Raw genomic sequence first — 224,660 nt, 5'->3', positions numbered from 1 at the left:
ACGCTGCAGGGCAACGCCCTGCGCGTCTTCGACGAGCTCGGCGTCTGGGACGAGGTGGCCGCCGCCGGCAAGGCCTTCGAGGGCCTGAACCTGCGCGCGCCGGGGCCCGGCGCTCCGGTCGTCGCCGCGCTGCCCGACCTCAAGACCGGCGGCCCCGACTACCCCTCCACGATGGGGATGTCGCGACCCGACCTGGCGCGGATCCTCCTCGCCGCCGCTGAGCGCCACGGCGCCCGGGCGCACTTCGGCACGCGGGTGACCGGCGTCTCGCAGACCGACGGAGCGGTTGCCGTGGACGTCGACGGGGAGCCCGCGGGCACGTTCGACCTGCTCGTCGGAGCGGACGGCCTGCACTCCGCGGTGCGCGAGCTGATCGGCATCCACGTCTCTCCCGAGCAGACGGGAATGGGCATCTGGCGGACGTTCGTGTCACTGCCGCCCGAGGTGGACCGCAGCGAGCTGTACTACGGCGGGCCGATGTACATCGCCGGCTACACCCCCACCGGCGACGACACGATGTACGCGTTCCTCGTCGAAGCGGCCCAGGACCGCTCGAACGTCTCGCCCGACGAGGCGCGGCGCATCATGGTGGAGCAGTCGCGCGCCTACGACGGGCCGTGGAACCACATCCGCGCCGACATCGAGGCCGGCGCCGACGCGAATTACACCTGGTTCACCCGACACCTCGTCGAGGCCCCGTGGAATCGCGGGCGCGCCGTGGTGATCGGCGACGCCGCGCACAGCTGCCCGCCCACGATCGCGCAGGGCGCGGCCCAGGGCCTCGAAGACGCGGCGGTTCTGAGCGAGCTCCTCATCGACCGGGATGCCGTCGACCAGTCGCTCTGGGACGCGTTCCACGAGCGCCGGGTGGCCCGCGCCGCGGCGATCGTCGACGCCTCGGTGCAGCTGGGGCAGTGGCAGCTCGACGGCGTCCGCGACGCCGACATGGGGGGCCTGATGTTCGGCGTCGCGCAGCTGACGGCGGCCCGCGCATGAGCGCGGCGGAGGGGCGCGGGATCACCGACGTCCACGCGCATCTGCTCATGCCGGGCCTGCACGCCGAGGTCGAGCGACGCGTGCCCGACGACGTGCAGGCCGCGGCCGAGCTCGAACTGAGGCGGAACGGCTTGGCGAGTCTGCAGGCCTCGGGCCGCATGATCGGGGAGCGCTTCCCCCGCCTGACCTCGGTGCAGGCCCGCCTGGCCGCGATGGACGAGCAGGGTGTCGACCGGCAATGGGTCAGCCCCTCGCCCAACCACTTCTACCCGTGGGCGAACGAGGGCCTCGCGACGTGGACCACCGGCGAGGCCAACCGCCTCATCGCCGAGCACGTCGGCCAGGCGCCCGACCGCCTGGTGGGCCTGGGTACCGTGCCCCTGCAGCACCCGCACCTGGTCGTCGACGCGCTGGACGATGCGGTGCTCGGGCGCGGACTCGCGGGGGTGGAGATCTCGTCCTCCGCGCGCGACGTCGAGCTCGGCGACGAGCGCCTCGAGCCGTTCTGGGCGCGCGCGGCCGAGCTGCGCGCCGTCGTGTTCCTGCACCCGTTCGGCTGCTCCCTCGACGAACGCCTCGACCGGTTCTACCTGTCCAACACGGTCGGGCAGCCGGTCGAGAACGCCGTCGCGCTGTCGCACCTGATCTTCGCGGGCGTGCTGGACCGGCATCCGGGACTGCGTCTGATCGCGGCGCACGGCGGCGGATACCTGCCCACGGCGATCGGCCGGTCGGACCGCGCCTGGGCGGTGCGGCCCGAGGCCCGCGGATGCGCCCACGCGCCCTCGACGTACCTGTCGAAGCTGTGGTTCGACACGGTGGTGCACGACGAGCGCGCGCTGCGCTGGCTCGTCGAGGTGGCCGGGGCCGACCGCGTCCTGCTGGGCAGCGACTTCCCGTTCGACATGGGGCTCGACGACCCCGTCGCCTTCGTGCGCGGCGCCGGACTCTCCGAGACGGACACGGCCGGCATTCTGGGGGCCAACGCCGCCGACCTGCTGCGCACGCGGGTGCACGCGTGAGGATCGCGCGGTGGGCCGACGGCGCCGACGTGGGCGAGGGGTTCGTCGATGCGAATGCCGTGATCCCCTTCCCGGACGGGTTGCGGGTGGCCGAGGTGCTCGCCCAGGGTCTCGAGGCCCTTCCGGCGCTGTTCGCCCGGCGGGTGACGGACGCCGCCCGGCCCCTGGCCGAGGTGCGCCTGCTTGCTCCGCTGGTGCCGGCATCCATTCGCGACTTCGTGGCCTTCGAAGAGCACGTCGAAGGGGTGAGCGCGTCGGTCGACGGCAAGAGCGAGGTCGTGCCCGAGTGGTACGAGGCGCCGACCTTCTACTTCACCAATCCGCACACCGTGCGCGCGACGGGGGAGATCGTGCCGATCCCGCAGACCGCGCGTCTCGACGTCGAACTCGAACTCGCGGCCGTCATCGGCGGGGTCGCGGGCTCGGACGGCGAGAACCTGGATGCCGAGACCGCGGCATCCCACATTTTCGGCTACACCGTGATGAACGACTGGTCCGCCCGCGACCTGCAGTCCCGCGAGATGAAGGTGCGCCTGGGTCCGGCCAAGGGCAAGGATTTCGCGATGACCCTCGGACCCTGGATCGTCACGGCCGACGAGCTCGCTCCGTACACGGACGATGACGGCTTTCTCGCCGTGCGGGCCGAGCTCTTCGTCAACGGCGAGCGGATCGGCCACGACCTCGTGTCGAACATGGGGTGGCCGTTTCCCGAGCTGGTGGCCTACGCCGCGCGCAATTCCGTTGTCGTGCCCGGCGACGTCCTCGGCTCGGGAACGGTCGGCAACGGCGGATGCCTGGGCGAGCTGTGGGGGCGTCGTGGCGGTCTCGACCCGCGTCCGCTCGAGCCCGGCGACGAAGTGCGCCTGGTCGTCGAGGGTGTCGGAGAGGTCGTCAACGTCGTGGGCGAGCGTGTCGCCGCCCCGGCGGTGCCGCGGGCGCGCGAGCGTTCGCGGGCGCGCTCGCGGTGACCGACGAGGTCGCGCCGGCGGGCCGGGGCGCCCCGCGCGCCGTCCTGCGGGCGCCCCGGAGCGCCCCGGGCGCCGTCCTGCGGAGTGGGGGGCCCGGGCTTCCGCACGCCGTCCTGCGGACGCGGGGAGCGACACGCCGGTCGGCGGTGCGTTCGGGGCGGCGAGTCGGCCCGGGGTCCGCGGGACGGGGAGCCCGCCGCTCCGAGTAATGTTGAAAAACGACATAAGTGGGGTATGATGGATCCGACGTCGGGGCCCCACGGGTCCGTTCGCCCGGTGAGGGAGCCGGAGCGGCACACACGGTCGCGTCGATCGCTCGGTCGTACGGGCGCCCCACGTATGACTCTCTCCCCCGCGCGGCTGCGGATCCTCGTCGCCGCCCTCCTGTCCGTCTCTCTCCTCGGCGCGCTCGATCACACCGTGGTCTCGACATCCCTCGCCACGATCGCCGGTGATCTCGGCGCGATCGAGCACATGAGCTGGATCATGGTCGGCTACACGCTCGCCGCCACGGTGATGCTGCCCGTGCTCGGCAAGCTCGGCGACGTCGTGGGCCCGCGGCGCGTGTTCCTGGTGTCGCTGGTCACGTTCCTCGCAGCCTCGCTCGTGTGCGGATTCGCGCCCGACCTCGGCTGGCTCGTCGCCGCCCGCGTGCTGCAGGGGCTCGGATCAGCGGGCCTGCAGCTGATGTCGCAGACGATCATCGCGCGGGTCACCACCCCGCGGCAGCGCCCGCGTTACATGGCGATCATCGGGGCGGCGTTCCCCGTCGCGATCGTCGTCGGACCCGTCGTCGGCGGACTGATCACCGACTTCTGGGGCTGGTCGTGGGTGTTCTGGATCAACCTCCCGGTCGGATCGGTCGCGCTCGCGCTCGCGCTGGTCGCCGTGCCGCGCCTTCCCGGAGGGGCGCACCCGCGCTTCGACATCCCCGGCGCGGTGATCTTCACGGCCACGTTGCTCGCCCTCGTGCTCGCGGTGACCTGGGTCGGCGACGAGGCGCTGCGCCCCGCGGCGATCGTCTGCGTGGTCGCGGTGGTGGTCGGCATCCCCGTCCTCGTGGCGGTCGAGAGGCGGGCCGCGGAACCGATCCTGCCGGCGCGCATCCTGCGCCAGCGCACGATCCTCGTGTGCCTCGGGCTCTCGCTCGTGGTCGGCGCGGGGCTGTTCGCGATCGTGGCCTACGTGCCGACGTACATCCAGATGGCCTATCGCACCACGGCCACGGTGTCGGGGCTCGTCCCCATCGCGACGGTCCTCGGCATGCTCGTCAGCAGCCTGCTCACCGGCTGGCTCGTGAGCCGCTCGGGACGCTACCGCGCCTACCCGGTGATCGGTACGGCCCTGGGTGCCGTCGGTCTGGCCGCGATGGCCGTGCTGCCGGTCGGAACGCCGCTGTGGGTGCCGATGGTCGTCATGGCCCTCGTCGGCATCGGCACGGGATCGTTCACCAACCTCATCTTCGCGGTGGTGCAGAGCGCGGCCGCGCGAAGCGACCTCGGGGCCGTCACCGCCACCACCAACCTCGTACGCCAGATCGGTTCGACGGTGGGCACCGCCGTCGTCGGAGGAATCGTCGGCTTCGGCGTCGCGAGCGCGCTCCCCGCGGGCCTCGACGCAGCCACCCTCACCCCGGCTCTCGCGCGCGCCGCCGACCCCGCCGTGCAGAGCGAGATCGCCCGGACGTATCACGACGTGTTCGCCCCGGTCTTCCTCGGCCTCGCCGCCGTCTACGCGTGCGGTGTCGTCATCGCCGTCCTGTTGCCCCCGGGGCGCCTGTCGGACGAAACGCCCCAGCCCACGGCATCCGTGCCCGCCCGTCAACCCGCCTGATCGGCCCTCGAAGGAGAGACCATGTCCGACACCCCCACCATCGCCGTCGTCGGCAGCGGGCCCATCGGTTCGACGTACGCCCGCCTGCTGCTCGAGGCGCTGCCCGACGCGCGCGTGATCCTGTTCGAGGCGGGGCCCCAGGTGACCGAGCGCCCCGGCGAGAGCGTGCGCAACCTCACCGACCCCGACGAGAAGGCCCGCGCGCGCGAGAGGTCGCAGGGGCCGCAGGCAGGCTCCTTCCGCGAGTCGCTCGGCATCCCGGCGGGGGCCGTCGTCGAGGGGATGTTCACCGCGCGAGGAGGCACCCACCTGCTCGACTTCGGCGGGCCGGGTTCGGCGCACGCCGAGGCGTTCCCGGCCGCGGCCGCCGCGACCAACGTCGGCGGGCAGGGGGCGCACTGGACCTGCGCCATCCCGCGCCCGGCCTTCAGCGAGAAGCTCGACTTCATCGCCGACGATGAGTGGGAAGATCTCATCCGCACCGCCGAAGACCTGCTGCACAAGCAGAGCGCGGCCTTCTCGGACTCGCCCGTCGGCGCCGCCATCCGCACCCTCCTCGACCGGGAGTTCGGCGACGAACTGCCCGAGGGGTACGGCGTGAGCACGTTGCCGGTCGCCGGCGACCCCCAGCCCGACGGCACGATGCGCTGGGCCGGAGCCGACACCGTGCTCGGACCCCTCATCGAGCCCGGCACCGACACCGCTGCCCGCTTCGAGCTGCGCGATCTCACTCTCGTCCGTCGCATCGAGCACGACGGCACCCGGGTGCGGGGGGTGATCGTGGAGGACCTCCGCACCCGCCAGCAGACGTTCGTCGAAGCGGATGCCGTGGTGGTGGCCGCCGACGCGTTCCGCTCCCCGCAGTTGCTGTGGGCCTCCGGCATCCGACCCGCGCCCCTCGGTCGCTACCTGACCGAGCATCACGTCGTGATCAGCACCGTCGCGCTCGACGCGGACCGCATGAGCGCACTCGTCACCGATGAAGAGCTGGAGGCGGAGCTCGCGCGGCGGGCGACCAACCCGGCCGACCCCGTGGCGGCGGTCAACCGCATCCCCTTTTCGGAGCCCGGTCACCCCTACTCGGCGCAGATCATGTATGCAGAGACCCCGCCCTTCCCGCTCGCCGCCGACCATCCGGCGGCCGGCAATCGCTGGGGCTACGTCAACATGGGTTTCGGTACGCGCAAGTTCCCCCGCGTCGAAGACGGTGCCACCTTCAGCGACGACGAGCTCGACTACCGCGGGATGCCGAACTTCACCATCGAGTACGCCTTGACCGAGCGCGAGAGAGCCGAGATCGCCGAGGCGACCCAGCGCCTGCGCCGGGCCGGAGAGGCGCTCGGCACGTTCATCGCCGAGCCGCGGCTGCTGCCCAACGGCTCGAGCCTGCACTTCATGGGCACGATGCGCGCGGGCACGGACCCCGCAACCTCGGTGGCCGATCCGTACTCGCGCGTCTGGGGCTTCGAGAACCTCGTGGTCGGCGGGAACGCCCTCATCCCCACCGCGAACACGATGAACCCGACGTTGACGAGCGTCGCCATCGCGGTGCGCGGCGCGCGGCATCTGGCCGCGCAGCTGCGCGCGGTGCACGAGCGCGCGGCGGTGTGAGACGTCGCCGCCGATGCCCGGGCCTCGCATACTGGAGGGATGCAGCCGTGGGAGACGCGTGAGTGGTTCGGGGAGTTCCTGGACGCCCTGAACCGGCACGACGTCGAGGCGGTCCGCACGTTCCTGCACCCCGCGGTGCGGCGTGCGCACCTGCCCGCCGGTGCCGAGGCGTGGATCGCCGACTACGCCGAGCTGCTGCACGGGTTCCCCGATTGGCAGTACAAGCGCATCCAGGTGCTCGTCGAGGACGACCGACTCGCGGTGCATCTGCGCGGTGGCGGAACCCACACGGGGCCGTTCGCCCTCGTGCCGGCGACGCGCCGGCGGGTCAACATCGCCGCGTTCGCGATGTACCGGCTGGAGCGCGGGCGGATCGTCGAGGCGACCGGAACCGACGACGCCGCCCAGCTGCGCGCCGCCGTCGCCTGACCGACTGCCGCGAACCGGGGTCACTGCTCGGGCTCGGATGCCGTTGCCGGGCCGACGGAATCCGCTGACGGCGTCCGCATTCTTGGCGGATCGCTGCGTTCCGCTTCCGTCTCTTGCGCGATCTGTCAAGGGCGACCGCATGTCGGTGGTCACGGGTACGTTCGCTCGTGCCCGATCGACAACGGGCGAAAGGAGCGGGGACCATGAGGTCTTCCGACCGCCCCGGCGCCGGAGTCATCTGGGCTCGCGTCGAAGAGGGTTTCCATGTCGGCAGCAAGAAGGGCGTGTTCCTCGGCTACGTCGATCGCCAGCCCGACGGCGGCTTCCTCGCGTATGACGGAACGTCCCGCGTGGTGGGCCGCTTCGCCGCCCTGACCGCGGCGATGGCGGCCGTCACCAACGGCCAGCCCGCCCAAGAAGACGAGATCACCCTCGAGCAGGTGCGGGTCCCCGCCCCTCGCGCCGTCGGTCGCGAGGCGGCGTCGTGAGCGCGCCCCTCGTCTCGGTGTCCTACGTCAGCACCGCGACCGAGCCGTTCGACGACGAACGACTGGCCGCGCTGCTGTCGTACAGCCGCCGCGCCAACCACGCGCATGAGCTGACCGGCATGCTGCTGTACCGCCGCGGCCGGTTCTTCCAGGTACTCGAAGGACCGCGCGACGCGGTCGAGCACCTCATGGACGCCATCCGGGGCGACGACCGCCACACCGACGTGCGGGTGCTGCTCTCCGAAGACATCGACGAACGACGCTTCACGGAGTGGACGATGGGCTACGAGCCGATCAGCGTTTCCCCGAGCCCCGCTCCCGCGGGCTTCCGCGACACGTTCGACGATCTCGAATCCGATGACGACGACGCGATCATCCGCGCCGTCCGAGAACTCACCGTCTGGTTCCGCGCCCGTTCGACCTCGAGCGCGGCGCTGCTCGGCTCGGCGAGCTCGCGCTGACCTTCGGGGCGGACGCGTGCCCTCGTCGTCTCGCCCGCCCCGGTGAATTCCACCCCCGAAAGCTCGCCCCGAAGAAAGAAGTCCACGATGACCACGATCGTCCTCATCCCCGGAGCAATGCACGGAGCCTGGGTCTTCGAGCCGCTGCTCGCCGAGTTGTCCGAGCGGGGGCTGACGGCCGTCGCCGTCGACCTGCCCAGCAGTTCTGCCGACACCGCGTCGATCGGTTCGCTGACCGACGATGTGGATGCCATCCGCGCCGCTGTCGCCGACATCGACGGTCCGGTGGTCCTCGCGGCCCACTCCTACGGTGGCGTTCCGGCGCGTGCGGCGGCGGGCACGATCGAGTCGGTGCGGGGCCTGGTGATGATCGCCGCCTTCGCCCTGCCCGTCGGCGCGTCGCTCCTCCAGGCGCAGGGCGGGGAGTTCCCGCCGAGCTACGAGCGGTCGGCCGACGGTCGCGGCGTCAAGATCGGCGACATCGCCGAGACGATCTACTCCGGCGTCCCGCAGGACGTCGTCGAGCGGGCGCTTCCGCGGGTCCAGTGGCAGAGCGTGGAGTCGTTCACGCAGCCCGCTCCCGCCGAGCCCGGTCCCGACGTCACGGTGACGACCGTGATCGCCACCGAAGACAAGGCTCTGCCCGCCGATCAGCAGCGCCAGTGGGCCGAGGCCTCCGACGCGCAGGTGTCGGTGGCATCCGGTCACTCTCCGCACGTGTCGCACCCGGGAGTCGTGGCGGACGCCATCGCCGACACGGTGCGCCGGGTCGACGCGGCATCCTGAGGCGGGGGCGGGGTAGCGTCGCGGGATGGATCCCGCCGCCGTTCCCCCGCCTCCCGGCCCGGTTCGCCGCGCACGCGGTGCCGTACGGATCGCCGGCGGCGGCGGGGTGCTCGCCGTCGTCGCGTACGCGTATGCGCTGCACATCGCCGCGGGGGATGCGAACCCCTTCGACTTCTTCGGGTACTTCACGAACCAGACGAGCTGCTTGACGGCCGGAGTGCTGATCCTCGTCGGGCTGCTCACGACGTGAGGTCGCCGCGTGCCACCGCCGGTCGCGGCGGTGTGGGGTGTGGGAGTGGCCTGTCTCGTCGTGGTGGCGGTGGTCTACAACGGCCTGGTGCCGGGGACGGGCTCCGCTCCGCCGTGGGTCAGCGCCGTGCTGCACCTCGTCTTCCCGGTCCTCGTCGTCGTCGACTTCGCCACCGATCACGATCGGCCGGTTCTGCCGTGGAGCCGGTTGTGGTGGGTGCTGCCCTACCCGCTGCTGTGGGGCGCCGTCGTGCTCACGCGCGGGGCGACGGACGGGTGGGTGCCCTACGGGTTCCTGCTTCCTGAGCGGGGCCTGACCTCGCTCGCCCTGCACGTGGTCGGCATCCTCGCCCTGCTCCTGCTGGCGGCGACGGGGGTGTGGGGCCTCAGCCGGGCGCGGGGGATCCGGAGCCGGCGCCCGTCATAGCGGGGGCTCCAGGGCGCGGAGCGCGGCATCCATCCGCTCCGTCATCTCGGCGTAGCCGGTGTCGTCGGGGTGCAGGCCGTCGGCGGCCATCCAGCTGTCGGGTGAGCCCGCGTAGTGACCGTCGAGCCAGCGGCTGGCCCCCGCGATGTGGTCGGCGCCGATGCGGGCGGCCGCGTCTTGCACCCACCCGGCGATGACGTCGACCGATGCCGGCCGCTCGTCGGTGTACCAGAACGGCTCGACCACGATGATCCGCGCGTCGGGCAGCCCCTCGCGCAGGCGCTCGAGGTCGCTGTCGATCGCCCGCCGGATGGCGTCGGCCCGATCGTCGTAGCTGAAGTTGTCGTTCAGGCCCATCGTGACGAACACGATGTCGGGGTCGTCGGCGATGACGAGCGCGGGGATGTCGTCGAGGCCGTCGCGCATCGACGCGCGGCGGTTGACGAAGCCGAGGCCGTTCTCGCTGCGGTTGATCTCGTACCAACCGCGTTCGGCCGAGATGACGCTCGACCAGCGGCGCTCGGGCGAGCTGGCCCCCGTGCCACGGGTGTACGAGTCGCCGTAGAACGACACGACGGGTCCGTCCGCGGGGCCCGGGGGCGACACCGTGTCGGGGGCGACGGTGGCGGGGGCGCACGCGGTAAGGCAAAGGACGAGGGATGCCGTGGCCACGGCCATCCGGAGCAGCCGGGTGCGCATGTCCCCATTGTCGCCCGCGGGACGCGCGCGAGGGTCGGCTCCGTGACCGCCGGTCTTATCCCAGCGGCGACCGCGGGGCAAGCGGCCCCCTCGCGGGGTGGACGCACCCCAGGCTGGTCCCATGAGATGTGTGACCTACGCCGGCGAGACCGTGACCACGACCGATGACGTGGCGGAGGCGCTGGTGCAGCTCACCGCGTCGATCGCCGCCGACGGACAGGCCGAGGCTGTCAGCATCCCGATCGTCACGCCCACCGGCGAGACGGAAGAGGCCGAACTGGTCATCGGTGTGGGCAACGACGTGCTCAGCGCCCCCGCTGCCGAGTGGACCGGCGACGAGCCCGACTTCGCCTGGGCGGCCGAAGAACTGCGTCGGCACAAGCGATTCCCTCAGGCGCCCGCCATCGCCCACGAGCAAACGATCGACGCCGACAACCCCGACGCGTTCTGGGACCCCGACCTCGACGGTTTCACCCGCGCCTGACCCCCGCACCCACGGGGGGAGCTCGTCAAGCCCACCTCGGCGGCGTCGCATCGGCCTAGCGTGGGTGCTCCGCAGCGGACGCGACCGGTTCATCGCCCCGCTGCGTGAGCCCCGGACAGTCCGGGTGGCCCGCCGTTTCGCGGTGTCGCCCGGACGCTCGGTCCCGGGGCCGCCCGCCGGGACACGTCCGTGAAGAATGGACCCATGCTCTTCTCTCTCGTCACCGGGGCATCGCGCGGCATCGGTCGCGCCATCGCCGTCGGCCTCAGCGCCCGCGGCGATCGTGTCGCCGTGCATTACGGCTCCGATCGCGGCGCCGCCGAAGAGACCCTCGCGCTCCTGCACGGCGAGGGTCACATCGTCGTCGGGGGCGACCTGTCCGACCCCCTCGTAGCCGAACGGGTCGTGGTCGACGTCCTCGAGGCCTTCGGCCGCATCGACGTCCTGATCAACAACGCCGCGATCGCACCTAATGCCGAGACCTCGCACCCGATCGCCACCGCGAGCTACGAGACCTGGCACCGCACCTGGGAGCGCATGGTCGACGTCGACCTCCGCGCCCCCGCGAACGTGACCTTCCTCGTCGCGCGGTCCCTCATCGAGCGCGGTCTGCCGGGGTCGATCGTGAACGTCGGCTCGCGCGGAGCGTTCCGCGGCGAGCCCGAGTTCCCGGCGTACGGGGCGGCCAAGGCCGGTCTGCACGCCATGGGGCAGTCCCTCGCCGTGGCCCTGGCGCCCCACGGCATCGCCGTCACGAGCGTCGCCCCGGGGTTCGTCGGCACCGACCGGCAGCAGCAGAGACTCAGCGGTGCCGAGGGGGACGGCATCCGCGATCAGAGTCCCTTCGGCCGCGTCGCGACCCCTGAAGAGGTGGCGGATGCCGTGGTGTACCTCGCGTCGCCGCGATCGCAGTGGGCGTCCGGCGCCATCCTCGACCTCAACGGCGCCTCGCACCTGCGCACCTGACCGCCCCGCACCCCCGCGGCGGTGAGAGGGCGGTCCCATGCAGGCCGTCCTCGTGATCATCGACATCCAGCGCGACTACTTCCCGGGCGGGCGGCATCCGCTCGTCGGACCGGATGCCGCGGCCGCCGCCGCCGCACGGCTGCTCTCCTGGCAGCGCGATCGGGGTGCGCCGGTCATCCACGTGCGTCACGAGAGCCCGGCCGGCGGCGGGTTCCTCGAGGTGGGCACCGACGGCGCCGAGATCGACCCTCGCGTCGCACCGCTCGCGGCCGAGACGGTGATCGTCAAGCACGCACCCAACGCCTTCGTCGGTACCGACCTGCGCGAACGTCTCGCCGCCCTCGGCGACCGGCCCCTGCTCGTCGCCGGGATGATGACGAGCATGTGCGTGGATGCCAGCGTGCGCGCGGCGATCGACCTGGGCTGCGACGTGACGGTCGTGGGGGACGCGTGCGCGGCCCCCGCCCTCGCCCACGACGGCGTCGAGGTGGACGGCCGGACGGTGCACACGGCGTTCCTCGCCGCGTTGAGCGGCGCGGGGGCGACCGTGGTGTCGAGCGGGGACGTCGTCGGCGCTCGTCCCTGACGCGGGGTCCGGGCGCGGGGGATCGGGATCGCCGGCCGCGACGTGCGGGTTCCCGGGTTCGATACGCGAAGAGGCCCGTCCCACCGCGGCGGCGGTGAGTCGGACCTCTGGAGGGGCTGACGGGAATCGAACCCGCGCTGTCTGCTTGGGAAGCAGAAGTTCTACCATTGAACTACAGCCCCGGAGCCTTGCGGCAACCCCGCCAGCATAACAGCGCATGTGCGGCATCCGGTGTCGGCGCGTTCGATACCGCGGGTGGGCGGTGAGCCGGGGCAGTGCGCTCGGCTCGCAGGTGGGGTCCCGCGGCGGCGCACCCCGCCCCTAGGCTGATGCCGTGCTGCTCTCCGATCGCGACATCCGGGCCCACCTCGAAGATGGGCGCCTCGGCCTCGACCCGTACGATCCGGCGATGGTGCAGCCCTCGAGCGTCGACGTGCGGCTCGATCGGTACTTCCGGCTGTTCGACAATCACAAATACCCCTTCATCGACCCCGCAGTGGATCAGCCCGAACTGACGCGTCTGATCGAGGTCGAGCCCGACGAGCCGTTCATCCTGCACCCCGGCGAGTTCGCGCTGGGGTCCACGTTCGAGCGTGTGACGCTGCCCGACGACGTGGCCGCGCGGCTGGAGGGCAAGTCATCGCTCGGTCGCCTGGGACTGCTGACGCATTCGACCGCCGGGTTCATCGACCCCGGGTTCTCGGGTCACGTCACCCTCGAGCTGTCCAACGTCGCGACGCTGCCGATCACGCTGTGGCCCGGCATGAAGATCGGACAGGTCTGCTACTTCCGCCTCTCGTCTCCGGCCGAGAACCCCTACGGATCCGGGCCGTACGGCAACCGTTACCAGGGCCAGCGGGGCCCAACGGCGTCGCGGTCGTCGCTCGACTTCCACCGCACCGACGTCGGAACGACCGACGCGGGGTCGCCCGGACGCTGAGCCCCGGCCCGCGCCCCGGTGTCGCGCGTGGGGTGTGGGCGCTCCCGATCGAGTCGTCCCGCCGCCCGGGTGGTGCACAACGTCGGGTCGCGCCGTGGGATGGGCCGTCCCGCCCCCCCCGGGGTGGTGCACAACGGCGGGTCGCTCCGGCGACGCGCCGTTGCGGCGCACGAACGCGCGGCGTGTCGGCGAGATCCCCCGCCATTGTGCACGGCCCCGGCGGTGTCGACGGCACGCGGCGGCGGTCGATCGGCTGGGGGGAGAGTCACTCGGATGCCGCGGACTCGCGGCCGCGCTCGAACCCGGCGTCGAAGCCGCGTTCGTAGGCCCGCTCGGTCGCGCGCGCCTCGCGACGGCGGCCCTGCCATCGGCCGTGCCGACCCGGCGCACCGTCGTCGTGCGCGTCGGCGTGCCCGCCGTGGCGCGGGCCGAACCCGTGGTGGGCGTTGCCACCGTCGTGTCGGGCGTGCTCCCGTCCCTCCGCGGGAACGTCGCCGCGCGAGTCGGGGACGTCGCCGTGCGAGCCGGGTCCGTCGCCGCTCGAGCCGGGCCCGGATCCGCCGCGCGAGCCGGGTCCGAGATCGCCGGGTCCGAAGCCGGGCCCGAAGCCGCGCCAGCCGGGTCCGAAGCCGGGCCCGAAGCCGTGCGAGCCGGGCCCGAAGCCGCGACCCGAGCCGGGCCCGAACGGGCCGGGGCCGAATCCGAACGCGCGGGGTCCGCCGGCGAAGCGGCGAAGGCCGGGTTCGGCTCCGGGGTGGTCCGCGTCGTCGAGGCCGAGCGTCGTGGCGATCTCGTCGAGCGACGCGCGGAGCTGGGCGAGGGTTGCGGCCGGTACGTCCGCGAGCACGGCGGCGCGGTCGGCGTCGATCCGGTCGAGCGTCGCCCGACCCTCGTCGGTGAGCGTCCAGCCGTCGTCGGTGCGGGCGATCCATCCGCGTTCGGCGAGAGCGGTGGTCCGCTTGCCGCCGCGCGCGAGGCGATCGGTGATCCAGGGCGCGTCGAGGCGCCCGTCCACGGCCGCGAGGATCATCGCGGTCTTCGGGTGGATGCCGCTGTCGCGAAGCTGTGCGAACAGGCGGCGGTGCAGTGCGTGTCCGACCGAGGTGAGGCGGTGGGCGAGGCTGCGGGGGTCGTCGGGGGAGTCAGGGGTGTTCATCGGGGTGTCCTTTCGTCGGCGGGCGGCCCGCCATTACATGTCATCTGACAATGAATGTACTGTGACATGCATTCCGGATGCTTGTCAAGCGACATGTAAAATTTCCCCATGACAACCGACCCCGCCGACGAGATCGCCGCCGCCCTCGCGCGCCTGCGCGGCCGGCGCCCGAGGCCGCCGTTCCCCGGGGACGGTCACCACCATCCGCACGCGGGACACGGCGGACCCTGGGGTCGCGGCGCCCCGCCGTGGGCCGATCCGGCGCAGGCGCGCTTCGGCGGACCCGCGCGCCTGCGACTGCTCGACGCGCTGGTCGCGGCATCCGGATCCCTCTCCGTGAGCGAGATCGCCGAGGCCGTCGGGGTGGATCAGCCCCGGGCCTCGCGGCTCGTGCAGCAGGCCGCGCAGATGGGCCTGGTCGCGCGCGAGCCCGACCCCGACGACGCCCGCCGCACGCGCGTGGTGCTCACTCCCGAGGGCGAGGGACTGGTCTCGGGATTCCGGGGGAGGCGACGGGATGCCGTGCGCTCCGCCCTTGAGTCGTTCACCGCCGACGAGAGCCGGGAGTTCGCCCGCCTGCTAGCGAAGTTCGCCGACGCCTGGCCGCGCGAGTGAGTCGACTCAGCGGATGACGGCGGCGTCGGCCCTGACCGGGAGCAGCAGGATCAGGCCGGCGAGCAGAATCGCGACGATTCCCAGGATGCCGAGGCGCGTGTCGCCGGTCAGCCCGACGAAGAGCGCGAAGAGTCCGGGTGCCAGGAACGACACCGCGCGGCCGGTCGTGGCGTACAGGCCGAAGATCTCGCCCTCGCGGCCCTCGGGGGCGACGCGGGCCAGGAACGATCGACTGGCCGACTGGACGGGGCCGACGAAGACGCTCAAACCGAGGGCGACGCACCAGAACACCACCGGAGACGTCCCGATGAACAGGATCGATCCCCCCAGCACGATGAGCGCACCGAGCGACCAGACGATCACCCGCTTCGGACCGAACCGGTCGTCGAGGCGGCCCGAGATCATGGTGCTGATCCCCGCGGCCACGTTCGCCGCGACGGCGAAGTACAGCACCTCGGTCGGGGTGAAGCCGAACACCTGCGCGGCGATGATCGCACCGAACGTGAACACCCCCGCCAGCCCGTCGCGGAACACCGCGCTGGCCGCCAGGAACAGCAGCACGGGCCGGCTGTCGCTCCAGAGCGATCGCAGCGTCCTCCACAGCAGCGCGTAGGAGCGGAAAAAGCCGACGCGCACCTGGCGATTCCGCGCGGGGATCTCGGGTACGCGCAGCAGCACGGGGATCGCGAACACGCCGAACCACACCGCCGAGGCCAGCACGGCGATGCGGATGTTCAGACCGCCCTCCGTCGTCACGGCGAGCAGGCCACCGGCATCCGCGACGCCGAAGCTCTGGATGAACAGAACGAGCAGCAGGAGCAGCAGCACGATGCCGCCGACGTAGCCCATGCCCCAGCCGAAGCCCGAGACGCGGCCGATGTTCTCGCGCGTCGAGACCTGCGAGAGCATCGCGTAGTAGTTGACGCTGGCGAACTCGAAGAACACGTTGCCGACCGCGATCAGGGTGGCACCCAGGACGAGGTACTGCGGCGTGCCCTCGACGAAGACCATGGCCGCCATCGCCAGCACGACCAGCCCGGTGTTCACCCCGAGCCACAGCTTGCGGCGCCCGGTCCCGTCGGAGCGCTGGCCGAGCACGGGGGCCACGAGGGCGACCACGATGCCGGCGATCATCAGGGCGATGCCCACCAGGCTCGCATTGTCGGCGAGCGCCCGCACGAGGGCGGGGTCTTTGTCGTTCCCACCCGCGGCGGCGACGATCGCCGGGTCGACGAAGAGCTGACTGCCGAGGTAGGTGCTGAACACGAAGGTGGTGACGACGGCGTTGAACGCCGCGGACCCCCAGTCCCACAGTGCCCACGCGAGCACGGGGCGGCGGCCGGCGGTGGTGGTGGTCGCGCCGGAAGCAGGCATGTCGGTCACGGTAGAGCCCTTCGGTGAACGGCCGGTTCGACGTCGGAAGCGGTCGCACCGATGTCGGCGCGCGGGTTCAGGTTAGACCCCGGCTCTCGTTCACAGGCGGCGCACACTACCGTGGAGTCATGGCATCCGAAACCCCCGTCCCCTCCGCCGAGGCGGACACCACCCCCGAAAAGCTCACCTTCGCCGATCTGGGACTGGATGCCGCTGTGCTCAAGGCCCTCAAGGACGTCGGCTACGAGACCCCCTCCGCCATCCAGGCCGCCACGATCCCGGTGCTGCTGCAGGGGCGCGACGTCGTCGGCCTGGCGCAGACCGGAACAGGCAAGACCGCCGCTTTCGCCCTGCCGGTGCTCTCGCAGATGGAGACCGGTCACAAGAACCCGCAGGCGCTCGTCCTCGCCCCCACGCGTGAGCTCGCACTGCAGGTGTGCGAGGCGTTCGAGAAGTACGCCGCCCACATCAAGGGCGTCTCGGTGCTGCCGGTCTACGGCGGGCAGGGCTACGGCCAGCAGCTGTCGGCCCTGCGCCGCGGCGTCGATGTGATCGTCGGCACCCCCGGTCGCATCATGGACCACCTCGACAAGGGCACGCTCGACCTGAGCGAGCTGAAGTTCCTCGTGCTCGACGAGGCCGACGAGATGCTCAAGATGGGCTTCGCCGAGGACGTCGAGACGATCCTGGCCGACACCCCCTCGACCAAGCAGGTCGCGCTGTTCTCGGCGACCATGCCGGCGCAGATACGCCGCATCTCGGCGCAGTACCTGAACGACCCCGAAGAGATCACGGTCAAGACCAAGACCACGACCTCGGCGAACATCACCCAGCGCTACCTGATCGTGTCGTACCAGCAGAAGATCGATGCGCTCACCCGCATCCTCGAGGTCGAGAACTTCGAGGGCATGATCGTCTTCACGCGCACGAAGAACGAGACCGAGACGGTCGCCGAGAAGCTCCGCGCCCGCGGATACACCGCCGCCGCGATCAACGGCGACATCGCCCAGGTCCAGCGTGAACGCACGGTCAACCAGCTCAAGTCGGGCAAGCTCGACATCCTCGTCGCCACCGACGTGGCCGCGCGCGGTCTCGACGTCGAGCGCATCAGCCACGTCGTCAACTACGACCTGCCGATCGACACCGAGTCGTACGTGCACCGCATCGGTCGCACGGGTCGTGCCGGTCGCACGGGAGACGCGATCAGCTTCGTCACCCCGCGCGAGCGCCGCATGCTCACCGCGATCGAGAAGGCCACGCGGCAGCCGCTGACCGAGATGTCGCTGCCCAGCGTCGACGACGTCAACGCCACGCGACTCACCCGCTTCGACGACGCGATCACCGCCGCCCTCGAGGACACCGCGGCGATCGCGACCTTCCGGGACGTCGTCGCGCACTACGTCGAGCACCACGACGTCCCCGAAGCCGACGTGGCGGCCGCCCTCGCCGTCGTCGCGCAGGGCGACACCCCGCTGCTGCTCGAAGAAGAGACGCTGCAGCAGCAGCGCTTCGACCGCGACCGTCCGGCCCGCGACTCCCGCGACGGCGGCGATCGCGGCGAGCGTCGCAGCAGCGGTGGGCGTTTCGCGACGTACCGCATCGCCGTCGGCCGTCGCCAGCGCGTCGAGCCGCGCCAGATCGTGGGGGCGCTGGCCAACGAGGGGGGTCTGCGGCGCAACGACTTCGGGGCGATCCAGATCCGCCAGGACTTCTCGCTCGTCGAGCTTCCGGCCGACCTGTCGAACGACACCATCAACCGTCTCGCCGACACGCGCATCTCGGGCCAGCTCATCGAGCTGCGCCTCGACGCGGGCGGGCGCTCGGCCAAGCGCAGCGACCGGCCGCAGCGCCGCGATCGCGATCGCGACTGAGTCCCGGCATCCTCTCGACGCCCCCGCCGCCCTTCGGGTCGCGGGGGCGTCTCGCGTCCCGGCGGACGGGCTACCCCGCGGGCCGCGGGGTGACGGCGCCGGCCCGCGGTGTTCTGGGGCGTGTTCTGTGCACCGGGGCGTCTGTGGTCCGCCCCTATGCACACCCGGCGCCCCGGTGCGACCTGAGGCGCATTCGACGCCCCGGTCCGTCCCGTCCGTCGTCGCCGGCACGGCACCTCTGCGCCACGAACCCGCGACGCAAGCCGCGCAGAGAACCGGCGCCGTCACCTCGCGTCGCAGGCCGCACCTCTCGCGGTATCCGGAAGTTGAGCCGATTCATATCAAGTCGCCTTGACCTCCCGCGGAGCGTTCGATAACCTTGAGTCATCGCGGCTCAACCCGCGCAGAGACTTTCACCAGAACCCCGAGTGCGGCATCGGCTGCGCTCACAAGCAAGGAGACACATATGCCCCGTGCAGTGGGAATCGACCTCGGTACGACCAACTCCGTCGTGAGCGTGCTCGAGGGTGGCGAGCCCAAGGTCATCGCCAACGCCGAGGGTTTCCGTACGACCCCCTCGGTCGTCGCCTACACCAAGGACGGCGAGGTGCTCGTCGGCGAGACCGCCAAGCGCCAGGCCGTGACCAACGTCGACCGCACCATCTCGAGCGTCAAGCGTCACATGGGCACCACCTGGAGCTTCGACGTCGACGGCAAGAAGTGGACGCCGCAGGAGATCTCGGCCCGCATCCTGCAGAAGCTCAAGCGCGACGCCGAAGAGTACCTCGGCGACAGCGTGACGGATGCCGTCATCACCGTCCCCGCGTACTTCAACGACGCCGAGCGTCAGGCCACCAAGGAGGCCGGTGAGATCGCGGGCCTCAACGTGCTGCGCATCATCAACGAGCCCACCGCTGCGGCCCTCGCCTACGGCCTCGACAAGGGCAAAGAGGACGAGCTCATCCTCGTCTTCGACCTCGGTGGCGGAACCTTCGACGTCTCGCTGCTCGAGGTGGGCAAGGACGACGACTTCTCCACCATCCAGGTGCGCGCCACCTCGGGTGACAACCGCCTCGGTGGCGACGACTGGGATCAGCGCGTCGTGGACTACCTCATCAAGCAGTTCAAGGACACCACCGGTGTAGACGTCTCGGGCGACAAGATCGCCCTGCAGCGCCTGAAGGAGGCGGCCGAGCAGGCCAAGAAGGAACTGTCCTCGTCCACGTCGACGAGCATCAACCTGCCCTACCTGTCGCTGACCGACTCGGGCCCCGTCTCGCTGAGCGAGAACCTCAGCCGCGCCAAGTTCGAGGACCTGACGAAGGACCTCCTGGACCGCACCCGCAAGCCTTTCTCGGACGTCATCCGCGAGGCCGGCGTCAAGGTCGACGACATCGCCCACGTGGTCCTCGTCGGCGGCTCGACCCGCATGCCCGCGGTCGCCGAGCTGGTCAAGAAAGAGACCGGTAAGGATGCCAACAAGGGCGTGAACCCCGACGAGGTCGTGGCCGTGGGCGCAGCCCTGCAGGCCGGTGTCCTCAAGGGTGAGCGCAAGGACGTCCTCCTCATCGACGTCACCCCCCTGAGCCTCGGCATCGAGACCAAGGGCGGCATCATGACCAAGCTCATCGAGCGCAACACCGCCATCCCGACCAAGCGCAGCGAGACCTTCACCACCGCCGACGACAACCAGCCGTCGGTCGCGATCCAGGTCTTCCAGGGCGAGCGCGAGTTCACCCGCGACAACAAGCCGCTGGGCACCTTCGAGCTGACGGGTATCGCCCCGGCTCCCCGTGGCATCCCGCAGGTCGAGGTCACCTTCGACATCGACGCGAACGGCATCGTGCACGTGTCGGCGAAGGACAAGGGCACCGGTAAGGAGCAGTCGATGACCATCACGGGCGGTTCGTCGCTGCCCAAGGAGGACATCGAGCGCATGGTGCGCGAGGCCGAAGAGAACGCGGCCGACGACAAGAAGCGTCGTGAGTCCGCCGAGACCCGCAACCAGGCCGAGACCCTGTCGTACTCGATCGAGAAGCTGATCAAAGAGAACGACGACAAGCTCCCCGCCGAGGTCAAGACCGAGGTGCAGGGCGATGTCGACGCGCTCAAGACGGCTCTCGCCGGCGACGACGACGATGCGGTCAAGACCGCGTTCGACAAGCTGAACGCCAGCCAGGGCAAGCTCGGCGAGGCCATCTACGCCTCGTCGCAGGCTGCCGGTGAGCCCGCCGACCCCAACGTCGGTCAGCCGGGCGACGGCGAGACGCCGAACCCCGAGGAAGACGTCATCGACGCCGAGGTCGTCGACGACGAGAACCCCGACGAGAACAAGAAGTAAGCAGAGACCATGGCACACAAGGACGACGAACAGCCCACGGGCTCGGGCGCCGGTCCTGACGAGACGGGGCCGGAGGAGAACACCTCCGGCCCCGCGCCGTCGGGCGACCAGCCTGAGACGTCGGAGACGGATGCCGATGGCCTGACCATCGACGACATCCTCGGCGCCGAGCAGACGCCCGAGGCAGCGGCAGAGGGGGCTTCCTCCGACAAGGAGGCCTCGCTGCTGATCGACCTGAAGCGTCTGCAGGCCGAGTACGCCAACTACCGTCGGCGTACCGAGGAGCAGCGTGAGCGCGAGATCGAGCGCGCCAAGGGCGAGGCGGTGAAGGGCCTGCTGCCCGTCATGGACGATCTCGACCGCGCCGCCAAGCACGGCGATCTCGTCGAGGGCACCCCCCTCGCGGCGATCGGCGACAAGGTGCGAGCCGTGGCCGAGCGCCTCGGTGTGGTGTCGTACGGAGCCGTCGGCGACGTGTTCGACCCGCAGCAGCACGAGGCGATCTTCCAGGCCCCCACCCCGGGGGTGACCGAGACGACGATCCTCGAGGTCGTCGAGGTCGGCTACCGCCTCGGCTCGGTCGAATTGCGACCGGCCAAGGTCGTCGTCGCCGTCCCGGCCTGAGAGGAGAACCCATGGCGAGTCAGGACTGGTTCGACAAGGACTTCTACGAGGTCCTCGGTGTCGACAAGAGCGTCAGCGCGGCCGACTTGAAGAAGACGTACCGCAAGCTCGCGCGCCAGTACCACCCCGACTCGAACCCGGGAGACGCGAAGGCCGAAGCGAAGTTCAAAGAGATCAGCGAGGCCTACTCGGTCTTGAACGACCCCGAGCAGCGCGAGGAGTACGACCAGATCCGGGCCATGGGCTCGGGGGCGCGCTTCTCGGCTCCCGGGGCCGGTGCGGGGGGCGGCTTCGACGACGTCTTCAGTCGGTTCGGGCAGGGGCGTCAGGCCCCCTCGGGTGGGTTCGACGACTTCTTCTCGATGTTCGACCAGCAGGGCGGTGGCTTCGGCTCGGGCCGATTCGGGCAGACGACGGGCGGTTTCCGCGGCTTCGGCGGCCCTCAGAAGGGCGCCGACGTCACCGCGCGCACGACGATCGACTTCGTCACCGCGGCCAAGGGCGAGACCATCACCCTCCAGGGTGAGGACAACGTGCCCTTCAAGGTGAAGATCCCGGCCGGTGTCTCGGACGGGCAGAAGATCCGCCTGCGGGGCCGGGGACGCCCGTCTCCGGACGGGGGAGAGAACGGCGACATCGTGGTGACGGTCGCCGTCCGCCCCCACCCGGTGTTCAGCCGTGACGGTCTGAACCTGCGCGTGACGGTCCCCGTGACCTTCACCGAGGCGGCGCTGGGAGCCACCATCGAGGTGCCCACACTGGGCGCAGACCCGGTGCGCCTGCGCGTGGCACCGGGCACCCCCTCGGGGCGCGTGCTGCGCGTCAAGGGACGCGGGATCGAGACGACGAAGGGCCACGGCGATCTGCTCGCCGAGGTGCAGGTCGCCGTTCCCGCCCACCTGGACGACGCCGCGCGTGAAGCCCTCGAGCGTTTTCAGGCGCTCGAGCCGAAAGAGAACCCCCGCGCCGACCTGATGTCGAAGGCGCGGTAATCCATGCGCGTCGCCGGGGCTCGCGGCATCCGCTACGACAGGATGCCGGAGACCCGGTGACGCGACCGGCACGACGAAAGAGGTGAAGACGTGTCCGAGAGAGAGATCGACGAAGACGCTCCGATCTTCGCCATCGCCGCCGCCGCGGAGCTGTCGAACATGCACCCGCAGACGCTGCGGCAGTACGACCGGCTCGGCCTCGTCGTCCCCGCACGGACGCAGGGCGGTTCGCGCCGGTACTCCAGTCGCCACGTGCAGCAGCTGCGCGAGGTGGCTCGCCTGTCGGGCGAGGGCATGAGCCTGCCGGCCATCGCCCGCCTGCTGGCCCTCGAGGAGCGTGTGCACGAGCTCGCCCGTCGGGTGAACGATCTCGAACGTCAGCTGTCGGCCGAGCGGCAGTCGCGCCCCGGCGCGCGGGTGTTCGCGGCGGGGTCGACGGGGGCGGTCGTCACGCTGCGTCACGGCGCGCGCGTGCGCCGCGCGACCGACATCGTGCTGTGGCGCCCGCTCGGGCCGCACGACTGACCTCGCGCCTGTCCGTGCCGCGCGAGGTCCCCCGGGCTCTCGACGGGACGGGGACGCGTCGTGCGTCCGGTGGCGTCGACGGGTTCAGCCGCCGGTGCCGGTGACCCGGTCCCGCCTCAGGCCGGGTCGATGCGCAGCACCGTCGGCGCTTCGCCCACCTGCAGGTCGTCGACGACGCGCAGGGTGCGGGCGACGTCATCGACGGCGCCGATCACGGTGCCGAAGCGCTCCCGATCCGCGCACACGGCGGTGACCGTCACGAAGTGCGAGCCGGTGTCCCACGTGTACGTGGCGAACGGGGGCGTCTTCGCGTCGGCCGGAAGCGGCATGGCGAGCTTCTCGCCGACGCCGAGGTGCGGATTGCGGAAGGACTCGGTGTCGTCGTACTCCATCGGCATCATCGCCCGCGCCGTGCGCAGCTGCGGCGTGGCTTCCTGCAGCTGGGCCATCACGACCAGCAGCTCGGGGTCGCTCTTCCAGACCCAGACGAGCACGCGCCCGGCCGCGCGTCGCATCAGCAGAGGTGCCGCCTGGCTGAGGATCCACGCGAAGGCCCCGCCGCCGGGCTTCGGGGCGGCTCCGCTGACCTGGTGGGCCTGGCTCAGGAGCATGCCGATGGCGGCCTTGCGATGGCGGCGGCCGCGGAATCCGAGGGAGCCCGTGACGGCGACCCAGAGGTCGGCGGGGGCGTCGGCCTGCAGTCGGGACATGCCCCACAGCCTACGATCCGTCCCCTGTGAAGCGGATGCCGTACCCCCGCGTTCGCGACGGGAGAACGCCGCCGCGCGCCGGGGGGTCGCCGGTGTCCGAGGTTAGTGCCAGTCTGGATCCTGCGGTCATCCCGGCCGCGGTCGCACTCCCCGGAGGACTTCGTGCTCGGCAGACTCCTCATCCGCTACCTCTCGCGTTACCGCTGGTTGATGCTCGCCATCCTCGTCTTCCAGACCGCGTCCGCGGTGGCGACGCTGTACCTTCCGCGCCTGAACGCCGACATCATCAACCTCGGTGTGGCGCGGGGCGACACCGGCTACATCTGGTCGCGCGGCGGGGTCATGCTCGTCATCTCGCTGGGCCAGATCGTGGCATCCATCATCGCGACGTACTTCGCCGCGCGCGCTGCGATGGCGGCGGGCCGCGACATCCGCCGCGACGTGTTCGAGAGGGTGAGCGGGTTCTCCGAGCGCGAACTGTCGCAGTTCGGCGCCGGCTCGCTCATCACGCGCAACACCAACGACGTGCAGCAGGTGCAGATGCTGGCGATGATGGGCGCCACCATGCTCGTCAGCGCGCCCCTGCTGGCCATCGGGGGCATCATCATGGCGTTGCAGCAGGACGTGGGTCTGAGCTGGCTCATCGCCGTCGCCGTGCCGACGCTCCTCGTGATCGCCGGCCTCATCATCGCCCGCATGGTGCCGTTGTTCCGCAGCTACCAGACCAAGCTCGACGCGGTGAACCGGGTCATGCGCGAGCAGCTCACCGGTGTGCGGGTGGTGCGCGCCTTCGTCCGCGAGCGCATCGAAGAAGAGCGCTTCCGAGAGGCCAACACCGACATCCTCGTGGTCGGGCGCAAGGTCGGCTCGCTGTTCGTGCTCCTGTTCCCCCTCGCCATGCTCGTGCTCAACGTGACCGTGGTCGGTGTGATCTGGTTCGGTGGCATCCAGGTCGATGCCGGCGGCGTCGAGATCGGCACGCTCTTCGCCTTCATCCAATACGTCGCGCAGATCCTCGGCGGCGTGCTCATGGCCAGCTTCATGACGGTCATGATCCCCCGCGCGGCGGTGTCGGCCGAACGCATCGGAGAGGTGCTCGACAGTCACTCCACCCTGAAGCGGCCCGCGGACCCCGTGACCGTGCTGACCGCCCCGGGCGCGGTCGAGTTCGACGACGTCGCGTTCGCCTACCCCGGTGCCGAGTCGCCGGTCGTCTCCGGCATCAGCTTCTCCGCCCGGCCCGGCGAGACCGTCGCCGTCGTCGGTTCGACCGGAGCGGGCAAGACGACGCTCATCTCCCTGCTTCCCCGGCTGTTCGACGTCACGGCCGGCGCCGTGCGTGTCGGCGGGGTCGACGTGCGCGAGGCCGACCTCGATGTGCTGTGGAAGAGCATCGGCCTCGTTCCGCAGCGTCCGTTCCTCTTCAGCGGCACCGTGGCATCCAATCTGAGGTTCGGTCGAGAAGAGGCCACGGATGACGAGCTGTGGCGGGCGCTCGAGATCGCCCAGGGGCGCGACTTCGTCGAGGCCATGGACGGTGGGCTCGAGGCGCGCATCGCGCAGGGCGGCACCAACGTCTCGGGGGGTCAGCGACAGCGTCTGGCGATCGCCCGGGCGATCGTGCATCGCCCCGCGGTGCTCGTGTTCGACGATTCGTTCTCGGCGCTCGACCTGAGCACCGACGCGCGACTGCGACAGGCGCTGTGGAAAGAGCTCCCCGACGTGACGAAGGTCGTCGTGGCGCAACGCGTGTCCACCATCACCGGCGCCGACCGCATCGTCGTCCTCGAGGACGGCCGGATGGCCGGCGTCGGCACACACGAAGAGCTGCTGGCTTCCAGCAGCACCTATCGCGAGATCGTCGAATCGCAGCTGGGAGTCGAGGCATGAGCGCCACCGACACGCTCACGGACGAAGATCGCGCCGAGCTCGAGCTCGCCGAGCAGGCCCGGGTGAACTCCGGCAGCTGGGACAGCGTCGCACCGGGCAAGGCCGCGAACTTCGGCGAGAGCTTCCGTCGCCTGATCGGTCTGCTGCGCCCCCACGCCTGGGCGTTCGGGCTCGTGTCGGCGGCCGGCGCCCTCGGCGTCGTGCTCGCGGTGCTCGCGCCGAAGGTGCTGGGCGAGGCGACCAACATCATCTTCGAGGGCGTGGTGTCACGGGGACTCGCCGAGCAGTTCCCCGCGGGCACCTCGCAGACGCAGGTGGTGGACGCGCTGCGCGCGGCCGGTCAGGACGACATCGCCAACATCGTCGGTGCCATGAACACCTTCTCGGTCGGCGCGGGGGTCGATTTCGACGCCCTGCGCGCGGTCGTCGTGACCGTGCTGGCGATCTACGTCGGGTCGTCGCTGCTGTCGTGGATCCAGGGGTATGTCATCAACGTCATCATGGTCCGCACCATGTGGCGCCTGCGCGAAGACGTCGAGGCCAAGATCAACCGCCTTCCTCTGTCGTACTTCGACAAGGTGCAGCGCGGCGAGCTCATCTCGCGGGTCACCAACGACATCGACAACATCACGCAGACGATGCAGCAGTCTCTGTCGAGCGCACTCACCTCGGTGCTCACCGTGGTGGGCGTGCTCATCATGATGTTCACGATCTCGTGGCAGCTCGCCCTGGTCGCCCTCGTCTCCCTGCCCCTGATGGCCGTCATCTTCGGCGTCATCGGCCCCCAGTCGCAGAAGGCGTTCGGCGAGCAGTGGAAGAAGGTCGGCCGCCTGAACGCCCGCGTCGAGGAATCCTTCTCCGGTCATGCGCTGGTCAAGGTGTACGGCCGCGAGAAGGACGCCCGCGAGAAGTTCGAGGTCGAGAACGAGGAGCTGTTCCAGGCGAGCTTCCGCGCGCAGTTCCTGTCGGGCATGATCATGCCGGGGATGATGTTCGTCGGAAACCTCACCTACGTCGGCATCGCGGTGCTCGGGGGGCTGATGGTGGCCGGGGGCCAGATCCGCCTCGGCGACGTGCAGGCCTTCATCCAGTACTCCCAGCAGTTCACGCAGCCCCTCTCGCAACTGGGCGGAATGGCCGCCGTCGTGCAGTCGGGCACCGCGTCGGCCGAGCGCGTCTTCGCGCTCCTCGACGCCGACGAGCAGGAGGCGGATGCCGCCGACGCCCCCGCCCACGTCGACGGTCGCGGAGTCATCGAGTTCGAGAACGTGCGTTTCGCCTACACCGCGGAGCGGCCCCTGATCACCGACCTGTCCTTCCGTGTCGAGCCCGGGCAGACCGTCGCGATCGTCGGACCCACGGGCGCCGGCAAGACGACGCTGGTCAACCTGATCATGCGTTTCTACGAACTCGACGGTGGGCGCATCCTCATCGACGGGCAGGACATCGCCGAGCTGCGTCGCGACGACGTGCGCTCCCGCACCGGAATGGTTCTGCAGGACCCGTGGCTGTTCGCGGGATCGATCCGCGACAACATCCGCTACGGCCGCGAGAGCGCGACCGACGACGAGATCGTCGAGGCGGCGGTGGCGACGCGCGTCGACCAGTTCGTGCACTCGCTGCCCGAGGGCTACGACACCGTCCTCGACGAGGACGCTGCGAACGTCTCGGCGGGTGAGAAGCAGCTCATCACGATCGCCCGGGCCTTCGTGGCGCAGCCGTCCGTGCTCATCCTCGACGAGGCCACGTCCTCGGTCGACACCCGCACCGAGCTGCTGCTGCAGCAGGCCATGGCGGCGCTGCGCGAGGGCCGGACGTCGTTCGTCATCGCGCACCGACTCTCGACCATCCGCGACGCGGACCTCATCCTCGTCATGGAGCACGGCGACATCGTCGAGAAGGGCTCGCACGACGAGCTCATCGCCGCCGAGGGCGCCTACTACCGGCTCTACCGTTCGCAATTCGAGCAAGCGGCGTCGGATCTCGACGCCGAGGGCGAGGAGGCGACCGCTCCCGGGGGGACGCGTCCGGCCCCCGCGTCCGCCGACGCCGAGGTCGTCTCGGCATTCGCGGCCGCGGCATCCGAGGTGCCGGCGGCGGCGGGCGTCGACGGGCCGCCTCGGCCGGCCCAGGGCGTCCCGGTCGCCGACAGGCGCCCCTGACACCCGTGCTCTTGACGGCGGGTGCACCGGATGGATCCCGGTGCACCCGCCGTCGCCGATTTTTCACCCTGTGAGTGGCCACGGGGCGCGAAAACCGCTCGGGTACAGTGGACGGGCGCGCGACCCCGCACCGCGCGAACCATCCGCCGCACAGATAGGCCTCACCACACGTGACCACTCCTGCGACGCCCGCCGATCCCGCTGCGCCCGCGCACGCGGACGCCGCCCCGGCCTCTTCATCGACCGCGCACGGTTCCGACGCCCCGTTGAAGATCCTCATCGGGGCCGACACGTTCCTCCCGCACGTCAACGGGGCCGCCCGCTTCGCCGAACGTCTCGCCGCCGGCCTCGTGGCCCGGGGGCACGACGTGCACGTGGCCGCGCCGAGCATCGGGCACCGCAACGGCCGCACCGCGATCGAGACGATCGAGGGCCAGCCCATGATGATGCACCGCCTGCCGGCGTTCCGCTTCCGTCCGCACGACTGGATCACCTACGTGCTGCCGTGGCGGGCGAAGCACTACGCGCGCATCCTGCTCGACGAGGTCAAGCCCGACGTCGTCCACATCCAGTCGCACATCATCATCGGTCGCGGCCTCGCCCGTGAGTCGCGCACGCGCGGCATCCCCGTCGTCGCCACCAACCACGTGATGGCCGAGAACATCCTCGACTTCACCACCCTCCCCGACTGGCTCGACCGCATCTTCGTCAAGCTCGCCTGGGCCGACGCGGAGCGCACGTTCAAGATGACCCGCGCGGTGACGACCCCGACGCGCCGGGCCGCGGACTTCCTCGAGTCGACGATCGACGTCGAGGGGGTCATCCCCATCTCGTGCGGCATCGATCGGTCCAACTATCGCCCCGATCTCGCGCCTCGCGACGCCAACCGCATCCTGTTCGTCGGCCGCCTCACCACCGAGAAGCACATCGACGTCGTACTCAAGGCCCTCGCCCAGCTCGATCCGGCCCTCGACGCCACCTTCGACATCGTCGGCGGCGGCGACCAGCGCGCCAAGCTCGAGGCCCTCGCCGAGCAACTCGGTGTCGCCGGCCGGGTGACGTTCCACGGGCACGCGTCGGACGACGACCTGCGCGAACTGTATTCGCGCGCGAGCGTCTTCGCGATCGCCTCGATCGCCGAGCTGCAGTCCATCGCCACGATGGAGGCCATGGCATCCGGTCTTCCGATCGTCGCCGCCAACGCCGTCGCCCTGCCCCACCTCGTGCGCGACGGCGAGAACGGCTATCTGTTCGAGCCGGGTGACGTCGACGAGCTCGCCGCGCGCCTGACCGACGTGCTGACCGCGTCGCCCGAGGAACGCCATCGGATGCAGCAGGCCTCGCTCGACGCCGTGGCGGTGCACGACATCACGCGCACCCTCGAGACCTTCGAGGCGCTGTACCGCGGTCGTCCGCTGCCGGAGTAGCCACGTGCACGTGGTGATGTTCGCCGATCAGCACCTCGAGTCGCTCGGCGGCGCGCAGGTGTCGATGCGGTTGCAGAAGCGGTTCCTGGAGCGCGCCGGACACGTGGTGACCGTCGTCGCCCCTCGCCTGCACCGCCCCGCCGCCCACGATCCCGCCTACCTCGATCTGCCCTCGCTCGCGATCACCCCTGACCGCGAGTACGCCCTCACCTGGCCGGGCGCGCGCACGGATAGATTCCTGGATGCCGAGATGGGTGCGCGCCTGCCCGCCGACGTCGTGCACGTACAGGCCGACTTCTGGGGCGCGTTCATCGGTCACCGCTATGCGGCACGGCACGGACTGCCGGTCGTGCACACGATGCACAACCGCGTCGATGTAGGGATCGAGGCGACCGCGCCGTTCCCCTCACTCGTCCTGCGCGCGCTCAACGCGTGGGCGCGGCGGGCTCTCCCGGCGGCCGACGGCGCCGACTCTGTGGCGGCACCCGACGGCTGGGCGTTCCTGCGCCGGCTCGCCCGCCTCTCGCGGGCGGTGACGGCCCCCTCGAGTCACTTCGCCCGCCGCCTCGAGGCGCACGGCGTCGCCGACCGTGTCGAGGTGATCTGGAACGGCATCGACGACGACGTGCTCGACGCGGCCCGCAGCGCCGAACCGCCTCAGCGCCGACCGGGACGACCGCGTTTCATCTGGCTCGGGCGGATGAGCCCCGAGAAGCGGCTGCTGCCGTTCCTCGAAGCGGTCATCTCCTCGCAGATCGAAGCCGAGGTCGAGATCGTCGGCGGCGGAGCACAGCTGCGCGCGGCGCGACGGCTCGTGCAACGGTCGTCGCCGAAAGCGGACGTGATCTTCGCGGGACGACTGCCCTACGCCGAGACCCTGCGCCGCCTGGCCGACGCCGACGCCGTCGTGCAGACCTCCATCGGGTTCGAGACGCAGGGCATGACGGTGTTCGAGGCGGCCTCGCTCGGAACGCCCGCGGTGGTCAGCGATCCCGACATCGCGGCCGAGCTCGGTGCGGGCACGTGGACGGTGACGGATGCCACGACCGCGGCCCTCGCCGAAGCGCTGCGCGCCGCGGCCTCCCACATCGCCGCCGGGCGCTCCGTCGCGCCCGATCCCACGATCGCCGAGCGCTTCCGCCAGTCGTCGCGGACCGCCGCGATGATCGCGGTCTACGAGCGGGCGGTCGCCGCCGGACGCTGAACGTCGCCGTCGGAGCCCGGTGCGGGTGTCGGGTTCTCGGCCGTCTCGGGGTGGCGGTGGGCGATGGCGGGTGCCGGGTTTCCGACCCTCTGGGCGTGGCGCGGTTCGGGAGCGGGCGCCGGTGGCGGCGCCGCGTCGACGTGCGGGCCTGCCGGCGTGGGGGTCGCGCGCGGCGCCGGGTCGACGTGCGGGCCTGCCGGCGTGGGGGTCGCGCGCGGCGCCGGGGTGTCGGCATCCGCACCCGAGGGGATCGCCCGTGTCGGATCGGTGGGGATGCGGCCGTAGCCGTCGGTGCGGATCAGCAGGGCCGTCGCGACGACGCCGATGAGCGAGAGGAGGCCGAGAGCGACGAGGTATGCCATGGCAGAAAAGCTACGCTCGTGCGAAATGCGCCCGCGAGTGGCATGATGGACACGATTCGATCCCTTTCTGCCACACCGGAGGTGCGCATGCGCTCGGTCGCCGTCATCGTCCAACCGGGGTTCGCCCCGTTCGAGTTCGGTCTCGCGTGCGAGGCCTTCGGTCTCGACCGCAGTGACGACGGCATCCCGAACTTCGACTTCCGCATCGTGGCTCCGGACCCCGGGGCCGTGGCATCCAACCTCGGTTTCTCGATCAACATCGCGGACGGCCTCGACGCCGCCGCCGACGTGGACGTGCTCGTGCTCGCGCCCATCCCGCGATCGCAGTGGGACCGGGTCGACGAGCGCGTCCTCGACGTCGTGCGGGCGGCGCACGCGCGGGGAGCATGGTTGCTCAGCGTGTGCAGCGGGTCCTTCGTCCTCGCGGCCGCGGGCGTGCTCGACGGTCGACGCGCGACGACGCACTGGCGTTATGCCGACACCATGGCGCGCATGCACCCGCGGATCGAGGTCGATGCCGATGTGCTGTACGTGCAGTCCGGCAACATCATCACCAGCGCCGGCACCGCCGCCGGTCTGGACGCGTGCCTGCATCTGCTGCGGCAGGAGCTCGGCCCCGAGCTGGCCAACCGCATCGCGCGACGCATGGTCGTCGCTCCTCAGCGCGACGGCGGCCAGGCACAATTCATCGCGTCGCCGATCCCCGTCGACAGCTCGCTGTCGCTCGCCCCGGTGACGGAATGGATGCTGCAGAATCTGGATGCCGAACTCTCCGTCGACCGGCTCGCGGCGCGCGCGCACATGTCGCCGCGCACGTTCGCCCGCCGGTTCAAGGCGGACCTGGGCGCCACGCCGGCGGCCTGGCTCGCGCGCCAGCGCCTGCTGCACGCGCAACGTCTGCTCGAGCAGACCGACCTCGGTCTCGACCGGATCGCGGCCGAGTGCGGCTTCGGGTCGGCGGCGGTGCTGCGGCAGAACTTCGCCCGGACCATGGGCCTGACCCCGACCGCGTACCGCGCGCGCTTCTCGTGCGTCGCGGGCACGGCATCCCCCGGCCTGCCCGAGGCGATTTCGGCCTGACGGCCGCGGCCGCGTAGGCCGGGGCCGTCTCCGTTCCCCCGCGGGGTTTTGTCGCGTCGGGGGTGCGGAGCGGCGAAAACGTGCGGGGGAGCGGTGAGCGGCGTCTGGCGGTCGCGGTGCGGTGCGGTGGCGGCGGCGGGAACGGGAACGGCCCCGCCCCGGGAGAGGGGCGGGGCCGTTCGCGGCGACGTCAGGACGCGGGCGTGAAGAACGGGTTCGACGGCGCGGTGCGCGCGGCGAGCACGTCGGCGGTGGCGGGCAATGAGCGGGCGCCGTTGCGGATCGCCTCGCGAGCGGCCTGACGGTTGTTGCGGTAGATCTGCTCCGCGTCGGTGGCAGCCGGGTTGACCCACACCGCGGCGATCACGGCGTGCGTGTCGGCCCAGTCGTCGGGGATCTCGCCGTCGGCGACGGCATCCGCGATACCGGATGCCACCCCCGCCTGCGCCGGACCCCAGATCAGCAGCCCGTGGGCATCGCTCTCGGGCGCGGACTTGGTGACGAAGAGGGTCAGCGGCTTGACGGGCAGGGACGGACGCAGCACGGCGACGAACGGAACGTGTCCGGCGCTCGGCGTCGCGAGGGCCGTGGCCCAGGCGGTGCCGGCGGGACCGTCGCGGTGCCCGAGCACGGTGTTGATGTGGGCGGCGTGCGCCCCTTCGCCGACGAAGCTCTCGCCGATCTGCACGTCGACGGCCATCAGATGAGGCCCTGCTCCGTGAGCCAGTCGGTCGCGACGTCTTCGGGGTCCTCGCCGTCGACGTCGACGAGGGCGTTGAGCTTCTGCATCTCCTCGGTGGTCAGCAGCGGCGAGATCTCGGCGATCACGTCGGCGATGGCCGGGTACTCGTCGAGGGTCGTCTGCTTGAGGGTGAAGGCGCCCTGGTAGACGGGGAAGAACTCCTTATCGTCTTCGAGCACGACGAGATCGAGCGCGGGGATGCGACCGTCGGTCTGGAAGACCTCGCCGAAGTTGCAGTCGTCGCCCTTCTGCGTCGCGGTGTAGATGACGCCGGTGTCCAGCAGGGCGACGTTGGAGTCGGGCACGTTCAGGCCGTATGCGGTCTTCAGGCCCGGCCAGCCGTCGTCACGGGTCGAGAACTCGCTCTCGATGCAGAAGGTCTGCTCGTCCGCGGGAAGGCCGGCGACGTCGGAGAGGGTGGTGACGCCGAGCTCGTCCGCCTTGTCGGCGCGGATCGCGAAGGCGTAGGTGTTGTTCAGTGGAGCCGGGTCGAGCCAGGCGATGCCCTTGGCGGCGTCGGCCTCTTTGGTGGCGTCGAACTGCGCCTCGGCGCCGGGGACCGGGGCGGTGTTGCCGTTGTACGTGATCCACGAGGTACCGGTGTACTCCCAGTACCCCAGGAACTCGTCGTTCTCGAGGGCCTGGCGGACGTTCGCCGAGCCGACGAGCTTGGTGTTGGCCTCGACGTCGGCGCCGCGGGCGTTGAGCAGCTGCGTGGTGATGTGGGCCAGGATGTACTGCTCGGAGAAGTCCTTCGAGCCGATCTGGCCGGTGAGGCCGGCGAGTTCGTCGCTCCCGCCCGCGGCGGAGCCGGAGCCGGAGGAGCCGCCCGAGCAGGCGGTGAGGGCGAGGGCGCCGAGGGCCGCGACGGCGGTCAGCGAGAGAAGCGGACGACGCTTCATTGTGTCTCCTTGGTGTGGTGGGTGCGATGGGTGAGGCAGGGGTGAGGGCTCAGATCCCTTTAGGGGTGAGCAGGTCTTCGGCGACGCCGGCGATCCAGTCGATGAGCAGTGCGATGCAGGCGACGAGGACGGCACCGGTGACGAGCACGGGGTAGCGCTGCAGCTTGAGGCCGTTGACGATCATGTCGCCGAGCCCGCCGGCGTTGATGAAGGTCGCGATGGTGGCGACGCCGACGCAGAACACCAGGGCGGTGCGCAGGCCCGCGAGGATGACGGGGACGGCGAGGGGCAGCTCGATGCGGGCGAGCACCTGTACGGGTGTCATGCCCATGCCGCGCGCCGACTCCCGGATCGCGCCGTCGACCTGTTCGATGCCGATCATGGTGTTGCGCAGCACCGGCAGGAACGCGTAGATCACGAGGGCGACCAGGGCCGTGGTGTACCCGGTCTGCCAGATGATCGCGAGCAGGATCACCACGCCCACGGCGGGCGTCGCCTGTCCGATGTTGGCCAGGGCCAGCACGACCGCCTTGACGGTTCGCGAGGGGGTCTTGGCGAGCAGGATGCCGACGGGGATGGCCAGCACGGCCACCAGCGCCGACGCCGCCACCGTGAGGCTGAGGTGCTCGCCGATGCGCAGCAGCAGGTAGTCGGCGTTGAGGGTGCGCTGCTCGATCGAGTCCAGCGGCAGCGAGGACACCCACAGGTACAGCGCGAGGAGCAGCACGACCACCACCGCGGGGGTGACGAACCGCTTCCACAGCCGCCGGCTGCCGCTCTGGCGTCGCGTTGCGGCCAGACGCGCCGCGCCGATGCTCTGCGTCTCGGTGGTGACGGTGGTCATCGCGCGCCGCCCGGACGGGAGATGTCCGCGACCTCGACGCCGAGCGCGGCCGAGATGCGGTCGGTGCTGAGCGAGCCGAGCGCCCGCCCGTCGCGGTCGACGACGGCGACCGTCGGAGAACCGCTGACCACGAGCAGGTCGAGCGCGTCGCGCAGGTTGTCGGCGACCGAGACGGCGGCGCCGCCGGCATCCGTCACCGGACCGAGGGGGGCGTCGCCGACGGGGATCAGGGCGAGGCGTTTGAGGGCCGCGCCGCGGCCGATGAACGAGCGGACGTAGTCGTTGGCCGGGGCGGCGAGGATCGCGGCGGGGGTGTCGAACTGCTCGATCTGACTGCGCTCGGACAGCACCGCGATGCGGTCGCCCAGGCGGATGGCCTCGTCGAAGTCGTGCGTGACGAAGATGATCGTCTTACCGATCGACTCCTGCAGGCGCAGGAACTCCGCCTGCAGGCGCTCACGGGTGATGGGGTCGGTGGCGCCGAAGGGCTCGTCCATCAGCATGACCGGCGGGTCGGCGGCGAGGGCGCGCGCCACACCGACGCGCTGCTGCTGACCGCCCGAGAGCTGGCGGGGGTAGCGCTGGGCGAAGTCTCCACTGAGCTGCACCGTCTCGAGCAGTTCCTCGACGCGGTCGGCGGTGCGCTTCTTGGACCACCCGAGGAGCTTCGGCACGACCGCGATGTTCTCGCCGATCGTCATGTGCGGGAACAGGCCGATCTGCTGGATGACGTAACCGATGTGCCGACGCAGCTCGTTGGGATCGAGCGAGAGCACGTCGCGGCCGTCGATCGAGATGGTGCCCGAGGTGGGCTCGATGATCCGGTTGATCATCTTCATCGTCGTGGTCTTGCCGCAGCCCGAGGGGCCGACGAACATGATGAGCTCACCCGGTTCGACGTCCATCGAGAACGCGTCGACCGCGGGCGTGGGCTGACCGGGGTAGACCTTGGTCACGTTCTCGAGGCGGATGCCGACGCCCGACGAGTCGCCGGCGGCGGCCGGTCGGGAAGTGGTGGTGGTGTCAGACACGGAGCCCCCTTGAGGTGGTGACGCGGGTGATGAAGACGAAGGCGGCATCCAGCAGGAGAGCCAGGACGATCACGCCGAGGGTGCCGGTGAGGGCGAAGTTGAGCGCGTTGCGCGAGCCGAGGGAGGACAGGCCCATGAAGATGAACTGCCCGAGTCCGGGACCGGCGACGTATGCGGCGATCGCCGCGATGCCCACGGTCAGCTGCGCGGCGACGCGGACTCCGGTGAGGATGATGGGCCACGCGATCGGCAACTGCACCGAGAGCAGGATGCGCGCGGGGGACATGCCCATTCCCTTGGCCGATTCCATGATGGCCGGCGGGACCTCGCGCAGGCCCACGACGGTGTTGCGCACGATCGGCAGCAGCGAGTAGAACACGAGCGAGAACACCGTGGGGGTCCAACCGAGTCCCAGCACCGGCGTCAGCAGGGCCAGCAGAGCCAGCGACGGGATCGTCAGCGCGACGCCGGCGGCGGCGATGGTCACCGATCGCGACACCGGGCGGTTCCACACGGCGATGCCGATCGCGATGCCGATGACGGCGGCGATGGCGATGCTCAGCACGACGACGGCGACGTGCTGGAGCACGAGTTCGGCGATGTCGTCGCTGCGGCGGCCCCAGAAGGTGAGGAGTCCGCCGAGGTCGAAGTCGGACATGCGTCGCACTCCTCTCCTCATCGAGATGGGCCGCGGTTCACGGCTGCGGCTGACTGTACGGCTGGGGGGTTCTTATCCTCAACCGGTGTTGCGCATATGGCAATCAAGGGCGACCGGACACGATCGCGTCGAACCCCACCGCCCGCGAGAGATCCTTGGCACTGGATGCCACGAACCGGGCCAGGGCGTCGAGGCGGTCGCCGATGCGGGTCTTGGGAGCGCTCACGTTGAGCGCGGCGACGATCCGACCGGTGAAATCGCGCACCGGGGCGCTCGCGCCCACGACGCCGAGCTCGAGCTCCTCGTCGAGCAGCGCGTAGCCGGTGGACCGGATACGGGCCAGCTCGGCGCGGAGGCTCTCGAGGTCCGAGACCACCTGGCGGTCGGCGGGCGGGCTCGGCAGCACCGAGAACCCCGCGGCGTGCGGTGGTACGGGCCCCACGATCGCCTGATCCTGCCCGTGCTCGGTGTACCAGCGCGTGAGCGAGTCGTCGTCCCAGTCGCTCAGCAGCACGCGGCCCGAGGGCGTGCGCCACGCGGCGGTCGTGATGCCCTCCCAGCCCGTCGTGCGGAACTCGTGCGGACTCAGCTCGCTGGCGATGGTCAGGACGTTGCCGCCGCGCAGCACGCACAGGTGCGTCGTCTCGCGGGCGCGTTGCGCGACCCGGCGCAGGATGGGCTGGGACTCGCGCGTGAGGGTGCTCTCGACGGTGAGGGCCGCCAGGGCGTACAGGCGGGCGCCGAGGCGATAGGCGAGGGTGTTGTCGTCGCGATCGACGAGCCCGGCGTCGGCGAGGGTCGCCAGCGTCCGCGACACGACGGCCTTGTCGCGGCCGGTGATCTGCGCGACCCTCGACACACCCAGCCCGCCGGCGGAGACCGCCTCGACGGACCCGAGGATCTCGAGGATCTCGACGTCGCGTGCGAGGCCCGAGGAGTTGCGACGCGGGGTCGCCGAGGGATCTGTCATGAACCGGAACCCTACCCAGTTGCCATATTTACATCAAGGGATGCTCACACGGCATCCTGGCTCTATCGTGGCCGTGCGGTCGCCACTGGCGGGCTCGAAGACGAGAGCCGCAGCGGCGCACCGCCCCCGATCCACGATCTCAAGGACTGGTCCCGTGACGAAGCGCACACTCACCGTCGGATTCATCGGCCTGGGCAGCATGGGCAGCGGAATGACCCGCAACCTCCAGGCATCCGGCTTCCCCCTCGTCGTCACCGACGTCCGCCCCGAAGCGGCGGCCGACGCCGTCGCGCGCGGCGCCGTCTGGGTCGACACCGCCGCCGAGGTGGCATCCCGCTCCGATCTGGTCATCACGATGCTGCCCACCCCCCGGCACGTCGACCAGGTGCTGCGCGGGCCCGACGGCCTGCTCGACGCGCTCCCGGCGGGCGGCACCTGGGTCGACATGTCGACCTCGGTGCCCGAGGTGGCCGACCGCGCCCGCGTCGACCGACCCGACCTGCGCATCCTCGACGCGCCCGTCAGCGGCATGTCGGTGGGCGCCGCCAACGGCACGCTGCAAATATTCATCGGCGGCGAGACCGACGACGTCGAGAGCCTGCGCGAGGTGTTCGAGGCGATGGGCGAACCGGAGCGGATCCTCCACGTGGGCGGCCACGGTGCCGGCTATGCGGTCAAGCTCATGATCAACCAGCTGTGGTTCTCGCACCTCATCGCCACGGCCGAGGTGCTCTCGGTGGGCGTCAAAGCCGGCGTCGACCTCGAGGTGCTGCGCCGGGCCCTGGTCGCCAGTCCCGCGAACAGCAACTTCGTCGAGCACGACGTGCTGTCGATCCTCGACCACGGGGACTACGACGAGGGCTTCGCCCTGGCCCTCGCCTGCAAGGACCTGGGTCTGTCTTCCGACCTGGCCCGCTCCGTCGGCATGCCCTACGAGCTGTCGGGGCTGGTCGACCAGCAGTTCCGCCGCGCCAAGGCGATGTACGGCGAGCGCGCCGGCGAGATGGCGCCCTTCCGTCTGTACGAGGACCTGCTCGGCGAGCCGCTGCGCCGCGCCCAGGCCACGGCGGGGGTCGCGCGATGACCGACGAACGCGCCTTCGTCGCCTCGCTGCCCACCGACCTCTTCATCGATGGCGCCTGGCGGGCGGCATCCAGCGGGGATCGCTTCGACGTGATCGACCCCTCCACCGGCGACGTGCTGACCACGGTCGCCGACGCGAGCGTCGCCGACGGCGACGACGCGCTCGCCGCCGCCCACCGCGCGCAGGAGTCGTGGGGCCGCACCGCCCCGCGGGAGCGGGCCGAGATCCTGCGCCGCGCCTTCGAGATCGTCACCGCCCGCACCGAGGACTTCGCCCTGGCCATGACCCTCGAGATGGGCAAGCCCCTGGCCGAGGCACGAGGAGAGGTCGCCTACGGCGCGGAATTCCTGCGCTGGTTCAGCGAAGAGGCCCCGCGCGTCTCGGGCCGGTACTCCGTCGCCCCCGACGGCCGCAACCGACTGCTGGTGGTGCAGCGCCCGGTGGGTCCGTGCCTGTTCATCACGCCGTGGAACTTCCCCCTCGCCATGGCCACCCGCAAGATCGCCCCCGCGATCGCCGCCGGCTGCACGATGGTGCTCAAGCCTGCGGCCCTCACGCCCCTCACGGCTCTGCTGCTCACCGAGGTGCTGCGCGAGGCGGGGCTCCCCGACGGCGTGCTCAACGTCATCCCCACCACGCACGCGGGTGCCGTCACCGGTCCGCTCGTGCAGGACCCGCGGCTGCGCAAACTCTCGTTCACCGGCTCGACCGGCGTCGGGCAGCGCCTCATCGCCGACTCGGCGGCGCAGGTGCTGCGCGTGTCGATGGAGCTCGGCGGCAACGCCCCCTTCCTCGTCTTCGAGGACGCCGACCTGGATGCCGCCGTCGACGGCGCCGTGCTGGCGAAGATGCGCAACGGCGGTGAGGCATGCGTGGCCGCCAACCGCTTCCTCGTGCACGAGTCCGTCGCGCGGGAGTTCACCGAGCGCTTCGCCGCCCGCATCGGCGCATTCGTGCCCGCGCGCGGCACCGACCCCTCGTCGACGGTGGGGCCCCTGGTCGACGCCGCCACCCGCGACAAGGTGGCCTCGCTCGTCGAGGGGGCCGTCGCTCAGGGCGCTCGCGTCGCCGTGGGCGGCAGCGTCATCCCCGGCCCGGGCTACTTCTACCAGCCGACCGTGCTGGTCGACGTGCCCGCCGACGCCGACATCCTGCGCGAGGAGATCTTCGGACCCGTCGCCCCGATCCTGACCTTCCGCGACGAGGACGAGGCCGTCCGTCTCGCCAACGACACCGAGTTCGGCCTGGTCTGCTTCGCGTACACGCGCGACCTCGACCGGGGTCTGCGGCTGGCCGAACGCCTCGAGACGGGGATGCTGGGGCTGAACGCCGGGGTCGTGTCGAACCCCGCCGCGCCCTTCGGTGGCGTCAAGCAATCGGGACTCGGCCGCGAGGGCGGAGCCGAGGGCATCCACGAATACCTCGAGACCGTCTACGTCGGCATCGCCGACCCCTTCGCCTCCCGGAGCGCCTGAACCATGGACATCCCCGACTTCTCCACCGACTTCTTCTCGCTCGCCGGTCGCACCGCGATCGTCACCGGCGGCAACGGCGGACTCGGCCGCGCCTTCTCGGTCGCGCTCGCCGCGGCCGGGGCGAACGTGTTCGTCCCCTCACTGGCCGACGACGACGGCGAGACCGCGCGCCTCGTCGAGGCGCACGGGCGCGAGTACGCCTTCGCGCCGTCCGACATCACCGCGGCGGGCGAACCCGAGCGCGTCGTGGCGGCCTGCGTCGAGCGCTTCGGCGGCGTCGACGTGCTCGTCAACTCCGCCGGCATCAATCTGCTGAGCGAAGACGTCGTCGCCTTCGACCGCGCCAAGTGGGACCCCATGATCGCCGTAAACCTCACCGCGGCCTTCGACTTCGCCCGCGCCTCGGCCGAGGTCATGATCCCGAACCGGCGCGGCAAGATCATCAACATCGCTTCGCTCTTCTCGTTCCTCGGCGGGCGCCAGTCGCCCGCGTACGCGGCATCCAAGGCGGGGATCGTCGGCTTCACCAAGGCGTACGCCGACGAACTGGGCGAATTCGGCATCCAGGTCAACGCGGTCGCGCCCGGGTACTTCGCGACCGCCCTGACCGAGAAGACCCGATCGGATGCCGTGGCCAACGGCCGCATCGTCGACCACGTCCCCGCGGGCCGGTGGGGCGACCCCGCCGATCTGATGGGCGCGGTCGTGTTCCTCGCCAGCCGCGCCAGCGACTACGTCACCGGGCACACGCTCGTCGTCGACGGCGGCTACCTGCTGCGCTGACCCGTTCCCCACCGATCCAGGAAGACCGACATGGCCGATTCCCGTTCCCCGCTGACCCGTTCCGACATCGCCGCCCATCTGACCGATCTGCTCGGCTCCGAGGCCGTCGACACCCGTGAGGCCGAGCTGCGCGATGCCAGCGTCGACCGCTTCAAGAAGTACTCCGCCGTCCACGGCATCTTCGACGGGCCGTTCCCCGCCGCGATCGTCTACCCGCGCTCCACCGACGAGGTCTCGCGGGTGCTCCGTTTCGCCGACGACAATCGCATCGCCGTGGTGCCGCGCACCGGCCGCACCGCGACCGAGGGCGGCCTCGAGACGGTCGTCGCCGACACGATCGTGCTCGACGGCTCGCGGATGGACGGCATCCTGGACGTCAACACGGTCGACATGATGGTGACCGTCCAGTGCGGAGCGGGTCTGCAGCGCGTCGAGGACGAACTGCGCGCCCAGGGGTACACGACCGGCCACTCCCCGCAGTCCAAGCCCCTCGCGCAGTACGGCGGGCTCGTCGCGACCCGCTCGATCGGACAGTTCTCCACCCTCTACGGGGGGATCGAGGACATGGTCGTGGGGCTGGAGGCCGTGCTCGCCGACGGCACCGTCACGCGCATCAAGAACGTGCCGCGTCGCGCCGCGGGTCCCGACATCCGGCATCTGATCATCGGCAATGAGGGCGCCTTCGCCTATGTGACCGAGGTCACGGTGAAGATCTGGCCCTACACGCCCGAGAACAACCGGTTCTTCGGCTTCGTCACCGACGACTTCGGCGCGGGCATCGAGCTGCTGCGCGAGCTCGTGACCCAGGGGTACCGTCCCTCGGTGGCCCGCGTCTACTCTCCCGAGGACGCCCGTCAGCACTTCTCGCACTTCCACGACGGCAAGAGCGTGGTCGTCCTCGTCGCCGAGGGGCCCCGACGCCTGGCCGAGGCGACCGCCGCGGCCATCGCCGAGGCCGCCGAGGGCAAGCCCCTCGAGCGCGTCGACGACGCCCTGATCGAGCGGTGGTTCGACAACCTCAACTGGGGACAGGACAAGATCGACCGCGAGAAGCGCGAGATGCTCGAGAAGGCCCACCTCGGTTACACCACCGAGGTGTCGGTGGACTGGTCGCGCGTGGTCGAGCTGTACGAATCGGTGATGGGGCGCGTGCGCGGCGAGTTCCCGCGCGCCGCCGACCTGACCATGCTCGGCGCGCACTCCTCGCACAGCTATCAGACGGGCACGAACCTGTACTTCGTGTACGACTACGACATCCACTGCGACCCGCGCGACGAGATCACCGAATATCACGAGCCCCTCAACGCGATCGTGGTCGAAGAGGCCCTGCGCCTGGGCGGGTCGATGGTGCACCACCACGGCATCGGCAAGTACCGCACGGCCTGGACGGGTGAGGAGCATGGCAGCGCCCTGGTGCTGCTGGAGCGCATGAAGGCCGCCCTGGACCCGAACGGCGTGATGAACCCCGGCACGATCTTCGCGCTGGAGGGGTGATGCCGGCCGTCGTCGCGATCGACAACGGCTCGCAGTCGACGAAGGTGCTCGTCGTCGACGAGACGGGGCGCGTGCGCGCGCAGGCGCGCGTCGGGCTCCGGCCCTACGCGACGCCCGCGCCGGGGCGCAGCGTCCACCCCGACGACGACGTGTGGGACTCCATCGTGCGCGCCTGCCGGCTCGCGATGCAGCGGTTCGACGGCGACCCGTCCGAGATCGTCGGCGTGGGCCTGTGCACGATCCGGTTCTGTCGCGCGCTGCTGCGCGCCGACGGGACGCTCGCGGAACCCCTGCTGAGCTGGATGGACGAGAGGGTCTCGCGCCCGCACGTCCCCTCGCCCGCGGTCGCGCACGTGACGACATCGTCGGGGTACGTCGCGCACCGTCTGACGGGGGCGTTCCGTGATGCGGCCGGCAACTACCAGGGCGTGTGGCCGATCGACCAGACCACCTGGCGGTGGACGGCGGATCCGGATGCCGCTGCGGCGACCGGCATGGACCGTTCGCTGCTGAGCGAGCTCGTCGATCCGGGCGCCGAGCTCGGTCGCGTGAGCGTCGAGGCGTCGACGGTGACCGGCCTGCCCGCGGGTGTGCCGGTGTTCGCGACATCGAACGACAAGGCCGTCGAGGCGCTGGGCGCCGGGCTCTCCTCGCCCGATGACGTGCTGCTGTCGTTCGGCACGTACATCGCGGCCATGACGGTGGCCGATGCCCCGGGCGGTGGGGAGCAGCACTGGGTGAACTTCGGCGCGCGCCCCGGGCAGTACCTCGCCGAATCCACCGGCATCCGTCGGGGGATGTGGACGGTCAGCTGGCTGCGCGATCTGCTGCACCCCATCGCTCCGGACGACGACATCTACGCCTTCGACCGCAGCCTCGGAGCCGAGGCCGAGAGCGTTCCCCCCGGGTGCGACGGGGTCGCGGCGGTGCTGGACTGGCTCGCCCCCGGCGACGAGCCGAACCGGCGCGGGGCGTTCGTCGGCTTCTCGGGCGCCCAGGGCCGCGGGCACCTCTACCGGGCCGTCCTCGAGGCGATCGCGTTCACGATGGCCGACCACGTCGAAGCGATGGAGCGCGAGCGCGGTGTCGCGGCGCGCGGAGTGATCGTGACCGGCGGAGGGGCGCAGTCCGCGCTGCTCGTACAGATCGTCGCGGACGTGCTCGGGCGGCCGGTGCGCCGGGCCCTCGTCGACGACGCCGCGGGGATCGGTGCCGCGATCTGCGCGGCGGTCGGCGCCGGGGTGTTCCCGGATTGGGATGCCGCGGCTTCGGCCCTGTCCGGAACGGGTGACGCCGTGCGACCCGGTGCGCACGCGGACGCCTACCGGGCGCTTCGACCCTGGCACCGTGGCATCCGCTCCCGCGTCGCGGAGCTGTCGGGCTGGATGGCCTCGGCGCGGGGGTGACCCGCGCGCCGTCGCCGCCGTCGTCGCCGTTCCCCCGCGGGTTTTTGTCGCGTCGGGGGCGCGGGGTGACGGAAAGGTGCGGGGGAGTAGCGGCGCCGTGGGCCGGGACCGCTGGCTGTTCCCCCGCGGGTTTTTGTCGCGGCGGGGGTGCGGGGTGACGGAAACGTGCGGGGGAGTAGCGGCGCCGTGGGCCGGGACCGCTGGCTGTTCCCCCGCGGGTTTTTGTCGCGTCGGGGGCGCGGGGTGACGGAAACGTGCGGGGGAGCGGCGGCGCCGTGGGCCGGGACCGCTGGCTGTTCCCCCGCGGGTTTTTGTCGCGTCGGGGGCGCGGGGTGACGGAAACGTGCGGGGGAGTAACGGCGCCGTGGGCCGGGACCGCTGGCTGTTCCCCCGCGGGTTTTTGTCGCGTCGGGGGCGCGGGGTGACGGAAACGTGCGGGGGAGCGGCTGCGGCGGCGCGGCAGCGGCGGCGCGGCAGCGGGCGGCGCGGCAGCGGGCGGCGCGGCCGTCACCCCGCCGCCGCCATTGCCGACCCCTGGCGCACGCGTTAAACTTGAGTCAACGCAACTCAAGTTCGCGGACAGGCTTCCAGGAGGATGAATGAACGCCACGCAACAGCCGGGGCAGGAGGACGCGCGCAGCGCCCTCGAGCAGTTCGGCATCAACCTCACCGACCGGGCCCGTCAGGGCAAGCTCGACCCCGTCATCGGGCGTGACGGCGAGATCCGTCGCGTCAGCCAGGTGCTCACCCGGCGCACCAAGAACAACCCGGTGCTCATCGGCGAACCGGGCGTCGGCAAGACCGCCGTCGTCGAGGGCCTGGCCCAGCGCATCGTCGCGGGCGATGTCGCCGAGAGTCTGAAGAACAAAGAACTCGTCGCGCTGGACATCTCGGCGCTGGTCGCCGGTGCCATGTACCGCGGGCAGTTCGAGGAGCGTCTGAAGAGCGTCCTGAAAGAGATCACCGAGTCCGACGGCCGCATCATCACGTTCATCGACGAGCTGCACGTGCTGATGGGCGCGGGGGGCGGCGAGGGTTCGGTCGCGGCATCCAACATGCTCAAGCCCATGCTCGCCCGCGGTGAGCTGCGCCTGATCGGTGCCACCACGCTGGACGAATACCGCGAGTTCATCGAGAAGGATGCCGCTCTCGAACGGCGCTTCCAGCAGGTCTACGTCGGCGAGCCCAGCGTCGAAGACACCGTCGCAATCCTGCGCGGCCTGAAGGAGCGCTACGAGGCGCACCACAAGGTCGCGATCGCGGATGCCGCCCTGGTGGCCGCGGCGTCCCTCTCCCATCGCTACATCCCGGCGCGTCAGCTGCCCGACAAGGCGATCGACCTGATCGACGAGGCGGCGTCCCGCCTGCGCATGGAGATCGACTCCGCTCCTCTCGAGATCGACGAGCTGCGCCGGCACGTCGACCGACTCAAGCTCGAGGAGCTCGCGCTGAAGAAAGAGAAGGACGCCGCGTCCAAGGAGCGCCTGGCGACGCTGCGCGAGACGCTGGCGGGCGAGCAGACCCGGCTCGACGAGCTGCAGCAGCGGTGGGAGCGCGAGCGCGCCTCGCTCAACCGCGTCGGCGAGCTCAAGACCCGGTTGGACGCCGCCCGCGTCGATGCCGAGCGCGCGCAGCGCGAGGGCAACCTCGAGCGGGCGTCACGGCTGCTGTACGCCGAGATCCCGGGGCTGGAGCGCGAGCTCATGCAGGCCGAGACCGACGAACCCGCGGGCGATCGCATGGTCAACGACCAGGTCGCCGACGAGGACATCGCCGCGGTCATCGCGGCGTGGACGGGCATCCCGGTGGGCCGCCTGCTGCAGGGCGAGACCGAGAAGCTGCTGCACCTCGAGCGCGAACTGGGCAAGCGGCTGATCGGACAACGGGATGCCGTGAAGGCGGTCTCCGACGCGGTGCGCCGCTCGCGCGCCGGCATCAGCGATCCGAACCGCCCCGTGGGGTCGTTCCTCTTCCTGGGCCCGACCGGGGTCGGGAAGACCGAGCTGGCGAAGTCGCTCGCGGACTTCCTCTTCGACGACGAGCACGCCATGGTGCGCATCGACATGTCGGAGTACGGCGAGAAGCATTCCGTCTCGCGCCTCGTCGGCGCCCCTCCGGGCTACATCGGCTACGAGCAGGGCGGACAGCTGACCGAGGCCGTGCGCCGCCGCCCGTACTCGGTGGTGCTGCTCGACGAGGTCGAGAAGGCGCATCCCGAGGTATTCGACATCCTGCTGCAGGTGATGGATGACGGCCGCCTGACCGATGGCCAGGGGCGCACGGTCGACTTCACCAACGTCATCCTGATCCTGACGTCGAACCTCGGCTCGCCGATCCTGATCGATCCGACCCTGCCGATGCCGGCCAAGCGCGACCAGGTGCAGGCGCTCGTGCGGCAGGCGTTCAAGCCGGAGTTCGTCAACCGCCTCGATGACATCGTGATCTTCCAGGCCCTGACGCAGGACGACCTGGCGCAGATCGTCGAGCTCGCCGTCGACGCCCTGCACGCGCGGTTGCGCGAGCGCCGGCTCACCCTCGCGGTGACGCCCGACGCCCGCTCGTGGCTCGCCGAGCGCGGATACGACCCGGTGTACGGCGCGCGGCCGCTGCGCCGGCTCATCCAGACCGAGGTGCAGAACCGTCTGGCGATGGCGATCCTGGCCGGAACGGTGCGCGACGGCGACGTGGTGCGGGTCGACGTCGCCAGCGACGGCGAAGCGCTCATGCTCGTCAGCGACGGCCCGGCCGCACCCGACGACGATCTGGACGACGTGATCGAGGCCGAGATCGTCGAGTGAGCGAGCGGGATGCCGCGCCGGCGCGTGGCATCCCGTCGGCTCGATCGGCACCGGCGTCGACTCCCCGCCGCGTCTCGAGGCACCGCCGCCCGGCTACCCTGGCCGCATGACGATCGCGACCGCCGACCTGTACGACGAGCGCGGCGACGCGCTGGATTCCCTCTCGCTGCAGTTGATCGACGTCGGGGGGCGCACCGCATTCGACGGCGTCATCCGGACCGTGCGCTGTCATCGCGACAATGCGCTGGTCAAGCAGACATTGGCGACGCCGGGCGAGGGGGCGGTCCTCGTCGTCGACGGAGGCGGGTCGCTCGAGTCCGCGCTCGTGGGCGACATGATCGCCGCCTCCGCGGTCGACAACGGCTGGGCCGGCGTGATCGTCCATGGCGCCGTCCGCGATCGTGCGGCCATCGGCGCACTCGAGCTGGGCGTGAAGGCGCTGGGGACCAACCCCCGCACGAGCGCCAAGGACGGCACGGGAGAGATCGATGTCCCCGTGACCATTGCGGGGGTGGTGTTCACCCCGGGCCGTCACGTCTGGGCGGATTCGGACGGCGTGCTCGTCGAGCGCTGAGCCCGAGACGCCCCCGTGGGCCGGTCCTCGGCGTCCCACCGACAACGCCCCCTGCTGAGAGAAGCGCTCTCGACGAGCGTTTCTCGGTGCGGGGGGCGTTCGTCGGGGGACGAGCGGCGGATGCCGGGGACTCAGGCGTCGGCGATGAGCGACTCCGCGACCGTGCGACGCTCGCGGGGGGCGAGCTCGCGCTGACGCAGGCCCTCGTCGGCGGCCTCCACGTCGCCGAGCACGCCGACGGCGATGACCGCGACGGGAGCGAAACGCGCCTCGACGTCGAAGGCGGAACGCAGGGCGTCGGCTTCGAAGCCGCCCATCTGGTGGGTGGCGAGACCCTCGGCGTGCGCCTGAACGGTGAAGTGGGCGGCGGCCTGGCCAGCGTCGTACTGCGCCCACGTGCGCGCTTCGCCGTCGGCGGTCGCGGTCTCGGCGAGCACCACGACCAGCGCACCGGCGGCGGGGGCCCACGCCTGGTTGAAGCCCATGAGCGCCGCGACGAGACGGTCGTGCGCCTCGGTACCGCGGCGAGCGACGATGAAGCGCCACGGCTGGTGGTTCATCGCCGAGGGAGCCCAGCGGGCCGCCTCGAGGGCGGAGCGGAGGGCGGCTTCGTCGATGGGAGCCTCCGGGTCGAAGACGCGGGTGCTCCATCGCTCGGCGAGCACGTCGAGGATGGGCGCGTCGGTGCGGGCGGTGCGATCGAGAACGAGGGACATGGAGACTCCTGAGGTCGGATGACAGTGCCGGGACGCCGTTGACCCGCCTCGGTCAACGCTCCCGACCTCCCGGGTGTTCCCGGATGACGCCGCGTGTCTGCGGCGCCCGGTCCCGGTCGCGCGGCGATTCGTTCCCCGCTCCCGGGTGACCCGCCATGACGCCGTCGCGTGTCCTGCCCCGTCTTACGCCCCCGCCCCCGCCCCCGCCCCGTGCACAACGGCGGGGCGATGGCGTGACACGCCGCGCCGGGTTCGGGTGGGGCGGCGTGTCGGCGAATTCTCCCGCCGTTGTGCGCGGCCGGCTGGGCGGGGCAGCCGTGCGCCCGGCCGGGGTGTGCGCGGCCGGCTGGGCGCGGCCGGCTGGGCGCGGCCGGCGGGCGCCGCGGGCGTCCCGGCGTTCTCGTCAGTCGCTCCAGGATGCCGGTCCGGCGGTTCCGGCGGGATACTCGTCGAGCGGCACTTCGTTCTTGCGCCACGCGTCGATGACCGGCTGCACGATGCGCCAGCACTGCTCGGCGGCATCACCGCGCACGGCGAGCATCGCGTCGCCGTCGAGGATGCCCGACAGCACTTCTCCGTACGCCTTGAGCGCGCCCTCGCCCAGGTCGGCGGCGAGGGTCACGCGCTCGAGCTCGAGCGGGTCGTCGGCGCCGTTGACGTTGAGCCCCAGGCTCATGGTGTCGGGGCCGAGCGAGAACACCAGCACCGACGGCTCGCTGTCGCCGACGAAGCCACCGGGCAGGTGCCGCACGGGCTTGAAGGTCACGGTCACGGCCGGGTCGCCGGCGCCGAGGGCCTTGCCCGATCGCAGCAGGATCGGAACGCCCTGCCAGCGCGTGGTGCGCACCTCGACGGTCATCTCGGCGAGGGTCTCGGTGCCGCGCGACGCATCGACGCCGGGCTCGTCGACGTACGACGCGAAGTGGCGCTCGCCGACGTCGCCGGCCGTGTACCGGGCGCGGCGGGAACTGCCCACGGGGTCGTCGTTCCACACGTGCGTCGCGCGCAGCACGGCCGAGGTGGCGTCGCGCAGGTCGAGCTGGTCGAGGGAGGACGGCGGCTCCATCGTGACGAAGGCCATCACCTGCAGCAGGTGGCTCTGGATCATGTCGACGAGCGCTCCGGCGTCGTCGTAGTAGCCCGCGCGCCCCTCGAGACCCAGCACCTCGGGGAAGTCGATGTGGATCGAGGCGATGTCGTCGGCCGACCAGACGCTCTCGATGAGGCGGTTGGCGAAACGCACGCCCAGCAGATTGAGGACGGTCGAGCGCCCGAGGAAGTGATCGATACGGAAAACCTGGTCCTCGGGGACGAGGGTCGCCAGCTGACGGTTCAGCGTGTGGGCGCTGTCCTCGTCGATCCCGAAGGGCTTCTCGAGCGCCAGCACGGTTCCCTGGGGGAGCCGCACGTCGGCGAGGGCGATGCACGACTTCTCGGCCACCGCGGGGGGAACGGCGAAATACAGTGCGGGGCGGCCCTCGGCGGCGTCGAGCAGTTTCTGCAGGTCGTCGGCCCGGGTGATGTCGGCCTGGCTGTAGGTGGTCTCGGCGACCGCGGCGAAGGCGGCCTCGGCATCCGTGGTCGAGAACGACTTCTTCACCACCTCGCGCCAGTGCTCGTCGCTCCAGTTCTCGATGCCCGCGCCGTGCAGACGCACCGAGCGGCCGGGCTCGCGCGTGAGCAGCTGGCCGAGGGCGGGCAGCAGCAGGCGCGAGGTGAGGTCGCCCGAGGCGCCCAGGATGATGAGGGTGGTGTCGGCGGCCATGCGGACACCGTATCGTTCCCCTCCGACACCCGATCGCCGCTTGCAGCGCGTGCAGGGATGGCACTAACGCGATGCTCGGTGACGATGTCGGTCCCACCTGCCATGATCCGAGGGTGACGACTCCGATCGAGGACTACGCGGTCCTCAGCAACTGCCGATCCGCCGCCCTCGTGTCCGCCGCGGGCAGCGTCGACTGGCTGTGTCTGCCGCGGTACGACAGCGGGTCGATGTTCGGTGCGCTGCTGGGCGACGACACGCACGGGTCGTGGTCGCTGCGGCCTGCGGACCCCGCCGCCCGCGCCACCCGGCGCTACGACGGCGACACCTTCGTGCTCGCGACCCGTTGGGAGACCGCCACCGGCATCGCGGACGTGTACGACGCCATGCCCGTCGACGAGGGCGTCGAGGCGCTCGTGCGCCGCGTGGTGGGCGTATCGGGATCCGTCGACTTCGTCAGCGAGGTGCGCCTGCGTTTCGATTACGCCCGGGCCGTGCCGTGGGTGCGTCAGGTGGGCCGGGGTGACGCCCACGCGATCCTCGCGGTGGCGGGCCCGGATGCCGTCGTGCTGCGCGGACCGCGATTGACCGCCGTCGACACGGCTCACCGCGCCCGGTGGACCACCGAGCCCGGCCGGGCCGTCGATTCGGTGCTGTCGTGGGGCGCGTCGTGGGAGGAGCCGCCGGCGGCGTTCGACGTCGAGGCGGCTCTGGAACGCACGCGCGAGTGGTGGGCCGCGTGGGCCGACCGGGTGCAGTCGAGCGGAGATCACGCCGCCCTCGTCAGGCGTTCGCTGATGGTGCTGCGCGCGCTGACGCACTCCGAGACCGGCGGCATCGTCGCGGCGGCCACCACGTCCCTGCCCGAGGCGTTCGGCGGGTCACGCAACTGGGACTACCGCTACGTCTGGCTGCGCGACGCCGCTCTCACCCTGAGCGCGTACATCGAGCACGGCTATCTCGACGCCGCCCACCGGTGGCGCAACTGGCTGCTGCGGGCGATCGCGGGCGATCCCGCCGACGTGCAGATCATGTACGGCATCGCGGGCGAGCGCGACCTGCCCGAGCGCGAGATCACGAGCCTGCCGGGGTACGGCGGCGCCGCTCCCGTGCGCATCGGCAACGGTGCGGTCGATCAGTACCAGGCGGACGTGATCGGCGAGGTCATGGTCGCCCTCGAGGCCGCCCGCGACGCGGGCGTCGAAGAGACCACGTTCTCGTGGGCGCTCCAGCGCGCCCTGCTCGACCAACTCGCCGCGTGGGTCGACCGCCCCGACCTCGGCATCTGGGAGATGCGCGGCGACCCGCACTTCTTCACCCACTCCCGGGCGATGATGTGGGCGGCGTTCGATCGCGGCATCCGGGCCGTCGAACAGTGCGGACGCGACGGCGAGGTCGACACGTGGCGGACGCTGCGCGATCGGATCCGGGTCGACATCGACGCACACGGCGTCCACGCGGGCGGGTGGTTCACCCAGCACTTCGACACCGACGAGGTCGACGCCTCGCTGCTCGTGCTGCCGCAGGTGGGGTTCTGCGCCTACGACGACCCGCGCATGCTCGCCACCGTCGCCCGGATGGAAGAGACCCTCATGCCCGACGGGTGGCTGCTGCGCTATCGCACGACCGGGGTCGATGGGTTGGATGGTGACGAGCATCCGTTCCTGGCGTGCTCCTTCTGGCTCGTGGGGCAGTACGCGCACAGCGGCCGCCGCGACGACGCCCAGGCCCTCATGCACCGCCTGACAGGGGTGGCCAACGACCTCGGTCTGCTGTCCGAGGAGTACGACCCCGTGACCGGCCGGCAGGCGGGCAACACCCCGCAGGCGCTGTCGCACCTCGCCCTCGTCGGCGCTGCGGACGCTCTCGACAAGACCGCCCCGGGCAGGGCGTCCGAGTCGTAGAGTCGCGGCATGGACGACGACGGCGAGCTCGGGAGACTCCGCGAGCGCGTGTACGGCGCCGACGGCGGCGACGCGACCCCCGAGATGATCGCCCGGCTCGTCGAGCTCGAGGAAGGGGCACGGCGGATGCCGTCGACGAGGCCCGGATCGCCCGTCGTCGATGCCGCGGCCTCGGCGCCCTCGCCCCCGGCCACCCCGCTTCGCACGTCCGCTGCGGGCGCGGCCGGGTCGTCGACCGCCGACTTCGGCGACCTACCGCCCGCCCGAGCCCCCGGCGGCCCGCCGCTTGCTCGAGGCCCCGGCGACCTACCGCCCGCCCGAGCCCCCGGCGGCCCGCCGCCCGCGCGAGCCCCCGGCGGCCCGCCGCCCGCCCGAGCCCCCGGCGGCCCGCCGCCCGCCCGAGCCCCCGGCGGCCCGCCGCCCGCCCAAGCCCCCGGCGACCCGAACGGAGCACCCGCCGACCCGTCCTCGGCCGCGCGGGCGCCCGCTTTCGCCCGCGAGGCGGGCCGCCCTCGCCGCCGTTTCCTGCGAAGGACGCTGACGGCGGTCGGTGCGGCCGCCCTGGTCGGCATCGGGGTCGGCGTCGGCGTCGCGATCGGCTCGGTTAACGCGGTGCCCGCGACGACGGCCGATGCGCCCGACGACGGGCTGCCCGAGCTGGCGTTCCCGCAGACGAGTGAAGACGTCGTCTCGGCCGACATCCTGCGCGACAGCGGCATCGATGCCGCGAGCACGCGGTACATCGCGACGATCGACGACTTCCGCATCTATCTCGCCCGGCCCGACGACGGTGACGGGCGCTGCATCGTCGTGTTCACCTCGAGCGACAACCGACCCTGGTCGTCGGGATGCGCCAGCGGCGCGCAGCCGGGCGCCGCGGTCTTCGGCGTCGACCAGGGCCTGTCGGTCGCGATCGGTCAGCCCCGCGGCGACCAGGTGACCGGCGACCCCATCCGTGTGTCCGACAGTGTCACGGCCTACGTGGCGCGATGACCCCGTGTCGCGCCGCCCGCGATGCGCTGAATGAAGGAGAACGACGATGTTCCACCCCGATGGTGCGTATTCGGGCCTTGCCGTCGACGACGTCGAGGCCGCCCAACGTTTCTACGCCGAGACGCTCGGCATCCGCGTCGAGGTGCTCGAGGGGTCGGGCTTCCTGGTGCTGCACCTGGCCTCGGGAGGGCGCGTGCTCGTCTACGGCAAGCCGCACCACGAGCCCGCGTCGTTCACGGTGCTCAACTTCCCCGTCTCCGATATCGAGGCCGCCGTCGACGACCTGCGGGCTCGCGGGGTCGACACGAAGATCTACGACGACGAGAACTTCCCGACCGACTCCCGCGGCATCATGCGCGAGGGGGGTCCGCTGATCGCGTGGTTCCGCGACCCGGCGGGCAACGTGCTCGCCGTGCTCGAAGAGTAGACCCCGCACACAAGGGAAACGGGCGGATGCCGGGGTCCCGGCATCCGCCCGCTCGAGGATCGCGCTCGGGGCGCTCAGCCGCGCAGCGCGTCGGCCAGCTTGACGCGTGCGCCCATGCGCAACAGCGAGTTGCGGTAGATCCGCGCCGCCACGCCGATGGCCAGCACACACGAGGCCAGCAGCACCAGCAGCGACAGCACCGGCTCCCACCACTGCGCGTCACCCAGGTACATGCGAAGCGGCATGCCAACCGGGGCCGAGAACGGCACGTACGACATGATCGTCAGCACGACGGGGTTGTCGTTGAAGAAGATGACGAGGAAGTACGGTGCCATCACCAGCATCGTGATGGGCGTGGTGGTCGCCCCGATGTCCTCCTGGCGCGAGACCATCGCCGCCGCGGCGGCGAACAGCGAGGCCAGCAGCACGAATCCGAGCAGGAAGAAGATCGCGAACCACGCGATCGGCGCGCCCAGGGTGTCGAGCACCCCGGTCTGTCCGGTGATGGACAGGCCGACCACCGCCACCGCGGCGAGCAGCACGATCTGCGCCATGGCCAGGACGGTGTTGCCGAGGACCTTGCCCGCCAGCAGCACCCGCACCGGGATCGCCGAGATGAGGATCTCGACCACGCGCGTCTGCTTCTCTTCGACCACGCTCTGCGCGATGGTCCCGCCGAAGGTCGACGCGGCGATGAGGAACACCAGACCGAAGCCGAGCGCGATGAAGTACCGCAGTGCGTCCGCCGCCCCGGCGCCGGGGTCGAGCATCTGCACCGGCGGCGTCACGCTGAGCATCTGCAGCAGCGCGGGCGGGACGCTGTCCTGCACGACGACGGTGTAGTCGAAGGCCGCGTCGGACGATCCCGAGACCAGGGCGGCATCCACCGTTCCGTCCTCGACGAGGGCGCGGGCGGCGTCGTCGCTGTCGGCCGAGGTGACCTCGAGTCCGTCGAGACCGGCCACGGCGGCCTCGGTCTGCGACGTGACGGCGATCGGGATGCCGCCTCCGGAGGCGTTGCTCGCGGCGAATCCGCCCCACACCACCGAAGCGAGCGCGGCCAGGACGAGAATCGCCGTCGAGATGACGAATGCCTTGCTGCGCAGCTTCGAGCCGATCTCGCGCTCGGCGACGAGCCAGATGCTCTGCAGTTCGCCGGGTGCGCGGCGAACGGGAGTCGAGGTGCTCACTGGATGACCTCCTTGAAGATCTCGGCCAGGGTCGGACGCTGGGGGGCGAAGCTGGCGACGTCGCCGCGCTCGACCGCACCGCGCAGCACACGCTGGGCGGTCGTGTCGTCGGCGGCGTCGAAGAGGGCGTAGCCGCCGTCGAATTCGAGGACGTCCACTCCCGCCTCGTCGCGGAGCCAGCCCGCGTCGCCGCGCGAGACGAGCTCGTAACGGTGCGTGGAGTGCTGCGCGCGGAGGTCATCGCGGCTGCCGGCCGCGCGGACCGTTCCCCCGGCGATGATCACGAGGTCGTCGCAGAGGCGTTCGACGACGTCGAGCTGATGCGACGAGAACAGCACGGCAGCCCCCTGCGCGGCCTTCTCCTGCAATACGCCCGCGACGACGTCGACGGCCAGCGGGTCCAGGCCCGAGAACGGTTCGTCGAGGATGAGCACGTCGGGCTCGTGGACGAGGGATGCCGCGATCTGCGCGCGCTGCTGATTGCCGAGCGAGAGGGTCTCGACGAGATCGCCGAGGCGCTCGCCGAGTCCGAGGCGCTCGAGCAGGGCGGTGGCCTTCTGCGTGGCCTCGGCCTTGCCGAAACCGTGCAGGCGGGCCAGGTAGGCGATGTGCTCGGCGACCTTCATCTTCGGATAGAGCCCGCGTTCTTCGGGCATGTAGCCGAATCGGCGGCGATCGGCGGTGGTCACCGGCGCGCCGTTGAGCACGACCGAGCCGGTGTCCTTCGCGAGGACGCCGAGGGCGATGCGCATGGTGGTGGTCTTGCCGGCGCCGTTGCCGCCGACGAAGCCCGTGAGCCGGCCGGGGGCGACGCTGAAGCTCACGTCGTCGAGCACGCGGCGGCCGCCGTAGCTCTTGGTGATGCCGTTCAATTCGAGCACGGTGCATCCCTTCTTCTCGTTGCATCCCACGCTAGGGAGGCGGCGCCCGCGGCGCCTCCACCCCGGGGCGGGTCGCCCCTCCCCCGCGCGGGGGAGCGGTCGTGCCCGGCCACGCGCCGAGGTCCGCGAGCCCGTCGACGGGACCGCCCCGTCAGGCCAGGCCGTGCCGGTGCGCGAGCACGACGGCCTGCACGCGATCGCGCGCGCCGAGCTTCTGCAGCACGTTGGACACATGGGTCTTGACCGTGGCCTCGCCGATGAACAGCCGCGCGGCGATCTCGCCGTTGCTCAGGGCCTCGGCGATCAGGCGCAGCACCTCGGCCTCGCGCTCGGTGAGCGGTTCGGCCACGGGCAGGGGAGGGGGGACGGATGCCACGGGGGTGGGCGCTCCGGCGGCGAACCGCTCGATGACGCGCCGCGTGACCTCGGGGGCGAGCAGCGCGTCGCCCGCCCCGACGATGCGGACGGCCGAGACCAGTTCTTCGGGCCCGGCGTTCTTGAGCAGGAACCCGCTCGCCCCGGCCGCGAGCGCGGCGAAGAGGTAGTCGTCGCGGTCGAAGGTCGTCACGATCAGCACCGCGGCCTCCGATGCCGGATCGGCGGCGAGAAGACGGGTCGCCTCGAGGCCGTCCATGTCGGGCATCTGCACATCCATGCAGATCACGTCGGGGCGCAGGCGCGCGGCGGCGGTGAGGGCTTCGGCGCCCGTCGCCGCCTCGCCGACGACGGTGATGTCCTCCTCGAGCGAGAGGATCGTGCGGAACCCGGCACGCATCATCGCGTGATCGTCCACGAGCAGGACACGCAGCTCAGACACGGGCGGCCTCCGTGGCCGCGAGGGGAACACGCACCCGCACCAGGTAGCCCCCGCGGGCTCGGGGACCGATCTCGATGGTGCCGCCCGACACCGCGGCGCGTTCGCGCATGCCCAGCTGACCGAGTCCGGGGGTCGACGAGCCGCGGCGTCCCGTGTTCGAGACCTCGAGCTCGACGGCATCCGGGGTGAATCTCAGGCGCACATCGGCGGTGGCGTCCGGCCCGGCATGCCGGCGTGCGTTGGTCAGGGCCTCTTGCGCGATGCGGAACAGGTTGATCTGCACGAGCGGGGGAGGGTCCACGGCGGGGGCGCCGACGACGGTGAGGGTCGTCGGCAGGCCCGCCGTGTCGGCCTCGTCGACCAGCGCGCGGATCGAGGCGAGCCCGTGCGTGGTGGGAGCGGTGTCGGGGGTCGGATCGCTCCCGGGGGTGCGCAGCGTCTCGAGCAGTTGCCTCAACTCGAGCAGCGAGGTGCGCGCGGACCCCTCGATACCGGTGAGCACCTCGCGCGCGGCCTCGGGGTCGCGGTCGAGCACCGACCGGGCGACCCCGGCCTGCACGCCCATGAGCGAGACGTGGTGCGCGACGACGTCGTGCAGTTCGCGCGCGATCCGCACGCGGTCGAGGGCGACCGCCTGGGCGGCAGTCACCTCGCGCTCGGCCTCGAGCTCGGCGGTGCGCACCTCGAGGGCCGCGCGCTCGCGCATCTGCTGGTGCGAGCGGTCGCCGAAGTAGTAGGCCCCGCCGAAGAACAGCGCGTTCACGCCGATCATGAGCAGCTGGTAGGCCACGAACGGCGAGAAGGCGCCCGCGCGCGAGAAGGCGCCCTCGATCGCCGGATCGATCGGCTCGGTGGCCTGTTGGAACATCACGACGAACAGCCACGCGAACATGCCCACGATGATGGCGACGCGCACGATCGTCGCGCGACGTCGTCGCGGCTCCCAGGCGCCGACGGTGTACAGCGCGATGAACATGGCGATGTTGCCGGCGTACAGCTCGGGGATGCGGAAGGTGACCGCCAAGAAGTACGCGACCGAGACCACCACGGCCGCGGTCGAGGGCCAGCGGCGCCGCACGGCGATGGGCAGGGCGAGCCCGGCCACGTATACCAGGGCGATCGCGAGCGAGCCCTGCTGCTCGCCGTACAGACCCGAGACGGACGACAGCACCGCGCTCAGCAACCCGCCGAGGAACAGCACGAGCGCGAGCACCAGGTCGGCCCGCTGTTGCGACGGGGTGAGCGGCGGCATCCCCCCACGCTAGAGCCCGTCCCCGACACCCGCATCCCCCGCGCGACGGAGTCAACCCCCCGCGGAATAGGGCGCCGGTCGAGACGCTTGCACGTGAATACACACGCGCGTCTCGCGCCCCGTCATCCCGGAAGGATCACCGTGACCGACTACACGATCGGCTACATCGTCGGCAGCATCTCCAGCACCTCGATCAACCGCGTCCTGGCGAAGGCGCTCGAGAAGGTGGCGCCCGAGGGCGTGACCCTCCGCGAGATCCCGATCAAGGACCTGCCCTTCTACTCGCCCGACCACGACGGGAACTTCCCGCCGGTCGCGCAGGAGTTCAAGAAGGCGATCGAGGATGCCGACGGCATGATCATCGTGACCCCCGAGTACAGCCGGTCGATTCCCGGCGTCCTCAAGAACGCCCTCGACTGGTCGGCGCGCCCGTACGGCGAGGCGTCCTTCAACGACAAGCCCACCGCGGTCGTCGGCACCTCGCAGGGCGGGATCGCCACCGCCGCGGGGCAGCAGCACCTGCGCTCCGTGCTCCTGCACTACAACGCGCTGGTCCTCGGACAGCCCGAGGGCTACATCCAGTCCACTCCCGGCCTGTTCGACGAGGACGGCACCGTGAACGACGAGGGCACCGCGGCCTTCCTGCGCTCGATCATCGAGGCGCTCACGACGCTGATCGCCCGGACGGCGCCCGCCGAGGTCCCCGCGGCCTGACCCGTGCACGCGGTGGGGCCGGGGCCAGCCTCGGCTCCACCGGCGCGCCTGAGCTCCCAGGTCCAGGCGCGCGTCAGCCCAACGCGTCCGCCTTCCGCCGCAGCAGTGCGCCCTCGCGTTCGTTGCGCGTCAGCGCGGCCGCGGCCAGCAGCTCCTCTCGTGCCTCGCGTGTCCGCCCCAGCCGCGACAGCAGCTCCCCCCTCACCGAGGGGATCAGGTGCGAACCCCGCAGAGCCCCGCCCGCCGCGAGTTCGTCGACGAGCGCCAGCGCGTCGAGGGGACCGGATGCCATCGACACCGCCACCGCGCGATTGATCTGCACCACGGGGCTCGGTGCCGCTCGCTCGAGCGCCTCGTACAGCCGAACGATGCGGCCCCAATCGGTCGCCTGCACGCTCGTCGCCTCGGCGTGACAGCGGGCGATCGCGGCCTGCAGCTGGTAGGGGCCGCGCCCGCGCCCCAGGGCGTCCGCCCGATCGAGCAGTGCCGCACCGCGGGCGACCGCCGAGCGATCCCAGCGCCGGCGATCCTGGTCGGCGAGCAGCACGGCATCCCCGTTCGCGTCGGTGCGGGCCGCGAAGCGCGAGGCCTGCAGCTCCATGAGCGCCGACAGTCCCAGCGCCTCGGGTTCGCGCGGCAGCAGTCGGTTCACGACGCGGCCCAGCCGGAGGGCCTCGTGCGCGAGCTCGGTGCGCAGCACCGCGTCACCGCCGCTCGCGGCGTACCCCTCGGTGAAGATGAGGTAGATCACGCTGAGCACCGCGTCGCGACGCGCCGGCCACTCCGCCGGCTCGGGTACCGCGAAGGGCACGCGCGCTGCGGACAGCGTCTTCTTCGCCCGCACGATCCGCTGCTGCATCGTCGGCACCGCGACGAGGAACAGCCGCGCAATCGCCTCGGTGTCCAGTCCGCCGACGATCTTGAGCGTCAGGGCCACCTGCGCCTCTCGCGCGAGCACCGGGTGACACGCCGTGAAGACCAGGCGCAGCACGTCGTCGTCGATCGGCTGCCACACGGCATCCACGATCTCCGTCATGTCCGCTCCGATGAGTCGGTACTTCTCGTCGACGTTCTTCGCGCGCCTCCACCCGTCGATGGCGCGACGCTTGGCCACCGCGGTCAGCCAAGCGCCGGGATTGCGCGGGACACCGTCGCACGGCCACTGCGCGAGCGCTTCGGTCAGGGCATCCTGAGCCAGATCCTCGGCGGTGGGCAGGTCGCCGACGACGCGCGCGAGCGTCGCGACGATGCGGGCGCCTTCGATGCGCCAGATCGCCGCGACGCGTCGCGAGAGGTCGGTGCTCAGCGCGAGGCCTGCTCCTCGCGCCAGCCCTCTTCTTTCTGGATGTACTCGTTGTCGGCGAAGGACGCGAAGTCGGTCTCGTCGGTCACGCGGCGCACCTCGAGCGTGTTGCCCGCGATGAGCGGCGCGCGGCGCGCCCACTCCACGGCCTCGTCCTTACCGGAGACCTCGATGATCCAGAAGCCGTTGAACAGCTCGTGGGTCTCGCCGTACGGGCCGTCGGTGACGAGGGGTTCGTCGCCGCCGAACTGGACGGTGAAGTTCTGGCTCATGTCCTCGGCCAGACCTTCGCCCGCGACCAGCACCCCGGCCGTCATCATGGCCTCGTTGTAGGCGCCCATCTCGTTGATGATCTGCTCGAACGGGATCTGCTCGTACGCCGCGTGCGCCTCGTCGGTAGCGCGCATGATCAGCATGAACTTCATCGTGGACTCTTCTCTTCGGTGCTCTGTCGAGCGATATGAGGGGAGCGGATGCCTTCCCCTACTATCGCGTCGAACGGCGCCGAACGGAATCGACAGGGCGACGAAGAAAGTTTTCGAATTCTCTCGTTCCCGGTCTTGTCGGCCGATCCGACGCGGGGCCGCCGCAACGGATTCGGCTGGGTGCAACAGATGCGGACGATGCGGCGCTTCGCGTCCGAATCCGTTGCGCCGGTCCGAATTCACTGCCGGGTGCGGGCGCCGAGGCGGGCACAGGGTTCCCGGATGCCGCGGGCTCGGCCTCCCGGCCGGAGTGGCGCGGCGAGCGCGACCCCACCGGGATCGGAGGACCGCGTCAGAATCGGACCGGTGGGCCGCTGGCATCCGATCTCGGTGTGGATCTCCGATTCCGAGACCTGCGGCGGCGGCGCTCAGCCGAAAATCATCGGCAGGTCGTCGTCGTCGTCGGATGCCGACAGGTCGAGGTCGGCGACCACCGGGACGTGGTCGCTGGGCACTTCTCCCTTGCGCTCGTCGCGATGGATCTCGGCGCCATGCACGGCGTCGGCGAAGGCCCGTGAGCCCAGGATGAAGTCGATGCGCAGGCCCTCGTTGCGGGGGAAGCGCAACTGCTTGTAGTCCCAGTAGGTGTAGCCGGTCGGGATCAGCGGGCGCACCACGTCGGTGAGCCCCGCCCCCTCGAAGGCGCGGAAGGCCGCACGCTCGGCCGGTGAGACGTGCGTCGTGGCCCCCTCGACGACGGTGGGGTCGCCGTTGTCGTCGTCGGTGGGCGCGATGTTGAAGTCGCCGGTCAGAGCGAGCGGCAGGTCGGGGCTGCGGTCGAGCGTGTCGGCGGTGTGCCGGCGGAGAGCGTCGAGCCAGTCGAGCTTGTAGGCGTAGTGCGGGTCGTCGAGGCCGCGGCCGTTGGGCACGTACAGGCTCCACACGCGCACGCCGTTCACGGTCGCGCCGATGGCCCGTGCCTCTTTCGGCAGGTCGGGGCCTTCTCTGCCCTTCTCGAAGCCGGGCATGCCGGGGAAGCCGATCTCGACGTCCTCGAGGGGCTCGCGGCTGGCGATCGCGACGCCGTTCCACTGGTTGAGCCCGTGCGCGGCCACGTGGTACCCGGCCTCCTCAAAGGCGGCGTACGGGAACTGCTCGGTCTTGCACTTGATCTCCTGCATCGCCAGCACGTCGATGTGCTCGCGCACGCAGAACTCGACGGTGCGGGTGACGCGGGCGCGGATGGAGTTGACGTTCCAGGTGGCCAGGCGCATGCCATCCAGCCTACTTTCGGTGGCCGACACCGCCGCGCGCTGAGCCCGTCGCCCCGTCGTGCGGACTTCGGCGCCGACACGCCGCTGTCGGGTCCGGGTCTGCGGCTCGTCGTCGGCGGACTCCGCGGACGGATGCCACGGCGCCGGTCCGTGGCATCCATCGGCCGCGACGGACCGGGGCAATAGACTCGACGCCGTGACCCGCGCCTCCACCCCCGAGCTCGAAGCCGACCGTCAGGCCCTCATCGGCCTCATCAACGCCGAGGCCGTGTTCCACGGCGACTTCACCCTCTCGAGCGGCAAGAAGGCGACGTACTACGTCGACATGCGCAAGCTCACCCTCGACCACCGTGCGGCTCCGGCGATCGGTCGTCTCGTGCTCGACCTCATGAAGGACCTGGACGGCGTCGTCGCCGTCGGCGGCCTGACTCTCGGCGCCGACCCCATCGCGAACGCCGTCATGCACGAGTCGGTGCACGCGGGGCGCCCGCTCGACGCGTTCGTCGTCCGCAAGGAGCCGAAGGACCACGGGCGCGGCCGGCAGATCGAGGGCGCGGACGTCGCGGGCACGCGCGTCGTCGTCGTCGAGGACACCTCGACCACGGGCCAGTCGGCTCTCGCGGCCGTCGAGGCACTGCGCCGCGAGGGCGCCGAGGTCGTCGCCGTCGCGGTCATCGTCGATCGCAAGACCGGCGCGCAGGCGGCGATCGAAGCCGAGGGCCTTCGGTGGCTGGCATCCATCGACCTCGACGACCTGGGGCTCGCGCCCCAGTAAGCGACCCGCGGCGTCCGCGCCGTCACGAGAACAGGCGACGCCATGAGAACAGGCGGATCCGAGGCGAAACGTCCTGTTCCGATGTCACCCTCCTGTCCCGGTGACGAAGCGGCAGGGATGCCACGTCCCAGTGACGACCGGGATGAATGCCGGCGGTGACGACAGGGATAAATGCCGGCGGTGACGACCGGGATGGATGCCGGCGGTGACGACCGGGATGGATGCCGGCTCCCGCCGCCGCGTTCGGCGGGAGCACCCATGGATCAGCGGGGGTCGTCCGGACCCGGCCCGTCGAACGGGTCGCGGCCGCCGCCTCCGCGCCGGGAGCGACGCCACTGCACGATGAACGCCGCGAGGGTGCCGGCGGTGATGAAGAAGGCCGTGATGAGCCAGAGCATGCGGTCGTCCATGTGCCCATCCTCTCCGACGATGCGCCAGCCCGGGCGGATCCCTGCGATCAGGAGGGGCGACGGTTCTCGGCCGCGTCCGTGACGATCTTCGCGATGCGTGCGGCTCGGGTCTGGGGGCGCACGGCCATGGCGATCTGCGTCAGACCGAACTTGCGGCTCGACGGGGGAAAGGCGTCCCAGTTCGCGCGGGCGGCGGGGACGGCGTCGAGGGCAGCGGCGAGCTCTTTCGGCTCGATGCCCGCCTCGGCGTCGTCGAGCAGCCCCCACGAGCCGTTCGCGCGGGCGACCTCGAGCGCTCGCCGCCCGGCCGGTCTGAGGCGCCCTTCGGCTTCGAGGCGCGCGATGCGCGCCTTGTTGGTCGCCGCCCAGCCGCTCCGGGGGCGGCGCGGTGCGAACCACAGCCCGGAGCTGACGTCGTCGAAGACGCGCACGGGTCCGTCGATCCACCCGACGCACAGTGCTTCGCAGATGGCGTCCTCGTAGTCGACGTAGCGACCGGCGTCGACGCCCCGGCCGCGCACGAGCCAGGCCCCGGTCGACGTGGCGTGGTTCTGCTCGAGCCATGCGGCCCAGGCGGCCGCGTCGGCCGCGATCACCTTCTCGCCGTCGTCGAGCGCGCCCATGTCAGAGTCCCTGGCTGAGACCGTCCTCGCCGTCGGCCAGGTCGCTCTCGAGCGGTTCGGCGCGCACGAGCTCGGCCACCGACGAGAGGATCTCGTCGGGTCGGAAAGGGTAGCGCTCGATCTCGCGCTGGTCGCTGATCCCGGTGAGGACGAGCACCGTGTGCAGTCCGGCTTCGATACCGGCGACGATGTCGGTGTCCATGCGGTCGCCGATCATTCCGGTGTTCTCGCTGTGCGCGCCGATGCGGTTCAGTGCGGAGCGGAACATCATCGGGTTGGGCTTGCCGACGATGTAGGGCTCTTTACCGGTCGCCTTGGTGATGAGCGCCGCGATCGCGCCCGTCGCCGGGAGGACACCCTCGGTCGAGGGACCCGTGGCATCCGGGTTGGTGGCGATGAAGCGGGCGCCGCCGCGGATGAAGCGGATCGCCTTGGTGATCGCCTCGAACGAGTAGTTGCGCGTCTCGCCGACGACGACGTAGTCGGGCGTGGTCTCGGTCATGATGAAGCCGGCCTCGTGCAGGGCGGTGGTCAGACCCGCCTCGCCGATGACGAAGGCGGTGCCGTGCGGCATCTGCGACCGCAGGAAGTCGGCGGTCGCGAGCGCCGACGTCCAGATGGAGGTCTCGGGCACGTCGAGGCCCGAGGCGCGCAGGCGGGCACTGAGATCGCGCGGCGTGAAGATCGAGTTGTTCGTCAGCACCAGGAACGGGGTGCCTTCGGCGCGCCACTGCGCGAGCAGTTCGGACGCCCCGGCGATGGGCGTGTTCTCGTGGACGAGGACGCCGTCCATGTCGGTCAGCCAGCACTCGATGTCGCCACGGGTCCGCATGCCGACAGCCTAGACCCGACTCCCGACACGGCTTCGGGAAAGAGCGCGGGCGGGCCCGATCCGACGATCGCGGCCCGCCCGTCCGCGGTGGCGGCGACTTACTTGAACGTGTCCTTGGTGTTCTCGGCCGCCTTCTTGGCATCCGCCTGCACCTGGTCGGCCTTGCCCTCGGCGGCGAGCTTGTCGTTGTCGGTCGCGTTGCCGATGGCTTCCTTCGCCTTGCCCACGATGTCCTGAGCGGCGTTCTTGATCTTGTCGTCGAGACCCATGATGTGACTCCTTCTCGTCTGGTCGGCGTCGTCGGCGCACGTGCGTCGCCGAGACGGAGCCGGTGGCTCGCAGATGAGACGGGGGCGGGCCGCGATTCGTCACGCGCGAGGGGGAGAATTCCCGCGGTCCGCGGTATTCCGTTTCCGGAATGCACCCGTGACGCCGGGACGCGTTCTGGTTAGGGTCGTAGGGTGACGCGTGCCGAGTGGGACCCCGAGAACCTCCCCGACCTCTCCGGGAAGTCCTACCTCATCACCGGCGCGACCCGGGGGCTGGGCTACTTCGCGTGCGAACAGCTGGCGGCGGCCTCCGCCCACGTGCTGCTCACGGGCCGCAACCCCCACAGCCTCGCGGCGGCCAAGGCCGCGGTGCGTCGTTCGGTGCCGGATGCCGACGTCGAGACGCTGCTGCTGGACACGAGCAACATGGGCTCGGTGCGCGCCGCGGCGGCGACGGCCCGCGCGCGCGGGCGACTGGACGGGTTGCTGCTGAACGCCGGTGTCGTGCATCCGCCGAAGCAGCGCGAGACCGCCGGCGGACACGAGCTGGTGTTCGCCACGAACGTCCTGGGCCACTTCGCGCTCGCGGGTGAGTTGCTGAAGCCGCTCGCGACGGCGCGGGGGCGCATGGTGTGGGTCGGCAGCATGTCGACGTCGATCTGGCGCCACCTGCCGACCGACCCCGAGCTGCTTGAGGGGTACACGCCGTGGAGGGCGTACGTGCAGTCCAAGGCCGCGACCACGGCCCTCGCCCTCGAGGCCGACAAGCGCCTCCGTGCCCACGGGGTGCCGGTCACGAGCCTCGTCGCCCATCCCGGCTACGCCACGAGCGGGCGGACGCGGGGGGTGCGCGGGGTGAACGAGCCGACGAGGCTCTCGCGCTTCGTCGACAATCTGCAGGCGCCGATCACCCAGTCCAAGGAGCAGGGGGCGTGGTCGCTCGTGCGCGCCCTCGTCGACCCGTCCGCCGACGGCGGCACGATGTTCGGTCCGGCCTTGATCGCCCGCGGGACACCGCGACCGGCCACCCCGGCGCGTCGGACGCGCACCGGCGACCTGGGCGCCGACCTCTGGCGCGCCTGCGAGACGGCGACCCATGTGCGCTGGCCCTTCGACAGGGTGCGGCGCACGGCATCCTGATCCGCCCCTTGCGACGTCGGGGGTGCGCCCTACAGTGATCGCATGGAGCAGGTGGCGGCCGACGGACGCGCGGCGAACGAGGTCCGCGGGCTGAGCGCGGCCGAGGTCGCCGAACGCGTGGCCGCCGGGCGGACCAACGCCTTCACGGCCGACAGCAGCCGCAGCGTCGGCAGCATCGTCCGCGCCAACGTCCTCACGCTCTTCAACGGCATCGTCGCGGCGTGCTTCCTCGTGCTACTGCTGCTCGGTCGCTGGCAGGATGCCCTGTTCGGTGTGGCGGCGCTGTCGAACGCGATCATCGGGTGCGTCCAGGAGTTCCGGGCGAAGGCGGCCCTCGACCGCTTGGCCCTGCTGAACGCGCCGCGTGCCCGCGTCCGCCGCGACGGGACGGATGCCGAGATCGCCCCGTCCGACGTCGTGCGCGACGACGTGCTCGTCCTTCGCGCGGGCGACCAGGTGCCGGCCGACGCCGTGGTGATCGCGTCGCGGGGGCTGCAGATCGACGAGTCGATGCTGACCGGCGAGTCGGATGCCGTCGACAAGCGGCCCGACGACGAGGCGTTGTCCGGATCGATCGTCGTCGCCGGAGAGGGGGCCGCCCGGGTCGTGCGCGTCGGCGCGGAGTCCTATGCGAACACCTTCGCCGCCGAGGCGAAGCGGTTCCAACTCGTCTCGAGCGAGCTGCGCACCTCGATCGATCGCGTTCTGAGATGGGTTGGGTGGGGGATCGGTCCGATCGGACTGCTGGTGCTCAACGCGCAGATGATGGTGGCCGGCGGGTGGGCCCAGGCCTGGCAGCAGGGCACGTGGTCGCAGGCCGTGGTCAACACGATCGCCGCGCTGACGGCGATGATCCCGCTCGGACTGGTGCTGATGACCTCGATCGCCTTCGCGGTCGGTGCCGCGCGACTGGCCGGGCAGCAGGTGCTCGTCAACGAGCTGCCGGCGGTCGAGGGTCTCGCCCGCGTCGACGTCATCTGCCTCGACAAGACCGGAACGCTGACGGCCGGCGAGATCCGCTTCGACGCGTCGTTCGCGCTCGACGAGGTCGCGGGGTGGGAGGACGCCCTCGCCTGGTACGGGGCCGCGCCCGACGCGAACGCCACGGCCCGCTGCCTGCGCGAGCCGTTCCCGGTGCGGCGCCGCCTGGACGCCGCGCTGCGCGTCCCGTTCTCGTCCGCTCGAAAGTGGAGCGCCGTGTCGTTCGTGGACGGGGTCCGGGGCACGTGGGTGCTCGGCGCTCCCGAGATGGTCTTCGGTGACACCGCGGGCGATGCCTCGACGCCCCTGGGTGCAGCGGTCACCCGTCTGGCGTCCTCGGGTCGGCGCACGCTGGTCCTCGCGTACGCGCCGACGGCGCTGACCGACGCGGACGTGGCCGCGGAGCGGCTGCCCGACGCGCTCGTCGCCGTGACCGTGCTCACTTTCATCGAGGCCGTCCGCCCCGACGCGGCCGAGGCCCTGGCCTACTTCCGCGCGCAGGGCGTCGGTGTCCGGGTCATCTCGGGCGACAACCCCCGGACGGTGGCCGCGATCGCGCGCGAGGTCGGTCTCGATGTCGCCGGGGGTTTCGACGCCCGGCGCCTCCCCGACGACGAGGGCGAGCTCGCCGCGGTGCTCGAGGAGCACACGGTGTTCGGGCGGGTCACGCCCGACCAGAAGAAGCGCATGGTGACCGCGCTCCAGGCCCGCGGTCACGTCGTGGCCATGACCGGTGACGGGGTGAACGACGCGCTGGCGATCAAGACGGCCGACATCGGCATCGCGATGAACTCGGGCGCCGCCGCCACCAAGGCCGTCGCGCGTCTCGTGCTGCTCGACGGCAGGTTCTCGCACCTGCCGGCGGTGGTGGCCGAGGGGCGACGGGTGATCGCCAACATCGAGCGGGTCTCGATGCTGTTCCTCACCAAGACCGTCTACGCCACGGGATTGGCCGTGCTGTTCGGGGCGCTGGTGATGGAGTTCCCCTTCCTTCCGCGACAGCTGTCGATCACCGACGGCCTGACGATCGGCATCCCGGCTTTCTTCCTCGCTCTGCTGCCGAACGCGCAGCGCTACGTCCCGGGGTTCCTGCGCCGCTCGCTGAGTTTCGCCATACCCGCCGGCATCGTGATCGCGGTGGCCCTCACGATCTACACGCGCCTGGCGATGGACCTCGGGCTCGGCACCGCGCAGGTGCGCACGGGGGCGACGATCATCCTCGCGGTCGTCGCGATCTGGGTGCTCACCGTGCTGTCGCGGCCGGTCACACGCGTGAAGGTGCTGGTGATCGGGGCGATGTTCATCGCTCTCACGGCGATCTTCACGGTTCCGCCCCTCGGGCAGTTCTTCCAGCTGCAGGATCCCGGCGCCGACGGCGCGGCGCTGGTCACTCTGGTCGCCGTGCTCGCCGTCGCCGCGATCGAGGGGGTGCGGTTCGGTCATCGCCGGTTCGTCCGGCGATCGCTCGCCGCCCCACGACAGCAGCGAGGCGAGGTCGTCGAGCCGGGCCCGCGTCGTCGCCCCACCGTCATCACCGCCGCGGTCGTCCTCGTCTACGTCGGGGGGTTCCTGAACACCGCTCTCGGCGTCCTCGTCCTGCTGACGCGCTACGCGGTGCCGCCGGACCTCGTCCTGCCCGTGTCGCTGGTGGGCGCGGCGACCGTGCTGCTCGGCCTGTTCACGGTCGCGGGCGGCTCGGCGTTGTCACGGCGGAGCGTCCTGGCGCGCGCGCTGCTGACGGCCTATCTCGCCGTGCTCGTCGTGCTGCAGGCGACCGCGATGGCCCTGACCGAGCTCGACCCGGTGCTGGTCGTCGCCCTCGCCGCCGCCGTGGCCGTGATCGCGGCCGTGTGGGTTCCCGCGCGGGCACGTCGGTGGTTCCGGACGGCCCCCGCCGCGGACGAATCGATGCCTCCCGCCCCCGACCCGTCGCGCGCCGCGGTGCCGGACGCGCCGCCGCCCGCGTAGACCCGACCGCTCAGCGCGTCAGCCAGACAGAGCTGCCCGCTCCCGCGGGAAGCGCCACCTCGACACCGTCGGCGCGCACGATCTGCTCCGACACGACCTCGAGCTCGTGGCCGACGTCGATGCGCCGCTCGACGAGCGCGCGCAGCAGCTCGGGGTCGCGGTCGCTGACCCGCAGCACGCGCCCGGCGTGCCCGGGGGCCGCCTCGGCCAGCAGGACGAAGGGTTCGCGATGCACGGCGCCCTCGGCATCCGGGATCGCGTCTCCGTGCGGGTCGAAGCGGGGGCGACCGAGGCGGTCGTCGATACCCTCGAGCAGACGGTCGCTGAGCGCGTGCTCGAGCACCTCGGCCTCGTCGTGCACCTCGTCCCACGCGTAGCCGAACTCGCTCACGAGCCACGTCTCGACCAGGCGGTGCCGACGGATCACCGCGGCCGCGCGGCGCTGCCCGGCCGGGGTCAACGACACGGGCCCGTAGGGGCGGTGCGTCACCAGCCCCTGCGCCGCGAGCTTCTTGACCATCTCGGTCACGCTCGAGGGTGCCAGGCTCAGCACCGCCGCGAGCTGCGACGGCGTGATGGGGGAGTCCTGCCACTCGGTGTGGTGGTAGACCGCCTTCAGATAGTCGTCGGCCACGGGCGATTCCACGCCGTCAGCCTATCCGCCGGTGAACACCAGCCACAGGAGCGCGACGTTCAGGGTGATGAGGAAGACGGATGCCAGTGCCCCCGCGATCGTGGTGGCACGTCGATTGCGGTGGATGCCGAGCACCTCGGCGCGGGCGGTCAGCGCGACCAGGGGCACGAGGGCGAACGGGATCCCGAACGACAGCACCACCTGGCTCAGCACGAGCGCGAGGGTGGGGTCGACGCCCGCCGCCAGGATGACCAGGGCCGGCACGAGCGTGACGAGACGCCGGACGACCAGGGGTATGCGCGTCCGCAGCAGGCCCTGCATGATCTCGGCGCCGGCGTAGGCCCCGACCGAGGTCGACGCCAGACCGCTGGCCAGCAGGCCGACCGCGAAGAGCGTGGCCACGACCGGGCCGAGTCCGGCGCTCAGCGCCGCGTAGGCGCCCTCGAGGCTGTCGGTGCCCGCGACCCCGGCGAGGTTCGCGGCGGCCAGGAGGAGGATCGCCAGGTTGACGGTGCCCGCGACGGCCAGGGCGATCGTGACGTCCCAGCGGGTTGCGCGCAGCAGGCGAAGGGTGGGGATCCCGCGGGCGTGCTCGAGCGCGCGATGCGCGGCGTCGGGCCCGACCTGCGCGGGCGTGGGGGCGGCGACCGTGCCGGCGGCGACCGTGCTCGCGGCGACCGTGCCGGCGGCGACCGTGGGGGCGGCGAGCGTGCCGGGCCTCGGCGCGAATCGGTCGCGTGCGAGCGCCGAATGCGCGTAGATCGCGTGCGGCATGATGGTCGCCCCCAGGATCGAAGCCGCCAGCAGCACCGAGGTGGTGCCCTCGAAGCGGGGGACGAGGCCGCTCGCGATCCCGGCGGGTTCGGGCGGGGCGAACAGCAGCCCGGCCGTGAATCCGACGGCGATGATCACGAGCAACCCGATCAGCACCGTCTCGAACGCTCGTGCCCCTCGACGCGTCTGAACGAGCAGCAACCCCATCGACACGATCCCGGTGAGGACTCCTCCCCACACGAGCGGGATGCCGAACAGCAGATTGAGAGCGACGGCGCCGCCGATCACCTCGGCCACGTCGGTCGCCATGGCGACCAGCTCGGCCTGCACCCAATAGGCGCGACGTGTCCAGGGCCGGCGGATCCGCCGCCCGAGCAGCTGGGGCAGGCTCTCACCGGTGACGATGCCCAGTTTGGCCGAGAGGTACTGGATGAGCCACGCCATGACGTTGCCGAGCACCACGACCCACACCAGTAGGTAGCCGAAGGTGGCGCCCGCGGTCATGTTGCTCGCGACGTTGCCGGGATCGAGGTAGGCCACGCCCGCGACCAGGGCGGGGCCCAGCAGCCACAGGGCCCGTCCCGGCGCGTGTCGTCGAGTCGCGACACCCTGAACTTTCGGCATGCCGAAACCCTAGCCATTTTTCGGCCAGCCGAAAAGTTCGGAGCGCGCGGAGCCGGAGCGGCGCCGGGCGCGATTAGCCTGGACCGGTGACGGATGCCGACGACCCCAGGCCGGAGCCCGGTCCCGCGTCCGATTCAGAGGCGTCGTCGTCCGGGCTCGACGTCGTGACGCACGGAGTGGGCCCGTGGCCGGGAAACCCCGAAGACTGGCCGGACGACCCCCGGTACGACCGCGAGCTGCTCGCCGAGGGTGACCGTCGCAACGTCGTCGACGTTTACCGGTACTGGACGATGGATGCCATCGTCGCCGACCTCGACGCGAAGCGGCATCCGTTCCACGTCGCGATCGAGAATTGGCAGCACGACATGAACATCGGCACCATCGTGCGCAGCGCGAATGCGTTCCTCGCCGCCGAGGTGCACATCGTCGGCAAGCGGCGATGGAACCGTCGCGGGGCGATGGTGACCGACCGGTACCAGCACGTCCGACACCACGAGGACGTCGCGGCCTTCGCCGCGTGGGCGCGCGCCGCGGGTCTGCCGATCGTGGCGGTCGACAACGTCGACGGTTCGGTGCCGATCGACCGGGCGGACCTGCCCGAGCGCTGCGTCCTGCTGTTCGGGCAGGAGGGCCCCGGGCTCTCGCCCGCGGCCATCGAATCCGCGACCGGCGTGGTCGAGATCACGCAGTACGGCTCGACGCGGTCGATCAACGCCGCGTCGGCGGCGGCCGTGATCATGTACGAGTGGTGCCGCCGCTGGGCGTGACCCGCGTGTGACGCCCCCGTGACACACGGGGTCTTCATCGGTAACAGGCGCTGCGCGACCCCCGCTGCACCGGTTGACTGTCGGCACGCGCTCCTCCGCGGGCGGCGAGGCGGATGCGCCCCGCCGCGCGGCGAGCGCGGTTCCCGCCCCGGTGGCAGCCGGGGAAGGGCGCGACACCGAATCACACACCGGGAAGGAATGATCATGACGATCACGGATTCAGCGACGACGAGCCTGGCCGACCGCTGGCGAGACGCACCCACGCCACACACTAGCGCTGCGTGGATCGCGCGGGCCCGGGAGGTGGGCGACATCCTGGCCGTCGACGCCGTCGAACGCGACCGCGCCAACCACCCCCCGCGAGCCGAGGTCGACCTGCTCAAGGCGGCGGGCCTGGTCACGCTGCTCGGTCCGCGCGCGCACGGCGGAGCCGGAGAGAGCTGGGAGACGGCGTACAAGGTCATCCGCGCCGTGGCCCGCGGCGACGGCTCGATCGGGCAGCTGCTCGGCTACCACTACCTCTGGGCCTGGGCTGCCCGTCTGGTCGCCACCGAGGAGCAGATCGCCGCGATCGAGGAGCTCGCCACCTCGAACACCCTGCTGTTCGGGGGAGCGGTCAATCCCCGCGACGCCGACCTGCTCATCCGCGAGGACGGCGACGACCTGGTGTTCTCCGGGCGCAAGTCGTTCTCGACCGGCGGACGCGTCTCGGATCTGACGGTGCTGGAGGGAGTTCTCGACGGCACCGACACGCACGTCTTCGCGATCGTGCCCACCGACCAGGACGGAATCGTCTTCGCCGGCGACTGGGACAACCTGGGCCAGCGGCTGACCGAGTCCGGCTCGGTCGAGATCCGGGACGTCCGCGTGCCGTGGTCCGCGGCGGCCGGGTTCGTCGACAAACAGTTCCAGCCGCTGGTGTACAACACCCTGAACGTGCCGGCGATCCAGCTCGTCTTCGCGAACTTCTATCTGGGCATCGCGGAGGGGGCGCTCGAGACCGCCGCGGCGTACACCCGTGAGCGCACGCGCCCGTGGCCGTACGGCGGCGACGACAAGGGGCACGCGCGCGACGAGTGGTACCTGCTCGAGGGATACGGCATCCTGCAGTCCCGACTCTGGGCGGATGAAGCACTCCTCGACGCGGTCGGGCACGAGATCAGCGCGTTGCTGCACGCGCCCCGTGAGGAGCTCACGGCGCGCGACCGCGGCGAGGTCGCCGTGCGGATCGCGGCCGCGAAGGTGCGAATCGTCGACGACGGTCTCGAGGTGGCGTCCAGGATCTTCGAGCTCACGGGGGCGCGCGCGACGGCGAACGCGGTCGGTCTCGACATCTTCTGGCGCAACCTGCGCACGCACAGCCTGCATGACCCCATCGCCTACAAGAAGCGCGAGGTCGGTGCGTACGTGTTGTCGAATGAGGTGCCCGTCCCCACCTGGTACACGTGAACCGTGGTGGGCGGGCGCTCGCCGAGCGCTCGTCCACCGCCACGCAACCGGTCTGCTCCTCCGTCCCGCGTCAGGCGCTCTCGCCGCTCTCACGCCCCGGCGGTCATCCACGCCGCCCCGCGCACGCGCAGACCGAGCGTGAGGGCCCGCGCGAGCATGTAGACGCCGAAGAACGCGGCCGCCAACCACGCCAGTCCGGCGGGTCCGCCCCCGGCGAAGAGGGCGACCAGCGCCAGCGCCGGCAGGTAGGGAACGAGGTTGAGCACCCCCGCCAGGGCCAGATAGCGCGCGTCACCCGCCCCGATCAGCACGCCGTCGAGGACGAAGACGAAACCGGCGAGCGGCTGGGCGACCGCCAGCACCAGCAGCGCGGGCTGGATGAGGGCGGCGATGACCGGATCCCCCGTGAAGACGAGTCCGATGACCCCCGACGCGGCCGCGATGACGCCGCCGACGACCACGCCGAACCAGACGCCCCAGGCACTCGTACGCCGGAGCACCCGCGACACGGTGTCGTTCTCGTCGGCGCCCAGCGCCCGGCCGACCAGGGCCTGCGCGGCGATGGCGAGCGCGTCGAGCGCGAACGCCGCCGTCGAGAAGATGGTGAAGGCGATCTGCCACCCGGCGAGCTCGGCCGACCCCAGGCCCGTGGCCACGGCGACCGTCGCCAGCAGCGCCACGCGCAGGCTCACCGTGCGCAGGAACATCCAGCCACCCGATCGGGCGGTGCCGCCGAGCCCCTCGCGCTGCGGGCGCAGCGAGGCCGAATGCCGCCGGGCGAGGCGCCGCACGACGAGGACGTACGCGCCCACCATGCCCCACTGCGCGAGGACCGTTCCGATCGCCGACCCCGCGATGTCCCACCCGAAGCCGTAGATGAAGAGGGCGTTCAACAGGGCGTTCGCGCCGAAGCCGAGTCCCGCGATCCACAGCGGGGTGACGGTGTCCTGCATACCGCGCAGGAGGCCCGTGGCGGCGAACACGACCAGCATCGCGGGCAGGCCCCACATCGAGATGGCCAGGTAGGTGCGGGCGTTCTCGGCCACGTCGGGGGCCGCGCCGAACAGGTCGACGACACCGCTCGCGGCGAGAGACCCCGCGGCGGCGAGCACCGCGCCCAGGGCGAGTGCGAGCCACATGCCGTCGATGCCGACCGACACCGCGCGGCCCGGCTCCTGCGCGCCGAACCGCCGGGCGACCGCCGGCGTCGTGGAGTAGGCGAGGAACACCATCAGCCCCACGATCGTCTGCAGGACGGCGCCGGCGACACCGAGTCCCGCGAGGGGGGCCACACCGAGGTGGCCGACCATGGCGGCATCCACGATCAGGAACAGGGGCTCGGCGATCAACGCGCCCAGCGCCGGCACGGCGAGCCGCAGGATCGAGCGGTTCAGCGTCTCGGGCGGGGTGGTCGTCACGTCCCCGAGCCTAGGGCGGGCTTCCGACACCGCGCGGGCGGCTCGTCGCGGATCGGGATGCCGATCCCGCCGGGGCTCCGTGCCGTCCGGCGCCGCCGCCACGCGCCCGGGGCCGAGGGGCGGTGTTCCGAGCCGACTCGGATGCGCGGCACTTATCCTGTGTGCATGACCGACACCCCCCGCTCCGGTCTCGCGCTCGACGAGCTCAGCGACGAGATCCGCCCGCAGGACGACCTCTTCCGCCACGTGAACGGCCGCTGGCTGGAGCGCACCGAGATCCCCGATGACAAGGCTCGCTGGGGCTCGTTCCACCTCATCGCCGAGCAGGCCGAGGCGGACGTGCGCACCATCGTCCAGGAGTCGCGGGAGGCCGAGGCGGGCAGCGAGGCCCGCAAGATCGGCGACCTCTTCGCGAGCTTCATGGACACCGACCGCATCGAATCCGAGGGTCACCGCCCCATCGACGCCCAGCTCGCGCGCGTCGACGGTGTCTCGGACGTCCCGTCCCTGCTCCGACTCATCGGCGAGCTCGAGCGCGACGGCATCAGCGGCCTGCTCACCCTCTTCGTCGAGCCCGATCCGGGCGACCCCACCCGCTACGTCCCGGTCGTCTACCAGGGCGGCATCTCCCTGCCCGACGAGAGCTACTACCGCCTCGACAACTTCGACGACACGCGCACCGCCTACCGCGGCCACATCGAGCGCATCCTCGCCCTCGCCGGCGTCGCCGAGGCCGCGGCATCCGCCGACCGCGTCTTCGCCCTCGAGACCGACCTCGCCGCTCACCACTGGAACCGCGAGGACAGCCGCGACTCGGTCAAGACGTACAACCTCATGACCTGGGACGACACCGTCGCCCTCGCCGGCGTCGACCTCGAGCCCTGGCGCGCGGGCGTGGCCCCCGGCCACGAGGACGCGCTCGCCGAGGTCGTCGTCTACCAGCCCAGCTTCATCGAGTCGCTCGGCGGCCTGCTGGTCGAGCAGCGCCTGGACGACTGGAAGGCCTGGCTGCGTTTCAAGATCGTCCACGCGGCGGCGGCGTTCCTGACCGACGCCTTCGTGTCCGAGAACTTCGCGTTCTACGGCACCCAGCTCACCGGTGTGCCCGTCAATCGCGAGCGCTGGAAGCGCGGCGTCAGCCTCGCCGAAGCCGCGCTGGGCGAGGCGATCGGAAAGGTCTACGTCGAGCGGCACTTCAACGCCACCGCCAAGGACGCGATGGACGGCCTGGTCGCCCACCTGATCGAGGCCTACCGCCGATCGATCGGCGAGCTGACCTGGATGACCGACGAGACGCGCGAGCGCGCGCTGGCCAAGCTCGACACGTTCGTGCCGAAGATCGGCTACCCCGTGCGGTGGAAGGACTACTCGGACCTGGAGATCCACGCCGACGACCTGGTCGGCAACGTCCGCCGCGCCCACGTGTGGGAGCACGATCGCCAGCTCGCCAAGGTGGGACAGCCCATCGACCGCGACGAGTGGTACATGACCCCGCAGACGGTCAACGCCTACTACAACCCGCTCATGAACGAGATCGTGTTCCCGGCTGCGATCCTGCAGTACCCGTTCTTCGACGCCGAGCGCGACGCGGCCGCGAACTACGGCGGGATCGGCGCCGTGATCGGGCACGAGATCGGTCACGGCTTCGACGACCAGGGCAGCCGCTTCGACGCCGACGGGTCGCTGCGCGACTGGTGGACGGATGCCGACCGCACGGCCTTCGAGGAGCGCACGAGCGCCCTGATCGCCCAGTACGAGGCCCTCGTGCCGCAGGGCCTGGACGAGGCGCACCACGTCAACGGCAAGCTCACGATCGGTGAGAACATCGGCGACCTGGGCGGACTGGGGATCGCGATCGCGGCCTACCGGCTGTACCTCGCCGAGCAGGGTGAGACCGAGGGTGATGGTCCGGTCGTGGACGGGTACACCGGCATCCAGCGACTCCTGCTCAGCTGGGCCCAGATCTGGCAGCAGAAGGGTCGGGACGCCGAGACGATCCGTCTGCTCACCATCGACCCGCACTCGCCGAACGAGTTCCGGTGCAACCAGATCGTGCGTAACATCGACGCTTTCTACTCGGCGTTCGACGTCCGCGAGGGCGACGCGCTCTGGCTGGACGCCGACCAGCGCGTCACCATCTGGTGAGGTCGCGTTTGTTGTCCTGCTGACACCGAAGGAGCCACGCTCGTGGGCATGCCCCCGGTTCCCGAGTCCGCGCCGTCCGACCCCGTCGGAGGGCCGGTGGAGTCGTCTCGTCGCGACGCCCCGGCCCTGCGGGGTGCCGGGCGGAAGGGGCCCAAGCGCCTGCCGCGTCGCGCCGCCGCGGGGCGTCGCTCCTTCACGGCGACGCTGCGGGCGCTGGACGAGCTGGCCGCTTCGGGGGCCAAGGTCGCGGTGCGCATCGACGACCTCGACGGCGGGTCGCAGGTGCTGGCGGGCGACGACTTCCTGACCCTGCCGGTCGCGGGCCTGGGGATCGTCCCCCTGCTCGTCGAGGTGGCGGCGTCCTTCGAGTCCGGCCGACTCGATCCGCTCGAGATCATCGATCGCGCGGTCGTCCCCGGCGCCGCGCACGGGGGGACCTGGCAGCATCTCAAGGCTCCGGCGCTGCCCCTGACCGACCTGGCGATGCTGGCCGCGTCGACGGGTGACGCCCTCGCGGCCAACGCCCTGCTGCACCGCGCCGGGCTGCAGTCGGTGCGTGCACGTGTCGAGCAGCTGGGCCTGCGCCGCACGGCCCTGCTCGATCGCTTCCGCGATGACCGCGGCCCCGACGACGCCCCGCACGTCGCGTTGTCCACCGCGCGCGAGATGGCCCAGGTCTTCGCGGGCCTGGTGAACTCCACGATCGTCTCGCCCGGGGTCAGCGCCCAGGTCGCGGAGTGGCTGAGCCTGAACCACGACCTGTCGCTCGTGGCATCCGCCACCGGCCTCGACCCGTTCTCGCACGAGAACGACCAGCACGGGCTGCTCTTCGTCAACAAGACCGGTCGTGCCGCCGGCGTCCGTGCCGAGGCGGGTGTGCTCGGCGGGCCTCGCGCGGGGGTGTCCTACGCGCTGATCGCCAACTTCGACGACCTGTCGATCGCCCATCGTCTGAGGGCGCACGACGCCTTCCGCGTGCTCGGCGTCGAGCTGATGGAGTACGTGTACTGACGCTCGTCGCGCGCGGTATCGGAATCGTGCCGCACGGCGGACGCGAGCGCAATCCCTCGTCACGGCGCACGGCGCACTGGGACTCTGGTGGCCCCGATACGAAAGGAAGGACCGAAGCCATGTCCGACTCTCCTGCCACCAACGACCCGTTCGCCGACAGCAAGGGCCCCGAAGGTCACTCGATCACCGACTGGACCGACCTCGGACGCGAGATGTGGTCGTACCTGACCGGCCGCGGAGCCGCCGTCAACTACTCCTTCGTCGACATGACGGTCGAGGTGCCCCGCGACATCGGCCCCGACGCCCCCCGTGCGACGTGGAAGCTGAACGGCACCCTGCGCGTCACCACCAGCGACGACACCGCGGCCGGGTCCGACCCGTACCGCGGCAACTGAGGGGCGGCGCCGTCATGGTGCGCCTCGACATCGACCTGGCCTTCTCGGAGCACGAAGAGGGGCGGGATGCCGACGTCCCGCCGTTCGAGGGGACGATCACGGCCGCCGGCTCCGAGGTGCGCATCGTCGTGAGCGACCCCTCACGGCTGCCCGGCAACGGTCGGCGCACACTCGCCGAACTGTCCGCGGTCGCCGACGCCCTGGCATCCCGGGGCATCTCCGTGAAACTCGAGGGGCCGGACGGACCGATCCTGCAGCTCGGCGACGTCAAGAGCGGAGCACTGCAGCGGGTCATCACCGGCTCGAAGCACATCCGCCTCGGCTCGGTGTCGGCCGTGGCTCCCCTGCTCGTCCGGCGCAACGGGGATCGCACGCTCACGTTCCCCATCCCGCCCGAGACGCCGCTGCCGCTGGTGCCGACGATCAACCGCACCGTGCGCCGTCGCATCACCACGACGCACTACACGCCCGGCTCGGGTCGACCGCGATTGATCTTCGCGGTGGGCGACTCGTCGTGGGACGGCTCGCGACCGCGCGAGTTCGATCTGCTGCCGACCAAGACGGTCATCGGGTCGGGCGAAGAGGCCGACCTGCGGTTGCCGGGGCTGGCCCCGGTGCACGCCGAAGTCCGTCACGAGGGCGACGACGAGTACGTGCTCTACGGCTTCGACGCGGTCGGCGGCGGCGGGGCCCGCGAGCAGGGCCCCGGTCGTTCCGGCGGGGGACGCATCCTGCGCACGGGTGCGCGGATCGAGCTGGGCGACTGGCGCCTGGCATATTTCCGCGCTGAATTCGCCGACCACGGGCGACCCTACGGCGGGCGGCAGGGCGGGGAGTTCGCCCGTCAGCGCAAGCAGCCCCCGCGCGGGGGCACGGGGCCGCTCAGTCGGGCCGGCGACCCGGAGTGACCGCCCCGCGTCGCCGCCTCGCTGCGGAAGCGCCGTCTCCCGCGCGCGTGGCCCCCTGACGCCGAGACTGCAGCTGGCTGACAAAACCGTTGCAATCTGCGACCGACTTGTCAGCCAGCTGCAGTCTCGCGATGCTCGGCGGCCTCGACGGTGCGGTTCGGGCGACGGATGCCGCGCGCCCGGCGCCTCGTGTCAGAAGACGATCGTGTGGTTGCCGTGGCGGATGACGCGGTCCTCGGCGTGCCAGAGCACGGCGCGCGAGAGCACCTGGCGCTCCACGTCGGCGCCGCGTCGAGCGAGCTCGGCCGAGGAGTCGGCGTGGGTCACGCGCACGGTGTCCTGCTCGATGATCGGGCCCTCGTCCAGGTCGCTGGTGACGTAGTGCGAGGTCGCGCCGATGAGCTTCACCCCGCGCTGCTTGGCCTTCTTGTACGGCTCCGCGCCGATGAAGGCGGGCAGGAACGAGTGGTGGATGTTGATCACCGGTACGCCGATCTTCTCGAGGAACTCGGGCGACAGGATCTGCATGTAACGCGCGAGCACGATGAAGTCGACGTTGCCGACGAGCAGTTCGAGGATGCGGGCCTCGGAGGCCGACTTGTCGGGTCCCGGCGTCGACGGCACGTGGAAGAAGGGCACACCGAACGAGCGGACGTCCTCGGCCGCGGTGGTGTGGTTGGACACGACCATCGGGATGCTGACGGGCAGGTCGCCGCGGCGGTGCCGCCAGAGCAGGTCGAGCAGGCAGTGGTCCTGCTTCGAGGCCAGGATCGCCATGCGCTTGGGGGTGGAGAGGTCGGTGAGCGTCCACTCCAACTCGAAGCCCTCGCCGAGGGTCGTGGCGATGTCGGCCCGGATCTCGGGCAGCGCGGCCGACAGGTCGGGGCGGTGGAACACCACGCGCTGGAAGTACGCGCCGCCCCGCGGATCGTCGGAGTATTGGTCGAAGGCGACGATGTTGCCGCCCTGACGGGCGATCAGCGCCGAGACCGCGGCGATGATGCCGGGGGTGTCGCTGCCGTGGACGATGAGGCACGCGTGATCGGGCTGCAGGTGGGGGCTCGCGGAGACCATCGGACCATTCTGCCGTGCCCGGCCGGCGCCGCCGACCACGCGCCGCGCCGCTTCGGGTCGTCGTTCGCGGCCCGGGGTCACGTCCGTCGTCCGGCGGCCACTTTCTGGTACCCCGCCGAGACCCGACCCCCGGCTCCCGCTGCTCGCCGCCACCGGGGCGCGTCTCGTGCGCCGGGGCGGTCGGCGGACGCCCCGTTGCACGCGAAGCGCCCCGCTGCGCGTGCCCTGCGCGCACACCGCCGGGCCGCCGTCGATGTCGGCGGGCGGGGATAGCCTGGAACGCGTGACCGGTACCCTGCGCCTCGACCGGCCGGGTTGGCGCACCTGGACGTTGTGGATCGTCGGGGTCCTCGCCTACGTCGTCTCGATCGTCAACCGCACGTCGCTGTCGGCGGTGGGGGTGGACGCCGCGGTGCGCTTCGGTGCGGACGCGTCGGCGCTGTCGATGTTCGCGGTCATCCAGTTGTTCGTCTACGGCGCGATGCAGATCCCCGTCGGCCTGCTGCTGGACCGGTTCGGGGCGCGGCCGATGATCGCGATCGGCATGGTGCTGATGGCCGCGGGCCAATTGGTGATGGCCTTCGCGGATGCCGTGGGGATCGGCATCCTGGCCCGTGTCCTGATCGGCGCCGGCGACGCCGCCATCTTCCCCAGCGTCCTGCGCGTGATCGCGACGTGGTTCCCGGCGCAGCGCGCTCCGCTCCTGGTGCAGCTGACGGGCATCATCGGGCAGCTGGGCCAGATCGTCGCCGTCGTGCCGCTCGCAGCCCTTCTGCACGCCACCAGCTGGAGCGTCGCGTTCGGCAGCGTGGCGGGGTTGGGCGTGCTGTTCGCGATCCTGACCTTCCTCGTCATCCGCAATCGGCCCCCCGAGCGGCGGGACGACCCCGTCGACACCTCGGTCAACACGCAGACCGGAGCGATCCGAGTGGTCCGCTCGGCCCCGGATCTGCGCCAGGGCTTCCGCGAGTCGTGGGCGCACCCCGGCACACGTCTCGGGTTCTGGTCGCACTTCGCGACACCCTTCGCCGGTACCGCCTTCATGCTGCTGTGGGGCTTCCCGTTCCTCACCGCGGGCGAGGGGCTCGAACCGGCGACGGCATCGGCGGTCATGACGCTGTTCGTGTTCTTCGGCATCCTGAGCGGCCCGGTCATCGGCGCGCTCTCGAGCCGGCATCCCCGCCGCCGCTCACGATGGCTGGTCCTGCCGACGGTGGTCTTCCAGGCGGTGGTGTGGATCGTCGTCGTCGCGTGGCCGGGGCCCGCGCCGCTGTGGCTGCTCATCGTGCTGATGTTCGCGTTGGCCACGGGCGGACCGGCGTCGATGATCGCGTTCGACCACGCGCGCACCTTCACCCCCAGTCACCGGCTGAGCACCGCGACGGGCATCGTCAACGGCGGCGGGTTCCTGGCCGCCCTGCTGGCGATCCTGTTCATCGGCGTCGCGATGGACGTGCAGGGCGCCGGCAGCCCCGAGACGTACTCGCTCGACGCCTTCCGTCTCGCCTTCCTGACGCAGGTGCCGCTGTGGCTGATCGGCGGCATCGCCATCGTCATCGAGCGCGGGCGCACGATCCGCCACGTCGACGGCGTGCCGCCGCGCTGACCGGCGTCCTGCGAGACTCGGGGTCATGGCATCCATCGACCTCCGCCCCCTCGACACCGTCGACGCGATCCACGAGGCCGCACGCGTCCTCGACCGCGTGTGGGGCGAGCGCGGCACGATGCCGGCGAACATCCTGCGCGCGCTCGAGCGCGCGGGCAACTACGTCGTCGGCGCGTACCACGGCAGCGCCATGATCGGTGCGTCGGCGGCGTTCTTCGGCCCGCCCGCGGCCCGGTCGATGCACTCCCACATCACGGGCATCCTCGACGGGTACCAGGGGAGGGGCCTCGGGCGTCTGCTCAAGCTCCACCAGCGCGACTGGGCGCTCGAGCGGGGCGTGGGGCACATCACGTGGACCTTCGACCCGCTCATCCCCCGCAACGCCCACTTCAACCTGGCGGTGCTGGGCGCGCGCGTCACCGCGTACCTGGTCGACCACTACGGCGAGATGGACGACGAGGTCAACCGCGGCGACCGGTCCGATCGGTTGCTGGTGTCGTGGGCGCTCGCCGAACCTGCGGCTGCGACGCCGGTGGATGCCGACATCTCGGCCGTGGTGGCCGTACCCGACGACGTCGCGGCCCTGCGTCGCCTCGACCCGGCGGCGGCGGCCCGGTGGCGCCTTCGCGTCCGCGACGAGCTGCAGGGCCACCTGGCATCCGGTCGCCGCATCGGCGGCTTCGACCGTCGCGGCTATCTGATCACCGGATGAACCCGGCCGCCGGTCAGGCGGGGGCGGAGCCCGTCACGAGGCGCGGGCGCTCGACGACGACGTCGCGCGCTCCGTGGAAGTGGCGGTCCTGCAGGGCGCTGAGACGCTGCACGGTCGGTGCGGCGAGGCCGGCGCGCTCGGCTTCGCGCAGCAGGTCGTCCTTGGTGCAGGGGTACTCCATCGTGCGGAGGAATGCGTCCATGTCGTGCTCCGGTGGGGGCCGTGACGCGGGGCCGTCCGACGGTGGGCGGCGATGCGTCGGTGAGAGGTGGGCGAGGAGGTGCCTCACGAGACTGTAGGCACCACGGTCCGGGCCGGGCGGGCGGCATCCGCGATAAGAATCGACGTTCTTGCCGCCGGCGCATCTCTCGATCTCTTTGACGCGGGGAGCGCGGTCAAAACGGTGCGATCGTTGTCCGGAAAGGGGCACGCGGAACCCGGGAACGGGTTCCGCGCGCCCGCCGCCTCACCGGTCGGAGGGGTCGTCCGCAGCGGGCATGCCCTGTCCCGGACCCGGCCGCACCGCGGCGTCGTCGCGGATGTCGATGCGGGTGACGCCGTCGTGCTCCGTCACGTCGATGCGAGGGGCGGCATCGGCCTCGGTCGCCTTGGGGGCGGTGGTGAGCTGGTCGTGACGGTTCTCGTCGAAGCTCTTGTCGTCGCTCATCGCGCTCACTCCTTCTCGCCCGCCGACCGCCAGGCGTCGGACTCCATGTGACTTCCGGCCTGCGGGCCCATGTGGAGCATGCCCCCGTCGACGACCCAGCTGGCCCCCGTCACGTACGACCCCGCCGCCGACGCGAGGAACGCGATGACGTCGGCGACCTCGTCGGGCTTGCCGGGGCGTCCGAGGGGGATGCCGGGACGGTGGATGCGGTCGGCGTCCTCGGCCGACATGTCGTTGATCGGGGTGGCGATCTCGCCCGGGGCCACCGCGTTGACGGTGATGCCGTGCCGGCCGAGTTCGAGGGCCATCGTCTTGATGAGTCCGCCGACACCGTGCTTGGCGGCGACGTAGGGCGCCGAGCCCACGCGGGGCTGGTGCTCGTGCACGCTGGACACGACGAGCAGGCGGCCGCCGTTCCCGGCCGTCACCATACGGCGGGCGGCGGTGTGCAGGGCCAGGAAGGCGCCGTCGAGGTTGAGGGCGATGTCGGTGCGCCAGGTGTCGAAGTCGAGGTCGAGGAAGCTGCCGCCGATGCCGCCGCCGGCGTTGTTGACGAAGACGTCGAGGCCGCCGAGCTCGTCGGCCATGGCGTTGACGGCATCCGGGACCGTGTCGAAGTCCGTCGCGTCGAACTGCGCGACGATCGCGTTGACGCCGCGCTCGCGCGCCGCGGCGGCGGTCTCTTCGGCGCCATCCTTGTCGGAGTGGTAGGTGATGGCGACGTCGATTCCGGCGTCGGCGAGGGCGAGGGCAGTGGCCGCGCCGATGCCAGAGTCGGAGCCGGTGACGATCGCATGGCGGGGGGTGAAGTCGGCGCTCATGCGGGTGACGCTACGCGCGCCGCCCGTCGGAACCGGCGCCCTTGCCAGGCCCGGACGCGAGCGTTACGGTCCCGTCGCCCGTCGCCCGTCGCCCGTCGCCTGTCGCCTGTCGCCTGTCGCCTGTCGCCTGTCGCCTGTCGCCCGCGCGCCCGCTCGCCCGTCGCTCGCCGCCTGCCGCCCGCTCGCCCGCGTGCGAAACTCCTGAGCAATCGTGGATCTCGGCCATCCCGAACCCATAATTCACGCCCGGCCGCCGGTTCCTCAGGAGTTCGGCGCGCCGCCCGCCCGCTCGCGCCGCCCGCCCGCTCGCGCCGCCCGCCCGCTCGCGCCGCCCGCCCGCTCGCGCCGCCCGCCCACCCGCGCCGCCCGCCCACCCGCGCCGCCCGTTCCGCCGCGCCGCCGGATCGGCCCCGGCCCGCCGGACCCGCGGTTAGCCTGCGGTCATGCCTCTCACTCGCCCCGCCCCGCCCGTGACCCTGGATGCCGTGGAGCTGCGCGTCCTGCATCTGCCCCTCGTGTCGCCCTTCACGACGTCGTTCGGCACCGAGACGGTGCGCGAGGTCATCGTCGTTTCGGCCGAGACGCCCGACGGGCGAGGCTGGGGAGAAGTCGTCACCTCCGCGGAGCCGCACTACTCGAGCGAGTACACCGAGGGCGCGTGGGACGTCCTGTCGCGCTTCCTCGTGCCCGCCGTGCTCGAGAGCCGGACGGTCGCGGCCGAAGAGGTCGCCGGCATCCTGAGCCCGGTCGTGGGGCATCGCATGGCCAAGGCGGGCCTCGAGCTCGCCGTGATCGACGCCGCCCTGCGCGCAGACGGTCGCAGTTTTGGGCAGTACCTGGGTGCCGCAAGGGACCGCGTGCCCTCGGGGGTCTCGGTCGGCATCCAGCGCGATCCGGCCGCGCTGGTCGACGCGGTCGGCGGCTACCTCGACGAGGGCTACGTGCGCATCAAGATCAAGATCAAGCCCGGCCGCGACCTCGACGACACCGCGGCCGTCCGTGCGGCCTTCGGCGCCGTCCCCCTCCAAGTGGATGCCAACTCGGCCTACACCCTCGCCGATGCGGACACGTTGGCGGAGCTCGACGCCTTCGACCTGCTCCTGATCGAACAGCCCCTGCAGGAGGACGACCTCGTCGACCACGCGACCCTCGCGAAGCGCCTGTCGACGCCGGTGTGCCTCGACGAATCCATCGTCAGCGACAAGGCCGCCGCCGACGCCCTCGCCCTCGGCGCCGCGGCCATCATCAACATCAAGGCCGGCCGCGTCGGCGGCTACCTCGAGGCCGTCGCGATCCACGACAGGGCGCTCGCCGCGGGCATCCCGGTGTGGTGCGGCGGCATGCTCGAGACGGGGATCGGCCGCGCCGCCAACGCCGCGCTCGCCGCGCTGCCGGGATTCACCCTGCCCGGTGACATCTCGGCATCCGGCCGCTTCTACACGCGCGACATCGTCACCGAACCGGCGGTCGTGGAGGACGGACACGTTCGCGTCCCGACGGGACCGGGCCTCGGCGTCGAGATCGACGAGGCGGCGCTCGAGGCGTTCACCGTGCGGCGCGAGCGGATCACGCGGTGAGAGAACGCGGCGCTCGATAAACTGGATGCCGCGCCCTCGCGCTCGATCCCCACAATTTGCCCGACCATTGGAGCCGCCATGGCCGAACAGTCCCGCCTCGACAAGGTCATCGCCCTCGCCCGCCACCGCGGGTTCGTCTTCCAGGCCGGTGAGATCTACGGCGGCTCGCGCTCCGCGTGGGACTACGGCCCCCTCGGCACCGAGCTGAAAGAGAACATCCGCCGCCAGTGGTGGCAGACGTTCGTCCGCGGGCGCGGCGACATGGTCGGCCTCGACTCGAGCATCATCCTGCCCAAGCGCGTGTGGGAGGCCTCGGGTCACGTCGCGACCTTCACCGACCCCCTCGTGGAGTGCCTGAGCTGCCACAAGCGCTTCCGCGCCGACAACCTCATCGAGGACTTCGAGGCCCGCAAGGGGCGCACGGCCGAGAACGGCCTCGCCGACGTGCCGTGCCCCAACTGCGGAACGAAGGGCCAGTACACCGAGCCCAAGTCGTTCTCGGGCCTGGTCAAGACCTATCTCGGCGTCGTCGACGACGAGTCGGGCCTGCACTTCCTGCGCCCCGAGACCGCGCAGGGCATCTTCGTGAACTTCTCGAACGTGCTCACGGCATCCCGCCGCAAGCCCCCCTTCGGCGTCGGACAGGTCGGCAAGGCGTTCCGCAACGAGATCACCCCCGGCAACTTCATCTTCCGCACGCGCGAGTTCGAGCAGATGGAGATCGAGTACTTCACCCCGCCCGCCGAGGCGAACGAATGGTTCGAGCACTGGGTCGAGGCGTGTTGGAACTGGTTCGTCGACCTCGGCATCGACGCCGAGAACATGAAGCGCTTCGACGTGCCCGAGGACGACCGCGCGCACTACTCGGCCGGCACGATCGACGTCGAGTACCGCTTCGGGTTCCCGGGCAAGGAGTGGGGCGAGCTCATGGGCGTCGCCAACCGCACCGATTACGACCTCAAGAGCCACTCCGAGGCGTCGGGTCAGTCGCTGACGTTCTTCGACCAGGCTTCGGGCGAGAAGTACACGCCCTTCGTGATCGAGCCCTCGTTCGGTCTGACGCGCGCGATGATGGCGTTCCTCGTCGACGCCTACCGCGAAGAAGAGGTGCCCAACGCCAAGGGCGGTACCGACACCCGCACGGTGCTCAAGCTCGACCCGCGTCTCGCGCCCGTCAAGGCCGCCGTGCTGCCGCTCTCGCGCAACGAACGCCTGTCGCCGCTGGCCCGTGAGGTCGCCGACACCCTGCGCGCGGCCGGCTGGAACATCGACTTCGACGACGCCGGCGCGATCGGCCGCCGCTACCGCCGTCAGGACGAGATCGGCACGCCGTTCTGCGTCACGATCGACTTCGACTCGCTCGACGACAACGCCGTGACCGTCCGCGACCGCGACACGATGGGCCAGGAACGCATCGGCCTCGACGCGTTGCACGGGTACCTGGCGGAGCGCCTGCGCGGGGCCTGACCCGCTTCGGTGGAAACCGGATGCCGTGGCCCGGGGCCGTGGCATCCGGTCGTCCTTCGGGGGAACAGGGCTGCGTGGCATCCGGGACGCCCCTCGGGGTCGCCGCGGGTCTCGGGCGGGCGTGCGGTGACGCGAGGACGGGCCGGGACCGGCATTCTCGCCGACGGTCGGGTCCGATCAGCCCTTCGCCTCTTTGGCGGCCGCCTTCGCCGCGCGCTTGTGCTCGCGGACCTTCGTCAGCGACTCGGGGCTGACGATGTCGGCGACGGAGCGGAACGAGCCGTCCTCGCCGTAGGGTGCGGACGCCTCGCGCCATCCGTCGCCGTCGAAGCCCCGCTGCTTGCCGAGCAGGGCGAGGAAGATCTTCGCCTTCTGCTCGCCGAAGCCGGGCAGCGCCTTCAGACGCTTCAGTACGGTTCTGCCGTCGGGGTCGTCGCGCGTCCACAGGTTCTCGGCCTTGCCGCCCCAGTCCTCCTCGATCGCCGCGCAGAGCGCCTGCACGCGCCCCGCCATCGAGCCGGGGTAGCGGTGCACGGCGGGCGACTGCGAGAACGCCTCCGCAAAGGCGTCGGGGTCGGCGTGGGCCAGGGACGCGGCATCCATCGATCCCGTACGCTCCTGGATCTTCAGCGGACCGGCGAACGCCGTCTCCATCGCGACCTGCTGGTCGAGGAGCATCCCGATCAGCAGCGCGAGAGGGTTGCTCGACAGCAGTTCGTCGGCGGCGGGATCGTCGGTGATGCGCAGGCTCATGGCTCCCATTCTCCCGCGGCGCAGCCCGCCCGGGGGCGGCCCGGCTTCGGGCGGGCTGCGCCCGGGTGCGGTCCGGTTCGGCGCAGTCCGGTTCGGTTCGGTTCGGTGCGGTCCGGTTCGGCAAAGTCCTGCTCGGCGTCTGCGGCTCGGCGTCTGCGGCTCGGTTGCTCGCTTGCGCCCCGGCGCGCTCCGGCGGCGAGACTGCACCGGGCTGACAACTCGGCGACATCCTGACGCCGACTTGTCAGCGGGATGCAGCCTCGCGGTCGGACGATGGGGACGCGGGGCGGCGAGCCTTGCGCTGTGCGCGTGCGCCGGGCCTCGCCGCGGCCCGATCGGCGCCGTGAGACTGCACCGGGCTGACAACTCGGCGACATCGTGACACCGATTTGTCAGCGGGATGCAGTCTCGCGGCCAGGCGGGCGCGGCCAGGCGGGCGCGGCCAGGCGGGCGCGGCCAGGCGGGCGCGGCCAGGCGGGCGCGGCCAGGCGGGCGCGGCCAGGCGGGCGCGGACGAGGCGGGCGCCGCCCAGGCGGGAGCGGCCGAACCGGCGGCGCCGCGCGCGGGTCAGCCGGCGTCGGCGATGTCGCGCTGCGCGGGAGCGGTGGCGGCCGCGGGGTCGGCGACCTCGATGCCGAACAGGGCCGACAGGGCGTCGATGTAGTCGTCGGCGCGGCCCGACTCCGCCAGCTCGTGCGCGCGCGTCGTGGGGGTGTGCAGCAGCACGCCGACCAGGTGGCGCAGCGCCTGCTCGGTCTGGCCGCCCTCGTCGCCGCGGGCCCGGACGCGGGCGACCTCGGCGTCGAGCACGCCGAAGACGTGGGCACGCAGCGCGACGACGGCGGGGGTGATGTTCTTGCGCTCGCCCACGGAGGCGAAGCGCTTCGCCGCGTCGCGCACCAGGTCGCGCGCGGCATCGGTGGCCTGCAGCTCCTCGAGCGGGGCGTGCAGACGGATGGTCTCGAGGTCGAGCAGGTCGACGCCCGGGACGGTGGCGACGTCGGGATCGACGTTGCGGGGCAGGCCCAGGTCGATGACCAGGCGGCGACCGGAGTGCGCGATCGGGCAACCGGCGGCGACGGTCGACTCGGCGCCCGTGCGTCCGGCGGCGAAGGTGGCCGCGCTCACGACGTGGTGCTCGCTCGTGGTGCAGGTGATGACGAGGTCGGCGTGCGCCACGGCGGCGGGGAAGGTCTCGGCCGACACCGCGCGCAGGCCGTGCTTGGCGGCGAACTTGGCGGCGCGACCCGAGGGGGAGTGCACCGAGATGTCGTCGGCGCCCTGGTCGCGCAGCGCCGCGACCGTGGCGGCGGCGTAGGCGCCGGTGCCCACCAGCAGCACGCGCTGGGTGCACCAGTCGGCGATGCGGCTGTCGGCGAGCTCGAGGCCCAGTCGCACGAGCGAGCGGCCGGCTCGGCCGATCGCGGTGGAGTTCTTGACCCCGCGCTGGGCTTCGGACGCCCGCTGGAAGAGCCGCTCGAGCTCTGCCGAGGTGGTGCCCAGCTGACGCGATTCGGTCAGCGCGCGCCGCACCTGACCGGCGATCTCGCCCTCGCCGACGACGACGGACTCGAGACCGGATGCCACCGAGAACAGGTGCTCGGCGACGTCGTCGCCGCCCAGCACGGTGTAAGAGCCCTCGAGCTCCGCGGCGGGCACGCCGGTCGCGGCCTCGATGGCCGAGAGGGTGGCGTCGATGCCCAGCGCCACGGCCGCCGTGACGGGCTCGTCCATGTCGACGTACGCCTCGAAGCGGTTGCAGGTCGCGACGACCACCGCACCCTGCACGCACTCGTCGTGCTCGGCGATGAGGGGGGCGACGGGTGTGCGGGGTACGCTGAGCCGCTCGAGGAGCTCGAAGGGCGCGGTCTTGTGACTCGCGCTGACGCACAACAACACGCTCATATTCTACGCCCGGCTCCCTCGGGGTATTCCGAGCGGCCTCTCGACATCAAGGCATCCGTTCCCCGGCACCGCGGACGGGTCCCGCCCCCCCCTGACTCACAGGAGGTGGGTGGGAGGATGGATGCCATGGCCTCCCTCGACGCTCCCCTTCTCCGCGCCCTCCGGGGCGACCGCCCCGAGCGGCAGCCGGTGTGGTTCATGCGGCAGGCGGGCCGCTCGTTGCCGGAGTACCGCGAACTGCGCGTGGGCACCCGCATGCTCGACGCGTGCCTGACCCCCGATCTCGCCGCCGAGATCACCCTGCAGCCCATCCGCCGTCATGACGTGGATGCCGCGATCTTCTTCAGCGACATCGTCGTGCCGTTGCGCCTCGCCGGTGTCGACGTGGTCATCGAGCCCGGCCGCGGGCCCGTTTTCGCCGATCCCGTGCGCACCGCCGACGACGTCGCCCGCGTCACCGCGATCGACCCGGCCGACGTGGCCGCGGCCGCGGAGCCGGTGCGCGAGGCCGCGCGCCGGGTCACGGCGGAGCTGAGCGACGAGGTGCCGCTGATCGGTTTCGCCGGCGCCCCCTTCACCCTCGCGGCGTACCTGGTCGAGGGCGGGCCGTCGAAGGAGCACCTGCGCGCACGGGGCATGATGCACGCCGATCCCGCATCGTGGCACCGGCTCGCGGGGTGGCTGGCGAAGGTGTCGCGCGCGTTCCTCGACGCGCAGATCGAGGGCGGCGCGCAGGCGGTGCAGCTGTTCGACTCGTGGGCCGGTTCGCTGTCAACGGCGACGTTCCGCGAGTTCATCGCCCCGCACTCCCACGAGGCGCTCGACGGCATCGAGGTGCCCCGCATCCACTTCGGCGTGGGCACCGGTGCCTTCCTCGACGACATGCGACTGGGCGGTCTGGCGGACGCGGTGGGCGTGGACTGGCGGATGCCGCTCGACGAGGCCGCGGCGATCGTGGGGCCGCACACCACGCTGCAGGGCAACATCGACCCGGCCCTGCTGGGTGCTCCGTGGCCGGTCCTGCGCGCCCACGTCGACGACGTGCTCGCCCGCGGCCGCGCCGCGCGCGCGCACGTGCTGAACCTCGGCCACGGCGTCCCGCCCGACACCGATCCCGAGGTGTTGACACGCATCGTGGCGCACGCCCACGGGGAGACCGTGTGAGCGGGCCCCTCGACCGCCTGGCGCGGCATGCGCACGAGACCCGTGTCGTCGTCGTGGGCGGCGGTGTCTCGGGGCTGATCGCCGCGCGAGAGTGCGCCAAGGTGGGCCTGCAGGTGACCCTCCTCGAGGCCGCCGACGTCTTCGGCGGCGTCCTGCGCTCGGCCGAGGTGGGCGGCATGGTGCTCGATGTGGGCGCCGAGAGCTACGCCACGCGCGGCGGGGTCGTGCGCGAGCTCCTCGGGGAGCTCGGCCTGGCCGACGACATCGTGCGCCCCAACCCGGCGGGCGCATGGGTCGTGGGTGTCCCCGGCGTGGGCGCGGCGCCGCTACCGAAGGGCGGGGTGCTCGGCATCCCGGACAATACCTTCGCCCCGGACGTCCGTCGCGTCATCGGCTGGCCGGGTGTGTGGCGCGCCTACGTCGATCGTCTGCGCCCGCCCTTGACGATCGGGCACACGCAGAGCCTCGGCAGGCTCGTGCGCTCGCGTCTGGGCGAGCGCGTCCTCGACCGCCTGGTCGCGCCCGTGACCAGCGGCGTCTACTCGGCCCGCCCCGACGACATCGACGTCGACCTCGCCGCTCCCGGACTCAACACCGCGCTCACCCGTACCGGCTCGCTCACCGGCGCCGTCGCGGCACTGCGCGCGGGACGCGCGGCGCGCCCCGCCGACGCCCCCGCCTCGGACGTCCCCGTCGGCGCGGGCGGCGCACCCCGGACGCCCGCGCCCGGAGGGGCGGTCGAGGGCATCGCGGGCGGGATGTCGCGCCTGGTCGACGCGCTCGTCGCGGGGCTGCGGGATGCCGGTGCCGACCTCCGCGTCGGGGTGCGCGTCGAGGGACTCACCCGCACGGACGAGGGGTGGAGCGTCTCGACGTCGGTCGATGACGAGCCGCTCACCGCGCAAGCCGTCCTCGTCGCTCTCCCCGAGGGTCCGGCCCGGGCGCTGCTGGCCCCCGTCGTCGCCGGCCTGGACGGGGCCGAGCCGGTTGCCCCCGTCGTCGAGGTGGTGACCCTGGTGGTTTACGCCCCCGAGCTGGATCGCGTCCCGCGCGGCACGGGCGTGCTCACCGTGCCCGGCAGTCACGTGGCCAAGGCCCTGACCCACTCGAGCGCCAAGTGGGATTGGGTGCGGGATGCCGCCCAGCCCGGCGTCCATGTCGTGCGCGTGTCGTTCGGGGCGCAGGGCGAGGAGCCCGCCACTGCGGCCCTCGACGACGAGGGCGCGGCCCGCCTCGCGATGGCGGAGGCGTCGGCGATGCTGGGCGTGGAGTTGTCGGCATCCGCTCTTCGGGACAGTCACCGCTCGCGCTACGTCCAGTCGCAGCCGGCGGCGGCGATCGGCCGCGCCGCGCTGACGGCCGCGGCCCGGGGCGCCGTCCGAGCCGTCCCCGGGCTCGGTGTCACGGGGGCGTGGATCTCGGGGACGGGTCTGGCGCAGGTGATCCCCGACGCGCGCGACGAGGCCGACCGCGTCCGCAGTTCTGCGCTCTGGCGTCTCTGATCCGCCGCACTCGCCCGTCGGGGTCGTGCTGTCAAGGGTGGATGCCCGGGACGGCATACGTGACTACTGTGAGAGTCGACCAGCACTCGAACGAGCGTGAGGAGACCCCATGAGGGGCAAAGCAGCACTCGTCGTCGGACTCGTGGCGGGCTACGTGCTCGGAGCACGCGCCGGCCGCCAGCGGTACGAGCAGATCAAGACGCAGGCCGGCAAGGTCTGGGACCAGCCCGCCGTGCAGGGACAGGTCGAGAAGGTCAAGGCGTTCGGCGTCTCGGCCCTCACGTCCGTTCCCGGCGTGGTGTGGAAGGGCGCGAAGTCGGTCACCGGCGCCGCCTCCCAGTCCGGAAGCGTGCAGGAGCGCGCCGAACGCGCGGGACGCGCCGCCAAGCAGTCCGCGCACGAGGTCGCCGACGTCGTCGAGGACTCCGTCGACGACGCCAAGCGGGCCGAGAAGTCGGCCACCACGCGTGCGAAGGCCGCCCAGAGCGCTTCCGACGCGTCCGGGAGCTGACCGCATGACCACTCCGCGCGGATTCCGCGATCGCTCCGACGACAGCCTGTTCACGCTGATCGGCGACATCCCCGAGCTCGTGCGCAACCTGGTGGTCGCCGAGATCAACGGGGCGAAGGCCTGGGCGCAGCGCACCGCGAAAGACGCGGGGATCGGTGCCGGCTGGTTCGTGGGGGCGCTCATCGTGCTCTTCTGGGCGATCCCCGTCTTCTTCGCGTTCGTCATCGCGGGGCTGTCGTCGTGGTGGCCCGTGTGGCTGTCGGCGCTCGTGGTCTTCGGCGTGATGGTCATGATCACGGCCATCCTGGCGCTGCTCGGGTACCTGCGGTTGAAGAAGCTGTCGAACCGCGAGAACCCGGGCAAGGCCATCGCCGAGGACGTCCGTATCGTCAAGGAGGCCCGCGATGAGTATTGATCGACCCGTCCCCGTTCCCCGCACGGCGGTGCCGTTGGGGATCACCGATCCCGTGGAGTCGGCGCGCGCCGAGCTCAAGGCGGCCCTGGCCGCCCTCGAGGTCAAGGCGAACATCCCGCGACGCGCGAGCGACGCGGTGGATCGCACCGTGCACGACGTGCGTGCGAAGGCGCAGAAGAATCCCGGCGCCGCTTCGGCGGTCGTCGCCGGTGTCGCCGCCCTCGTCGGCGTCGCCGTCTGGGGCATCGTCCGCGCCTACACGCGCTGAGAGAGCTCGGAGCGGCTCGTCCCCCTCGCCGGGGCGGGCCGCTTCGTCATTCCCGGAAGAGGCCCTCGAGCAGGTCCTCGAAATACTCCGGGGTCACGGCGATCGGCCCCGCGTACGCGTGGTCGAATCCCGCGATGGCGTACAGCAGCAGAGCGACGAACAGCGCCAGCATGCTCGACATCAGCAGGTGCACGCGGAGGTTGCGCACCTCGATCAGGGCGATCAGGACGGCGTTGAGCAGTGCGCCCACCCCGAGCACGATCCACAGCACGCCGGGAAGCGCGAGTCGGGTCAGGGCGATGCGCTCGCGACGGTTCTCGATCAGGATCTGGAACCGGTCGAGCGACTGCTGCACGTACAGGATCTCGGCGGGCGTGGTGGGCTGCACCCCGGCGATCGCCTGCTGCATGGCCGTGATGTCGGCGTCGGTCTCGGCGGGGATCTGCAGTCGCGCCTGCATCGGCCAGTCCACATCGATCACGTTGCGCGTGTACTGCACGATCTGTTCCTGCAGGGCTCGTCCCTGCGGGTCGGGCAGCAGATCCGCCGTCCGGTACAGCGATGCCAGCGACGACGACTCCTCGAGCACCACCTCGTCGACCTCGGTGAAATTGCCGTAGGACGCCGCCGCGATGAGCGCGAGCGTCACGCCGTAGAAGACCCCGTAGGCACCGACGGCGTAGCTGAGCACCCGGTCCCATTCCTCGCCCTGGGGGGCCACGCGGAACACCCATCGGCGCAGCAGCAGCAGCACGGCGCACGACGCGCCGACGACGAGGGCCACGAACAGCGGCAGACCGACGGACATGGGCAGGTCGTAGAGCCACATCGCGCACCCCTTCGCGGTGGCATCCCCCGATGCCGTGCTCGCACAGTACCAACGCCGACGCCGGCCCGCATCCGCCGGGTCCTTCGGCTCCGAGTCAACCGGTTTGGCCGGTCGCCGCGACCGGACGAGACTAGGAGTCATGTCCGATGACAGCTCCTCTTCCGTGTACACGTTGTGGGCGGTGTTCCGCCGCGATCCCGAGAACCCCGTCACCGCCGCCGAGGCGACCGAGCTCGCCGACCTGGTCTCGCTGGTCGAGGCCGACGGCGTCACCGTCCGCGGCTTCTACGACGTCAGCGGCCTCCGGGCCGACGCCGACCTGATGGTCTGGATGTACGGCGAAGACCCGCAGGCACTCCAGCGCGACCTGCGGCGCCTGCGCCGCACCGAGCTGCTGAAGAACCTCCTGCCCACGTGGAACGCCATGGGCGTTCACCGCGACGCCGAGTTCAACCGGTCGCACGTGCCCGGCTTCCTCCGTGGCGTCGAGGCGAAGCAGTGGCTGTGCCTGTATCCCTTCGTGCGCAGCTACGAGTGGTACCTGCTGCCGGAGGCCGAGCGCCGCGAGATGCTCATCGAGCACGGCAAGAAGGGCTCCGAGTACCGCGGCGTGATCGCGAACACCGTGGCATCCTTCGCCCTGGGCGACTACGAGTGGCTGCTGCCGATGGAGTCCGACGTCCTGACGGACCTCGTCGACATGATGCGCGACCTGCGCTACACCGAGGCCCGACGCCACGTGCGCGAGGAGGTGCCGTTCTACACCGGCCGTCTCGTCACGCTCGACGAGATCCCCGAGATCCTCCAGTGAAGGCGCCCCTGCGGCTCGGAACGCGTCGCAGCACCCTCGCGATGGCGCAGTCGCAGATGGTCGCCGACGCGGTCGCCGCGGCATCCGGTCGACCCGTCGAGCTCGTGCCCATCGTGTCCGAGGGCGACGTCAACCGCGCGTCGCTGTCGCAGCTGGGCGGCCGGGGAGTGTTCGCGAACGGTCTGCGCGAGGCCCTCGCCGCCGACCGCTGCGACTTCCTCGTGCACTCGCTCAAGGACCTTCCCACGGTGCAGCCCGACGGTCTGGTCATCGCCGCGACCCCGCCCCGGGAGGACGCCCGCGACGTCGTCGTCACCCGTGACGGCACGCCGCTCGGGGCGCTCGCGCCGGGCGCTCGGGTGGGCACGGGTTCGCCCCGCCGCATCGCGCAGGCGCGGCGGCACAACCCGCGCCTGGACATCCGCGACATCCGCGGCAACGTCGACTCGCGTCTCGCGCGCGTGCGCGACAGAGAACTGGATGCCGTCATCCTGGCCGCCGCGGGCATCTCGCGCCTCGGCGGCGATCTGGGCGGCCTGCACGCCGAGGCGCTCGGCCTCGCCGAGTGGCCGACGGCGCCGGGGCAGGGTTCTCTCGCGGTCGAGACCCGGGACGACATCGCCCCCGAGATCCGCGCCGCCCTCGCCCGGCTCGACGACCAGGACACCCGCGTGGCGGTCACCGCCGAACGCGTCGTGCTGAATGCGCTGGATGCCGGATGCAGCGCGCCCGTGGGAACCCACGCGGCACTGGTCCACGGCGATCTGCGCCTGCGGGCCGTGGTCTACGCCCTCGACGGCAGCCAGCGGATCGGAATCGACCGGACCGTGCGCCTGTCGCCGGGGTATGGTGGGGAAACGGGCAGTGGCAATGGGGCGAATGCTGCCGACGACGGGGGGCCGATCGCGCGAGCGACGCGAGCGGGCCGAGAAGCCGCGCGTCGGTTGCTCGAACGCGGGGCGGCCGACCTGGTACCACGAGAGTCGACCACATGAATGAAGGCCACTGGCAGACGCCGAACCCGACCACGGGCGGCGTGCCCAAACCCCTCACGGGGCGGCGCGTGCTCGTGCCGCGCGGGGGGCCCTGGGGCGACGGCGTCGCGGCGAGCCTGCGTCAGCTCGGAGCCGTCCCGGTCATCGCCCCGCTGATCAACTTCGCACCGACGAACGACCAGGCGACCCTCGACGAAGCCCTCGCCGACCTCGCCGCCGGTGCGTTCGACTGGCTCACGCTCACCAGCGCCACCACCGTCGACGTCCTGTACGCCTATAAGGCCGTCATCCCCGCCGAGACCAAGGTCGCGGTCGTGGGCGAGACCACCGCGGCGGCGATGCAGGCCGTCGGCTACCACGTCGACCTCGTGCCCGAGCGCGACAACTCCGCCCAGGGCATGGCCGAGCAGATGATCGCGATCGAGACGCAGCCCCGCAAGGTGCTGACCCTGCGCAGCGAGATCGCCAAGCCGGTCCTGACACGTCTGCTGATCGAGGCCGGGCACGACGTGCGCAGCGTCGTGGCGTACCGCACGGTCGGCGTCCCGGTGACCGACAAGATCGCCACCGACGTTCATTCCGGACGCATCAACGCGATTCTGGTGACCAGCGGTTCGGTGGCCGAGCAGGTGGTCGAGCAGTTCCCCGAGATCCCGGCATCCACCGTCATCGCGGCCATCGGCCCGCGCACCGCCAAGGACGCCAAGCGGGCCGGGCTCAGCGTCGACGTCGTGGCCGACACCCAGACCGTCGACTCCCTCATCGACGCGGTCGCCCGCTTCCCCGTGAACACCGACGAATCGACCCCATGAGCTTTCCCGCGCACCGTCCGCGGCGCCTGCGCCGCACCCCCGCCGTCCGCCGTCTCGCCCGTGAGACGCACCTGGTCCCGTCGCAGCTGGTGCTGCCGATGTTCGTGCGCGAGGGCCTGACCGAGCCGAGCCCGATCGGCTCGATGCCCGGCATCGTGCAGCACTCGATGGATTCGCTGCGTCGCGCGGTGGCCGACGCGGCCGAGCAGCGCGTCGGAGGCGTCATGCTCTTCGGCGTGCCCGAGGTGCGCGACGCCGTCGGCTCCGGCGCCGACGATCCCGACGGCATCCTGAACCGTGCCACCGAGGCCGTCGTGGCCGAGGTCGGCGATGCGCTGGTCGTGCAGACCGATCTGTGCCTCGACGAGTTCACCGATCACGGCCACTGCGGTGTGCTGCGCGAGGACGGGGCCGTGGACAACGACGCGACCCTTGAGCGCTACACCGCGATGGGCTTGGCGCAGGCCCGCGCCGGCTCCGCGATGCTGGGTCTGTCGGGGATGATGGACGGCCAGGTCGGTGCGGTGCGCGCGGCGCTGGATGCCGAGGGCTTCACCGACACGCTGATCCTGGCGTACTCGGCCAAGTACGCCGGCGCGTTCTACGGCCCCTTCCGCGAGGCCGTCGACTCGCAGCTGAAGGGTGACCGTCGCTCATACCAGCTCGACCCCGGCAACGGTCGCGAGGGCGTGCGCGAAGCGGTGCTCGACGTCGAAGAGGGCGCCGACGTCGTCATGGTCAAGCCGGCGCTGCCGTATCTCGACGTGCTGGCCGACGTCCGCGCGTCGGTGGACGTGCCGGTGTGGGCCTACCAGGTGTCGGGGGAGTACGCGATGGTCGAGGCCGCCGCAGCCCACGGCTGGATCGATCGCCGCGGTGCGATCCTCGAGAGCCTGCTCGGCATCCGCCGCGCCGGTGCCGACGCGATCCTGACGTACTGGGCCGTCGAGGCCGCCCGCTGGCTCCGCGAGGAGCTCTAAGCCCGGTTCCTCGCCCGGTGGATATGTGTCGCCCTGACCACCGCCGAAGCGACGGATCCCCGTGACTCACGCGGGTGAGTGTGACCTGCGCGGAGCCGATACCCGTGCGCGCCCGGAAGAATGGATGCCATGACCGATCTCAACGACCAGTGGTTCGCGCGCGCCAAGGACGTCATCCCGGGCGGCGTCAACTCGCCCGTGCGCGCGTACGGCTCCGTGGGCGGTACGCCGCGGTTCGTCCAGTCGGCCTCCGGCCCGCGGATCACGGATGCCGCGGGTCGCGAGTACGTCGACCTCGTCGCCTCGTGGGGTCCCGCGCTGCTCGGCCACGCGCACCCCGAGGTGGTCGGGGCGGTGCAGTCGGCGGCATCCCGGGGTCTGTCCTTCGGAGCGCCCACGGGGGCCGAAGTCGAGCTGGCCGACCTGGTCGCGCAGCGCGTGCAGGTCGGCGACCTGAAGCCGATCGAGAAGGTGCGACTGGTGTCGACCGGCACCGAGGCGACGATGACGGCGATCCGCCTGGCGCGCGGCGTGACCGGTCGCGACCTGCTGATCAAGTTCGCCGGGCATTACCACGGGCACTCCGACGGCCTGCTGGCCGCCGCGGGTTCGGGGGTTGCGACGCTCGCCCTGCCCGGATCCGCGGGTGTTCCCGCGCCGATCGCCGCGCAGACGCTCGTGCTGCCCTACAACGACCTCGACGCGGTCCGCGAGGTGTTCGCGGTGCACGGTGAGAACATCGCCGCGATCATCGTCGAGGCGGCATCCGCGAACATGGGCGTCGTTCCGCCGCTGCCCGGCTTCAATGCCGCTCTCGCCGACATCGCGCACAGCCACGGCGCGCTGCTGATCATGGACGAGGTGCTCACCGGATTCCGCGTGCACCCCGCCGGCTTCTGGGGCCTGCAGGCCTCGCAGGGTGAGCGGTACCTGCCCGACATCCTCACGTACGGCAAGGTCATCGGCGGCGGGATGCCGCTGGCGGCCCTCGCCGGTCGCGCCGAGATCATGGACCACCTGGCGCCCCTCGGCCCGGTGTACCAGGCGGGCACGCTGTCGGGGAACCCGCTGTCGGTGGCCGCGGGGCTCGCGACGCTGCGCTTGGCGACGCCCGAGGTGTACACCGCGGTCGACGCCTCGGCCGCGCGGATCGCCGACGCGCTCGACGCCGCCCTGACCGACGCGGGTGTGGTGCACGCCGTGCCGCGCGCGGGGTCGCTGTTCGGACTGGCGTTCCTGCCCGAGGTGCCGCGCGATTACGCCACGGCGCTCACGCAGCAGTCGTACCGGTACGCCCCGTTCTTCCACGCGATGCTGGATGCCGGTGTCTCCCTGCCCCCGAGCGTCTTCGAGGCGTGGTTCCTCACCGCCGCCCACGACGACGTCGCCATGGAGCGGGTGCTCGACGCGCTGCCGGTGGCGGCGAAGGCGGCGGCGGAGGCGCTGGATCCGACGCTGCTCGCGCAGTAGGGATCCTCCCCGGCGTGGCCGGGCCTCGCGGGGTGGCGAAACCGGCTGTTCTCGATCCACCTTGTCTGGCAGTAGTGGCAGCGGCACAGGAAGTCGTCGGGTGAGGTCGTGAGCAGAAGCTTTGGCTGCCTGCTCGCGGATGGCGAGGTCGAAGCACGCCGGGCACCCGCTCGAGCTGGATCTCAATCGGACGTCAGTCCATTTGCCGCTCTCCATTGCCTGAGGCGCTCTGCTCTCCGAGCGCAGTGTCGATCCCCGCTCGCGAGCGCCTCTTGTACGTCCTCGGCCGAATAGACGGGTGTCTCGCCGAGTCCCGGTTCGAGATCTGACCAGGCCCAGGCGCATTCTGCCCACTCGCCCACGAATCGCAATTTCTGGCCTCGCCTGTGTCGTCGAGGATGGGGGCGGGAGTGAGCCGAGTGATCGCATCGTCCTGAGTGAGCACCGTGTCTCCGAGTCGAATCGAGGACCCGGATGCCGGACTCGCCCGCGACACTGCGGTCTGCAGCAAGAGCGCGAACGATGCGAGCGGCCCACGCGGGATGCTCTCTCGCCTCGTCGATGGAAGCGATGGCATACATCCGTTCGATCAGAGTCCCAGGGTGCGCCGCAACTCTTCGTCGAAGTCGTGGGTGATCCGGTCGGACTCGGCCTTTTCTGCGGGAGTCAGGTGCACCCCCGGACGGTGGCTCTTCCGCATCTGGTCCAGGACGAAAGCACACGCCTCGGACTCTGAGCGGAACCGCGCGAGCTCCGACCACTGTCCTCGATCCTGCGCGCCCACGACGTATTCTGACGGCCCGTCCTCGCGGATGATGAGATCTCCCGACACGGGATCGCCGTCGCCCACCCGAGGATGCTGGGGACTCGAGACGCGGGCGGAGCCGAACTCCTCACGGAGTGCGCCGCACAGCTGCTCGAAGGTCAGGTCTTGCATTTTCAGTTCTCGACTGCTGTCAGACACGGCGGACCCGCCAATTGGCGAGCGAGGATGGCCCGTTCCAGCAGCGTGTCGGTCCGCTGCGGGCCCCCCGCTCTAGCGCCACGTCCAACTGAGGAGGTCCCGCAGTGCGCGGGTGCCGGCGTCACCGACATCCGGATGAGCGGCCGCGATCTCGCGGGCCTTCCTGTCCGCCCACGGCATGAGATCCGCTGCATCGGCGTCAGGAAGGACAGCATCCGACTCGGCAATGACCGCTTCCACTTCGCCTGTCGCCGCCGAGCCGGCAATGGCCTCAGGATGCTTGCCCGGGATCGAGGATCCCGGATTCCAGATGTACGCAACCACCGGCAGCGTTCAGAAATCGGCGCGCAATAGTCCAATGGTCTCCTCGGGTTGCGGTGAAGGTTCCGCCTGCCTGTCGCACGAGGCACACGACCGTGAGAATGGGTCTGCCATCGCCACTCGTCACTCCTCGTCGAGAAAGAAGAATGGTTCGACGAACTTCCCCCGTGTCGTGATAGGTGCCTCCGGAGCCTCCAGCCCGCAGTCGAGCGTCTGGCGCACATGGTCGACGAGCGCTTCGAGCGTCGGGGGAAGCGACCCGGATGGATCCTGCTCGGCGAGTTGCTCGATGATCACCACCGGCCGACCGTCCGGGAGGGAGGTTCGAGCCACCTCGAGGAGGACGACCTCAGGCGGGAGGACGATCTCCTGCTCGGCCGGATGGGCCGAGAACTGTCCAATGTCGCGCCCGGTACGGCTCACGATCGCTGCGACGGCGGCTGTCGAGAAGTTCTCCGTGGCGATGCGCGGGTCTTTACTGGTCGCTGTGACACCCCGGGTCCACCGGGCCGGTGACAACCGAGGGATGGACGGGAGTCCGTGGAACACGATGCCCATGTGCGTCGGAAGCCGTTCGAGCGCGCGAAGAAAGCTCAGGGCTGCTTGCCCAGCATCACTCATGATTGCTCAGGGCCTCTCGAAGGCTCTTCATCGTCATAGAACTCCTCCGGGAACGGCTCTGAATCACCCTCGGCACGCCTTGCGCGGGAGAATCCGACGAGCATGGACTCTGCCTTTCCCGGGACTTCTGGCGCATCGCGATACCGACCTTCGGCTTGGCGGCGCATCATCTCCTTGAGATTCCGCATCGTCTTCTCTTGCTCTTCGGGCGTCAGGCCCGGTGCCATTCCATCTCGTTCGTTCATGGCACTTCCTTCATGTCGATGTAAATGACCCCGTCGCGTTCTGCTCGCGAATTGATGAAGAAGCTCGTTCCCGGACGGAACAACACCTCATCTTCCGTGGAGGCGTAGTGACTGATGTGATGAACGCTCTTTCCGTGCGCGGATTCGATCGCGTACTGCACATTGCCGGCGAACGGCGTCGTCTTATCGGCACTCGTAAAGGAGACGTTGGTAACTGTCTCGCCTTCCCGATACGCATCGAGATAGGTATCCCCTGGCCGCAGGACCTCTCCGCGCACGACAGTGCCGGGGTGGTCCGGCAGACGGTCTAGAGCCCTGACGGCAGCGTCGACACGGTCTTGCAGTTCGGGGGTCATCGGGATCTTGCCGCGAAGTGCGTCGTTGATTTGTTGATATCGCGGCCCCGTGTAGTCCCGAAGTGCTTCCAGGTCCGCCGCTATCTGCTCGGCAGTCGCGTCGTCAGCGCGAGATGGCCGATCGGCGTCATCGCCATCGCGCCGCGCCGGGGGGTCGCTCTGGTGGCCGCTTCCGGATGACGTCGAGTCGCCGTCACCGTGGGAGGTGCCGCGGTGGGGGTGCAACGCCGGCTCGGGGTGGGTCGTGTTCCGAGCAGCGCGACGCGGCACGCTGCCCAGCAGCCCCGCCCCCTTGTCCATCAGCGCCCGGAGTTCCGTCAGCAGGTCGCCGAGCTTGCCGCACGAGCGCAGCAGTCCGGTGAGCTTGCTGCTGATCTTGGCGGTCCAGCTGGCGACGCGGGTGGAGACCTGCGTGATGATCCACGGGGTCGCAAGTCCCACCGTGACCACGGCCTGCGTCGCCCACGAGATCGCCGACCCGACCAGCTGCGACAGGATGTCGCGCACCAGGTCGTGCACGACCTGCACGATGGTCGAGGCGATCTGCAGTCCGGTGGCCATCGCCCCCGCCCACCGACCCGACGCGCGGATGTGCGCGGCGGCGTCCACCTGGAACCGGCGGTACGCCTCGATCGCCTCACCCGCCATGTCATCGAGGTCGGTGACCACCCGGTCCAAGAAGTCGGCGGACGCATCCAGCTGGGTCTGCACGTTGGTCCAGGTCTGCGAGAACCCCAGGACGGCACCGGCGTCGCCGGTGAGGTCGTTGAACCAGCCCTTGATCGGCTCGAAATGGTCGATCAACCAGCCGAGACCGGCAGCGATGAGCGAGCCCATCGGGTCGATCACCGCGGCGACGGTGTCCACCGCGGTGCTGAACGCCGCGAGCCCACCCTCGACCCAGTTGCCCGACTCGATGGCGTGCGCGAGCTGCGTTCCGGAGTCCAACAGCCCCGCCCCGCTGAACGGCGTCGCGGTGTCGACCGGTCCGGCGATCAGCGCGTTGCTCATAGGCCCGCCTCCAACGCCCGCACCCACTCGAGCACCTTCTGCTCGTACGCCTCGAGATCCGCCCCGACCCCGACGATCTCCGTCGCCGAGCGACGCACCATGTCCTCGGCCGCGGCGACCAGAGAGCCCGCGGCATCCGCAGCCATCGTCGCCGGCGGCACGAGGAACGCGCACAACACCCCGAACGCCTCCGCGTGCAACCCTCCGGCGGAGCCGGCGTCACGAGCCAGAGAGATATCGGATGCCACGGCACCCAGCCGCGAAGCGTGCGACCCGATGAGCTCGGAATCGACGGCGATGCGATCAACCATGAGCGTCAGACCCGGAAGCCCATCGGCGCAGACGGCGGCGACTGCCGCTCGATCTCGCCGGCCAACCGTTCCACGATCGCCGAGTCCGCGCCGAATGCCGCGCGCGAGATCTCCAGCGCCTGCTCCCCCGCGAGGCGCTGCGCGGCGCCCGCCGTGTCGACGATGAGTCGCTCCAGCGCGTCGGGGCGCAGTTCGTACGCCGCGTCGGCCAGACGGATGCCGACCAGCCGACCCGTGGCATCCACCGTCACCGCCACCTCGCGTCGCGGCGCCGTCGCCGTCGTCCGCACCGCATCGATGTCGGCCTGCACCTGCTGCGCCTGCGCCGCACGCACCTGGGCCTCGGCGACCTGCTGCTCGATACGGGCGATCGCGGCCTCCGCCTCGCGAGAAGAGAAGAGATCACTCACTCGGGAGATGGTAGTCGCGCTCACCCCCGTCCGACGGAAGATGTGAACATTCTCACGTCCCGCCACCGGGTGAAAGACTGAACCAATGCTTCCTCCCCAGCCCCGTGTCGTCGTGCTCGCCGGTGGAGTCGGGGGGTCGAAGTTCACCCTCGGCGTCCGCGCCGCCCTCCGCCGGCTCGGCGCGCCAGAGGCGACCGTCGTCGTCAACACGGGCGACGACCTGTGGCTCTCGGGTGTGCGTCTGCAACCCGACGTCGACTCGATCACCTACGCCCTCGCCGGGGTGAATGACACCGAGCGCGGGTGGGGTCGAGCGGGCGATACCGAGCGCGTCAACGAGGAGCTCCAGGCGTGGGGCGCCGGCTGGCCGTGGTTCACGCTCGGCGACCTCGACCTCGGGACCCACCTCGCCCGCACCGGCTGGCTGCGCGAGGGGCTGACGCCGACCCAGGTGATCGCCCGCATGGCGGAGCGCTGGGATCTCGGCATCCGTCTGCTGCCGATGACCGACAGCGAGGTCGACACGCACGTGCGGCTGGAGGACGGTCGGCGGATGCACTTTCAGGAGTGGTGGACGCGCCATCGTGCACAGCTGACCCCGCGGGCCTTCGAGAACCCCGGGATCACGGATGCCGTGCCCGCCCCGGGTGTGGAGGAGGCGATCGCGTCGGCCGATGTGGTGCTGCTGGCCCCCTCGAACCCGGTGGTGTCGATCGGCCCGATCCTGGGGGTACCGGGCGTGCGCGAAGCGCTGCGGGCGACCGCGGCCCGCGTGGTGGGCGTCTCGCCGATCATCGGCGGCCGGGTCGTGCGCGGGATGGCGGACGTGTGCTTGACGGCGATCGGTGTCGAGACGTCGGCCGCGGCCGTCGCCCGACACTACGGCGCGCGCTCACGGGACGGTGTGCTCGACGCGTGGCTGCTCGCCGAAGAGGACGCCGCGTCGGCGTCCGAGGTCGAGGCGGCGGCGATCGGCGCGGTGGTGGCGCCGCTGTGGATGCGCGACGAGGAGACGTCCGCGGCGATCGCGGAGGCGGCGCTCGGCGCGTAACGGAGCCGGACCGGTTCCGGGCAACGAATTCGGATGCCGCGGTCCCCGGCATCCGAATCCGTTGAACGCACCCGCATCCGCGGGCGCTTCTCCACGACGGACCGCCCGCTATAGGAGCTTGCGGCGCTTCACACCGGCGGAGGTAGCCTCCGGAGCGGCCGTCACGACGACCGTCTGGGTCGGCGGCAGCAGCAGGTCGGCGGGGCCCGTGCCCGTCACCCCGCGCACAGGCTCGTCCCCTCTGGAGCCGCGTCGACGACGGTCGTCGTCACCGACGTAGAGCCGGTGGCCGTTCCCGCGGGCATGTCGGCGACCGGGCGCAGGAGTACCTGCCGTTCGCCGATGAACGCCCCCGTCTCGGGGTCGATGATGATGTCCTGACGGAAGCCGTTCTGGCCTTCGTCGCGGCCGATCGCCGTGCCCGTCCGGCCGTTCAGCGTCGCCTGCTCCTCGGTGATCGTGACGCCCGGGATGAGCGCCGCGGTGTCGTAGAACAGCGAGCGCAGCTCCGCGGGGACGGTGCCCGAACGCAGCCGATCGGCGATCCAGACGAGCGCCTCGCCATCACGCGAGGGGCCTGCGTTGCCGTTGTCGCGGTAGATCCTCTCCAAGAGCTGACGCGGATCGCGCGGGAGGTCGGCGGCGGTATCGGCGTCGAACATGGTGATGGGGGCGCCGTACTCGGTTTTTCCCGCGGGGAACACGTAGCGGTCGTTGACGCCCGAGGCTTCCCACTCGGCGACCAGTGTTTCGGAGCGCGGACCGAATGTCTGGACAGGAGTCCTCGCACACCGCACTTCGATCCAGTCGCCCGAACGTTCGGAGGGCACCCACAGCGCCTGCACGCTGCTCTCGAGGAATCCCGTCATGTCGCCCTCTTCGAGGTTGCCGTCGCGTTCGCGACGGGCCACCTCGGCGTCCGCTTCGGTCGTGCCCATCGCCGAGTACACAGCATCCGTCCGCACCTCCAGGTACTGGCCGGGGCCGACGACCGGGTCCACGACACTGCGTGCGGCCGTGGCCGCTGAACCGAGGACCGCTGCAGCGGCCGGATCGGCGCCGACGGGGGCGCCGAGCGCCCCACCGAAGACGATGGCGCCGGTGAGCGCGCAGGTCGCCGCGGCGGCAGACCCGACCCAAATCCACCGCTGACGCGGGCGGCGGGCGGGATCGGGGGCGGGCGGCGCCTGCATCGCGCGCAGCAGTGCCGCACGGCCTCTGATCACGTCGTCGGGGGAGCGCGCGGGGATGTCGGCCCGGACACGGTTCAGCAGCGAGATCTCATCCACGGTGGTGCTCTCTTTCTCGGCTCGGAGCCGGACTCATGTGCGGGGCGACGGCGATGCGGACCCTGCGTCGTGCTCGACTCAGACGCGATCGGACGGTTCCGAGGGGGATGCCGAGGGCCTCGGCGATTCCGAGGTAGTCGAGCTCGCCGAAGGTGTGCAGCAGCAGCACATCGCGGTCGCCGCGCGAGAGGTCGGCGAGGGCGGCGCCGATATGAGAGGCGAGGCCGTCGGCATCCATCCGCTCATCGGCTGTCTCGATGTCGTCGACGTGGACGCGGGCGATATCGGCGGCGAGCATGCCGCGCCACGCGCGCGCCTCGAGACGGGCATGCTTCTGCATCAGCACCGTGGCGATGCCGAGCAGCCACGGGCGCGCGTCGAGACCGCCCGTGAATGATGCGCGGCGTGCGAAAGCGACCAGAAAGGTCTCGGACGTCACGTCTTCGGCGAACGCGGTGCCGAGTCGACGGGCGACGTAGCGGTGGACGACGCGTTCGTGCCGATCGTAGAGATCGGCGAAGACCGCCCCGTGCGCCAGGGACCTGACGATGATGTCGCCGTCGTGGATGCTCACACTGGGTATTGTCCGATCGGCCGGATTGGTTCTCGATTCGTCGAAAACGTCGCGTCGATGCACCCCCGCGGAGGCCGCGAGCTGCCGCCGCCGCGGCTCAGGCCGCCGCAGCGGCTAGCACCGCGGACGTGTGCCGGCCGACGCCCATGGCCACGGCCGCCGACAGCTGCGCGGCGGTGTCGACGTCGCGGTGCAGCGTCGAGTCGCGGTCGACGGCGAGGTCGGTGCAGCCGAGCAGACGGTGGCGGGCCGCGGAGTCCTCGCCGAACGCCGAGACCCAGACCGCTCCCGCGCGCGCGGTGATGAAGGTGGAGCCGGTGCCCTCGGCATCCGGAACCAGTCCTCTCTCGACGGATGCCGCGAGCTGGAGCGCGACGTCGAGATCGGCGGGACGCAGGGCGGGGACGTCGCCCAGCAGCGCGGCGCGCGGCACACCGAGCCCCGCGGTGTCGGCACCCAGGGCGATCGCGGCGTCGAGTCCGCGGGTGTCGCCCTCGGGGACGACGTCGACGCCGCGCAGGCGCCGCAGCTCGGCGCGGACCCCGGCGTCGTCGGTGACGACGAGGACGCGCGAGACCAGGTCGGCGGCGGCCGCGGCGGTGATCGTGTCGAGCGCGATGGCACGTGCGAGGGCCTCGCGGTCGGTGCCGACGTCGATCAGGCGCGACTTGCCGACGGCGGCGGGCTTGACCGGCACGATGACCGTCCAGCCATCGCGGATTTCGAGAGTGCTCATCGCGTCCATTGTGTGCAGAACTCCTGAGTCATCCGGTCAGGGTGGCGGTTTCGGCGGGAATGTTCAAGCCACGTTCGATTTCTCAGGAGTTCGGCGCGGAAAAAGCGGTGAGGGGCGGACGCGGCGCGTGCAGCGCCGCCCCACCTCAGCCGAAGCGCTTGCGCAGGCGCGGCAGGATCTCGTCGCCGTACATGTGCAGGAACTCGCGCTGGTCATGACCGGGGTCGTGGAACACCAGGTGACGGAATCCCAGGTCGACGTAGCGGGCGATGCGCTCGACGTGCTCGTCGGGGTCGGTCGACACGATGAAGCGCGAGGCCGCGCGCTCGATCGGCAGCTCGTTCGCGAGGCGCTGCATCTCGATCGGGTCGTGCACGCTCATCTTCTCTTCGGCGGTGAGCGCGAGGGGAGCCCAGAAGCGCGTCTTCTCCATCGCGGTGTCGTGGTCGGGGTGGTACGAGACCTTGACCTCCATGAGAGTGTCGACGTCGTCGCGCGTGCGCCCGGCCTTGCCGAGACCGTCATCGAGCGCCGGCAGCAGCTTGTCGGTGTAAAGCGCGGGGTCCTTGCCGCTCGTGGTGATGTAGCCCTCGGCGATGCGACCGGCCAGGCGGGTGGCGGCGGGACCCGAGGCTCCGATGTAGATCGGCACCTTCTGCGCGGGGCGGTCGTAGATGGTGGCATCCTTCACCGAGTAGTAGGTGCCCTCGTAGGTGACGCGCTCGTCGGCCCACAGTTCGTTGATGATGGTGATGGCCTCTTTGAGGCGCTGGAAGCGCTCGGGCGGCTCGGGCCAGTCCAGCCCCAGGGTGACCTCGTTGAGCGCCTCGCCCGTGCCGACGCCCAGGACGACGCGACCGGGGTACATCACGCCGAGGGTGGCGAACACCTGGGCGATGACGCCGGGGTGGTAGCGGAACGTGGGGGTGAGAACGCTCGTGCCGATGATGACGCGCTGCGTGCGCGCGCCCAGGGCGCCGAGCCACGGCAGGGCGTTGGGCGCGTGTCCGCCGTCGTGCATCCACGGCTGCAGGTGGTCCGAGAGGAAGACGGAATCGAAACCGACCTCCTCGGCCAGCACGCCGAACTCCAGCAGCTCGTTCGGCCCGAACTGCTCGCTCGAGGCCTTGTAGCCGAAACGCAGGGGAACGCTCATCTCTCTCCTCCAACCTCACAGCCGCGCACGGGGGTGTGCACGGGTTCGAACTCCGTCCCGTCGGCGCCGGTCAGGCGCTCGCGGAACGCCTGGACGGTGCCCGGCCACAGCAGCGTGAGCCGCCCCGAGCGCGCGTCAACGTACCAGTTGCGGCATCCCCCGGTCAGCCAGGGGGTGGATGCCGCAGCGGCGGCGATCTCTGCGGTGTACGCCGCCTCGGCCTCGGGCCGTACGCGCAGCACGCGCGAGGGCCGTCGGTCGCGCTGGGCGAGGGAGCGCACGACGTAGGCGGCCTGCTCCTCGGCCATGAGCACGGCGGAGTTGTGACCGAGGCTGGCGTTGGGGCCGTTCAGCACGAAGAGGTTGGGAAAGCCCGCGACCACGGTCGAGCCGAACGACGTCATGCCCGCGGACCAGTGCGCGGCGAGGGTTCCGGTCTCGCCGTGGACCAGGTCGGCGTAGGGCTGCTCGGCCGCGGCGAAACCGGTGGCGAGCACGAGCACGTCGGCCTCGTACCGCTCGCCGCTCGCGGCGGTCAACGTCGAGCCGTCGACCGAGGCGAGGGCCGTGGGTTCGAGGGTCACGGCATCCGAGGCCACCGCCGGGTAGAACGCGTCCGACAGCAGCACGCGCTTGCAGCCGAAGGCGTAGTCGGGGGTGAGCGCCCGCCGCAGCGCCGGGTCGGCCACCTGGGCGTGCAGATGTCGCAGGGCCGCGTCACGGGCGGCGGCGGATGCCACGACGTCGCCCGATCGCGAGGCGAAACGCTGCTCGCCCTCGGCGTACAGGTCGGCGCGCAGGCGCGCCAGTTCTCCCGGATGCGCGGCGAGGCGCTCGCGCTCGACAGGCGGGATGTCGCCGCCGCCGCGGGGCACGATCCACGCGGGCGTGCGCTGGAACAGCGTGACGTGCGCGGCCCGGCGCGCGAGCTCGGGCACGAGCTGCACGGCGCTCGCGCCGGTGCCGACGACGGCGACCCGCTTTCCGGTCAGGTCGACGTCGTGGTCCCAGCGCGCGGAGTGGAAGAGCGGCCCGTCGAAGGACTCGAGCCCGGCGATCGCGGGGACGTGCGGTTCGGTGAGCCGGCCGCACGCGAGGACGAGCGAGCGGGCGTTGACGGGCTCGGCGCCGGTGTCGATGCGCCAGACGGAGTCGCCGGCATCCCACCGCGCTCCGAGGAGGGGGGTGCGAAGCCGCAGGCGGTCGCCGAGGCCCTCGCGCGCCGCGACGTCGCGCAGGTAGTCCCGGATCTCGGCCCCGGGTGCGAAGGTCCGCGACCATCGGGGGTTCGGGTGCGCGGCGAGGCTGTAGAGGTGCGCGGGCACGTCGCACGCGACTCCGGGATAGGTGTTGTCGCGCCACGTGCCGCCCACGTCGGCCGCGCGCTCCAGCACGAGGACGTCGTCACGGCCGGCTCGCCGCAGGGCGCCGGCCATCGCGAGGCCGGCGAACCCGGCCCCGACCACGACCGTGTCGATGGTCCTCATGCGAGCGGTCCGTCGCTCGGTCGCGGTGCCACCCGGTAGTCGGTCGTGCGCAGGCGGAAGGGTCGCATGAGGCTCCGCGCGATCCGCTCGGCGGCCGCGACCGGCAGCTCGAGGCCCTGCTCGATGCCGGTGTCGGGCCGCACGCGCCCGTCGTAGAGGGTGCCGCCCAGGTCGTCCGCGCCCGAGCGCAGCAGCACGGCAGCGGTCTCGCGGCCCACGCGGGTCCAGGGGATCTGGACGTGGGGGATGCTGCCCGACAGCAGCAGGCGCGACACGGCCACCATCGCGCGATGCTCGTCGAGCGGGCTGCGGCCCTCGACCAGGGCCACGCCCGCGCCGGGGAGGGGGATGGGGACGAACTCCGCGAAGCCGTGGGTCTCGTCCTGGATCCCGCGGAGGCGGCGCAGGTGAGCGATGCGCTCCGGGGCGGTCTCGACGTGCCCGTAGAACAGCACCGAGGTCGAGCGGAAGCCCGCGCGGTGCGCCGCGGTGATCGTCTCGACCCACCGATCGATCTCGAGGTCGCCCGGGGCGACGAGGGCACGCACGCGCTCGCTGAGGATCTTCACACCCGTGCCCGGGACGGTGTCGACCCCGGCCTCGCGCATCGCGGCGAGAGCGCCGTCGAGGCCGAACCCGCCGCGGTCGGCGAGGTCGCGCACGTCGAGAGGCCGATACGCGTGCACATGGATGCCGGGGGCCCCGCGCTTCACGGCCCGCACGAGGTCGAGGTAGCCGGAGGGGTCTTCGCCGGGCGGCAGCGCCCCCTGGATGCAGATCTCGGTCGCGCCGAGGGCGGCGGCATCCGCGGCGATGTCGGCGGCGTCGTCGAGGTCGAACTCCCCCGCGCCCGCCCGACCCGCGCGACGCAAGCCCGTCGAGGTGAGGTTGCGGTTCTGCACGAGGGTGATGGGCTCGCCGACCGTGTAGCGGCGTGCGTCGTCGGCGGCCGCGGTGAGCGCGTCGAGCTCGGCTCCGGTGGCGCGCAGCAGGCGAGCCCAGTCGTCGTCGTCGAGATCGAGGGGAGCGGATGCCGCCCGCTCGGCCAGACGCGTCACGCCGGGGTCCACGGCACCGGCGCCGGGCGCCACCGCGGAGACGAGCGCCGCCGCGGGCTTCACGTCGGCCGCGAGTCCCGTGGCATCCGCCAATGCCCGAACCGCCGCGTGCAGGGCGGGGTCGATCCAGCGCTCCGCGGCGTCGACGTACTCGGGGTGCGCGGTGAGGCGCTCGCGCAGCACGTAGCCCCGCGCCGCGGTCTGGTCCGCGAGGTCGTCGATCTGCGGCCACGGGCGCTCGGGGTTGACGTGGTCGGCGGTCAGGGGGGACACCCCGCCCCAGTCGTCGATGCCCGCCGCGATCAGCAGCCCCAGCTCGCGCGGGTCGGAGAGGTTGGGTGGCACCTGGATGCGCATGTCGGGCCCGAAGACCAGACGCGCGACGGCGACGGCGGCCAGGTACTCGGCCATGTCGGCATCGGGGGCGCCCTGCATCGCGGTGCGGGGCTTCGCGCGGAAGTTCTGCACGATCACCTCTTGCACATGACCGTGTCGGTCGTCGATCTCGCGCAGGGCGATCAGCGACTCGGCGCGGTCGCGCACCGTCTCGCCGATTCCCACGAGGATCCCCGTGGTGAACGGGATGCCGGCCGCCCCGGCGTCGTCGATCACGCTGAGGCGCAGCGCGGGGTCTTTGTCGGGTGAGCCGAAGTGCACCTGCCCGGGCTCCTCGTACAGACGGCGTGAGGTGGTCTCGAGCATCATGCCCATCGACGGCGAGACCGGACGCAGCGTCGCGAGCTCGTCGGGGTGCATCACGCCGGGGTTCGCGTGCACGAGCATCCCGGTCTCGGCGGTGATGAGTCGGGCGATGTGGGCGACGTAGTCGATCGTGGAGGCGAAACCGTGCGCGTCGAGCCAGGCGCGGGCCTCGGGCCAGCGCTCTTCCGGGCGGTCGCCGAGGGTGAGCAGGGCCTCTTTGCAGCCGAGCGTCTGGCCCTGGCGGACGACGGTGAGCACCTGCTCGGGGCTCATGTAGGCGGGCTTGCGCAGCAGGGCGAGCTGGCCGGGGGTGTCGACGAAGACGCAGTAGTGGCAGCGGTCGCGGCACAGGGTCGTGAGCGGGACGAACACCTTGCGCGAGTAGGTGAGGACCCCCGGGCGCCCGGCGCGCGCGAGCCCCTCGTCGCGCAGGGCCGCGGCGACGGCGAGGAGCGTCTCGAGAGGGGCGCTCAGCAGGGCCTCGGTCTCGTCGACGTCGGGACGGTGCCCCGCGGAGATCGCCGCCAGCAGACCGTCGATCGACGTGTCCGGTGCCGGCGTGACACGCGGCACGACACTGCCCGTACTCATCGCTCCAGGCTATCCCGCGGCTCCGACGTCCGGGCCGGCGGCGCGGTCGACCCGAACCGCTGGCGCGTGGCTCCGGCATCCATCCGTCGCCCCCGGGTGCGCGTCGTGGCGGAGGGCGTGGACGGCCTCAGTTCCACTGCGCGCGAAGAAGTCCCGCCTCGGTGAACACGTCCTGCCAGAGGTCGAGATACTCCGCCGTCGACATCCGCCCGTCGGCGAGCGCGTCCGAGGCGTCGTGCATGGTGTCGGCCAAGGCCTCGAGGCGGCGCCGCGCGCACGCGCGATCGGGATCGGGGTGCAGCGGCGACACCCCCACCCACACCGCGCAGGACCGGCGCCTCACCCTCATCGTCTTGAGCAGCGCGGCCGCACCGCCCACCGCGAGGACCACCATCATCGTCGGGAAGGCGTGGGCGGGGGACACCCCCGCCAGTACCACGGCGAGGGCGGCGAGCACGGTGACGGTCGCCGCGACGGGGGCGAACGCGTGCACGCCGGTCGCCCACGTGCGCTCCTGCTCGGAGGCGTCGGGCGGGTACACCACCAGCTCGGTCTCGCTGCTGCCGTAGCGACTCGTGGAGTGGGTGATGTACCCCCAGCGCTGCTTCGGACGGCGGGGGACGGAGGGGGTGCCCGGCTCCGGATCGGAGGATCGACCGGGCTCCAAACGGCTCGACATGTCTTCACTGTCCGCTCCCGGGCTCGTGGTGCGGACGATCCTCACGCAACCCATGCGGTGTCGCGCGCGACGCGAACGCCCAGCGCTCCGCGCACCCGGGGCGATCGTTGCCGTCCTGTGAGGTGCGAGAGCGAGGGGGCGTCCCCGACGCTGGCAGGATGGAAGCCATGGTGACCCTGCTGCTCGATTCGACGCAGCTCGAGGTCGTGCTCTCGCCGACCGAGCGTGCGTTGTCCTTCCGCAAGAGCAACATCGTCGTCCCGCGCGAGCACATCGAGCGGGTGCAGCTGACCGACGACGCCTGGACCTGGATCCGCGGCGTCCCCAACCCCGGCATCAACCTTCCCGTCGTCGTCGGGGCCGGCACCTGGAAGTCGGCGGGGGGCGACGACTTCGTCATCATCCGCGGACGCAAGCCCAGCGTCGTCATCGACCTCGCCGGTCACGACGAATTCGAACGCCTCGTGCTGACCACCAAGCACGGCGTGGCGTTGCTCAAAGCGCTGCGGCTGGACGTGGCATCCGAACCCGAGGACGTCGCCGACATCGTCGCCTGAGGTCTTCCGGAGCGGCATCCGCTCCCGCGGTCAGCCCGCGAACTGCGCCACGGTGTCCCAGGCGAGCTTGACCACCAGCAGCGACAGCGTCACCAGGAACACGATGCGCACGAAGCCGCTGCCGCGACGCGTCGCCATGTGCGCGCCGATGAAGCCGCCGGTGATGTTCAGCGCGGCCATGGCCAGGCCCAGCGCCAGGAGGATCTCGCCGTGCACCCCGTAGACCATCAGCGCCGCGAGGTTGGTGGTGAGGTTGGCGATCTTGGCGTTGACACTCGCCTGCAGGAAGCCGTACCCCAGCACCCCCACGATGAGGATCACGAAGAACGACCCCGTCCCCGGACCCAGGATGCCGTCGTAGAAGCCCACGAGCAGACCGATCACGCCCGCCCGCCAGCCGATCGCCACGGGCCGGTCGTGACGCGGCTCGTGATGAAGGCCCATCTTCGGCTTGATCAGCGTGTAGACGCCGACGGCGACCACGGCCACCAGGACGATCGGGGTGAGCACCTCGCGGGGGACGAAGCGCGACAGCGCGGCGCCCACCGCGGAGCCGCCGAACGCCCCGGCGACCAGGGGGAGCAGCAGGATGAGCTGCACTCGGATCCTGCGCAGGTACACGCCGCTGGCCGAGAGCGTGCCGAAGAACGACGACAGCTTGTTGGTGCCGAGGATGAAGGGGGTCGCGATGTCCTTCGGCACCGCGATCACGAGCGCCGGCAGCTGAATCAGCCCGCCGCCGCCGACCACCGCGTCCACCCACCCGGCGACCCCCGCGGCCACGAGCAGCAGCAGGAGCGCCGACACCGACACGGGCAGCCACTCGGCGATCACCGGTCCATCGAGCACGGTTGATTCTCGCCGGTCGCCGGGGGTGGGCCAAATGCGGCCGCGGGGCGCGCGTCAGTCGATGTCGCGGCGCCAGGTGGTGAAGAGCCCGATCACCAGCAGGACGACCGCGTAGCCGAGCAGCACCAGGCCGCCGGCCCACCATTCGAGCGACCCGCCCGCGCCGGAGCCGATCGCGCCGAAGATGGTCTGCCCGACGAGGGCGTCGCTCGCGGCGCTGGGGAACCACTTCACGACCTCGGCGAACCCCTCGACGACCCCGCCGACGGTGCGCACGATGGGCTCGATGAACAGGGTGACGGCGAGCACGATCACGATCGCGGCGACCTGGTTGCGCACGACCGTGCCGACGCCGATGCCGACCAGGGCCCACAGCGCGTAGGCCAGCAGCATCCGCCCGACCAGCGTCCACGTGTCGGCCGAGGTGAGCGCGGTGTCGATCCCGAAGAAGCCCAGGACTCCGGCACCCGCGGCGATCGAGGCCGCCGAGCCCACCACGCCGTAGAGCAGACCGATCAGGATGCCGATGGCGAACTTCCCCACCAGTACGACGCCGCGACGGGGGGTGGCGAGGAACGTGGGGGTGAGCGTCTTGTGGCGGAACTCCGTCGTGACCATCAGCGTGCCGATGAGCAGGGGGAAGACGTATCCCACGGCGGTGGCCGAGCTGTACACGAGCGCGGGGATGCCGTCGGTCGCGGGGGCGGGGCCGCCGGCCCCGGTCAGGCGACCGGATGCCACCCCGCCGAACACGAGCGCGAGGACCCCGGACGTGAACGCGACGTAGACGACGAGAACGATCGCGAGCACCCACCAGCCGGCCGTCGAGAACTGCTTGGTGTACTCGGATCGCGTGGCGGCGAGGAGCGTCATCGCTGGACCTCCTCGGTGGGCTGGGCGGCTGCGGCGTCGGGGGCGGGTGCGACCGCATCGACGTCGGGGCCGCCGACGGCGGGTGCGTCGACCCGGGGGGAGGGGGGAACGATGTCGATGATCCCGGTCGAGGCGACGGCGTACGACTGCCGTGGCACGTCGGGGGGCGATGCCGCGGCGGAGTCTGCGCGGGTGTCGCGGGCGCGGGGCGGTGCGATCACGGCGACGAGCGCGGTCGACGGTCGCGGCTCTTCGCGCAGCGCGGGCTCCGGGGTCGCGAAGGGCTCCGCTCGCAGCGCGGGTCCGGCGGGCGGTGCCGGATCGGCCGTCGGCGCGGGCGCCGGTTCGGCGGAGAGCGCGGGCGCGGGTTCGGCGGAGAGCGCGGGTTCGGCGGAGAGCGCGGGCGCGGGTTCGGCCGAGAGGGTGGCTGCGGGGTCGACCTCCGGTGCGGGAAGGGGGCCGGGCGCAGGCGCCGAGTCGGACACGGGGGGCGGGGTCGCGGCATCCGCGATCGTCGGCGCCCCCGCGCTCGCGTGCACGCGCACGCCGCTGACCAGCTCGAGGAAGATGTCTTCCAGGCTCGCGCCCTTGCTCTGCAGATGCGACAGGGCGATGCCGGCCGCGGCGGCGAGCCCGCCGACCTCGACCGGCTCGTGGTGACGGATCGTGAAGCCGTTGCGCAGCACCTGATACGGGATGCCGTGGGCATCGAGCACGCGCGACAGCCCGGCGCGATCGGGGGAGTCGACCACCGTGGCGAACTCCTCCGGATCGGCGAGGTCTTCGATGCCACCCTGGAACACCAGGCGTCCGGCCGAGATGATCAGCAACGCGTCGACCGTCTGCTGCACCTCGGCCAGAAGGTGCGAGGAGATGAGGACGGTGCGACCTTCTTCGGCGAGGTGGCGCAGCAGCGATCGCATCCAGCGGATGCCCTCGGGGTCGAGGCCGTTCGTGGGTTCGTCGAGCACGAGGACACCCGGATCGCCCAGCAGCGCGGTCGCCAAGCCCAATCGCTGACGCATGCCGAGCGAGAAACCGCCCACCCGGCGCCCGGCGACGTCGGCCAGTCCGACCAGTCCCAGGACCTCGTCGATCCGCGCGGTGGGGATGCGCGCCGCACGTGCCGCGACCTTCAGATGGTTCGCGGCCGAACGGCCGGGATGAAAACTCGACGCCTCGAGGGCGGCGCCCACGGTCTGCAGCGGCGACGCCAGGTCGCTGTAGCGCTGACCGCCGATCCGGGCGGTGCCCGACGTGGGACGGACCAGGCCCAGCAGCATGCGCAACGAGGTGGTCTTGCCGGCGCCGTTGGGACCCAGGAAACCGGTCACCCGCCCGGGCTCGATGAGCGCCGTGAGGTCGTCGACCGCCGACACCGCCCCGAAGCGCTTGGTGAGTCCGGCGAGCTCGATCACCTGTCCGTCGGGCATGCGACACCTTTCGTTGGGCGGGCGTTCTTTCCATCTTCCCCGATCCGGGGGCGAAAACGCATCTCGAGGCCCCCCGTTCGGCGTGTGTAACGTGGCACCGTGCACGCCCAGCGAACCGACGACGACAGCGTCCTGGTCGGAGGCCGTCGCGGTCTCGGCCACCTGACCCTGAACCGCCCGCGCGCGATCAACGCGCTCGATCTGGACATGATCCGTGCGCTGCACGTGACCCTGGACCGGTGGCAGCGCGACACCGACGTCGACGTCGTGCTGCTGGACGGGGCGGGCGAGCGCGGATTCTGCGCCGGCGGCGACATCCGCGCCCTGCACGCCATGGTCACCGCAGGGCGGGTCGACGAGGTGCACGCGTTCTTCCGCGAGGAGTACGCGCTCGACCACGCCATCGCCACCTCGGCCAAGCCGGTGATCGCGATCGCCGACGGCGTGTGCATGGGCGGGGGCATCGGCCTGGCCGGGCACGCGGCCATCCGCATCGTCACCGAGCGCTCGCGCCTGGCGATGCCCGAGACGCGCATCGGCTTCACCCCCGACGTCGGAGGGTCGTGGCTGCTGGCCCGGGCTCCCGGTCGGATCGGCGAGTATCTGGCTCTGACGGGGGGAGAGATGGATGCCGCGGACGCGCTGTACGCCGGCTTCGCCGACCACATGGTGCCCACCGCCCACCTCGAGGCGCTGTACGAGGCGCTCGAGAACCGCGCCGATCCGTCGAGCCCCACCGAACTGGTGCTGCTGTTCGACGAGAGCCCCGAACCCTCGCGCTTCGCGCGGATGCGCGGGTGGATCGACGACGCCTTCGCCGCGGACGACGTCGCCGGGATCATCGAGCGACTGCGCGCGCGATCCGAGCCCGAGGCGCGCGAGACGGCGGAACTGCTCGCCGACTCGGCCCCCACGGCGCTCGCCGTGACGCTCGAGGCCGTCCGGCACGCTCGCGCGCTGCCGTCGCTGCGGGCGGCTCTGGCCCAGGAGTACGGCCTGGTGCTGTGGTTCGCGCTCACCCAGCCCGACCTCGTCGAGGGGATCCGCGCGCAGGTCGTCGACAAGGATCGCGCGCCCCGGTGGTCGCCCGCGGTGCTGTCCGACCTGCCGCCCGAGCGCATCGCCGAGGCGTTCGCGTTCGAGCCGGAGCCCGCGCTGTGGTGAGGGCGAGGCGGATCCGGCCATGACCACTCCGCGGCGCCGCTGGTCGATCGGCAGAGCCCTCGACGGGTTCTTCTTCGTCTTCGCCGGTCTCGCCGCGGTCTGGCTCGCCTACCTGAGCCTCACGCAGTCGTTCTCGCTCGGATGGGCGGGGGTGCTCATGGCGGTCGCGTTCTGGGTGCTGCTGGCCTACCTGGTGCTGCCGCGGATGCACCGCATCCTCACCGCCATCTACGTGCCCGACTACTTCATGGGGCGCACCCGCACGTCGGACGGTCTGCTCGGCGACCCGGTCAACCTGGCGCTCCTCGGCGAACGGGCGCAGGTCGAGGCCGTGATGGCGGCCGCGGGCTGGATCCCGGCGGATCCGGTGAGCCTTCGCTCGTCGTGGCGCATCATCTCGTCGACGCTGCGGCGGCGCAGCTATCCCCGCGCGCCCGTCAGCCCGCTGTTCCTCTTCGGCAGGATGCAGGACCTCGCCTACCAGCAGGAGGTGGCGGGCTCGCCCGCCCAGCGGCACCACGTGCGGCTGTGGCAGTGCCCCGACGGATGGCTGCTCCCCGGGGGACGCCGCGTCGACTGGCTCGCCGCCGGAACCTTCGATCGCGCGGTCGGGCTGTCGCTGTTCACCCTGCAGGTCACGCACCGCATCGATGCGGACACCGACATCGAACGCGATCACATCGTCGGCACGGTGGCGCGGATGCCGGGCGTCGAGGTCGACGTCATCCGGGACTTCGCAACGGGGTATCACTCGCGCAACGGCGGCGGCGACAGCATCACCACCGACGGTGACCTGCCGATCATCGACGTGCGCGGCGTGGACACGGAGGCGGTGCGGTGACATCCGACGACGGCGCGACCGAGCGCGTACCCCGCAAGCGCCTCGCGTTCGAGCCGCCGCACGCCCCCGAGGATGTCCCGCCGGGCGGACATCGGCCCCTGGCCACGGTCGCCGGAGCCGTCCTCGTCCTGCTGCGGGCGCTGGCCGGGGCGGTGTGGGCCGTCAGCGTCGCCTTCGCGCTGCCGCCGTGGCTGCGCGATGCCGCCGGGGCGTGGAGCGGCGACGCGGGCGAGGCGCCGGATTTCCGCGCGTCCGACCTCGGTGTCGACTCCGCCCTGTTCCTCGGCATCCTCGGCGCCGTCGCGGCGCTGCAGGTGGTGCTCGGCATCCGCATCCTCTTCGGCGGCAACCGCTCCAGGGTGTTCGTCATGCTCATCTCGGTGGTGTCGATCGCGCTGAGCTTCGTGGGGTGGTGGGAGCTCGGGCAGGAGATCTCGGTACGCACCACGTTCATCACCCTGGCCCTGGACATCCTCGTGCTGTTGGCGCTGTCGAGTCGGGATGCCGCGGCGTACGCCCGGCGCCCTCGCACCCCCCGGCGTGCTCGTGCCCCCCGGCGCGCGGGTGCGCCTCGGCGTGCTCGTACGCGGCGCTCGGCGCGTTCCCAGCGTCGGGCGGGACCGCCCCCGGGCGCGTCGGGTTAGCCTGAAAGGCGCCGCGTCCCGCAGCAGGACGCGGCAGAACGGAATGACGTACGTGTTCGACAGTCCCATGTCGTCGTCGGCATACGAGGTGCTCCGCGTGACCGCCGATGTCGACGACGAGAGCCTGCGCCGCGCCTACCGCGTGCGCCTGCGCGAGACGCACCCCGACACGGGCGGCGACGCCGCCCAGTTCGTGCAGGTGCAGCGCGCGTGGGAGCTCGTCGGAACGCCCGAGGCCCGCAGCGCCTACGACCGGGGTCGCGGGACGTCGTCGCCCGAATGGGCGGGGGCGTCGGCGGCATCCGCCGCCCCGAAACAGACCGACACGCGGCCACGGGCGCGCTCGCACGGCCAACCCGGCGGGTGGCGCCGCGAGCGCTACCTCGGTCTGATCCGCGAGTGGGTCGGTCGCGGAGTCGAGATCCCCGATCCGTACGATCCCGCGCTCGTGCGGTCGGCGCCCCCCGAGATCCGCCACATCCTGGCCGACGCGCTCGCCGAGGAGGAGACCGCGCGCCTGGTCTCGGAGCTGGGGATGGGCTACACGGTGTGGCACGACGTGTTCGCCGATCGTGACGGCGTCGATCCCGAGCAGAAGGTCGACCACCTGGTGCTCGGCCCGAGCGGTCTCTACGCGCTGCTGAGCGAGGACTTCGGCGGTCCAGTCGGTGTGCGCCGCGGGGAGATCAGCGGCCCGAACGTGATCGGCGCACCGGTGACCGAGTTGGTCTCGCGCGCCCGGGTGATCGCGCGCTCCGCGGGTGTGCGCTTCAGCGGGGCGATCGTGGTCCTGCCCGATGAGGACGTGCTCGACGCCATCACCGAACTCGGCAAGGTGCGCGGCACCCCCGTCGCCCTCGTGACGCGCAGTGCCCTGACCACCCTGCTGAGGCGCGGTATCACGGGCGGTCGAGAGGTCGGCGGCACCGAGTTGTTCGACATCCGCACGCGCCTGCAGCAGCGGGTCCGCCACGTCTGAGCGGTCGCGGCGCGCGCGCGAGGTGCTTAGGGTGGGGCGATGAGTACCGACGACAACCCGGGCGCTTCGGCGTCGGACGAGATGAAGCGCAAGTTCAAAGAGGCGCTCGAGAAGAAGAACGGCCAGCACCGGTCGGGTCAGGCGCATCTGGACGGGCATTCCGCCGTCCAGGGCACGCACGGCGCGGTGACCAAGCGCGAGTTCCGTCGCAAGAGCGGCTGACCGCGGCGCGCGGGGGGACGTCCCGAACGGCGTCTGCCCGCGGCTGCGCCGGCGCGGCGGCGGCCGCGCGATGGGCCTCAGAACCGCGCGGAGAAGCCGCCGTCCGTGTGCAGGAGCTGCCCACTGACCCAGCGGCCGGCGTCCGACAGCAGGAACGCCGTGATCTCGGCGATGTCGCGCGGCCGCCCGAAACGTCCGAGCGGGTGGTGGCCGATCAGGGCGTCGCGGGTGTCGGCATCCATCCAGCCGGTGTCGATCGGGCCCGGATTGACGACGTTGGCGGAGATGTTGCGCGATCCCAGTTCGCGCGCGGCGGAGATCACGATGCGGTCGAGAGCGCCCTTGGACGCGCCGTACGGGAGGTTGCCGGTGGTGTGGTCGCTCGTGAAGGCGACGACGGCGCCGCCGGATTCGTCGACCTGACGCGCGAACGCCGCGATCATCAGAAGGGTCGCTCGGGCGTTGACGGCGACGTGGCGGTCGAAGCTCTCGGCGGTGGTGTCGAGGATGCCGGATTCCACACCGTGCGCGTGGCTCAGCACCAGCGCGTGGAGGGGACCGTGGGCGGCATGGACGCGGGCGATGAGCTCGGTGGGTGCGTCGGGGTCGGAGAGGTCGCACGGGAAGTCGCCGGCCTCGAGGTCGCTGGTGACGACCTGCCAGTCGTCGGCTCGGAGGCGGGGGACGATACCCGCCGCGATGCTGTCGGCGCGCGCGGCGCCGGTGACCAGGACGAGGGGCATGGATCGAGCGTAGAACGCGTCCACGGGGGCGCGCGACGGGGTGCCGGCCCCTCCGGCGGACGACGCGTGCATGCCGCGGACGACGCTCCGGTCACCGGTCGCGAAGCGCCGCCCGCACGAGCGCGACGGCGTCGTCCGCCGACACCCCGAGGCGACGAACCGTGTCGACGTACGCGCGCGCCGCACCGGCGGCCCGGGTGGACGCCGCATCGACGCCCTTCACGAACGTCCCGGCCCGACCCCGCGTCTCGACGTATCCGGCTTCTTCGAGCTCCTTGTACGCCCGCGCGACGGTGTTCGCCGCCAGGTCGAGCTGCGTCGCCAGCGTCCGCACGGGCGGCAGTCGTGTGCCGACGACCAGCGACCCGTCGTCGATGCGCGCGATGATCTGCGCCCGCACCTGCTCGAACGGCGGTGCGGGGGACGCGGCGTCCAGTGAGAGGTCCATCAGTCGTTCAGCCCGAACAGGTCGAGGGGATGGGTCAGGCGCCACCAGGGATCCGGGGGGTCGATCTCGCCCGCGAGCTGCACGTCGACGCTCGCCGTGTCGACCGGGCCGGTCGCGGTCAGGGCGCCCACCGTGTCACCGGGTTGCGTCCGATCGCCGAGGTCAAACCGCGTCGAGGTGTTGGCCGCACCGCCGTTCCACAGCACGACGGTCGCATCGGACGCCGTGACGATGTCGACGTCGTCGCCCCACAGCGTCTCGACCTTGCCGACCACGGTGCCCGCCGTGACCGAGGGGCGCGGCTGCAGCTCCTGCTCGAGGCGGTCGAACAGGTCGCGCGTGGCCTGGTTGCGCGAGTCGGGACCGGGCTGGCCGAGCACGGACGCGTAGGCGCGAACGGTGGCGCCGCCGACGGTGATGTCTTTCGCGGTGAGCAGGTTCCACGCGTCGAGCGTGCCGGTCTTGACCCCGACGACGCCCGGGTCCGACAGCAGCGCGTTGCCGTTCGAGAAGGTCCCCGCCCCGGGCAGGCTCAGCTCGGGGGTGCGGACGATCTCGGCGATCACGGGGTTCGCCAGCGCCCGTTCCGCAAGGGCGATCAGCGCGGACGGGGTCGCCGTGTTGCCGGCCTCGATGCCCGTGGGGTCGACGATCGTGATGCCCTCGGTGCCCCGCTCCGCGAGGTAGGTGTTGGCGGCGGCCGAGAACTCGGCATCCGTCGGGAAGAGATCGGATGCCAAGCGCTGGGCGTAGTTGTTCGCCGAGGCGATGAGCATGCCCTGGAGCATCTGCAGCTGGGTGAGGCTGCCGTCGACGGGAACGTCGAGGGACGATTCGCCGCGGGCCCGGTACTGCCAGTAGTCCGCGCTGTCGGCCTGGGTGAACGCATACGACTCGCCCTGCTCTCCGGGGGCGAGGGGCAGGCGGTCCAGAACGACGAGGGCGGTGACGACCTTGGTGATGCTCGCGATGGATTCGGGTGCGCTCGCAGACGACGACAGCGTCCCGGGCACGCCGTCGATCGCGATCGCCGCCTCGCCCGCGGCGGGCCACGCGGGTTCGGACGCGGGCGCCGCCGTGGGCTGGACGACGACCGCGCGGGCCTGCGGCGCGACCGCGTTCAGCGGCCACAGCAGCGTCGTGGCAGCGTAGGCGGCGAGCAGCAGAACCAGCAGGACGGGAGGGATGACGGTCGCGGGGCGCAGCCGACGGCGTCGCGCGCCCGCCAGCAGGTCGCTCTGGCGCGCCGTGGCGCCCGACACCACGAACGCGGGCGCGGGGCGGGGGCCGCCGGCATCGTCGGGATCGACCCAGGCGAGCGCGCCGATGACGACCGGGGCGTCGGTGGGCCCGGTTGCGACGGCGGGAGCAGGTGCGGCACCGGCGTCGGACGCGGACCTCGGGTCAGGGCCGGGTGCCGCCGCGGGTGCGGGAGGTGTGCCGGGGGCGGCTTCCGGTGCGGGTGCGGCGTGCGGGCGGGGGGCGGGAGCCGGGTCGTCGCGCACCGCCGGGGCCGTGGCATCCATGGTCCTCTCGCCCGCACGCAGATCGCCCTCGCTCGACAGTGCCGGGCCGAGGGGCTGCGCGCCGGGGATCGCGGGGGTGGGCTCGTCGGGCGTCGGAGCATTCCGCAGGCGTCGCGCGCGCCGCGTGGCCGGGATCTGCTCGTGCACCCGCCCACGCTACCCCGCCGCTCTGTCTATACTCGTCAGCACCACCCACGGGAGTCCGGTGATCCGGGCTGAGAGGAAGCGAATCCACGCTTCGACCGTCGAACCTGATCCGGATCATGCCGGCGCAGGGAGGAGATCACATGCACACGTCCACGTCTGCCCGCTCGACCGGTGCGACCCGCACGGACGGAGCCCCCGCGAACCGCTTCGGGTGGCGCGTCGTCGACATCGTCGTCGCCGCCGTCCTCGGCGTCGCGCTCGGCCTCGTCTTCTGGGGATGGAACACCGTCGGCGGACTCTGGTTCGTCGCGATGGACGGCCTCACCCCCGGTCTCGGCGGTCTCGCGGTCGGGATCTGGCTGCTCGGCGGCGTGGTCGGCGGCCTCGTCATCCGCAAGCCCGGTGCGGCGCTGCTGGTCGAGGTGATCGCCGCGATCGTGTCGGCGCTGATCGGCAACGTCTGGGGCGTGACGACGATCTTCTCGGGCCTGGCCCAGGGTCTCGGCGCCGAGCTGATCTTCCTGGCGTTCCTCTACGTGCGCTTCACCCTCCCCGTCGCTCTGCTCGCGGGCGTGGGTGCGGGCGTCGGCGCCTGGGTGCTGGAGCTGTTCGTGGGAACCGCGCCCAACATCGCCAAGACGCTCGAGTTCAACCTCATCTACCTCGGCAGCCTCGTCGTGTCGGGAGCCCTGCTCGCGGGCCTCGTCGGCTGGCTGCTGGTGCGTGCGCTCGCCGCCACCGGGGCGCTCAACCGGTTCGCCGCCGGGCGGGACGCGCGCCGCGACGTCTGATGCCGGGCCCCGCGCGCGTCGACGTCGACGGCTGGGGCTGGCGGTACGCCGGCCGCAGGCTCCCCGCCACGCGAGGCGTGGACCTCCGGATCGAGCCCGGGGAGCGCGTGCTGCTGCTGGGCGCCTCCGGTGCCGGCAAGTCGACGCTCCTCGCCGGACTGGCGGGACTGCTCGGCGGAAGCGACGAGGGAGAGGCGACCGGCAGGATCCTCGTCGACGGGCACGCGCCCGCGTCCCGCCGCGGTCGCATCGGCCTGGTGCAGCAGGACCCCGAGGCCGGGATCGTGCTGTCGAAGGTCGGTGACGACGTGGCCTTCGGGTGCGAGAACCTCGCCGTCCCGGCGGCGCAGATCCCGTCCCGGGTCGCCGAAGCCGTGGCATCCGTCGGCCTGACCGTGCCCCTCGACCGCCCCACCCGGGCCCTCTCGGGCGGACAGAAGCAGCGGTTGGCCCTCGCCGGGGTGCTGGCGATGCGGCCGGGGTTGCTGCTGCTGGACGAGCCGACCGCCAACCTCGACCCCGCGGGCGTGCGAGAGGTGCGCGCGGCCGTCGAGGCGGTCGTGGCGCGCGCGGGGACGACGCTGGTGCTGATCGAGCACCGCACCGCCGTCTGGGCCGATTTCATGACCCGCGTGGTCGTGCTGGCGCCCGGGGGCGGGGTGCTCGCCGACGGCCCGCCCGAACGGGTGTTCGCCGCTCATGGAGACGCGCTCGCCGACGACGGTGTCTGGGTTCCCGGGCGCCGGATCGACCTGCCGTCGCCCGGGGCGCTCGGAGCGACGGATGCCGCGCTGTCGACGCGCCGGCTGTCGATCGGCCGCGAGCGGCGCACGGTCGTGGCGGCGGGCCTGGATCTGGCCGTGCCCGAGGGGGCCGCGACCGTGGTGACCGGACCCAACGGTGCCGGGAAGTCGACGCTCGCCCTCACCCTCGCGGGACTGCTGCCCGAGTTGTCGGGTGAGGTCGTCGCCGCCCGCCCCCTCGCCGCGCGCGCGATCACCCGCCCCTCGCGCTGGCGCTCGACGGAGCTGCTCACGCGCATCGGCACCGTCTTCCAGGAGCCCGAGCATCAATTCCTCGCCGCGACCCTGCGCGACGAGCTCGCGGTCGGGCCCCGCGCGCTGAAGATGTCGGCGGCGCAGACAGACGAGATCGTCGACGACCTGCTGCACCGGTTGGATCTGGCATCCCTCGCCCTCGCGAACCCCTTCACGCTGTCGGGCGGGCAGAAGCGCCGCCTCTCGGTGGCCACCGTGCTGGCCGCCTCGCCCGCGGTGATCGTGCTCGACGAACCCACGTTCGGACAGGACCGCCGGGGCTGGCGGGAACTGGTCGCCCTTCTGCAACGCGAGGTCGATCGGGGGCGCACGGTCGTGGCGGTCACGCACGACGCCGATGTGATCACCCACCTCGGGCAGCATCGGATCGAGATGGGGGATGCCGCGTGAGCGCCGTGTCCGCGCCGATCGCCCTCGCGCCGGCCCCTCGGGCCTGGCTCGACGGCGTCAACCCCGTGACGAAGGTCGCGATGGTGATCGTGCTCGCCGTGCCGCTGCTGGTGTCGCTCGACGCCGTCAGCGCCGGTGCCGCGATCCTGTTCGAACTGGTGTGCGTGCCCCTCACCGGCGTCGCCGCCGTCACGGTGCTCAAGCGGCTCGTACCGGTGCTGGTCTTCGCCCCCGTCGCCGCCCTCGGCATGCTGCTGTACGCCCGGCCCGGGGGCACCGTCTACGCAACGTTCCTGTTCGCGACGGTGAGCGACGACTCGATCGCCCTGTCGCTCGCCGTCCTGTTGCGCGTGGTGGCGCTGGCGCTGCCGCTGATCCTGCTGTTCGCGCGCACCGATCCGACCGAGCTCGCCGACGCTCTGGCCCAGGTGGCCAAGCTGCCCAGCCGGTTCGTGCTGGGCGTTCTGGCGGGTACCCGCACGGTCGGACTCTTCGTCGACGACTGGCGCACGATGGCTCTCGCCCGGCGCGCCCGCGGACTCGGCGACCGCGGCGCCCTGCGCCGCTTCTTCGGGATGGCGTTCGTGCTGCTCGTCTTCGCCGTGCGCCGGGGCACGACGCTGGCCACCGCGATGGAGGCCCGCGGCTTCGGCGCCGACGTCGAGCGCACGTGGGCGCGGGCGTCGACGGTGTCGTGGAGGGATGCCGTCGCCCTGGCCGGGGCGGCGGTCCTGGTGGCCGCGGCGCTCGGGGCGGCGGTCCTGTCCGGCGCGTTCCGAGTGGTGGGCGGTTAGCCCGGGGCGTCGCGCGGCCTCGCAGCTGCGGCGACGGGGCGCCTCACCTCGAGAGCCCGACGGCTCAGAACACGTACTCGAAGCAGAGCGAGCGCGGCATCGTCTCGACGTAGGGCTCGTACACGGGGATGGGGCGGAAGCCGGCGGCGGCGTACATCCGCAGGGACTCGGGCTGCATCCGCCCGCTCTGCAGGATCACGCGGGCGGCCCCGCCGCGACGGGCGCGGTCGACGACCTCGGCCGTCAGCGCGCGACCCACCCCGCGCCGGCGGGCGGCCGGGAGCACGATGAGGCGTTTGAGCTCCCATTCCGCCCCGAGCCGGCGCAGCATCACGTGCCCGAGCGGAGTCCCCTCGGCCTCCACCGCGAGCAGGGTCGCCACGACCTGCTCGGGATGCACGGCCAGAGCGGCCGCGCGCCGGGCGGCGAACGCCGGAGTGTCATCGGCGTCCGCGTCGCGATAGCGCTCGTCGAGATCGGCATCCAGCAGGGTGCGCAGGTCGACCGCGCGAGGGTCGTCCACCTCGACCGCGTCGATTCTGTAGCCGCTTTTGCTCACGGTTCGAGCCTAGGTGCGATGCATCGGCGCCCGATTGTCGCCGACCTGCCGCGGTCGGGGCAGAATGAGGCCAGGGGGAGGTGCGATGGAACTGTCGTGGGCGTTGCTGGCCGTCTGCGCCGCCGTGGCATCGGTGGTCGCGTTCGTGGCGCTGCCGCGCATCGGTACTCCCGCACCCATGACCCTCTTCCTGCGCTTCGTGGCGGTGGCGGGGGTGACGGCCGTCGGGTCGAGCGCGATGTACTCCATCTACGCGGCGGCCGGCGGCATCCTCCCCCTCGTGCTGGGGGACGTCGCGATGGTGTTGGCCCCCTCGCTGCTGGTGATGGCGGTCGCGACGCTCGATGGGCGGAGCGTGCGCACCATGTCGGCGGCGGCACTGTCGCTGTCGCTGATCGTCGCGATCGTGACGGCGGTGGTCCCTCTTCCCGGTTCCCTGGTGGTCAAGGCGCTCGCCCTGGCCGTCGCGTGCGGCGTGTGCGCGTGGGTGTGCGCGCGGGCGCGCATCGAGCCGTTCGGGCCGATCCGGGTCATCTGCGTGACCACGGCGGCGTTCGCCCTGTATTGCGTGGCGCGGGTGGCGGTCGGCGTCGTCGCCGGGTGGGAGTCCGTGCTGTACCGCGTCGCGTTCTCGTTCGCCCCCGCCACCGTGCTGGGCGGCGTGGCCGTGGTCGTCATCGGGGCGGCGGTGGTCCGCCTGCGCGTCGCATCGAGCGCGCGACGGCAGCCCGTCGCGTGCCCGGCCGGTTCCGCCGTCGTGGTGGGCGATTGGGACCTCGCGTCCGCGGCGTACGGCCCGGAGCGCATGCGCGGACTCGTCGCCGAACTGCGTGCCGCTGCCCGCGACCTCGATCCCGGGGCCGCCGACGTCCCCCGCGGCGCCGAACTGTCGGTGGCCGAAGCGCTCACCGGAGTGGGGCAGCACCTCGCCGTGGCCTACGGGTGGAAGCCCGAAGAGGTCATCCTGCTGGTCGACGGGGCAGCGACGGCCGCGATCCGCACAAATCCCGTCCGGGTCTGGCAGCGCCGGTTGCGCGGCGGCACCCGAACCTGAGTCTCGGCTAAGGTGGGACCCGGTTTCAGCTTCGAAGGAGAACGCATGGACATCACCGGAGCCTCGGCCCTCGTGACGGGGGGTGCCTCGGGACTGGGCCTTGCGACCGCGCGTCGCCTGGCGGACGCCGGGGCGCACGTCACGATCGTCGATCTGCCCTCGTCGGCGGGCACCGCCGTCGCCGCCGAACTCGGCGGAGCCTTCGCCGCCGCCGACGTGACGGATGCCGAGCAGATCGCCGCCGCCGCCGCCCGCGCCACGGAGGCGGGTCCCCTGCGCGTCGTGGTGAACTGCGCGGGGATCGCCCCGCCGGCCAAGGTGCTCGACCGCGACGGGACCCCCTCGTCGCTCGCCGACTTCGAACGGGTGATCCGCGTCAACCTCGTCGGCACCTACAACGTCATCGCCCAGACGTCCGCGGTCATGGCGCAGAGCGATCCCACGCCCGGTGGCGACCGCGGCGTCATCGTCAACACCGCCAGCGTCGCGGCCTTCGACGGGCAGATCGGTCAGCCCGCGTACTCGGCGAGCAAGGGCGGCGTGCACGCCATGACCCTGCCGATCGCCCGCGAGCTCGCCCGCCACGGCATCCGCGTCGCCACGATCGCCCCGGGCATCATGGAGACCCCGATGCTCAAGGGGCTCCCGCAGGCCGCCCAGGACTCCCTGGGTCAGCAGGTGCCCTACCCCTCGCGCCTCGGCGCCCCCGACGAATACGCGCGCCTCGTGCTCGCGATCGTCGACAACGGCTACCTCAACGGCGAGACGATCCGCCTCGACGGTGCGATCCGGATGGCCCCGAAATGACCGACGGCATCCTGCTCTCCATCGTCGACGGACTCGCCCGCGTCACCTTCGACCGTCCCGCCTCGCTCAACGCGATGGACTTCCCCATGGCGCGGCGCTGGCGCGACGTCGCGCACCGGGTGACCTCCGACTCCTCGGTGGGGGCGGTGATCCTGGATGCCAACGGCCCCGCCTTCTGCGCCGGCGGCGATGTCGTCGCGATGTCCACCACCGGCGCCTCCGGCCGCGACGTGACCGACACGGCCGCCGCGATCCACGACGGCATCCGCACCTTCGCCGAAGCGCCCCTGCCGATGGTCGCCGCCGTCCAGGGCGCGGTCGCCGGCGGTGGCCTCGGCCTCATGCTCACCGCCGACTACGTCGTCGCGAGCGACACCGCCCGCTTCGTCAGCCGCTACGCCAACATCGGCCTCACTCCCGACCTCGGCGTGTCGACCCTGCTCCCCGCGGCGATTGGCCAACGCCGCGCGCTGCAGCTGCTGCTGCAGGACCGCATGCTGGATGCCGCCGAGGCCCGCGACTGGGGCCTGGTCGCCGAGGTCGTGGCATCCGCGGACCTGGCGGCGCGCGTCGAGGCGATCGCCCGGTTCTGGCTGGACGGCGCGACCGCCGCGTTCGGGCAGGCCACCCGCCTCGTCCGGGTGGGAGCGGGGCGGACGTTCGCCGACAACCTCGCCGATGAGGCCGCCACGATCGGTGCGGCCTTCGACACCCCCGCGGCGAGGGCGCGTGTCGCTGCGTTCGCCACCGCCTCCGCGAAAGGACGCGCATGACGCTCTCGGGAAAGACCATCCTCATGTCGGGTGGCAGCCGCGGCATCGGCCTCGCGATCGCGCTGCGCGCGGCCCGCGACGGGGCGAACATCGCCATGCTCGCCAAGACCGACACCCCGCACCCGAAGCTCGAGGGGACGGTGCACACCGCCGCGGAGCAGATCCGGGCGGCCGGCGGCCGCGCGCTGCCGATCGTCGGCGACGTGCGCGACGAGGCCTCGATCACCGAGGCGGTCATGCGGACGGTGGGAGAATTCGGCGGCATCGACATCGTCGTCAACAACGCCAGCGTCATCGACCTGTCGGGCTCCCTCGAGCTGTCGACGAAGAAGTACGACCTGATGCAGGACGTCAACGTGCGCGGGACCTTCCTGCTCTCGCGGGCCGCCGTGCCGCAGCTGCGCGACGCGGCGAATCCGCACATTCTGTCGCTATCTCCGCCGCTGAACGTCACGCCCGCGTGGCTCGGCGCGCACACCGGGTACAGCCTGGCGAAGTTCGGCATGACCATGGCGACCCTCGGGCTCGCGGCGGAGTTCGCCGACGCCGGGATCGCCGCGAACACCCTGTGGCCGCGCACCACCATCGCCACCGCCGCGGTGCAGAACGTCATCGGCGGCGACCGCCTCATGCGCGTCTCTCGCACGCCCGAGATCTACGCCGACGCCGCCTACGAGGTGCTGACGGCCCCGGCGCGCGAGCGCACCGGTCAGACGCTGATCGTCGAAGACGTGCTGCAGGCCGCCGGGGTCACGGATTTCTCGGGATACGCCGCCGTGCCGGGCACCCCCGACGAGGCGATGTACCCCGACATCTTCCTGGACTGAGCAAACCCCCGCCCTCCCGCCCCCGCCGTCCCGCCCTGGCCGTCCCGCCCTCGCCGTCCCGCCCTCCCGCCGTCCCGCCTTCGCCGTCCCGCCTTCCCGCCGATAAACGCCGATCCTCGCGAGACACGCTGCGACGCGGCGTGTCTCGCGAGGATCGGCGTTTATCGAGGGGGGCGCCGGCGCCGGCGCGGCCCGTCAGATCAGCCCGAGCTCCGCGAACGCGTTGTGCACGCCGTCGTCCAGCACCGCGGTGGTGACCCGACCCGCGAGGCGCTGCAGCTCGGGCTGAGCGTTGCCCATCGCGACGGGCGTGCCGACCACCTCGAACATCTCGACGTCGTTCCAGCTGTCTCCGATGCCGATGGCATCCGTCGCCGACAGACCCAACCGGGCGAGCACCGCGGTGATCGCGGAGCCCTTGGTGACGCCGGCCTGCCCGATCTCGCCGTTCGATCCCCCGGGGAGCGGGATCGAACCGGGGATGACGTGGAAGCCTGCGCCGAGGGCGGCCGCCGCGTGCGCGACGGTGTCGGTCGAGGGGCTGACGAACACGGCCTTCGCGACGGCGTCGCGGTCGACCTCCGAGACCGGCCGCGGCTCGCGCCAGAGGGGCTGCTCGGGCGGCAGGCCCTCGGCCTCGAGCTCGGCGGCGCGCTTCTCGTGCCGCTCGCGGCGGTACGCGGTCATCACGGGGCCCATGCCGGCGCTCGCGTACACGCCCCCGTGGGTCTGCAGGAAGTAGTGGATGCCGTGGGCCTCGAAGTAGCGCTCGAGGGCCTCGACGTCGGCGCGGGGCATCGGCTGCTCGACGATGAGGGCGGCCTCGTCGGGATCGCCGCCGCGGGTCGCGTACGCGCCCCCGTTGGTGATCGCCCCGTCGAAGCCGATCGCGAGCACCTCGGGGTGGATGTCGCCCGCCGAGCGCCCCGTGGAGAGCCACACGAGATGGCCGTTCTCGCGCGCCGTGCGCACGGCGGTCACCGTCGAGGGGGCGATCACCGAGCCATGCTCGAGGATCGTGCCGTCGACGTCGAGGAAGGCGATGCGGGTCATGTGCACTCCACAGCGATCGACGCCGAGTCGCGATCAGATCGGGGGATCGACGCGGATGCCGCGTCGGAAGCCGTGATTCCCGGGCTCGGAGAACGGGCGACACCGCCACGGTACTCGACCGGCCCGCGCGTGCGGCGGCGCAGTTCGTCATCCGCGGATCTTCGTGTACAGTGACCGGCGGACATGTGACTGGTCATGCAGGCAGGATCCGAACGCAGTGCGAGAGCACCGCCTTCGGGTCCTTTTTTGTTTGTCCGGGCGGCTTCGCAGGAGACGTCGCGGCGCGTGTCCTTCGATCCAAGGAAGGACTTCGATGACCACTCAGGACAGCGCCCGCGCGATCCTCGAGCACGTCGGCGGAGCGGCCAACGTGGCCTCGCTCCACCATTGCTCGACCCGCCTCCGCTTCACTCTCGCCGACGACTCGCAGGCCGATGAGGCCGCCCTCAAGGCCACGCCCGGCGTCATCGGCGTGGTGCTGGGCACCCAGACCCAGGTGATCGTGGGCTCGGGCGTGAACGACTACTTCCGCGAGATCGAGAAGATCCGCACCGGGAGCGGCACCCGCGCCGGAGCGCGAGTCGACGTCGCGAAGCCGAAGCTGACCCTCAAGCGCGCGGGGTCGGTGTTCATGGACTTCGTCGTCGGCGTCTTCACCCCGATCATCCCCGCCGTCGCCGGCGCGGGGATCTTCAAGTCGTTCCTCATCCTCGCCGTCGCGCTCGGCTGGCTGCAGACGACCGACCAGACCTATCAGGTGCTCACCGCGATCCCCGACGCGGTCTTCTTCTTCCTCCCGCTGCTGGTGACCTACACCGCCGCGAAGAAGCTCGACACGAACATCCCGCTCGCACTCGGCATCGTCGGCCTGCTGGTCTTCCCGACCTTCGCGGGCCTTCTCACCCAGGAGGGCGGCGTCGCGCTGTTCGGCCTGGCGGTGCCCGCGATCGCCTACAGCGCCCAGGTGTTCCCCCCGATCCTCGCCGTGCTGCTGCTCGCCGTCGTCGAGCGCTTCGCGCGCCGCATCAGCCCGAGCGTGATCAGCACGTTCCTCGTCCCGCTCATCTGCTTCGTGATCGTGGCGCCCGCGACGATCTTCCTGCTCGGTCCGCTCGGCTTCTTCCTCGGCACCCTGCTGACCGGCGCGATGCTGTGGCTGTACGGCACGCTGGGCTGGATCGCCGTCGCGCTGATGGCCGCCGCCCTGCCGTTCATCGTCTCGGTCGGCATGCACAAGGCGTTCATCCCGCCGACGGTGGCCACCATGGCCTCCGCGGGCAGGGAGAGCTTCTACCTCGTCGCCTCGCTCGCCCACAACCTCGCCGAAGCGGGCTCGAGCCTGGCCATCGCCGTGCGCACGAAGAACAAGACGCTGCGCGGCACCGCGATCTCGTCGGGCATCTCGGCATTCTTCGGCATCACCGAGCCGGCGCTGTACGGCGTGACGCTGCAGAACCGCCGCGCGATCATCTCGGTCGTCATCGGCGCGTTCGTGGGTGGTTCGTACCTCGGCATCGCGGCGATCTCGGCCTTCGCACTCGTCAGCCCGGGTGCGGCATCCATCTCGATGTTCATCGACATGGCCAACCCCTGGAACCTGCTGCATGCGGTCATCGGCGCCCTCGTCGCCATGGTCACTTCGTTCGTCGTGTCGCTGGTGATCTGGAAGGACTCCGACTCGGCCACCGTGCGCCTGCTCGAGCAGCAGGCGGGCACGTCGACCCCGGTCGCGGCGACCGCCGCCGGCGAGATCGTCGCCCCCATGACGGGCGAGGTCATCGCCCTCGAGAAGGTCGACGACCCGGTGTTCTCGGGAGGCATCCTCGGACCCGGCGTCGCCATCCGCCCCACCGATGGTGAGGTACGGGCCCCCATCACCGGCACCGTGTCGAGCCTGCTGCCCTCGCGTCACGCCCTCGGCATCCTGGGCGACGACGGCCTCGAAGTGCTCGTGCACGTCGGCCTCGACACCGTGCGCCTCGAGGGCGCGCCCTTCACCGCCCACGTCGCCCAGGGCGACCGCGTCGAGGCGGGTCAGCACGTGCTGACCGCAGATCTCGCGGCGATCGAAGCCGCGGGACTCGACATCACGACGCCCGTCGTCGTGCTCAACGGCGACGCCTACGACGTCGCCCCCCTCGTCACCGGACGCGTCGCCGCGGGCGCCGCTCTGCTGTCGACCGATGCGAAGGAGACCGCGAATGGGATTGCCTGACGGATTCCTCTGGGGCGGCGCCCTCGCCGCCAACCAGGCCGAGGGCGCCTGGAACGAAGGGGGCCGCGGTCCCGCGGTCTCGGACGTGTCGAAGTACCGCCCGAACGTCGACCCGCGCGAGTACGCGGTGCACCACCAGCACACGCTGGAGTCCATCGCCGCCGCGATGGCCGACGACGACATCTCCTACTTCCCCAAGCGCCGCGGCATCGACTTCTACCACCGCTACCGCGAAGACCTGGCGCTGTTCGCCGAGATGGGCTTCTCGGTGCTGCGCGTGTCGATCGCCTGGTCGCGCCTCTACCCGACCGGTGAGGAGCTCGAGCCGAACGAAGAGGGCATCGCCTTCTACCTCGACCTCTTCACCGAGATGCGCCGCCTCGGCATCCGCCCCCTGGTGACGCTGTCGCACTACGACCCGCCGCTCGCGCTCGCGCTGAAGAACAACGCCTGGGTCGACCGTGGGACCATCGCCTTCTTCGAACGTTTCTCGCGCACGTGCTTCGAGCGCTTCGGCCACCTCGTCGACCTGTGGTTGTCGTTCAACGAGATCGACGGCATCATCCGGCACCCCTTCACCTCGGGCGGCATCATCGACGAGACCGTCGAGGGCTCGCTGGAACAGGCCTGCTACACGGCGCTGCACCACCAGTTCGTGGCTTCCGCGTCGGTGACGAAGATGCTGCACGAGATGTGGCCGGAGTCGGAGATGGGGTGCATGCTGACGATGCTCACCACCTACCCGAACACGTGCCACCCCGACGACGTCGCCGCGACCCAGGCGAAGGAACGACTGCTGTACCTGTGCACCGACGTGCAGGCCGGAGGGGCGTACCCGCGGCTGGCGCTGAAAGCGCTCGAGGCCAAGGGCATCGCGATCCCCTTCGTCGAGGGCGACGTCGAGCTGCTGCGCGAGCACCCGGTCGACTACATCTCGTTCTCGTACTACATGACCCTCACCGAGTCGGTACGACCGGATGCCGAGCGGACCCCGGGCAATACGGTGCTGGGCGTGAAGAACCCGTTCCTGCCGTCGAGCGAGTGGGGCTGGCAGATCGATCCCGTGGGCCTGCGCATCTCCCTCATCGACCTCTACGACCGCTACGGCAAGCCGCTGTTCATCGTCGAGAACGGTCTGGGTATGCGCGACGAGCTGACCGAGGACGGCCGCATCCACGATCCGTACCGCATCGACTACTTCCGGTCGCACTTCGCGGAGATGATCCGCGCGGTCGACGAGGGGGTGGAATTGCGCGGCTACACGAGCTGGGCGCCGATCGACATCATCAGTGCGTCGTCGTCGCAGATCTCGAAGAGGTACGGTTTCATCCACGTCGACCAGGACGACCTCGGCAACGGCACCGGCGAACGACGTCGTAAGGACTCGTTCTTCTGGTACCAGAAGGTCATCGCCTCGAACGGGGCCGACCTGGCGTGACGACCGCACGCGCTGCGCGTCCGCCGGGGTCGACGGAGACACCCATGCAGATCATCAAGAAGGTTCTGAACTCCAGTGTCGTGCTCGTCGAGGACGAGCGCGGCGTGGAGCGCGTGCTGTTGGGCAAGGGCATCGGGTTCGCGGCGCGTCCAGGTGATCAGGTCGCCCCGGGATCGACGGACCGGGTGTTCGTCGCGCTCGACGACGCCGACCAGCGGAACCTCGTCGAGTTGCTCGCTCAGATCCCCGGAGGCTTCGTCGAGCTCACGAGGGCGATCGTGATGGATGCCGAGAAGGCGGGCATCGAACTCGACGCGCATATCTACCTCACGCTCACCGATCACCTGCACTTCGCGGTGGAGCGTCAGAGGCGGGGCTTGCAGGTCACCAACCGCCTCGCGTGGGAGGTGCGCACCGTCTACCCGCGCGAGTACGAGGTGGGTCTGCGCGCCCTCGGACTGCTCCGCGACCGCACGGGGGTGGCGCTCCCCGACGAAGAGGCGGCCAATATCGCCTTCCACCTGGTCAATTCGGAGGTGGGTCGCCCGTCCGTCGACTCGATGCGGGTGGTCGGGCTCGTGTCGGACATCACGACGATCGTCACGCACGCCGGGGGAGTGACCCTGGATGCCGACGACCTGCACACCCGTCGGTTCCTCACGCATCTGCAGTTCTTCGCGGAGCGGTTGTTCAGCGACCGCCTCGCCGCGCAAGACGACGACCTCCTCTTCGCGACCATGACGGCCAAGCACCCGCGCGCCGTCGCGACGGCCGAACGCATCCGCGCGTTCGTCCGCACAGAGCACGAGGTCGCCATCTCCGATGAAGAGGTGGGCTACCTCGCCCTCCACATCGCTCGCGCTCAGTCGAGCTGAACACCCGAAAGGTCCCCCATGGCACAGCGCACCGCCGTCTTCGGCTCCTCCTCCGGCCTGCACTCGCGTCCCGCCGCCACCTTCGCCCGCGCGGCGACGGCATCCCAGCACTCCGTGACCCTCGCCGCCGGCGATACCTCCGTCGACGCGCGCAGCATCCTCGCGCTGCTGCAGCTCGGCGTGAAGACGGGCGATGAGGTGGCCCTCGAGGTCGACGGTCCCGAGGCCGACCGCGTCGCCGACGAACTTCAGGCGCTGCTCGAGCAGGATCTCGACGCCGCCTGACCCGATCGCGTGAGGGGCCGCGCCGGGTGTACCCCCCGACGCCCGGCATCCCGGCCCCTCGCGTGCACCCTGCGGCCCGGCACCGTCGCGCCTCACGCGATGGAGGTGCGCGCCCAGCCGCGGCGCAGACGCGCCCGGTACCCTGGAAACCATGACCGAACAGCCCCCCGTGCGCACGACCACGCCGCCGGTGCGCCCCGCGGGGGCCCCGGCCGACACCGCCGTCCGCGAGACGCGGCCGAAGAACGCCGGGGTCCGCCAGGTGCGGCCGAAGACCGAGGGGTGGCAGCAGGCCAAGGACGACACCGGCCGTCCGCTGCTGCAGTTCGCCAGCCCCAAGCGCGGCAAGCCCCCCGTGCACCTCGCCGACATGACCGCCGCCGAGCGCGTCGAGAAGGTGAAGGAGCTGGGTCTGCCCGGATTCCGCGCCAAGCAGCTCGAGAAGCACTACTTCACCCACTACACCTCCGACCCGGCCGACATGACCGACCTGCCGGCATCCGGTCGCGAAGACCTGGTCGCGGGCATGCTTCCTCCCCTGCTCACCGAAGTGCGTCGGCTCGAGACCGACCGCGGCGACACCATCAAGTTCCTGTGGAAGCTCCACGACGGCGCCCTCGTGGAGTCCGTGCTCATGCGCTACCCCGGCCGCATCACCCTGTGCGTGTCGAGCCAGGCCGGCTGCGGCATGAATTGCCCCTTCTGCGCCACCGGCCAGGCGGGCCTGACCCGCAACATGTCGGCCGCCGAGATCATCGAGCAGATCGTGCGCGCCAACGCCCTCATCGCCGCCGGCGGCCTGGGCGGCAAGAAGCGCGACGACCGCTCGCTGGATCGCGTCTCGAACATCGTCTTCATGGGCATGGGCGAACCCCTCGCCAACTACGCCCGCGTCATGCAGGCCGTGCGTGTGATGGTCGACAAAGAGCACGGGCTCGGCATGAGCGCCCGCGGCATCACCGTCTCGACCGTCGGGCTGGTCCCCGCGATCAAGAAGCTCGCCGACGAGGACATCCCCGTCACCTTCGCGCTGTCGCTGCACGCCCCCGACGACGGCCTGCGCGACGAGCTCATTCCGGTGAACTCCCGCTGGAAGGTCGATGAGGCCCTGGATGCCGCCCGCTCCTACTTCGACAAGACCGGGCGTCGCGTGTCGATCGAGTACGCGCTGATCAAGGACATGAACGACCACGCCTGGCGCGCCGACCTGCTGGCCGACAAGCTCAACGCCCGCGGGCGCGGGTGGGTGCACGTCAACCCCATCCCGCTGAACCCGACGCCGGGGTCGATCTGGACGGCATCCGAGGTGCCCGTGCAGAACGAGTTCGTGCGCCGCCTCAATGACGCGGGCATTCCGACGACCCTGCGCGACACCCGTGGCAAAGAGATCGACGGGGCGTGCGGACAGCTCGTCGCCACCGAAGAAGACGAGGCGGCCGCCGAGGCGACCCCCGTCGGCTGAACCCTCTCGCACGAATGCCCCCGGCCCGAGCGGCCGGGGGCATTCGACGTTTCCGGCGACGGAGACGTGGTCGTGTGTTGACGGACCGACCGGAGTCGGGTTACGGTTTCACTGAGTGAACGTTTAGTTCATCTGATGAACCCCCCCCAACCTCAATGGAGAGCACTATGGGCTTGGCTGTCTGGGCGCTGATCGCCTATATCGGCGTGATCGTCATCTGGAGCGTGCTGGTCAAGCGCGGCATCGGAGAGGCGATGGTCGTCGGCTTCCTCGTGGTCTGCGCGTTCGGCGGCGCCGACGTCCTGCGGCTGCTGGCCGTGGGCCTCGAAGCGGCCTTCACGCAGGAGATCGTCTTCGCCGCGCTGGCGTTCACCTTCATCGGCTTTCTCCTGGCATCCACGGGTGTCATCGACAAGCAGGTCGACATCCTCAATTCGATGCTCGGTCGCCTGCGCGGTGGCGCGGGCTACGTCGCGACCGTCGGCTCGGCCCTGTTCGGCTCGGTGGCGCACTCGGGTTCGGCGAACGCCGCGACCATGGGCTCCGTCGCGATCCCCTGGATGAAGCGCTCGAACTGGCCGGCGCACGTCTCGGCCACCGTGATCGCCGGAAACGCGGGCAACGGCACCGTCATCCCGCCGAGCGCGTCGTTCTTCATCCTCATCGGCACCGCGACCGTCGCGCCCTACGTCACGATCGACAAGTTGCTGCTGGCGATGTTCGCCGCGGCCGGCTGGTGCGTGCTGTGGCGCCTGATCGTGATCTTCATCTTCGTGCGCCGCCACAAGATCGACCGGGTCGCCGCCGCCGACATCCTGCCCTTCGGGCGTTCGTTCCGGCAGGGCTGGACCTCGCTGCTGGTGTTCCTGGGCATCGTCATCCCCGTGGCCGTGACCCTCGGACCCACCGGCGACGCCCTTGTCGCCGCCCTGGGCGAAGACACGATGGATGCCGTCAGCGTGATCGTGTGGATCCCCGTGCTGCTGATGATCTTCGCCGTCATCCTGGGCTGGAAGGGACTGCCCCGCGGCGGCCGCGCCTGGTACGACTTCATCGCCAAGACCGCCCCGCGCTACCGCGACATCGGCGCCACGCTCGTCTTCGCGTTCGCCGGCGGCGCCGTGCTCACCGAGCTGGGCCTCGCCGACCAGCTCTCGTCGGTGCTGAACGGACTGAACGCCTCGCCCGTGATCATGTCGATCATCGTCGCCGTCATGGTCGTGCTGGTCGCCGGTCCGCTCAGCTCGACCGCGACGATCGCCACGATCGGCGGCATCGGCTTCAGCGTGCTGATGGTCTCGGGCGTCGACCCGATCCTCGCCGCGTGCGTCGTCCTCGTCGCCGCCTCGACCGAGGGGGCCTCTCCTCCCGGCGCGTCGGCGATCTACATCGCCACCGGTATCGCCCAGGTGAACCCGGTGAGGACCTTCGTCCCCCTGATCGTCTGGTACGTGCTGCCGATCCTCGCCATCGCCGCCCTCATCGGTCCCGGCTGGCTGCCGGTGTCGTTCTAGCCCGCGTCCTCAACGGAGAAGACCATGTCTGAAGACAAGACCCCCGCCGAAAAGCCGCACGGGCCCGCCCGTCGTCGTGCGATCGCCCTGATGACCCCCGTGTTCGTGGTGCTGCTGGCATCCATGCTCATCGTCGGCACCGTGCTGGTGCTGCTGCAGATCGCCGGCCTGCTGATCGGGAACGGTTCCTTCGTCACCGGCGTCGCCGACGCCCTCAACCCCTGGGCCTTCGGGATCGGCGGTGCCCTGGGCATCTGGACCCTGCTGCTGTCGTACGCCCACGGATGGAAGCCCGCCGACTGACGTCGGCCCTCGAGAACGGATGAGTGACATGACTGCTATCGCTACGGTCGACCGTCGGGTCGTGGAGGGTCTCGCGGCCCTGCCCGTCGCCAACATCGGCGACTCCATGGACCGACTGGGTGTCGTGGATGCCGGCATCCACGCGGTCTGGAACGGGGCCGCCCTCGCCGGCCCGGCCTTCACCGTCGAGGTCGCCGGCGGCGACAACGCCGGCATCCACGAGGCCATCTCGCAGGTCCCCGTCGGCGCGGTGCTGGTCGTCAACGGCCACGGCGTGACCGACCGCGCGCTCATCGGCGAGCTGATCGCCGAGCGCCTGCGCAAGGTCGGCTGCATCGGCTTCGTCGTCGACGGCGCGGTGCGCGACGTGGGAGACCTCGAAGAGATGGGCTTCCCCGTCTTCGCGCGCTCGAGCAGCCCCGCCGGACCGTACAAGAACGGCCCCTTCCGCGTGGGCGTGCCCATCGCGCTCGGCGGGGTCGTCGTCAGCCCGGGCGACATCGTGGTCGGTGACCGCGACGGCCTCGCCGTCGTCCCCGCCGCCGAGGCCGAGGCCGTGCTGGAGCGCGCCCGTCGCAAGAACGAAGACGAGGCCGAGACGCGTCGCGGCATCCTGGCCTCGTGAGTGATCCGACACACTAGATGGATGAGCTCGAGTCGTGAAGACACCTCCGGTCAGCCCACGGTCCGCAGCGTCGAACGCGCGCTCGACCTGCTCGAGCTGCTCGAGCGCGCCGACCGGCCGCTGCGACTCGTCGACCTCGGCCGCGGGACGGGACTCTCGACCGCCACGACGCTCCGCCTGCTCGGCGTGCTGCAGCGACGCGATCTGGTCTCGAACAGCGGCGGCGAGTACCGCCTGGGGGTGGCGACCCTCGGCATGGCGCACGGGTACATCTCGACCGACGCGCTCAGCAACCGGGCGCGGCCGCACCTGCAGCAGCTCGCCGAGACCACCCGGCTCACGAGTTCGCTGTACGTGCGCAGCGGTGACGAGCGCATCCTCGCCGTCCGCGTCGACGGACAGCACCCCCTGCGCTACCAGCTGCCGCTCGGCCGCCGGCTCGCCCTGCACCTCGGTGCGGGCAAGCCGATCCTCGCGCACCTGCCTGCGGACGAGGTCGAGCGCATCCTCGGCGGCCTCGGCGAGACGCTCACCGCGGGCGGGCTCACGGTCTCGACCGAGGGATTGGATGCCGAGCTCGCCGCCGTCCGCCGCAACGGATTCCACGTCTCGGTGGCCGAACGCGACACCGCGGTCGCATCCATCAGCGTGCCCGTCTTCTCATCGGCGGGGGAGATCATCGCCTCCCTCTCCGCCTCGGGACCGGTCGAGTCGACCGACCCCGACACCCTGCCCGACTGGGCTCCGGAACTCCGACGGGCGGCAGCGGCCGTCGGTCGCTAGCGCGGGTCTCGGTCCGCGCATCTCGAAAGGAACATCATGCGCGTGATCGGCATCATCGGACTCGGCGAGGCGGGCTCGCTCTACGCGCGCGGCGCGGTCGAGGCGGGCGACGAGGTGCGCGGGTTCGACCCCGCTCCGACCCCGACGCCCGAGGGGGTGCAGCGCGCCGCGTCGCTCGCCGACCTGGTGGCCGCGAGCGACCTCGTCATCGTGCTCACCGGCGCCGCTCTGAGTGCGCGGATCGCTGCCGACGCCGCCCCCCACCTGCGCGCGGGCGCGGTCTACGCCGACTTCACCACGGCCTCGCCCGACGTGATGGTCGACGTCGCCGCGCTCGTCGAGAAGGCCGGGGCGCGGTTCGCCGACGTCGCCATCCTCGGGCCGGTGCCGACGAAGGGCGCCGCGACCGAGACGATCGTCAGCGGGACCGCCGCGGGCGACGTCGCCGAGGTGCTGCGACGCTTCGGCGCCGACGTCGAGGTCATCGAGGGGCCGGCCGGGGCGGCGACGTCGCGCAAGCTGCTGCGCAGCGTGCTGATGAAGAGCCTCGCCGCCATCGTCATCGAGGCGCTCGAGGCCGGCCGCGCGGCGGGGTGCGAGCCGTGGGTGCGCGCTCAGATCGCCGCGCAGCTGTCGGGCGACGCCGAGGCCAAGATGGACCGCTACGAGACGGGCAGCCGCAAGCACGCGGTGCGCCGCGCGCACGAGATGGAGTCGGTCGTGGACTACCTGGGCTCGCTGGGCGTCGCGTCCGAGATGTCGGACGCGTCCCGTCGGGTGCTCGAACGCCTGGGTGAGCAGCGGGACTGAGTCGCCGCGCGTCGGGCGCGACTGCCGCACGCGGCGCGCCCGTTGAGACCAGCGCCCACTGCGCCGCTGCGCCCGCCGGGTGTCGTCAGCGCCTGGCGGCCGCGTGCAGCACGTGCGCGCGCGGGTCGTCGAGCGTCTGCTGCGGGCGGCTCGCGAACGATGTCCGTGAGCATCCCCGCGTGCGGGTGGCGGACCACCCGCACGCGCCCGCGGCGCGACCGTCAGACGGCGACGGCCGTCACGACGAGATTGTCGACGTAGTGGCCGCTGGCCGGATCCCACGCACCGGCGCACGTGACCAGCCGCAACTGCGGCGTCGGCGTCGGCGCATAGACCGATTCGGTCGGGAAGCTGTTCTTCTCGACCGTCTGCAGACCGGTCACCACGAAGTCGGCGGTCGACCCGTCCGCGCGGCGGACCGACACCGTGTCGCCGGGCGTCAGCCGCGGCAGGTCGTAGAACACCGCCGGACCCGTGGGGGAATCGACGTGGCCCGCGATGACCGCGGGACCGATCTCTCCGGGCAGGACGCCCTTCTCGTACCAACCGACCGCGTCGTAGTCCTGAGGGGACTGGATCCACCCGTCGGCCCCGCGGTCGAGCCCGATGAGGTCCGAGTCCACCCCGATCGCCGGGATCGAGATGTGGACGGGCGCGGCTGTGTTGGCCGCCGCGGGGGCCACCGGGTCCTGGAACCCGCTCGCCGCGCCGACGCCCGGTGCCGTCGTCGCCGCGGCACCCGCCGCGCCGGCCGTGGCCGCGTCGTCCGTGGCCGCGTCACCCGCGAGCGCGGGGCAGCCGTCGAGCACGTCGTCGGTGAGCATCGCCGTCGCGAGCGCCGTCCACGCGGCACCGTAATAGGTGGGGGTGGATGCCGCGGTGTCGGCCATGCGCTGCAGGTCGGCCCGCGCCTCGTCGTCGCGCCCGCTCGCGGCGAGCGCGGCCGCCCGCGCGGCGTACGCGACCGGATGCCGATCCGACGTCAGGGCGCCCGCCCCCGCGTCGAGCTCGGCGGGCAGCTCGTCGCCGCCCGGCAGCACCGCCGCCACCCGCGCGGCGAGGGCGCGGTCATCGTCCCGGCACGACTCGGCGAACCGGATGGTCGTGCGCGCGGCGTCGTAGCCGTACGCCGGCTCCCCCCCGCCGCCCGCCGACCCCGCGAGCGCGACGGCGCCGTCGTCGGCTACCGTGGCCCAGTTGGTCGGCAGGGTGTTGGCATCCATCAGGGCGCTCGTCACCGCTCGACTGCCCGCGGCCAGTTCCTCCCACCGGGGGTCGCCCGACGCGCGCGAGAGCACGTCGAACGCGGCCGGCGACGCGTACGAGGGGTTGTAGGCGTGGGGGGATGCCGTCGCCCACGGCCCCGGCAGCAGGATGCGTCCGAGCGCGGTCTCGGCCGTCATCTCGTCGAGGACGGCCGCGCCCAGGGCCACGCCCTGCTCGCGGAGGTCGTCGCGGTCGAAGGCGTCGCCCGCGAGTACCAGGGCGCGCGCCGCGTCGAGGTCGGCGTCCGAGGCGGGTTGCTCGTCGACGACGGCGCCGTCCTTCCACTGCCACGCCAGCAGACCGTCGTCGCGCTGCAGGTTCGCGGTCGTCCAGTCCCAGATGCTGTCGAAGCGCGACGGGTCGTCGGCGGCCACGGCGAGGAGCAGGCCGTACGCCTGCCCCTCGCTGACGGTGTCGCCGCCCTGATCCGTGCGCACCACGCGACCGGCGTCGACGTAAGTGTCGAGGAAGGCCTCGGCCGTCGCGGTGGTGCCGTCGGCGGTGTCCGGTTCGGGCTCGGTCGCGGTGCTGCACGCCGCCATCGTCAGGGCGACGACGGTCGCGACCGCGCCGACCGTCGACGCTCGACGTGCGAACGTCACGCGCCCGCCTCGCCCCGGCGGTGTCGGCGCACCGCGATCAGCGCGACGGCGCCCAGCGCCACCGCCGCCGCACCGGCGCCCGCCGCAACGGCACCCGAGGGCGCGGTCGTGGCGGCGGCGGTTCCGCCGCCACCGGTGTGGATGCCGCCGACCGGCATGTCGGCGAGGGTCGCCGAGTCGGTGATGGTCTGCGCGGTCAGCGCGCCCTGGGCGTCATCGAGCACGAAGAGGGTCGAGACCGACCCCGCCGGCAGGTCGACGGCCGAGGTCGCGGACTCGTCTGCTCCCGTCAGCTCGAGGTCCCACGAACCCGCCGGGACCGCGGCGTAGTCCGTCGCCGAGCCCGCGGGCACGTCGCGGGCGATCGGACGCCCCTGGGCGGTGTCGACGTCCACCGTCGGCTCGACCGTCGAGGCCTGCACGACGCGCACTCGCGCCTGGCCGGCGGCGGGGGCCGAGAGGTCGTCCTCGAAGACCGTGGTCTTCAGATCGGCGTTACGGCCGTACGCGGCGACAGTGAGGGGCTCGCCCTCGGCGATGTCGATCGACTGCTGCACGACCGGCTGCGTGCCGTCGGTGGCATCCGAGGGCACCATCGACACGACGTACGTGCCGTCGGCGAGGGGGATGTAGGGGCTCACCGCACCGTAGGCGACGTCGTCGAGCTCGTACACCACGGCCCCGCCGGCGAGCGCCGTCAGCTGCACGTCGACCGACTTCGTGTCGGGGGAGAGGTGCGCCACGCGCGCCCAGCCGCCGGGGGCGGTGGTGGCCGCGGAGGCGGCGGGGGCGGTGGCGACGCCGATCCCGGCGGTGAGCAGAGCGGCGGCGCCGATCGCGGCGAGCCGAGCGGGACGACGGGAGGGGGTGGAACGGAACATGGCGGTCCTTTCGTTGGGGGGAGGAGAGGATCAGGAGGTGGGACGGGGGAGCAGGTCGACCGGCTCGTCGGGCGAGAACGTGATGACCACGCCCGCGTCACCGCGTTCGACCGAGACCGGGCGCAGGGGGCCGGTCAGCGACTCGTAGAAGCGCAGCAGGGCGTCGGCCCCGGCGTTATCCCCCCGGGCGTCCTGACCCGCGAACGAGCTGACGATGAGCTGACGGTGCACGCCCGAGGGGTCGCCCTCGAGCTGCGTGATGTCGGCCACGTCGATCCGGCCCTGCGACGAGAGCTGGCCGAGGGTCAGCAGGATGCGTCCGTCGACGACGCCCGAGGTGAGCAGGTCCTGCTCCTCGCCGGGGACGCCGACGTCGGGGTTCTGCAGCACCTGCTGCCCGGCCACCGATCGGGCGGCGTAGAGGCCGTCGTCGGCGGCCTGCGCGAGCGCCGCCTGCGCGGTGTCGACCAGGCGCACGTCGACCTTCTGCGCGCCGTCACCGAACGACGCCACGACGGCGCTGTTCTCGATCGCCTGGCGCACGGTCGGGAAGTCGGTCGGGAAGGTGCGCATGGAGTCCGTCGTGATGACGTAGTCGTAGTCGCGCCACCCGTCGGGGGCGAGCTCCTGCACGTCGGTGTCGGTGTCGGCCTTGTAGTACCAGACGACCTTCTCGCGCTCGAAGCCGGCGCGCACCAGGTCGACCCACATCGCGTCGTCCACGAGCATGCGCGAGTCAGCGGGGGCGTTCTGCGACATCCACGCCTCGGCGTCGCGCAGCGGACGATCGAGGTCGGCGAGCAGGAACCCGCGCAGCTGCGCAGCCCACAGCGGACCCGCGGCCAGCACGGCGACGATGAGTCCGACGGCGGTGGCGACGCCCCCGATGCGCCGCAGGGCGCCGTGGGAGCGCAGAGCCTCGACGGCCACCTGACCCATTCCGGCGACGACGACGGCCGCGAACGGCAGCAGCATGATGACGTACGGCACGGGAAGGTATCCGCCGCGGAACATGAACGCCGTCAGGGCCAGCAGGGCGATCGCCCAGGGGCGCAGGCGACGCACGAACAGCGCCGCGACCGCGGCCGCGAGCGCCGTGACGATGAGCACGGCATCGAGCTGCCACCACAGTCCGACGGTGCGCGACATGAGGCTCTCGGGGTCGAACAGCGATCCGCTGCCCTCGCGCGAGGACAGCTGGAACGCGAGTCCGTCCCACAGGCTCACGCGCCCGGGGGCGGGAGCGACCTCGCCCTTGACCAGGGCGAAGGCGACGTAGGCGAGGCCGATCAGCCCCAGCACGGCCGAGGCGACCGACAGGGTGTACCGGCGCGTGGTGCGGTCCGCGCCGCGCCACATGAACCACGCCACCAGCGGCAGCGCGAGCAGGTACGTCTCTTTCGTGAGGACGGCGATGCCGAATGCGGCCGCGGCGCCGATATACCCGGCGAGCTGGGCGCGGCGGCTCATCGCCAGCAGCAGCGCGGCGAGCAGCCACGCGGTGGCGATGTTGTCGAGGTACACCTGCCGGTGGAACTGCACCGCGAGCGGCGACAGCAGGAACATCGCGACCGCCGCGGATGCCGTGAACCGGGCGAAAGCGATGCGGCGCACGACGAACCACAGCAGGACGGCGGCGACCGCGGTGGCGGCGAGCATCGCTTCACGGGCGGCGATCACCGCGACGTCGTACCGATCCCACCCGTCTGTCAGACCCGCCCATGCGGCGATCTGGATCCACCCGAGCGGCGGGTGGTCGTACCAGTAGGTGTAGTGCGTGAGCTCGCCGAGGTTGCCGATGCTCCACGCCTGCGCGGTGTAGGTGCCTTCGTCGTCGATGCGCTGCGGAGAACCGCCGAGGTTCAGCGCGTTGACCAGCAGCCCGAGGACGAGGGGCGGAAGCAGCCACAGCGCGTCGGCGACGCGGGACCGCCAGGGAGAGGTCCGGCGGGTCCGCCCCGCTCGCGCGGTGTCGTCGGGGATCGTCCCGGTCGGGACGCGGTCGATGGTCGAGGTCATCGGGTCACCTCCGAGCCGGCGCCGACGAGGTCGGACGCGGCGGCCGGGGCCGCGGGTGCGGCGTCGCGGTGGGCGCCGGTGTGCTCGGTCTTCTCCCAACTGCCGTCGCCGCGGAGCTGACGCACGACGCTGCGGACGGCAGCGGCCGCCAGGAACACCTGGTACGGCACGAGACCCAGGACGAGACGGAAGTAGTCGCGCACGCGCACCTTCTTGTCGTAGACGCGTCCGAACTCGGTCAGCCCTGCAGCCTCGGCGACCAGGGTGATGATCGTGGGCACGAGGGGCAGGAACGTCAGCAGCGCCACCGGGGTCGGAACCTTCACGACGAGGATGAACACCAACGAGATGGGGATGAGCAGTCCGGTCGCCGCCTGCAGGAACGGCATGTTGAGCAGGTATCGGGCGTACAGGCGCTGGCGCAGCGTCGGCAGGGCCTTCCACTCGCCCTTGCCGAGCACCTGGAGGAAGCCCTGGTTCCAGCGCGTGCGCTGCTTGTACAGCGACTTCAGCGTCGGCGGGGTCTCTTCACGGGTGACGTACTCGGGGTTGTAGGCCACGACGACCTTCGCACCGTCGCTGGACAGGCGCACGCCCAGCTCGCAGTCCTCGGCGAGGCATTGGTCGTCCCAGCCCCGCGACCATTCCAGGCGGTCCCGGGTGACGAACACGGTGTTGCCGCCGAGGGGGATGAACTTCGATCGGGCGTGGAAATGCAGCCGCGAGCGGAACCAGAAGTAGTACTCCAGGACGTTGCGCAGCGACCACCAGCTGGTCTCGAAGTTCATCAGCTGCACACCCCCCTGCACGACGTCGGCGCCGGTCTCCTGGAACTTCGAGTCCACGACCGTGAGCAGACCGGGGTGCACCTCGTCCTCGGCGTCGAACACGCCGACGATGTCGCCGGTGGCGACCTGCAGCGCGCGGTTGAGCGCCTTCGGCTTGTTCTTGGGCACGCTGTCGTCGACGACGACCGAGATGAGATCGGGATGCCGTGCTGCGGCCTGCCGAACGACGAGCTCCGTGCCGGGGTCGTCGTGTCCGACGATGGCGATGATCTCGAAATCGGGGTGGTCCTGCTGCGCGAGACGGTCGAGCGTCTGGCCCATCACCTCTTCCTCGTGCCGACCGGGTACGAGCAGCGTGAACCGGTGCCGCGCGGGTCGGGGCGAGGAGCTGAACTGCGTCGCGCGCAGATCGTCCGCGGATCGCCACGCGTGCAGCATCCACCACAGGGTCGTCGTCGCGACGACCGTCAAGGCGAGCGCGAGGACGATGATCCCGCTGTAGCCCAGCCACTCGCCGATCGACCAGTCGGGCAGGAAGCCGCCCGACACGGTGGTTCCGGGCTGGGCGGGGACGGGGACGTCGGTCCCGCCGGTCGACCCCTGACCGGGGGCGGGCGCGACGGGCGTGAGAAGCGGTTCGGGCGTCGGGTCGGGGACGGCGACGGACCGGGGGATCAGCGGGAACGACAAAACAACCTCCAGCGTCCACGTGGACGGTTCGAGGGCGGTAAGGGGGAGGTGCGGAGAGAGGGCGGGGGGTCAGCGCACGGGGGTCATCCGGGGCGAGGTGGGGGGATGGTTTGGAGCGGTCAGGGTTTTGCCAGGGAGCTTTGCGGTCGCTCCCACGTTGCCTCGCCGGGCCGCCGACGCATGTGGATGCCGCTGCGGTAAGCCGTTCCGCGGCGCCCGCGGCGCCGCCAGACTGGGCTCATGAGCGAAACCGTCGTACGCGTCGACAACCTGCGGAAGACCTACCGGGGCGGGCTCGAGGCGCTGCGCGGCGTGTCGTTCGACATAGGGCGAGGCGAGACCTTCGCCCTGCTCGGTCCGAACGGCGCAGGCAAGAGCACCGTCATCGAGATCCTCGAGGGATACCGCGATCGCACGAGCGGCGACGTCCGCGTGCTCGGTGTCGATCCGCACCGGGGCGGCCTGGACTGGAAGGCGCGCCTGGGCATCGTGCTGCAGAACACGGGCGAGGCGCCCACCGCCACCGTCCGGGAGCTGCTCGCCCACTTCGCGTCGTTCTACCCGCGACCGCGCGACGTCGACGAGACCATCGCGGCCGTGGGACTCACCGAGAAGGCGAAGGTGAGCGTCCGCAAGCTCTCGGGCGGCCAGCGCCGCCGTGTCGACGTCGCCCTCGGCATCGTCGGGCGTCCCGAGCTGCTCTTCCTGGACGAGCCGACGACGGGGTTCGACCCCGAGGTCCGTCGCCATTTCTGGGAGCTCATCCGCGGCCTGCAGGACGAGGGGACGACGATCCTGCTGACCACGCACTACCTCGACGAAGCCGCCGAGTTGGCGGAACGCGCGGCGATCATCGTCGGCGGGCAGATGGCATCCGTCGGTCGGATCGACGACCTCGGCGGCCCCGACGCGCGCGTGCCGGTCGTGCGGTGGCGCGAGGACGGCGTCGTGCGCGAGGAGCGCACCCCGGACCCCGGCCGGGCGGTCGCTGAGCTGCACGCACGGCTGGGCGAACCGGATCGTCTCGAGGTCGTGCGTCCGAATCTCGAGGACGTCTACCTGTCGTTCCTCGGCGACGAGGCCCGCCGCACCGCCGCGGCCGGGGGACTCGCGTGAGCCGGGTGCTGCGGCTGGGGGCGGCCCGCATCGCCTTCGAGGTGCGCTCGTACTTCCGTCAGGGCGACTCGGTGTTCTTCACGTTCCTGTTCCCCGTGATGATCCTGCTCATCTTCGCCGTCGCCTTCGACGCCCAGACCTTCGGTCCTCCCGGAGAAGAGGTGGATGCCGCGCAGTTCTACCTGCCGGCGATGCTCGCCGCGGGCGTGCTGCTGTCGGGGCTGCAGAACATGTCGATCGACATCGCGATGGAACGCAGTGACGGCACCCTCAAGCGCCTGGGCGGCACCCCGCTGAGCCCGGTGTCGTACTTCATCGGCAAGCTCGGACAGGTGCTGGTCACCGGCCTGCTGCAGTCGGTGCTGCTCATCGTCGTGGCGGCGGTGTTCTTCGGCGTGCCCCTGCCCACCGACCCCGAACGCTGGCTGACGTTCGCGTGGGTGTTCCTGCTGGGGGTCACGACCTGCGCGATCCTCGGCATCGGCCTGTCCGCACTCCCGCGCACCGGTCGCAGTGCGACGGGCGTCGTCATCCCCATCGTCCTGCTGCTGCAGTTCATCTCGGGCGTGTACATCAACTTCGCGGCACTGCCCGAGTGGCTGCAGAACGTCGCGAGCGTCTTCCCGCTCAAGTGGCTCGCCCAGGGCTTCCGCTCGGTGTTCCTTCCCGAGAGCTTCGCCGCGGGCGAGCCGTCGGGGTCGTGGGATCACCCGCTCATCCTGCTCGTGACGCTGCTCTGGCTCGTGGTCGGTCTCGCGGTGGTTCGCGCGACGTTCCGCTGGATCCGTAAGGACGCGTGAGGCGCCCACCGGCCCCCCGCCCCCGCCCGCGCCGCCCGTCCCGCGCCCCGCCCGCCCCGCGCTCCGCCCGGCCCGCGCTCCGCCCGTCTCACCGCTCGATAAACGCTCCCGGTGTCGAGAAACGCGTCCTCTGCGCGTTTCTCGACACGGATCGCGTTTTTCGAGGGAGGGAGGGATGCCGCGGCCCCGGTCGCCCCGCGGTCGCCCCGCGCTCGCCCCCCCGGGGGGCTCGGCCCGCCCCCCGCTCGATAAACGCTCCCGGTGCCGAGAAACGCCCTCTCTCCGCGTTTCTCGGCACGGATCGCGTTTATCGGTGGGGATGGATGCCGCGGCCCCGATGTCGGAGGCCGGGGCTAGCGTGGAGGGATGGTTGCTTATCGCTATCTCGGAAACAGCGGATTCAAGATCTCGGAGATCACCCTCGGCAACTGGGTGACCCACGGCTCGCAGGTCGGCGACGACGCGGCGATCGCCACGGTGCACGCCGCCCTCGACGCGGGCATCACCACGTTCGACACGGCCGACACGTACGCCAACACGGCGGCCGAGACGGTGCTCGGCACGGCTCTCGAGGGTCAGCGGCGCGAGTCGCTCGAGATCTTCACCAAGGTGTACTTCCCGACCGGTCCCGGCGGCCCCAACGACACCGGGCTCAGCCGCAAGCACATCATGGACTCCATCAACGGGTCGCTGAAGCGCCTCGGCACCGACTACGTCGACCTCTACCAGGCGCACCGCTTCGACTACGAGACCCCGCTCGAAGAGACCTTCCAGGCCTTCGCCGACGTGGTGCGGCAGGGCAAGGCACTGTACATCGGCGTGTCCGAGTGGACCGCCGAACAGCTGCGCGAAGGGCACGCGCTGGCGACGCAGCTCGGCATCCAGCTCATCTCGAACCAGCCGCAGTACTCCATGCTGTGGCGCGTGATCGAGGGCAAGGTCGTGCCCGCCAGCGAAGAGCTGGGTATCTCGCAGATCGTCTGGTCGCCCATGGCGCAGGGTGTGCTGAGCGGCAAGTACGTGCCCGGCCAGCCCGTGCCCGAGGGCTCGCGCGCCACCGACGAGAAGAGCGGCGCCAACTTCATCAAGCGCTTCCTCACCGACGACACCCTCGAAGCGGTGCAGCGCCTCAAGCCCATCGCCGACGGGGCCGGGCTCACCATGCCCCAGCTCGCGATCGCCTGGGTGCTGCAGAACCCCAATGTCGCCGCGGCGCTCGTGGGGGCATCGCGTCCCGAGCAGTTGCACGACACGGTCAAGGCGTCGGGAGTGACCCTGGATGCCGAGGCGCTCGCCGCGATCGACACCGCTCTGGGTGACGCGGTGTTCGCCGATGCCGAGAACACCTACGAGGTGTCGCCGAAGACGCGCCTGGTCTGACGCGGTCCGTTCAGCGGGCCGGGCGTTCGCGCCCCGGCCCGCTGTCGTGCGCCGGGGCGTTCGTCGGACCAGGGCGGGGTGCCGCGCGCGAGATCGCGTGATGTGGGCGAGGTCACACGCAAGGGGGTGTGCTCTCGCGCGAATCGCGTGATCTCGCGCGTCGGCGGCGCCAGCACGGCACCCTCCTCACGGCCCCGCGCCGGGCGCCGGCCCCAGCCGGGCCTCAGGCCTCGCTCAGGAGTCGGCAGGAAACGCGTCGTACCCTGTGCGGATGTCCTTTTCCGCTCACCGACCCGGCCGTTTCGGTTCCGACGGTCGAATCGAGTTCACGACGGAGCAGGAACGCGAGCGCTACCTCGACGAGTTCCTCGCCGAGCGCGACGCGTCCGACACCGACGCGTCAGCACCGACCCCGCCGGACGCGCCCGACCGCCACGACGGCACGTCCGAGCCGTGGGGCGCGCCGCCCGCCGACGGCGAGCCGCTCGACCCGTTCGTCGACGACCCGTTCGTCGACAACCCCCGCGGTGACACCGCCCGCGAAGACGACCCCCGCGCCGACCCCGCGGACGAGCACGACACCGTCGTGATCGACCGCGAGGCCCGCGCCGACGACACCCCGCCGCAGCCCGAGCAGCCGCTCGCCGCTCCCGCTGTGGCATCCGTCCCCGTCCTGGCCGACCCCCGCCCGCCGCGCCTGCGCCGGTCGGACCCCCGCCGGCCCAAGCTCTCGCTCATCCGCCGCATGGCCGTTCTGGGCGGAGCCGACAACGACGTCCTCGACGAGGTGCCCGAAGAGGTGCCCCGTTTCGTGCAGATGTTCCTCGTGCTCGCCGGGACCGCGCTCGTCTCGGCACTGTCGATGATGTTCGCCCTGCTCACCGGCGTGCGCGTCAGCATCCTGCTCGCCATCCCCCTGGCGATCGTGTGGGGCCTCATCATCTTCAACCTCGACCGCTTCCTCACCTCGACGATGCGCTCGACCAAGAACATCTTCCGTCTGCTGGGGCTGGCTTTCCCGCGCGTGGTCATGGCCGCCCTGATCGGCATCGTGGTGGCCGAGCCCCTCGTGCTGCAGATCTTCCAGAACGACATCAACCGCGAGGTCAACTCCACCAACGTCACCCAGGCGTTGACCGACCAGGATGCCGTGACCAGCGGTCCCGAGAAGCAGGCCCTCGACGCCGCCACCGCCCAGGTGTCGGCGCTCGAGAACCAGGCCGCCACGGGCATCGTCGCGGGGACCTCGTCGACCTCGGCCGAGGCGGCGGCGGCCCAGCAGTCGGTGGACCAGCTCACGCAGCAGCTCGCCGCGCAGCAGACGGTCATCGACCAGGCGCGCGCGGTCTACCAGTGCGAGCTGACCGGTCAGGGCGCCGGAACCGTCCCCGGCTGCACCGGCATCGCCGGCGACGGCGCGAGTTCCGACGCCGCCCAAGCGCAGCTGCAGCAGGCGCAGTCGGCCTACGACTCGCTGTCGACGCAGCTGCAGCAGGCGCAGTCGACCCTCGCCTCGGCCAACAGCGCGGGGGCCGCTGCCGCGGCATCCTCCGCCGATGCCAACAAGCAGCAGGCCGAGGATCAGCTGCCCGCGGCCCGGGCGCAGTACGAATCGGCGCTCGCGGCCTACAACGCACGCGTCTCGTCGGTCGCCGACGGCAACGCCGGCGCGGTGGGTCTGCTCAGCCAGATCACGGCGCTGGAGCGCCTGTCGGACCGCGAGCCCGTGCTGCGCTGGGCGCACTACCTGATCGCCGCGCTGTTCTTCATGATCGAGCTGCTGCCGGTGCTGGTGAAGGTGCTGACCGGTTTCGGCGGCCCCTCGCTGTACGAGAAGGCCGAGAAGATGCGCGGTCAGGTCGCCCTGGACCGGGTATCGGCCCGCACATTCCGCAAGCGCGCCGACATCATCGCCGACGAGGCGAACCGGGTTCCCGCGACCGTGGCCTGATGGTCGTCTGGAGCGCGGGGCTGCTGCTGTACCGGCTGACGCCGGCGCCGCAGGTCTTCGTCGCGCACATGGGCGGGCCGTTCTGGGGCAAGAAGGACGCCGGCGCCTGGTCCATCCCCAAGGGCGAGTTCGACCCCGAGACCGAGGGGGCGCGGGATGCCGCCCGCCGGGAGTTCCGCGAGGAGCTCGGCGTCGACGCTCCGGACGTCGCCTGGGCCGAGCTCGGCACCTTCGCGTACTCGTCGGGTAAGAAGGTGGTCGTCTTCGTCGGTGACGGAGCGGGGTTCACGGCCTCCGACTTCACCTTCGGAACCTTCGAGATGGCCTGGCCGCCACGGTCGGGCCGGATGCAGTCGTTCCCGGAGGTCGACCGCGCGGAGTGGATGGACCTTGATGCCGCGCGCACCGCGCTCGTGAAGGGCCAGCGCCCCGCACTCGACGCGCTCGAGAGGGCGCTCGCGGGTCTGTCCGCCCCCTGACCCGCCCCCTCAACGCCTCCGCGCCCCCTCAACGCCCCCGCCCCCGCGCCGCCCCGCGCCCCCCAACGCCCCACCCCCCCCAACGCCCCACCCCCCCACCGCCCCCGCGCCCCCTCAACGCCGTTGAGTGTCCAGGACACGCCGTCCCGCGGGACGGGGATGCGGCGCGTCGTGGACACTCAACGGAGCGGGAGGGCCGAGCGGGCGGGGAGGGACGGCGCGGGAGGGCCGAGCGGGCGGGAGGGACGGAGCGGGAGGGCCGAGCGGGCGGGAGGGGCGAGCGGGCGGGGCGGAGCGGGCGGGAGGGGCGAGCGGGCGGTGCGGAGCGGGCGGGCCGCGCCGGCGGTTCAGGTCACGGGCGCAGCAGCACCTTGCCGACGCGCGGGGAGTCGCTCGCGCGCGCGGCCTCGCGGGCGTCCTCGAGCGCGAAGGTCGCCGCGACCGGGAGGGTCAGCGTGCCGTCCGCGAGGTAGCGCGACAGTTCGGCGAAGAGGGCGCCGCGGGTCTCGGCATCCATGGTCTTGCTGACGACGCTGCCCCAGAAGCCCTTGACGGTGGCCTGACGGAAGATGATGTCGCCGGCCGAGAGCTCAAGCTTTCCCGCACCCATCGACCCGAAGATCACCAGCGTGCCGTTCTCGCTCAGCAGCGACAGCACGTCGTCGCTGGCCGAGCCGCCCACCGAGTCGACGCCGGCGACGATGCGCGCACCGTCGGCGAGGGCGAGGGCGGTGTCGCGCCAGCCCTCGGCGTCGGTCGACACGATGTTGTCGATGCCCTGTTCGGCGAGCTCGGCGACAGCGCTCTGACGGCGGACGAGTCCGATGACGTGGATGCCGCGGGCCTTCGCGATCTGCGCGACCATGCGTCCCACGGCGCCGTTGGCGGTGTTCTGCACGATCCAGTCACCGGCCTTCAGGTCGAGCGAATGCAGCAGGCTGATCGCGCTGAAGGGCATCGAGACGAGCTGCGAGGCGACCTCGTCGCTCAGACCGTCGGCGACGGGGATGAGGCCCGCGGCCTTCGCGACGACCTGCTCGGCCCAGACCCCGAAGGTGCCGCCGGTGGCGACGCGTTGCCCGACGGAGAGGTTCTCGACGCCCTCGCCGAGTTCTTCGACGACGCCGACGGCTTCGGTACCGGCGCGGGCGGGCAGCTCGGGGGTGAAGCCGTAGGTGCCGCGGATGGTCCACAGGTCGTGGTTGTGGAGGGGGGAGAGCAGCACGCGCAGGCGCACCTCGCCGGGGCCGGGGGTCGGGGTCTCGACCTCTTCGACGCCGAGGACGTCGGCGGGCTCGCCGAACTGGTGGTGGATGACTGCGCGCATGAATTCCTCCGGTGGTTATTTTGTGACGACCGGTCTAATATAGACCCCGACGCGACAGACGCAACAGGGGCCCGGTGGGTCGAACGGGCCCGGTGGGTCCAGCGGGCCCAGGCGCCTCGGCCGGGCGAGACGCACGTGCCCCGGTGTCACGGTGGGGCGCGGCGTCGCTCCCACGGTGGGACGCGGTGATAGTCCTCCCGTGGGGCGCGGCGTTCGTCCAACGGGAGGACGCGGTGGCGGTCCACCCGTGGGGCGCGCCGTCGGTCCCACGACGGCGCGGCCACCTCGCCCAGCCCCAACCAGACCCGGTGGGCGGAGCACCCACACGACACGCAGGGAGACACCATGGGCAGGACGCCGAGCTTCGACCGCGCCGCCGTCGTCGGCGCCGCGCGCGACGTCTTCTGGCAGCGCGGGTACGCCGAAGCGGGCATCGCCGAGCTCGAAGAGGCGACGGGCCTGACCCGTTCGAGCATCTACCACGCGTTCGGCAGCAAGCGCGGCCTGTTCGACGCGGTGCTCTCGGCGTATCTCGACGACGTGGTCCGTACGCGCCTGCGGCCGTTGGGCGGGGGAGACCCCGGTGCGCTCGAGGCCTACGTCGCCGAGATGAGCGACGCCATCGCGGCCGATGCCCCCCGCGCGCGACTGGGCTGCCTGCTGCTGAACGCCGGCTCGTCGCCGCTGGCCACCGAGGACGCCGAGGTGCGCACCCTCGTCTCGGACTACGCCGCCGAGATGCGGGCGGCGATCCGTTCCGCCGTCGCCGACCGTCGTCGCGATCTGGCGGGGGATGCCGTCGACGCGCTCGCCGCGGTCTGTGCGTCGCTCGTCGTGGCCGGCCTCACTCTCGCGCGCGCCGACCGCGAGGCGGCGGTGACGACGCTGGCATCCGTCTCGCCGACGTTGGAGTCGTGGGGCCGCGGCTGATCGTGTTCGCCCGGGGCGTCCCGCTCCGGCGGTGCGGCGCGGACGGCCCGCATGTTAACGGTCCGCGACGAGCTCGCGGCGACGGACGCCGACGAACGCCACCACCCCGAGCGCGACCACCGCGACGGCCCAGGCGATCGCCCCGCGCGGGTCGACGGTGTCGCCGCTGACCACGGGGACGGATGCCAGCGGTGAGGCCCGGACCACGGCATCCGGCACTCCGAACAGCGGGCCGAACAGACCGACGATGGCAGCCGCCCCCACGATCACCCAGCCGAGCAGGGCCGCGGGCCGGGGGATGAGGACGACGGCGAGCGCCGTGAGGGCGGCGATCACGGCGGCCGCCTCGGCCTGTCCCGCCGCGCTCACGACGGCGTCGCGCAGCAGCGAGGGGTCCGGGTCGTCGGTGGTCAGAAGACCTGCGGCCGCGCCCCCCACCGCCGCGCCGAGGACGCCGACGATCGCGGCCACGCTCACGACGACGCCCGCACCCAGCCACCGCGCGCGTCCCCCTCCCGCGGCGAGGACCGGCTCTGCGAGCCCGTCGGCTTCGTCGCGGCGGAGTCGGACGAGCATCTGCACGCCCGCGCAGGCGGCGAGGATCCCGGCGAGGGTGAAGAACACCTCGATCGCGCCCTGGGCGAGCGACCCCCGCGCCGCGAGTGTCTGCAGCAGCGCCTGCACCGACGGGACGGTGTCGCCGACCTGCGCGATGACGGACGACAGGCGCGTCGAGAGCAGCCCCACGAGGAGCCCGCCGACGACCCATCCCGCGATGGCGCCGCGTCCCCCTCGCCAGGCGAGTCCGATCGGCCCCGACAACAGTCGTCCCGCGCGCGCAGGCCCCCTCGGTGCGGGAAGGAGCGACGCCCCCAGGTCGCGTGAGTGCTGCAACACGGCGGCGACCGAGATGCAGAGCACGGCCAGCGCGAACGAGAGCAGCAGCGGCCGCGCGTCGTCGGCGTCGAACGGGCGGACGTTCTCGCCCCAGCCGAAGGGCGAGACCCACGCGAGAGGGGCGCTGCGCATGCGCTGCAGGTCTTCGCTCGGCGTGCCCAGAGCGTTGCCCAGTCCGCACGCGAGCAGCCCGATCAGCGTCGCCCAGACTCCGATCGCGTTCGCGGCGCGGGAGGTGCGCACCATCTGCGCGCCCAGCAGGGTGACGCCCAAGAAGACGACGCCCGTCGCCGTCGTCGCCAGGCCCAGCAGAACGCTGCCCTGCACCGGGTAACCGAGCCCGACGAAGGTGAGGGCGACCAGCCCCCCGAGCACGAGGTCGGCTGCGATCCCATGGACCACGGTCGCGGCGAAGGGCGAGCTGCGGCCCGCCGGCGTCGCGGCGATGAGGTCGGCGCGACCGGACTCCTCCTCTGCCCGCGTGTGCCGGACGGCGAGGAACGTGCTCATCAGGGCGGCCAGCAGCAGAAGGAACGGCGCGATGAGGAAGGCCGCGAACGCCGCTTCGTCGGTGCCCGACGGGAGACCTCGCAGGAGCAGGATGACGGGATTGGCGATCGCAGCGGCGAGGAGACCCGCGCGATCCTCGGTCGTGGGGAACTGCCCGCGCACCCCCGCGACGGTCGCGGCCGCCAGTGCCAGCGCTGCCAGGATCCACAGCCCGAGCTGGACGGCGTCGCGGCGCAGGCGCGCGTGCAGGAGCGGGACCAGGTCGGTCATGTCGCGTCGCCCCCGTCGATGCGCTCGCCGTATCGGCGCAGGAACAGCTCCTCCAGCGTGGGCGGTTCCACGCGCAGGGAGGTCACGCGCGCGGCGGCGAGCGCGGGCAGGACGGATGCAACCTTCTCGCTGTCGACGGTGAACCGCACGCGGCCGTGGTCGCGTTCGAGGCCGTGGGCCGAGGGGAGGGCGGGCAGGAGCGCTCCGGTGTCGGCGAACGAGACCTGGGTGCGCGTGAGGTGGCGGAGGTCGGCGAGGGTGCCGGTCTCGACGACGCGTCCCGCGCGCACCAGACTCACCCGGTCGCACAGCTGTTCCACCTCGGACAGGATGTGGCTGGACAGCAGCACGGCGGTGCCGCGCTCGCGCACGCGACGAAGTTCCTGCTGGAACACCCTCTCCATGAGGGGGTCGAGGCCGCTGGTGGGTTCGTCCAGCAGCAACAGGTCGGCGGGCGATGCGAAGGCGGCGACGAGGGCGACCTTCTGGCGGTTGCCCTTGGAGTAGGCGCGGCCCTTCAGCCGCGGATCGAGCGCGAAGGCGTGCAGGAGCCGCTCCCGTTCGCGGCGGTAGGTGGCGGAGCGGCCGGAGCCGCGCAGGTGGGAGAGCAGGTCGATCGTCTCCCCGCCCGTAAGGTTGGGCCACAGCGTCACGTCGCCGGGCACGGAGCCGATGCGCCGGTGCACCGCGGCCGCGTCGCGCCAGGGATCGGCGCCGAGCACGTCGGCGGTGCCTTCGTCGGCGCGGGCGAGCCCCAGCAGGATCCGCAGCGTCGTGGACTTCCCGGCTCCGTTGGGCCCCAGGAATCCGTGGATCTCGCCGGACGCGACCTCCAGATCGAGGCCGTCCAGCGCGACCGTGCGGCCGTATCTCTTGCGCAGGCCGTCCGCGCGGATGACGGTACTCATGGCGAGACGATACGCCCGCGCCTTCGAGGCCTCAAGAGGCCGCCGCTGTATACGAACGGGGGTCCAATGACGCCGCGCGGGCCCTGATATGGGCGTAATGTATACACGACGAGGAGGTGGGCGATGCGAGCCGGTGAACGCGCGTACGCGACCCTGCTCGACGAGATCCAGACCGGCGCTCTCGCTCCCGGGACGGTCCTCGGCGAGGTCGAACAGTCCTCGCGGCTCGGCGTCAGCCGCACGCCGCTGCGCGAGGCTCTGCGCCGACTCAGCTCCGACGGGCTCGTCGCCCAGGCGTCGCCGCGGGTGACGGTGGTCGCCGGTATCGACGCCGACGACATCCGCGCGCTGTTCGAGCTGCGCCGCGCCCTGGAGGCCGCGGCGGCCCACCTGGCCGCGCGACGCGGTGACCGGCACGTGTTCGCAGAACTGGCAGACGAGTTCCTCGGCGTGGACACCGCCGACGCCGACGCGTACTACTGCCTCATCGGGCGCTTCGACGCGGCGATCGACACCGCCGTCGACAACACCTACCTCTCGGCGGCCCTGCGCAGCGTCCGCACCCACCTCGTGCGGGTGCGGCGCATGGCCCGCGACAACCCCCGGCGGCTCTCCGCCTCGGCGCGAGAACATGAACTGATCGCTCGCGCGATCGGCGGCGGCGACCCCGAACTCGCCGCGCACGCCACCCACGTGCACCTGCACAACGCCCTCACCACCATCCTCGAAGCCCTCACGGAGGACCCCTCATGACGATCACCCATCACGTGCGCGTGCACCGCAGCGACGAGAACCTGGCTCGCGAGGGGCAGCTCGCCTGGGCCCTTTCGCGCGTCGCGGTCGACCCGGTCGCCGTCGACGACGACGTGGTCGACATGATCGTGAACCGTCTGATCGACAATGCCGCCGTCGCCGCGGCATCCCTCACCCGCCAGCCCGTCAGCGCCGCGCGCCAGCAGGCGCTGGACCACGCGGTGTCGATCGGCGGACCGGGCGCGACGGTGTTCGGATGCGCGCTCGAGCGCCGCTCGAGCCCCGAGTGGGCGGCGTGGGCCAACGGCGTGGCGGTGCGCGAGCTCGACTACCACGACACCTTCCTCGCGGCCGACTACTCCCACCCGGGCGACAACATCCCGCCCGTGCTCGCGGTCGCCCAGCACACGGGCCGCGACGGCGCCGCAGTGGTGCGCGCGCTGGCCACGGCGTACGAGATCCAGATCGACCTGGTGCGCGCGATCTCGCTGCACAGGCACAAGATCGACCATGTCGCCCACCTCGGGCCCGCCGCGGCCGCCGGCATCGGCACCCTGCTCGATCTGGACCAGCAGACCATCTACCAGGCCATCGGCCAGGCCCTTCACACCACGACCGCGACCCGCCAGTCCCGCAAGGGCGAGATCTCGACGTGGAAGGCGCACGCCCCCGCCTTCGCCGGCAAGATGGCGATCGAGGCCGTCGATCGCGCGATGCGCGGCGAGACCAGCCCGTCGCCGATCTACGAGGGAGAGGACGGCGTGATCGCCTGGCTGCTCGACGGCCCCGACGCCTCGTACGACGTGCCCCTGCCCGGCGAGGGCGAGAGCAAGCGCGCCATCCTCGACTCGTACACCAAGGAGCACTCGGCCGAATACCAGGCACAGGCGTGGATCGACCTGGCCCGGCGCCTGGGCACCGAGCGGCCCGAGCTGCGCGACCCGGGCACCGTGGCATCCATCGTCCTGCACACCAGCCACCACACGCACTACGTGATCGGCTCGGGGGCGAACGACCCGCAGAAGTACGACCCGACCGCCTCGCGCGAGACGCTCGACCACTCGATTCCGTACATCTTCGCCGTCGCGCTGCAGGACGGCGCGTGGCACCACGTCGACTCCTACGCCCCGGAGCGCGCGGGCCGGGAGGACACCGTCGCGCTGTGGCACAAGATCACCACGGCCGAAGATGCCGAGTGGACCCGCCGCTACCACTCCGAGGACCCCGACGAGAAGGCCTTCGGCGGCCGGGTGGTCATCACCCTCGCCGACGGCTCCACCGTCGAGGACGAGATCGCCGTCGCCGACGCCCACCCGCTCGGCGCGCGGCCGTTCGCCCGCGAGGACTACGTGCGCAAATTCCGCATCCTGGCCGAGCCCGTGCTGCTGCCCGAAGAGGTCGAGCGCTTCCTCGAGCTGGTGCAGCGCCTGCCCGAGCTGACCCCCGCCGAGGTCATGCAGCTCACGATCGTCGCGAAGCCCGGTGTGCTGGCGCTCGCCCCCGCGCCGAAGGGGCTGTTCTGATGCTGCGGGCGCCCACAACTCCGGAACGCATGCCGGCCCAGGGGACGCGCCTCGCGCGGTTCCGGGGTCCTCAGTCTGCCGCCGCACGATTTTTCAGGAGTTCTGCACACGCGAGGGGAGACAGCTGATGCTCTACGCCCAGAACACCCCGCAGCACAAGCGTCGCGCGCTGCGCGAGAAGCTGGCATCCGGTGATCTCGTGCGGATGCCGGGGGCCTTCAACCCGCTGTCGGCTCGGCTCATCGAGCGCGAGGGCTTCGACGGCGTCTACATCTCGGGTGCCGTGATCTCTGCCGACCTGGGCCTGCCCGACATCGGCCTCACCACGCTCACCGAGGTCGCCGGCCGCGGCCAGCAGATCGCCCGCATGACGGAGCTGCCCGCCATCATCGACGCCGACACCGGGTTCGGCGAGCCGATGAACGTCGCGCGCACGATCCAGACGCTCGAAGACGCCGGCCTCTCCGGGACCCACATCGAGGACCAGGTCAACCCGAAGCGGTGCGGCCACCTCGACGGCAAGAGCGTCGTGGACGCCGACACCGCGATCAAGCGCATCCGCGCGGCCGTCGACGCCCGTCGCGACCCGGACTTCCTCATCATGGCCCGCACCGACGTGCGGGCCGTGGAGGGGCTGGATGCCGCGATCGACCGCGCGAAGGCCCTGGTCGACGCCGGCGCCGACGCGATCTTCCCCGAGGCGATGCGCGACCTGGGGGAGTTCGAGGCGATGCGCTCGGCGCTGGACGTGCCGATCCTGGCGAACATGACCGAGTTCGGCAAGTCCGAGCTGTTCTCGACGCGACAGCTGCAGGACGCCGGCGTGAACCTCGTCATCTGGCCCGTGTCGCTGCTGCGCCTGGCGATGGGCGCCGCGGGTCGGGGCCTGGACGCCCTGGCATCCAAGGGCCACCTGCGCGACCGGCTCGGCGAGATGCAGCACCGCGCCGACCTGTACGACCTGATCGACTACGAGGGCTACACCCGCTTCGACGCCGACGTGTTCGACTTCACCGTCGAACGCTGAGGTCCGACCCGCCCGCCGTGTCCCACTTGCGGCGGTCTGGACGGCCCCCGGCCGACCAGAAGGGGGACGAGGTCCGCTCGCCGCAGCGGCGCATCCGGCAGCATGAACATCACGCACGACTCGAGGGAGAGACGATGACCGACATCAAGAAGGGCCTCGCCGGCGTCACGGTCGACGAGACCGCCATCAGCAAGGTCAACCCCGACACCAACAGCCTGCTGTATCGCGGCTATCCGGTGCAGGAGCTCGCCGCGACGCAGCCGTTCGAGGCGGTCGCCTACCTGCTGTGGAACGGAGAGCTCCCGGATGCCGCCCAGCTCGCCGCCCTGCGCACCACCGAGCGTCGGCATCGGGCGCTGAGCGATGACGTCCGCGCCGCGATCGACCTGCTGCCGACCTCCGCCCACCCGATGGACGAGGTGCGCACCGCGGTCAGCGTGATCGGCGCGCGCGAGACCGCCGGGATCTCGAACGTGATGGATGCCGTGGGCACCCCCGAAGAGAACCTCGAGCGCTCCGTGCGCCTGTGGGCGCAGTTGCCCGCCGTGGTCGCGTACGGTCAGCGCCGCCGCCGCGGCGAGCAGCTCGTCGAGCCCCGGGACGACCTGGACTACGCGGCGAACTTCCTGTGGATGACGTTCGGCGAGGAGGGCGACCCCGTCGTCGTCGACGCGTTCAACCGCTCCATGACGCTGTACGCCGAGCACTCGTTCAACGCCTCGACCTTCACCGCACGCGTCATCGCCTCGACGCTCAGCGACCTGTACTCGGCGGTCGTCGGTGCGATCGGCGCGCTCAAGGGCCCGCTGCACGGCGGGGCGAACGAGGCCGTGCTGCATGTGTTTACCGAGATTGGGTCGGCCGAGAACGTCGGGCCCTGGCTCGACGCCGCCCTCGCCGACAAGCGCAAGATCATGGGCTTCGGCCACCGCGTCTACAAGCGCGGAGACTCGCGCGTACCCACCATGAAGGCCGCCCTCGACACCCTGGTCGCGCACTACGACCGTCCCGAGGTGGCGGCGCTGTACGACGCCCTCGAGTCGCAGTTCGTCGAGCGCAAAGGCATCTACCCCAACCTCGACTACCCCTCGGGGCCCGCCTACGACCTGATGGGCTTCGACACCCTCACCTTCACGCCGCTGTTCGTCGCCGCGCGGGTGACCGGGTGGACGGCGCACATCCGCGAGCAGCAGGGGGCCAACGCCCTCATCCGCCCGCTGTCGGCCTATGCCGGACCCGATGAGCGCCACGTCGAGGGGTATGTTCCCGATGCCGCGGACGTCGAGGCCCAGGAGCGCCCCGAGGAGGCGGCGGGCTGATGTCGGCCGCAGATCGCGGGCTCGCGGGGGCTTCGACAGGCCCCGCTGCCGGAGGTTCCCAGCCGCGGATCGTCCTGGTCGCGGGGGCCCGGACGCCCATCGGTTCGTTCGGGGGTGCGCTGTCGAGCGTCGACGCGTATGAGCTCGGTGCGGTGGCGGTGACCGAGGCCCTGCGCCGCGCCGGGGTTGCGGGCGCCGACGTCGACGAGGTCGTCATGGGCTGCATCGCCCAGAACGGCCCCGACGCGTACAACGCCCGCCGCGTCGCGCTCGCCGCGGGACTGCCGACGCGGGTTCCCGCCTTCACCGTCAACCGCCTGTGCGGCTCGGGCCTGCAGGCGATCTGGTCGGCCGCGCAGGAGCTGCGCTGGGGCGGCATCGACGTCGCCGTGGCGGGGGGCGACGAGAGCATGTCGCGCACGCCCTTCCTCGACTACGGTGCACGCGGCCCCGCGCGGCTCGGTGACCGTACGCTGCTCGACGGCACGCTCGCGATCCTCACCGACCCCTTCAGCGGTCGGCACATGGGAACGACGGCCGAGGTCGTGGCATCCCGCTACGGGGTTTCTCGAGAGCAGCAGGACGCTTTCGCCGTCGAGAGTCAACGCAGAGCGGCGACGGATGCCGCCCGCGCGGCCTTCGCCGAAGAGATCGTCGCCGTCACGACCGGCGGCAAGAAGCCGGTGGAGGTCGTGGTCGACGAGCACCCGCGCCCCGGGACGACGCTCGAGGCCCTGGCGGGGCTGCGTCCGGCGTTCGAGAAGGACGGCTCGGTCACCGCCGGAAACTCCTCGGGTATCAACGACGGGGCCGCAGCGACCGTGCTGATGCGCGAGGACGACGTGCGCGAGCGCGGGCTGACGGGGCTTGCGACGCTCGAGGCCGTGACGACCGCGGGCGTCGATCCCGAGATCATGGGCTACGCCCCGGTCATCGCGCTCGAACGCCTGTGGAAGCAGACGGGGCTCACACCCGCCGACGTCGACGTGATCGAGCTGAACGAGGCCTTCGCGGCCCAGGCCGTCGCCGTCATCCGGGATGCCGGACTCGACCCCTCGAAGGTCAATCCGTACGGCGGGGCCATCGCGCTCGGGCACCCGGTCGGGGCGACGGGGGCGATCCTGACGGTGCGCGCGGCCCTCGACCTGCAGCGCCGCGACCTGGAGTACGCCGTCGTGACGATGTGCATCGGCGGGGGTCAGGCGTTGGCCGCGCTGCTGCGGCGGTACTGAGGCGGGGCGGGTCGCGGCGCGGCGGCGCGGCCGGTTGGGCGCGGCCGCTGGGCGTGGTCTCGGCCGGGTGGCGCGGGTGCGGCCGGTTGGGCGCGGGCTCGGCCGGTTGGGCGCGGGCTCAGCCGCTGGGCGTGGTCTCAGCCGGGTGGCGCGGGCTCGGCCGGTTGGGCGGGGGCTCGGCCGGTTGGGCGGGGGCTCGGCCGGTTGGGCGCGGGCTCGGCCGGTGGGCGTGGGTAGGACGGGTGGCACGGGCGCGGCGGGTCGAGGTGTGCACGACGGCGGGAGTTCTGGACGGCACGCCGGCGGAGCGGCCGGGTCGGCGGCGTGTTGCGACGGGCTCCCGCGGTTGTGCCCGGGGCGGCCTGCGGGCCGGGCGATACTGAACCCATGAGCGTGTACCTTCTCGGCGGCGGGCGCGACACCGTGCGCTGCGGCGAGCTGCTGCGTCCCTTCGTCGACGAGGCACGGGCCGCCGCCGGCGGCCGGGCGCCCGTCATCGCGCTGCTGCTCGTGCGTGAACCCGACGACGAGACCTCGATTCCGCGCCACCGGGCGATGCTCGAGGCGGCGGGAGCGACGACGAGCGAGATCCGGGTCGAGACGGTCGTCGAGGGGCAGGCCTTCGCCGCCTCGGTGCTCGAGGCCGACGCGGTCTTCGTCGGGGGAGGGCTCACGCCGGCGTATCTCGACGCCGTCGGCGGGATTCAGGATGCCGTGGTCGACCGCGTCCGCGACGGGATGCCGTACGCCGGGTTCTCGGCGGGTTCGGCGATCGCGGCGGGCCCGGCGCTCGTCGGCGGGTACCGGGTGAAGGGCGTCGAGGTGGTGTCGCCGGACGCCGCCGAAGAGCTCGACGAGGTCGAGGTGCGCGCCGGGCTGGGGTTGCTCGCCTTCGCCGTCGACGTGCACGCCGCGCAGTGGGGGACCGTGTCGCGGCTCGTGGCCGCGGTCGACGCCGGGCTCGTCCCCGAGGGCGTGGCGATCGACGAGAACACGGCGCTGGTGATCGCGGCGCAGGCGGCGCCCGCCGTTCGCGGCGCCGGTCAGGTCTGGCGGGTGGAGGCCGCGGCATCCGGAATCCGTGTCGAGGTGCTGCGCGCCTGACGCTCCTGCTCCCGCGTCGGTCGGTGGGGCGCCGTCGTGCGGAGGGGAAGGCGGACGCGCCGTCGGCGGGTGCCGTCGGTCGGCGTGTCGGTCGTGGGTTCCGCGCAACGGCGCCGGGCCGGCGGGACGACGCCGGGCACGGGAAACGGCCCCCACCCCGAGGGGTGAGGGCCGTTTCGGCGTGGGGCGTCAGGCCGTGCGGCGGCGACGCAGGGCGAAGGCGAGACCGCCTGCGACCACGAACATCCCTCCGGCGAGCGCCAGGCCCCACGGCCCCTGCGCGCCGGTGGCCGCGAGGGTGCCCTTGCGTGCGACATCGATCGTCACCGCCGGCAGCACCGTACCGTCGGCGCGCGTGATGACGACCGTGTGCGCACCGGGTTCGAGCGTCGCGGGGACGCTCACGCGGAACGTGACCGCACCCGACGCGTCGGCGGCGGGGATGCCGGTGATCACCGTGGGCGTGCTGTTGAGCGTGGCCGTCAGCTGCTCGCCGGCGTTCAGACCGGTCACCGTGACCGTGAACGATCCGCCCTGCTCGACACGCGTCGTGCTCGCGGTGACCTTCACGCCCGTGGTCGGCGACGAGGTCGGCACCGTGGTCGGCGAGCCGGTCGGCTGGCCCGTCGGCGCGCCCGTGGGGGCCGTGGTCGGCGACGGCGAGGTGGTCGGCGATCCGGTGGGCGTCGGCGACGGCGTCGGCGTGCTGCCGCCCTCGTCGACCGGCTGGGTGCCGACCAGGTAGGCCCGGCCCACGGGCGACGGCGCGACGACCTTCTTCGCGGCGAAGTAGTCGACGGTGGCCTGCAGGTCGATCTGACCCGAGTCGGCCTTGCCCGTCCCCTGCGCGAAGGCGGTGAAGTTGTCACCGCCGGCGGCGAGGAACGAGTTCGTGACCACGCGGTACGACGTCGCCGCATCGATCGGGGTGCCGTTCAGGGCGATCGCCGAGATGCGCGAGCCCCGCGCCGCGGCCGGGTCGTACGCGAAGGTGAAGCCCTTCGAGACGCCGAGCGCGAGCACCGGACGAGACGCCCCGTCGGGCTGCCACTGCTGTTCGAGGACCTCCTTGAGCTGCGCGCCCGTCAGGGAGAGCGTCACGAGCGTGTTGCCGAAGGGCTGGACGTTCGCGGCTTCGCGGTACGACACCGAGCCGTTGTCGGAGCCGAAGAGCAGGTCCGCGCGCAGACCGCCCGGGTTCATGAACGAGATCTGCGCGTCCTCGCCGTTGAACGAGGGGTTCTCGCTCGTGGCCCACAGGTACACGTCCGCGACGGTGTTGCCGAGCGTCGAGTAGGCGCCGCGGTCTTCGCCGCCGGCGTTGTTCTTCGCACGGGTGATGTCGGCGGTGATCTTGCCCACCTCGACCTGGCCCTTCACGTCGGCGGTGGCCTTGGCATCCGCCACGATCTGCGCGGTGGCCGGCTCGGGGTACGCCACGTACTGCGTGACCGCGGGGTCGAGCAGGGCGCGGACGCGGGGGGTGATGGATGCCAGGCTGCCGTCGTCGTTCAGGTCGATGTCGAGGGCGCCCAGGTTGGTGCCGTACTGGCCCGCCTGCAGCACCGCGCGGCCGTCGATGGTGCACGCGTACTTCTGGTGCGTGTGCGCCGAGACGATCGCGTCCACGTCGTCCGAAGCCCCGCGGACGAGATCGCCGAAGTCGCCGGTCTCGGTGGCGATCTTCGTGCAGTCGGTGCCCTCGGAGCCCTCGTGGGCCAGCAGGATGACGATGTCGGCACCGGCGGCGCGGGCGTTCTCGGCCTCGCGGTTGGCGGCTTCGACCTGATCGCCGAACTCGATCGTGTCGATCTTCGACGGGTCCACCATGCCGGCCGTCTGCTGGGTGACGGTTCCGATGAAGGCGACCTTCGTGCCGTCGACGTCCTTGATCGTGTACGGCTTGAGGGCGGGGGTCTTCGTGCCCTTCTCGTACACGTTGGCGCCGAGGGCGAAGTCGCTGAGGTCACCGGTGTTGCCGCCGTAGGCCGGGATGACCCGGTCGGTCAGGTCGGCGAAGCCGCGGTCGAACTCGTGGTTTCCGACCGCGCTGACGTCCAGCGTTGCGGCCTTGAGGGCCTCGATGGTCGGGGTGTCCTGGTCGATGAACGACTCGAAGGCGCTCGCGCCGATGTTGTCGCCGGCCGAGACGAAGAGGGTGTCGGGGTTCTGCTGGCGGTACTTCTCGACCGCTCCGGCGAGCACGGCGGCCCCGGCGACGCCCCCGGTCTCCTGCAGCAGGCGTCCGTGGAAGTCGTTGATCGTGAGGATCTGCAGGTCGGGGGTCTTCGGCTGCGTCGGACGCACCTCGAACACCGTGGTGGAGCCCGAGACCTCGTTGCCGGTGATCAGCAGGGGCACGCCCGTGGGCGAACGGAGCGCCGACACGAACGCGATGCCCTCGGGGCCCAGGTCGCCCGCGGCTGCGGTCTTGACGTCGGCCGCGGCGTCCCGGTTGTTGACATAGGTGACGTAGGCGGGTGCGGTGGGGTCGGTGATGTCGTAGACCATCACGCCGCCCGCGCGCTCGAGGCCGATGAAGGCGTAGGTGCGGCCGTCGACGACGCCGACCGCGACGTTCTCGGGCTCGGGACCCTTGTCGTCGCTGCGGTCGTCGACGGTGTTGTTGTCGTTCGAGACGTTGAACAGCTGCGGAGCGACCTCTTTGAGCTTCTGCTCGAACTGGTCGCCCGAATCGAAGACGAGCGTGCCCTTGGTGTCCCAGATCGAGAAGGAGCGGCCACCGTAGGCGTACAGCTCGCTGTAGCAGCCGTCGGCCGTCTCGCCGAGGTCGGTGACGACCTTGAGGCGGCCGAGGTCAGCGTCCGCCGCCCGTCCGGCGAGCGGCGAGGTGGCGCAGACGGCGCTCAGATCGTCCTTTCCGAGGTCCTTGATGCGGGCCTCGTCGATGAACGAGCCCCACTCGCGCCCGTCGCCCTCGTTCGCGGTGACGAGGTAGGTGCTCGCCTTGCCGCCCACGCTGGCCGCGTACGACGCGATCCCGTCCGGCATGTACAGGCCCTTGAGGCCCGCAACGGTGCGGATGTCGGCCGTGCCGTCCTTGTCGCTGGTGTCGAGTCCGTTGCCGGCGACACCGTAGTCCTTGTATCCCAGGGGCAGGATGCCGCTCACCTCGGCCTTGGTGAGGTCGACGGTCGCGACGGCGTTCGCCTCTTGCAGCGTGACGTAGGCGATCGTGCCGTCGGTGGTGATGTACTCGGGTTCGAGGTTGCGCGAGACGCGGTTGGCCGCCAGGGGCGTGGACCCCTGGTCGGGCGCGGCGACGTCGGGACCGAAGACACGGACCTTCGGGTCGAGCGTCTTGGTGCCGCCCTGCTCGAAGGCGCGGAAGGTCGCGGTCTTGACGGCGCCGGGCGCGGGAGCGGCGAGCGCGGTCGTCAACGCGATGACGCTGACCGTGCCCTCGGGGTCGCTCGAGAAGTCGTCGGCGGGTTCGCCCTCGTTGGCGACGACCGCGTAGGAGCCGTCCTTCGAGAAGGTGACCATGTCGGGCAGGGCTCCGACGGTGACCGTGCCGAGCGTGGCGGCCGACGCGTCGTCCTTGTTGGCGTCGAAGAAGACGAGGTGACCGGGGGCGGTCTTGTCGTCGGCTTCGAATGCCACGACGCCCAGGCCGTCGTCGCGCACGGCGACGGAGTTGGCGACGCCGTCCGAGGCGATGTCGAAGAGCTTCACGGGCTTCGTCGGGTCGCTGTTGTCGAGCACCGAGACGGTGCCGGCCTGCGCGTTGACGACGAAGAGCCGGTCGCGGTAGGCCTGGACGATCTCGGCGGCGGATTCTTTGTAGACGCCGGTGTCGTAGGAGCCCACGGGGGTGACGCTGAGCGCCGCGCCCGAGGCGCTGTTCGAGACGGGTGCGCTGACGATGGCGGCGGATGCCGCCGTCGCGCTCGAGAGCGCGAGCGCGCACACGGCCGCGGTCGTCGCGGTGAACGCGGCGGCGCGGCGCAAGAGGGGCGAAGGCATGGCTGTGTCCTCGGGTGCAGGGGGACGACGCGCGCGCGACGGGCCGTGCCCGCGTCGGTCGCCGCGGAGGCGGCGAACCCCGCGATCCTCTCCCGAACCGGTGACATCCGCGTGAACGGGTGGCGAACGCGGGTCGCGGGTCCGACGCCCCGGGTTCGTCTGCGCGCCCGCTCGGGCGCACGGCATCCGAGGGTCGTCGAGCCCGCGGCACGCGGGTCTACCCTGGCGCCATGACGACAGCGGACGGCACCCACGCCGACGAACCCCACCGCGCGGGACTCGCGCAGCGCCTCAACGGACTGCGCGCCGGAGTGCTCGGCGCGAACGACGGCATCGTCTCGACCGCCGCGGTGGTCGTCGGCGTCGCGGGGGCGACCAGCCAGACCGGACCGGTGCTCGTCGCGGGGCTCGCCGCGCTCGTCGGCGGGGCCGTGTCGATGGCGCTGGGGGAGTACGTGTCGGTGTCGAGCCAGCGCGATAGCGAGCACGCGCTGATCCAGAAGGAGCGCCGCGAGCTCGCCGAGGATCCCGACGCCGAGCTCGCCGAACTCGTGGGCATGTACGAGGCGCAGGGGCTCTCGCGCGAGACGGCGACGCGCGTGGCGACGGAGCTGACGGCATCCGATGCCCTCAGAGCGCACCTCGCGGTCGAGCTGAACATCGACGCCGATGACGTGGTCAGCCCCTGGGCGGCGGCGTCCGCGTCGGCGGTGGCGTTCACGGTCGGGGCGATTCTGCCGCTGTCGACGATCCTGCTCGCTCCCGTCGAGGTGCGGGTGGCGCTGACGTTCGTCGCCGTGCTGATCGCGTTGGCGATCACGGGTTACCTCGCGGCATGGATCGGCGGGGCGCGGCGCGGGCGGGCGATCCTGCGCACCGTGATCGGCGGGGCTCTGGCCCTGGCGGCGACGTACGCGGTCGGCGCCCTGTTCGGCGTGACGGCGGGCTGATCTTTATCCCCCTATCAATTACTAGGACGTCCAGGTAATATTTCGGGAGCGACGACGCCGTCGCCCCACGAAGGAGAGCCGCATGGACGCCACCCCCGCCCCCGCGCTCGACGCCGTATCCGGCAGCACCCTGTCGGCCGACGAGCGCGACGCCATCCTCGACGCCGTGCGCGACTTCGCCGCCATGGAATTCGCACCGCACACCCTCGAATGGGATGCCGAGAAGCATTTCCCCCGCGACGTCCTGCGTCGCGCGGGAGAACTGGGACTCGGCGGCGTCTACGTCAATGAGGACGTGGGCGGCGCCGGGCTGACGCGTGCGGACGCCGCGGCGATCTTCGAGGAGCTCGCCTACGGCGACCCCACCGTGACGGCCTACATCACCATCCACAACATGGTCGCGTGGATGATCGACACGTACGGCACCGACGCCCAGCGCCACCGGTGGCTGCCGGGCCTGGTCGCGATGGAGGACCTCGGCGCCTACTGCCTCACCGAGCCGGGCGCGGGCTCGGACGCCGCCGCGATCACCACCTCGGCCATCCGGCACGGCGACAGCTACGTGCTCACGGGGGTCAAGCAGTTCATCTCGGGTGCCGGAGAGGCATCCGTCTACGTCGTCATGGCCCGCACGGGCGAGCCGGGCGCGCGCGGGATCAGCGCCTTCCTCGTCCCCGCCGGCGCGGACGGACTGTCGTTCGGACCGAACGAGAAGAAGATGGGCTGGAACGCCCAGCCCACCCGCCCGGTGATCCTCGACGAGGTGCGCATCCCGGCCGAGAACCTGCTCGGCGGCGAGGGGCGCGGATTCTCGATCGCCATGAGCGCCCTGAACGGCGGGCGGCTCAACATCGCCACGTGCTCTCTGGGCGGGGCGCGGTGGGCGCTGGACCGTGCGATCGCCTACGTGCACGAGAGGTTCACCTTCGGCGAGGCCCTCAGCGAGAAGCAGTCGGTGATCTTCGCCGTCGCCGACATGGCGACCGAGCTCGACGCCGCCCGGCTTCTGGTGCGCGACGCCGCCGGGGCTCTGGACGCCACGGCTCCCGATGCCGCGACCCGCTGCGCGATGGCGAAGCGCTTCGCCACCGATGTCGGCTTCCGCGTCGCCAACGAGGCGCTGCAGCTGCACGGCGGCTACGGGTACCTGCAGGACTACGGCATCGAGAAGGTCGTGCGCGATCTGCGCGTGCACCAGATCCTCGAGGGCACCAACGAGATCATGCGGCTCATCGTGGGCCGCAACGTCCTCGCCGCGTAGCGTGCCTCGGGTTCGGGCGGATCCCGCACCTCGGGGCGTGGATCCCTCACCACGGACGGCGCGATCCGCCCGCACCCCGGCGGACGCCGTGAGGGCCCGGACGCCGTGCAGCGATGTCGGTGGGGCGTGCAAGCATTCGAGGGCGGGATCGTCCGCACCGCGATGAGGGGAATCACATGACCGAGATGGATGCCGGGTACGAGACGATCCGCGTCGAACGACGCGACCGCGTCGGGTGGATCACCCTCGACCGTCCTGAGGCGCTGAACGCGCTGAACACGCGGACGATGACCGAGGTGGTCGCCGCCGCCGAGGCCTTCGACGCCGATCAGGGCGTGGGTGCGATCGTGGTGACCGGCAGCGAGAAGGCCTTCGCCGCGGGAGCGGACATCAAAGAGATGGAGCAGAAGTCCGGCCTCGACATGGTGCTCACCGACCACTTCGGCGCGTGGGCGCGTTTCGCCGCCGTCCGCACGCCCGTCATCGCCGCGGTGTCGGGCTACGCGCTGGGCGGGGGGTGCGAGCTGGCCCTCATGTGCGACGTGATCCTGGCGTCCGACCGCGCCCGGTTCGGCCAGCCCGAGGTGCAGCTGGGCGTCATCCCGGGCATGGGTGGGACGCAGCGGCTGGTCCGCGCCCTGGGGTACTACAAGGCCGCCGAGCTCGTGCTCACGGGGCGCATGATCGACGCCGCCGAGGCGGAGCGCGCAGGCCTGGTGTCGCGGGTCGTGCCGGCCGGCGAGCTCCTCGACGAAGCCGAGGCGGTCGCGCGCACCATCGCCGACAAGCCGCTGCCCGCGCTGTACGCGGCCAAGGCGGCGCTCGACGTCGCGCTCGAATCGACGCTCGCCGAGGGCGTCCGCTTCGAACGACAGGCGTTCGCCGCGCTGTTCGACACCGCCGACCAGAAAGAAGGGATGACGGCGTTCCGCGAGAAGCGGGCGCCGTCGTTCGTGCACCGATGAGCACCGCGGAGCGGCGGCAGGCGGCGCGTGCGGCCGTTCGCGGAGTCGGACGGCGCGTCGGCTCTCAGAGCGGGTCGGGGACGGGCGCGGGATCGGCGAAGTCCCCCGCGCCCTTGCGGAAGCGCGCGATGATGCGCACCAGCGCCGTCGCATCGTCCTCGTCGAGCCCGAGGTCGGCGAAGACGTCGTTGAGCGCGTCGGTTGCCTCGTCGACGCGTCGACGGCCGGCATCCGTGAGCGCCAGCAGCGCCGCCCGCCCGTCGGTGGGGTGCGGCTCGCGTGTCACGTACCCGTCACGGGCGAGGCGCTCGACGGTGTTCGTCACGCTCGTGGGGTGCACCTGCAGGCGCGCGATGGCGCTGGCCATCGGCATCCGTCCCTCGCGGGTGAAGGCGAGCAGCCGCATCATCTCGAACCGCGAGAACGACAGGTCGAAGGGCTTGAGGGCTCGATCGATGGATGCCATGAGCAGCTGGTGCGCGCGGATCACCGAGGTCACGACCGTCATGCCGTCGGCGGCGTCGTCCCAGCCGTGCGCGAGCCACTGGCGCTTGGCCTCGGCGATCGGGTCGACCGGCAGTCGTCGCGTCATCGGTCCTCCTCGCCGTTCACGCTACCGCCCGCGCGGAGCCCGCACGCGGTGCACGGCCCCGTCTACGGGGCCGGGAACGCCCCAGAACCCGTCCGCCGCGCGTGCGGCGTCCGCCCCTACACCCAAGGAGCCCGGTCGATGAGGATCGCGGTGCTGATCAAAGAAGTCCCCGACACCTGGGGAGAACGCCGTCTCGATCTCGAGACCGGGTTGACCGACCGCGCCGGGTCCGCGCCCGTGCTCGACGAGATCGACGAGCGGGCCGTCGAGGCGGCGCTGACCTACGCCGACGCCCACCCCGGCACCGAGGTCGTGGTCGTGGCGATGGCGCCGGCCTCGGCGACCGCGACCATCCGCAAGGCGCTCGCCATGGGCGCCACCTCGGCGCTGCACGTCGTCGACGACGCCCTGCGCGGCGCCGACCTGCTGCTGACCGCCGAGGTCTTGGCCGCCGCCGTCCGGCGCGTCGGCTCCGACCTCGTCATCGCGGGCAACCTCTCGACCGACGGTGGCGGGGGAGTGATCCCCGCGATGGTCGCCGAGCTGCTGGGGGTGCCGCAGCTCACGGGGCTGTCGCGCCTCGACCTCGCCGATGACGAGGTCGCCGGTGACCGCGTGAGTGATGCCGGCACGCTGCGGGTATCGGCTGCCCTGCCCGCCGTCGTCTCGATCACCGAAGCGCTGCCCGAGGGGCGGTTCACCACCTTCAAGGGCATCATGGCGGCCAAGAAGAAGCCCTACGAGATCGTGGATGCCGCCGCGCTCGGCGTCACGGCCGAAGACCCCGCCGTCCCCCGCTACATCATGCTCGGGGTGGCCGAGAGGCCACCCCGTCCGGCGGGGACGAAGATCGTGGACGAGGGGGATGCCGGCGAGAAGCTCGCCGCGTTCCTCCTCGCCGAGGGGGTGGCGTGATGTCGACCGTGCTCGTGCTCGTCGAGGTGCTGCCCGACGGGACGCCGGCCGCATCGACGCCCGGACTGCTCACCGCGGCGGGTGCGGTGGGCGAGCCGGTCGCCCTCATCGTCGCCCCGGCCGATGTGCGCGCGCGCGCCGCGGCCGCCGTCGCGCACCTCGGGGCCGCCCGCGTTCTGACGGCGGACGACATCACCGACCGGCTGACCGTGCCGGTCGTCGACGCGCTCGCCGCCGCCGTCGCACGGGAGCAGCCCGATCTCGTTCTCGCCGCGCACGCGGTCGAGACCCGCGACGCGCTCGCCCGCCTCGCGGCGCGACTGCGCCTGCCCCTGGCCACCGACGTCGTGGGCGTCGCCCGCGACGACCTCGGGGTCGTCGCCCGGCACTCCGCCTACGGCGGGGCGTTCACGGTCGAGGGGGCGCCCACCTTCGGGCCGCTGCTGGCGACGCTGCGTCCGGGAGCCGTCGAGGCCGACGTGGCACCGCGACCGCTGGTCGAGCAGTCGCTCGAGGTGGCGGCATCCGGGGTCCCGGCCGCCCGGATCGAGAGCGTCACCGACACGGCGATGCCCTCATCGCGCCCCGAGCTGCGCGGAGCCGCGGCGGTGGTCGCGGGAGGGCGCGGCGTCGGGTCGCGCGAGGACTTCGCCCTGGTCGAGCGACTCGCCGACGCGCTGGGCGCCGCGGTCGGCGCCTCGCGCGCGGCCGTCGACGCCGGGTACGTCCCCGCGAGCGCGCAGGTGGGTCAGACGGGGGTGTCGGTCTCGCCGCGGCTGTACGTGGCACTCGGCATCTCGGGTGCCATCCAGCACCGCGCCGGTATGCAGACGGCCGGCACGATCGTAGCGGTCGACAAGAACCCCGAGGCGCCCATCTTCGAGATCGCGGATTTCGGTATCGTCGGAGATCTGTTCACCGTCGTCCCCCAACTCATCCGCGCGCTCGAGGCCCACAAGAACTAGATGGCGTCCACACCCCGCTCCCCGCGTCGCGGGCTGCCGCGCGTCCCCGGTGGACAGCCCTGGCCGCCCGCGGCCTCCGGCGCGCCGTCCGGTGAAGAGGGCACGGCGCGACGCAGCGAAGAACTCGCCGCGCCGTCGGGCGAAGAGCACGAGGCGACGATGGTGCCGGCCGACCACGCCCACCTCGTCGATCCGACGCCGCCGGGCACGGGTTCGGCCGTCGACCCCGACGCCGCGGCGCCGGTCGACACCGCGCACGCGGGCGACGCCCCAGCTCCGGCCGATATCGCGGACACGGGCGACGCTGCGCCGGTCGGCACCGCGCACGCGGGCGCGACGAGCGAGCCGGGTCCCGCGGCCGGGATCGCCGTGCGCCGCGGTCTGCCGCGCGAACCGGGCGGCGCGCCCTGGCCGCCGGCATCCGTCCGCCCCGACGCGGACGCGGGGCAGGGGGCGCCCGGCGTCGCGGGACCACCGGATGCGGCGTCCGTCGGCTCCGACGCGGCGGCGCGTCCGAGCATCCCCGGCGCCGCGGACGCGGACCGACGCGACGGGTTCGAACCGCACGCGGCTCCCGAGTCCGACGCGGCGGGATCGCCCGAGTCCCTCGCCGTCGACCCGGGCGGGCGAGCGACGTCGTCGCCTCTCGCCGCCCAGGCCGGGCACGGCCCGCGCCGCGGGCTTCCGCGCGAGCCGGGCGGGGCGCCGTGGCCCCCGGCATCCGCTGCTCCGCCGTCGCGGTCCGAGACGACGGGCGCGCTGCCCGCGGCGGCCCTCGACCACGACCTCGGCGCGTCGGCACCGGCCGCGTCGCCTCAGCGGGGCGCGTCCGACCCCGCCCCCCGGTCCGCTTCCGCGGTGACGGATGCCACGACGGGGGCCGCCCCCTCGGTCCCGATCGAGGCGCGCGGTCCGCGCCCGCCGCTGACCGTCCGACGCACCGTGTGGCCCGGCGCGGCGGCGCGGGCCGCGCGGAATCCCCCGTCGCGGTCCGCATCGGACCCGCGCCCGCCCGGCTCCGGGTCCGGACCGGCCGCGCGCCCGCCCGGCTCCGGGTCCGGATCGGCCGCGCGCCCGTCCGGCGCGCTGCCGCGCCCCGGGTCCGCGCCCGCCCCGCGCAGGGCCGCCGCCCTCGGCGATTTCACCCCTGCGCAACTCCTCGGTTCGACCGCCGTGCTGGGCGTCTTCGCCCTCGCCCTGGCTGGTATCGCCGTGCTCCTGGCGCGGTTCGTGCTGGCCCTCGACCTCGGCCGCGAGTTCCTGGCGGCTTTCCCCGGCGAATACCACCTGCCCGAGGGGGCTCCGGTCGGGCTGCCGGCGTGGCTGAACTGGTCGCACTTCCTCAACAGCTTCTTCCTGCTGTTCATCATCCGCACCGGCTGGCAGGTGCGCCGCGAGAAGAGGCCGGCCGCATTCTGGTCGCCGCGCACGAACAAGAAGCGTCGCATCAGCCTCGCCCTGTGGTTCCACCAGTCCCTCGACATCCTGTGGATCGCCAACGGTGTCGTCTTCGTCGTTCTGCTCTTCGTCACCGGCCAGTGGATGCGCATCGTGCCCACCTCGTGGGAGGTGTTCCCCAACGCCCTCTCGGCGGCGCTGCAGTACGTGTCGCTCGATTGGCCGACCGAGAACGGCTGGGTGAACTACAACAGCCTGCAGCAGCTGTCGTACTTCGCGATCACCTTCGTCGCGGCACCCCTCGCGATCGTCAGCGGGGTGCGGCTGTCGGGCGTCTGGCCGAAGGACGCCGAGAAGCTCAACCGTCTGTATCCGGTGGAGTGGGCGCGCGCGGTCCACTTCCCCGTGATGCTCTTCTTCGTGGCGTTCATCGTCGTGCACGTGTTCCTCGTGCTGGCCACCGGTGCGCTGCGCAACCTCAACCACATGTACGCCGCGCGGGGGTCGGTCGACCCCGCGGCCTTCACATCCGACCCGACCGGGTTGCTGCTGTTCGCGGCCTCCCTGCTGGTGATGGCCGTGGCGTGGGTGGCGGCCCGCCCCGCGGTGCTCGTGCCCATCGCGCGCCTCTTCGGCGACGTCAAGCAGCGCTAACGTCACGGGGGTGCGGCGCCTCCCGCCGCCGCGTCCTTCTGTCGAGACCGCACGCGTCCGGCGCAGAACCTCTGCGGTCCGGCACCCGTCCGCGACGTCGACGCGTGCGCGGGGCGGGCCGGCGCCGGTGGGGGCACGCGACGGGCGGCCGGAGCGTCAGGCGCGGGCGTGCAGACCGGCGACGATGACCTCGAGGCCGAAGGCGAAGTCCTCGGCGGACGAGGCGAGGGCGGGGGAGGAGGGGCGGGCGTCGTCGTCGCGGGCGCCGGCGCTGTCGTACTGCAGGCGTTGCTGCTCGTGCCACACGAAGCCGAGCACGAAGTGCAGCACCGTCGCCGCGATCCGGCGCGCGGTGTCGACGTCGGATCCCCGGACGACGACGGATGCCGCGAGCCGGTCGAGGGCGAGCGACGAGCCGAGCCCCATGGCCAGGGTGCTCGAGACCACCTCGGCGCCGTCGCGGTAGGTCAGCAGGGCATCGCGCAGCGCGTGCGCCTCGGCGCCGAGATCGACGGCGGGGCCGGATGCCATACGCCCGACGATGCGGTCAGACAGCTCTGCGAGCAGTGTCTGCTTGTTGGGGTAGTGCCAATACAAGGCGCTGGGTTGCACGTCGAGCGCCGTGGCCAGGCGGCGCATCGTGAGGTCGGGCAGGCCGTGATCGTCGAGGATGCGCAGGGCCGTACGGGCCACGTCGTCGGCGGAGTGTCCTCGGGGAGCCATGGGGTGAGTATAGTGAACGCCGTTCAGGTGAACAGTGTTCAGGTCATCCTCACCCGTTGGGAGCCCCTCATGATCCGCAGACCGGATGCCACCGACCTCGCCCGCATCGCGGTGTTCGCCGCCCTGATCGCCGTGCTCGGCCTGCCCGGCGGCATCCCGGTGTTCGGCGGCGTGCCGATCACCGCGCAGACGCTGGGCGTGATGCTCGCGGGGGCCGTGCTCGGCCCGTGGTTCGGCGCAGTGTCGGTGACCGTGCTGCTCGCCCTCGTCGCGGTGGGCCTTCCTCTGCTCGCCGGGGGCCGCGGGGGAATCGGCGTCTTCGTCGGACCGACCGCCGGCTACCTGCTCGGATGGGTCCTCGGCGCGGCCGTCATCGGACTGATCGTGCACGCGGGCGGTCGTCGCCCCGTCGTATGGCGTACGGCGCCGGCCATGCTCGCGGGCGGGGTGGTCGCGATCTACGCGGTCGGCATCCCCGTGCAGAGTCTCGTGACCCGCCTGCCGCTCGCCGAGACCGCGCTGACGAGCCTGGTGTTCGTGCCGGGCGACCTGCTCAAGGCGGCGATCGCCACCCTGGTCGTGACGACGCTGGTGCGGGCCTACCCGCGGGGCTTCCGGCGCGACGGGATGACGGCGATCGGCAGGCGCACCCCCGCGGGCGCCGTCGCGTGAGTCCCGTCCGCGCCGCGCACCTCACGGTGCGTCTCGGCGATCGGGCGGTGCTGCGAGACGCGACCTTCGAGCTGACGGCCCGCACGGTCGCCGTCATCGGCGACAACGGATCGGGTAAATCCACGCTCGCGCGGGCGATCTCGGGCCTGGTCCGCCGTAGCGCGGGAGAGCTCGAGGTGCTCGGCCGGGATCCGGACCGGGATGCCGCGACCCTGCGCCGCCGTGTCGCCCTGGTGCTGAGCGATCCCGACGCGCAGATCCTCATGCCCACCGTGGCCGAGGACGTCGCGCTGTCGCTGCGCACCGAAAACCTCTCGCGCGCCGAGCGCGATGCCCGCGTCGCCTCCGCGCTGGCCCGGTTCGGCCTGACCGACCTCGCCGACCGACCGTCGCACGACCTGTCGGGCGGGCAGAAACAGCTCTTGGCCCTGTGCGGGGCGTTCGTCCGCGAGCCGGACCTGGTGGTGGCCGACGAGCCGACCGCCTTCCTCGACGCGCGCAACGCCCGCGTCGTCGCCGACCATCTGCTGGCCGACACCGGGCACGCCCTGGTGCTCGTGACGCACGACCTGGCCCTCGCGCGGCGGTGCGCGCAGGCGGTGCTCGTCGAGGACGGGCGGGTCTCGGCATCCGGGAACGCGGTCGACGTCGTCGCGGCGTACGAGGAAGCGTTCGCGTGCTGAGCCTCTACCGGCCGGGCCGGGGGTGGATGCACCGGATGCCGGCGGGTCCGAAGCTCGTCGCCCTCGCGGTCGTGGCGGTGATCGTGGGAACGGTGCCGTCGACGTGGGCGGCGACCGTCGTCCTCGCCGTCCCCCTGGTCCTCTACGCCGCGAGTGGTCTGGGCGCGGTCGCGGGGCTCGGCGCGCTGGCGGACGCGGTGTGCGGACTGCGGTGGCTCATCGTCGTCACCCTCGGGGGACAGCTGCTGTTCCTCGGCGTCGAACCGGCCGTGGCCAACACCGCGCGCGTCGTCGCGGCCCTCGCGATCGCCGGACTCGTGCCCCTGACCACGCGGGTCTCCGCCCTGCTCGACGCCGTCGAGCGCGGACTCTCGCCCCTGCGCCGCTTCGGGGTCGACCCCGCGCGGGCGGCGATGCTCGCGATGCTGACGATCACGACCATCCCGGTGATCGCGCGGCGGATGGGCGAGATACGCGACGCCCAGCGGGCGCGGGGTCTGCCTCCCTCGCTCGTGCGCGCAGCGCTGCCGCTGCTGGTGTCGACGCTGCGCCACGCCGAGCAGCTCGGCGAGGGGCTCGCCGCCCGCGGCATCCGCTGAGCCCGGCCGTCTGAGCCCTCGCCGGCTGGGCCCCGGCCGAGCCCTCGTGCGCCACGTCCGATCGGTGCGAGCCTCTGCGGGCGACCAGAAGGGGGACAGGCACCCCCACAAGCGGGACGAGGGGGTGGGGAGCGCCGACGCGGGAGCGTCAGTCGCGCGCGGCGCGGCCCGCCGCGAAGCCCTCGGCGTACGCCTCGTCCGCGCCCTGGCGGAACATGTCGCGCGCCGGATCGCGGACGATCGACCGCGCGCCCGGCAGATCGAGCTCGCCCACCAGATCGCCGCGACCGCGAACGATCGCGACGGGACGGCGCGTCGCCTTGCCCTTGACGAGGTCGGCGGCGGCGGCGATCTCGTCCGCCACGCACGGCAGGGTCACCACGAGGGGGCGGCCCTCGGCATCCGTCGTGCCCCGCAGGTCCTCGAAGACGTGGATGCCGCCGGCCCCGATCGCATGATCGGTCTGGCCCTCGCGCCACGCGCGTCCGAGGGTGTCGGTGATGATCACGCCCACGTGGGCCCCGGTCGCGGTGCGCAGGCCGGTCGCGAGGGCGCGGGCCGAGGCGTCGGGGTCGATGGGCAGCAGCAGCACGGTGCCCTCGGGGGTGTTGCTGGCGTCGACGCCGGCGGCGGCCGAGACGATGCCCAGCGGGTTCTCGACGATACGCGTCACGTGCCCGGTGGGGGAGGTGCGGGATGCCACGAGCCGCACCGTCTCACGCGTGATCGCGTCCTCGCGGTCGTCGGCGTGGATGATGCGTCCCTCGGCCTTCGAGACGACCTTGCTGGTGACCACCACGATGTCGCCGTCGCGCAGCGCCGATCCGTCTGCGGGGTCGGCCGCCACGGCATCCAGGATCACCCCGACGAGGTCGTCTCGCGGGGTGATCTCGGGGATGCCGTCGAGGGCCCAGATCTGCAGCACGTCAGCGGACGAAGCGGACCTCGGTGAGCTCCTCGCCGAGGAACGGCTGGGTCTGCGACGCACCGTCGAGAGTGAAGCCGTTGCGGGTGTAGAAGCGGTGCGCACGGGGGTTGTCGTCGGCGACCCACAGGTACACCCCCTCGCCCTCGTCGACGGCGGCGTCGAAGAGCCGCTGGCCGATCCCGGTGCCGTGATGAGCGTCGAGCAGGTAGATGAAGTAGAGCTCCCGCGCGCGCGGCGCGTCGTCGTCGCGCGCGGGGCCGGAACCGACGAAGCCGACGATCTCGCCCCCCACGAGAGCCGCGTGCATCCGGAAATCGTCGCCCTGAGCGGCCCAGTGGGTCCACAGCTCGGCGAGGCGTCGGGGCGAGACGGCCTCGAGGGCCGCCTTGCTGATCAGGTGGTCGTAGGTCTCGTGCCAGCAGGTGGCGTGCACGCGGCCGAGGGCTTCGGCATCCACATCACGCACCGGACGGACGACGATGTCGGTTCGGGTTTCCGCAGTCATGGCGCGACTCTACGCGCGGGTCTCGTGCGGGTGAAATCGGGCGTGGATGCCGCGCGGATGCGGTATGCGGGGCCGTCGGGGCGTGTTGTCGAACAGGCACAACGCAATCGTCGTTCCATGGTCGAATCGCTACGCTCACCCCTCGTGAACCTGCTCTGGCGCACGCTCCTCGTGCTTTTCCGTGCCCGCCTCCGCCTGCGTCGCGAGGGCCCCCTGGACCCGAACACCGTCGCGAGGATGCGCATCCGGGTGCTCCCCACCGACATCGATCTGCTGCGCCACCTCAACAACGGTCGCTACCTGTCGCTGTTCGACCTGGGGCGGTGGGATCTGCTCACCCGGACGGGACTGCTGCGCGCGATGACCGCTCAGCGCTGGTACGCCGTGGTCGCAGCCGAGACCATCACGTTCCGCCGCTCGCTCGAGCTGGGGCAGCGCTTCGTCCTCGAGACGCGCCTGATCGGGCACGACGACCGCGCCGTGTACCTCGAGCATCGCGCGCTGGTCGGCGACGAGATCTACGCCCGCGCGATCATCCGCGCGCGCATCCTGCGCCGCTCCGGGGGCACGGTGCCCCACGACGAGCTGTTCGCAGCGGTGGGGCGCCCCGAGGGGCTGCCCGACATCGAGGCCTGGGTGCACGAGTGGGCGGACGGATCGGCGCTGCCGTCGACGCGCCGCCCGGCCCCGAGCGTCTGGGAGTAGAGCGCCCCGAACCCCCGGGGCGGCGCCCGACGGGTCCGCCTGCGCCGGCCGACGCCGCCCACGGTTCGGCGTCCGATGCGGGGCGTCGTCGCACCGCCTGTGCCGGGGCCGGTCAGCGTCCGAAGCGGGCGTCCAGCCAGGCGACCTGCGTCATCCAGTGGCGGTGCCCGCCGCCCTCGTGGCCGTTGTACGGGTACACCTCGATCCGGGCGTCGTCTGAGGCCAGCGCATGGAACGCCGCGAAGACGCCCGAGGGAAGGACGACGTCGTCCATCAGGGCGACCGAGAACAGCGCCGGTGCGCTGATGCGCCGGGCCAGGACCGCCCCGTCGACGTACGACAGGGTCCGCAGGACCCGGTCCGCCTCGTCCCGGTGCACGGCGAGGTATCGCGTGATCTCGGTGAAGGGCGCCGACGGGGTGCGCACGATCGCGTTCGGGAAGTCGCACAGGAAGGGCACGTCGGCGAGCAGCGCCGCGACCGCCTCGCCCGACAGGGCCGCCGCCGCGATCGCCGTGCCGCCGCCCTGGCTGCCGCCCGTGACCGCGACGCGGTCGGCATCCACCCCCGGCATCGTCCGCACCTCGTCCACCAGCCGCACGGCGTCGGTGAACAACCGGCGGTAGTAGTAGTCCTCGGGATCCAGGATGCCGCGGGTCATGACGCCCGGGTGGGCGGCGGCCGAGCCGTGCGGGTCGGGGGTGTCGCCGAGGCTCCACACCGAGCCCTGGCCGCGCGTGTCCATCACGACGTGCACGTACCCCGCCGCGGCCCAGTTCATCCGCTCGCCGGGAAGGCCGCGCCCTCCGCCGTAGCCGATGAACTCCACGACCGCCGGGAGCACCTCGTCGCCGTGGGGACGGGTGACCCAGGCGCGGACCTCGTCGCCCGCGAACCCGGTGAACGTCAGGTCGTGCACCTGGAGGGCGCGCACGGGCGCCTCGACGGCGGTGAGCGTGCGGGGCCGCGCGGCGGCGCGGGACTCGGCGAGGGTGCGCACCCAGAAGTCCTCGAGGTCCGCGGGGGCGGGCAGCTCGGGACGGTAGGCGCGCAGCAGCTCGAGGGGCATGTCGGTGAAGGTGACGGCCACGGTTCCTCCTGGTGGATGCGGGCGAACCGACAGTAGCAACGGACGCAGCCCCGGCCGCCGAGGGCGACCGGGGCTGCGGGGTACCCGGGGGGAGAGGGGATCAGCTGGTGAGCAGACGCAGGCCGTAGGTCTGCAGGATCTCGTTCACGGGCTGGAAGTAGGTCGTACCACCCGAGGTGCAGTCGCCCGACCCTCCGGAGGTCACGCCCTGCGCCTGGTTGCCGGCGAGCAGCGAGCCGCCCGAGTCCCCGGGTTCGGCGCACACGGTGGTACGGATCAGGCCCGAGACCGACCCCTCGGCGTAACGCACCGTGGAGTTGAAGCCCTGGATCTGACCGCAGAACCAGCCGGTCGTCGAGCCCGAGCGGCATACCGTGGCGCCCACGGCGGCCTGGGTCGAGCCCTTCACGGCGACGGTGCCGCCGGCGTAGTCCATGACCTGCCCGACCGGGGTGTGGTTGGGGGTCGCGACCCAGGCGTAGTCGTTGCCGGGGAAGGACGACCCGCGGAACGTGCCGTACGTCGTGCTGTTGCCCGTCACGCCGCAGTGGCCGGCGGTGACGAAGCCGCCCTGCACGGCGAAGCCGACCGAGCAGCGGCTCTGGTTGTTGATGAGGTACGACATGCCGCCCCGGATCGTGGCGAAGGTCTCCGGCGTCTCGACGCCGGTCGCGAGGCGCACGGCGTCGGCCGGGACGCCGAGCGAGGCCACGAAGTCCGCGGCGACCTGGTCGCCGCCGGCGACGACGTCGACCACGACGTCGTTGGCCTCGACATCGATCCACCACGAGGGGATGACGTCGGGCACGGGGCTGGCCTCGATCTGCGCGGCGATCGCCTCGAGATCGGTGAGGGAGTGCTCGACCTCGACCGGGACGGCGCCCGCGTCGACGGCGACAGCGGCAGCGGCATCCGTCGTCACGGCGGCGTAGACCGTCCGCGTCGATTCGTCGAGCCAGGTGCCGGCGTAGGCGTCACCGGCGACGGCCTCGACATCGTCGGTCGTCGCAGCCGAGTCGGCCTGGAAACGCAGGACGTCCTGCGCTCCTTCGGTGTCGGTGCCGAGTTCGGCGGCCATCGCCTCGAGCAGCTGCGGGTCGACGCCGTCGGCGGCGGCCGCAGCGGGGGCGGCGGAGGTCAGGGCCAGCGCGGGGGCACTGGCGGCGGTGGTCAGGAACAGGCCGAGCGCGGCAGCGCCGACGACCGTCTTCGATATGCGGTTCACGTGGAGTGACCTTCCATCCAGGGGGGATAAATGGTGGGGTACCCGGGGTCATACAAACACGTCGCAGCCGAAAAGCGAAGCACTTTCGAGGCATTGGTGATCAGAGTCCAACAAATGTCATCCGTTCGGGGGACAAGCCGATCTCGGGTTGCGCGGCGGGCCGCCGAGGCCCCGCGCGCGGGGTGCTTAGGCTGACGACCATGAGCCCGAACGACCCTCGCGCCACCGGTCCAGCGCTCTCGTCCGACCTCGCCACGCGCGCGGTGACGCGGGCGGCGACCTTCGCCCCCCGCGTCGTCGCGGTCCCTACGCCTCGGCGTCCCGCCCTGCCGACCGACGCCGACGGATCCGCCTTCGTCGCCGCGGCGGCCGACGCCGTGCTGCGTCCCGAGAGTATGACCGCGGCCGCATCCGCCCTGCATCGGCTGGCCGGGAGCGCCCCCGCGTCGCTGCCGTGGTTCGTCCGCGGCGCCCTGCAGCTCGGCGGCGCGGTCGCCCCGGTGCTGCCCACCCCCGCCGTGCCGCTCGCGCGCCGGGCGCTGCGCGACCTGCTCGCCGACCTCGCGTTCGACGCCCGACCCGAACGTCTCGAGGCCGACCTCGCGGCCGCGGTCGCCGACGGCACTGTGCTCGACCTGCGGATCGAAGGTCCCCGGGTGGGTGGGGAGACCGCCGCGCGGCGACGGCTCGACGGCATCCGCTCCCTCCTCGCGCGCGACGACGTCGCCCGCGTGTCGTTCGCGATCGCCGACGTGGTCGCGCCGCGCTCGCCGTGGGCGTTCGACGCCGACGTCGAGCACGCCGCGGAGCGCGTGCTGCCGGTGTTCCTCGACGCCGCCGCCCGCGGGACGCACGTGACCCTCGTGGCCACCGGCCGGGCCGACCTCGATCTCACCGTCGCCGTGCTCACCCGCGTGCTCGAGGAGCCCCGCCTCGGCGACGCGGCCGCGGGCGTCTGCCTTCCGGTCGCGGTTCCCGAGACGCTCGACGCGGTGCACGAACTCGCCGCGTGGGGCCGCGTCCGCGCGGCCTCCGGTGGCGCGCGTCTGACCCTGCGTCTGAGCGACGAGCCGCTCGGCGGTCGTGACATGGTCGACGCGGCCCGGCACGGGTGGACCCCACCGGCCGTCACCGGCGCCGCGGAGATCGACGCGTTCTTCGTCCGCGTGGTGCGCGACGCCCTCAGCCCGCGCGGCGTCGAGGGCTGCGACGTCGAGATCGCCTCGGACGACCCCGTCCGCGCCGCCCTCGCCCTGACGCTGTCGGACGACGTGGATGCCGCGGTGCGTCTCGTCCTTCGCCGGGGAGGGTCGTGGGAGCCCGACGCCACGACGATCCGGGCCGCCGCGGTCGTGCACCCCGACGACCTCGACGCCGTCGCCGCGCGCCTGGCCGCGGCCCACGCCGGGGGCGCGTTCACGGCCCCCGGTCCGCACGACGCCCCCGCGGTCGACCGGATCGACGACGCCGACGAGACCGACGACCCCACGACCGCCCGTGTCCGCCGGGCGCTCGCGGCCGCCGATGCGCCGCATCCCGCGGCGCGGACCGGACGGCGCGGCGTCGGGACCGCCCCGGCCATCCTTCGCGATCGCCTCGACGACGACACCGCCGAGGCGGGACTCACCCAGGCGGTGCTCGGCATCGCGCGCGAGGCCGTGGCATCCGCCGACACCGCCGCTCTCGGGCCCGACGTGCAGCAGATGCTGTTCGGCGGGCAGGCGTTCGTCGACACCGCCGTCTTCTCGGCGCGCGAGAGCGCCGACCTCGCCGCGGGCGCTCCGGGCTTCGCCAACGTCGTCGACACCGACTCCTCGCTGCCCGCCGACCGCGCCTGGGCCCTGGACGCGATCGCGCGAGCGGCGGGCTCCACCGCGGGTGATGCCACCGCCGCGGCGGGGCGCGTCGACGACGCGGCCGGACTGGACGAGGTCGTCGAACGGGTGCGCGCGGCGGCCGAGCCGTGGGGCGCGTTGGCGGCGGGTGAGCGTGCGACGGTCCTGCAGGCCGCGGCTCGCACGCTCGAGGAGCGACGCGCCGCACTGATCGAGGTGCTGGCCTCGGAGGGCGGGGCGCTGCTGGACGAGGCCGACGCCGAGGTCAGCCAGGCCGTCGATGCGGCGGCCTACTACGCCGTCACCGCCAAGGAGCTCGACCGTGTGCCCGGGGCGGTCTTCGTCCCCGACCGCGTGAGCGTGGTCGCTCCGCGCTGGAACGCCCCCGTGGGCCTGTGCGCCGCCGAAGCCCTGGCGGCGCTGGCGGCGGGGTCGGGCGTCCTGCTCACTCCCTCGCCGCGTGCCCGCAGGTCCGGTGCCGTCGTCGCCGAGGCCCTGTGGGCCGCGGGGGTGCCGCGCGATCTGCTCGCCTTCGTCGACCTCGACGAAGAGGCCTCGGGCCGCACCCTCGTGGTGCACCCGGACGTGGACCGGGTGCTGCTGAGCGGCGCCCGCACCACGGCCGAACGCTTCACCGCCTGGCGACCCGCGATCCGCCTCCAGGCGTTCACCGCCGGCCGCAACGCCGCGATCGTCGCCCCCTCGGCCGACCTCGACGAGGCCGTCGCCGACCTGGTCGCCTCGGCCTTCGTGCGGGCCGGGCAGGCCGCGACCGCCGTGTCGCTGGTGATCCTGGTGGGAGCGGTCGGTCGTTCGAGTGCGTTCCTGGAGCAGCTGAAGGATGCCGTGTCGTCGCTGCGCGTGGGGCCCGCCGACGACCCGCTCTCCGACGTCGGGCCGCTCGTCCAAGAACCCTCGGGCGAGGTGCGGCGCGCATTGACCGTCCTCGGCGAGGGGGAGCGCTGGCTCGTGGAGCCGCGGGAACTCGACCTCGGCCCCGAGACGGCCGGGCGCTTCTGGTCGCCCGGTGTGCGCACGGGGGTGACGGCGGGTTCGCACCTGACGCGGACCGCGGTGGCTGCGCCGGTTCTCGGCATCCTGCACGCGCCGACTCTGACGCGCGCGATCGAGCTGCAGAACGCGATCGGCTCGGGTTTCGTCGCCGGTCTGCACACCCGTGACGCCGCCGATCTCGAATCGTGGCTCGACGGCGTCGAGGCTGCCGTGCTGCGCGTCAACCGCCCCTCGACCGGTGCGGTCGTCCAGCGCGAGCCCCTCGGCGGATGGGGCGACGCCGCCGTCGGCGACGCGGCGATGGCGGGAGGGCCGAATCGGCTCGTGACGCTCGGGTCGTGGCGCCCCTCGATCGGCGGTGCCTCGTCGTCGACGCTGCACCTGCGGGGCCTGGACAGTCGGATCACCGCGCTCATCGAGGCGGCCCAGCCGACCCTGTCGTACGAGGCCTTCGACTGGCTGCGTCGGGGCGCGCTGTCTGACGCGGTCGCCTGGGACCGCGAGTTCAGCCGCGTGCAGGACGCCTCGCGCCTGGGGGTCGAGCGCAACCTGCGACGCTATCGACCGACCGACGTCGCCGTGCGCGCCACGGGCGATTCGTCGTGGCAGTCGGTGCTGCGCGTGCTCGTGGCGGCCGTCCGCTCGGGCTCGACGTTCACACTCAGCACCCCCGTCGGGCTTCCCGCCGCGGTGCGGCACCTGCTCGGCGAGGGCGGCGTCGCGGTGTCGGTCGAGACCGACGAGCAGTGGCTGCAGCGCCTGGCGGGCGGCATCCCGGATGCCGACGAGGGCGAGCCGGCGGCGCCCGCGCCACGACCGCGGCGCGTCCGCCTGGTCGGGCCGGCCGCAACGGTGGCGAGCGTACGCCAGGCGGTGACCGACACGGTCGGCGCCGACCCCTCGATGACCGTCTACGCCGACGAGGTCACCACCGCCGGGCGGATCGAGCTGCTGCCGTTCCTGCGCGAGCAGGCGGTGTCGATCGGGGCGTGGCGCTTCGGACGACCCGACCCGTGGAGCGCGGCGGTGATCTGAGGCCCGGCGTCTCGCGCCCGGTTTCGAAAACGTTCGGCGCCCGCCTGCGCGCCGGGTAGCGTCGGCGCGGACCCTAAGGAGCACCGATGACCGCTGCCCGACTCACCGTCGACCCCCGCTTCGCCATCGGCGAGGTGCGCCGCCGTCTGTTCGGAGGGTTCGTCGAGCACCTGGGCCGTCACATATACGACGGCATCCACGAGCCCGGGCACCCCGCGGCGGACGAGCAGGGGTTCCGCACCGACGTGCTCGATCTCGTACGCGAACTCGGCGTGTCCACCATCCGCTACCCGGGCGGCAACTTCGTCTCGGGGTTCCGGTGGGAGGACAGCGTGGGACCGCGCGCGCAGCGTCCGCGCCGCCTCGACCTGGCCTGGCACTCCACCGAGACGAACGAGGTCGGCCTGCACGAGTTCGCCGACTGGCTCGACAAGGCCGGCAGCGACCTCATGCTCGCGGTCAACCTGGGCACCCGCGGCACGCTCGAGGCGATCGACCTGCTCGAGTACGCCAACGTCCCCGGCGGTTCGACGCTGTCGCAGCAGCGCATCGACAACGGCCGCGCCGCGCCTTTCGATGTGCGGGTGTGGTGCCTCGGCAACGAGATGGACGGCCCGTGGCAGCTCGGCCACCGCTCAGCCGACGACTACGGCAAGATCGCGTCGCGGACCGCGAAGGGCATGCGCCAGCTCGACCCCTCGATCGAGCTCGTCGTGTGCGGGTCGTCGGGCGCGCAGATGCCCACCTTCGGCGCGTGGGAGCGGATCGTCCTCGAGCACACCTACGACGACGTCGACATGATCTCGTGCCACGCGTACTACCAGGAGCACGATGGCGACGCCGCATCGTTCCTCGCGTCGGCGGTCGACATGGACCGCTTCATCGAGGCGGTCGTCGCCACCGCCGATCACGTCGGCGCGGCGCGCGGCAGCGCCAAGCGCATCGACATCTCGTTCGACGAGTGGAACGTCTGGTACATCGACCGCGTCGACGCCGTGAAGCCCACCGCGATCGACGACTGGCCGATCGCGCCCCGGCTGCTCGAGGACGTGTACTCGGTGATGGATGCCGTCGTGTTCGGCAATCTGATGATCTCGCTGCTCGCTCACGCCGACCGCGTGGCATCCGCGTCCCTCGCCCAGCTAGTCAACGTGATCGCGCCGATCATGACCGAACCGGGTGGCCCGGCGTGGCGGCAGACGACGTTCTTCCCGTTCGCCCTCACGTCGCGCCTGGCTCGCGGCCGGGCCGTGCGCGTGCAGGTCGAGGCGGCCACCATCGACACCGCCCGCCACGGGACGGTGCCGATCGTGGATGCCGTGGCCACCCACGACGATGTCTCGGGAGCGAGCGCGCTCTTCCTGGTGCACCGCGGTCTCGATCGGGCCCTCGAGTTCGAGATCGACGTCCGCGGACTCGGCGAGGTCGAGGTGGTCGAGGCGCATGCGCTGCATGACGACGATCCCCGCGCCTGCAACACCCTCGACGACACCGAGCGGGTGCGGCCCCGCGTCCTCGAGACCCGCTTGGCCGACGGCATCCTGTCCCTCACCCTTCCGCCCGTCGCCTGGGCGGCCGTGGCGTTCCGCCGGGTGGGCTGACGCCCCGCGCTGGTGTCCCAGCGCGGCGGGGCCGGGGCCGGGCACGCTCCGGCTCACCGCGAGACCGCATCCCGCTGACATCTCGGTTGCAGGATGTCGCCGAGTTGTCAGCGCGATGCCGTCTCGGCGACCGCGGCCCGCGCCGCCGCGCCGCCGCCGCCGTCGCGCCGCCGCGGCCCGCGCCCGCGCCGCCGTCGCGCCGCCGCGGCCCGCGCCTGCGCCGCGCCGCGAGACGCATCGCGCACCCGCGTGAGACAATGGCCGCGGCGTGCTCGGACCGACCTTTCCCCGCCACGGCGCCCCGGCGCCACCGGGTCGAAGGGCCACCGAGCCCCAGGACAGCGTCCGCCGCACCTTTTCTCCGAGGAGCAGAGATGTCCGCTACCCCCGTCGCCACCACGGGTGTCGAGCCCACCGCGTCCGCTTCGATGGAGCGCGTGCAGCAGCACCGCCGGTACCTCATGTGCCGGCCCGAGCACTTCACGGTGAGCTACAGCATCAACCCGTGGATGGAGCCGTCGCGGCCCACCGACACCGATCTCGCCGTGCGGCAGTGGCAGGCGCTGTACGACACGTACGTGTCGCTGGGGCACGAGATCGAGCTGATCGATCCGCTCCAGGGCCTGCCCGACATGGTCTACACGGCCAACGGCGGGTTCATCATCGACGGCGTCGCGTACGGCCCCAAATTCCGCTTCCGCGAGCGTGCGGCCGAGGCGCCGGCCTTCATCGACTGGTTCGCCGCGAACGGCTTCGAGGTCGCCGAACCCGTCGAGGTCAACGAGGGCGAGGGCGACTTCCTGCTGGTGGGCGACACGATCCTGGCCGGCACGGGCTTCCGTTCCACGGGTGACAGCCACCGCGAGGTGGGAGAGGTCTTCTCGCGCGAGGTCGTCTCGTTGACGCTGACCGACCCGCGCTTCTACCACCTCGACACCGCGATCGCCGTGCTCGATCCGGTCGAGGGTCCCGGCGGGGTCGAGAAGGCGAACATCGCGTACCTGCCCAACGCGTTCGACGAACGCAGCCAGGCGGTCCTGCGCGAGCGCTACCCCGATGCGATCCGGGTGTCGGATGCCGACGGCTCGGTGTTCGGACTCAACTCGGCCAGCGACGGCAAGAACGTCATCATCTCGCCGCGGGCCAAGGGGTTCGAGGCGCAGTTGCGCGAACGCGGCTACACCCCGATCACGGTCGACCTGTCCGAGCTGCTGCTCGGCGGCGGTGGCATCAAATGCTGCACGCTCGAACTGCGCGGGGGCACCCGATGAGCACCGCGGTCGACGACCTCGGCGCCCGCCTCATCGCGGACGAGGGCGAGCATCTCGCCCACAATTACCACCCGCTGCCCGTCGTCGTCTCGCACGCCGAGGGGGTGTGGGTGACCGACGTCGAGGGCAAGCGCTACCTCGACCTGCTGTCGGCGTACTCGGCGTTGAACTTCGGTCACGGCCACCCGGCGATCGTCGCCGCCGCGCGTGAACAGCTCGACCGCCTGACCCTGACGAGTCGGGCCTACCACAACGACCGTCTCGGTCCCTTCGCCGCCGCCCTCGCCGCGCTCTGCGGCAAGGACATGGTGCTCCCGATGAATACCGGTGCCGAAGCGGTCGAGACCGGCATCAAGGTCGCCCGCGCCTGGGGCTACCGCACCAAGGGGATCGCCCCGGATGCCGCGACAATCGTTGTGGCGAACGGCAACTTCCACGGCCGCACCACCACGATCGTCGGCTTCAGCGACGATCCCACCGCGCACGACGACTTCGGACCCTATGCGCCGGGCTTCGTGCACGTGCCCTTCGGGGACGCGGATGCCATCGCCGCCGCGATCGACGAGAACACCGCCGCGGTGCTGATCGAACCCATCCAGGGCGAGGCCGGCGTCGTGATCCCGCCCGAGGGCTTCCTGCGGCGCGTCCGCGAGATCTGCACCGAGCAGAACGTGCTGTTCATCGCCGACGAGATCCAGTCGGGCCTCGGCCGGGTGGGCGAGACGTTCGCGTGCGATCGCGAGGGTGTCGTCCCCGACCTGTACCTGCTCGGAAAGGCGCTCGGCGGCGGCATCCTGCCCGTCTCCGCCGTCGTCGCGGATCGCGACGTCCTCGGCGTCATCCGCGCGGGCGAGCACGGCTCGACGTTCGGCGGCAACCCGCTGGCGGCCGCGGTGGGGCTCCGGGTCGTCGAGTTGCTGGCATCCGGAGAGTTCCAGACCCGCGCGAAGGCGTTGGGGGCCCACCTCGCGCAGAACCTGCAGACGCTCGTGGGGCATGGTGTGACCGACGTGCGCATCGCGGGCCTGTGGGCGGGCGTCGATGTCGACCCCGCGTACGGCACCGGTCGCGAGATCGCCGAGAAGCTGCTCGCCCGCGGCGTGCTCGTGAAGGACACGCACGGTCAGACGATCCGCATCGCACCGCCGTTGACGATCCGCGCGACCGAGTTGGACTGGGCGGTCGAACAGCTGAGGCACGTGCTCGAGGGCTGAGCCGTTCGCCGCGGCGCGGCGTGGCGCCTCGGCGCGTGCGTGGCGGCGCGGCGCGCGCGTGGCGGCGCGGCGCGCGCGTGGTGGCGGCCCGGCGCGTGCGTGGCGGCGCGGCGCGCGCGTGGTGGCGGCCCGGCGCGTGCGTGGCGGCGCGGCGAGACCGCATCCCGCTGACATCTCGGTTGCAGGATGTCGCCGAGTTGTCAGCCGCGTGCAGTCTCGCGGTACGCCGCGACGCCGCGACGCCGCGACGCTGCGACGCCGCGACGCCGCGACGCCGAAGGACGCCGCGGACGCGGGGATCACCGCGTCAGACCACCGAGATCGTCGCCTCGTCCCAGCCGGTCGCGCCGTCGGGCGCGGGTGGGGCGACGGCCGAGGTCTGGGTCGAGCCGTCGGTCGAGATCGCCCGGCAGCGCGCGGTGTGCAGGCCGCTCGTCGCCTCCCACTCGATGCTCCACTGCACCCACGTGTCGGCCGAGATCGCGGGCGCGAGTGTCGCGGGCCGCCAGGGGCCGTCGTCGACCTGCACCTCGACACCGGCGATGCCGACATGGTTGTGCCAGGCGACGCCGGCGATGACGGTCGGTCCCGGCTCGACGCGCGCACCCGCGCGGGGGACGTCGATGCGCGACTGCAGCTTGACCGGGCCGCGCTCCGACCATCCGCGCGGGGTCCAGTACCCTTCGGCGCGGTCGAAGCGCGTCACCTCCAGTTCGCTGACCCACTTGGTCGCCGACACGTAGCCGTACAGCCCCGGCACGACCAGTCGCGCCGGGAAGCCGTGCTCGAGCGGCAGGGGTTCGCCGTTCATGCCGATCGCGATCAGCGCATCCCGCTCGTCCGTGAGTGCTTCGAGGGGACTGGATGCCGTGAACCCGTCGACCGAGCGCGAGAGCACCATGTCGGCCTCGGCGGTGGGGCGTGCGCGCGCGAGCACGTCGCGGATCGGGACGCCGAGCCAGCGCGCGGTGCCGATGAGCGAGCCGCCCACCTCGTTCGACACGCACACCAGCGTCGCAATGGTCTCCTGCGCGGGGAGGGCGACGAGGTCCTCCCACCGCAGCACCACCTCTTGCTCGACCAGGCCGTGCACACGCAGCGTCCAGGTCGCCGGGTCGACCTGCGGGACGACGAGCGCGGTGTCGATGCGATAGAAGTCGGCCGAGGGGGTCACGACCGGTGTCAGGCCCTCGATCCCCAGCTCGGCGCCCGCGGGCACGGATGCCGTCTTCGCCGGGGTCGGAAGGCGAAGGGCCGCGCGCACGGCGCTCACCGCGCGCGCACCGCCGCCGATCGCGACGGCTCCGGCGGCAGCGAGAGCGCCCGCGAGTACCGCGACTCCCGAGTACGCCAGGACCGTGCGGCGGCTCAGGCCCTCGGGGCGGGTCCGGCCGGCGACCGTCCGGTCGCGCGTCGGGTCCTCGACTTTCTCGCGTTCCTGGTCCGGCGCATCGGCTCCCGCCCTCTCGCGGCCCGACGCTGCGACCATCGCCCGATCGCGACCCGATTCCCCCGCTCTGCGTCGCATGCGGTCGATCAGCAGGCCGCCGACCACGGCGGCCACCGCCCCCGCCACGAGCGAGGGGACGGGCGAGAGCACCCCCGTGTCGGCACGGGTCAGCGACACCACCGCGCCCACGCCGCCGAGGGCGGCGAGGACGACGCGTCCCCACGGCGCGCGCCGGTTCTCGAGCACGCCCGCCGCGCCCGCGACCACCAGCAGCAGGATCGCGATACCGACGAGCAGGGCGGCCTTGTCGCCTGTGCCGAACAGGCTGATGGCCAGGTCCTTCGCCCACGCGGGGGCGATGTCGATCATCGCGCCGCCGATCACCGCGAACGGGCTCGCCGACGGTGCGATGAGGGCGGCGACGAGCTCGCCGAGTCCGGCGCCGAGGACGGTGGCGCCGAGAGCGGCGACGGCGGCGGCGGGATCGCGGCGCCGCGAGGAATCGGGTGTCACGTGGGGGAGCCTAGGCAGGCTCGCCGGGGGCCGGGTCGCGCGCCGTGCAACTCACAGCGAACCGGCATCCGTAGAGGTCGTCCGCGGTCGTGGTCCGTCGGCGCACCCTCGGCCCGCACCGCCCGTGCACGCCGGCGTCGAGGACGCGAGCCGACCCCGCGGTGATCACGGCCCCGGAATGACGTTGACACCTGAGATGACCCCTGCATATTCTCGTGGGAGCGCTTCCACGGGAGCGCTCCCACGGACAGAGACGACCGTAAACACCCACCCCCGATCGATGAGGACGAGGATGACCGCCACCCCCCGACCCACCCGGAGGAGCCGCGGCATCGCCGTGGTCGCCCTCGCGGGTGTCGCCGCCACCGGGCTCATGCCCACCGCCGCGCACGCGGCCGAGACCGTCGACACGCTCTACGCCTTCGAGGACGGCGTCACCGACCACATCCAGTGGGGCGCCGCCGGCGCCGGCATCCAGCCGATCTCCGAGGCGGGCGTCGGGTCGTTCTCGGACGCGCCCAACAACGGCCTGCTCTCGTACGGTTTCGACCTGGCCGGCGCCCCCGGCTATGGCGGCATCGGTTTCGAGTACAGCGGGTCGCGACCCGCCGAGAACTGGAGCGCGTACGACGGCCTGCAGTTCTGGATGCACAGCGACGGCAGCGACTCCTCGATCCAGGTCGAGATCCTCGACGCCCTCGGCGCCGAGCCGGGTGCATCCGACCGGTGGGACGTGATCGTGCCGGTCGGTGAGGCGGGTTGGCGTCTCGTGCGCCTTCCGTTCGAGAGCTTCGGCTTCGCCACCGATTTCCAGGATGCCGGCGCACCCGCCGACGGAACCCTCGACCTCTCATTCGTGCGGGGCCTGCTGTTCCCCGCGAACAGCGGTACCGCGGTACTCAAGCTCGACGAGATCGCGTTGTACGCGGACGCCGCCGTCACCCCCTCGCTGGGCGTGACGGCGACGACCCTCGACGTGGTCGAGGGAGCGGACGCCGTCGTTCCCGTGAAGCTGTCGGCGGCCGCGGCGACCGATGTCACCGTCGACGTCGCCACGCAGGACGGCACGGCCGTCGCCGGCACCGACTACACCTCGACGGCGGCGACGCTGACCATCCCGGCCGGCGCGCGCGACGCGCAGATCGTCGTGCCCACGCTCGCCGACGACGAGCCGGGCCCGAACCGGACCTTCACCGTGACCCTGGACTCCGCCGCGGGAGCGACCCTCGGGGCCGCTTCGACGACGGTGACCGTGCGTGACGACGACGCCGCTGACGGCGGCACCGCCCCGCAGGGGCGGGTCATCGAGGACTTCGAGTCCGACCTGCGACTCGGCGACCCCGCGGCCGTACCCGCGCTGGGATGGTTCACCGCGCAGGGGGCCGGCAACGCCCCGTCCTTCGGTCGGATCGCGGATGACGCCCGCCCGAGCGCCGCCGACGGCAACGAGGTGCTCGGTGTCGGCTTCGACACGACCTCGTGGGCCGTGCTGGTCGACGTGTTCACCACCGACGGTCAGACCTTCGCCCCGCAGGACTGGAGCGCGTTCACCGGCTTCGGATTCTGGATGCGGGGAACCAACTCGGGGGCGCCCCTCTTCGTCGACCTGCTCGACAATCGCAATCCCGACTCCACCGTCGACGATGCGGAGCGCTTCTCGACGCGCTTCGTCGACGACTTCACGGGTTGGCGGTTCATCGAACTGCCGTTCGCGGACTTCACCCGCAAGAACATCGGCAACGGCGCACCCGACGACGGGCTCACCCTCAGCGAGATGCACGGCTTCGGCATCGGCGTCGAGCAGTCCTCACCCGCAGTGACACCCGACATCCGCTTCGATGACGTCACCCTGTTCGGCACCGCCGACCCCGACCGCCCGGTGACGCTGAACGTGGCGCGCGCGGTGTTCCCGGTCGAGGAGGGAGCCGACGCCCAGGTCGCCCTGCGTCTGTCGCGCGCCGTCGACACCGACGTCACCGTCGCGTACCGCACCGATGAAGCCACCGACCGCACCTCGACCGAGGACGACCCGGCGACCGCCGACCGCGACTTCATCTCGGGTTCGGGCACCGTGACCATCCCGGCGGGAACGCGAGACGCTTACGTCACCGTCCCCACGATCGACGACGGCAAGGCCGAGGTCGACGAGACGTTCCTCGTCCGCTTCTCGGACGCCCGGGGCGCCGAACTGAACCCCCTCGCCCTCGCGCGGGTGAGCATCACCGACACCGACCCCCTGGTGGACGGGCTCCTCGACGACTTCGAGAACGGCGCGGCCGGTCTGGACCCGCTCGGGGGAGTCGACATCTCGACCCGCGAGATCGCGGCATCCGGTGTCGACTCCTACGCGGGGCAGGAGGCCTATGAGAACGTCCTCGACGTGACGGGCTCGGGCGGGTTCGCCCGGGAGTTCGCCCAGCCGCAGGACTGGAGCGACCGCGCCGGTCTGGGCTTCTGGTTCGACGGTCGTGGCGACGGGCGCGACGTGACGGTCCGGGTCCAGGACGGCGACGGGGCGGCCGCCGCCCCCGAGGACTGGGAGCTGCGCTGGGCGGACGAGTTCGACGGCGCCGCGGGCACACCGGCCGATCCGCGGTACTGGACGTACGAGACCGGGGGATGGGGCTGGGGCAACGACGAGCTGCAGTACTACACCGACTCGACCGACAACGCCGCTCACGACGGCCAGGGCAACATGGTCATCACGACCCGGGCTGTCGAGGATCCCGCTGCGGCGGGGTTGGAGTGCTGGTATGGACCCTGCACCCACACCTCGGCGCGACTGATCACCGAGGACAAGTACGCCTTCCAGTACGGCCGCGTCGAGGCGCGCGCGCAGATGCCCGACGGTGAGGCCGGTATCTGGCCGGCGATCTGGTCGCTCGGGGACGATTTCCGCGAGGTCGGATGGCCGCGCACCGGTGAGATCGACATCATGGAGTACGTCGGCAAGCTGCCGAACGAGATCTTCGGCACCATTCACGGGCCGGGGTACTCCGGTGGCCAGGCCTACGGCGACACCTACGACTTCGGCGAAGACCTCAGCAACCAGTGGCTGACCTTCGCCGTGGAGTGGGAGCAGGGCGAGATCCGCTGGTACGTGCAGCGCGACGGCGGACCGGAGATCCTCTTCCACCGCGCCACCCCGGCCGACGTGGCGCCCGACGAGTGGGTCTACGAGCACCCGTTCTCGCTCATCATGAACATGGCGGTCGGGGGTAACTTCGGCGGGGCGCTCGCCGACACCCTGGCCTTCCCGCAGGAGCTGGCGGTGGACTACATCCGGGTGTACCAGACGCCGGACACCGCCGAGCGGTTCGAGACGACGTTCGTCGACGATCAGCCGGGATGGCGCTGGGTCGAGGTGCCGTTCACCGCATTCGATCGGGTCGAGGGGCAGCCCGAGGGCGCGCCCGACGACGGCCTGGGGCTCGGTGCGGTGACCGGGTACGGGATCGAGATCGCCGCAGACGACGCCGCGGTCGCCGACCGCGTGTCGTTCGATCGGGTGCAGCTGCGGGACGTGATCTCGGACGCCGAGCCGGGTGACGGCGTGCCGGGCGATGGTGTGCCGGGTGACGGTGTGCCGGGTGACGGTGTGCCGGGTGACTCTGTGCCGGGTGACTCTGCGCCGGGTGGCGGTGTGCCGGGCGGCGCCGGATCGGGAGACGGCGGGATCTCGGCCCCGGATCGCGTCCGTCCCGACACCGGCGTCGGCCTCGGTGCAGCAGAACAGTCGCCGCCCGCCGGCGGATTGGCCGCGACTGGAGCAGGCGACGGTCTCGTCCCCCTCCTCGTCGCCCTCGGCCTGCTGGGTGCGGGAGCCGTCACCGTGGGGGTGAGCAGACGCGCTCGCCGAGCCGACTGAGGTGAGGGTCGGCCCCGGACCGCCCGAGTGGCGTTCGGGGCCGACCCGTGGCAGTTCGCTATCCGTTCGCGTTCGGCGCGGGCGTCGCCCACGCATCGGCGACGCCCGCGAGCGCGAGCGAGGCGTCCCAGACCCGCTCGGCCTCCGCGAGGTCGCGCAGCGGGGGATACAGCGCATGGGTCGTCGGAGCACCGCCGAGGTGTCCGAACCCCGCCGGGCCGTACAGCACGTCGCTGCGCGGCGCGGCGGTCGTCGCCGCGACGAGGGCGGGCAGGGCGGCGGTCTCGACCGTCCCGAGGAGCAGGCCGCGCGCCGAGAGCCAGCGGACCACGCGCACGCCGGTCGTGTCGGTGTCGCGTCCGATCTCGGGGCGGGCCGCCAGCAGGTTGGTGGGGGCCACGCCCGGGTGCGACACGACGCTGCGCACGCCCCAGCCCTCGCGCCGTGACCTCTCGTCGAGGGCGCGCGCGAACAGACCGAGTGCGATCTTCGACCGGCTGTACGCGCGTTGTCCGTCGTAGGAGCGTTCGCTGTCGAGGTCGGCCCAATCGATGCGCCCCGAGCGGGCCGCGATGCTCACCTGCGACACGATGCGGGCCCTCCCCTCGCGCAGCAGCGGCCAGAGCCGGCCGACGACCGCGACGTGACCGAGATGGTTCGTGCCGAACTGCAGCTCGTGCCCGTCCGCGGTCGTCTGCCGCGAGGGCGGCGTCATCACGCCGGCGTTGTTGATCAACAGGTGAACGGGTGCTCCTTCGGCCCGCATCGCAGAGCCGAAGGAGGCGACGGATGCCGACGACGACAGGTCGAGATCGTGCACGGCGATACGCGCCGCGGGGTTGTCCGCGCGGATGCGCCCGGCGGCGGCCTCGCCCTTCACGCGATTGCGCACGGGGAGAACGAGGTCCGCTCCCGCAGCCGCCAGACGGGCGGCCATGATCAGGCCCATACCGTCGCTGCCGCCGGTCAGGACGACGCGTCGTCCGGCGAGGTCGGGAAGGGTGATGTCGATGTCGTCGCGTGGCATGTCGGCCTCCTGTGTCGGCGGGATGCGTCCAGCGTCCCTCGCCGCCGGTGAACGCGACAGGGCCTGTCGATCCCCGTCTCGCGGATCCCCGGGTGATGGCATCCGTTCCGATGCGTCCCAGAGGGGGATCGCCGCGTCCTTCCTCAGCCCTCGCGTACCGGGTAGACAGGATGCCGGAGGGACAACGTGATCGATCGAGCAGCTCTCGCGCATTTCCTGCGCACGCGCCGCGAGGCTCTACAGCCCGAAGACGTCGGCCTGCCGCGCGGGGCGCGACGACGCACCCGCGGTCTTCGACGCGAAGAGGCCGCCGCGCTCAGCCACATGTCCACCGACTACTACGCCCGTCTGGAGCGGGAGCGCGGACCGCACCCCTCGGAGCAGATGCTGGCCTCCATCGCGCAGGGGCTGCACCTGTCACGAGCGGAGCGCGACCACCTCTTCCGGCTCGCCGGTCATGTCCCCGCCGAGCACGCGGGTGCCGCCGCGCACATCGGTCCCGGCCTGCTGCGAGTGCTGGACCGGCTCGACGACACTCCCGCCGAGGTCGTGACCGAGCTCGGCGAGACCCTGCGCCAGTCACGCCTGGGCGTCGCCCTGAACGGTGATGCCCAGGCGCGCCGGGGGATGTACCGCAGCCTCGGTTACCGGTGGTTCGCCGACCCCGCATCCCGTACGCGCTACGCCGAAGAGGACCACGAATTCCTGGGTCGGTTGTTCACGGCGGGACTGCGCGAGATCGTCGGTCGGCGCGGGCCCGGGTCGCGGGCGGCCGAGCTGGCCGACGATCTGCGGGGGCGCAGCGAGGAGTTCCGGGCGCTGTGGGCGCGTCACGAGGTCGGACTGCGCCCGCGCGACACGAAACGCTTCGTCCATCCCGAGGTCGGGCGGATCGAGGTGCACTGCCAGACGCTAGTCGATCCCGACAGCGCCCACTCGCTGCTGGTGTACACCGCGGCCCCCGGCAGCGAGAGCGCCGAGAAGCTGCGTCTGCTGTCGGTCATCGGTCCCGCTGTCCCCGCGTGACGCGGCCGGGCCGAGCGGCGAGGGGTGCGCGAGCGAGTCGTTCGATATCCATGCTCGCCGCACTCCGGCATCGACCGTGGCGCCGAGGTCTCGTCATCGGGCGGTTCGGCTCTCGTCGTGGCCACCCGTCTCGTGTGCCCCCTCGGCTCTCGTCGTGGCCACCCGTCTCGTGTGCCCCCTCGGCTCTCGTCGTGGCCACCCGTCTCGTGTGCCCCCTCGGCATCCCTTCCGTCAGATGATGTTCCCGGTGAACGCCTGAGCGAGGGTCTGTTCCTCCAGGAGGTCGAGTCGGACGACGACCTCATTTGCGAGGGTCGATGTCCGAAGCGCATGTGCGCCGATCCGGTCGATGATGGCGGTGACGGCGGGGAACGGATCCCGGAGAGGGTTGCCAGCTCCCGTGACGGTCGCACCGAGCTCGCTCAGGGCCGTCGCGACCGGGGATAACGCGCCGCTGGCGGCGCCAGCGAAGACGACGTGCAGATCTCGCGCGTTCACGGAGTTCTCCTTCTCTGTGCAGGGCGGTCCGAGGCGGTGGTTCGGACCGCCCTGCGATTCGGGATGCAATCAGTCAGTGCGCGGCAACGGCGACGTCAGTCTTGTCCGAGGGGATCACGCGCCAAGCGACGATTGCTGCAACCACGAGGAGTGCCGCGGCGATGAACGAGGCCGTCTGCACGCCCGTTGTGAAGGCGTGCTGCGCGTGCGCGAAAACGTCGGCGTGAAGCGGGACGTTCTGATCGAGTGCTTCTCGGGCGCCCGCAAGCGAATCCCGTACGGTGGCGGCCGTCTGACCGTCGAGTTCCGGAGGGAGCGTCAGGGCACCGCGGTAGATGGCGACTTGGAGGGAGCCGAGCACGGCGATGCCGAGAGCGATCCCCAACTCGTATGCGGTTTCGGACACGGAGGCAGCGGCTCCCGCACGCGATGTGGGCACGACCGAGACCACCGCGTCCGTACCCAGTGTCATGGCGATTCCCGCGCCGAGGCCCACCAGCGCCAGTGCCACGCCGATCAACACGTAGCCTTCGAGCCCCTCGGCCACCGCAAGTGCGGCCAGACCGATCGCCGCGATGGTGAGGCCGGATGAGATTGCGCGCCCCCGGCCCAGCCGCCCGACAAGAAGACCCACCACGACGACGACCAGCATCGACGCCACCGTCATCGGCAGCTCCGCGACACCGGCGAGGAACGGACCGAGGCCGCGCACCAGTTGCAAGTACTGCGAGAAGAAGTACAGCAACCCCGTGAATGCGAAGATCGTCAAGGTGATGGCGGCCACCGCCCCCGAGAAGGCGGGGATACGGAAGAGGCGGACATCGATCAAGGGCGTCTCGAGACGACGCTGGCGAAGGACGAACACCACGCCGGAGACGATTCCCAGGACGGCGGTGGCAGCGATCCAGCCGTCGATGCCGTAGCTGAAGCTGCGCTTGACGGCGAACACCAGAGGAACGATCGTCAGGATCGAGAGGAACGCGGAGAGAAGGTCGACGCGCGGTGTGACGGGGTTCTTGGATTCGGGGATGAGGAAGGCCCCGGCGAGGACGACCACGATGACGACGGGGATGTTGATGAGGAACACCGCGCCCCAGTGAAGGTTCTCGAGGAGCGCGCCACCGACGAGAGGCCCCGCGGCAGCGCCGCCGACCGTGCCCGCTGACCAGACGGCGATGGCGCGAGTGCGCTGTGCGACATCCTGGAACATGGCGCGGATGAGCGAAAGAGTGGACGGCATGACGGCAGCGCCGCTGACGCCGAGCAGAGCGCGAGCGATGATCAGCGTGTCGGCAGTGGTCGAGAACGCCGCGATGGCTGAAGCGACGCCGAAGCCGGCCGCACCGATGAGGAGAAGCCGTTTCCGCCCGATGCGGTCGGCGAGATTACCTGCGGTGATGAGGAGCCCCGCCAGCATGAAGGAGTAGATGTCACCGATCCAGAGGATCTGGGTGGTGGTAGCCCCCAAGTCTGCGACGAGGGCAGGAACCGCCAGCGCGAGCACGGTGCCATCGATCGCGAGAATGACGACGGCGAAGGTCAGGACGACGAGTGCGAGCCATTCGCGTGTGCCCGCCCGGGTTGTGGGTATCGAGGATGTGGTCAAAGGCATGGTTCTGCGCTTTCGATCAGGTCACCTTCGCGAGGTGCTGAGCCAAACTATACCTGCCGGACGGTATAGTTTGAACCGAGAACAATGAGGCTGAGGGGACTGATATGGGCCGAGACAGCAGTAAGCCGAGAATCCTCGCTGCGGCGGTCGGTCTCGTCGAGACGCAGGGGGTGGCCGGTATCACGCTGGAAGCCGTCGCGCGCGCGGCAGGTGTGACGAAAGGGGGCCTGCAGTACCATTTCGCCTCCAAGGAGGATCTTCTCGACGCGATCCTGGAACAGTCGTGGCGTCAAGCCGAAGTGGCTGCCGAGGACGCGCTCGGCAAGACATGGGCCGAGGCGACGCCGGACGAACGGTTGTCTGCGTTCATTCGAAGCTCCGCGGCAGCCGAGGTCACGAAAGCGGATCTGGTGCTCGCCTTGGAAGGGGCGTCGACGAACGCGGCCGCGCAGCGCAAGGACGAGTTCTACCGCCGATGGACCGGCGAAGGAGAACGGGTCCTCAGCGTCTCTCAACGGGTTGCGCTGCTGGCTGCAGATGGCCTCGCCTTGCAGGATGCACTCGACGGCCGTATCGATGCACGTGAACGGGGCGAGCTTGTGGCGGCCATGCTCGAGATGATCAGCCGATGACCGCCCCGCGACTGTCGGTCAGGGACGCGGGTGAGCCTGCCCGCGTCCAGCTCCATTGAACCCCGGTAGCGTCGCCATTCTCTTCGCGGCGGGGTCAGCTGAAGGTCAGCTGTCCGCGCACGATCGAGTCTCCGGAATGGGTGGGGTCGCCGTTGACGGGCTCGTCCGAGATGTCCACCAGCGAGTACCGGCCGAGGTCCACGCCGGCAGGGATCGGGAAGGTCCCCGCGTCGCCGTCGAGGATGCCGAGGCTGACCAGGCGCGTGGCATCGGCGGTGATGAGCCAGACCTCGTGATACCCGGTGGGGGTGGAGGGGGCGGCCAGCGTCACCGTGATCGTCTCCGCCCCGTCGTCCCCGCGGTCGACCTCGGCCGTTCCGCGCGCGCCGGGGTGGTCGGGCAGGGCGTCGAGCGCGGCCTCGGCCACGGCCACGGTCGTCGGTGCCGCTGCACGCGAGATGGTCCACGTCGCCAGGCCCACCCCGACGACGAGCGCGAGAGCGGCGGCCAGCACCCACCCCCCGCGGAACAGGGGGCGCCCGGGGCGTCGGCGCGACCGCCGGGAGGCGACGGGTGCGACCGGCCCTCCGGGCTCGTCCGGGCGCGAGCGACGGGCGGCGACGGGCACGACCGGCCCTCCGGGCACGTCCGGCTCGTCGACGGGGTGGGGCGGGGCGGTCGCTTCACCCCGCGTCGGGGACGCCGCGTATCCGCGTGCCCCCTCGCTCAGCTCCAGTTCGTCGGCGATGCGGGACCACACGCGCGCATGCGGGCGTTCGAGGTCGCCCACGTCGATGCTCGCCCGTCCCACGGCCACGGCGTGCGTCAGCGACGCGAGTTCCTCGAGGCATCCGGGGCATCCCTCGACGTGCGCGCGGTCCTCGGGCGAGGCGACGGACTCGCCCATCGCCATCAGGGCGAGGATCTCGGAGTCAGGATGCGACATGGCTCACCTCCAGGCGGGTCTTCATGCGGAGCAGGCTCCGGCGGATATGGCTCTTCACCGTTCCCAGCGGCATCTGCAGACGATCGGAGATCTCCTGATGCGTGAGGTCGTCGAAGAAGGCGAGGTGCATGACGCGACGTGCGTCGGGTTCGAGGCGTTCGAGTTCGCCCGCCACCAGGATCGTCTCACCCAGATCGACGTCGGGCTCGCGGACCTCGTCCACGGGGGCGAGGCGCCGCAGCTGCTCGTGCAGCGCCTTGATGCGTGCTCGCGCCTCGTGGGTGTCGGCGATGCGTCTCTTGGCGATGCTGATCAACCACGTGGACAACTGCGCCTTCGCGGGGTCGAACGACGAACGGGACGTCCACGCCGAGACGAAGGTCTTCTGCGTGGCGTCTTCGGCGTCGCCGCGGTCGCCCAAAGAGCGAAGCGCGAAGGTGTAGACGACGGGCGACCAGCGTTGATACACCTCGGCCAGGGCGCGTTCATCGCCCGCGCGGAATCGCGAATCGAGGGCGCCTTCCGCCCTCACGGCGTCGAGATCCATCGTGAATCCTCCGGTCACGGCATCGGCGTCGCGACCAGCACGACGTTATCGCGGTAATGGCCGGTCGACGGGTCGAATTCGCCGCCGCAGGTGACCAGCACGAGGGTGGCCGGTCCCGTCCGTGCGAAGAGGGCGTCGGTGTCGAGATCCGTCTTGGCGTAGTACGTCACGGTCTGCACCGACCACCGCGACTCGACTCCGGCGGCCGAGGTCACCCGCACTTCGGCGCCGGCGGGTGCATCGCGCAGCGACGCGAACGGCCCGATCGGGTAGTCGGGGGAGTCGATGTGAGCCGCGATGACCGTGTTGCCCTCTCCGGTGCGCGGTTCGGGACCGAACCGGTACCACCCGCCGACGGCGGGGTCCTCGGGGATCTCCATGAACCCGGTCCCGTCCACCCCGACCGAGACGATGGGCACGTCGATCCCCAGCGCGTCGATCGCGACCGCGGCGGGCGGGTCCGACACCGGCGCAGGGGCGGGTGTCGCCGGCGCCCGCGGAACGGCGGCGGCCGCGGCGGGCAGGGGTGTCGCGGAGGGTGACGGCTCCGACGCGGAGGCGACGGGTGACGGCGGTGTCGCCGAGGGAGCCGGCGACGCGCAGCCCGCCAGCACCAGTGCGGCCAGGACGAGGGGGACCAGACGTTTCACACTGCTCGTTTCGTCAGAGGCGTCCCGCACCGCAGGCGCGAGACAGGGTTCGAAGAGAGTGGCCGCGGGTCACGCCGGGGGAGACGCGACCCGCGACCTCGCCGCTCGGGAGGCGACGCGGCGCCGGCGGACCGGCACCATCGCGGGTCACGCCGGGGGAGACGTGACCCGCGACTTCCGCGCTCAGGACTCGACGCGGCGCCGGCGCACCAGCACGGTCGCGGTGACTCCGGTCGCGAGCAGGAGCGCGGCGCCCGTGACCCAGAGGGTTTGGGTGGCGGCGTCCCGCTGCGCGGCGTAGCCCGCGGTTCCCGACGGCACGCCGCCCGGGTTGGTGTGCGCGGTGGGCACTTCCTGCACGGCGAGGGCGAGGTTGCCGTCCTCGGCGCTGCCCCAGGCGTACACGACCGTCAGCGTGCCGTCTTTGACGGTCACGTCGGCCGGGCCGATCACCGGGTCGGTGGTCCCCGCGAGGGCGACCGCGGCGGACACCGTCCCCGCGGGCAGGTCGAGCGTGGCCTCGTCGGGGTTCTCGAGGCCGCTCACCACGGCCGATCCACCGGCGAGGACGTCGACGGCCGGCGCGGCGGCGGTGTGGCGGACGGTCAGACGGCCTTCACCGGCCTTCGTCGCGCTGATGTCGTTCGTGAAGCTGTTGAGGGCGGGCGTCCCCGATGCGTCGAGGTTGGCCACCGCGGTGTAGCTGGTGTTGGCCGCCAGGGTCAGGGTGACCGGTCCCAGCACGGGGTCGCTGGCGTCGGCGGCGTCCGCGGCGGTGATGGCGACGACGTGGTCCCCGGCGGGCACGTCCAGCGGTCCGGCCAGGGTCCCGGGAGTGAAGTCGTCGAGGGTGAGGGCGCCGTCGACGTAGACGTCCACCGTCAGGTCGGGGATGGCGTGGAGGACCGACAGGTCCGCCGTGGACGATGAGATGGCCTGGGCGGGCAGGGCGACGCCGGCAGCCAGAACGAGACCGGCGGTGAGGCCGGCGGTGAGAGTCTTGCGCACGATTTCCTCCTTGGCGAGGGCGGCTGTCCGCCCGGTTGTATGTGTTGTTCCGTCCCCGGGCCGCGCCTGGATGCAGGTCGCGCATCTTTTCTGATCCCCTCCGACGCCAGAGGCCGCGCTCCACCCGCGTGAGTCGTCAGGATCTGTCGCCGCCGCGGGCGGTGGAGCGACAGATCCTGGCGAGTCACACGGGTGGGGCCGTGCACGAGCGCGGGTGGGAAACGTGTCGGCAACACCGCGCTGAGTAGAGTCGACGCATGGGTGACCTGTTCGACGGTTACGGCTCCACGCTGGCGCCGCGCAAGACCGCTTCCGGCATCCCGGCGTACGACGAGATGTTCGGCGTCCCGGCCCTCCCCGGAGACACCGCCCCCTCTCGCCAGGCGTACCGGGAGCTGTACCAGACGCTCGCGCAGATGACCCAGGAGGAGCTGCGCGGCCGCACCGAGTCGCTCGCGAGTTCGTACCTGGCGCAGGGGGTGACGTTCGACTTCGCGGGGGAGGAGCGTCCTTTCCCCCTGGATGCCGTGCCCCGGGTCATCGCGTACGACGAGTGGTCGCGCATCGAGGCGGGGGTCAAACAGCGCGTCCGGGCGCTCGAGGCGTTCCTCGACGATGCGTACGGCAATCAGCACTGCGTGCGCGACGGCATCCTGCCCGCCGGTCTCATCTCGTCGTCGCAGTATTTCTATCGCCAGGCCGCCGGCATCCGCAGTGCCAACGGCGTGCGCATCCAGGTGTCAGGCATCGACCTCATCCGCGACGAGCACGGCGAGATGCGCGTGCTCGAAGACAACGTGCGCGTGCCCTCGGGGGTGTCCTACGTCATCTCCAACCGCCGCGTCATGGCCCAGACGCTGCCCGAACTCTTCGTCTCGATGCGGGTGCGCCCGGTCGGCGACTACCCGAACAAGCTCCTCGCGGCCCTGCGCGCCTCGGCGCCGCCCGGGATCGACGATCCGAACATCGTCGTGCTCACCCCGGGTGTGTACAACTCGGCGTACTTCGAGCACACGCTGCTCGCGCGCCTGATGGGCGTGGAGCTCGTCGAGGGCCGTGATCTGCTCTGCATCGGGGGCAAGGTGTTCATGCGCACCACCCGGGGCCCCCAGCGCGTCGACGTCATCTACCGCCGCGTCGACGACGACTTCCTCGACCCGCTGCAGTTCCGGGCCGACTCGATGCTGGGTGCGCCCGGGCTGATGCTGGCTGCGCGCCTGGGCAACGTCACGATCGCCAACGCGGTCGGCAACGGCGTCGCCGACGACAAGCTGCTCTACACCTACGTGCCCGAGCTCATCCGCTACTACCTCGCCGAAGAGCCGATCCTGAAGAACGTCGACACCTGGCGCCTCGAAGACCCGGGCGCCCTCGAAGAGGTCCTGGACCGCCTGCCCGAGCTCGTGGTCAAGCCGGTCGACGGCTCCGGCGGGAAGGGGCTCGTGGTGGGTCCCGACGCCTCGCCCGCCGAGCTCGATGCGCTGCGCACACGGCTGAAGGCCGACCCGCGCGGCTGGATCGCCCAGCCCGTGGTCATGCTCTCGACCATTCCGACGCTCGTCGAAGACGGCATGCGTCCGCGTCACGCCGACCTGCGGCCCTTCGCCGTCAACGACGGCGACGACATCTGGGTGCTCCCCGGCGGGCTCACGCGCGTGGCCCTGCCCGAGGGGCAGCTCGTGGTCAACTCGAGCCAGGGCGGCGGGTCGAAGGACACGTGGGTCGTCGGCGGCTCGGCCCCCTCGCACGTCGAGTACGGCCAGGGCAACGGGGTCTCGGGGCTGGTCGCCGATCAGGCGGCCGTGACCGAGGCGATCCCGATCATCTACGACGGGCAGCCCGCCCCCTCCACCTCGCCGCGCGACCCCCGCCCGGGCGGCAAGGAGCAGCAGGAGCAGCAGCAACAGGATGCCGCCGTGCAGCACGGCCCGCAGGCCGAGCAGCAGCAGCAGGCGTGCGACGAGGTTCCCGACCCTTCGGCGGGCGCAGAGACCCCGGAGGTCGGCTCATGCTGAGCCGCATCGCGGAATCGTTGTTCTGGATCGGGCGCTACATCGAGCGCAGCGACGGAACCGCCCGCATCCTCGACGTGCATCTCCAGCTGCTGCTGGAGGACCCGTGGATCGACGAGGACACCGCGTGCCGCTCGCTGTTGAGCGTGATGGGTTCGGCCTGGCCCGTGAACGTCGACACGGTGCGCCGAGACGACGTCCTCGCCCGCCTGGCCGTGGACCGCATGAACCCGTCGAGCATCGCCTACTCGCTCACGGCGGCGCGCGAGAACGCCCGCCGCGCGCGCGAGATCGTCTCGACCGAGCTGTGGGAGATCCTCAACACCACCAACTCGCGCATGCCGCGACGTCTGCAGACCGACAAGGTGCACGAGTTCTTCCAGTGGGTGCGCGAGCGCGCCGCCCTCGCGATCGGCATCGTCGACTCGTCGACGAACCGCGACGAGGCCTGGCAGTTCTTCACCCTCGGGCGCAGCATCGAACGCACCGACATGACCGCGCGGCTGCTCGCCACCCGTTCGCTGACCGAGGTCTCGGGTCCGTCCTGGACCACGATCCTGCGCTCGTGCGGTGCCTACGAGGCGTACCTCCGCACGTACCGCGGCATGCCGAGCGCCCGCAATGCGGCGGAGTTCCTGCTGCTGGACCGCCTGTTCCCGCGCTCGATCATCTACTCGATCCAGCGCGCCGAGGACTGCATGAGCGCGATCGACCCCCGCGCGGATCGCGTGGGCCACTCCAACACCGTGCTGCGTGCGCTCGGGCAGATCCGCAACGACCTGGAGTACCGTCCGGTCAGCGACATCCTCGCCGAGCTGCCCGAGCACATGCAGCGCGTGCAGACGGTGACGCGCGAGGCGTCGGAGGCGATCCGTTCGCGCTTCTTCCCGACGCAGGCCGAACCGTCGTGGATCGGAGAGATCTCATGAAGGATGCCGTGACCTCGGTCCGCGATCAGAGCCGGGGAGGTCGGCGATGAAGCGACTGCGCATCGAGCACCAGACCGGATTCGTGTACCCGGGCGACGTCGTCGCGTCGTACAACGAGGCGCGCATGCTGCCGCACTCCACCGACAGCCAGTTCGTGCTGAGCTCTTCGCTCGACATCGAGCCCTCGACCTCGGTCAATCAGTACGTGGACTACTTCGGCACCCGCGTCGCCGCGTTCGACGTGCTGTCGCCGCACTCGTCGCTGACGATCACGGCGCGCTCGCTGATCGAAGTGCGCCCGCGTCCCATCGAGCACGCCGACATCACCTGGGAGCAGCTCGCCGCCGAGGCGGAACGATCGATCTCGACGGTGGAGCAGCTGACGCAGACCCGCCGCACGACGCCGCACGCCGAGGTGGCCGAGCTCGCCCGCTCGATCGCGGCCCGGCACGATCGGCCCGGCCCCGCCGCGCACGCGATCGCCGAAGCGATCGGCGATGCGATCGAGTACATGCAGGGCGTCACGGGCGTGACCTCGACCGCCATCGACGCGTGGGAGGCGCGCAAGGGCGTCTGCCAGGACATCGCGCACATCGCGATCGGGGCGCTGCGCGAGGTCGGCATCCCCGCCCGCTACGTGTCGGGCTACCTGCATCCCAAGCCCTCCGCCGAGGTGGGCGAGGCGGTGACGGGGGAATCGCACGCGTGGGTGGAGTGGTTCGCCGGGGACTGGCAGGGCTTCGACCCCACCAACAACATCGAGATCGGCGACCGTCACGTGCTCGTCGGCCGCGGTCGCGACTACAACGACGTGCCGCCGCTGCGCGGCGTGTACGCGGGGCCGGGCAAGAGCAATCTCAAGGTCAAGGTGACGATCACGCGCGAGACGTGAGAGTCGAGCCCCGCACCTGTCGAGCGCTCGGCTGGTCGGTCTCGCGCGGGTGGCTCTCGCCTCGCCGCGGTCGTAGTCTGTGGTCAGACCACGCGAAAGAGAGACCTCCATGGTGCAGCGACAGCTCCCCAGAGTCGGCGAGCTCCTCGAGCTCATGCAGTTCAAGAAGCCCGAGCTCGACGCGCGCAGGCGCCGCCTGGACGCGGCGCTCACGATCGCGGACCTGCGCACCATCGCCCAGCGCCGCACGCCGAAGGCGGCTTTCGACTACACCGACGGCGCCGCCGAGGGCGAGATCTCGCTCGACCGCGCCCGCCGGGCGTTCGAGGACGTCGAGTTCCATCCCGATATCCTGCGTCCGGCCGCCGACGTCGACACCTCCTGCCAGATCCTGGGCGGGCCCTCTGCCCTTCCCTTCGGCATCGCCCCCACCGGTTTCACGCGGCTGATGCAGACCGAGGGCGAGACGGCCGGGGCATCCGCGGCGGCCGCCGCCGGCATCCCGTTCACCCTGTCGACCCTCGGGACGACGTCGATCGAGGGTGTGAAAGCCGCCAACCCGGTCGGTCGCAACTGGTTCCAGCTCTACGTGATGAAGGACCGCGACATCTCGTACGGTCTCGTCGAGCGGGCCGCGAAGGCCGGGTTCGACACGCTGCACTTCACCGTCGACACCCCCATCGCGGGCGCCCGCCTGCGCGACAAGCGCAACGGCTTCTCGATCCCGCCGCAGCTGACCGTCGGCACCATCGTCGACGCGATCCCGCGTCCGTGGTGGTGGATCGACTTCCTCACCACCCCGAAGCTCGAGTTCGCCTCGCTCAGCACCACGGGCGGCACCGTCGGCGAGCTGCTCAACGCCGCGATGGACCCCACGATCAGCTACGACGACCTCGACGTCATCCGCGACATGTGGCCGGGCAGGATCGTCGTCAAGGGTGTGCAGAACGTCCAGGATGCCGTGCGCCTCATCGATCGCGGCGTCGACGGCATCGTGCTCTCAAATCACGGCGGTCGTCAGCTCGACCGCGCCCCCATCCCCTTCCACCTGCTGCCGAAAGTCGTGCGCGAGGTCGGCGCGGACGCCACCGTCATGGTCGACACCGGCATCATGAACGGCGCCGACATCGTGGCATCCATCGCCCTGGGCGCGAAATTCACCCTGATCGGCCGGGCTTATCTGTACGGCCTCATGGCCGGCGGGCGCCAGGGCGTCGACCGCACCATCGCGATCCTGCGCAGCGAGATCGAGCGCACGATGACGCTGCTGGGGGTGTCGTCGCTCGACGAGCTCGAGCCGCGCCACGTCACGCAGCTCACCCGCCTGGTGCCGGTGGGCGAGCGGGGGGTCGACGCGCGGGCGTGACGCGTCGCGTCAGCGGCAGTACGGTCGGCCGAAGCCCAGGAGGGCTCCACCGATGGAGACGGATGCCGTCGACTCGGCCGACCAGGTGCGCCCGACGTTCGTTCGGAGCGTGACCGAGGAGGTCGACAGGATCGGCCAGGCTCCGTACGGGATGCGGATCGAGCGCTGACCCGGCTCGATGTCGCTGACGACCACCCGCCCGTCGGCGAGCAGGTCGAAGCCGCGGGGTTCCCACCCGTCGTAGGTCCACGAGAGCACGGCGCTCGAGAACAGGCCGTCCTCGCAGCGGAGGTCCTGCGGCGCTGTGACGCGTCCGGCGGTGACGAGGGCCGAGGCGGCGGCTTCGTCATGGAAGCCCGCCGCCGCGGGAGTGGAGATCACCAGGGCCCCGAGGGCCGCGACCGCGACGACGACGGCACTGGTGCGCAGTGCGCGCGAGCGGGGGGATGCCGATCTCCTCTGCACCCGCAGGGCCCGGCGCGTCAGCGGGGGAGCATCGTCGATCGGGGCGACGGCGGGTGCCGGCTCACGCAGCGCCCGTCGTGTCAGCGGGCGAGCCCCGTCCATCGGGTCGACGGACGCGCGCGGGGCCCGCCGTCGCGAAGAGCGGGCGCGCACCGGTCCGCCGGCCGCCGGGGACCCGGCATCCCCGTCCTCGTCGTCGGCGACGTCGTCGTCCCCGCGGCGGAGCGCGAGGACGACGCACGCCGCGAAGAGCGCGACGGTCAGCGCGAGGGGGACCAGGGCTCCCGAGCGCAGCCAGACGATCGGAAGACCCACCCACGGCACGCAGAGCACCCCCACGCCCCGGACCGCGTCGGGGCGCAGCGCCGAGCTGTCGGCACGGGGGTTCGCATCACCCTTGGTGATCAGCGCCCCGTCGGGGCGCAGCTCGGCGACGCGGTGCAGGCGCAGACGGTCGGGCCGGTCGGGATCGTCGGCCAGCACGACCCGTCCCGGCACGAGGTCCTCGTGCGGGACGGGCCGCGCCACCACGACGTCTCCCACGTCGATCGACGGCGTCATCGACGCCGTCATCACGGTGGTCGGGGACCACCCCAGCACGGCCGGAGCCGCCGCCCAGCACAACAGCGCCAGCGTCAGCGCCACGACCGCCCGCGCCGTCGCCACCCCCGCGACGAGCAGGAAGCGAGCGGAGGGCACGGCTCAGCTGTTCTGTGCTTCCCAGACGAACGAGGTCGCCGCAGTCGCGCCCTGTGCGCTGTTGGGGGCGTCGTCGGCGAGCTGCCACGTGATGCGGAAGGTGCGCGTCTCCGACCCGGAGCCGGAGGGGCTCCAGGTCGCGGCGCCGTCCGCGAACGACGAGTGGGCGGAGGTGAACGCCGACAGCCGTCCGTCGAACACCATGGTCTGCGCGGTGAAGCCGTCGCACGTGCCGTACCCGCCGCCCGTGCCCTGCTCGACGATCAGCGAGAGGTGCTCGGACAACCCGTCCGCACCCCCCGGGGCGGCGTAGAGCCGGACCTCCGAGGCCAGCGAGCCCGTCGACGTGACGGCGATGCAGTTCGAGCCGCCGTCGCCGGGCTTGGCGTCGGGCACCGAGAACAGCGCGCGCTCGGCGTCGTCGTCGCCGAGCTGGACGCTGCCCGCGGTCCAGGTGTTGCCCTCGTTCGAGGTCGTGCTCGAGAACGCCGCGTAGGAACTGGTCGACACGATGAGGCCCGCCGCGACGACGGCCGCGGGAAGGGCGATCGCGGTGGCGATGCGAGACGAACGGCGAGTGAACTTCGGCATGATGGATCTCCCCACAAGATCGGTGCGAAAGGAACATTGGCACCGTAGGGAAACGCCCGAGGCGGCGCGCGACACGCCCGAGGGTTGACACGCCGGCCGGGGCGTGGCATCCATGCGTGCGAATGCACCCCCGCAGGTCGGGAGCGGTGCGTGGCCTCGGGCTGCCCTCGCGGCGCCGAGCGCCCGCACCCACGGTGAGCGTCGAGGCCGGACCGCGCGTGCTGAACGCCGCCGCCGCCTTGGACCCGTCCGCCCGTGCACCGGCGGCCGGGGGGGTCAGGCCCCGTGTCGGGGCCGCGGCGTGGCCCGCGGAGCACGCTCACCCGGCGGCAGGGGAATGGGCGTCGTCCCCGCGATCTCGTCGCTGAAGTCCTCGGGCTCGGGCGTCACGGTCGCGATCGGCCGCGTCTCGTCGACCGTCAGACGGAACCGCTTGGTCTCGTGGCGGTGCACTCTGCCCGAGGCGAGCGTCCAGGCCACACCGATGCCGCACGAGATCAACGCCACCGCGGCCGCCAGGGCGATCGCCGTCCGCGGGCCGAACTGCGCGGCGACCGCGCCGACGATCGGCGCGCCCACCGGTGTCCCGCCCAGCAGGATCGCCATGTACAGCGCCAGCACGCGTCCGCGCAGCGACGGATCGGTCGTGGTCTGCACGTACCCGTTCGCGGTGGTGAGCGTCGTCACGACGGCGAAGCCGGTCAGCACGAGGGTGGCGGCGTAGGCGGCGTAGCTGGGGGCGAACACCGACAGGGTGGATGCCACGGCGAAGCCGCCCGCGCCCAGCACCACCACGCGCATCCGGGCGCGATCGCGGCGCGCGGCCAGAAGGGCGCCGGCGAGCGAGCCGATCGCGACGAACGAACTCAGCAGTCCGAAGCCGTCGGCGCCGCGACCGAACTCCAGCGCCATGGTGGAGGCGAAGATCGGGAAGTTCATGCCGAAGGCGCCGAGCAGGAACACCATCACGAAGATCACCACGAGATCGGGGCGGTGGGCCACGTAGCGGAAGCCGTCGGCCAGCCGGGCCGGACCCCCGCGCTTGTGGTGCACGACGAGTTCGTGCGGGCGCATGAGCAGCAGGGCCGTGATCATCGCCAGGAACGTGAAGGCGTTCACGAGGAACACCCAGCCGGTGCCGACCGCGACGATCATGAGTCCGGCCACGGCGGGACCGATGAGCCGAGCGGTGTTGAACGATGCGGCGTTGAGGGCGACGGCGTTCGAGGCGTTCTCCTGCGCGACGAGATCCGACACGAAGGCCTGGCGCGCGGGGTTGTCGAACGCCGTCACCACGCCGAGCGCGAGGGCGAATCCGAACATCATCGGCAGCGTCATCGCCCCGGTCAGCAACAGGATGCCGAGCGTCACCGCCAGGACCAGCAGCGCCGCCTGCGTGCACATGATGAGCCTGCGCCGGTCGAATCGATCCGCGACCCATCCGGTCACGCCCACCAGCAGAAGGGGCGGGGCGAATTGCAGCGCCATGGTGACGCCCATGGCGGCGGCGTCGTTGTCGGTGAGCTGCGTCAGCACCACCCAGTTCTGGGCGGTGGCCTGCATCCAGGCACCGATGTTGGAGACGAGGGCCCCGATGAACCAGACGCGGTAGTTGAACACCGACAGCGACCGGAACATCGACGTGCTCATCTGTCGGCCACCTTCCTCATGATCACGGCGGCCCGGGCCAGGGTGTCGCGTTCTTCGGAGGTGAGCTCGGCGAGGGCCTCCTCCACGAAGGCGTCACGACGGCGGACGGTCTCGTCCACGATCGTGCGCCCGAAGTCGGTGAGGTCGATCGTCACGCGCCGACGATCGACCTCGTCGGGGATGCGGGTGACGTACCCGGCATCCTCGAGGAGTGACACCGTGCGGTTCATCGACGGGGCGGTGACGCGTTCACGGTCGGCCAGCTGGCCGAGCGTGTGCACGCCGTGCACCGTGAGGGCCGCGAGGACGGCGAACTGCCCGTCGCTCATGGTGTCGACGGCCCGCTGTGCACGGAGGCGGCGGGCCAGGCGGAACGTGGCCATGCGCAGCTCGGAAGCCGCGGCGCTGAAGTCATGACCGTGGTCGGGAAGGGGGGATTCGTCGACGCGATCGTTCATGTTCCTGTTCGTGAGCCTAGCTCATTAGCCTTGCTAAGGGAATGGGTGCCACGCTCCCCGGCCCCCGGTAGCGGGAACCGGCCGCCCGTCCCGGGGCGCCGCGCCCTATGCTCGCCCCATGCCCGAGTTCGTCGACGCCTACGGCATTTCCATCGTCTATGACGTCCACGACGCGGTCGCCCCGCGCGGGGTCGTCCAACTGCTGCACGGCGTCGGCGAGCACGCCGGGCGCTATACCGCCCTGATCGACGCCCTCGTCGCGGACGGCTTCACCGTCTACGCCGACGACCACCGCGGTCATGGCCGCACGGGCCTGCGGCAGCACGGCGGCGACCATCGCAGGCTCGGGCGGCTGGGTCCGGGCGGTCTCCGCGCCGCGCGCGAGGCGGTGTGGACCCTCACGCAACGCATCCGCGACGAGCATCCCGACCTGCCGCTCGTCCTGCTCGGGCACTCGTGGGGGTCGTTCCTCGCGCAGATGCTGCTGGATCGGCATCCGGATGCCTATGACGCGGTCGTCCTGAGCGGCTCGGCCCTGCGCTGGCCCGGGGCGCTGAACGCCGGCGACCTGAACGCGCCGTGGAAGCACCTGGGCGGGTCGGGCATGCAATGGCTGTCGAGCGACGAGCAGGTCGGTCGCGATTTCGTGGCCGACCCGCTGACGACCTCCGAGCCGCTGATGAAGCTGTTCGGACCGATCGAGGCGGCGAAGCTGTTCGGTCGTCCGCGCCGCGACCTCGGTCGTGACGTGCCGATGCTTCTCATGGTCGGCCGCGACGACACCGTCGGCGGTCCGCGCAGCGTGCATCTGCTGGCCGACGCCTACCGTGCGCGGTCCGGTCTCACCGATGTCACGACGCTCGTGTACCCCGGGGCGCGGCACGAGATCTTCGCCGAGCGCATGCAGGCCGAGGTGCGGGCCGACCTGCGGGCGTGGTTGGACGCAAGGATCGCATCACGCGCGTGACGCGGGTGCTGCTCGGCGGTCGCGGCGAGGACGTCTCACCGCGTGCGGACGGCGCGGGCAGCGGTCGGGGTCACCCCGCCCCCTCGTGGATCGTGTGCGCGGCCCGAGCCGACACCGTCTGCAGGACGCGCAGCACCCGCCGGACCGCGGCGTACGCGAGGGCGTCGGGGCGTGCGAGCACGTCGACGTGACGCATGAGCGGCAGATCGACCAGGGGACGCAGCACCATGCCGTCGACGGCGAGCATCCCCGCGGTCGTGCGCGGCAGCACCGCGATCGCCGCACCCGCGCGCACCACCTCGGCGGTGACCGAGAACTCGTTGACGCGGTGCGCGATGCGCAACGGCCGACCCACGTGGGCGGCGACGTGATCGAGCACGCCGGCGAGCGGGAAGCCCTCGTGCACCGACACCCACGACTGCTCGACGAGATCCTCGGCGTGCAGCCCTGCGCGCGTGGCGAGCGGGTGATCGGCGGGCAGCGCGATGTCGAGCGGTTCGCTCAGCAGTGCGACCGCGGTGACGCGGTCCCGCGGCCAGGGCTCGTCGTGCGCCAACCGGTGCGCGATGACGAGATCGTGGTCGGCGGTCAGTCCCGGGAAGTCGCGATGAGCGACGTCCGCGTCGGCGAGGTGCAGCGGCGGTAACCCCGCGGTCTCGCGCAGCAGGGGACCGAAGAGCGTCAGGGCCGCGCTGTGGAAGCCCGACACGCGCACCGGACGATCGTCGGCGTCGAGGTAGGCGCCCACGGCGTCGCGGGCCGCGGTCAGAGCCTCGTCGACCCGGGTTCCGGCGGCGGCCAGGGCCTCTCCCGCCGGCGTGAGCACGAGCACGCGGCCGCGTCGCACGGTCAGCGGGACGGGCACGTGGGCCTGGAGGGTCGCGAGTTGCTGCGACACCGCAGAGGCCGAGACCTGCAGCGCGCGGGCGACGGCGGCGACGCTCCCGCGGTCGCGCAGTTCACGGAGCGTCCGCAGATGGGTGACATCCATAAGCCAGAACTTACGGCACGATCAAGGAACTGCCCGTTGTTCTTGCGTCCGCCCGCCGCGCATCCTGGCTCCATGACCCGCCGCGTCCCCGAACTCGTCGTCGACGTCCTGCTCGTCGCGGTCGCCGCCGTGTGGGGCGCCAGCTTCCTCGCCGCCAAAGAACTGGTCGCCGAGACGGGCGTCGCCTCGGGGGTGGCGCTGCGCTTCGTCGTGGCGGCACTCGCCCTCGGCATCCTGTGCCTGGCCCGCCGAGAACGGATGCCGCGCGGTCCGGGACTCGTCATCGCCGCCGTGCTCGGCTGCTCGCAGGCGGCGGTGATCGGCCTCGAGACCGCGGGCGTGCACCTGACCTCGGCCACGAACGCGGGCCTTCTCATCAGTCTCGCCCTCGTGTTCACCCCCGTACTCGAGAGCGTCGCCGCGCGGTCGTGGCTGCCGCGGTCGTACTTCGTCGCGGCCGTGGCGGCGGTGGTCGGGGTGGCCCTGCTCGTCTCGGGCGGCGGAGTGCGCGCCCCGAACCTCGGCGACCTTCTCATCGTCGCCGCCGCCATCGTGCGGGCCGTTCACGTCACCGCCAGCGCTCGCCTCACCCGGAACCGCCGCGACAGCACCCTGGCCGTCGTGCTCGTGCAGATGATCGTGTGCGCGGCGCTGTCGTCGGCGATCGCCGGCGCCGAGCTGCCGCGGGCGGTGGCGGGCCTCTCGCCCGCCGGATGGGTGGCGGTGTCGTTCCTCGGGGTGCTGTGCTCGGTCTTCGCGTTCGTGGTGCAGCTGTGGGCCGTGCGGCGCACGTCGGCGACACGGGCGAGCATCCTGATGGGCACCGAACCGGTGTGGGCGCTCGCCGTGGGCGTCGCGCTCGGCGGGGAGGCGTTGGGCCCGGCGGGCGCGGTGGGCGCCGCATTGCTCGTCGCCGCGTCGTATGCGGGCCAGGCGATCGAGCGGCGTCACCGTCTCTCGGTCCACACGCGGGAGTCCGCGGCATCCGTGCGTATGCCGGGTGGTCCCGAGAGGGTCGGCGCGGCCGGGCCGCCGTAGGCTGGGGTCATGCACGGCGAGTACAAGGTCCCCGGCGGCAAGCTGGTCGTCGTCGACCTCGAGGAGCGCGAGGGCCGCATCCACGGCTTCCACCTCGCGGGCGACTTCTTCCTCGAGCCCGACGACGCCCTCGACGACATCGACCAGGCCGTCAACGGTCTGCCGGTGGAGTCCGACGTCCCCACGATCGCCGCGGCGATCCGCGCGGCGCTCCCCGAGGGGGCGCAGCTGCTCGGATTCACCCCCGAGTCGGTGGCGACCGCGATCCGTCGCGCCCTCGTGACCGCGCCCGGATGGGCCGACTTCGAGTGGGAGGTCGTCCACGACGCCCCCGTCTCGCCCCGGATGAACCTCGCCCTCGACGAGGTGCTCACCATGCGCGTGGGGGCGGGGCAGCGCAAGCCCACCCTGCGCCTGTGGGAGTGGAACGAGAGCGCCGTCGTCATCGGCTCGTTCCAGTCGCTGCGCAACGAGGTCGACCCCGAGGGCGCCGCGAAGCACGGCTTCGACATCGTTCGCCGCATCTCGGGCGGGGGCGCCATGATGATGGCCGCGAACTCGATCGTGACGTACTCGCTCTACGTCCCGGCCTCGCTCGTGGCGGGGATGACGTTCGCCGATTCCTACGCCTTCCTCGACGACTGGGTGCTGCAGGCGCTGCGCTCGCTCGGCATCGATGCGGTCTATCAGCCGCTCAACGACATCGCCGGGCCGCACGGCAAGATCGGCGGCGCCGCGCAGAAGCGCCTCGCCAACGGCGGCGTGCTGCACCACGCGACCCTCAGCTACGACATGGACGGACAGGTGCTCACCGAGGTGCTGCGCATCGGGCGCGAGAAGCTGAGCGACAAGGGCACCGTCTCGGCCGCCAAGCGCGTCGACCCGCTGCGCAGCCAGACCGGTCTGCCCCGCGATCAGGTGATCGAGCGTTTCATCCAGACCTTCACCACGCTCTACGGCGCGACCGAGGGACACATCACCGACGAGGAGTACGCCGAGGCCGAGGCCCTCGTCGCCGCGAAGTTCTCCACCGACGCGTGGCTGCAGCGCGTCCCGTGAGCGCCGAGGTCCCCTCCGACGCCCCCGCCCCCGGCCGCGTCGACATCCACCACGCCGACAACCTGTCGATCACCCCGCGGTTCGCCGACGGCTCGTTCTCGCTCGTCTACCTCGACCCGCCCTTCAACACCGGGCGCACCCGTTCCAAGGCGGTCGAGTCCGCGACGTGGACGCCCCCGTCGGAGGACGAGGGGGATGCCGCCGAGCCCGAGCCCACGGCATCCCTCGACGATCCGAACATGCTGACGTTCCCCGAGGAGGAACCGCCCCCGGCGCCCGTGGTGCAGCGGGGCTTCCACGGGCGCGAGTACGCGCGGCTGCGCGGCGACCTGCGCGCCTACGACGATCGCTTCGACGACTACTGGGGCTTCCTCGAGCCGCGTCTCGTCGAGGCGTGGCGGCTGCTCGCCCGTGACGGCACGCTGTACCTGCACCTCGACTACCGCGAGGTGCATTACGCCAAGGTCATGTGCGACGCGCTCTTCGGTCGCGATCACTTCCTGAACGAATTGATCTGGGCCTATGACTACGGCGCCAAGACCAAGCGGCGCTGGCCCACCAAGCACGAGACGATCCTGGTCTACGTCAAGGATCCCACCGGGTACTTCTTCGACTCCGATGCCGTCGACCGCGAGCCGTACATGGCTCCCGGGCTCGTCACGGCCGAGAAGGCCGCCCGCGGCAAGATGCCCACCGACGTGTGGTGGCACACCATCGTCCCGACGACGGGGCGCGAGAAGACGGGGTACCCGACGCAGAAGCCCGAGGGCGTGCTGCGGCGCATGGTGCAGGCGTCCAGTCGTCCCGGTGATCGCGTCCTCGACATCTTCGCCGGCAGCGGCACGCTCGGCGCGGTGGCGGCGCCGCTCGGACGGCACGCGGTGCTCATCGACGACAACGCCGATGCGGTCGCGGTGATGCACAAGCGTCTGGAGGCCTTCGAGGCCTGAGGCGCGGCGTCCGTGGCTCGCGCGCGGTGCCTCGTCCCGCCCCTGCGGCGGCAGGGGTGGGACCTCTGCGGTCGTGACGCCCGCTTCGTGTCAGGCCCGCGAGGCGACCAGTGCGTCGACGAGTCCGGCGACCTCGTCCTCGCCGTTCGCGTAGGGGAGGACGGGGCGACCGCTCGTCGCGATCAGCACCCCCACGGGACGCTCCGCGCGCACGTCGAGAGCCTGGGCGAGCGCGCCGCCCAGATCCAGGGCCGCCCCGGTGCGCGGGCCGTCGCAGGCGCGGGCGGGAGCGTTCCACACCTGTCCTGTCCCCACGGCGTAGACGACGCGTACGTCGAGGAATGCCGAGAGGGTGTCGTGGTGGGCGTCGAGGAGGGCGGTCGTGCGCGTGCAGCGCTCGCAATGGGGCTGCGCGAAGAGCAGGAACTGTCCGCGCCCGCGGACCGCCTCGGTGACCACATCGATGACGAGGCCGTCTTCGCGGATCAGCCCGGGGCGCTGGGCGAGGACGTCCGGCGAGGGCAGTCCGCCGCGCCGACTCGCCCGAGCAGCGGCGAGGCCCGCGGCGGCGAGGACCCATCCCGCGCCCGCCGCGGTGAGCACCGGGACGGGGGAGGACCAGGCGAGGGCCAGCGCCGAGGGGGCGCCGACGACGGTGGCGCACAGGGTCGCCAGCAGGACGGCCGCGAGGGTGAACACGGCGTTGCGTCGCACCAGGAGGGCCGACACGGGGGTGCGGTCCCAGCGACCGAGGCACCCGCAGTCCTCGACGGACCCTCGCGTCGCGGCGCGCGCGACGATGACGGTGAAGCCGGCCAGGAGCAGGGTCGTGAGCACCGTCGCCGCGACCCGTGTCTGTCCGTCGCTGAGCAGCATCAGCAGCCCCAGCGTCGTCTCGACGAGCGCCACGGCCGCGACCGTCGTCCGGGGAGCCCGCGTCGGCAGCCGAAGAGCCGAGAGCGTGCGCGGCGCGTCGTCGAGCGCGACGAGCTTCGCGACTCCGCTCAGCACGAGGAACGGAGCCACGACGGCAAGGAGGGGGAGGGCGAGGAGGATCATCATGATGACGTGTCGCGCAGAGACGGCTGTTCCAGCCTCGACGACGCGGCCGGGGCGACGGCATCCTGGCGCTCGTTTTTCGTCCGGCGCAGCGATCGACTTCACCTGATCGCCGACGCATTCGCGGCGGAGGCGGTCTGCCGGCCCCGAGGGTGGTCGCACGCGCCTAGGGTGAGCCCATGGAATTCGGCATCTTCGTCCCGCAGGGCTGGCGCTTCGACCTCGTCGGCATCGACCCGTCCGAGCACTGGCGCGTCATGAACTCGCTCGCGCAGAGCGCGGACGACGGTCCCTGGGCGTCGCTGTGGGTCTACGACCACTTCCACACCACCCCCGTCCCCAGCGCCGAGGCCACGCACGAGGCGTGGACGCTCATGGCCGCCTTCGCCGCCGCCACCGACCGCGTGCGTCTCGGGCAGATGTGCACGTGCATGGGCTACCGCAACCCGGCGTACCTCGCCAAGGTCGCCGCCACGGTCGACGCGATCTCGGGCGGCCGCGCCGAGATGGGCATCGGCGGCGGCTGGTACGAGCACGAGTGGCGCGCCTACGGCTACGGCTTCCCGCCGATCGCCGAGCGGCTCGGTCGCCTGCGCGAGGGCGTCGAGATCATGCACCAGGCATGGACCATCGGAGAGGCGACCCTGGCGGGCAAGTACTACCAGGCCGAGGGGGCGATCGTGCAGCCCCGGCCCCTGCAACCCGGCGGCATCCCGCTCTGGATCGCCGGCGGGGGCGAGAAGGTCACGCTCAAGATCGCGGCGAAGTACGCCTCGTACACCAACTTCGGCGGGTCGCTCGAGGAGTTCGACCACAAGTCCGAGGTGCTGCGCGGACACTGCGAAGCGCTCGGACGCGATGCGGGGGAGATCACCCGCTCGACCAACTTCAACACGATCGTCGCCGCGACCGAGGCCGAGGCCTCCGACCGGCTGGACGCCGTCGTCGCACGCGTGCGCCCGCACGTGGGAGACGAGCGGGCGGATGCCATCGAGGCCGACTACCGCTCCTCCGACGGCTTCGGCACACCGGAGCAGATCGTCGAACGCCTCCGCGAGCGTGCCGAGCACGGCCTGGGTTACGCCATCCACTACTTCCCCGAGGCCGCGTACGACACCTCGGGCATCTCGCTGTTCGAGCGCGAGGTGATCCCGCACCTCTGACGCGGTCGCGGCCTCGCGCCGCGGCCCTGCGCGCGGCCGCCGCCTCGCGCTGCGGCTCTGCGCCGCGGCCCTTTCGGCGGCCGCTGCTTCGCGCTGCGGCTCTGCGCCGCGGCTCTGTCGGCGGCCGCTGCGATAAACGCTATTGCTGCCGAGACACGCGGTGCCGCAGCGTGTTTCGGCAGCAATCGCGTTTATCGAGACGCCGGCCCGCGCCGTCGCCTTGCCCCGCCGCCTCGCGCCGCCGGCCCGCGACGCCGCCTCGCGCCGCCGGCGCGCGCCGCCGCCTTGCCCCGCCGCCCCGCCGCCTTACCCCGCCGCCTTACCCCGCCGCCTTGCCCCGCCGCCTTGCCCCGCCGCCTTGCCCCGCCGGCCCGCGACGCCCCCCGCGCCGCCGGCGGGCGCCGCAGCGTCAGGCGTCGCGGCGCGCACCCTCCGACGGCGTGACCGTGAAGATGCTCGGGCGGCGGAACCCGGATGCCGCGAACGCGGCGTGCACGGCATCCGTCGCCGCGGAGAGGAGCTCGGCGGGGATCAGCGCGATGGCCGCTCCGCCGAAGCCGCCCCCGGTCATGCGTGCGCCGACGGCCCCGGCGGACAGCGCCGTTTCGACGGCGAGGTCGAGTTCGGGCACCGAGATCTCGAAGTCGTCGCGCATCGAGGCGTGCGAGGCGACGAGCAGGTCGCCGATCGCGGCGGGGCCGTCGGCGTCGAGAGCGGCGACGGTGTCGAGCACGCGCTGATTCTCGGTGATCACGTGGCGGACGCGGCGGAAGGTCACGTCGTCCAGGATCTCCTCGGCGCGCGGCAGGTCGTCGACGGCGAGGTCGCGCAGCGACGCGACGCCGAACGCCGCCGCCCCCCGCTCGCACGCCTCGCGGCGCTCGCGGTATCCGCCGGTGGAGTGCGCGTGCTCGACGAGCGTGTCCACGACGAGGATCGCCAGTCCCGCCTCGGCGAAGCCCAGCGCGACGGGTCGCGTCTCGAGCGTGCGGCAGTCGAGGAAGGTCGCCGCGTCGGTGACGCCGAGCATCGAGGCCATCTGGTCCATGATCCCGGTCGGCGCGCCGACGGCGTCGTTCTCGGCGATGCGGCCGACGCGGGCCAGGGCCACCTTGTCGAGGCCGGCTCCCCACACGTCGTTGAGGGCGGATGCCACGGCCCCCTCGATCGCGGCCGACGACGACAGGCCGGCTCCGACCGGGACCTCCGATGCCAGGGCGATGTCGACGCCGCGGGGCGCGGCATCCGGAGCCTCGTGCAGCAGGGCCCACGCCACCCCGAGGGGGTATCCGGCCCAGTCGAGGCCGCCGGCAGCGATGCGCGCGTCGAGGTCGGCGAGCGAGACCTCGATCGCGTCGTCGGCGAACGTCGACCGGACGCGGATCACGTCGTCGTCACGCAGCGCGACCGCCGCGGCCGTGCGCTGGGCGATCGCGAAGGGGAACACGAAGCCCTCGTTGTAGTCGGTGTGCTCGCCGATGAGGTTGGCGCGGCCGGGAGCCGACCACACCCCCACGGCGGGGGCGGCGAGAAGGGCGAGGGCGTCGTCGACGGCGGTCATGCCGTCACCTCCGGAACGGTGTCGAGGGCGGCGCGCAGGCGTTCGGCCTGCGATTCGGGGGTCACGTCGCCGATCCAGGCGCCCATGGCGGCCTCGGACCCGGCGAGGTACTTCAGCTTGTCGGCGGCGCGGCGCGGCGACGTGATCTGCAGGTTGAGGCGCACGGCATCCCGGCCCCGTCCGACCGGTGCCTGATGCCAGGCGGCGATGTACGGGGTGGGGGTGTCGTACAGCGCGTCGATGCCGCGCAGCAGCCGCAGGTAGAAGGGGGCGAGCTCGTCGCGCTCGGCGTCCGTCGTCTCGGCGAGATCGGCGACGTGGCGGTGCGCGAGCACGTGCACCTCGATGGGCCAGCGTGCCGCGAAGGGGACGAACGCGGTCCAGTGCTCGCCGCGCAGGACGACCCGCTCGCCGCCCTGTTCGAACTCGAGGATCCGCGCGAACAGGTCGTTCGAGGTGCGCGCGACCGTGTCGAGCAGGCGATGCGTGCGCGGGGTGACGTAGGGGTAGGCGTAGATCTGGCCGTGGGGGTGGGGGAGCGTCACGCCGATCTCCTGCCCGCGGTTCTCGAAGGGGAAGACCTGACGGATGCCGGGCAGAGCCGACAACGCCGCGGTCCGGTCGGCCCACGCCTCGATCACGGTGCGGGCACGGGTGCGCGAGAGCGAACCGAACGACCCCTCGTGCGCGGGGCTGAAGCACACCACCTCGCACCGGCCGACCGAGGTGCGGGTGCGGCCGAGACCGAGGTGCTCGAGGTCGTCGGCGCCGCGGGGCGGGTCGACGGCGGCGGGGGCGTCGCCGGTCGCCGAATCGAGGGCGGGGCCGAACGAGGGGGACTTGTTCTCGAACACGGCGACGTCGTACAGCGAGGGGATCTCGGACGGGTTGGTCGGCGTCTGCGGCGAGAGCGGGTCGAGGTGCGCCGGGGGGAGGAACGCGCGGTTCTGGCGGTTGGATGCCACGGTGATCCAGTCGCCGGTCAGCACATCCTGACGCATCGTGGCGGTCGTCGGTCGGGGGTCCAGCGCGCGCTGATCGATGGCGCGCTCGGGCCCGAGCGTGGTTCCCGGGTCGTCGAAGTACATCAGTTCGCGACCGTCGGCGAGGCGGGTCGAGCGCTTGACGACGCCGGCGCCGAGGGGCTGCGCGGAGAGGCTGTCCGTGTTCACGATAACACGCTACAGATCGGGCGTGATATCGTCAACATCCAGGGGGTGCGATGCGCGTATCGATGGCCGACGTGGCCGAGCGGGCCGGTGTGTCGGCGCAGACCGTGTCGCGTGTCGCCAACGGCAGTCCCCGCGTCGACCCCGCCACGCGCGTCCGCGTCGAGAGGGCCATGGCCGACCTCGGCTACCGCATGCATCGCGCCGCGCGTGCCCTGCGCACCGGCCAGACCTCCACGATCGGCCTGGTCGTGTCGACCCTCGCCTCGGTCGGCAACTCGCGCATGCTGCAGGCGATCTCCGAGGCGGCCGCGGCCCGCGACTACGCGCTCGCCGTCGTGACGGTCGGGGAGCGCGGCATCCACGACGCCTTCGCTCGCTTGCGGGCACAGGGCGTCGACGGTGCCGTCGTGCTGAACGAGGCCACCGATCTCGCGCGCGGCGTCGAGCCCCCCGCCGATCTGCACGTCGTGGTCGTGGACTCCCCGCCCGACCCGCGTTTCTCGATCGTGCAGACCGACCACGCCGGTGGCGCGTCCGCGGCGACCAGGTACCTGCTCGACGCCGGCCATGACGTGGTGCACCACATCGCCGGGCCGCCGGGCTCGTTCGCCGCCGCCGAGCGCGAGCGCGGATGGCGCGAGGCGCTGCGCGACGCCGGGGTCCTGGCGCCCGAGCCCGTCCGCGGCGATTGGACATCGGCATCCGGTCATGCGGCCACCGCCCGCCTGACGGAGTCGACCGCGATCTTCGTCGCCAACGATCAGATGGCGCTCGGCGCCCTGCGCGCCCTGGCCGACGCGGGTCGGCGTGTGCCCGAGGACGTCTCGGTGGTGGGCTTCGACGACATCGCGGATGCCGCGGAGTTCCGCCCGCCGCTGACCACGGTCCGTCAGGACTTCGACGCCCTGGGCCGTCGCGCCGTCGCCGCGCTGGTCGCCGCGATCGAGGGGAGCGCCCCCGTCGCCGAGACGGTGCCGGCGACGCTGGTGGTGCGAGCGAGCAGCGCGCGCGCCTGACGCGCGCTCGCCGACGCCCGCGGCGCGCGGGGCGCCTGCGGCGCGCGGGGCGCCTGCGGCGCGCGGGGCGCCTGCGGCGCGCGGGGCGCCTGCGGCGCGCGGGGCGCCTGCGATGCGCGGGGCGCCTGCGATGCGCGGGGCGCCTGCGAAGCCCGGGACGCCTGCGAAGTCCAGGACGCCTGCGGCGCGCGGGGCGCCTGCGATGCCCGGGGCGCCTGCGATGCCCGGGGTGCCTGCGATGCGCGGGGGCGCCTGCGACGAGAACAGGGCCCGCGACGGGATCAGGGCCTGCGACGAAAACAGGGCCTGCAGAAGGTCAGGCTCGGCGACGAGAACAGGGCCCGCGACGAGAACAGGCGTGAAGCCGAACGATCGGCCTGTTCCGGGCGCATCGTCCTGTTCTCATGACAGGGCGCGCCCGCGGTGCGCCCGGGCGCAGCGCCGCGGGACGCCACCGCGCCCGGGCGCGGGAACGCCCGCGGATGCCGGAGCATCCGCGGGCGTTCCCGTGACGGCGTGCGTTACTTCTTCACGGGGATGGACTGCGACTCCAGGGCGCCGATGGTGGCATCCTGGCCCTTCTGCAGCGCATCGACCAGGGTGCCGTCACCGCTGACCGCGGCCTTGAAGCCGTCCGACACGTCGGCGTAGGTCTTGGTCATGGTCGGACCCCACACGAAGTCGGGGTTGACCTGGGTGGCGGCCTCGGCGAAGACGTCGTAG

Annotated in this window: 210 protein-coding genes, 1 tRNA gene and 1 riboswitch (2 of these 212 cut by a window edge); of the genes, 123 read left to right on the top strand and 88 right to left on the bottom strand. The window is 71.8% G+C overall.

Annotation, left to right across the window (positions count from 1 at the left end; genetic code table 11):
- The 11 genes from ACIPVB_RS01290 to ACIPVB_RS01240 form a co-directional block, all read left to right on the top strand.
- Positions 1–996: the 3' portion of an FAD-dependent monooxygenase gene (locus tag ACIPVB_RS01290; RefSeq protein WP_400366278.1), read on the top strand. Its footprint begins 138 nt before the window's first position; 996 of the gene's 1,134 nt are visible here — the last part of the coding sequence; the start codon falls outside the window, past its left edge; the stop codon is at positions 994–996.
- Entirely contained in the window at positions 993–2,018 is a 1,026-nt protein-coding gene (locus ACIPVB_RS01285; protein WP_400366276.1) for an amidohydrolase family protein, read from the top strand. The genes ACIPVB_RS01290 and ACIPVB_RS01285 overlap by 4 nt, the downstream gene beginning before the upstream one ends.
- Positions 2,015–2,986: a fumarylacetoacetate hydrolase family protein gene (locus tag ACIPVB_RS01280; RefSeq protein ID WP_400366274.1), complete on the top strand. Its 972-nt coding sequence runs from the start codon at positions 2,015–2,017 to the stop codon at positions 2,984–2,986. The genes ACIPVB_RS01285 and ACIPVB_RS01280 overlap by 4 nt, the downstream gene beginning before the upstream one ends.
- Before the next feature lie 339 nt (positions 2,987–3,325).
- Positions 3,326–4,819, top strand: a complete 1,494-nt coding sequence (locus ACIPVB_RS01275; RefSeq protein ID WP_400366272.1) for an MDR family MFS transporter — start codon at positions 3,326–3,328, stop codon at positions 4,817–4,819.
- 21 nt (positions 4,820–4,840) lie between these two features.
- Complete coding sequence (locus ACIPVB_RS01270) at positions 4,841–6,430, top strand: GMC oxidoreductase (protein WP_400366271.1); 1,590 nt, start codon at positions 4,841–4,843, stop codon at positions 6,428–6,430.
- A 39-nt stretch (positions 6,431–6,469) separates the two neighbouring features.
- Positions 6,470–6,859, top strand: coding sequence for an ester cyclase (locus tag ACIPVB_RS01265; RefSeq protein WP_400366269.1), 390 nt, complete (start codon positions 6,470–6,472; stop codon positions 6,857–6,859).
- Positions 6,860–7,062: 203 nt separating this feature from the next.
- Positions 7,063–7,347 carry a hypothetical protein gene (locus ACIPVB_RS01260; protein ID WP_400366267.1) on the top strand — a complete coding sequence of 95 codons (285 nt, stop codon included), beginning with the start codon at positions 7,063–7,065 and terminating at the stop codon, positions 7,345–7,347.
- Complete coding sequence (locus ACIPVB_RS01255; protein ID WP_400366265.1) at positions 7,344–7,808, top strand: BLUF domain-containing protein; 465 nt, start codon at positions 7,344–7,346, stop codon at positions 7,806–7,808. Before ACIPVB_RS01260 ends, ACIPVB_RS01255 begins: the two co-directional genes overlap by 4 nt.
- Before the next feature lie 87 nt (positions 7,809–7,895).
- Positions 7,896–8,594, top strand: coding sequence for an alpha/beta fold hydrolase (locus tag ACIPVB_RS01250; protein WP_400366263.1), 699 nt, complete (start codon positions 7,896–7,898; stop codon positions 8,592–8,594).
- Between the two features lie 25 nt (positions 8,595–8,619).
- Positions 8,620–8,844 (top strand): hypothetical protein, encoded by a 225-nt coding sequence (locus tag ACIPVB_RS01245; RefSeq protein WP_400366262.1) that lies wholly within the window; start codon positions 8,620–8,622, stop codon positions 8,842–8,844.
- Between the two features lie 9 nt (positions 8,845–8,853).
- The gene (locus ACIPVB_RS01240) at positions 8,854–9,270 is read left to right on the top strand and encodes a Pr6Pr family membrane protein (protein WP_400366260.1); all 417 of its coding nucleotides are present in this window, start codon (positions 8,854–8,856) and stop codon (positions 9,268–9,270) included.
- Here ACIPVB_RS01240 and ACIPVB_RS01235 read toward each other — a convergent pair.
- Positions 9,265–9,969, bottom strand: a complete 705-nt coding sequence (locus ACIPVB_RS01235; RefSeq protein ID WP_400366258.1) for an SGNH/GDSL hydrolase family protein — start codon at positions 9,967–9,969, stop codon at positions 9,265–9,267. The two genes, ACIPVB_RS01240 and ACIPVB_RS01235, sit on opposite strands and share 6 nt — an antisense overlap.
- A 121-nt stretch (positions 9,970–10,090) precedes the next feature.
- Between ACIPVB_RS01235 and ACIPVB_RS01230 the strand changes: the two genes are divergently transcribed.
- The 3 genes from ACIPVB_RS01230 to ACIPVB_RS01220 all read left to right on the top strand — a co-directional run bounded on the left by ACIPVB_RS01230 (position 10,091) and on the right by ACIPVB_RS01220 (position 12,005).
- A complete protein-coding gene (locus ACIPVB_RS01230; protein WP_400366256.1) occupies positions 10,091–10,453 on the top strand; it encodes a hypothetical protein in 363 nt (120 codons plus the stop codon).
- Between the two features lie 204 nt (positions 10,454–10,657).
- Positions 10,658–11,419 (top strand): SDR family NAD(P)-dependent oxidoreductase, encoded by a 762-nt coding sequence (locus ACIPVB_RS01225; RefSeq protein WP_400366254.1) that lies wholly within the window; start codon positions 10,658–10,660, stop codon positions 11,417–11,419.
- A 37-nt stretch (positions 11,420–11,456) separates the two neighbouring features.
- Positions 11,457–12,005: a cysteine hydrolase family protein gene (locus tag ACIPVB_RS01220; RefSeq protein WP_400366252.1), complete on the top strand. Its 549-nt coding sequence runs from the start codon at positions 11,457–11,459 to the stop codon at positions 12,003–12,005.
- Between the two features lie 108 nt (positions 12,006–12,113).
- Here the strand turns inward: ACIPVB_RS01220 and ACIPVB_RS01215 are convergent.
- Positions 12,114–12,187: transfer RNA gene (locus ACIPVB_RS01215), tRNA-Gly, on the bottom strand.
- Between the two features lie 152 nt (positions 12,188–12,339).
- Between ACIPVB_RS01215 and dcd the strand changes: the two genes are divergently transcribed.
- Positions 12,340–12,945, top strand: a complete 606-nt coding sequence (gene dcd / locus ACIPVB_RS01210; protein WP_400366250.1) for a dCTP deaminase — start codon at positions 12,340–12,342, stop codon at positions 12,943–12,945.
- A 265-nt stretch (positions 12,946–13,210) separates the two neighbouring features.
- On the opposite strand, the gene ACIPVB_RS01205 is transcribed toward dcd, so the two are convergent.
- Positions 13,211–14,101: a MarR family winged helix-turn-helix transcriptional regulator gene (locus ACIPVB_RS01205; RefSeq protein WP_400366248.1), complete on the bottom strand. Its 891-nt coding sequence runs from the start codon at positions 14,099–14,101 to the stop codon at positions 13,211–13,213.
- 108 nt (positions 14,102–14,209) lie between these two features.
- On the opposite strand from ACIPVB_RS01205, the gene ACIPVB_RS01200 reads away from it, so the two are divergent.
- Positions 14,210–14,716, top strand: a complete 507-nt coding sequence (locus ACIPVB_RS01200; RefSeq protein ID WP_400366246.1) for a MarR family winged helix-turn-helix transcriptional regulator — start codon at positions 14,210–14,212, stop codon at positions 14,714–14,716.
- A 6-nt stretch (positions 14,717–14,722) separates the two neighbouring features.
- Here ACIPVB_RS01200 and ACIPVB_RS01195 read toward each other — a convergent pair whose 3' ends face one another.
- Positions 14,723–16,090: an MFS transporter gene (locus ACIPVB_RS01195; protein WP_400366244.1), complete on the bottom strand. Its 1,368-nt coding sequence runs from the start codon at positions 16,088–16,090 to the stop codon at positions 14,723–14,725.
- A gap of 128 nt (positions 16,091–16,218) precedes the next feature.
- Here ACIPVB_RS01195 and ACIPVB_RS01190 point away from each other — a divergent pair, with 128 nt between their 5' ends.
- The 5 genes from ACIPVB_RS01190 (at position 16,219) to ACIPVB_RS01170 (ending at position 22,443) form a co-directional block, all read left to right on the top strand.
- Positions 16,219–17,961: a DEAD/DEAH box helicase gene (locus ACIPVB_RS01190; RefSeq protein WP_400366243.1), complete on the top strand. Its 1,743-nt coding sequence runs from the start codon at positions 16,219–16,221 to the stop codon at positions 17,959–17,961.
- Positions 17,962–18,427: 466 nt separating this feature from the next.
- The gene (dnaK, locus tag ACIPVB_RS01185; protein ID WP_400366242.1) at positions 18,428–20,302 is read left to right on the top strand and encodes a molecular chaperone DnaK; all 1,875 of its coding nucleotides are present in this window, start codon (positions 18,428–18,430) and stop codon (positions 20,300–20,302) included.
- Between the two features lie 9 nt (positions 20,303–20,311).
- Positions 20,312–20,926 (top strand): nucleotide exchange factor GrpE, encoded by a 615-nt coding sequence (locus tag ACIPVB_RS01180; protein ID WP_400366240.1) that lies wholly within the window; start codon positions 20,312–20,314, stop codon positions 20,924–20,926.
- Positions 20,927–20,937: 11 nt separating this feature from the next.
- Positions 20,938–21,918 (top strand): DnaJ C-terminal domain-containing protein, encoded by a 981-nt coding sequence (locus ACIPVB_RS01175; RefSeq protein WP_400366238.1) that lies wholly within the window; start codon positions 20,938–20,940, stop codon positions 21,916–21,918.
- Between the two features lie 90 nt (positions 21,919–22,008).
- Positions 22,009–22,443, top strand: a complete 435-nt coding sequence (locus ACIPVB_RS01170) for a heat shock protein transcriptional repressor HspR (RefSeq protein ID WP_400366236.1) — start codon at positions 22,009–22,011, stop codon at positions 22,441–22,443.
- Positions 22,444–22,559: 116 nt separating this feature from the next.
- Here the strand turns inward: ACIPVB_RS01170 and ACIPVB_RS01165 are convergent, their stop codons facing one another.
- Positions 22,560–23,153, bottom strand: coding sequence for a hypothetical protein (locus ACIPVB_RS01165; RefSeq protein ID WP_400366234.1), 594 nt, complete (start codon positions 23,151–23,153; stop codon positions 22,560–22,562).
- A 162-nt stretch (positions 23,154–23,315) separates the two neighbouring features.
- On the opposite strand from ACIPVB_RS01165, the gene ACIPVB_RS01160 reads away from it, so the two are divergent.
- From ACIPVB_RS01160 to ACIPVB_RS01145, 4 genes are all read left to right on the top strand, one after another.
- Positions 23,316–25,043 carry an ABC transporter ATP-binding protein gene (locus tag ACIPVB_RS01160; RefSeq protein WP_400366232.1) on the top strand — a complete coding sequence of 576 codons (1,728 nt, stop codon included), beginning with the start codon at positions 23,316–23,318 and terminating at the stop codon, positions 25,041–25,043.
- Positions 25,040–27,205 carry an ABC transporter ATP-binding protein gene (locus ACIPVB_RS01155; protein ID WP_400366230.1) on the top strand — a complete coding sequence of 722 codons (2,166 nt, stop codon included), beginning with the start codon at positions 25,040–25,042 and terminating at the stop codon, positions 27,203–27,205. Before ACIPVB_RS01160 ends, ACIPVB_RS01155 begins: the two co-directional genes overlap by 4 nt.
- Before the next feature lie 170 nt (positions 27,206–27,375).
- Entirely contained in the window at positions 27,376–28,632 is a 1,257-nt protein-coding gene (locus ACIPVB_RS01150; protein WP_400366229.1) for a glycosyltransferase, read from the top strand.
- Between the two features lie 16 nt (positions 28,633–28,648).
- Positions 28,649–29,836, top strand: coding sequence for a glycosyltransferase (locus ACIPVB_RS01145; RefSeq protein ID WP_400368161.1), 1,188 nt, complete (start codon positions 28,649–28,651; stop codon positions 29,834–29,836).
- Here the strand turns inward: ACIPVB_RS01145 and ACIPVB_RS01140 are convergent.
- The gene (locus ACIPVB_RS01140) at positions 29,806–30,198 is read right to left on the bottom strand and encodes a hypothetical protein (protein WP_400366227.1); all 393 of its coding nucleotides are present in this window, start codon (positions 30,196–30,198) and stop codon (positions 29,806–29,808) included. The genes ACIPVB_RS01145 and ACIPVB_RS01140 overlap by 31 nt on opposite strands.
- 87 nt (positions 30,199–30,285) lie before the next feature.
- On the opposite strand from ACIPVB_RS01140, the gene ACIPVB_RS01135 reads away from it, so the two are divergent.
- On the top strand, positions 30,286–31,278 hold the full coding sequence (locus ACIPVB_RS01135; RefSeq protein WP_400366225.1) for a GlxA family transcriptional regulator: 993 nt from the start codon (positions 30,286–30,288) through the stop codon (positions 31,276–31,278).
- A 190-nt stretch (positions 31,279–31,468) separates the two neighbouring features.
- Here ACIPVB_RS01135 and fae read toward each other — a convergent pair whose 3' ends face one another.
- From fae to ACIPVB_RS01105, 6 genes are all read right to left on the bottom strand, one after another.
- Positions 31,469–31,978 (bottom strand): formaldehyde-activating enzyme, encoded by a 510-nt coding sequence (gene fae, locus ACIPVB_RS01130; RefSeq protein WP_400366223.1) that lies wholly within the window; start codon positions 31,976–31,978, stop codon positions 31,469–31,471.
- Positions 31,978–32,922, bottom strand: a complete 945-nt coding sequence (locus ACIPVB_RS01125; RefSeq protein WP_400366221.1) for a glycine betaine ABC transporter substrate-binding protein — start codon at positions 32,920–32,922, stop codon at positions 31,978–31,980. The genes fae and ACIPVB_RS01125 overlap by 1 nt, the downstream gene beginning before the upstream one ends.
- A 49-nt stretch (positions 32,923–32,971) precedes the next feature.
- Complete coding sequence (locus ACIPVB_RS01120; protein WP_400366219.1) at positions 32,972–33,766, bottom strand: ABC transporter permease; 795 nt, start codon at positions 33,764–33,766, stop codon at positions 32,972–32,974.
- Entirely contained in the window at positions 33,763–34,797 is a 1,035-nt protein-coding gene (locus tag ACIPVB_RS01115) for an ABC transporter ATP-binding protein (protein ID WP_400366217.1), read from the bottom strand. Before ACIPVB_RS01115 ends, ACIPVB_RS01120 begins: the two co-directional genes overlap by 4 nt.
- Positions 34,790–35,455 (bottom strand): ABC transporter permease, encoded by a 666-nt coding sequence (locus ACIPVB_RS01110; RefSeq protein WP_116536697.1) that lies wholly within the window; start codon positions 35,453–35,455, stop codon positions 34,790–34,792. Before ACIPVB_RS01110 ends, ACIPVB_RS01115 begins: the two co-directional genes overlap by 8 nt.
- A 103-nt stretch (positions 35,456–35,558) precedes the next feature.
- Entirely contained in the window at positions 35,559–36,425 is an 867-nt protein-coding gene (locus tag ACIPVB_RS01105; protein ID WP_400366215.1) for an IclR family transcriptional regulator, read from the bottom strand.
- A 154-nt stretch (positions 36,426–36,579) separates the two neighbouring features.
- Between ACIPVB_RS01105 and ACIPVB_RS01100 the strand changes: the two genes are divergently transcribed.
- From ACIPVB_RS01100 to rraA, 7 genes are all read left to right on the top strand, one after another.
- A complete protein-coding gene (locus ACIPVB_RS01100) occupies positions 36,580–37,509 on the top strand; it encodes an NAD(P)-dependent oxidoreductase (protein WP_400366214.1) in 930 nt (309 codons plus the stop codon).
- Positions 37,506–38,984 (top strand): NAD-dependent succinate-semialdehyde dehydrogenase, encoded by a 1,479-nt coding sequence (locus ACIPVB_RS01095; RefSeq protein WP_400366212.1) that lies wholly within the window; start codon positions 37,506–37,508, stop codon positions 38,982–38,984. The genes ACIPVB_RS01100 and ACIPVB_RS01095 overlap by 4 nt, the downstream gene beginning before the upstream one ends.
- 3 nt (positions 38,985–38,987) lie before the next feature.
- Positions 38,988–39,767, top strand: a complete 780-nt coding sequence (locus ACIPVB_RS01090; RefSeq protein ID WP_400366210.1) for an SDR family oxidoreductase — start codon at positions 38,988–38,990, stop codon at positions 39,765–39,767.
- Between the two features lie 30 nt (positions 39,768–39,797).
- Positions 39,798–41,261 carry an FAD-binding oxidoreductase gene (locus ACIPVB_RS01085; RefSeq protein WP_400366208.1) on the top strand — a complete coding sequence of 488 codons (1,464 nt, stop codon included), beginning with the start codon at positions 39,798–39,800 and terminating at the stop codon, positions 41,259–41,261.
- Positions 41,261–42,667 (top strand): FGGY-family carbohydrate kinase, encoded by a 1,407-nt coding sequence (locus ACIPVB_RS01080; protein WP_400366206.1) that lies wholly within the window; start codon positions 41,261–41,263, stop codon positions 42,665–42,667. Before ACIPVB_RS01085 ends, ACIPVB_RS01080 begins: the two co-directional genes overlap by 1 nt.
- Before the next feature lie 599 nt (positions 42,668–43,266).
- Entirely contained in the window at positions 43,267–45,465 is a 2,199-nt protein-coding gene (locus ACIPVB_RS01075; protein WP_400366204.1) for an ATP-dependent Clp protease ATP-binding subunit, read from the top strand.
- A gap of 106 nt (positions 45,466–45,571) precedes the next feature.
- Complete coding sequence (gene rraA, locus ACIPVB_RS01070) at positions 45,572–46,039, top strand: ribonuclease E activity regulator RraA (RefSeq protein WP_400366203.1); 468 nt, start codon at positions 45,572–45,574, stop codon at positions 46,037–46,039.
- A gap of 131 nt (positions 46,040–46,170) precedes the next feature.
- Here the strand turns inward: rraA and ACIPVB_RS01065 are convergent, their stop codons facing one another.
- Positions 46,171–46,755: a nitroreductase family protein gene (locus ACIPVB_RS01065; protein ID WP_400366202.1), complete on the bottom strand. Its 585-nt coding sequence runs from the start codon at positions 46,753–46,755 to the stop codon at positions 46,171–46,173.
- Between the two features lie 403 nt (positions 46,756–47,158).
- A complete protein-coding gene (locus tag ACIPVB_RS01060) occupies positions 47,159–48,520 on the bottom strand; it encodes a glucose-6-phosphate dehydrogenase (protein WP_400366200.1) in 1,362 nt (453 codons plus the stop codon).
- Positions 48,521–48,633: 113 nt separating this feature from the next.
- Here ACIPVB_RS01060 and ACIPVB_RS01055 point away from each other — a divergent pair, with 113 nt between their 5' ends.
- Genes ACIPVB_RS01055 through ACIPVB_RS01045 form a run of 3 tightly spaced genes read left to right on the top strand, consistent with a single transcriptional unit; the run spans position 48,634 to position 51,841 of the window.
- Positions 48,634–50,421, top strand: coding sequence for a glycoside hydrolase family 15 protein (locus tag ACIPVB_RS01055; protein ID WP_400366199.1), 1,788 nt, complete (start codon positions 48,634–48,636; stop codon positions 50,419–50,421).
- Positions 50,422–50,430: 9 nt separating this feature from the next.
- Positions 50,431–51,414 carry a hypothetical protein gene (locus tag ACIPVB_RS01050; protein ID WP_400366197.1) on the top strand — a complete coding sequence of 328 codons (984 nt, stop codon included), beginning with the start codon at positions 50,431–50,433 and terminating at the stop codon, positions 51,412–51,414.
- 46 nt (positions 51,415–51,460) lie between these two features.
- Positions 51,461–51,841 carry a VOC family protein gene (locus tag ACIPVB_RS01045; protein WP_400366195.1) on the top strand — a complete coding sequence of 127 codons (381 nt, stop codon included), beginning with the start codon at positions 51,461–51,463 and terminating at the stop codon, positions 51,839–51,841.
- A 74-nt stretch (positions 51,842–51,915) separates the two neighbouring features.
- Here ACIPVB_RS01045 and ACIPVB_RS01040 read toward each other — a convergent pair whose 3' ends face one another.
- The 4 genes from ACIPVB_RS01040 to ACIPVB_RS01025 form a co-directional block, all read right to left on the bottom strand.
- Positions 51,916–53,031 (bottom strand): ABC transporter permease, encoded by a 1,116-nt coding sequence (locus ACIPVB_RS01040; protein ID WP_400366193.1) that lies wholly within the window; start codon positions 53,029–53,031, stop codon positions 51,916–51,918.
- Entirely contained in the window at positions 53,028–53,912 is an 885-nt protein-coding gene (locus ACIPVB_RS01035; protein ID WP_400366191.1) for an ABC transporter ATP-binding protein, read from the bottom strand. Before ACIPVB_RS01035 ends, ACIPVB_RS01040 begins: the two co-directional genes overlap by 4 nt.
- A gap of 151 nt (positions 53,913–54,063) precedes the next feature.
- Positions 54,064–54,729 carry a response regulator gene (locus tag ACIPVB_RS01030; RefSeq protein ID WP_400366189.1) on the bottom strand — a complete coding sequence of 222 codons (666 nt, stop codon included), beginning with the start codon at positions 54,727–54,729 and terminating at the stop codon, positions 54,064–54,066.
- The gene (locus ACIPVB_RS01025; protein ID WP_400366187.1) at positions 54,722–55,981 is read right to left on the bottom strand and encodes a sensor histidine kinase; all 1,260 of its coding nucleotides are present in this window, start codon (positions 55,979–55,981) and stop codon (positions 54,722–54,724) included. Before ACIPVB_RS01025 ends, ACIPVB_RS01030 begins: the two co-directional genes overlap by 8 nt.
- A 141-nt stretch (positions 55,982–56,122) precedes the next feature.
- Between ACIPVB_RS01025 and ACIPVB_RS01020 the strand changes: the two genes are divergently transcribed.
- Positions 56,123–56,695 (top strand): NADPH-dependent FMN reductase, encoded by a 573-nt coding sequence (locus tag ACIPVB_RS01020; RefSeq protein ID WP_400366185.1) that lies wholly within the window; start codon positions 56,123–56,125, stop codon positions 56,693–56,695.
- Positions 56,696–56,768: 73 nt separating this feature from the next.
- On the opposite strand, the gene ACIPVB_RS01015 is transcribed toward ACIPVB_RS01020, so the two are convergent.
- The 3 genes from ACIPVB_RS01015 to ACIPVB_RS01005 all read right to left on the bottom strand — a co-directional run bounded on the left by ACIPVB_RS01015 (position 56,769) and on the right by ACIPVB_RS01005 (position 59,697).
- Positions 56,769–58,001: an RNA polymerase sigma factor gene (locus ACIPVB_RS01015; RefSeq protein WP_400368159.1), complete on the bottom strand. Its 1,233-nt coding sequence runs from the start codon at positions 57,999–58,001 to the stop codon at positions 56,769–56,771.
- Entirely contained in the window at positions 57,998–58,423 is a 426-nt protein-coding gene (locus ACIPVB_RS01010; protein WP_400366183.1) for a YciI family protein, read from the bottom strand. The genes ACIPVB_RS01015 and ACIPVB_RS01010 overlap by 4 nt, the downstream gene beginning before the upstream one ends.
- Positions 58,424–58,851: 428 nt before the next feature.
- Positions 58,852–59,697: an exodeoxyribonuclease III gene (locus ACIPVB_RS01005; protein WP_400366181.1), complete on the bottom strand. Its 846-nt coding sequence runs from the start codon at positions 59,695–59,697 to the stop codon at positions 58,852–58,854.
- A 196-nt stretch (positions 59,698–59,893) separates the two neighbouring features.
- Between ACIPVB_RS01005 and pyrE the strand changes: the two genes are divergently transcribed.
- Positions 59,894–60,472, top strand: a complete 579-nt coding sequence (gene pyrE / locus ACIPVB_RS01000) for an orotate phosphoribosyltransferase (RefSeq protein ID WP_400366179.1) — start codon at positions 59,894–59,896, stop codon at positions 60,470–60,472.
- Between the two features lie 263 nt (positions 60,473–60,735).
- Here pyrE and ACIPVB_RS00995 read toward each other — a convergent pair whose 3' ends face one another.
- From ACIPVB_RS00995 to ACIPVB_RS00980, 4 genes are all read right to left on the bottom strand, one after another.
- The gene (locus tag ACIPVB_RS00995) at positions 60,736–60,882 is read right to left on the bottom strand and encodes a hypothetical protein (protein WP_400366176.1); all 147 of its coding nucleotides are present in this window, start codon (positions 60,880–60,882) and stop codon (positions 60,736–60,738) included.
- Between the two features lie 47 nt (positions 60,883–60,929).
- Complete coding sequence (locus ACIPVB_RS00990) at positions 60,930–61,505, bottom strand: YdeI family protein (RefSeq protein ID WP_400366174.1); 576 nt, start codon at positions 61,503–61,505, stop codon at positions 60,930–60,932.
- A 1-nt stretch (position 61,506) separates the two neighbouring features.
- Positions 61,507–62,337 carry an HAD-IIA family hydrolase gene (locus tag ACIPVB_RS00985; RefSeq protein WP_400366172.1) on the bottom strand — a complete coding sequence of 277 codons (831 nt, stop codon included), beginning with the start codon at positions 62,335–62,337 and terminating at the stop codon, positions 61,507–61,509.
- A 98-nt stretch (positions 62,338–62,435) separates the two neighbouring features.
- On the bottom strand, positions 62,436–62,606 hold the full coding sequence (locus tag ACIPVB_RS00980; protein WP_400366171.1) for a CsbD family protein: 171 nt from the start codon (positions 62,604–62,606) through the stop codon (positions 62,436–62,438).
- Between the two features lie 192 nt (positions 62,607–62,798).
- Here ACIPVB_RS00980 and ACIPVB_RS00975 point away from each other — a divergent pair, with 192 nt between their 5' ends.
- Both ACIPVB_RS00975 and ACIPVB_RS00970 read left to right on the top strand, forming a co-directional pair.
- The gene (locus ACIPVB_RS00975; protein WP_400366169.1) at positions 62,799–63,746 is read left to right on the top strand and encodes an SDR family NAD(P)-dependent oxidoreductase; all 948 of its coding nucleotides are present in this window, start codon (positions 62,799–62,801) and stop codon (positions 63,744–63,746) included.
- A 42-nt stretch (positions 63,747–63,788) separates the two neighbouring features.
- Positions 63,789–66,695 (top strand): HAD-IC family P-type ATPase, encoded by a 2,907-nt coding sequence (locus ACIPVB_RS00970; RefSeq protein ID WP_400366168.1) that lies wholly within the window; start codon positions 63,789–63,791, stop codon positions 66,693–66,695.
- Positions 66,696–66,705: 10 nt separating this feature from the next.
- Here the strand turns inward: ACIPVB_RS00970 and ACIPVB_RS00965 are convergent, their stop codons facing one another.
- The gene (locus tag ACIPVB_RS00965; protein WP_400366166.1) at positions 66,706–67,341 is read right to left on the bottom strand and encodes a metal-dependent transcriptional regulator; all 636 of its coding nucleotides are present in this window, start codon (positions 67,339–67,341) and stop codon (positions 66,706–66,708) included.
- Positions 67,342–67,350: 9 nt separating this feature from the next.
- Complete coding sequence (locus ACIPVB_RS00960; protein WP_400366164.1) at positions 67,351–68,727, bottom strand: Nramp family divalent metal transporter; 1,377 nt, start codon at positions 68,725–68,727, stop codon at positions 67,351–67,353.
- A gap of 164 nt (positions 68,728–68,891) precedes the next feature.
- Here ACIPVB_RS00960 and ACIPVB_RS00955 point away from each other — a divergent pair, with 164 nt between their 5' ends.
- Both ACIPVB_RS00955 and ACIPVB_RS00950 read left to right on the top strand, forming a co-directional pair.
- A complete protein-coding gene (locus ACIPVB_RS00955) occupies positions 68,892–69,494 on the top strand; it encodes a TrmH family RNA methyltransferase (protein WP_400368158.1) in 603 nt (200 codons plus the stop codon).
- A 204-nt stretch (positions 69,495–69,698) separates the two neighbouring features.
- Positions 69,699–70,943 carry an acyl-CoA dehydrogenase family protein gene (locus ACIPVB_RS00950; RefSeq protein ID WP_400366162.1) on the top strand — a complete coding sequence of 415 codons (1,245 nt, stop codon included), beginning with the start codon at positions 69,699–69,701 and terminating at the stop codon, positions 70,941–70,943.
- 89 nt (positions 70,944–71,032) lie between these two features.
- On the opposite strand, the gene ACIPVB_RS00945 is transcribed toward ACIPVB_RS00950, so the two are convergent.
- Positions 71,033–72,361, bottom strand: coding sequence for an MATE family efflux transporter (locus ACIPVB_RS00945; RefSeq protein ID WP_400366160.1), 1,329 nt, complete (start codon positions 72,359–72,361; stop codon positions 71,033–71,035).
- A gap of 165 nt (positions 72,362–72,526) precedes the next feature.
- Here ACIPVB_RS00945 and ACIPVB_RS00940 point away from each other — a divergent pair, with 165 nt between their 5' ends.
- The 4 genes from ACIPVB_RS00940 (at position 72,527) to ACIPVB_RS00925 (ending at position 76,820) form a co-directional block, all read left to right on the top strand.
- Entirely contained in the window at positions 72,527–74,506 is a 1,980-nt protein-coding gene (locus ACIPVB_RS00940) for a M13 family metallopeptidase (protein WP_400366159.1), read from the top strand.
- Between the two features lie 42 nt (positions 74,507–74,548).
- Complete coding sequence (locus ACIPVB_RS00935) at positions 74,549–75,517, top strand: serine hydrolase (RefSeq protein ID WP_400366157.1); 969 nt, start codon at positions 74,549–74,551, stop codon at positions 75,515–75,517.
- Positions 75,518–75,636: 119 nt separating this feature from the next.
- Positions 75,637–75,912 (top strand): hypothetical protein, encoded by a 276-nt coding sequence (locus tag ACIPVB_RS00930; RefSeq protein WP_400366155.1) that lies wholly within the window; start codon positions 75,637–75,639, stop codon positions 75,910–75,912.
- 14 nt (positions 75,913–75,926) lie between these two features.
- Positions 75,927–76,820: an FHA domain-containing protein gene (locus ACIPVB_RS00925; protein WP_400366153.1), complete on the top strand. Its 894-nt coding sequence runs from the start codon at positions 75,927–75,929 to the stop codon at positions 76,818–76,820.
- A 192-nt stretch (positions 76,821–77,012) separates the two neighbouring features.
- Here the strand turns inward: ACIPVB_RS00925 and purU are convergent, their stop codons facing one another.
- Entirely contained in the window at positions 77,013–77,894 is an 882-nt protein-coding gene (gene purU / locus ACIPVB_RS00920; protein WP_400366151.1) for a formyltetrahydrofolate deformylase, read from the bottom strand.
- Between the two features lie 283 nt (positions 77,895–78,177).
- On the opposite strand from purU, the gene ACIPVB_RS00915 reads away from it, so the two are divergent.
- Both ACIPVB_RS00915 and ACIPVB_RS00910 read left to right on the top strand, forming a co-directional pair.
- A complete protein-coding gene (locus ACIPVB_RS00915) occupies positions 78,178–79,500 on the top strand; it encodes a nitrate/nitrite transporter (RefSeq protein WP_400366150.1) in 1,323 nt (440 codons plus the stop codon).
- 25 nt (positions 79,501–79,525) lie between these two features.
- Positions 79,526–80,212 (top strand): GNAT family N-acetyltransferase, encoded by a 687-nt coding sequence (locus tag ACIPVB_RS00910; protein WP_400366149.1) that lies wholly within the window; start codon positions 79,526–79,528, stop codon positions 80,210–80,212.
- 13 nt (positions 80,213–80,225) lie between these two features.
- Here ACIPVB_RS00910 and ACIPVB_RS00905 read toward each other — a convergent pair whose 3' ends face one another.
- The 3 genes from ACIPVB_RS00905 to ACIPVB_RS00895 form a co-directional block, all read right to left on the bottom strand.
- Entirely contained in the window at positions 80,226–80,414 is a 189-nt protein-coding gene (locus ACIPVB_RS00905; protein WP_400366148.1) for a DUF2795 domain-containing protein, read from the bottom strand.
- Positions 80,415–80,678: 264 nt separating this feature from the next.
- Positions 80,679–80,879: a multidrug transporter gene (locus ACIPVB_RS00900; RefSeq protein ID WP_400366146.1), complete on the bottom strand. Its 201-nt coding sequence runs from the start codon at positions 80,877–80,879 to the stop codon at positions 80,679–80,681.
- Positions 80,880–80,884: 5 nt separating this feature from the next.
- Positions 80,885–81,700: an SDR family oxidoreductase gene (locus ACIPVB_RS00895; protein ID WP_400366144.1), complete on the bottom strand. Its 816-nt coding sequence runs from the start codon at positions 81,698–81,700 to the stop codon at positions 80,885–80,887.
- A gap of 443 nt (positions 81,701–82,143) precedes the next feature.
- Here ACIPVB_RS00895 and menC point away from each other — a divergent pair, with 443 nt between their 5' ends.
- Together menC and ACIPVB_RS00885 are read left to right on the top strand one after the other, a co-directional pair.
- A complete protein-coding gene (gene menC, locus ACIPVB_RS00890) occupies positions 82,144–83,277 on the top strand; it encodes an o-succinylbenzoate synthase (RefSeq protein ID WP_400366142.1) in 1,134 nt (377 codons plus the stop codon).
- Between the two features lie 78 nt (positions 83,278–83,355).
- Positions 83,356–84,744, top strand: a complete 1,389-nt coding sequence (locus tag ACIPVB_RS00885) for a glycine--tRNA ligase (protein WP_400366141.1) — start codon at positions 83,356–83,358, stop codon at positions 84,742–84,744.
- A 177-nt stretch (positions 84,745–84,921) separates the two neighbouring features.
- Here the strand turns inward: ACIPVB_RS00885 and ACIPVB_RS00880 are convergent, their stop codons facing one another.
- Together ACIPVB_RS00880 and ACIPVB_RS00875 are read right to left on the bottom strand one after the other, a co-directional pair.
- Positions 84,922–85,497, bottom strand: a complete 576-nt coding sequence (locus ACIPVB_RS00880; RefSeq protein ID WP_400366139.1) for an HhH-GPD-type base excision DNA repair protein — start codon at positions 85,495–85,497, stop codon at positions 84,922–84,924.
- Between the two features lie 567 nt (positions 85,498–86,064).
- Positions 86,065–87,396, bottom strand: coding sequence for a glutamyl-tRNA reductase (locus ACIPVB_RS00875; protein ID WP_400366138.1), 1,332 nt, complete (start codon positions 87,394–87,396; stop codon positions 86,065–86,067).
- A gap of 132 nt (positions 87,397–87,528) precedes the next feature.
- On the opposite strand from ACIPVB_RS00875, the gene hemE reads away from it, so the two are divergent.
- From hemE to ACIPVB_RS00850, 5 genes are all read left to right on the top strand, one after another.
- Positions 87,529–88,566, top strand: a complete 1,038-nt coding sequence (gene hemE, locus ACIPVB_RS00870; protein ID WP_400366137.1) for a uroporphyrinogen decarboxylase — start codon at positions 87,529–87,531, stop codon at positions 88,564–88,566.
- Positions 88,563–90,068 carry a protoporphyrinogen oxidase gene (gene hemG / locus ACIPVB_RS00865; RefSeq protein WP_400366135.1) on the top strand — a complete coding sequence of 502 codons (1,506 nt, stop codon included), beginning with the start codon at positions 88,563–88,565 and terminating at the stop codon, positions 90,066–90,068. Before hemE ends, hemG begins: the two co-directional genes overlap by 4 nt.
- A 109-nt stretch (positions 90,069–90,177) precedes the next feature.
- Positions 90,178–90,579, top strand: a complete 402-nt coding sequence (locus ACIPVB_RS00860) for a hypothetical protein (RefSeq protein WP_400366133.1) — start codon at positions 90,178–90,180, stop codon at positions 90,577–90,579.
- A 4-nt stretch (positions 90,580–90,583) separates the two neighbouring features.
- Positions 90,584–90,994, top strand: a complete 411-nt coding sequence (locus ACIPVB_RS00855; RefSeq protein ID WP_400366131.1) for a phage holin family protein — start codon at positions 90,584–90,586, stop codon at positions 90,992–90,994.
- Positions 90,984–91,262 (top strand): hypothetical protein, encoded by a 279-nt coding sequence (locus ACIPVB_RS00850; protein ID WP_400366129.1) that lies wholly within the window; start codon positions 90,984–90,986, stop codon positions 91,260–91,262. Before ACIPVB_RS00855 ends, ACIPVB_RS00850 begins: the two co-directional genes overlap by 11 nt.
- A 46-nt stretch (positions 91,263–91,308) precedes the next feature.
- Here the strand turns inward: ACIPVB_RS00850 and ACIPVB_RS00845 are convergent, their stop codons facing one another.
- On the bottom strand, positions 91,309–92,091 hold the full coding sequence (locus tag ACIPVB_RS00845; RefSeq protein WP_400366128.1) for a DUF4239 domain-containing protein: 783 nt from the start codon (positions 92,089–92,091) through the stop codon (positions 91,309–91,311).
- A 139-nt stretch (positions 92,092–92,230) separates the two neighbouring features.
- Here ACIPVB_RS00845 and hemQ point away from each other — a divergent pair, with 139 nt between their 5' ends.
- The 5 genes from hemQ to hemL all read left to right on the top strand — a co-directional run bounded on the left by hemQ (position 92,231) and on the right by hemL (position 97,159).
- Complete coding sequence (hemQ, locus tag ACIPVB_RS00840; RefSeq protein ID WP_400366126.1) at positions 92,231–92,902, top strand: hydrogen peroxide-dependent heme synthase; 672 nt, start codon at positions 92,231–92,233, stop codon at positions 92,900–92,902.
- Positions 92,899–93,897, top strand: a complete 999-nt coding sequence (hemC, locus tag ACIPVB_RS00835; protein ID WP_400366124.1) for a hydroxymethylbilane synthase — start codon at positions 92,899–92,901, stop codon at positions 93,895–93,897. Before hemQ ends, hemC begins: the two co-directional genes overlap by 4 nt.
- Complete coding sequence (locus ACIPVB_RS00830) at positions 93,894–94,709, top strand: uroporphyrinogen-III synthase (protein WP_400366123.1); 816 nt, start codon at positions 93,894–93,896, stop codon at positions 94,707–94,709. The genes hemC and ACIPVB_RS00830 overlap by 4 nt, the downstream gene beginning before the upstream one ends.
- On the top strand, positions 94,706–95,689 hold the full coding sequence (gene hemB / locus ACIPVB_RS00825) for a porphobilinogen synthase (protein WP_400366121.1): 984 nt from the start codon (positions 94,706–94,708) through the stop codon (positions 95,687–95,689). The genes ACIPVB_RS00830 and hemB overlap by 4 nt, the downstream gene beginning before the upstream one ends.
- A gap of 129 nt (positions 95,690–95,818) precedes the next feature.
- Positions 95,819–97,159, top strand: a complete 1,341-nt coding sequence (gene hemL, locus ACIPVB_RS00820) for a glutamate-1-semialdehyde 2,1-aminomutase (protein ID WP_400366119.1) — start codon at positions 95,819–95,821, stop codon at positions 97,157–97,159.
- Between the two features lie 589 nt (positions 97,160–97,748).
- Here the strand turns inward: hemL and ACIPVB_RS00815 are convergent.
- The 7 genes from ACIPVB_RS00815 to ACIPVB_RS00785 all read right to left on the bottom strand — a co-directional run bounded on the left by ACIPVB_RS00815 (position 97,749) and on the right by ACIPVB_RS00785 (position 101,398).
- A complete protein-coding gene (locus ACIPVB_RS00815) occupies positions 97,749–98,096 on the bottom strand; it encodes a hypothetical protein (protein WP_400366117.1) in 348 nt (115 codons plus the stop codon).
- A gap of 99 nt (positions 98,097–98,195) precedes the next feature.
- Positions 98,196–98,447, bottom strand: a complete 252-nt coding sequence (locus tag ACIPVB_RS00810; RefSeq protein WP_400366115.1) for a hypothetical protein — start codon at positions 98,445–98,447, stop codon at positions 98,196–98,198.
- Positions 98,448–98,567: 120 nt separating this feature from the next.
- Complete coding sequence (locus tag ACIPVB_RS00805; RefSeq protein WP_400366114.1) at positions 98,568–99,002, bottom strand: hypothetical protein; 435 nt, start codon at positions 99,000–99,002, stop codon at positions 98,568–98,570.
- Between the two features lie 59 nt (positions 99,003–99,061).
- Positions 99,062–99,310: a hypothetical protein gene (locus ACIPVB_RS00800; RefSeq protein WP_400366113.1), complete on the bottom strand. Its 249-nt coding sequence runs from the start codon at positions 99,308–99,310 to the stop codon at positions 99,062–99,064.
- On the bottom strand, positions 99,307–100,677 hold the full coding sequence (locus ACIPVB_RS00795) for a hypothetical protein (RefSeq protein WP_400366111.1): 1,371 nt from the start codon (positions 100,675–100,677) through the stop codon (positions 99,307–99,309). The genes ACIPVB_RS00800 and ACIPVB_RS00795 overlap by 4 nt, the downstream gene beginning before the upstream one ends.
- Positions 100,674–100,988 (bottom strand): hypothetical protein, encoded by a 315-nt coding sequence (locus tag ACIPVB_RS00790; protein ID WP_400366109.1) that lies wholly within the window; start codon positions 100,986–100,988, stop codon positions 100,674–100,676. The genes ACIPVB_RS00795 and ACIPVB_RS00790 overlap by 4 nt, the downstream gene beginning before the upstream one ends.
- Before the next feature lie 5 nt (positions 100,989–100,993).
- Positions 100,994–101,398, bottom strand: coding sequence for a YbaB/EbfC family nucleoid-associated protein (locus tag ACIPVB_RS00785; protein WP_400366108.1), 405 nt, complete (start codon positions 101,396–101,398; stop codon positions 100,994–100,996).
- 85 nt (positions 101,399–101,483) lie between these two features.
- On the opposite strand from ACIPVB_RS00785, the gene cofD reads away from it, so the two are divergent.
- Complete coding sequence (cofD, locus tag ACIPVB_RS00780; protein ID WP_400366106.1) at positions 101,484–102,449, top strand: 2-phospho-L-lactate transferase; 966 nt, start codon at positions 101,484–101,486, stop codon at positions 102,447–102,449.
- A 215-nt stretch (positions 102,450–102,664) separates the two neighbouring features.
- Here cofD and ACIPVB_RS00775 read toward each other — a convergent pair whose 3' ends face one another.
- The 7 genes from ACIPVB_RS00775 to ACIPVB_RS00745 form a co-directional block, all read right to left on the bottom strand.
- Positions 102,665–103,738, bottom strand: a complete 1,074-nt coding sequence (locus tag ACIPVB_RS00775; protein WP_400366104.1) for a CU044_5270 family protein — start codon at positions 103,736–103,738, stop codon at positions 102,665–102,667.
- Complete coding sequence (locus ACIPVB_RS00770; protein WP_400366103.1) at positions 103,731–104,312, bottom strand: RNA polymerase sigma factor; 582 nt, start codon at positions 104,310–104,312, stop codon at positions 103,731–103,733. Before ACIPVB_RS00770 ends, ACIPVB_RS00775 begins: the two co-directional genes overlap by 8 nt.
- A gap of 97 nt (positions 104,313–104,409) precedes the next feature.
- Positions 104,410–105,048 carry a 2-phospho-L-lactate guanylyltransferase gene (gene cofC / locus ACIPVB_RS00765; protein ID WP_400366101.1) on the bottom strand — a complete coding sequence of 213 codons (639 nt, stop codon included), beginning with the start codon at positions 105,046–105,048 and terminating at the stop codon, positions 104,410–104,412.
- A gap of 145 nt (positions 105,049–105,193) precedes the next feature.
- Complete coding sequence (fgd, locus tag ACIPVB_RS00760) at positions 105,194–106,204, bottom strand: glucose-6-phosphate dehydrogenase (coenzyme-F420) (protein WP_400366099.1); 1,011 nt, start codon at positions 106,202–106,204, stop codon at positions 105,194–105,196.
- Complete coding sequence (locus ACIPVB_RS00755) at positions 106,201–107,691, bottom strand: flavin-containing monooxygenase (protein WP_400366098.1); 1,491 nt, start codon at positions 107,689–107,691, stop codon at positions 106,201–106,203. The genes fgd and ACIPVB_RS00755 overlap by 4 nt, the downstream gene beginning before the upstream one ends.
- Positions 107,688–110,042: a 7,8-didemethyl-8-hydroxy-5-deazariboflavin synthase CofG gene (gene cofG, locus ACIPVB_RS00750; RefSeq protein WP_400366096.1), complete on the bottom strand. Its 2,355-nt coding sequence runs from the start codon at positions 110,040–110,042 to the stop codon at positions 107,688–107,690. Before cofG ends, ACIPVB_RS00755 begins: the two co-directional genes overlap by 4 nt.
- A 127-nt stretch (positions 110,043–110,169) precedes the next feature.
- Positions 110,170–110,721 (bottom strand): DUF6611 family protein, encoded by a 552-nt coding sequence (locus ACIPVB_RS00745; RefSeq protein ID WP_400366094.1) that lies wholly within the window; start codon positions 110,719–110,721, stop codon positions 110,170–110,172.
- A gap of 158 nt (positions 110,722–110,879) precedes the next feature.
- Here ACIPVB_RS00745 and ACIPVB_RS00740 point away from each other — a divergent pair, with 158 nt between their 5' ends.
- Entirely contained in the window at positions 110,880–111,278 is a 399-nt protein-coding gene (locus ACIPVB_RS00740) for a hypothetical protein (RefSeq protein ID WP_400366092.1), read from the top strand.
- 30 nt (positions 111,279–111,308) lie between these two features.
- Here the strand turns inward: ACIPVB_RS00740 and ACIPVB_RS00735 are convergent, their stop codons facing one another.
- Genes ACIPVB_RS00735 through ACIPVB_RS00725 form a run of 3 tightly spaced genes read right to left on the bottom strand, consistent with a single transcriptional unit; the run spans position 111,309 to position 114,433 of the window.
- Positions 111,309–112,127 carry a sulfite exporter TauE/SafE family protein gene (locus ACIPVB_RS00735; RefSeq protein ID WP_400366090.1) on the bottom strand — a complete coding sequence of 273 codons (819 nt, stop codon included), beginning with the start codon at positions 112,125–112,127 and terminating at the stop codon, positions 111,309–111,311.
- Between the two features lie 54 nt (positions 112,128–112,181).
- On the bottom strand, positions 112,182–113,000 hold the full coding sequence (locus ACIPVB_RS00730; RefSeq protein ID WP_400366089.1) for an ABC transporter permease: 819 nt from the start codon (positions 112,998–113,000) through the stop codon (positions 112,182–112,184).
- Positions 112,997–114,433: an ATP-binding cassette domain-containing protein gene (locus ACIPVB_RS00725; protein WP_400366088.1), complete on the bottom strand. Its 1,437-nt coding sequence runs from the start codon at positions 114,431–114,433 to the stop codon at positions 112,997–112,999. The genes ACIPVB_RS00730 and ACIPVB_RS00725 overlap by 4 nt, the downstream gene beginning before the upstream one ends.
- Before the next feature lie 99 nt (positions 114,434–114,532).
- On the opposite strand from ACIPVB_RS00725, the gene ACIPVB_RS00720 reads away from it, so the two are divergent.
- From ACIPVB_RS00720 to ACIPVB_RS00700, 5 genes are read left to right on the top strand one after another with little or no spacing between them, the layout of a single operon-like run.
- On the top strand, positions 114,533–115,597 hold the full coding sequence (locus tag ACIPVB_RS00720; RefSeq protein WP_400366086.1) for an enoyl-CoA hydratase/isomerase family protein: 1,065 nt from the start codon (positions 114,533–114,535) through the stop codon (positions 115,595–115,597).
- 19 nt (positions 115,598–115,616) lie between these two features.
- Entirely contained in the window at positions 115,617–116,438 is an 822-nt protein-coding gene (locus ACIPVB_RS00715; protein WP_400366084.1) for an LssY C-terminal domain-containing protein, read from the top strand.
- Positions 116,435–117,082 (top strand): hypothetical protein, encoded by a 648-nt coding sequence (locus tag ACIPVB_RS00710; RefSeq protein WP_400366082.1) that lies wholly within the window; start codon positions 116,435–116,437, stop codon positions 117,080–117,082. The genes ACIPVB_RS00715 and ACIPVB_RS00710 overlap by 4 nt, the downstream gene beginning before the upstream one ends.
- Before the next feature lie 52 nt (positions 117,083–117,134).
- Positions 117,135–118,061 (top strand): DnaJ domain-containing protein, encoded by a 927-nt coding sequence (locus ACIPVB_RS00705; protein ID WP_400366080.1) that lies wholly within the window; start codon positions 117,135–117,137, stop codon positions 118,059–118,061.
- A gap of 39 nt (positions 118,062–118,100) precedes the next feature.
- Complete coding sequence (locus tag ACIPVB_RS00700) at positions 118,101–118,283, top strand: DUF5302 domain-containing protein (RefSeq protein ID WP_400366078.1); 183 nt, start codon at positions 118,101–118,103, stop codon at positions 118,281–118,283.
- Positions 118,284–118,360: 77 nt separating this feature from the next.
- On the opposite strand, the gene ACIPVB_RS00695 is transcribed toward ACIPVB_RS00700, so the two are convergent.
- From ACIPVB_RS00695 to ACIPVB_RS00685, 3 genes are all read right to left on the bottom strand, one after another.
- Entirely contained in the window at positions 118,361–119,026 is a 666-nt protein-coding gene (locus ACIPVB_RS00695; RefSeq protein WP_400366076.1) for an SDR family NAD(P)-dependent oxidoreductase, read from the bottom strand.
- Positions 119,027–119,117: 91 nt separating this feature from the next.
- Positions 119,118–119,474: a GntR family transcriptional regulator gene (locus ACIPVB_RS00690; protein WP_400366075.1), complete on the bottom strand. Its 357-nt coding sequence runs from the start codon at positions 119,472–119,474 to the stop codon at positions 119,118–119,120.
- Positions 119,474–121,147 carry a D-alanyl-D-alanine carboxypeptidase family protein gene (locus ACIPVB_RS00685; RefSeq protein WP_400366073.1) on the bottom strand — a complete coding sequence of 558 codons (1,674 nt, stop codon included), beginning with the start codon at positions 121,145–121,147 and terminating at the stop codon, positions 119,474–119,476. The genes ACIPVB_RS00690 and ACIPVB_RS00685 overlap by 1 nt, the downstream gene beginning before the upstream one ends.
- A gap of 37 nt (positions 121,148–121,184) precedes the next feature.
- A riboswitch (TPP riboswitch) is annotated at positions 121,185–121,295 on the top strand.
- Between ACIPVB_RS00685 and ACIPVB_RS00680 the strand changes: the two genes are divergently transcribed.
- From ACIPVB_RS00680 to ACIPVB_RS00670, 3 genes are all read left to right on the top strand, one after another.
- A complete protein-coding gene (locus ACIPVB_RS00680; RefSeq protein ID WP_400366071.1) occupies positions 121,288–121,938 on the top strand; it encodes an ECF transporter S component in 651 nt (216 codons plus the stop codon). (Overlaps the previous riboswitch by 8 nt.)
- Positions 121,938–123,386 (top strand): ABC transporter ATP-binding protein, encoded by a 1,449-nt coding sequence (locus ACIPVB_RS00675; RefSeq protein WP_400366069.1) that lies wholly within the window; start codon positions 121,938–121,940, stop codon positions 123,384–123,386. Before ACIPVB_RS00680 ends, ACIPVB_RS00675 begins: the two co-directional genes overlap by 1 nt.
- Positions 123,383–124,180, top strand: coding sequence for an energy-coupling factor transporter transmembrane component T family protein (locus tag ACIPVB_RS00670; protein WP_400366067.1), 798 nt, complete (start codon positions 123,383–123,385; stop codon positions 124,178–124,180). The genes ACIPVB_RS00675 and ACIPVB_RS00670 overlap by 4 nt, the downstream gene beginning before the upstream one ends.
- 64 nt (positions 124,181–124,244) lie before the next feature.
- Here ACIPVB_RS00670 and ACIPVB_RS00665 read toward each other — a convergent pair whose 3' ends face one another.
- Positions 124,245–124,739 carry a GNAT family N-acetyltransferase gene (locus tag ACIPVB_RS00665; protein WP_400366065.1) on the bottom strand — a complete coding sequence of 165 codons (495 nt, stop codon included), beginning with the start codon at positions 124,737–124,739 and terminating at the stop codon, positions 124,245–124,247.
- A gap of 85 nt (positions 124,740–124,824) precedes the next feature.
- Between ACIPVB_RS00665 and ACIPVB_RS00660 the strand changes: the two genes are divergently transcribed.
- The 4 genes from ACIPVB_RS00660 to ACIPVB_RS00645 are packed head-to-tail and all read left to right on the top strand — an operon-like array spanning position 124,825 to position 128,200.
- Positions 124,825–125,793, top strand: a complete 969-nt coding sequence (locus ACIPVB_RS00660) for a hypothetical protein (protein WP_400366063.1) — start codon at positions 124,825–124,827, stop codon at positions 125,791–125,793.
- Between the two features lie 45 nt (positions 125,794–125,838).
- The gene (locus ACIPVB_RS00655) at positions 125,839–126,600 is read left to right on the top strand and encodes an SDR family NAD(P)-dependent oxidoreductase (RefSeq protein ID WP_400366061.1); all 762 of its coding nucleotides are present in this window, start codon (positions 125,839–125,841) and stop codon (positions 126,598–126,600) included.
- Complete coding sequence (locus ACIPVB_RS00650) at positions 126,597–127,373, top strand: enoyl-CoA hydratase/isomerase family protein (protein WP_400366059.1); 777 nt, start codon at positions 126,597–126,599, stop codon at positions 127,371–127,373. The genes ACIPVB_RS00655 and ACIPVB_RS00650 overlap by 4 nt, the downstream gene beginning before the upstream one ends.
- Entirely contained in the window at positions 127,370–128,200 is an 831-nt protein-coding gene (locus ACIPVB_RS00645; RefSeq protein ID WP_400366058.1) for an SDR family oxidoreductase, read from the top strand. Before ACIPVB_RS00650 ends, ACIPVB_RS00645 begins: the two co-directional genes overlap by 4 nt.
- 195 nt (positions 128,201–128,395) lie before the next feature.
- Here the strand turns inward: ACIPVB_RS00645 and ACIPVB_RS00640 are convergent, their stop codons facing one another.
- Entirely contained in the window at positions 128,396–129,253 is an 858-nt protein-coding gene (locus ACIPVB_RS00640; RefSeq protein ID WP_400366056.1) for a Cof-type HAD-IIB family hydrolase, read from the bottom strand.
- Between the two features lie 313 nt (positions 129,254–129,566).
- On the opposite strand from ACIPVB_RS00640, the gene ACIPVB_RS00635 reads away from it, so the two are divergent.
- The 10 genes from ACIPVB_RS00635 to ACIPVB_RS00590 all read left to right on the top strand — a co-directional run bounded on the left by ACIPVB_RS00635 (position 129,567) and on the right by ACIPVB_RS00590 (position 139,563).
- Positions 129,567–131,468 (top strand): beta-glucoside-specific PTS transporter subunit IIABC, encoded by a 1,902-nt coding sequence (locus ACIPVB_RS00635; RefSeq protein WP_400366054.1) that lies wholly within the window; start codon positions 129,567–129,569, stop codon positions 131,466–131,468.
- Positions 131,455–132,906: a glycoside hydrolase family 1 protein gene (locus ACIPVB_RS00630; RefSeq protein WP_400366052.1), complete on the top strand. Its 1,452-nt coding sequence runs from the start codon at positions 131,455–131,457 to the stop codon at positions 132,904–132,906. The genes ACIPVB_RS00635 and ACIPVB_RS00630 overlap by 14 nt, the downstream gene beginning before the upstream one ends.
- Positions 132,907–132,950: 44 nt before the next feature.
- Positions 132,951–133,781: a PRD domain-containing protein gene (locus ACIPVB_RS00625; protein WP_400366050.1), complete on the top strand. Its 831-nt coding sequence runs from the start codon at positions 132,951–132,953 to the stop codon at positions 133,779–133,781.
- Between the two features lie 18 nt (positions 133,782–133,799).
- A complete protein-coding gene (locus tag ACIPVB_RS00620; protein ID WP_400366048.1) occupies positions 133,800–134,066 on the top strand; it encodes an HPr family phosphocarrier protein in 267 nt (88 codons plus the stop codon).
- 151 nt (positions 134,067–134,217) lie between these two features.
- Entirely contained in the window at positions 134,218–135,528 is a 1,311-nt protein-coding gene (gene rlmN, locus ACIPVB_RS00615) for a 23S rRNA (adenine(2503)-C(2))-methyltransferase RlmN (RefSeq protein WP_400366046.1), read from the top strand.
- 167 nt (positions 135,529–135,695) lie between these two features.
- Positions 135,696–137,042, top strand: coding sequence for a TRAP transporter large permease subunit (locus ACIPVB_RS00610; RefSeq protein ID WP_400366044.1), 1,347 nt, complete (start codon positions 135,696–135,698; stop codon positions 137,040–137,042).
- A gap of 24 nt (positions 137,043–137,066) precedes the next feature.
- A complete protein-coding gene (locus ACIPVB_RS00605) occupies positions 137,067–137,345 on the top strand; it encodes a hypothetical protein (protein ID WP_400366043.1) in 279 nt (92 codons plus the stop codon).
- Between the two features lie 28 nt (positions 137,346–137,373).
- Positions 137,374–137,970, top strand: coding sequence for a methyltransferase (locus ACIPVB_RS00600; protein WP_400366041.1), 597 nt, complete (start codon positions 137,374–137,376; stop codon positions 137,968–137,970).
- Between the two features lie 21 nt (positions 137,971–137,991).
- On the top strand, positions 137,992–138,753 hold the full coding sequence (locus tag ACIPVB_RS00595) for an IclR family transcriptional regulator (protein ID WP_400366039.1): 762 nt from the start codon (positions 137,992–137,994) through the stop codon (positions 138,751–138,753).
- A 36-nt stretch (positions 138,754–138,789) separates the two neighbouring features.
- A complete protein-coding gene (locus ACIPVB_RS00590; RefSeq protein WP_400366037.1) occupies positions 138,790–139,563 on the top strand; it encodes a DUF1932 domain-containing protein in 774 nt (257 codons plus the stop codon).
- Positions 139,564–139,784: 221 nt separating this feature from the next.
- On the opposite strand, the gene ACIPVB_RS00585 is transcribed toward ACIPVB_RS00590, so the two are convergent.
- From ACIPVB_RS00585 to ACIPVB_RS00570, 4 genes are read right to left on the bottom strand one after another with little or no spacing between them, the layout of a single operon-like run.
- The gene (locus ACIPVB_RS00585) at positions 139,785–141,431 is read right to left on the bottom strand and encodes a class F sortase (RefSeq protein ID WP_400366035.1); all 1,647 of its coding nucleotides are present in this window, start codon (positions 141,429–141,431) and stop codon (positions 139,785–139,787) included.
- Positions 141,428–142,312 (bottom strand): DUF4397 domain-containing protein, encoded by an 885-nt coding sequence (locus ACIPVB_RS00580; RefSeq protein ID WP_400366033.1) that lies wholly within the window; start codon positions 142,310–142,312, stop codon positions 141,428–141,430. The genes ACIPVB_RS00585 and ACIPVB_RS00580 overlap by 4 nt, the downstream gene beginning before the upstream one ends.
- Before the next feature lie 30 nt (positions 142,313–142,342).
- Entirely contained in the window at positions 142,343–144,331 is a 1,989-nt protein-coding gene (locus tag ACIPVB_RS00575) for a glycosyltransferase family 39 protein (protein ID WP_400366031.1), read from the bottom strand.
- Positions 144,328–145,809, bottom strand: a complete 1,482-nt coding sequence (locus ACIPVB_RS00570; protein ID WP_400366030.1) for a glycosyltransferase — start codon at positions 145,807–145,809, stop codon at positions 144,328–144,330. Before ACIPVB_RS00570 ends, ACIPVB_RS00575 begins: the two co-directional genes overlap by 4 nt.
- 240 nt (positions 145,810–146,049) lie before the next feature.
- On the opposite strand from ACIPVB_RS00570, the gene ACIPVB_RS00565 reads away from it, so the two are divergent.
- From ACIPVB_RS00565 to ACIPVB_RS00545, 5 genes are all read left to right on the top strand, one after another.
- A complete protein-coding gene (locus ACIPVB_RS00565; protein WP_400366028.1) occupies positions 146,050–146,925 on the top strand; it encodes an ABC transporter ATP-binding protein in 876 nt (291 codons plus the stop codon).
- Positions 146,922–147,725: an ABC transporter permease gene (locus tag ACIPVB_RS00560; protein ID WP_400366026.1), complete on the top strand. Its 804-nt coding sequence runs from the start codon at positions 146,922–146,924 to the stop codon at positions 147,723–147,725. Before ACIPVB_RS00565 ends, ACIPVB_RS00560 begins: the two co-directional genes overlap by 4 nt.
- 366 nt (positions 147,726–148,091) lie before the next feature.
- Complete coding sequence (locus ACIPVB_RS00555) at positions 148,092–149,105, top strand: aldo/keto reductase family protein (protein WP_400366025.1); 1,014 nt, start codon at positions 148,092–148,094, stop codon at positions 149,103–149,105.
- A gap of 271 nt (positions 149,106–149,376) precedes the next feature.
- A complete protein-coding gene (locus ACIPVB_RS00550; RefSeq protein WP_400366024.1) occupies positions 149,377–151,056 on the top strand; it encodes a DUF4407 domain-containing protein in 1,680 nt (559 codons plus the stop codon).
- The gene (locus ACIPVB_RS00545; RefSeq protein WP_400366022.1) at positions 151,056–151,535 is read left to right on the top strand and encodes an NUDIX domain-containing protein; all 480 of its coding nucleotides are present in this window, start codon (positions 151,056–151,058) and stop codon (positions 151,533–151,535) included. The genes ACIPVB_RS00550 and ACIPVB_RS00545 overlap by 1 nt, the downstream gene beginning before the upstream one ends.
- Before the next feature lie 352 nt (positions 151,536–151,887).
- On the opposite strand, the gene ACIPVB_RS00540 is transcribed toward ACIPVB_RS00545, so the two are convergent.
- A complete protein-coding gene (locus ACIPVB_RS00540; protein ID WP_400366020.1) occupies positions 151,888–152,862 on the bottom strand; it encodes a zinc-binding dehydrogenase in 975 nt (324 codons plus the stop codon).
- A 345-nt stretch (positions 152,863–153,207) separates the two neighbouring features.
- Here ACIPVB_RS00540 and ACIPVB_RS00535 point away from each other — a divergent pair, with 345 nt between their 5' ends.
- Positions 153,208–153,792 carry a TetR/AcrR family transcriptional regulator gene (locus ACIPVB_RS00535; RefSeq protein ID WP_400366018.1) on the top strand — a complete coding sequence of 195 codons (585 nt, stop codon included), beginning with the start codon at positions 153,208–153,210 and terminating at the stop codon, positions 153,790–153,792.
- Positions 153,793–153,846: 54 nt separating this feature from the next.
- On the opposite strand, the gene ACIPVB_RS00530 is transcribed toward ACIPVB_RS00535, so the two are convergent.
- A complete protein-coding gene (locus ACIPVB_RS00530) occupies positions 153,847–155,469 on the bottom strand; it encodes an ABC transporter permease (protein ID WP_400366016.1) in 1,623 nt (540 codons plus the stop codon).
- Positions 155,466–156,377, bottom strand: a complete 912-nt coding sequence (locus ACIPVB_RS00525; protein ID WP_400366014.1) for an ATP-binding cassette domain-containing protein — start codon at positions 156,375–156,377, stop codon at positions 155,466–155,468. The genes ACIPVB_RS00530 and ACIPVB_RS00525 overlap by 4 nt, the downstream gene beginning before the upstream one ends.
- Positions 156,378–156,500: 123 nt before the next feature.
- Here ACIPVB_RS00525 and ACIPVB_RS00520 point away from each other — a divergent pair, with 123 nt between their 5' ends.
- The 6 genes from ACIPVB_RS00520 (at position 156,501) to ACIPVB_RS00495 (ending at position 163,335) form a co-directional block, all read left to right on the top strand.
- Positions 156,501–157,130, top strand: coding sequence for a GntR family transcriptional regulator (locus ACIPVB_RS00520; protein WP_400366012.1), 630 nt, complete (start codon positions 156,501–156,503; stop codon positions 157,128–157,130).
- Complete coding sequence (locus ACIPVB_RS00515) at positions 157,127–158,653, top strand: MmgE/PrpD family protein (RefSeq protein WP_400366010.1); 1,527 nt, start codon at positions 157,127–157,129, stop codon at positions 158,651–158,653. The genes ACIPVB_RS00520 and ACIPVB_RS00515 overlap by 4 nt, the downstream gene beginning before the upstream one ends.
- 127 nt (positions 158,654–158,780) lie before the next feature.
- Positions 158,781–159,680 carry a methylisocitrate lyase gene (prpB, locus tag ACIPVB_RS00510; protein ID WP_400366008.1) on the top strand — a complete coding sequence of 300 codons (900 nt, stop codon included), beginning with the start codon at positions 158,781–158,783 and terminating at the stop codon, positions 159,678–159,680.
- A gap of 134 nt (positions 159,681–159,814) precedes the next feature.
- Complete coding sequence (locus ACIPVB_RS00505) at positions 159,815–160,999, top strand: bifunctional 2-methylcitrate synthase/citrate synthase (protein WP_400366006.1); 1,185 nt, start codon at positions 159,815–159,817, stop codon at positions 160,997–160,999.
- Positions 160,999–162,231 (top strand): thiolase family protein, encoded by a 1,233-nt coding sequence (locus ACIPVB_RS00500; RefSeq protein ID WP_400366004.1) that lies wholly within the window; start codon positions 160,999–161,001, stop codon positions 162,229–162,231. Before ACIPVB_RS00505 ends, ACIPVB_RS00500 begins: the two co-directional genes overlap by 1 nt.
- Before the next feature lie 387 nt (positions 162,232–162,618).
- Complete coding sequence (locus ACIPVB_RS00495; RefSeq protein ID WP_400366002.1) at positions 162,619–163,335, top strand: Type 1 glutamine amidotransferase-like domain-containing protein; 717 nt, start codon at positions 162,619–162,621, stop codon at positions 163,333–163,335.
- Between the two features lie 189 nt (positions 163,336–163,524).
- Here ACIPVB_RS00495 and ACIPVB_RS00490 read toward each other — a convergent pair whose 3' ends face one another.
- A complete protein-coding gene (locus tag ACIPVB_RS00490; RefSeq protein WP_400366000.1) occupies positions 163,525–167,322 on the bottom strand; it encodes a choice-of-anchor I family protein in 3,798 nt (1,265 codons plus the stop codon).
- Positions 167,323–167,552: 230 nt separating this feature from the next.
- Here ACIPVB_RS00490 and ACIPVB_RS00485 point away from each other — a divergent pair, with 230 nt between their 5' ends.
- From ACIPVB_RS00485 to ACIPVB_RS00475, 3 genes are all read left to right on the top strand, one after another.
- Positions 167,553–168,272, top strand: coding sequence for a VIT family protein (locus ACIPVB_RS00485; RefSeq protein WP_400365998.1), 720 nt, complete (start codon positions 167,553–167,555; stop codon positions 168,270–168,272).
- Between the two features lie 82 nt (positions 168,273–168,354).
- Positions 168,355–169,533 (top strand): acyl-CoA dehydrogenase family protein, encoded by a 1,179-nt coding sequence (locus ACIPVB_RS00480; protein ID WP_400365996.1) that lies wholly within the window; start codon positions 168,355–168,357, stop codon positions 169,531–169,533.
- Between the two features lie 176 nt (positions 169,534–169,709).
- Complete coding sequence (locus ACIPVB_RS00475; protein ID WP_400365994.1) at positions 169,710–170,498, top strand: enoyl-CoA hydratase-related protein; 789 nt, start codon at positions 169,710–169,712, stop codon at positions 170,496–170,498.
- A 64-nt stretch (positions 170,499–170,562) separates the two neighbouring features.
- Here ACIPVB_RS00475 and ACIPVB_RS00470 read toward each other — a convergent pair whose 3' ends face one another.
- Positions 170,563–171,090 (bottom strand): MarR family winged helix-turn-helix transcriptional regulator, encoded by a 528-nt coding sequence (locus tag ACIPVB_RS00470; RefSeq protein ID WP_400365992.1) that lies wholly within the window; start codon positions 171,088–171,090, stop codon positions 170,563–170,565.
- A gap of 138 nt (positions 171,091–171,228) precedes the next feature.
- Between ACIPVB_RS00470 and ACIPVB_RS00465 the strand changes: the two genes are divergently transcribed.
- Genes ACIPVB_RS00465 through ACIPVB_RS00455 form a run of 3 tightly spaced genes read left to right on the top strand, consistent with a single transcriptional unit; the run spans position 171,229 to position 175,022 of the window.
- A complete protein-coding gene (locus ACIPVB_RS00465) occupies positions 171,229–172,005 on the top strand; it encodes an electron transfer flavoprotein subunit beta/FixA family protein (RefSeq protein WP_400365990.1) in 777 nt (258 codons plus the stop codon).
- Positions 172,005–172,970, top strand: a complete 966-nt coding sequence (locus ACIPVB_RS00460; RefSeq protein ID WP_400365988.1) for an electron transfer flavoprotein subunit alpha/FixB family protein — start codon at positions 172,005–172,007, stop codon at positions 172,968–172,970. The genes ACIPVB_RS00465 and ACIPVB_RS00460 overlap by 1 nt, the downstream gene beginning before the upstream one ends.
- Complete coding sequence (locus ACIPVB_RS00455; RefSeq protein ID WP_400365986.1) at positions 172,971–175,022, top strand: cytochrome b/b6 domain-containing protein; 2,052 nt, start codon at positions 172,971–172,973, stop codon at positions 175,020–175,022.
- Between the two features lie 156 nt (positions 175,023–175,178).
- Here the strand turns inward: ACIPVB_RS00455 and ACIPVB_RS00450 are convergent, their stop codons facing one another.
- Positions 175,179–175,745, bottom strand: a complete 567-nt coding sequence (locus tag ACIPVB_RS00450) for a TetR/AcrR family transcriptional regulator C-terminal domain-containing protein (protein WP_400365985.1) — start codon at positions 175,743–175,745, stop codon at positions 175,179–175,181.
- A gap of 69 nt (positions 175,746–175,814) precedes the next feature.
- Between ACIPVB_RS00450 and ACIPVB_RS00445 the strand changes: the two genes are divergently transcribed.
- The 3 genes from ACIPVB_RS00445 to ACIPVB_RS00435 are packed head-to-tail and all read left to right on the top strand — an operon-like array spanning position 175,815 to position 177,699.
- Positions 175,815–176,417, top strand: a complete 603-nt coding sequence (locus ACIPVB_RS00445) for a biotin transporter BioY (protein WP_400365983.1) — start codon at positions 175,815–175,817, stop codon at positions 176,415–176,417.
- Positions 176,414–177,100, top strand: a complete 687-nt coding sequence (locus ACIPVB_RS00440) for an energy-coupling factor ABC transporter ATP-binding protein (RefSeq protein ID WP_400365981.1) — start codon at positions 176,414–176,416, stop codon at positions 177,098–177,100. The genes ACIPVB_RS00445 and ACIPVB_RS00440 overlap by 4 nt, the downstream gene beginning before the upstream one ends.
- Positions 177,094–177,699 carry an energy-coupling factor transporter transmembrane component T family protein gene (locus ACIPVB_RS00435; RefSeq protein ID WP_400365979.1) on the top strand — a complete coding sequence of 202 codons (606 nt, stop codon included), beginning with the start codon at positions 177,094–177,096 and terminating at the stop codon, positions 177,697–177,699. The genes ACIPVB_RS00440 and ACIPVB_RS00435 overlap by 7 nt, the downstream gene beginning before the upstream one ends.
- Positions 177,700–177,847: 148 nt before the next feature.
- On the opposite strand, the gene cofE is transcribed toward ACIPVB_RS00435, so the two are convergent.
- Entirely contained in the window at positions 177,848–178,624 is a 777-nt protein-coding gene (gene cofE / locus ACIPVB_RS00430) for a coenzyme F420-0:L-glutamate ligase (protein ID WP_400365977.1), read from the bottom strand.
- 1 nt (position 178,625) lies between these two features.
- Positions 178,626–179,132 (bottom strand): GNAT family N-acetyltransferase, encoded by a 507-nt coding sequence (locus ACIPVB_RS00425; protein WP_400365975.1) that lies wholly within the window; start codon positions 179,130–179,132, stop codon positions 178,626–178,628.
- Positions 179,133–179,276: 144 nt separating this feature from the next.
- Between ACIPVB_RS00425 and ACIPVB_RS00420 the strand changes: the two genes are divergently transcribed.
- On the top strand, positions 179,277–179,837 hold the full coding sequence (locus tag ACIPVB_RS00420; RefSeq protein WP_400368157.1) for an acyl-CoA thioesterase: 561 nt from the start codon (positions 179,277–179,279) through the stop codon (positions 179,835–179,837).
- A gap of 112 nt (positions 179,838–179,949) precedes the next feature.
- On the opposite strand, the gene ACIPVB_RS00415 is transcribed toward ACIPVB_RS00420, so the two are convergent.
- Both ACIPVB_RS00415 and ACIPVB_RS00410 read right to left on the bottom strand, forming a co-directional pair.
- Positions 179,950–180,927, bottom strand: a complete 978-nt coding sequence (locus ACIPVB_RS00415) for an acetylxylan esterase (RefSeq protein WP_400365973.1) — start codon at positions 180,925–180,927, stop codon at positions 179,950–179,952.
- Positions 180,928–181,027: 100 nt separating this feature from the next.
- On the bottom strand, positions 181,028–182,152 hold the full coding sequence (locus tag ACIPVB_RS00410; protein ID WP_400365971.1) for a S1 family peptidase: 1,125 nt from the start codon (positions 182,150–182,152) through the stop codon (positions 181,028–181,030).
- A 200-nt stretch (positions 182,153–182,352) separates the two neighbouring features.
- Here ACIPVB_RS00410 and ACIPVB_RS00405 point away from each other — a divergent pair, with 200 nt between their 5' ends.
- The 4 genes from ACIPVB_RS00405 to rocD all read left to right on the top strand — a co-directional run bounded on the left by ACIPVB_RS00405 (position 182,353) and on the right by rocD (position 190,122).
- Complete coding sequence (locus ACIPVB_RS00405; RefSeq protein WP_400365969.1) at positions 182,353–186,036, top strand: aldehyde dehydrogenase family protein; 3,684 nt, start codon at positions 182,353–182,355, stop codon at positions 186,034–186,036.
- A gap of 86 nt (positions 186,037–186,122) precedes the next feature.
- Positions 186,123–187,637 (top strand): alpha-N-arabinofuranosidase, encoded by a 1,515-nt coding sequence (locus tag ACIPVB_RS00400; protein ID WP_400365967.1) that lies wholly within the window; start codon positions 186,123–186,125, stop codon positions 187,635–187,637.
- 374 nt (positions 187,638–188,011) lie between these two features.
- Entirely contained in the window at positions 188,012–188,908 is an 897-nt protein-coding gene (gene ddaH, locus ACIPVB_RS00395) for a dimethylargininase (RefSeq protein WP_400365965.1), read from the top strand.
- Complete coding sequence (rocD, locus tag ACIPVB_RS00390; RefSeq protein WP_400365961.1) at positions 188,905–190,122, top strand: ornithine--oxo-acid transaminase; 1,218 nt, start codon at positions 188,905–188,907, stop codon at positions 190,120–190,122. The genes ddaH and rocD overlap by 4 nt, the downstream gene beginning before the upstream one ends.
- A gap of 307 nt (positions 190,123–190,429) precedes the next feature.
- On the opposite strand, the gene ACIPVB_RS00385 is transcribed toward rocD, so the two are convergent.
- Positions 190,430–192,085: a molybdopterin-dependent oxidoreductase gene (locus ACIPVB_RS00385; protein ID WP_400365959.1), complete on the bottom strand. Its 1,656-nt coding sequence runs from the start codon at positions 192,083–192,085 to the stop codon at positions 190,430–190,432.
- A 292-nt stretch (positions 192,086–192,377) separates the two neighbouring features.
- Here ACIPVB_RS00385 and ACIPVB_RS00380 point away from each other — a divergent pair, with 292 nt between their 5' ends.
- On the top strand, positions 192,378–195,953 hold the full coding sequence (locus tag ACIPVB_RS00380; RefSeq protein ID WP_400365957.1) for a carbohydrate binding domain-containing protein: 3,576 nt from the start codon (positions 192,378–192,380) through the stop codon (positions 195,951–195,953).
- 58 nt (positions 195,954–196,011) lie between these two features.
- Here the strand turns inward: ACIPVB_RS00380 and ACIPVB_RS00375 are convergent, their stop codons facing one another.
- Positions 196,012–196,980 carry an SDR family oxidoreductase gene (locus tag ACIPVB_RS00375; protein WP_400365955.1) on the bottom strand — a complete coding sequence of 323 codons (969 nt, stop codon included), beginning with the start codon at positions 196,978–196,980 and terminating at the stop codon, positions 196,012–196,014.
- Positions 196,981–197,166: 186 nt separating this feature from the next.
- Here ACIPVB_RS00375 and ACIPVB_RS00370 point away from each other — a divergent pair, with 186 nt between their 5' ends.
- Positions 197,167–198,006: a helix-turn-helix transcriptional regulator gene (locus ACIPVB_RS00370; RefSeq protein WP_400365953.1), complete on the top strand. Its 840-nt coding sequence runs from the start codon at positions 197,167–197,169 to the stop codon at positions 198,004–198,006.
- Positions 198,007–198,237: 231 nt separating this feature from the next.
- Here the strand turns inward: ACIPVB_RS00370 and ACIPVB_RS00365 are convergent, their stop codons facing one another.
- Both ACIPVB_RS00365 and ACIPVB_RS00360 read right to left on the bottom strand, forming a co-directional pair.
- On the bottom strand, positions 198,238–198,504 hold the full coding sequence (locus ACIPVB_RS00365; protein WP_400365951.1) for a hypothetical protein: 267 nt from the start codon (positions 198,502–198,504) through the stop codon (positions 198,238–198,240).
- A gap of 73 nt (positions 198,505–198,577) precedes the next feature.
- The gene (locus ACIPVB_RS00360; protein WP_400365949.1) at positions 198,578–200,116 is read right to left on the bottom strand and encodes an MFS transporter; all 1,539 of its coding nucleotides are present in this window, start codon (positions 200,114–200,116) and stop codon (positions 198,578–198,580) included.
- A 104-nt stretch (positions 200,117–200,220) separates the two neighbouring features.
- Here ACIPVB_RS00360 and ACIPVB_RS00355 point away from each other — a divergent pair, with 104 nt between their 5' ends.
- Positions 200,221–200,748, top strand: a complete 528-nt coding sequence (locus ACIPVB_RS00355; protein WP_400365947.1) for a TetR/AcrR family transcriptional regulator — start codon at positions 200,221–200,223, stop codon at positions 200,746–200,748.
- Between the two features lie 94 nt (positions 200,749–200,842).
- Here the strand turns inward: ACIPVB_RS00355 and ACIPVB_RS00350 are convergent, their stop codons facing one another.
- From ACIPVB_RS00350 to ACIPVB_RS00335, 4 genes are all read right to left on the bottom strand, one after another.
- The gene (locus ACIPVB_RS00350) at positions 200,843–201,694 is read right to left on the bottom strand and encodes an anti-sigma factor (RefSeq protein ID WP_400365946.1); all 852 of its coding nucleotides are present in this window, start codon (positions 201,692–201,694) and stop codon (positions 200,843–200,845) included.
- Positions 201,681–202,241, bottom strand: a complete 561-nt coding sequence (locus ACIPVB_RS00345) for an RNA polymerase sigma factor (RefSeq protein ID WP_400365944.1) — start codon at positions 202,239–202,241, stop codon at positions 201,681–201,683. Before ACIPVB_RS00345 ends, ACIPVB_RS00350 begins: the two co-directional genes overlap by 14 nt.
- A gap of 14 nt (positions 202,242–202,255) precedes the next feature.
- The gene (locus ACIPVB_RS00340; protein WP_400365942.1) at positions 202,256–202,891 is read right to left on the bottom strand and encodes a class F sortase; all 636 of its coding nucleotides are present in this window, start codon (positions 202,889–202,891) and stop codon (positions 202,256–202,258) included.
- A 183-nt stretch (positions 202,892–203,074) separates the two neighbouring features.
- Positions 203,075–203,899, bottom strand: a complete 825-nt coding sequence (locus ACIPVB_RS00335; protein ID WP_400365940.1) for a DUF4397 domain-containing protein — start codon at positions 203,897–203,899, stop codon at positions 203,075–203,077.
- A 257-nt stretch (positions 203,900–204,156) separates the two neighbouring features.
- Between ACIPVB_RS00335 and ACIPVB_RS00330 the strand changes: the two genes are divergently transcribed.
- The 4 genes from ACIPVB_RS00330 to ACIPVB_RS00315 all read left to right on the top strand — a co-directional run bounded on the left by ACIPVB_RS00330 (position 204,157) and on the right by ACIPVB_RS00315 (position 209,098).
- A complete protein-coding gene (locus ACIPVB_RS00330) occupies positions 204,157–205,914 on the top strand; it encodes a circularly permuted type 2 ATP-grasp protein (protein WP_400365938.1) in 1,758 nt (585 codons plus the stop codon).
- Entirely contained in the window at positions 205,908–206,840 is a 933-nt protein-coding gene (locus ACIPVB_RS00325) for an alpha-E domain-containing protein (RefSeq protein WP_400365937.1), read from the top strand. Before ACIPVB_RS00330 ends, ACIPVB_RS00325 begins: the two co-directional genes overlap by 7 nt.
- 46 nt (positions 206,841–206,886) lie before the next feature.
- Positions 206,887–207,732 (top strand): transglutaminase N-terminal domain-containing protein, encoded by an 846-nt coding sequence (locus ACIPVB_RS00320; protein WP_400365935.1) that lies wholly within the window; start codon positions 206,887–206,889, stop codon positions 207,730–207,732.
- Positions 207,733–207,841: 109 nt separating this feature from the next.
- Positions 207,842–209,098 carry an alpha-hydroxy-acid oxidizing protein gene (locus ACIPVB_RS00315; protein WP_400365933.1) on the top strand — a complete coding sequence of 419 codons (1,257 nt, stop codon included), beginning with the start codon at positions 207,842–207,844 and terminating at the stop codon, positions 209,096–209,098.
- 9 nt (positions 209,099–209,107) lie between these two features.
- Here ACIPVB_RS00315 and ACIPVB_RS00310 read toward each other — a convergent pair whose 3' ends face one another.
- The 4 genes from ACIPVB_RS00310 to ACIPVB_RS00295 form a co-directional block, all read right to left on the bottom strand.
- The gene (locus ACIPVB_RS00310) at positions 209,108–210,262 is read right to left on the bottom strand and encodes a S24/S26 family peptidase (protein WP_400365931.1); all 1,155 of its coding nucleotides are present in this window, start codon (positions 210,260–210,262) and stop codon (positions 209,108–209,110) included.
- Between the two features lie 3 nt (positions 210,263–210,265).
- Positions 210,266–210,853: a hypothetical protein gene (locus ACIPVB_RS00305; RefSeq protein ID WP_400365930.1), complete on the bottom strand. Its 588-nt coding sequence runs from the start codon at positions 210,851–210,853 to the stop codon at positions 210,266–210,268.
- Between the two features lie 276 nt (positions 210,854–211,129).
- Positions 211,130–212,503: an MFS transporter gene (locus ACIPVB_RS00300; RefSeq protein ID WP_400365928.1), complete on the bottom strand. Its 1,374-nt coding sequence runs from the start codon at positions 212,501–212,503 to the stop codon at positions 211,130–211,132.
- Positions 212,500–212,961: a MarR family winged helix-turn-helix transcriptional regulator gene (locus tag ACIPVB_RS00295; RefSeq protein WP_400365926.1), complete on the bottom strand. Its 462-nt coding sequence runs from the start codon at positions 212,959–212,961 to the stop codon at positions 212,500–212,502. Before ACIPVB_RS00295 ends, ACIPVB_RS00300 begins: the two co-directional genes overlap by 4 nt.
- A 118-nt stretch (positions 212,962–213,079) precedes the next feature.
- On the opposite strand from ACIPVB_RS00295, the gene ACIPVB_RS00290 reads away from it, so the two are divergent.
- A complete protein-coding gene (locus tag ACIPVB_RS00290; protein WP_400365924.1) occupies positions 213,080–213,928 on the top strand; it encodes an alpha/beta fold hydrolase in 849 nt (282 codons plus the stop codon).
- 70 nt (positions 213,929–213,998) lie between these two features.
- On the opposite strand, the gene ACIPVB_RS00285 is transcribed toward ACIPVB_RS00290, so the two are convergent.
- Complete coding sequence (locus tag ACIPVB_RS00285) at positions 213,999–214,919, bottom strand: LysR family transcriptional regulator (protein WP_400365922.1); 921 nt, start codon at positions 214,917–214,919, stop codon at positions 213,999–214,001.
- Between the two features lie 72 nt (positions 214,920–214,991).
- Here ACIPVB_RS00285 and ACIPVB_RS00280 point away from each other — a divergent pair, with 72 nt between their 5' ends.
- From ACIPVB_RS00280 to ACIPVB_RS00270, 3 genes are read left to right on the top strand one after another with little or no spacing between them, the layout of a single operon-like run.
- Complete coding sequence (locus tag ACIPVB_RS00280; protein ID WP_400365920.1) at positions 214,992–215,957, top strand: DMT family transporter; 966 nt, start codon at positions 214,992–214,994, stop codon at positions 215,955–215,957.
- A gap of 9 nt (positions 215,958–215,966) precedes the next feature.
- Positions 215,967–217,016 (top strand): biotin/lipoate A/B protein ligase family protein, encoded by a 1,050-nt coding sequence (locus tag ACIPVB_RS00275; RefSeq protein ID WP_400365918.1) that lies wholly within the window; start codon positions 215,967–215,969, stop codon positions 217,014–217,016.
- Entirely contained in the window at positions 216,995–217,966 is a 972-nt protein-coding gene (locus ACIPVB_RS00270) for a DNA-methyltransferase (protein WP_400365916.1), read from the top strand. Before ACIPVB_RS00275 ends, ACIPVB_RS00270 begins: the two co-directional genes overlap by 22 nt.
- A 90-nt stretch (positions 217,967–218,056) precedes the next feature.
- Here the strand turns inward: ACIPVB_RS00270 and ACIPVB_RS00265 are convergent, their stop codons facing one another.
- Positions 218,057–219,028, bottom strand: a complete 972-nt coding sequence (locus ACIPVB_RS00265; RefSeq protein ID WP_400365914.1) for a MauE/DoxX family redox-associated membrane protein — start codon at positions 219,026–219,028, stop codon at positions 218,057–218,059.
- A 176-nt stretch (positions 219,029–219,204) separates the two neighbouring features.
- On the opposite strand from ACIPVB_RS00265, the gene ACIPVB_RS00260 reads away from it, so the two are divergent.
- Positions 219,205–220,188, top strand: coding sequence for an LLM class F420-dependent oxidoreductase (locus ACIPVB_RS00260; RefSeq protein WP_400365912.1), 984 nt, complete (start codon positions 219,205–219,207; stop codon positions 220,186–220,188).
- Positions 220,189–220,597: 409 nt separating this feature from the next.
- Here the strand turns inward: ACIPVB_RS00260 and galK are convergent, their stop codons facing one another.
- A complete protein-coding gene (gene galK / locus ACIPVB_RS00255) occupies positions 220,598–221,749 on the bottom strand; it encodes a galactokinase (protein WP_400365910.1) in 1,152 nt (383 codons plus the stop codon).
- A complete protein-coding gene (gene galT, locus ACIPVB_RS00250) occupies positions 221,746–222,837 on the bottom strand; it encodes a galactose-1-phosphate uridylyltransferase (RefSeq protein ID WP_400368156.1) in 1,092 nt (363 codons plus the stop codon). Before galT ends, galK begins: the two co-directional genes overlap by 4 nt.
- Before the next feature lie 134 nt (positions 222,838–222,971).
- On the opposite strand from galT, the gene ACIPVB_RS00245 reads away from it, so the two are divergent.
- Entirely contained in the window at positions 222,972–223,937 is a 966-nt protein-coding gene (locus tag ACIPVB_RS00245; protein ID WP_400365908.1) for a LacI family DNA-binding transcriptional regulator, read from the top strand.
- 521 nt (positions 223,938–224,458) lie between these two features.
- Here ACIPVB_RS00245 and ACIPVB_RS00240 read toward each other — a convergent pair.
- Positions 224,459–224,660, bottom strand: partial view of an ABC transporter substrate-binding protein gene (locus ACIPVB_RS00240; RefSeq protein ID WP_400365906.1) — the final stretch only. 1,124 nt of this gene lie beyond the right edge of the window; the window shows 202 of its 1,326 coding nt (coding positions 1,125–1,326); the start codon falls outside the window, past its right edge; the stop codon is at positions 224,459–224,461.

It is taken from the genome of Microbacterium sp. NPDC090007 (assembly GCF_044748345.1).
GTDB lineage: Bacteria > Actinomycetota > Actinomycetes > Actinomycetales > Microbacteriaceae > Microbacterium.
Note: the sequence above shows the minus strand (reverse complement) of the source record. Positions and strands in the feature narration are given on the sequence as shown.

What these genes read in the sequence shown, in the direction of transcription:
- ACIPVB_RS01285 (WP_400366276.1), top strand. Translation starts at nt 993, where the DNA reads ATGAGCGCGGCGGAGGGGCGCGGGATCACCGACGTCCACGCGCATCTG.
- ACIPVB_RS01275 (WP_400366272.1), top strand. Translation starts at nt 3,326, where the DNA reads ATGACTCTCTCCCCCGCGCGGCTGCGGATCCTCGTCGCCGCCCTCCTG.
- ACIPVB_RS01270 (WP_400366271.1), top strand. Translation starts at nt 4,841, where the DNA reads ATGTCCGACACCCCCACCATCGCCGTCGTCGGCAGCGGGCCCATCGGT.
- ACIPVB_RS01265 (WP_400366269.1), top strand. Translation starts at nt 6,470, where the DNA reads ATGCAGCCGTGGGAGACGCGTGAGTGGTTCGGGGAGTTCCTGGACGCC.
- ACIPVB_RS01260 (WP_400366267.1), top strand. Translation starts at nt 7,063, where the DNA reads ATGAGGTCTTCCGACCGCCCCGGCGCCGGAGTCATCTGGGCTCGCGTC.
- ACIPVB_RS01250 (WP_400366263.1), top strand. Translation starts at nt 7,896, where the DNA reads ATGACCACGATCGTCCTCATCCCCGGAGCAATGCACGGAGCCTGGGTC.
- ACIPVB_RS01245 (WP_400366262.1), top strand. Translation starts at nt 8,620, where the DNA reads ATGGATCCCGCCGCCGTTCCCCCGCCTCCCGGCCCGGTTCGCCGCGCA.
- ACIPVB_RS01235 (WP_400366258.1), bottom strand. Translation starts at nt 9,969, where the DNA reads ATGCGCACCCGGCTGCTCCGGATGGCCGTGGCCACGGCATCCCTCGTC.
- ACIPVB_RS01230 (WP_400366256.1), top strand. Translation starts at nt 10,091, where the DNA reads ATGAGATGTGTGACCTACGCCGGCGAGACCGTGACCACGACCGATGAC.
- ACIPVB_RS01225 (WP_400366254.1), top strand. Translation starts at nt 10,658, where the DNA reads ATGCTCTTCTCTCTCGTCACCGGGGCATCGCGCGGCATCGGTCGCGCC.
- ACIPVB_RS01220 (WP_400366252.1), top strand. Translation starts at nt 11,457, where the DNA reads ATGCAGGCCGTCCTCGTGATCATCGACATCCAGCGCGACTACTTCCCG.
- ACIPVB_RS01205 (WP_400366248.1), bottom strand. Translation starts at nt 14,101, where the DNA reads ATGAACACCCCTGACTCCCCCGACGACCCCCGCAGCCTCGCCCACCGC.
- ACIPVB_RS01200 (WP_400366246.1), top strand. Translation starts at nt 14,210, where the DNA reads ATGACAACCGACCCCGCCGACGAGATCGCCGCCGCCCTCGCGCGCCTG.
- ACIPVB_RS01195 (WP_400366244.1), bottom strand. Translation starts at nt 16,090, where the DNA reads ATGCCTGCTTCCGGCGCGACCACCACCACCGCCGGCCGCCGCCCCGTG.
- ACIPVB_RS01190 (WP_400366243.1), top strand. Translation starts at nt 16,219, where the DNA reads ATGGCATCCGAAACCCCCGTCCCCTCCGCCGAGGCGGACACCACCCCC.
- dnaK (WP_400366242.1), top strand. Translation starts at nt 18,428, where the DNA reads ATGCCCCGTGCAGTGGGAATCGACCTCGGTACGACCAACTCCGTCGTG.
- ACIPVB_RS01180 (WP_400366240.1), top strand. Translation starts at nt 20,312, where the DNA reads ATGGCACACAAGGACGACGAACAGCCCACGGGCTCGGGCGCCGGTCCT.
- ACIPVB_RS01175 (WP_400366238.1), top strand. Translation starts at nt 20,938, where the DNA reads ATGGCGAGTCAGGACTGGTTCGACAAGGACTTCTACGAGGTCCTCGGT.
- ACIPVB_RS01165 (WP_400366234.1), bottom strand. Translation starts at nt 23,153, where the DNA reads ATGTCCCGACTGCAGGCCGACGCCCCCGCCGACCTCTGGGTCGCCGTC.
- ACIPVB_RS01155 (WP_400366230.1), top strand. Translation starts at nt 25,040, where the DNA reads ATGAGCGCCACCGACACGCTCACGGACGAAGATCGCGCCGAGCTCGAG.
- ACIPVB_RS01145 (WP_400368161.1), top strand. Translation starts at nt 28,649, where the DNA reads ATGTTCGCCGATCAGCACCTCGAGTCGCTCGGCGGCGCGCAGGTGTCG.
- ACIPVB_RS01140 (WP_400366227.1), bottom strand. Translation starts at nt 30,198, where the DNA reads ATGGCATACCTCGTCGCTCTCGGCCTCCTCTCGCTCATCGGCGTCGTC.
- ACIPVB_RS01135 (WP_400366225.1), top strand. Translation starts at nt 30,286, where the DNA reads ATGCGCTCGGTCGCCGTCATCGTCCAACCGGGGTTCGCCCCGTTCGAG.
- fae (WP_400366223.1), bottom strand. Translation starts at nt 31,978, where the DNA reads ATGGCCGTCGACGTGCAGATCGGCGAGAGCTTCGTCGGCGAAGGGGCG.
- ACIPVB_RS01125 (WP_400366221.1), bottom strand. Translation starts at nt 32,922, where the DNA reads ATGAAGCGTCGTCCGCTTCTCTCGCTGACCGCCGTCGCGGCCCTCGGC.
- ACIPVB_RS01120 (WP_400366219.1), bottom strand. Translation starts at nt 33,766, where the DNA reads ATGACCACCGTCACCACCGAGACGCAGAGCATCGGCGCGGCGCGTCTG.
- ACIPVB_RS01110 (WP_116536697.1), bottom strand. Translation starts at nt 35,455, where the DNA reads ATGTCCGACTTCGACCTCGGCGGACTCCTCACCTTCTGGGGCCGCCGC.
- ACIPVB_RS01105 (WP_400366215.1), bottom strand. Translation starts at nt 36,425, where the DNA reads ATGACAGATCCCTCGGCGACCCCGCGTCGCAACTCCTCGGGCCTCGCA.
- ACIPVB_RS01095 (WP_400366212.1), top strand. Translation starts at nt 37,506, where the DNA reads ATGACCGACGAACGCGCCTTCGTCGCCTCGCTGCCCACCGACCTCTTC.
- ACIPVB_RS01090 (WP_400366210.1), top strand. Translation starts at nt 38,988, where the DNA reads ATGGACATCCCCGACTTCTCCACCGACTTCTTCTCGCTCGCCGGTCGC.
- ACIPVB_RS01085 (WP_400366208.1), top strand. Translation starts at nt 39,798, where the DNA reads ATGGCCGATTCCCGTTCCCCGCTGACCCGTTCCGACATCGCCGCCCAT.
- ACIPVB_RS01080 (WP_400366206.1), top strand. Translation starts at nt 41,261, where the DNA reads ATGCCGGCCGTCGTCGCGATCGACAACGGCTCGCAGTCGACGAAGGTG.
- ACIPVB_RS01075 (WP_400366204.1), top strand. Translation starts at nt 43,267, where the DNA reads ATGAACGCCACGCAACAGCCGGGGCAGGAGGACGCGCGCAGCGCCCTC.
- rraA (WP_400366203.1), top strand. Translation starts at nt 45,572, where the DNA reads ATGACGATCGCGACCGCCGACCTGTACGACGAGCGCGGCGACGCGCTG.
- ACIPVB_RS01065 (WP_400366202.1), bottom strand. Translation starts at nt 46,755, where the DNA reads ATGTCCCTCGTTCTCGATCGCACCGCCCGCACCGACGCGCCCATCCTC.
- ACIPVB_RS01060 (WP_400366200.1), bottom strand. Translation starts at nt 48,520, where the DNA reads ATGGCCGCCGACACCACCCTCATCATCCTGGGCGCCTCGGGCGACCTC.
- ACIPVB_RS01050 (WP_400366197.1), top strand. Translation starts at nt 50,431, where the DNA reads ATGGACGACGACGGCGAGCTCGGGAGACTCCGCGAGCGCGTGTACGGC.
- ACIPVB_RS01045 (WP_400366195.1), top strand. Translation starts at nt 51,461, where the DNA reads ATGTTCCACCCCGATGGTGCGTATTCGGGCCTTGCCGTCGACGACGTC.
- ACIPVB_RS01025 (WP_400366187.1), bottom strand. Translation starts at nt 55,981, where the DNA reads ATGCCGCCGCTCACCCCGTCGCAACAGCGGGCCGACCTGGTGCTCGCG.
- ACIPVB_RS01010 (WP_400366183.1), bottom strand. Translation starts at nt 58,423, where the DNA reads ATGAAGTTCATGCTGATCATGCGCGCTACCGACGAGGCGCACGCGGCG.
- ACIPVB_RS01005 (WP_400366181.1), bottom strand. Translation starts at nt 59,697, where the DNA reads ATGCGCCTGGCCACCTGGAACGTCAACTCCATCCGCGCCCGCGTCACC.
- ACIPVB_RS00995 (WP_400366176.1), bottom strand. Translation starts at nt 60,882, where the DNA reads ATGGACGACCGCATGCTCTGGCTCATCACGGCCTTCTTCATCACCGCC.
- ACIPVB_RS00990 (WP_400366174.1), bottom strand. Translation starts at nt 61,505, where the DNA reads ATGGGCGCGCTCGACGACGGCGAGAAGGTGATCGCGGCCGACGCGGCC.
- ACIPVB_RS00985 (WP_400366172.1), bottom strand. Translation starts at nt 62,337, where the DNA reads ATGCGGACCCGTGGCGACATCGAGTGCTGGCTGACCGACATGGACGGC.
- ACIPVB_RS00980 (WP_400366171.1), bottom strand. Translation starts at nt 62,606, where the DNA reads ATGGGTCTCGACGACAAGATCAAGAACGCCGCTCAGGACATCGTGGGC.
- ACIPVB_RS00970 (WP_400366168.1), top strand. Translation starts at nt 63,789, where the DNA reads ATGGAGCAGGTGGCGGCCGACGGACGCGCGGCGAACGAGGTCCGCGGG.
- ACIPVB_RS00960 (WP_400366164.1), bottom strand. Translation starts at nt 68,727, where the DNA reads ATGCCGAAAGTTCAGGGTGTCGCGACTCGACGACACGCGCCGGGACGG.
- ACIPVB_RS00950 (WP_400366162.1), top strand. Translation starts at nt 69,699, where the DNA reads ATGACGATCACGGATTCAGCGACGACGAGCCTGGCCGACCGCTGGCGA.
- ACIPVB_RS00940 (WP_400366159.1), top strand. Translation starts at nt 72,527, where the DNA reads ATGACCGACACCCCCCGCTCCGGTCTCGCGCTCGACGAGCTCAGCGAC.
- ACIPVB_RS00930 (WP_400366155.1), top strand. Translation starts at nt 75,637, where the DNA reads ATGTCCGACTCTCCTGCCACCAACGACCCGTTCGCCGACAGCAAGGGC.
- ACIPVB_RS00925 (WP_400366153.1), top strand. Translation starts at nt 75,927, where the DNA reads ATGGTGCGCCTCGACATCGACCTGGCCTTCTCGGAGCACGAAGAGGGG.
- purU (WP_400366151.1), bottom strand. Translation starts at nt 77,894, where the DNA reads ATGGTCTCCGCGAGCCCCCACCTGCAGCCCGATCACGCGTGCCTCATC.
- ACIPVB_RS00910 (WP_400366149.1), top strand. Translation starts at nt 79,526, where the DNA reads ATGGCATCCATCGACCTCCGCCCCCTCGACACCGTCGACGCGATCCAC.
- ACIPVB_RS00905 (WP_400366148.1), bottom strand. Translation starts at nt 80,414, where the DNA reads ATGGACGCATTCCTCCGCACGATGGAGTACCCCTGCACCAAGGACGAC.
- ACIPVB_RS00900 (WP_400366146.1), bottom strand. Translation starts at nt 80,879, where the DNA reads ATGAGCGACGACAAGAGCTTCGACGAGAACCGTCACGACCAGCTCACC.
- ACIPVB_RS00895 (WP_400366144.1), bottom strand. Translation starts at nt 81,700, where the DNA reads ATGAGCGCCGACTTCACCCCCCGCCATGCGATCGTCACCGGCTCCGAC.
- menC (WP_400366142.1), top strand. Translation starts at nt 82,144, where the DNA reads ATGCCTCTCACTCGCCCCGCCCCGCCCGTGACCCTGGATGCCGTGGAG.
- ACIPVB_RS00885 (WP_400366141.1), top strand. Translation starts at nt 83,356, where the DNA reads ATGGCCGAACAGTCCCGCCTCGACAAGGTCATCGCCCTCGCCCGCCAC.
- ACIPVB_RS00880 (WP_400366139.1), bottom strand. Translation starts at nt 85,497, where the DNA reads ATGAGCCTGCGCATCACCGACGATCCCGCCGCCGACGAACTGCTGTCG.
- hemE (WP_400366137.1), top strand. Translation starts at nt 87,529, where the DNA reads ATGGCCTCCCTCGACGCTCCCCTTCTCCGCGCCCTCCGGGGCGACCGC.
- ACIPVB_RS00860 (WP_400366133.1), top strand. Translation starts at nt 90,178, where the DNA reads ATGAGGGGCAAAGCAGCACTCGTCGTCGGACTCGTGGCGGGCTACGTG.
- ACIPVB_RS00855 (WP_400366131.1), top strand. Translation starts at nt 90,584, where the DNA reads ATGACCACTCCGCGCGGATTCCGCGATCGCTCCGACGACAGCCTGTTC.
- ACIPVB_RS00850 (WP_400366129.1), top strand. Translation starts at nt 90,984, where the DNA reads ATGAGTATTGATCGACCCGTCCCCGTTCCCCGCACGGCGGTGCCGTTG.
- ACIPVB_RS00845 (WP_400366128.1), bottom strand. Translation starts at nt 92,091, where the DNA reads ATGTGGCTCTACGACCTGCCCATGTCCGTCGGTCTGCCGCTGTTCGTG.
- hemQ (WP_400366126.1), top strand. Translation starts at nt 92,231, where the DNA reads ATGTCCGATGACAGCTCCTCTTCCGTGTACACGTTGTGGGCGGTGTTC.
- ACIPVB_RS00830 (WP_400366123.1), top strand. Translation starts at nt 93,894, where the DNA reads ATGAATGAAGGCCACTGGCAGACGCCGAACCCGACCACGGGCGGCGTG.
- hemB (WP_400366121.1), top strand. Translation starts at nt 94,706, where the DNA reads ATGAGCTTTCCCGCGCACCGTCCGCGGCGCCTGCGCCGCACCCCCGCC.
- hemL (WP_400366119.1), top strand. Translation starts at nt 95,819, where the DNA reads ATGACCGATCTCAACGACCAGTGGTTCGCGCGCGCCAAGGACGTCATC.
- ACIPVB_RS00815 (WP_400366117.1), bottom strand. Translation starts at nt 98,096, where the DNA reads ATGCAAGACCTGACCTTCGAGCAGCTGTGCGGCGCACTCCGTGAGGAG.
- ACIPVB_RS00805 (WP_400366114.1), bottom strand. Translation starts at nt 99,002, where the DNA reads ATGGGCATCGTGTTCCACGGACTCCCGTCCATCCCTCGGTTGTCACCG.
- ACIPVB_RS00800 (WP_400366113.1), bottom strand. Translation starts at nt 99,310, where the DNA reads ATGAACGAACGAGATGGAATGGCACCGGGCCTGACGCCCGAAGAGCAA.
- ACIPVB_RS00795 (WP_400366111.1), bottom strand. Translation starts at nt 100,677, where the DNA reads ATGAGCAACGCGCTGATCGCCGGACCGGTCGACACCGCGACGCCGTTC.
- ACIPVB_RS00790 (WP_400366109.1), bottom strand. Translation starts at nt 100,988, where the DNA reads ATGGTTGATCGCATCGCCGTCGATTCCGAGCTCATCGGGTCGCACGCT.
- cofD (WP_400366106.1), top strand. Translation starts at nt 101,484, where the DNA reads ATGCTTCCTCCCCAGCCCCGTGTCGTCGTGCTCGCCGGTGGAGTCGGG.
- cofC (WP_400366101.1), bottom strand. Translation starts at nt 105,048, where the DNA reads ATGAGCACTCTCGAAATCCGCGATGGCTGGACGGTCATCGTGCCGGTC.
- fgd (WP_400366099.1), bottom strand. Translation starts at nt 106,204, where the DNA reads ATGAGCGTTCCCCTGCGTTTCGGCTACAAGGCCTCGAGCGAGCAGTTC.
- ACIPVB_RS00755 (WP_400366098.1), bottom strand. Translation starts at nt 107,691, where the DNA reads ATGAGGACCATCGACACGGTCGTGGTCGGGGCCGGGTTCGCCGGCCTC.
- cofG (WP_400366096.1), bottom strand. Translation starts at nt 110,042, where the DNA reads ATGAGTACGGGCAGTGTCGTGCCGCGTGTCACGCCGGCACCGGACACG.
- ACIPVB_RS00745 (WP_400366094.1), bottom strand. Translation starts at nt 110,721, where the DNA reads ATGTCGAGCCGTTTGGAGCCCGGTCGATCCTCCGATCCGGAGCCGGGC.
- ACIPVB_RS00740 (WP_400366092.1), top strand. Translation starts at nt 110,880, where the DNA reads ATGGAAGCCATGGTGACCCTGCTGCTCGATTCGACGCAGCTCGAGGTC.
- ACIPVB_RS00730 (WP_400366089.1), bottom strand. Translation starts at nt 113,000, where the DNA reads ATGACGCTCCTCGCCGCCACGCGATCCGAGTACACCAAGCAGTTCTCG.
- ACIPVB_RS00725 (WP_400366088.1), bottom strand. Translation starts at nt 114,433, where the DNA reads ATGCCCGACGGACAGGTGATCGAGCTCGCCGGACTCACCAAGCGCTTC.
- ACIPVB_RS00715 (WP_400366084.1), top strand. Translation starts at nt 115,617, where the DNA reads ATGACCACTCCGCGGCGCCGCTGGTCGATCGGCAGAGCCCTCGACGGG.
- ACIPVB_RS00700 (WP_400366078.1), top strand. Translation starts at nt 118,101, where the DNA reads ATGAGTACCGACGACAACCCGGGCGCTTCGGCGTCGGACGAGATGAAG.
- ACIPVB_RS00695 (WP_400366076.1), bottom strand. Translation starts at nt 119,026, where the DNA reads ATGCCCCTCGTCCTGGTCACCGGCGCCGCGCGCGCCGACAGCATCGCG.
- ACIPVB_RS00690 (WP_400366075.1), bottom strand. Translation starts at nt 119,474, where the DNA reads ATGGACCTCTCACTGGACGCCGCGTCCCCCGCACCGCCGTTCGAGCAG.
- ACIPVB_RS00680 (WP_400366071.1), top strand. Translation starts at nt 121,288, where the DNA reads ATGCACACGTCCACGTCTGCCCGCTCGACCGGTGCGACCCGCACGGAC.
- ACIPVB_RS00675 (WP_400366069.1), top strand. Translation starts at nt 121,938, where the DNA reads ATGCCGGGCCCCGCGCGCGTCGACGTCGACGGCTGGGGCTGGCGGTAC.
- ACIPVB_RS00660 (WP_400366063.1), top strand. Translation starts at nt 124,825, where the DNA reads ATGGAACTGTCGTGGGCGTTGCTGGCCGTCTGCGCCGCCGTGGCATCG.
- ACIPVB_RS00655 (WP_400366061.1), top strand. Translation starts at nt 125,839, where the DNA reads ATGGACATCACCGGAGCCTCGGCCCTCGTGACGGGGGGTGCCTCGGGA.
- ACIPVB_RS00650 (WP_400366059.1), top strand. Translation starts at nt 126,597, where the DNA reads ATGACCGACGGCATCCTGCTCTCCATCGTCGACGGACTCGCCCGCGTC.
- ACIPVB_RS00645 (WP_400366058.1), top strand. Translation starts at nt 127,370, where the DNA reads ATGACGCTCTCGGGAAAGACCATCCTCATGTCGGGTGGCAGCCGCGGC.
- ACIPVB_RS00640 (WP_400366056.1), bottom strand. Translation starts at nt 129,253, where the DNA reads ATGACCCGCATCGCCTTCCTCGACGTCGACGGCACGATCCTCGAGCAT.
- ACIPVB_RS00635 (WP_400366054.1), top strand. Translation starts at nt 129,567, where the DNA reads ATGACCACTCAGGACAGCGCCCGCGCGATCCTCGAGCACGTCGGCGGA.
- ACIPVB_RS00630 (WP_400366052.1), top strand. Translation starts at nt 131,455, where the DNA reads ATGGGATTGCCTGACGGATTCCTCTGGGGCGGCGCCCTCGCCGCCAAC.
- ACIPVB_RS00625 (WP_400366050.1), top strand. Translation starts at nt 132,951, where the DNA reads ATGCAGATCATCAAGAAGGTTCTGAACTCCAGTGTCGTGCTCGTCGAG.
- ACIPVB_RS00620 (WP_400366048.1), top strand. Translation starts at nt 133,800, where the DNA reads ATGGCACAGCGCACCGCCGTCTTCGGCTCCTCCTCCGGCCTGCACTCG.
- rlmN (WP_400366046.1), top strand. Translation starts at nt 134,218, where the DNA reads ATGACCGAACAGCCCCCCGTGCGCACGACCACGCCGCCGGTGCGCCCC.
- ACIPVB_RS00610 (WP_400366044.1), top strand. Translation starts at nt 135,696, where the DNA reads ATGGGCTTGGCTGTCTGGGCGCTGATCGCCTATATCGGCGTGATCGTC.
- ACIPVB_RS00605 (WP_400366043.1), top strand. Translation starts at nt 137,067, where the DNA reads ATGTCTGAAGACAAGACCCCCGCCGAAAAGCCGCACGGGCCCGCCCGT.
- ACIPVB_RS00600 (WP_400366041.1), top strand. Translation starts at nt 137,374, where the DNA reads ATGACTGCTATCGCTACGGTCGACCGTCGGGTCGTGGAGGGTCTCGCG.
- ACIPVB_RS00595 (WP_400366039.1), top strand. Translation starts at nt 137,992, where the DNA reads ATGAGCTCGAGTCGTGAAGACACCTCCGGTCAGCCCACGGTCCGCAGC.
- ACIPVB_RS00590 (WP_400366037.1), top strand. Translation starts at nt 138,790, where the DNA reads ATGCGCGTGATCGGCATCATCGGACTCGGCGAGGCGGGCTCGCTCTAC.
- ACIPVB_RS00580 (WP_400366033.1), bottom strand. Translation starts at nt 142,312, where the DNA reads ATGTTCCGTTCCACCCCCTCCCGTCGTCCCGCTCGGCTCGCCGCGATC.
- ACIPVB_RS00575 (WP_400366031.1), bottom strand. Translation starts at nt 144,331, where the DNA reads ATGACCTCGACCATCGACCGCGTCCCGACCGGGACGATCCCCGACGAC.
- ACIPVB_RS00565 (WP_400366028.1), top strand. Translation starts at nt 146,050, where the DNA reads ATGAGCGAAACCGTCGTACGCGTCGACAACCTGCGGAAGACCTACCGG.
- ACIPVB_RS00555 (WP_400366025.1), top strand. Translation starts at nt 148,092, where the DNA reads ATGGTTGCTTATCGCTATCTCGGAAACAGCGGATTCAAGATCTCGGAG.
- ACIPVB_RS00550 (WP_400366024.1), top strand. Translation starts at nt 149,377, where the DNA reads ATGTCCTTTTCCGCTCACCGACCCGGCCGTTTCGGTTCCGACGGTCGA.
- ACIPVB_RS00545 (WP_400366022.1), top strand. Translation starts at nt 151,056, where the DNA reads ATGGTCGTCTGGAGCGCGGGGCTGCTGCTGTACCGGCTGACGCCGGCG.
- ACIPVB_RS00540 (WP_400366020.1), bottom strand. Translation starts at nt 152,862, where the DNA reads ATGCGCGCAGTCATCCACCACCAGTTCGGCGAGCCCGCCGACGTCCTC.
- ACIPVB_RS00535 (WP_400366018.1), top strand. Translation starts at nt 153,208, where the DNA reads ATGGGCAGGACGCCGAGCTTCGACCGCGCCGCCGTCGTCGGCGCCGCG.
- ACIPVB_RS00530 (WP_400366016.1), bottom strand. Translation starts at nt 155,469, where the DNA reads ATGACCGACCTGGTCCCGCTCCTGCACGCGCGCCTGCGCCGCGACGCC.
- ACIPVB_RS00525 (WP_400366014.1), bottom strand. Translation starts at nt 156,377, where the DNA reads ATGAGTACCGTCATCCGCGCGGACGGCCTGCGCAAGAGATACGGCCGC.
- ACIPVB_RS00520 (WP_400366012.1), top strand. Translation starts at nt 156,501, where the DNA reads ATGCGAGCCGGTGAACGCGCGTACGCGACCCTGCTCGACGAGATCCAG.
- ACIPVB_RS00515 (WP_400366010.1), top strand. Translation starts at nt 157,127, where the DNA reads ATGACGATCACCCATCACGTGCGCGTGCACCGCAGCGACGAGAACCTG.
- prpB (WP_400366008.1), top strand. Translation starts at nt 158,781, where the DNA reads ATGCTCTACGCCCAGAACACCCCGCAGCACAAGCGTCGCGCGCTGCGC.
- ACIPVB_RS00505 (WP_400366006.1), top strand. Translation starts at nt 159,815, where the DNA reads ATGACCGACATCAAGAAGGGCCTCGCCGGCGTCACGGTCGACGAGACC.
- ACIPVB_RS00500 (WP_400366004.1), top strand. Translation starts at nt 160,999, where the DNA reads ATGTCGGCCGCAGATCGCGGGCTCGCGGGGGCTTCGACAGGCCCCGCT.
- ACIPVB_RS00495 (WP_400366002.1), top strand. Translation starts at nt 162,619, where the DNA reads ATGAGCGTGTACCTTCTCGGCGGCGGGCGCGACACCGTGCGCTGCGGC.
- ACIPVB_RS00490 (WP_400366000.1), bottom strand. Translation starts at nt 167,322, where the DNA reads ATGCCTTCGCCCCTCTTGCGCCGCGCCGCCGCGTTCACCGCGACGACC.
- ACIPVB_RS00485 (WP_400365998.1), top strand. Translation starts at nt 167,553, where the DNA reads ATGACGACAGCGGACGGCACCCACGCCGACGAACCCCACCGCGCGGGA.
- ACIPVB_RS00480 (WP_400365996.1), top strand. Translation starts at nt 168,355, where the DNA reads ATGGACGCCACCCCCGCCCCCGCGCTCGACGCCGTATCCGGCAGCACC.
- ACIPVB_RS00475 (WP_400365994.1), top strand. Translation starts at nt 169,710, where the DNA reads ATGACCGAGATGGATGCCGGGTACGAGACGATCCGCGTCGAACGACGC.
- ACIPVB_RS00470 (WP_400365992.1), bottom strand. Translation starts at nt 171,090, where the DNA reads ATGACGCGACGACTGCCGGTCGACCCGATCGCCGAGGCCAAGCGCCAG.
- ACIPVB_RS00465 (WP_400365990.1), top strand. Translation starts at nt 171,229, where the DNA reads ATGAGGATCGCGGTGCTGATCAAAGAAGTCCCCGACACCTGGGGAGAA.
- ACIPVB_RS00460 (WP_400365988.1), top strand. Translation starts at nt 172,005, where the DNA reads ATGTCGACCGTGCTCGTGCTCGTCGAGGTGCTGCCCGACGGGACGCCG.
- ACIPVB_RS00455 (WP_400365986.1), top strand. Translation starts at nt 172,971, where the DNA reads ATGGCGTCCACACCCCGCTCCCCGCGTCGCGGGCTGCCGCGCGTCCCC.
- ACIPVB_RS00450 (WP_400365985.1), bottom strand. Translation starts at nt 175,745, where the DNA reads ATGGCTCCCCGAGGACACTCCGCCGACGACGTGGCCCGTACGGCCCTG.
- ACIPVB_RS00445 (WP_400365983.1), top strand. Translation starts at nt 175,815, where the DNA reads ATGATCCGCAGACCGGATGCCACCGACCTCGCCCGCATCGCGGTGTTC.
- ACIPVB_RS00425 (WP_400365975.1), bottom strand. Translation starts at nt 179,132, where the DNA reads ATGACTGCGGAAACCCGAACCGACATCGTCGTCCGTCCGGTGCGTGAT.
- ACIPVB_RS00405 (WP_400365969.1), top strand. Translation starts at nt 182,353, where the DNA reads ATGAGCCCGAACGACCCTCGCGCCACCGGTCCAGCGCTCTCGTCCGAC.
- ACIPVB_RS00400 (WP_400365967.1), top strand. Translation starts at nt 186,123, where the DNA reads ATGACCGCTGCCCGACTCACCGTCGACCCCCGCTTCGCCATCGGCGAG.
- ddaH (WP_400365965.1), top strand. Translation starts at nt 188,012, where the DNA reads ATGTCCGCTACCCCCGTCGCCACCACGGGTGTCGAGCCCACCGCGTCC.
- rocD (WP_400365961.1), top strand. Translation starts at nt 188,905, where the DNA reads ATGAGCACCGCGGTCGACGACCTCGGCGCCCGCCTCATCGCGGACGAG.
- ACIPVB_RS00380 (WP_400365957.1), top strand. Translation starts at nt 192,378, where the DNA reads ATGACCGCCACCCCCCGACCCACCCGGAGGAGCCGCGGCATCGCCGTG.
- ACIPVB_RS00375 (WP_400365955.1), bottom strand. Translation starts at nt 196,980, where the DNA reads ATGCCACGCGACGACATCGACATCACCCTTCCCGACCTCGCCGGACGA.
- ACIPVB_RS00360 (WP_400365949.1), bottom strand. Translation starts at nt 200,116, where the DNA reads ATGCCTTTGACCACATCCTCGATACCCACAACCCGGGCGGGCACACGC.
- ACIPVB_RS00355 (WP_400365947.1), top strand. Translation starts at nt 200,221, where the DNA reads ATGGGCCGAGACAGCAGTAAGCCGAGAATCCTCGCTGCGGCGGTCGGT.
- ACIPVB_RS00350 (WP_400365946.1), bottom strand. Translation starts at nt 201,694, where the DNA reads ATGTCGCATCCTGACTCCGAGATCCTCGCCCTGATGGCGATGGGCGAG.
- ACIPVB_RS00345 (WP_400365944.1), bottom strand. Translation starts at nt 202,241, where the DNA reads ATGGATCTCGACGCCGTGAGGGCGGAAGGCGCCCTCGATTCGCGATTC.
- ACIPVB_RS00330 (WP_400365938.1), top strand. Translation starts at nt 204,157, where the DNA reads ATGGGTGACCTGTTCGACGGTTACGGCTCCACGCTGGCGCCGCGCAAG.
- ACIPVB_RS00325 (WP_400365937.1), top strand. Translation starts at nt 205,908, where the DNA reads ATGCTGAGCCGCATCGCGGAATCGTTGTTCTGGATCGGGCGCTACATC.
- ACIPVB_RS00320 (WP_400365935.1), top strand. Translation starts at nt 206,887, where the DNA reads ATGAAGCGACTGCGCATCGAGCACCAGACCGGATTCGTGTACCCGGGC.
- ACIPVB_RS00315 (WP_400365933.1), top strand. Translation starts at nt 207,842, where the DNA reads ATGGTGCAGCGACAGCTCCCCAGAGTCGGCGAGCTCCTCGAGCTCATG.
- ACIPVB_RS00305 (WP_400365930.1), bottom strand. Translation starts at nt 210,853, where the DNA reads ATGCCGAAGTTCACTCGCCGTTCGTCTCGCATCGCCACCGCGATCGCC.
- ACIPVB_RS00300 (WP_400365928.1), bottom strand. Translation starts at nt 212,503, where the DNA reads ATGAGCACGTCGATGTTCCGGTCGCTGTCGGTGTTCAACTACCGCGTC.
- ACIPVB_RS00295 (WP_400365926.1), bottom strand. Translation starts at nt 212,961, where the DNA reads ATGAACGATCGCGTCGACGAATCCCCCCTTCCCGACCACGGTCATGAC.
- ACIPVB_RS00290 (WP_400365924.1), top strand. Translation starts at nt 213,080, where the DNA reads ATGCCCGAGTTCGTCGACGCCTACGGCATTTCCATCGTCTATGACGTC.
- ACIPVB_RS00285 (WP_400365922.1), bottom strand. Translation starts at nt 214,919, where the DNA reads ATGGATGTCACCCATCTGCGGACGCTCCGTGAACTGCGCGACCGCGGG.
- ACIPVB_RS00280 (WP_400365920.1), top strand. Translation starts at nt 214,992, where the DNA reads ATGACCCGCCGCGTCCCCGAACTCGTCGTCGACGTCCTGCTCGTCGCG.
- ACIPVB_RS00275 (WP_400365918.1), top strand. Translation starts at nt 215,967, where the DNA reads ATGCACGGCGAGTACAAGGTCCCCGGCGGCAAGCTGGTCGTCGTCGAC.
- ACIPVB_RS00265 (WP_400365914.1), bottom strand. Translation starts at nt 219,028, where the DNA reads ATGATGATCCTCCTCGCCCTCCCCCTCCTTGCCGTCGTGGCTCCGTTC.
- ACIPVB_RS00260 (WP_400365912.1), top strand. Translation starts at nt 219,205, where the DNA reads ATGGAATTCGGCATCTTCGTCCCGCAGGGCTGGCGCTTCGACCTCGTC.
- galK (WP_400365910.1), bottom strand. Translation starts at nt 221,749, where the DNA reads ATGACCGCCGTCGACGACGCCCTCGCCCTTCTCGCCGCCCCCGCCGTG.
- galT (WP_400368156.1), bottom strand. Translation starts at nt 222,837, where the DNA reads ATGTACTTCGACGACCCGGGAACCACGCTCGGGCCCGAGCGCGCCATC.
- ACIPVB_RS00245 (WP_400365908.1), top strand. Translation starts at nt 222,972, where the DNA reads ATGCGCGTATCGATGGCCGACGTGGCCGAGCGGGCCGGTGTGTCGGCG.